Raw genomic sequence first — 227,822 nt, 5'->3', positions numbered from 1 at the left:
CTCCACTACATAGGGACTTTCAAAACATGACGACTGCCAAAGACATTCTGAAGCAAATCAAGGAGAACGACGTCAAGTTCGTGGACCTGCGCTTCACCGATCCGAAGGGCAAGCTGCAGCACGTGACGATGGACGTTTCCTGCGTCGACGAAGACATGTTCGCCGACGGCGTCATGTTCGACGGTTCCTCGATCGCCGGCTGGAAGGCCATCAACGAGTCGGACATGGTGCTGATGCCCGATCCGGCGACCGTCCACATGGACCCCTTCTTCGCCCAGTCCACCATGGTCGTCTTCTGCGACATCCTGGACCCGATCTCCGGCGAAGCCTATAACCGCGACCCGCGCGGCATCGCCAAGAAGGCCGAAGCCTACCTGAAGTCGTCGGGCATCGGCGACACCGTCTTCGTCGGCCCGGAACCGGAATTCTTCGTCTTCGACGACGTCAAGTACAAGGCCGACCCGTACAACACCGGCTTCAAGCTCGACAGTTCCGAACTGCCGTCCAACGACGACACCGACTACGACACCGGCAACCTCGGCCACCGTCCGCGCGTCAAGGGCGGCTACTTCCCGGTCCCGCCGGTCGACAGCTGCCAGGACATGCGCTCCGAGATGCTGACGGTTCTGGCCGAAATGGGCGTCGTCGTCGAGAAGCAGCACCACGAAGTGGCTGCCGCCCAGCACGAGCTTGGCGTCAAGTTCGACACGCTGGTGCGCAACGCCGACAAGATCCAGATCTACAAGTACGTCGTCCACCAGGTCGCCAACGCCTACGGCAAGACGGCAACCTTCATGCCGAAGCCGATCTTCGGCGACAACGGTTCGGGCATGCACGTGCACCAGTCGATCTGGAAGGACGGCAAGCCGACCTTCGCCGGTGACGAATATGCCGGCCTGTCCGAATCGTGCCTCTACTACATCGGCGGCATCATCAAGCATGCCAAGGCGATCAACGCCTTCACCAACCCGACGACGAACTCCTACAAGCGTCTCGTCCCGGGCTATGAAGCTCCGGTTCTGCTCGCCTACTCGGCCCGCAACCGTTCGGCCTCGTGCCGCATTCCGTTCGGCACCGGTCCGAAGTCCAAGCGCGTCGAAGTCCGCTTCCCCGACCCGCTGGCGAACCCCTACCTCGGCTTCGCCGCCATGCTGATGGCCGGCCTCGACGGCATCAAGAACAAGATCCATCCGGGCAAGGCCATGGACAAGGACCTGTACGACCTGCCGCCGAAGGAGCTCAAGAAGATCCCGACCGTCTGCGGCTCGCTGCGCGAAGCCCTGGAAAGCCTGGACAAGGACCGCAAGTTCCTGACCGCCGGCGGCGTCTTCGACGACGACCAGATCGACGCCTACATCGAACTCAAGATGGCGGAAGTCATGCGCTTCGAAATGACCCCGCACCCGGTCGAGTTCGACATGTACTACTCGGCCTGATGCCGAGCGCTTCCGCCCATCAGTGCGGAAGCCGAAACCCGAGAAGCCCGGCCCCAAGGCCGGGCTTTTTGCTAGAGCATGTCGCGCAGAAGTGTAGGCGGGGCTCGCGGCCCCAGGGCGTGAAACCTTGAGTTTTCCGCATTCCTTCCCAGATATACAGTGAAAGGAAGGCCATACATGAAAGTAAGAACAGCCAAATACGGTATCGGAGATGTGGTCCGCCATCGGATCTACCCGTTCCGCGGCGTGGTCTTCGACGTTGATCCGGAGTTCGCAAACACGGACGAATGGTGGGACGCCATACCGGCGGAGATCCGCCCCTCGAAGGACCAGCCCTTCTACCACCTGTTCGCGGAAAACGCCGAAACCGAATACGTCGCCTACGTTTCGGAACAGAACCTCGTGCCCGACGACAGCGGCATGCCGGTCCGCCATCCGCAGGTCCGCGCGCTCATGGCGCCGGACGACGGCGGCACCTATCACTGGAAGGTGGACGCCGGCATCGTCCACTGACGGCGAGCCGCCGCAAACGGCGAACACGCAGGAATGAAGCACACAAAAAACCCGGCCATCGGCCGGGTTTTTCATGCATGTGGTGCGGATGATGCCGGTTACTGGCTCTTGGCGGCCTTCTGGGCGTCTTCGAGCTTCTTGCGGGCCTCGTCGGCCTTCTTCTGCATTTCTTCCTGCAGCAGGCGCTGGCGCTCCTCGAGCTTGGACTGCTCGATCGGTTCGCCGTCATAGGCACCGGTGAAACCGGACAGCGACATCTTGATCGGGTTTGGCGAGCGTTGGAAGTTGACGGAGGTGAAGACCACCTCGCCGCCCTTCTTCAGGCTGGCCAGCATCTGGTCCGAAAGCGGCGCTTCGGCGACGCACTTGTCGGGCATGCAGATGGCGTAGTCGAGCTTCTGCGCCTTGCCGCCGTCGATCTGCATCGAGATGCCGGGCGGGACGAGACGGGCGCTCGGAACCGAAACCTGCAGGATCTTGCGGTTGACCTTGCCCTCGACCGTGATCAGGCCGACAGCCGTCAGCAGCTGGCCACCACCGGCGGTGAGCAGGTTCTGCACGATGCAGACATCGTTGTCTTCCTGCTTGGTGCAGACCTTGAACCAGCCCTGCGGCGCTTGCGTCTGCTGGGCCGAGGCGGCCGACGGCAGGGCTGCTGCGACGAGCGACGCTGCGAACGCCGAAACTGCGGCCTGCTTGGTGAAGGTCGATTTGGTGATCATAACGAGTTCCGTCTCCTGAGATCCGATGCCGAGCGCTGTTCGCCCCTAAGGTATTTCGGTCAGCTCAGCGCTCTCTGTCGGCGAATTGAGGCATTTGCATGACCCGCTTTTCAGGCACCCTGTTACATTGTGCGCCCGCGGATATCCAGTCTTTCGTCGCAATTTTACCCCGACTTCCTGAAAAAGAAGGGCCAAGGTTGTTCGGCCGGCGCGCGATTATGTAAGTTGTCACCGAATCGTGTTTGCACCGCTACGAGGAATCATGTTGCGGCTCCTACTGACAGCATTGTTGATCGCCACCATGGCACCGGCTGCGCGCATGGCGGACGCAGCACCCCTGCACGGGATCGCGATGCACGGCGAGCCGGCGCTGCCACCGGACTACAGCCACTTCCCCTACGTCAATCCGGACGTGAAGAAGGGCGGCGCGATCACCTACGGCGTCGTCGGCACCTTCGACAACCTCAACCCGTTCATCCTGAAGAGCATGCGCACCACCGCACGCGGGATGTGGGACCCCGAATTCGGCAATCTCGTCACCGAATCCCTGATGCAGCGCTCGCGCGACGAGCCGTTCTCGATGTACGGCCTGCTCGCCGAGACGGTCGAATGGGACGATGCCCGCAGCTTCATCCAGTTCAATCTCAACCCGAAGGCGCGCTGGGCGGACGGCAAGCCGGTCACCCCCGAGGACGTGATCTTCTCCTTCGAGCTTCTGCGCGACAAGGGCCGTTCCCCTTTTAGCCGCAGACTGGACGTGGTCGAACGGATGGAGAAGATCGGCGAGCACAGCGTCCGCTTCACCTTCAACGATAAGGCCGACCGCGAATCGCCGCTGCTTTTGGCGCTGTCTCCGATCCTGCCGAAGCATGCGACGGATGCCGAAGGCTTTGACCGCACCTCCCTGCAGTTCCCGCTGGGCTCCGGCCCCTACCGGGTCAAGGAGGTCAGGCCCGGCGAGAAAATCGTCTTCGAGCGTAACCCGGACTACTGGGGAAAGGGCATCCCCTCCAAGATCGGCTTCGACAATTATGACCGCATCAGCGTCGAATACTTCCTGCAGGAGAACACGCTGTTCGAGGCCTTCAAGAAGGGCACGATCGACGTCTACCAGGAGGGCAATCCGACCAAGTGGACGCGCGGCTACGATTTCCCGGCCGTCCGGTCGGGCGAGATCGTCAGGGACGAGTTCACCCCGAAGGTCCCCTCCGGCATGCTCGGCTTCGTCTTCAACACCCGCCGCCCGATGTTCGCCGATGCCAGGCTTCGCCACGGGCTGTCGCTCGTGTTCGACTTCGAATGGGTGAACCGGAACCTGTTCGAGGGTGCCTACCGCAGGACCGAGAGCTTCTGGCAGAATTCCGACCTGTCCTCGCTCGGCACCGCCGTCGACGAACGGGAGAAGGAACTTTTGGGACCGGCGCTGGCGCGTGTCGAACCGGCGATCCTCGACGGCAGCTACCGCTGGCCGGTGACCGATGCCTCGGGACGCGACCGCAAGGTGCTCAAGCAAGCCGTACTGCTGATGAAGGAGGCCGGCTACACGATCAAGGACGGCGTCATGAGCGACGAAAGCGGCCGCCCGCTCGCTTTCGAGATCATGACCCAGAACGCCGACCAGGAGAAGCTGGCGCTGGCCTACCAGCGGTTCCTGCATGCGCTCGGCATCCGCGCCGCCGTGCGGACCGTCGACGATTCGCAATACCAGAGCCGGACCCAGACCTTCGACTACGACGTCATCGTCCGTGCCTATGCCTCCTCGCTCTCGCCGGGGCTGGAACAGGCCGTGCGCTGGCGTTCGGACTTCCGCGACCGCGACGGCAGCGAGGCCTTTGCCGGCGCGAACGATCCCGATGTCGACCGGATGGTCGATGCGATCCTGGCTGCGCGCAGTGCCGACGACTTCCGCTCCGCCGTCCGTGCGCACGATCGGCTGCTGCTCTCCAATCACTATGTCCTGCCGCTTTATCATCTGGGCCGGCAATGGGTGGCCCGTCACCGCCACATCGCCCGTCCGGAGACCGTGCCGCTCTACGGCTACCAGTTTCCCGTCTGGTGGGATGCGGACGCACAGCAATGAGCCGGCGGGGGCCGGTTACCTGCAGGTAACCCATTGAACTCCGCCGCCCCAGAGCCTATCTCGACGTAAGGCCGCGACCGGCGGCCCGCAGGAGGTTGATTGGGAATGGAAACCGTAGCGATCGACGTCGTGTCAGACGTTGTCTGTCCGTGGTGCTATCTCGGCAAGAAGCGTCTTGAAAAGGCCATCGAGGCCGTCTCGGACGAATTGAACGTGTCCGTGACCTTCCGCCCCTACCAGCTCAATCCCGACATGCCGGCGCAGGGCGTCGACCACAAGAAGCACCTGGCCGAAAAGCTGGGCGGCGCGGATGCCGTCGACAAGGCCCATGGCATGCTGGCCGGCCTCGGCCGCGAGGCGGGCGTTGACTTTCATTTCGAGAAGATCGAACTCAGCCCGAACACGCTGGATGCGCACCGCCTGCTGCGCTGGGCGATGATCGAGGGGCCGGACGTGCAGAGCCGCGTATCGCTCGCCCTGTTCAAGGCCTATTTCGAAGACGGCCGCAATATCGGCGACCGCGACGTGCTGCTCGACATCGCCGAGAAGGCCGGCCTCGATCGCGCCGTCGTCGCAGCGCTGTTCTCGGCCGGCGCCGATGTCGGCTCGGTCAAGGAGGAGATCGGCCTTGCCCGCCAGATGGGCGTCACCGGCGTCCCCTGCTTCATCATCGACAACAAGTATGCGGTCGTGGGCGCGCAGACGTCCGAGGTGCTCGCTGATGCCCTGCGCGAGGTGGCGGCCATGAAGCGCCAGGAGGCTGCAGCCGCCTGCCAGGTTGCCGCCCAGGCCTGACGGCCGCCCCCTTATTTCCATCCGCCCGTGCCGGCCCGCAGTTGCGGGTCAGGCCGCCGCCTGCCGTGCCAGCCCTGCCAGTTGCGTCATCAGTTGCGCAGCCCCCGTCAGCCGCTTTTCCGGCGTCGGCAGGTCGCGCGACAGAAACAGGCTCTGGTCGGGCCGGATCTTGGCTAGCGTGCCCTGCCTGGCGATATAGCCGACGAGTGCTGCCGGGTTCGGGAACTCCTTGTGGCGGAACTGCACGACGACGCCCTTCGGCCCCGCGTCCAGCTTCTCCACATTGGCCGTCCGGCACAGCGACTTGATGTAGACGATCTTCAACAGATGCTGCACCTCCAGCGGCAGCGGCCCGAAGCGGTCGATCAGTTCGGCGCCGAAGGCGTCGATGTCGGAAAGCTCGGTGATCTCGCCGAGGCGCCGGTAGAGGCCAAGCCTCAGGTGCAGGTCCGGAACGTAGTCGTCCGGGATCATCACTGGCGTGCCGACGGAGATCTGCGGCGACCAGCCGGTATCGACGATCTCCTCGTCGCCCTTGATCTCGGCGACCGCCTCTTCCAGCATCTGCTGGTAGAGCTCGAAGCCGACCTCCTTGATGTGGCCGGACTGCTCCTCACCCAAGAGATTGCCGGCGCCGCGGATGTCGAGGTCGTGGCTGGCGAGCTGGAAGCCGGCGCCGAGCGTATCCAGCGACTGCAGCACCTTCAGCCGCCGCTCCGCCGTCGCCGTCAGCTTCTTGTTCACCGGCAGCGTCAGGAGCGCGAAGGCGCGCACCTTCGAGCGGCCGACACGGCCGCGCAACTGGTAGAGCTGCGCCAGCCCGAACATGTCGGCGCGGTGCACGATCAGCGTGTTCGCCGTCGGCACGTCGAGGCCCGATTCGACGATCGTGGTCGACAGAAGCACGTCGTAGCGCCCGTCATAGAAGGCGTTCATGATGTCTTCCAGCTCGGTGGCCGGCATCTGGCCGTGCGCGACGGCCACCTTCAGCTCGGGCACGTCCTGCTGCAGGAACTCCTGGATCTCGGCAAGGTCGCTGAGCCGCGGGCAGACATAGAAGCTCTGGCCGCCGCGATAGTGCTCGCGCATCAGCGTCTCGCGGATCACCAGCGGATCGAACGGCGAGATGAAGGTGCGCACCGCCATCCGGTCCACCGGCGGCGTGGTGATCAGCGACAGTTCGCGCACGCCGGTCATGGCCAGCTGCAGCGTGCGCGGGATCGGCGTGGCCGAGAGCGTCAGCACGTGCACGTCGCTCTTCAGCTCCTTCAGCCGCTCCTTGTGCTTGACGCCGAAATGCTGCTCCTCGTCGATGATGAGAAGCCCGAGATTGGCGAACTTGATCGAGCTGCCGAGAAGCGCATGCGTGCCGACGACAATGTCGGTCTTGCCGTCCGCCACTTCTTTCTTTGTCAGCGCCAGTTCCTTGGAGCCGACGAGGCGCGAGGCCTGCTGCAGGCGGATCGGCAGGCCACGGAAACGTTCGGTGAAGGTCTTGAAGTGCTGGCGGGCGAGCAGCGTCGTCGGCACGACGACCGCCACCTGAACCCCGTTCATCGCGGCAATGAAGGCGGCGCGCAGCGCCACCTCGGTCTTGCCGAAGCCGACGTCGCCGCAGACGAGCCGGTCCATCGGCCGGCCGGCACTGAGATCCTCGCGCACCGCATCGATGGCGGTCGCCTGGTCGTCGGTCTCGTCATAGGGAAAGCGCGCGGCGAACTCGTCGTAGACACCGTCCTGCGCGGCAAGCACCGGCGCGTGGCGCACGAGCCGGGCGGCGGCGATCTGGATCAGGCCGTTCGCCATGTCGAGCAGGCGCTTCTTCAGCTTGGCCTTGCGCGCCTGCCAGGCGACCCCGCCGAGCTTGTCGAGGATCGCATCCGTCCCCTCGCCGCCATAGCGCGAGAGAAGGTCGATATTCTCCACCGGCAGGAACAGCTTGGCGTCGTCGGCGTAGCGCAGTTCCAGGCAGGCATGCGGCGCACCGGCCGCCTCGATGGTGCGCAGGCCGACGAAGCGGCCGATGCCGTGCTCGGCATGGACGACGATGCTGCCCTCGTCCAGCCCCGCCACTTCCGCGATGAAATCCGCCCCGCGCTTGCGCCGGCGCGTGCGGCGGACCATGCGGTCGCCGAGAATGTCCTGCTCGCCGATAAAGACGAACTCGCCGGCCTCGAAGCCGTTCTCCAGGCTAAGCACGGCCGACCCCGCCTCGCCCGGCTTCAGCCTGCGCAGGTCCTGAAGATCCTCGACGCCGACGACATTGCCGAGGCCGTGCTCGGAAAGCACCTGCATCAGCCGGTCGAGCGAGCCCTCGCTCCAGCCGGTCACCAGCACCTTTTTGCCAGCTGCGCGCAGGTCGGCGATATATTTCACCACCTGGTCGAAGACGTTGACGCGCTCACCGGCGCCGTCACCGTCCTTGGCGGCCTTGGCCCAGCGGGCCCCGGCGCGGGCCTCGATCGGAAAAACCCGGCGCGCCTCGCCTTCGTGCTCGTTGAAGGGTGAGATGCGGATTGCGTCGTGCTCGTTCAGGAGGGCTGCGAACCGATCGTCGTCGAGATAGAGCGCGCCCGGCGGTACCGGCTTGTAGGGCGTGGCCTGCGCCAGCTGGCCCTTCGCCGAGGCCGAGCTCAATCGCGCGTCGTAATAGTCGCGCACGAGCTTGGACCGCTCCGCAGCCGCCTCGCGCGCCGCATGGTCGGTGACGATGCGGAAGCCCTTCAGATAATCGAACGCCGTCTCCATCTCGTCGTAGAACAGCGGCAGCCAGTGCTCCATGCCGGCATAGCGCCGGCCCTCGGAGACCGCCTGGTAGAGCGCGTCGTCGCGCGTCGCCGCCCCGAACAGCGACAGGTATTCCTTGCGGAAATGGCTGATCGTCTCCGGCGTCAGCGTCACCTCGCTCATCGGGTTCAGATCGAGGCTCCGCGCCTGCCCGGTGGTGCGCTGGCTCGCGGGATCGAAGGTGCGGATGCTCTCCAGCGTATCGCCGAAGAAGTCGAGCCGGACGGGCTCGCCGCTGCCCGGCACGAACACGTCGAGGATGCCGCCGCGCACGGCATATTCGCCGACCTCGCGCACGGTGGCGACCCGTTCGAAGCCGTTGCGCTCCAGCCGTCCCGCAAGATCGTCCATCCGCACCTGGTTGCCGGGGCGGGCCGAAAAGGCGAGGTTCGCGATCACCTGTCGCGGCGCCATCTTCTGCAGCATGGCGTTGACCGTGACGAGCACGATCGCCGGATGCGGGTTATTGCCGTGAGCGATCAGCGCCGACAGCGCCGACAGCCGGCGCGCCGAAGTGTCCGCGCTCGGAGAGACGCGGTCATAGGGCAGACAGTCCCAGCCGGGCAGCGTCAGCACCGGAATGTCGGGTGCGGCGAAGCCCAGCATCTGCTCCATGTCGCCGATCCGCTGGCCGTCCGACATGACATAGGCGACCGGGCCGAGCGTGCGGGCGATCTCGGCCAGCACCAGCGGCTCGGCACCGCCCGGAACAGAGCCGATCGTGGCCGGCTGGCCGATCGTTGCAAGCGCTGAAGTATCGAGTCCGGGGATCATTTCGCTTTTCCGAAGGTCTCCGCCGTGACCGGCGAGAAGTCAGGGGTGAAGGCACGGATACGCGGGAACAGGCCGGTCTGAAACCGTTCCGGAACGGGCCGCTCGCCCGTCACCCACATGACGAGATCGCGGTCGTGTTCCGCCATGATCGCTTCCAGTTCGTCCAGTTCAGCCTCCGAAAGCGTCTCGATCTCGGCATCGGCAAAGGTGCCGAGCACCAGGTCCATCTCGCGGATGCCGCGATGCCAGCAGCGAAAGAGGATGCGCTTGCGGCGCGGTTCGATGTCTGCGCTGGAGCGTGTGGTGCCCGTCATGGCCGTCTTTCCCGCATGGCTGTCCGCCCGTCCGCCTGGTTTCGGCAGCGCACGGCCGAGGCGCAAGCTGCCGGCGGGCCGAAAGCGGCCTGGGGCAGGATCACGCGCAAATTCAAGTCCTTGTCGCGGCCGCCGGCTCTCATTCGGGGCGACGGACGCAGGCGAGCGCCCGGCGCGGATGCACGCGGACGATCGCCGCGTCTCTATAGACGCTGGAAAGCGGATTGTCAGCCTTGCCAAGCGGCAATTGTCCGGCGCATTTTTGCACCATGCGTCCTGCCCTGCTCGATCCCCTGTTCGCCTCCCTCGCCTCGCTGCCCGGAATCGGGCCGAAGACGGGCGAGCTGTTCGCCAAGCTGCTCGGACAGGAGAGCATCGACGACTGCCGCGTCATCGACCTCGTGTTCCACCTGCCGCACAGCCTAATCGACCGCCGCAACCAGCCCGGCATCGCGCACGCGCCGCAGGGGACGATCGTCACCGTCTCCGGCCGTGTCGACCGCCACCAGCCGCCGCCGCGCGGCAAGTCCAACGTGCCCTACCGGGTGTTCCTGCACGACGACACCGGCGAACTGGCGCTGACCTTCTTCCGCGCCAGGGGCGACTGGCTGGAAAAGAGCCTGCCGGTGGACGAGCAGGTGATCGTCAGCGGCAAGGTCGACTGGTTCAACGGCCGCGCCTCGATGGTCCATCCCGATTTCATGGTGAAGGCCACGGAAGCCGAGACCATGCCGCTGGTCGAGCCGGTCTACGGGCTGACGGCCGGACTGTCGCCGCGCACCCTACGCAAGGCGATCGAGGCGGCCGTCGAAAGGGTCCCGTCCCTGCCGGAATGGATCGACGGTCCGCTCGTCGCCCGTCAGGGTTTCCCCGCCGCGTCCGAAGCCTTTTCCGCCCTCCATCATCCGCGCGACACCCTCGATCTCGATCTGCAGACGCCGGCCCGCCGCCGGCTCGCCTATGATGAATTCCTGGCCGGGCAGATCTCGCTGGCGCTGGTGCGCCAGACGCTGCGACGCGTCGCCGGCCGTCCGGTGACGGCAACCGGTGTCCTGTCGGAGCCGGTGCTCGCCGCTTTGCCGTTCGCGCTCACCGGCAGCCAGCAGACGGCGATCGCCGAGATCAAGGCGGACATGGCGACCGACCAGCGCATGCTGCGACTGTTGCAGGGCGACGTCGGCTCCGGCAAGACGGCGGTGGCGCTGATGGCGATGCTGGCCGCGGTCGAGGCCGGTGGACAGGCCGTGCTGATGGCGCCGACGGAGATCCTCGCCCGCCAGCATCATGCGACGCTGGTGAAAATGGCCGAACCGGCCGGCATCACCCTCGATGTCCTCACCGGCCGGACCAAGGGCCGCGAGCGCGACCAGAACCTCGAGCGCATCGAAAGCGGCGAGACGAACATCGTGATCGGCACGCATGCGCTGTTCCAGGACAATGTCGTCTACCGCGACCTTGCGCTCGCCGTCGTCGACGAGCAGCACCGGTTCGGCGTCCACCAGCGGCTGCGGCTGACGGCGAAGGGAATCTCGCCGCACATGCTGGTGATGACGGCGACGCCGATCCCGCGCACGCTGGTGCTGGCCGCCTTCGGCGACATGGACGTCTCCAAGCTGACCGAGAAGCCGGCCGGCCGCAAGCCGATCCAGACCGTCATCATGCCGCAGGAGCGCACCGGCGAGATCGTCGAGCGGCTGCGTGCGGCGATCGCCGAGGGCAAGAAGGCCTACTGGATCTGCCCGCTCGTCGAAGAAACGGAGGAATCGGATCTGATGTCCGTCGAGGAGCGGCACGCGACGCTTGCCGGCGTCTTCGGCAACGCCGTCGGCCTCGTGCACGGCCGCATGAGCGGTCCGCAGAAGGACGATGCGATGCAGGCCTTCAAGAACGGCGAGACCCGCCTTCTGGTCGCCACGACCGTGGTCGAGGTCGGCGTCGACGTCCCCGACGCGACGATCATGGTCATCGAGCACGCCGAGCGCTTCGGCCTCGCCCAGCTCCACCAGTTGCGCGGCCGCGTCGGGCGCGGCGCAGGCGCCTCCTCCTGCATCCTGCTCTACAAGGGCCCGCTCAGCGAGAACGGCCGCGCCCGGCTCGGCATCCTGCGCGAGACCGAGGACGGCTTCCGCATCGCCGAGGAGGACCTGAAGCTGCGCGGCGAAGGCGAGCTGCTGGGCACGCGCCAGTCCGGCACGCCCGGCTTCCTCGTTGCCAGCATCGAGGCGCATGGCGACCTGCTGGAGATCGCCCGCAAGGAGGCCACCTATACGCTGGAAAAGGACCCGCAGCTGGAAAGCGAGCGCGGACAGGCGATCCGCACGCTCCTCTATCTCTACCGCCGCGACGAGGCGATCCGCTTCCTGCGCGCGGGCTAGGACTACTTCCTGAACTTTTCCTTGAGCTTCGCCGTGAACGGCGTTGGCGCGGACATCAGCTTGTCCGGCGGATTGACGAGGCCGACGGAGATGATCAGCTTGGCGGCGTCCTCGGCGCTCATGTCGAGCAGCACGATCTTCTCGCGCGGCACGAAGACGAGGTAGCCGGCGGTCGGAAACGGCGTCGGCGGCAGGAAGCAGGCGACCATGTCGCGCCCCATGGCGTCGAACTTCGATTTCATCTCGCCCTTGGCATCGGTGGCGATGAACACCACCGACCACAGGCCGGCGCTCGGATATTCGATCAGCCCCGCCTTGTTGAACGAGGTGCCCTTCTCCTTCAGCACCGATTCGAAGATCTGCTTGAGGCTCTTGTAGATCGTGCTGACCAGCGGCGTGCGGTTGAGGATCGTCTCGCCGAAATTGACGATCGACCGCCCGATCAGGTTCTTGCCGAGGAAGCCGACGAGCGTGATCACCACCAGCGCGATCAGCAGGCCGAAGCCGGGGATAGCGAACTGGAGATAGTTCTCCGGATTGTAGCGGTTCGGAATATAGGGCTTCACCCAGCTGTCGGCCCAGTGGATGAACGTCCAGGTCAGCCAGATCGTGATCGCGATCGGCGCGCAGATGACGAGCCCTGTCAGGAAATTGTTTCGCAGCCGCGTGGCCACGGAAAGTCGCGGAACGATATCGGTCATCACCTGTATGCCGCCGGAAGCCTCAGCCGAAGAAAGCCGGATGATAGGTAACCGTGCCGCCCGCGTAAACCGGTGAAAACGCAACCCGCATGAAATACTCGTGAGGGATCCCGGGCGAGGTGAAGGCCGGATCCGTCGCGAATCCGAACCGGCCGTAATAGGCGGGATCTCCCGCCAGCACGCATCCCCCGGCATCGAGCGCGCGAAGTCGCTCCAGCCCCGTACGGACGAGGGTACTGCCGATTCCCGACCGCTGGCGCGCGGGCCGAACCGAGATCGGGCCGAGCCCGTACCATGCCTGACGCTGGCCCTGCCCCACGTCTCCGCCCTCACCCTCGCCTAGGATCGTCACGGGAGAGAAGGCCACGTGGCCGACCACCTCGCTGTCCTCTTCGGCGACGAGCGAGATCGTCAGCGCGCCGGCCGCGCGTAGGCGCTCGATGATCGCGGTCTCGGTGCCGTCGCTGTAGGCCATCGGTGCGAAGGCTTCCGCGGTCAGCGCTCCGATCGCCGCAATGTCGGCAGGTGTCTCGTCGCGGACGATCATTCCACCGTCACCGATTTTGCCAGGTTGCGCGGCTGGTCGACGTCGGTGCCCATGAAGACGGCCGTGTGGTAGGCGATCAGCTGGATCGGCAGCGCATAGAGCACCGGCGCGATGATCTCGTCGACCGCCGGCAGCACGATGGTCGCCATCGTCTCGAGCCTGGTCGCCGCCGCGCCGCGCTCGTCGGTGATGAAGATGATCCGCCCGCCGCGCGCTGCCACTTCCTGCATGTTCGAGACGGTCTTTTCGAAGAAGCGGTCGAACGGCGCGATCACGATCACCGGCATGTTCTCGTCGATCAGCGCGATCGGCCCGTGCTTCAACTCGCCGGCCGCATAGCCTTCGGCGTGGATGTAGGAAATCTCCTTCAGCTTCAGCGCGCCCTCCAGCGCCAGCGGATAGCTGGTGCCGCGGCCGAGATAGAGCACGTCGCGGCACTTCGAAAGTTCGCGCGCCAGTTGCTCGACGGCCGGCTGGATGGTGTTCAGCACGTTGGCGATCAGCCGCGGCGTCTCCGCCAGATGGCGCACCAAAGCACTCTCGTCGGCAGCATTCAGCGTGCCGCGCGCATGGGCCGCCTGGAGCGCCAGCGACGCGAGGACCGCAAGCTGGCAGGTGAACGCCTTGGTGGATGCGACGCCGATCTCCGGGCCGGCGAGCGTCGGATAGACGACATCCGCCTCGCGGGCGATGGTCGATTCCGGCGCATTCACGATCGCACCGATCTTCAGCCCCGCCTCCTTGCAGTAGCGCAGCGACGCCAGCGTGTCGGCGGTCTCGCCCGATTGCGAGATGAACAGCGCCGCCGAGGTCGGGTTCAACGGCATCTCGCGGTAGCGGAACTCCGAGGCGACGTCGATCTCCACCGGCAGCCGTGCCAGCCGCTCGAACCAGTACTTGCCGACGAGCCCCGCCAGGTAGGCGGTGCCGCAAGCCGAGATGGCGAGGCTGGAAACCGAAGCGAAATCGATCTCTTCGGAAGGTTTCTTCACCTTGTTCTCGATGAAGTCGATATAGTGGCTCAGCGTGTGGGACACGACCTCGGACTGCTCATGGATCTCCTTTTCCATGAAGTGCCGGTGATTGCCCTTGTCGATCATGTAGGCGGCGGCGCTGGAGACCTGCCGGCGACGTTCGACCGGATTGCCCGCCAGATCGAAGATGTGCGCGCCGTTGCGCCCGACCACGGCCCAGTCGCCATCGACAAGATAGGTGATCTCGGAGGTGAAGGGAGCGAGCGCGATCGCATCGGAGCCGAGAAACATCTCGCCCTGGCCGTGGCCGATCGCCAGCGGCGGGCCGTTGCGGGCGACCATGATCGTCGACGGGTCGTCCTCGAACATCACCGCCAAGGCATAGGCGCCGCTGACCCGCTGCAGCATCGACAGCATCGCCTCGCGCCGGCCATGGCCTTCGCGCCGCAGCTTCGCCAGGAGCTGGGCCACGACTTCGGTATCGGTCTGGGTGGAAAATTCCGCCCCGCCGGCGATCAGTTCGTCCTTGATCTCGGAGAAGTTCTCGATGATTCCGTTGTGGACGACGGCGACGCCGTCGGTGAAATGCGGGTGCGCGTTGCCCTCCGTCGGTGCGCCGTGCGTCGCCCAGCGGGTGTGGGCGATGCCGATCGTGCCGTCGAGCGGATTGTCGGCAAGGCGCGCCTCCAGATTGACGAGCTTGCCCTCGGCGCGCCGGCGATCGAGCCGCCCGTCGAGAATGGTGGCGACGCCCGCCGAATCATAGCCGCGATATTCGAGGCGCTTCAGCGCCTCCACCAGTCGCCCGGCCACCGGCTCTGTCCCGACGATGCCGACAATACCGCACATGAAACCACTCCGTTTTTTTGGCCGGGTCGCGCCTGTCGCCGGCCATTCTGGCAGCAACGCGGACCACACGATTGATCGACGCATGACACCGGCCGAAAATCCACTCGGACTTTCGGGGGGTATGCGGTGTAGCTGGCGCATTCTGGTAGCGGTTTTTGTAGCGAGCGCAATCACCTAGCGCTCACTTTCGATTTCATGCGTTAATGCCTGTGGCCTATTCGGCCGCCTTCTTGCGTGCCGCTTTGATCGCCGCGTTGCGCTCGCGGACCTGCCTGGCGCGCTCCGGCTTGTTTTCCTGCCGCGCCCGGCCGAAGGCGACGGCGTCGTCCGGAACGTCCATGGTGATGACGCTGCCCGAGGCGACATAGGCGCCGTTGCCGATCGTCACCGGGGCCACCAGCGCCGAATTGGAGCCGACGAACGCGTTCGCGCCGATTCGCGTCTCGTGCTTGTTGATGCCGTCGTAGTTGCAGGTGATCGTACCGGCGCCGATATTGCTGCCGGCGCCGACGAAGGCGTCGCCGATATAGGTCAGGTGGTTGACCTTGGCGCCCTCCCCGATCTCCGCCTTCTTCACCTCGCAGAAATTGCCGACTTTCGAGCCGGCCCCGAGGTCCGCTCCCGGGCGAAGCCGCGCGAACGGCCCGACCGTGGCGCCGGGCCCGACATGGGCACCCTCCAGATGCGAGAAGGCATGGACGACCGCGCCGCTCTCCACCGTCACGCCCGGCCCGAACACCACGTTCGGCTCGATCGTCACGTCCTGCGCAAGCTGCGTGTCGTAGGACAGGAACACCGTCTCGGGCGCGATCATCGACACGCCGGAGAGCATCAGCGCGGTTCGCCGCCGCTCCTGCCACAGCCGCTCGATGTAGGCGAGCTCGGCGCGGGTGTTGCAGCCGGTCAGCTCCGATTCTTGCGCCTCGACGGCCGTGGCCCGGCCACCGGCGGCCCGGACCACCTCGACGATGTCGGTCAGGTAGTATTCGCCCTTGGCGTTGGCGTTGCCGATCTTCTCGATCAATTCCAGCGCCTTGCGGCCGTCGATCGCCATCAGCCCGCCGTTGCAATAGGCGATCTCCCGCTCCTTCGGCGTGGCGTCCTTTTCTTCCCGGATCGCGAGAAGCTCGCCGTCCTCAACGATCAGGCGACCGTAACCGAAGGGATTGGCCGCCATGAAGCCGACGACGACGACGTCGCTGCCCGCCGCAAGCCCGGCGCGCGCGGCCTGCAGGGGGGCGGCGGTCAAGAGTGGCGTGTCGCCGAAGACGACGAGAATATCGTCATAGCCCTTCTCGATGGCCTCACGGGCGGCAAGCACCGCATGCGCCGTGCCGAGCCGCTCCGTCTGGATATAGGTTTCGGAACGGACCGCAGAATGCCGGGCGGCGGCCTCCACCTTGTCCGCGTCGCGGCCGAGCACGAGCGCCACCTCGGTGATCCCGGCGCCCGAAAGCGCCTCGACCACATGGGCGATCATCGCGCGGTTGCCGATCGGATGCAGCACCTTCGACTGCGAGGACTTCATCCTCGTGCTCTCGCCCGCCGCCAGGATGATCGCCAGGCAGCTGCGCTTCGTCTCGTCCTTGTGCATCGGCATCCTCGTAAAACTGATCGGGTGCCGTTCCATATCAAACGAGGCCCGTCGGAGACAAAGGGAAATCGCGCCTATTCGGTACCGCGCAGCCGGCTCTCGACCAGAAGACCGCTCTCATCGAGGATCGGATAGGCGACGGAGACCAGGTGGGCGTTGATCCGCTTGAGGTCGCGCAGCATGTCGAGATGCAGCGAACTCGTCTGCAGGCTCTCCATCCTGCCGTCGCGCAGCCGGGCAAGGTGGCGTTCGGACGACTGCTTCTCCATGTGCCGCACGGCGACCTTGACCTCCACCAGCTGCCTTGCGAGGGCGAAATCGCGCGAGACCAGGATCGTCTGCGCGATCCGCAGGTTTTCGATCGTGAGGTTGAACAGCCCGGAAAGCTCCGCATAGCCGTCGCTGGAAAACCGCAGGCCGTTGACGACCTTCTTGCGCACCTGTTCCTGCAGGCCCTTCTCGATGATGTCGCCGACATGCTCGAGATTGATCGCATAGTCGATGACGACGATCGAGCGGGCGCTGTTCTCCGCGCTCAGGCCCTTGTTGCCGAGCCGCGAGAGGTAGATCTTGATCGCCTGCTGCAATTCGTCGACCTGCTTCTCCAGCACGCCGATCCTGCCGAGTTCGGTCAGGTTGTTCTCCTCGAACGCCTTCATCGTATGGATCAGCATCGCCTCGATCAGATCGCCGACGCGCAGGACCTCGCGGGTGGCTCCCGACAGTGCCACCACCGGCGTATCGAGCGCCGCCTCGTCCAGGTATTGGGGACCGGTCTCGGCCGGCGGCTCGTCCGGCACCAGCCGTTCCATCAGCCGCGCCACCAGCGGCGAAAGCGGCCAGAACACCAGCGCCACGACGATGTTGAAGGCGAGATGCGCATCGACGGGCAGTTTCGCAAGCGGCAGCGGCAGTTGCAGCAGCGCGCCTGCGGCCAGATCGGCAAACGGCAGAACCGCAAGGCAGCCCGCCGCCCGCACGAGCAGGTTTCCGAGCGTCACCCTGCGCGCCGGCGCCGCCGCGCGGAACGTGGCGATGACCGGCGGCACGGCGCCGCCGAGATTGGCGCCGAGGACCAGCACCACGGTGAGCCCGGGCGACACGATGCCGGTGGCCGAAAGCGACAGGATCAGAACGACGACCGCCAGGCTCGAGGACGAGACGACGGCGAGCGCCGTCGAAAAGGCGAGCGCCACCGGCCACGCGCCGTCGAGCAGCGAAAGGAATGCCGCAAGGGCCGCCGACTGGCGCATCGGCTCCGTCGCCTGGCTGAGCAGGTGCAGCGACAAGAGCATCAGGCCGATGCCGACGAGGGCGGCGCCCGCGCCCTGCCGGAACGTCGAGCTGCCCTTGTAGAGGACAACACCCGCCAGGATGAGGAGCGGCGCCACCCATTCGATCCCGGTCGCGACGATCCAGGCCGTCACGGCCGTGCCGACATTGGCGCCAAGCAGGACGATCTGCGCCATGCGCGACCGGATCAGGTTCTTTTCGACGAAGGAGGCGGTCATCAACGCCGTCGCCGTCGAGCTCTGCAGCGCGATCGTGGCGACGAAGCCGGACACGAAGGCCCGCAGGAAACCGCCCGTGCCGAGCGCCAGCCCCTTGCGCAACCGGCTGCCGAAGGCCCGCGTCACACCGTCCTTCACCTGCCCCAGCCCGAACAGCAGCAGGGCCACTGCGCCGAGCAGATTGATCATCACGGTCGTCGATTCCATGCCATCGCCTCTTCTGCCACGCCTGCTCCGCCGAACCGCAACCGTATCACTCAATAACGGCTGACAGCGAGAATCGCAGAAAGCCCAGCTTGCGCAATTCATCAATTATTTCAGAAACAGACCTTTTGCCGGCAAATGAAAATCGACTGCGACCGGCCTGTTCGCGCCGTTCCGGAAATTCAGCCCCGGAACGGTTTTCCGGCCGCCTGCGGGCCGCCGGCCTCGACGCCTCCGTCCGCGGGAAGGAAACGCGCCGACCATCGGACTTCTAATCACTGAAACTTTCCGTTATGAGACGATTTCCGTCCGGCCCAGGCGCCGTACCAGCGAGGAATGCGATATATGCTCGAGACTTTGAGAAAAGGCGCCCAGACCTGGGTCGCGAAAGCCCTCATGATCATCCTGGTGGCGTCCTTCGGCGTCTGGGGCGTCTCGAGCTCGCTCATCACCGGAACATCCAGCGCCGTCGTCACCGTGGGCGACGTCGATGTCTCGGCCACCGACTTCCGCCTGGCCTACGAGCGCCAGCTCTCCGCCCTTTCGCAGCGCTTCGGCACCCGCCTGACGAACGAGCAGGCCCGTGCGTTCGGCCTCGAGAACCAGGTCTATGCGGAGCTCGTCGCCGGCGCGGCCCTCGACCAGCTCTCCAACGACATGAGCCTCGGCCTCAGCGAGGATCGCCTGGCCCAGCTGATCGCGGAAGATCCGGCGTTTCGCGGGCCGAATGGCCGCTTCGACCGGGTCGCCTTCTCCTCCATCCTGCGCAATGCCGGACTGCGCGAGAACGATTACATCAACAATCGCAGCCAGGTCGCCGTCCGCAGCCAGATCGTCGAGGCGATCTCCGACGGCTACCAGGCGCCGCAGGCCCTGACCGACGCGATCCGCCAGTACCGCAACGAGGCACGCACGGTCGACTACCTGCTGCTGTCGAACGCCAATATCGATCCGGTCAAGGCGCCGGCCGACGACGTGCTGTCGGCCTGGTTCGAAACGAACAAGGCGAAGTACCGCGCCCCGGAATATCGCAAGTTCGTCTATGTCGCGCTGTCGCCCAAGGACATCGCCGACGCGTCTGCGATCGACGACGCGGCGCTGCGCGAGGAATTCGAGCGGACCAAGGACAAGTACCGCACGGACGAGATGCGCACCGTCCAGCAGCTGACCTTTCCCGATCGCGCGGCCGCCGATGCCGCTGCGGGCAAGCTTGCCGCGGGCACGACCTTCGATGCGCTGATCGCCGAACAGGGCAAGACCGAGGCCGACGTCACGCTCGGCGACTTCACCAAGGCGGCGATGCCGGAACAGACGCTCGCGGAGGCTGCATTTGCCATCCCGGCGGACGGGGGCACCTCGCCTGTCGTCGACGGCATCTTCGGCCCGGTGATCCTGCGGGCGACGAACATCCGGCCGGAGGCGACGAAAGCCTTCGACGACGTCAAGGAAGAACTGCGCGAGGAAATGGCCCTGACGCAGGCGAGCGACGACCTGATGGCCATCCACGACCGCTTCGACGAAGCCGTCGCCAATGGCGCCACGATCGAGGACGCAGCCGCCCAGGCGAACCTCAAGCTGGTCACGGTCGAGGCCGCCGACAACACCGGCAGGGGCCAGGACGGCGAGGAGATCGCCCTCCCCGAACAGGCAGGACTGCTGGCCGCCGTGTTCGCAACGGAGGCCGGGCTTGAGAACCCGCCGGTGAACTATGGCCGCGACGGCTATATCTGGTACGAGGTGCGTGACATCGTTCCGGATCGGGACCGCACGCTCGAGGAGACGCGCGACAGCGTCGTCGCCGACTGGACCGCCGAGCAGCAGCGCGACGCCCTCGGCAAGAAGGCTGCCGAAATCGCCGAGCGCATCCGCAAGGGCGAGACGATGGCAGCCATCGCCGCGGACATGGGGATTGCCGTCGAGAACAAGGCCGGACTGACCCGCGGCGCCGAGGACATCACCCTGAGCCCGGCCGCTGTCACGGCGGCTTTTGGCGGACCGGTGGGCCATGTCGCCAACGCGCCGGGCATCGGCGGCGAGGGTCAGGTCGTCCTGCAGGTGACCGAAGTCAACAGTGATGCCATGGGCGATGCGCTCGCGAACGCCGACCAGCAGATCGAGGCGATCGCCCGCGCCAGCGGCGACGACATCCTCGACCAGATGGTCTCCAGCCTGCAGACCTCCTACGGCGTTTCGATCAACCGGTCGCTGGCCGAGCGCAGCATGCAATGACGAGCCGGGAAAACAGATCATATGTCTGACCTGAAACCATTCATCGCCAAGGTCGCCAACGGACAGCCGCTGGACAAGGAGGAGGCGCGCGGCGCCTTCGAGATCATCATGTCCGGCGCCGCCACCCCTTCGCAGATCGGCGGATTCCTGATGGCCCTGCGCGTCCGCGGCGAAACGGTGGACGAGATCTACGGCGCCGTCGGTTCCATGCGCGCCCGCATGCTTCCGGTATCCGTGCCGGCCGACGCGGTCGACATCGTCGGCACCGGCGGCGACGGCGCCGGAACCTACAACATCTCGACGCTCGCCGCAGTCATCGTCGCCGGCGCCGGCGTGCCCGTGGCCAAGCATGGCAACCGCGCGCTGAGTTCCAAGTCAGGCACCGCGGACGCCCTCTCCTGCCTCGGCGTCAAGCTCGACATCGGCCCGGAAGCGATTTCGCGCTGCGTGACGGAGGCGGGCCTCGGCTTCATGTTCGCCCAGCTCCATCATCCCGCGATGAAGCACGTCGGCCCCTCGCGCGTCGAACTCGGCACGCGCACCATCTTCAACCTCCTCGGCCCGCTGTCGAACCCTGGCAGCGTCAAGCGGCAGCTCGTCGGCGTCTATGCCGAGCAATGGCTGGTGCCGGTCGCGGAAGTGTTGCGCGACCTTGGCTCCGAGCACGTCTGGGTCGTCTACGGCTCCGGCCTCGACGAGATCACCACGACCGGCTCGACCCGGGTCGCGGCGCTGGAGAACGGCAAGATCCGTACCTTCGAGCTGACGCCCGCTGACTTCGGCCTGCCGCAGGTGACGCTCGACGCGATCCGCGGCGGCGACGGCGCGCACAATGCCGAGGCCTTGCAGTCGGTCCTCGGCGGCGCGGAAAACGCCTATCGCGACATCGCGCTCGCCAATGCCGCCGCCGCCCTGATCGTCGCCGGCAAGGCCGGCTCGCTCGGCCAGGGCATGGAAATCGCGCGCGCGTCGCTCGAGAGCGGCGGCGCCAGCACGGCACTCGGCAAGCTCGTGGCGGTTTCCAACGCCGCCGATCAGGGGTAGGCTCGCGCCATGACCGACATCCTCAAGAAGATCGAAGCCTACAAGCGCGAGGAAATCGAAGCCGCCAAGGCCGCCCTTCCGCTTGCCGAATTGCGGGCCATCGGCCGCGACCAGGAACCGCCGCGCGGCTTTTTCGCGAGCCTCCTGAACAGGAAGGCGCAGGGCGCTTTCGGGCTGATCGCCGAGATCAAGAAGGCCAGCCCCTCCAAGGGCCTGATCCGTCCGGATTTCGATCCGCCGGCACTCGCGAAAGCCTACGAGGCCGGAGGGGCGGCGTGCCTCTCCGTCCTGACGGACCGGCCGAGCTTCCAGGGTGCGCCGGAGTTCCTGACGAAGGCCCGCGCCGCCTGCAGCCTGCCGGCGCTGCGCAAGGATTTCATGTTCGACACCTACCAGGTCCAGGAAGCCCGGGCCTGGGGCGCGGACTGCATCCTGCTCATCATGGCCTCGCTGTCGGACGACGACGCAAGGCGCCTGCAGGATCATGCGTTTTCGCTCGGCATGGACGTCCTCGTCGAGGTGCATGACGAGGCGGAGATGGAGCGGGCGCTGACGCTGAAATCGAAGCTCGTCGGCATCAACAACCGCAACCTCAGGACCTTCGAGGTCGATCTCGCCGTTTCCGAGCGCCTTGCGCGCATGGTGCCGGACGACCGCCTGCTGGTCGGCGAGAGCGGGATATTCACCCATGCCGACTGCGAGCGCCTGAAGGCTTCCGGCATCTCCACCTTCCTCGTCGGCGAAAGCCTGATGCGGCAGGACGACGTGGCGGCGGCCACGCGGACGCTGCTCACCGGCAAGCCCTCCGTCCTGGCTGCGGAATGATGGCGGGCGGGCGCGACGGACTGACCCATATCGACGCCTCCGGCGAGGCGAACATGGTCGATGTCGGCGACAAGGCCGAAACGGTGCGGATCGCCGTTGCCGAAGGCTCGGTGCGGATGCGCCCGGAGACGCTGGAGCTGATCCGCGAAGGCAACGCCCGCAAGGGCGACGTGATCGGCACCGCACGGCTGGCCGGCATCATGGCCGCCAAGCAGACCGCCAGCCTCATTCCGCTCTGCCACCCGCTGATGCTGACCAAGGTCTCCGTCGACATTACCGAGGATGCGGACCTTCCCGGCCTGCGCGTCGAGGCGATGGCGAAGCTGAGCGGGCGGACGGGCGTCGAGATGGAGGCGCTGACGGCCGTCAGCGTCGCCTGCCTCACGATCTACGACATGGCCAAGGCCGCGGACAAGGAGATGGAGATCGGCGGCATCCGCCTTCTCGCCAAGTCCGGCGGCCGCTCTGGAAACTATCGCCGCGGGGAGCAGGATTGAACATGTCGCTTTTGCCGGTAGAGGATGCGCTTGAACGCCTGTTGAAGGCAGCCCGTCCACCGGCAAGAAGCGAGAGCGTGCCGCTTCACGAGGCCTGCGACCGCGTGCTGGCCGGCGATGTCGCCGCCCGCCTCACCCAGCCCCCATTCGACAATTCGGCGATGGACGGCTATGCCCTGCGCCACCAGGACATCGCCGAACCCGGCGCCACCTTGCGCGTCGTCGGCCGGTCCGCTGCCGGCCATGCCTTTTCCGGAACCGTCGGCCCCGGCGAGACCGTGCGGATCTTCACCGGCGCCCCGCTGCCGGCCGGCGCCGACACGGTGCTGCTGCAGGAGGACGCGGAGACGATCGGCGACGACCGCATCCGCAATACCTTCCTGCCACCGCGCGGCCGTCATATCCGCCCGCGCGGACAGGATTTCACCGAGGGTGAGGTCGTGCTGCGCGAGGGCCAGATGCTCGACGCGGGGCGGCTGACAGTCGCAGCGGCGATGAACCATGCTGTCCTCAACGTCTACGCCCGCCCCAAGGTGGCGCTGCTTGCGACCGGCGACGAACTCGTCCCGCCGGGTTCGGCCCTCGGACCCAGCCAGATCGTTGCCTCCAACAGCTATGGCGTGGCAGCGCTCGCCCGCGAGGCCGGCGCCGAGGTGATCGATCTCGGCATTGCCGCCGACGACCCCAATGCGATCATGGACGCCGTCGACTGGGCGAAGGCCTGCGGCGCCGACGTGCTGGTGACACTCGGCGGCGCCTCGGTCGGGGATCACGACCTGGTGCAACCGGTGCTGGTCTCCGCCGGCATGGAACTGGATTTCTGGCGCATCGCCATGCGGCCGGGCAAGCCGCTGATGGTCGGCCGCCTCGGCGGCATGCAGATCCTCGGCCTTCCCGGCAACCCGGCCTCCAGTATGGTCTGCGCGCTCCTGTTCCTCGAGCCGCTCGTGCGCAGGCTGTCGCGCCTGCCGGCCGTCGACCGGCGGACCTTCGCGCTGGCCGGAAGCGCGCTTGCGGCCAATGACCACCGGCAGGACTATCTTCGCGCGACGGTGAGCGTCCGCGACGACGGCACGCTGGTGGCGACGCCCTACGACAAGCAGGATTCCTCGATGATGAAGGTGTTCGCGGCCGCCGACTGCCTTCTCGTCCGCCCGCCGCATGCGGAACCGGCCGAAGCCGGGGATCCTTGTGAGATCCTCCTGCTCCGGCCGTCGCCCACTAACCGTCAGTTCCCTTGAGCGCCATTCCCGGCGCCGCGAATCGCTGCCCTGAGCCCGGCCCTGTCCGCGCCGATATCAGCACGGCCCGTTGAAGACCTGATGATGCCTGCATGTGCCCGCGCCGGCGGCCAATTCGCCGCGCTGTCGCCACGAGCGGATGGCGCGCGCCTTTCGGCCGCCGGTCCGCATCGTGTGTCGCGCATGTGATTTCGTCACCCTCGAGACATCAACGTTTCAGAACGAAAATCCAATGTCCGCGCTGCAGAAAACATTCCGGAAAGGTGCCGGCGGCCCGGCCTGCAAACCGGGGACAACGCGCCTCCATGGGCCTTCCCGGCCCTGCCTGCCATGAGACGGGCATATTCTGCCGCTATCGCCTCCCTCGCGTTCGGTCCCCCGACACCCTGCGCTGGGTCGGGACCGACCGGCGGCGCTTGGGCCGCGAAATCAAGCGGGAGAGCTCTCAGCATGGCAACCACGACGAACCGCGCAAGGCCGCCGAGGACAGCTCTGCACTGTTTGCGTTCCATCTCTCCGGACGTCATGAGTTGTTGAGGCTTTGCCTGTACACGCATAACGGAAAATGCCGGCCGATGACGCTTTCTCCACGATACCGAACAAGGACATCCGAATGACAGGCATCAACAAGAGCACCAAGACCGTCTCGGCGACCGGAAACGACGTCATCGACGCCGTGCTCGGCGACACGGCCTGGAGCGGTACCGTCACCTATGCGTTCCCGACGAGCCAATCGGCCTATGGCTATTCGCAGTACGAACCGAGCCAGGGTTTCGGCGCCGTCTCGGCCAAGGTGAAGGAAGCCGCGCTCTTTGCCATGGAACAGTCCTACGGTTCCAAGGCCAATGACGGCTTTTCGGTGGAGGGGTTCACCGGTCTCAATCTTTCCGCGGGTTCGCAGACGAGCGCAAACCTTCGCTTCGCCAAATCGACCTACGACAACCCCACGGCCAAGGCCTATTTCCCGGGGACTTACGACGAAGCCGGCGATCTCTGGTTCGGGAACGGCAGCAACCTCAGCAGCCCGCAGGCCGGCAACTACGGCTGGCACACGCTGATGCACGAACTCGGCCACGCGCTCGGCCTGGAACATGCCCACACGGACGAAGGCTTCGGCAAGATTCCCGCGTCCTACGACAGCGTCGAATATACGGTGATGACCTACCACAGCTACCGGGGCAGCACCTCGCAGGCGTATACCTATGAGGCGTTCGGCGCCCCGCAGACCTTCATGATGGCTGACATCGCGGCGCTCCAGCGCATGTACGGCGCCGACTTCACGACGAATTCCGGAAACACCACCTACAAATGGAACCCGGACGGCGGCAGGACCTACGTCAACGGCGAGGTCGCCATCGCCCCCGGCGCCAACCGGATCTTCGCCACGATCTGGGACGGCGGCGGCAAGGACACCTATGACCTCTCCGCCTATTCCGAAGGCGTCGACATCGATCTCGCTCCCGGCTCCAGCTCCGAATTCAGCGACCGGCAGCTCGCCCATCTTGGCGACAATCACTACGCCGGCGGCAACATCTACAACGCCATGCTCTATAACGGCGACACGCGCTCCCTCATCGAGAACGCCAAGGGCGGCGCGGGCGCAGACACCATCAGGGGCAACCAGGCCGCCAACACGCTGACGGGCAACAGCGGCAACGACAGGCTCTACGGCCTGACCGGCAAGGACACGCTCTACGGCAACAGCGGCAAGGATACGCTCGACGGCGGCAGCGGCAACGACACGCTGATCGGCGGGGCCGCCGGCGACCGACTGATCGGCGGCAGCGGTACCGATACCGCCTCCTATTCCACGGCCCGCGCCGGCGTGACGGCAAGCCTCTCCAAGCCCTCGATCAACACCAACGACGCCGCCGGCGACAGCTATTCCTCGATCGAGCAGCTGCTGGGCTCCGCCTATGCCGACAAGCTGACCGGCAACAGCGCCGCCAATCGCCTGAGCGGCGGCAAGGGCAACGACACGCTCAACGGCGGGGCCGGGAACGACACGCTGATCGGCGGCGCCGGCGCCGACCGGCTGATCGGCGGCAGCGGCAGCGACACTGCAAGCTACCAGAACGCGTCGTCCGGCGTGACCGTCAACCTCGGCTCACGCTCGGCCAACACCGGCGACGCCAGGGGCGACAGCTACTCGTCGATCGAGCGTCTGGTCGGAAGCAGCCATTCCGACAACCTGACGGGCAACAGCGCCGCCAACCGCATCTTCGGCGGCAGCGGCAAGGATGTGCTCAAGGGTGGCGACGGCAACGACGTCCTCGACGGCGGCAAGGGCCACGACAAGCTCTTCGGCGGCAAGGGCAACGACGACTTCGTCTTCGGCAAGGGCTACGGAACCGACACGGTGCAGAGTTTCACCGATGGCGTCGACCAGATCGACCTGCGCAGCTACCATTTCTCCTCCGTCTCGTCGGTACTCGCCAAGGCGACCCAGGTCGATGACGACGTCCGCTTCAAGTTCGCGGCGACGGATATCCTGGTCCTGAAGGAATTCGATCTCGCCCATCTCGGCGCGAGCGACTTCATCCTGGCCTGATGGCGGAAACGCGCAGGGGTGGCACCATCGCTGCCTTGCGGACCCGAAAACACGAAAGGGGCGATGCGCGCGGCATCGCCCCTTTTTCATGCCCCTATGATCGAGCCGGCCTCAGTCGACGAAGGCGCGCTCGATGACGAATTCCCCGGGCTTGCTGTTGGCGCCCTCGGTCAGCCCGGCCTGTTCGAGCAGAAGCTTGGTTTCCTTCAGCATGGCTGCCGAACCGCAGATCATCGCGCGATCGACCGCCGGGTCGAAGGGGGCGACGCCGAGATCGGCGAACATCTTGCCGTTGCTGATCAGGTCCGTGATGCGGCCCTGGTAGGGGAAGGGCTCGCGGGTGACGGTCGCATAATGGCGCAGCTTGCCGCCGACGACCTCCGACAGAAGCTCGTCCTTGGCGATCTCCTCGACCAGGTCGAAGCCGTATTTCAGTTCCGATATCTCGCGGCAGGTATGGGTGAGGATCACCTCGTCGAACTTCTCATAGGTCTCCGGGTCGCGGATCAGGCTTGCGAACGGTGCAATCCCGGTGCCGGTGGAGAACATGTAGAGGCGCTTGCCGGGGGTCAACGCGTCGAGCACCAGCGTGCCCGTCGGCTTCTTGCGCATCAGCACCTGGTCGCCCTGCTTGATCTGCTGCAGATGCGAGGTCAGCGGGCCGTCCGGAACCTTGATGGAGAAGAACTCCAGCTCCTCGCCCCAGGCCGGGCTCGCGATCGAATAGGCGCGGTAGACCGGCTTGCCGTCGACCATCAGCCCGATCATGGCGAATTCGCCCGAGCGGAACCGGAAGCCGTCCGGACGCGTCATGCGGAAACGGAAAAGGCGGTCGGTATAGTGTTGCACGCTCGTCACCGTCTCGGCATAGACGCCGGCGGGAACGGTGGCTGCAAGGTCTTCGGTCTTTGCGGGCGCGTTCATTCGTGGTCGGTTCCTGCGGTCTCTACTGAATGTCGCATAGGCAGATATTATACTGCGGTTGCCGACGAAAGGCATCGCGTTCCAAAGGAAGCGGCCATGCGCAATTTGCATTCCATCGGTCGTCGTCCGGTCACGGACCTCATATAATGTGCGGCGCAGCAAGAAGAAAGGCCCGCCTCGGCCAAAAGCCGGAAAACGGGCCCTTTCGCGACAATATGCGTCAGCCGACGCGACGCCAGCTGTAGGACTTCGCCTCCGCTGCCGGCCGTGCGGTCGGCTGGTAGTGGTTGTCGATCCCCGGCAGGCGGTTTTCCGACAGCCGCTTCAGGGCCGTCGCGTTTGTCACCGCGAAGCTGTCGATGCCGCAGCGGAGCATCAGCGGGATATGGTCGATCAGCACGTCGCCCACCGCCCTCACCTCGTCCGCATAACCGAGCCGCGAGCGCAGCAGCGAAGCATGGCTGAACGCCCGGCCGTCGCTGAAGGCGGGGAACGCGACGGCCACGAGCGCGATGCGATCCAGGTGCCCGGCCAGCCGCCGCACGTCGTCCGCCGGATTGACGAGGACACCGAAGCCCCCGTCTTCACCCTCTGCGACCCGGGCGAGAAAATCATCGATGCCGATGATCGCCTTCTCGTTCGATCCCGCCTTGGCCTCCTCGCTCTCGACGACCCACGGATCGTCGTTGACGAAGCCGGTTTCCTTCCAGATTCTCGTCATGGTTCGCCCTTCCCTCAAGCCGCCTTCGCCGTATCGCCGTAGAGCGCATCCTTGAACGGCTGCGGCCCCACGCGGCGATAGGCGGCGAGGAAGTTCTCCGACGGATCGAGCCGCAGGCCGAGATAGGTCTCGACGATCACCTCGATCGCATCGGTGACCTTTTCCGGCTCAAAGCCGCGCCCGATGATCTCGCCGATCGACGTGTTCTCGTCACCGGAGCCGCCAAGCGTGATCTGGTACAGTTCCTCGCCCTTCTTCTCCACGCCGAGCAGGCCGATATGGCCGACATGGTGGTGTCCGCAGGCATTGATGCAGCCGGAGATCTTGATCTTCAACTCGCCGATCTCGGCCTGCCGCTCGGGCGAGGCAAAACGGTTGGAGATCTCCTGCGCCACGGGAATGGAGCGGGCGTTCGCGAGCGCGCAATAGTCGAGCCCCGGACAGGCGATGATGTCGGTGATCAGGCCGGCATTGGCGGTCGCAAGCCCGACGGCGACCAGCGCCCGGTAGACCGGCTCGAGGTCGGCCAGCGCCACATGCGGCAGGATCAGGTTCTGCTCGTGGCTGACGCGGATCTCGTCGAAGGCATAGTCCTCGGCGATATCGGCAACGGCCTCCATCTGCGCATCGGTCGCGTCGCCCGGAATGCCGCCGATCGGCTTCAGCGAGATCGTCACCATGCCGTAGTCGGGATGCTTGTGCGGCTGGACGTTCTGCTGCACCCAGCGGGCGAAATCGGGATCCGCCTTCTTCCACTGCGCGAGATTCGCCCATCCTTCGGCGCGCGGCTCCAGCGCCGGCGGGGCGAAATAGGCGCCGATCGCCTGGATGTCGGCGTCGGGCAGCTTCAGTTCGGTGTTCTTCAGATCGGCGAATTCGACCTCGACCTGGCGCGCCAGTTCCTCGGCGCCGGTCTCGTGCACGAGGATCTTGATGCGGGCCTTGTACTTGTTGTCGCGACGGCCGTGCAGGTTGTACACGCGCATGACCGCGGTCGTGTAGGAGAGCAGGTCCTCCTCCGGCAGGAAATCGCGGATCTTCTTGGCGATCATCGGCGTCCGCCCCTGCCCGCCGCCGACATAGACGGCAAAGCCGATCTCGCCCTTGTCGTTCTTCTTCAGGTGCAGGCCGATATCGTGCACCTGGATCGCCGCGCGGTCGCGCTCGGCGCCGGTAACGGCGATCTTGAACTTGCGCGGCAGGTAGGAGAATTCGGGATGCACCGAGGACCACTGGCGCAGGATTTCCGCATAGGGCCGCGGGTCGGCGACCTCGTCGGCGGCCGCACCGGCGAAATGGTCGGCGGTGACGTTGCGGATGCAGTTGCCCGAGGTCTGGATCGCGTGCATTTCGACAGAGGCGAGATCGGCCAGCGCATCGGGGATATCCGACAGAGCCGGCCAGTTGAACTGGATGTTCTGGCGTGTGGTGAAATGCCCGTAGCCGCGGTCGTACTTGCGCGCGATATGGGCGAGCATGCGCATCTGCCGGCTGTTCAGCGTGCCGTAGGGAATGGCGACGCGCAGCATGTAGGCGTGCAGTTGCAGGTAGACGCCGTTCATCAGCCGCAGCGGCTTGAACGCATCCTCCGCCAGTTCGCCGGACAGGCGGCGGACGACCTGGTCGCGGAACTGAGCGACGCGGTCATTGACGAAGGCGTGGTCGAATTCATCGTAGCGATACATGTCTTGTCCTTCAGGCCACGGCTGCGCGGGTCGCGTTCAGGCCGGCAAATCCGGCGGCATAGGGGATCGTCGGGCCGCCGGCCCGGATGCGTTCGCGCATGCGAAGCGGGCGCAGCACGCCGTCGACCTCTTCGACGTCCACGACGTTGACGTCAACCACCTTGTTATCGGCAAACGCCTGCTTGCCGGTCGCCTCGAGTGCTTCGACGGCTTCCTTGTGGCGCGCCACGAAGGCTTCCTGCAACGATGTGTTCCAGTTGCCTGCGGCATCGAGCCAGACGGATATGCCGTCCGACAGCCGGTTCGCGGTCAGGACCTTGTCTGTCATGTCATGCTCCCAGATATGCGGCGTCCGCGGTCGCGCGGCTGCGGACGAGCGGAACGGAATGTTCGAAATTGGCGCCAGCGACCGCATCGCCGATGATGACCATCACCGGACCGGTCAGCTCGTCGCGATGCTCCAGGTCCGGCAGGTCCTTCAGCGTCCCGTGCAGGAGCCGCCTGTCGGCGCGGCTGGCATTCTCGATGACGGCGACGGTCGTCTCCGCCGGCAGGCCAGCCTGCATCAGCCGCCCTGCGACGGAGGCGGCAACCGTTCGGCCCATGTAGACCGCGATCGTCGCGCCCGAAACGGCAAGCCGCGCCCAGTCGGGAAGGACGGCTCCGGTCAGGTCGTGGCCGGTGGTGAAGACCAGAGACGACGCGACGCCGCGCAGAGTCAGCGGCAGCTCGAAGTCCGCAGCGGCAGCGAAGGCCGACGTGATGCCGGGCACGATCTCGTAGGTGATCCCCGCCTCGCGCAGCGCCGACATCTCCTCGGCGGCCCGGCCGTAGACCAGCGGATCGCCCGACTTCAGCCGCACGACGCGCTTGCCGGCGCGGCCGAGCTCGACCAGGAGATCGTTGATCTCCTCCTGCGACTTGGAATGACAGCCCTTGCGCTTGCCGACGGATATCCGTTCGGCATCGCGGCGCCCCATGTCGACGATCGCCTGCGGCACCAGCGCATCGAACACGATCGCATCGGCCTCCATCATCACCCGCTGCGCCCGCAGCGTCAGAAGGTCCTCAGCGCCCGGACCGGCGCCGACGAGCCAGACATGGCCCTCCACCTTGCGGGCGCGGGAAAGAAGCTCGCTCGCCTTCCGACGCGCCAGCTCCTCGTCGCCGGCGCCGATGGCGTCCGCCACCTGCCCCTGGAAGAACCGACGCCAGAAGAGGCGGCGCGTCACCCCGCGCGGCACCATGGCCTCGACCGCCTCGCGATAGGAGGCCGCCAGCGTTGCGAGCCTGCCGAGCGAGGGCGAAAGGATCTGGTCGACCTGGCCGCGGATCATCTGGGCCAGTACCGGCCCCGCCCCCTCGGTCCCGATCGCGACCGCGACCGGCGCACGGTTGACGAGCGCGGGCGTGAAGAAATCGCACTGGTCGGGCTGGTCCACGGCATTGACGGGTTTCCGCAGTTCACGTGCGAGAGTCGCGATCTTGCGGTCGGCGGCAGCGTCACCCGTCGCGGCGAAGACGAGGACTGCATCGGCGAGCATGTCGGCCGAAACCGTCGCGGCAATCACCTCGATCGCCTCGGCCTTTAGATAGCGGGCAAATTCGGCCACCGGATCGGCAGCGACGACGGCGATTTCCGCATCGGTGTTGCGCAGCAGCCGGACCTTGGCATAGGCCTCGTCCCCACCGCCCACGACCACCACCCTCTTGCCGCTGACGCGGAAAAAGGCGGGGAATACCGAAAGCTTGTTGCTGGCCTGCTGCATCTCATGGTCCGGTTCGAGTGAGGCGCAATATCGCCAATACGGGACAAAATTTAAAGGAACAGAAATTCGCGGCCCATCGGGGCGGCGTATTCTTTTGCTCGCCTCCCGGGCATTTCGAGCAAATCTCTCCGTTGGGCTCTTGCCCCTTGCGTCCATGCGCGCCACCCCGCTAAAGGTTGGCGCGGATCATCACCAGCGAGGAAAGCGCCATGGATCAAGCGGCCCTGGCAGGACGCCTGCTCGACGTCATCGAGACGGATATTCTCCCTCTGACAAGAAAGGGCGTCGCCGCCGGAAACAAGATCTTCGGCGCGGCGATCCTGCGCAAATCCGATCTCTCGCTCGTTATCGCCGAAACCAACAACGAGACGGAGAACCCGCTCTGGCACGGCGAGGTCCACGCGCTGAAGCGGTTCCACGAGCAGGCGGACAAGCCCGATCCGAAGGACCTGATCTTCCTGTCCACGCACGAGCCCTGCTCCATGTGCCTCTCCGCCATCACCTGGGCGGGCTTCGACAATTTCTACTATTTCTTCACCCATGAGGATTCCCGCGACGCCTTCGCGATCCCGCACGACCTGAAGATCCTGAAGGAAGTCTTCCGGCTCGAGCCGGGCGGCTATGCGAAGACGAACGCGTTCTGGCGATCGGCCGCGATCGGAGACCTGATCGCGACGGCCGCGGAGCCTGAAAAGGCGGAACTGAAGGTGCAGGACGCCCGCATCCGCCGCGCCTATGACGCACTGTCGCAGACCTACCAGTCCGGCAAGGACGACAACACGATCCCGCTCAACTGAGCGACAGACGGAGAAATGCGCATGCAGCCGTCCCGCGATATCAAGGGCCTTCTCGACATCATGGCCGCGTTGCGCCAGCCCGAGACCGGCTGCCCCTGGGACGTGGTGCAGACCTTCGACACCATCAAGCCCTACACGATCGAGGAGGCCTACGAGGTGGCCGACGCGATCGAGCGCGCCGACATGCACGACCTTTGCGACGAGCTCGGAGACCTCCTGCTGCAGGTCGTCTTCCATGCCCGGATCGCGGAGGAAGCCGGCGCGTTTTCCTTCGACGACGTGGTCGAGGCGATCACGAGGAAGATGATCCGCCGCCACCCGCACGTGTTCGACCGGTCCGACGCCGACACGCCCGAACGGGTCAAGGCGCAATGGGATGCGATCAAGAAAGCCGAAAAGCGCGAGCGCAGCGAACGGCGCGCCGGACGCGGGCTGCCGCCCGAGAGCGACGAGGGCTATCTCGGCTCGGTCCAGCGCTCCTTCCCCGCTTTGGTGGAAGCCCTGAAATTGCAGGAACGCGCCGCCAAGGTCGGCTTCGACTGGTCGGAGCCGGAGCCCATCCTCGACAAGATCGAGGAGGAGATCGGCGAACTGCGCGAGGCGCTACGCGCCGGCGACCGCGCCAGGGTGGCCGACGAACTCGGCGACCTGATCTTCGCCGTCGTCAATATCGGCCGGCACACCGATACGGATGCGGAGATGGCGCTGCGCGGCACGAACGCGAAGTTCCGCCGCCGCTTCGCCCATATCGAGACGGAGCTTCACGCCGCCGGCGAAACGCTGGAACAGGCGACGCTGGAACGGATGGAAAACCTCTGGCAGGCTGCAAAGGCGATCGAGCGGCAGCTCGGATAAAGCGGAACGGGCAAGATTCGAGGCGCGTCTTGCGCGCCTATCGTTCCCAGTCCTCGAGCGGGCGCCTGGCGCCATGGCCAAGGCGCCGGTCCAGCTCGGAGGCTTCCGTCTCGGTCAGCCGCACGGAGACGCGCACGCTGCCGTCTTCCTGGTCCTCGCGCTCGTCGACGATCGAATGATCGTAGAGCCAGGGCAGCAGTTGCAGCTTGTCGATCGGCAGCACCACGTCGCGATCGACGAGGACGCCTGACAGCCGCCGGTTGATCTCGTTCATCAGCGCATCGACGCCCTCGCCGGTCAGGGCGGATACCGCGATCGTGTTCGGCGTGGCCACGGCCTTCTGTACCAGCGCTTCGCGTGCCTCCACCGGCAGGTCGTCGATCTTGTTCCAGACCTCCAGGATCCGTTCCGCCCCGTCCTTCTCGTCAATGCCGAGGTCGGCCAGGATGCGCAGCACGTCGGAGGCCTGGGCACCATTGTCGGGGTCGGACATGTCGCGCACGTGCAGGATCAGATCGGCCTCCAGCACCTCCTCCAGCGTCGCGCGGAAGGCAGCGACGAGGTGGGTCGGCAGATCGGAGATGAAACCGACGGTATCGGACAGGATCACGGTGCGGCCCTGCGGCAGCTTCATGCGCCTGAGCGTCGGGTCGAGCGTGGCAAACAGCATGTCCTCGGCCAGCACGCCCGCCCCGGTGATCCGGTTGAACAGCGTCGACTTGCCGGCATTGGTATAGCCGACCAGCGCCACGATCGGGTGCGGCACCTTCTTGCGCTTGGCGCGGTGCAGCTGGCGGGTGCGGCGCACCTGCTCCAGCTCGCGCTCCAGCCGCACGATCCGCTCCTGCAGCAGCCGGCGGTCGGCCTCGATCTGGGTTTCACCCGGGCCGCCCATGAAGCCGGCACCGCCGCGCTGGCGTTCCAGGTGGGTCCAGCTGCGGACCAGCCGGCCCTTCTGGTAGTTGAGATGGGCAAGCTCGACCTGCAGCGTGCCTTCCTTGGTGGAGGCCCGGCGGCCGAAGATTTCCAGGATGAGCCCGGTCCGGTCGATGACCTTGGCGTTCCATTCCTTCTCGAGATTGCGCTGCTGCACCGGCGTCAGCGGATGATCGACGATCACCAGCCCCGCGTCGTTGGCGTCCAGCGCCGTCTTGATCTCCTCGATCTTGCCGGTGCCGAGCAGCGTGCCGGGCTTGGGCTGGCTCACCGGCACCACCGCCGAGAAGACGACGTCCAGATCGATGGCGCGGGCGAGCCCGATCGCCTCGGCCAGCCGCGCCTCGTCCGAGCGCACGGTGACGCCGTTGGCATCCGCCCTGCCCTTCTTGATGACCGGGGCGATGACGACGGCACGCGAATCGTCGCGGCGCTTTTCGAGCTCCGGGACGATCGAATCCTGGGATGTATCGCGTTTGCTAATCGGCCTTCACCTTGTCAGGAGGCGCTTTCTTCACTCTCGAACATCTGCAGCGGCTGACCGGGCATGATGGTGGAGATGGCGTGCTTGTAGACGAGCTGCGAGTGGCCGTCGCGCCGCAGGAGCACACAGAAATTGTCAAAGGACGTCACGACGCCCGTCAGCTTCACGCCGTTGATCAGGAAGATTGTGAGGGAAATCTTTTGCTTGCGAACGGTATTAAGGAAAAGGTCTTGCAGATTCTGAGAACGTTCCGCCATCGCGCCGCTTCTTTCTTGATTGCCGGTCCTGCCGACCGGTTGACTGAAACACTGGTGCCCCGAGACAGGCGACGCACATCTCGCCCATCCATCGGTTTAGGTATCAAATCGCAGACTTCTCCGCAATGTCGAAAAATCATCATACCACTTCCCTGCCGCAACGCCGGGAACGGACGAATGACAGACGCTAGAAATACTGGATGCTGACGCGGAAGAGCTGCTGGACGTGGCGGATCGCGTCGCCCGTCGCAAGCAGCACCACCCGGTCCTTGGCCTTGATGCGCAGCTCGCCGCCGGGCGCCAGTACGGTTCCGTCGCGATAGATCGCCCCGATGCGGATGCCCTCCGGCAGCTCGAGATCGCGCAGCGCCGTGCCGACCAGCGGCGATGTTTCCAGCGCCTCGGCCTCGATCACCTCGGCCGACCCCTTCTGCACCGCATAGACCGAGCGGATGCGCCCCTTGCGCACGTGCTGGAGGATGCCGGAGATCGTGACGGCGCGCGGATTGATGTGGGCGTCGATGTCCATGCTGTCGATCAGGTCGTGGAAGGCCGGATCGTTGAGGAGCACCAGGCTCTGCCTGCAGCCGAGGCTCTTGGCCATGACGCTGCCGAGAATGTTGATCTGGTCGTTGTTCGTGAGCGCCACGAACAGGTCGGCATTCTCCATGTCGGCCTGCTGCTGGATCTTCTGGTCCAGCGCCGAGCCGTGCAGCACCACCGTGTTGCGCAGCTGGTCGGCGATATGGACCGCCCGCTCGCGGTTGTTCTCGATGATCTTGATGCGCGTCCGCGGCTGGAATTGCTCGATCGTCTTGGCAACGAACAGGCCGATATTGCCCCCGCCGGCGATGACGATGCGCCTTGCCTCCTGTTCCTCGTGGCCGAACAGCGACAGGGTGCGCCTGACATGCGCGGCGTCGCAGACGACATAGGCGAGGTCGCCGGTCTGGAGCTCGTCGGCGGATCTTGCCACGAACAGCTTGCCCTCGCGGTAGACCGCGGTGACCGTCGCCTTCAGGTCGGGAAAGAGCTCCGTCAACTGCTGCAGCGGCGTATTGACGACCGGGCAGTCCTCCATGCACTCGATCGCGAGCATGACGATCTTGTCGTCGGCGAAGCGTACAACGTCGGTGGCGCCGGGATAGGAGATCCGGCGCAGCGCCATCTTGCCGACCTCGATCTCCGGCGAGATCGCCACGTCGATCGGCATGTCGTCGCGCGAAAAGAGATCGGAATATTCCGGCGCCAGATAGCTCTGCGCGCGGATACGCGCGATCTTCGTCGGCACCTTGAACAGCGAGTGGGCGACCTGGCAGGCCACCATGTTGATCTCGTCGTGCAGGGTGACGGCGATGATCATCTCCGCCTCCTCCGCGCCGGCGCGCGCCAGCACTTCCGGATGGGCGCCGTGGCCGACCACGCCGCTGACGTCGAGGGTCTCGGTGATCGCCGCAATCAGCGCGGGAGAGATATCGATGACCGAGACGTCATTGTCTTCCTGTGACAGCCGTTCGGCGATGCCGTAGCCGACCCGGCCCGCGCCGCAGATGATGACCTTCATGTGCCGTACCCCGAAGCCCGCATGCCTTTGTCAGACACCCAGCGATTTCAGCTTGCGATGGAGCGCCGATCGCTCCATGCCGACAAACTCGGCCGTGCGCGAGATATTACCGCCGAACCGGTTGATCTGGGCGATCAGGTAATCGCGCTCGAACATTTCGCGCGCCTCGCGCAGCGGCAGGGTCATGATGTGCTGATCGCCCTGGCTGGAGACCTTCGGCAGCATGTCGCCGACATCGGTCGGCAGCATGTCCGCGGTGATCGCGCTGTCCGGACCGTCGCTGCGGGCAAGGATCATCAGGCGTTCGATGTTGTTGCGCAGCTGCCGGATGTTGCCGGGCCAGTCGTGGGCCTGCAGCACCGCCAGCGCATCGTCGCCGATCTTCCGCGCCCGGATCCCGGCCTGCTCGCTGACCTGCCGCATGAACATGTCGACCAGGAAGGGAATGTCCTCGCGCCGCTCGGCCAGCGGCGGCACGCGCACGGGCACGACGGCAAGGCGGTGATAGAGGTCTTCGCGGAACGCGCCCTCGGCGATCAGGCTCTCGAGATTGTAGGCCGTCGACGAAATGATGCGGACGTCGACCTTCACCCGCTTGGAGCCGCCGACGCGCTCGAACTGCTGGTCGACCAGCACCCGCAGGATCTTGTTCTGGGTCTCGCGCGGCATCTCGCCGATCTCGTCCAGATAGAGGATGCCGCCGTGGGCCTCTTCCAGCGCGCCCGTCTTGCGCTGCTGCCCGCCGCCGCCGCCCTCGGTGCCGAACAGCGCGATCTCCATGCGCTCCGGCGTGATCGCCGCCGCGTTCAGCACCACGAACGGGCCGTTGGCGCGGCTCGACTTGCGATGGATCATCCGCGCCACGAGTTCCTTGCCCGAGCCGGACGGGCCGAGGATCATGATGCGGCTGTTGGTCGGGGACACCTTCTCGATCGTCTGGCGCAGTTGCGACACGGCGACCGATGTGCCGATCAGTTCGACGGCGTCGCCCGAGCGGCGCTTGAGCTCGGTCACCTCACGCCGCAGCTTGGAGTTCTCCAGCGCACGTTCGGCGATCAGGATCAGCCGGTCCGCCTTGAACGGCTTCTCGATGAAGTCGTAGGCGCCGCGGCGGATCGCCGACACCGCCGTCTCGATATTGCCGTGGCCGGAGATCATCACGACGGGAAGGTCGGGATAGCGGCTCTTGATCTCGTCGAGCAGTGCCAGCCCGTCCAGCCGGCTCCCCTGCATCCAGATATCCAGGAAGACGAGCCGCGGCACGCGGTCGCTGATCGCCTGCAGCGCGCTGTCGCTGTCATAGGCGGTCCGCGTCTCGTGTCCCTCGTCGGAGAGGATGCCGGAGACGATCTCGCGGATATCCTCCTCGTCGTCCACCACCAGAATGTCAGAGGCCATGGGTCAGTTCCTTGTCTTCTTCTTCCGCATCGACGGCCGGGGTGTCCTCGGCGGGCAGGATCACGCGGATCATCGCCCCGTGGCCGTTGTCGAAGTCCGGCGGCGCGTCGTGCAGTTCCAGCTGCCCGCCGTGGTCTTCGATAATCTTCTTGACGATCGCAAGCCCGAGCCCGGTGCCCTTCTCGCGCATGGTCATGTAAGGTTCCAGGATCCGGTGCCGGTTCTCGGTCGGCAGGCCCTTGCCGTTGTCGATCACATCGACGACGAAATGCCCGCTGGCACCGTCGCGTCCCGCGCGCACGAGGATCTTGCGCTCGTCGCGCTGGACGTCCGCCGGCAGGGCTTCGATCGCCTCCACCGCGTTCTTGATGATGTTGCCGAAGGCCTGCCCGAGCATGCGCGAATCGAAGTGGCCGACGAGCGGCTGCTGCTCGAAGTCCTTCATGAAGGCAACGTGCGTGTTGCCCATCTCGCGCAGGAACACCGCATCCTTCAGGATCGCGCGCAGGTCCGACCGGTCCTTGGTCGGCTTGGGCATGCGGGCAAAGGCGGAGAACTCGTCGACCATGCGACCGATATCCTCGACCTGGCGGACGATCGTGTCCGTGCACTGGTCGAACACCGAGCGGTCGTCCTGGTTGATCTGCTTGCCGTAGCGACGGCGGATGCGCTCGGCCGAGAGCTGGATCGGCGTCAGCGGATTCTTGATCTCGTGGGCGATGCGGCGGGCGACATCGGCCCAGGCCGTCGAGCGCTGCGCGATGACGAGGTCGGTGATGTCGTCGATGGTGATGACGTAGGATTCCTTGGCGTCCTTCGCCTCCTCGCGCGTCACCTGTACGTTCAGCGTCCGCTCGGTGCCGCCGCGCATGATGTTGATCTGCCGGCGATGCTCGTTGCGGAAGCGGTGCGTGGCTTCCTGCAGCACCTCGTTGACCTCGGGCGCGATATCGGCCAGTTGCGCACCGACGAGCGCCCCCGCCGCGCGTCCGAACAGGAGTTCGGCCGAGGAATTGGCGATCGTCAGCCGGCCGCCCTCCTCCACGCCGATCACGGCAGCCGTGACGCCGGAGAGCACCGCCTCGATGAAGTGCCCGCGCTGTTCCATCTCGTCCTTGGCGTCGAGGATCTGTCCCTGCTGCGCCCGGATCTCGGCGATCATCTTGTTGAAGGTGCGCGACAGATGGCCGACGTCGCCGTCGGCTGCCCTGACCGGCACGTGCACGTCGAGATTGCCGGAACCGACGGCATCCGCAGCGCCGATGAGCAGGCGGATCGGCCGCACGATGCGGTCGGCCACCGCGATCGCCGTCCAGATCGCCGCCAGGAGCACGATCAGCGCAAAGCCGAGATAGAGCACCCCGAACGCCACCTGCAACGACGTCCGGCCGGCCTCCAGCGCCCGGTATTCCGCGGTGTTGTCCTCCATCATCCGCATCGAGCGCATCACTTCGGGATCGACGGTGCGGATCGTGTAGAGGTAGACGTCGGGTATGTTGTCGAGCTTGATCACCGCGCCGACGAGATTGGTCGTCCCCGGCGGAATGAGCGTCGGCTGGCCGGCGGCGGCAGACGTCAGCGCCTCCTCGGGAACCGCCGGCAGAGGCTTCTCCGTCGGGATGTTGGCCTGCAGGACGAGCGACCCGTCGCCGCGCACCAGGAACGCCCCGAGCATGCCGCGGCCACGCGCTTGGCGGGTGATGAGGTCGTTGAAGCCGGTGCGGTCGAGGCTGTAGAGCTGCCGGTTGCGCTCCAGATCGTTCGACATCGACACGGTCTGGCCCTGCAGGTAGCTCGCATTCTCCAGCACATAGGCCTGCGCCACGTTCAGCGACGAGCTGACGATCGACTGCGTGCGGATCGAGAACCAGCGGTCGAGCCCGACGTCGAGCGTGATCGACGCGAAGATGGCGACCAGGATCGCCGGCGTGATCGCCACGATCGAAAACAGCGCGACGATCCGCACGTGCAGGCGCGCGGCGGCGCGGCCGCGCGAGCGGGCCTTGAGCAGACGGGTGATCTCGCGGGCGATCAGGATGATCAGGCCGATGACGAAGATCACGTTCACCGCCACCGAGGCGATGATCACGTTCGCCTCGGGCTTGATCGGCGTCAGTCCCAGCAGGATGAACAGCGACAGGGTCGCCGCGACGAGCGCGCCGCCAGCGAGCAGGAGGCCGGGAAGCGCGAACGAGGCCCTGCGGTCGCGGCCATTACCCGCGGCGTCGTCTCCCCCTCCGATGAGGGTCGCATTCTCGTTCATCCGAAGCACTCACTCCGACCGGCCGCAGGCGGGCCGACACACTCATTCAGGCAGAAGCACGGACCCGCGGGTGGAAACTGCGGGACGTCTGCGGAGGGAACGAGGAAGGATCGACGCCTATTCGCGCCCGCGCGCATCTGTTACCACCATGCAACACATTGTGGCGAAAATGCAACGCAGTTCCGGGTGAAATCAAGCCAGTCGCGAGCTGCGATAGACCGAGACGCCGAGCTCGCGGATCTTCTTGCGCAGGGTGTTCCGGTTCAGCCCGAGGAGGTCGGCCGCCTTGATCTGGTTTCCGCGGGTGGCGGTCAGGGCGGCGAGGATCAGCGGATACTCCATTTCGGCCAGAACCCGGTCGTAGAGGCCCGGCGGCGGCAGGCCGTCGCCGAAACTGGCGAAGTACTGGCGCATGTTTTCCTCCACCGCCTGCGAGATCGAAAGCGCGCCGCTGCGAGCGGCCGACTTCTCGATCGGGCTGTCGGGGATATCCGCGCGCAGCTCCGTCTCGATGATTTCGCGGGTGATGACATCCTGTGGATAAAGTGCGGTCAGCCGCCGCACGAGGTTCTCCAGCTCGCGCACGTTGCCCGGCCAGGGATGCGCCTTCATCAGGTCCAGCGCTTCTTGGTCGAATCGCTTCGCGTCCAGCCCCTCCTTCTCCGCCTGCTGGACGAAGTGGCGGACGAGGTCGGGAATGTCCTCGGCGCGGTCGCGCAGCGGCGGCAGCCGCAGCGGCACCACGTTCAGCCGGTAGTAGAGGTCTTCGCGGAAGAGGCCCTGGTTGATCGACTGCTTCAGGTCCTTGTTGGTGGCGGCAACGATGCGCACGTCGGTGCGGATCGGCGTGCGCCCGCCGACTGTCGTATACTCGCCCTGCTGCAGCACGCGCAGAAGCCGCGTCTGCGCATCCATCGGCATGTCGCCGATCTCGTCCAGAAACAGCGTACCGCCCTCCGCCTGCTCGAAACGCCCGGTCGAACGGCTCTGCGCGCCGGTGAAAGCCCCCTTCTCGTGGCCGAACAGTTCCGATTCGATCAGGTCGCGCGGGATCGCCGCCATGTTGATCGCCACGAAGGGTCCGTTGCGGCGCTTGCCGTAGTCGTGCAGCGCGCGCGCCACCAGTTCCTTGCCGGTGCCCGATTCGCCGGTGATCATCAGCGTCAGGTCGGTCTGCATCAACCGCGCCAGAACCCGGTAGATCTCCTGCATGGCGGCAGATCGGCCGACCAGTGGCATGCCGTCCTGGGTGTCGTCGTCGAGTCTCGCCGGTTTCTTCTTGGGCTCGGCCAGAGCGCGGCCGACGATCGCGATCAGTTCCGTCAGGTCGAACGGCTTTGGCAGATAGTCGTAGGCGCCGCGCTCGGATGCCTTGATCGCCGTCATGAAGGTGTTCTGCGCGCTCATCACCAGCACCGGCAGGTCCGGGCGCGCCTTCTTGATGCGCGGCAGGAGATCGAAGGCGTTCTCGTCCGGCATGACCACGTCCGTGACGACGATGTCGCCCTCGCCGGCGGCGATCCAGCGCCAGAGCGTTGCCGCATTGGAGGTGATGCGGACATCATAGCCTGCCCGGCTCAGCGCCTGATTGAGGACCGTTCTGATCGCCGCATCGTCGTCGGCAACAAGGACTGTGGCGCCTGTCATCTGCTATTTCCTCTGCTCTCGGGAGGTATCGTCGTCTTCGTGCAGCCCCTTGGAGGCGGGCATCAGCACGCGGAACGTCGTGCGGTGGCCCTGGCTGTCGCACTCGATGATGCCGCCATGGCCGCCGATGATCTTGGCAACGAGCGCCAGCCCGAGCCCGGATCCGTTGGTCTTGGTGGTGATGAACGGATCGAACAGGTGCGGCAGGAGATCGGGAGGAACACCCGGCCCGTTATCGTGCACGCAGAACTCCAGGGGCAGCGAGACCTTCTCGCGCGTGCCGGCCACCGACAGGCGGATGCCCGGACGGTAGGCCGTGGTCAGCTGGATCTCGCCGTCCGGCCGGTCGCCGACGGCCTCGGCCGCGTTCTTGATCAGGTTGAGGAACACCTGCACGAGCTGGTCGCGATTGGCATAGACCGGCGGCAGCGACGGATCGTAGTTCTCGGTGATCTTGATGTTTCGGGCAAAGCCGGCGCTCGCCACCGCCTTCACGTGGTCGAGCACGGAATGGATGTTGAGCGCGACCCGGTCGACCGGCCGCTCGTCGGAGAAAACCTCCATGCGGTCGACCAGCGAGACGATGCGGTCCGTCTCGTCGCAGATCAGCCGCGTCAGCGCGCGGTCGTCGTCCTGCACCGAGGTCTCCAGCAGCTGGGCCGCGCCGCGAATGCCGGAGAGCGGATTCTTGATCTCGTGCGCCAGCATCGAGGCGAGCCCGGTCACCGAGCGGGCGGCGGCGCGATGGGTCAGCTGGCGATCGATCTTGTCCGCCATCGAGCGCTCCTGCAGCACGATCACCACCGAGCCCGGCGCGGTCGTAACCGGCGCCACGTAGAGATCGACGAGCTTGTCGGCGCCCAGCCGCGGCGAGCTGAGATCGACCCGGTACTCGTTGACCGCCGCCAGCCGCTCCCTCACCTGATCGATCAATGTGAGAAGAGGGCTTCCGAAAGGTATGAAATTGCTGACATTATGCCGCGACAGATGGCTGGCGCTGGCGCCGAAGAAGGATTCCGCCTCCCAGTTGGCGAAGGCGATATGCCCCTCCGCATCGACGAGGATGACGGGATGCTGGATGGCGTTCAGCACCGCCATGGCCAGTCCATTGCCGTCGGACTGCCGACGTTCGTCGTCTGTGCTGGTCATGCCGCCTTCTCTTCCGGTCGCACCGCCGTGCCGTGTTCGATCAGGGCCGCAGCCAGCCGGTCAGCCACAAAGCCGCTGTCCGTCGACGTCATCAGCGCGGCCTTCGCAGCGGGCTCCAGCCCGGGCGCATGACGATCCAGATACCAGCCGACGTGCTTGCGCGCGTGCCGGAGACCGGCGACGGCGCCGTGGAAATCGAGCATCATCCGGTAGTGTTCGACGGCAACGGCTGCGAGCGCTGCACCGCGGGGCGGCGCACAGGCACCGGCCAGCACCGCAGGCAGCCAGGGGCGCCCCTGCGCGGCACGCCCGACCATGACGGCATCGGCCCCGGAACGCCGCAGGATTTCGGCCGCGTCCTCGGCCGTATCGACGTCGCCATTGGCGACGAGCGGCACGGTGATCGCCTCGCGCACGGCTCGGATCGCATCCCAGTCGGCCCTGCCTTCGTAGAACTGCATGCGCGTGCGCCCGTGCACCGTGACCATCTGCACGCCGGCGGCTTCCGCGCGGGCGGCGATCTGCGGGGCGTTCAGGCTCTCGTGATCCCAGCCGAGCCGCATCTTGACCGTCACCGGCACCTTGACCGCCGCGACTGTCGCCTCGATCAGCCCCAGCGCATGGTCGGGCTCGCGCATCAGCGCCGAACCGGAATAGCCGCCGATGACCTTCTTGGCCGGGCATCCCATGTTGATGTCAATGATGTCGGCGCCATTGGCCTCGGCGAGCTTCGCCGCCTCGGCCATCCAGCCGGCGTCGCGTCCGGCCAGTTGCACCATATGCGGGCGAATGCCGCGGTTGCGGATCCGCGCCCAGGATTCGGGCGCATTGGCGGCAAGCTCGCGGCTCGCGATCATTTCCGTGACGACGAGGCCCGCACCGAAACGCCAGGCCAGTTCGCGAAAGGGCAGATCCGTGACGCCGGACATGGGCGCGAGCACGACGCGGTTTCGCAGCACTTGCTGCCCGATCGTCAGGGGATCTGAAAGGAACGCCGAAACCAAATGCTTATCTTTCAAGCAATATTAAAGCCTGCATTATTTTTAGCCATCTTTATGCCGCTTGCCAAGTCGTTTCGGCGGAGTGCCGCAATTTTCCGCAACGCGGCTGGCAAAGCGGCGGCGATCGTTCTAAACCGGCCGGAACGGCTCTACCGTGAGGGAACCAGGACAGGATGGGCGCACAGAAACCGATCAATTGCGGCGTGATCGTCGTCGCCGCCGGGCGTGGCGAACGGGCCGGATCGCATCCGGACGGCCCGAAGCAATATCGCCGGATCGCCGGAAGGCCCGTTATTTCCCATACCCTCGACGCCTTTGTCAAATGGGACCCCGCCTGCCGGATCGTCGTCGTCATCCATCCCGACGACCGCGACCTGTTCGACGCCGCGCTGGACCAGCTGAAGGGCGGCCGGGACCGGATCATCGCCGTGACCGGCAGCCGCACGCGACAGCAGTCCGTGCTCGCCGGCCTCGAGGCGCTGTCGCCCTTCGACGTTGACCAGGTGCTCATCCAGGATGCCGTCCGGCCCTTCGTCGAGAAGGCCCTGCTCGACCGGATCGCGGCCGCGCTTGCATCGGGCGAGTGCGCCGTCCTGCCGGCCGTCGCCGTCGCCGACACGCTCAAGCGCTCCGATGCCGCCGGCCACGTGCTGGAGACGGTGTCGCGCACCGGCCTCTTTGCCGCCCAGACACCGCAGGCCTTCCATTTCGCCACCATTCGCGACGCCCACCGGCGCGCCGCCGAGGACGGTCGCGACGACTTCACCGATGATGCTGCGATCGCCGAGTGGGCGGGCGTTCCCGTGCGTCTCGTCGAGGGATCGGCCGCCAACGTCAAGCTGACCCTGCAGAAGGACCTGATCATGGCAGACGAACGGCTCTCCGCGCCGCTTCCCGACGTACGCACCGGAAACGGCTACGACGTCCACCAGCTCGAGCCCGGCGACGGCGTCACGCTTTGCGGCGTCTTCATCCCGCACGACCAGAGGCTGAAGGGCCACTCCGACGCCGACGTGGCGCTGCACGCGCTGACCGACGCGCTGCTTGCCACTTGCGGCGCCGGCGACATCGGCGATCATTTCCCGCCCTCCGATCCGCAATGGAAGGGGGCGGCGTCCAGCATCTTCATCGAGCATGCGGCAAGGCTCGTCCGCGCGCGCGGCGGCACGATCATGAATGCCGACGTGTCGCTGATCGCCGAGGCGCCGAAGATCGGGCCGCACCGGGAGGACATGCGCCGCAGGCTGTCCGAAGTCCTCGGCATCGCGATCGAGCGCTGCTCGGTCAAGGCGACGACCAACGAGACGATCGGCTTCGTCGGCCGCCGGGAAGGGATCGCCGCGATCGCCACCGCCACTGTCGTTTACCGCGGACAGGCGTCATGAGCATGTGGCCGGACGATATCGAAAAGGCGGCCGCCCGGCTGATTTCCGATTTCACCGCGCGCGGGCTCCTGGTCGCAACGGCCGAATCCTGCACCGGCGGCCTCATCGCCGGCGCACTCACCGAGATCGCCGGCTCGTCCGCGGTTGTCGACCGCGGCTTCGTCACCTACTCCAACGAGGCGAAGACCACGCTTCTCGGGGTCCGGCCGGAGACGCTGTCGGCGCATGGCGCTGTCTCCGAAAAGACCGCGCGGGAGATGGCCGAAGGGGCGCTTTCAGCCTCGAAGGCCGACTGCACTGTCGCCGTCACCGGTATCGCCGGTCCCGGCGGCGGATCGCCGGAAAAGCCCGTCGGCCTCGTGCATCTGGCGGCGGCGCGCCGCGATGGCCGCGTGCTGCACCGGGCGATGCGCTATGGCGAGATCGGCCGCCACGAAATCCGCCTTGCCACGGTTCGTACCGCGCTGGAGATGCTGGCCGAACTCGGAGCCGACTGAACGCCAGTTTGCTTCAACGCTGCGGCGCGAAGCGGCGTGCGCCCGGAGCCGGCGCACCCGCCATCGACGCAGAGACGGACGAGGCGCCGCTGCCGGCAACACCCTTCTGGTCTGCAAAGACGAGAAAGGCGGCGACGGCCAGCGACAGGACGTTCAGTGCAAGAAGCCATCTCTGCATGCCCGAAACTCCAGCATCCCCCGACCCTTGCAGTCGTGACGGATGAGGCGGGCGATTTGTTCAGCTGCCGTAGATCGTATCGGCGCGCTTCTCGAAGGCTTCGGAGAACATGTGGAAGGCGCGGTCGAACATCGAGCCCATCAGCGCGCCGAGAATCCGGCTCTTGAACTCGTAGTCGATGAAGAAGTGCACGTTGCACCTGCCCTCGCCCAAGGGCTCGAACCGCCAGCGATTGTCGAGATAGCGGAACGGACCGTCCAGATACTTGACGTCGATCGCCTCTTCGGCGGGGTTGAGCAGCACCTGGGTGGTGAAGGTCTCGCGGATCGCCTTGTAGCCGACCGTCATGTCCGCCACCAGCAGTTCCCTGCCGTCGCGCTCCTTGCGCGAGCGGATGGCGAGCCCCTCGCAGAGCGGCAGGAACTCGGGATAGCGCTCCACGTCGGCGACGAGGGCATACATCTGTTCCGGACTGTGCGGCACCGGCCGCCGGGTTTCGAACTTTGGCATGGGCTGGAGATATTGAAACACGCGCCGCGAAACAAGATGGCGCGCACCGATCGCGACGCTTTCGCCCAGGCACAAGCCTCAGCCGGTCTCATCCATCGCCCGTTCATAGGCCGATAGGATGGCGTCGGCGGCAAGCTGCGCCTCCTGCTCGTCGGTCTGCCAGTTGCAGACCGACAGCCGCATGACCTGCCGGCCCCGCCAGACCGCGCCGCCGGCAAAGACCCGCCCATCCTTCTGCACCAGCGCGATCACCGCCTGCGTCAGCCGGTCGCCGGCGTCCGGCGAGAGCTTCGCCCCGAACCGCAGCACCACCTGGTTCAGTTGCACCCTGTTCAGCACCGCAATGCCGTTGTGCTCGGCCAGCCGTCCGGCCAGCGTCGCGGCGGCCCGGCAGTTCCGCTCGATCATGGCGGCGATGCCGCTGCGGCCAAGGTGGCGGATCATCGCCCAGGTGGCAAAGCCCCGCGCCCGGCGTGACAGTTCCGGCACATAGTGGCTCGGGTCGCGCTCGCCCGCCTCCGCCAGCGGCAGGTAGCTCGCCGCGATCGTCATCGCCCGGCGGTGCGCCATCTCGTCCCGGACGATCGCATAGCCGCTGTCATAGGGCGTCTGCAGCCATTTGTGCCCGTCGGTCGCCCAGCTGTCGGCCAGCTCGACACCTTCGGCGAGCGCACGCCTGTCGGCGCTGGCGCGCGCCCAGAGCCCGAACGCGCCATCGACATGCACCCAAGCGCCGGCGGCCTTCGCGAGCGGAATCAGCACGGCGAAGGGATCGAAGGCGCCGGTGTTGATCTGACCGGCCTGCAGGATGGCCAGCACCGGGCCGCTGTGCTTTGCCAGGGCTCGTTCGAAGGCGGCCGGGCGTATCCGTCCCTCCCCGTCCGTCTCGATCCGCACCACGCGATCGTGGCCGAGCCCGAGAAACTGCAGCGCCGAGAACACCGTGGTGTGCGCATCGTCGCCGATCAGGACAGTCAGCGGCGGCGCCCCGAACAGGCCGCGCGAATCCGGATCCCAGCCGTGCTCGCGCAGAACCGCACCGCGTGCCGCGGCCAGGCAGGTGAAATTGGCAACGGTGGCGCCGGTGACGAAGCCGACGGAGCTTTCGCGCGGCAGATCGAGCAGGTCGAGCAGCCAGCGCGCCGCGACGACCTCGGCGGCAGCCGCTGCCGGCGCTGCGGCATGATTGCCGGCGTTCTGCCCCCAGGCCGAGGCCAGCATGTCGGCAGCGACGCCGGCGGGATGCGAACCGCCGATCACCCAGCCGAAGAAGCGCGGCCCCGTCATCAGGTGGAGCCCCGGCTCGGCCATGACGACAAGTTGCATGATCACGCCTTCCGCGTCGGCACCGGCATCGGGCAACGGCTCGGAGAACATCGCGACGCTATCGGCATAGCCGCGCATCGGCCGGTGCGGCCGCTCGGCCACGGCGTTGCGGAAGCGCGCGGCCTCGGCCGCCGCCAGATGGAACAGGCTGTCGACTTCCATCCGCAATCCTCCCTGCGGATTGAGGACCGCCCCGGCGCGATATGCCGGACCCGGTTCGCCGCCCGCCTCCCCCGGCGCGCGGTCCGCACAGCCTACGCCTGCAAGCGGCAGCCGACAATCTCTTTGCGCGATTACTAATGTGACGATGGCGTCCGGCGCGGTGCCGACGCGCTGCAGGCGACGTCCCGATCGGTGAAGACCGGGGCATCGCCGGCGTTCGTCACAGCCTCCACCGCCATCGCCAGCCTGTCCGCCTCTGTCCGCGAGCGCAACACGACCACGGGCACCGCGGCGTGCTCGCCCAGCCGCGCCTCGATCTCCGGGCTCTCCGTCCGCTCGAAGTTCCAGATGTAGCGCAGAAATTCCAGGCTGATCCGCTCCGGGCAGCCATCGGCCATGTCCGGGCGCGTCCGGCCCCGGCATTTCAGCCAGCGCCCCAGCACTCCGCAGAGCGAGACCCGCCGCGGCGGCCGCATCCAGATGACGAGGTCGCTGCGCGGCAGCCGCAACGGCAGCGTGCCGGGACTGGTGCCGTCGATGATCCAGAAGTCTGTGGCCACAACCTCCCTCAGGCGCGCCAGCGCCTCGTCCCGCGGGCGCATCCGCCAGCCGGGCATCCAGAAGATCTCGCGGTCCATCGGGACGTGGCGCAAGCCGAGCGTTCCGGAAAGCCGCCGGGCGAGCGTGCTCTTGCCGCTGCCCGAGCAGCCGATGACGAGCACCCGCTTAGCCCGGCGCAGCCGCACGGTCGCCTCGTCGATCGTGATCGAAACCGTCATCGCCTGCTCCCGAACAGAAAAGCCCCGCCGTCGGATGGAGGGCGGGGCTTTAAGGGATAACGACGCGGATGTCTATTCGGCTGCAGCCAGGAGTTTCTTCTCGCGGGCGGCACGCAGGCGGGCGAAATCGTCACCGGCGTGGTGCGACGAGCGCGTCAACGGGCTCGAGGCGACCATCAGGAAGCCCTTGGTGTAGGCGACCGTCTCGTAGGACTTGAACTCGTCCGGGGTAATGAACGCCTCGACCTTGTGGTGCTTGCGGGTCGGCTGCAGGTACTGGCCGATCGTCAGGAAATCGACATCCGCGGTGCGCAGGTCGTCCATCAATTGCAGCACCTCGTTGCGCTCTTCTCCGAGGCCGACCATGATGCCGGACTTGGTGAACATGGTCGGATCCAGTTCCTTCACCCGCTGCAGGAGGCGGATGGAGTGGAAATAGCGCGCGCCGGGGCGCACCGTCAGGTAGTTGCCGGGCACGGTCTCCATGTTGTGGTTGAAGACGTCGGGCCTGGCCGCGACGACGCGCTCCAGCGCGCCGGGCTTCTTCAGGAAGTCGGGGGTGAGGATCTCGATGGTGGTGGAAGGCGACGCGGCACGGATCGCCCAGATCACCTTCTCGAAATGCTCCGCACCGCCGTCCTCCAGGTCGTCGCGGTCGACCGAGGTGATGACGACGTGGCTGAGGCCCATCTCCCGGACGGCCTTCGCGACGTTCTCCGGCTCGGCCATGTCGAGCGCGTTCGGCTTGCCGGTGGCGACGTTGCAGAACGCGCAGGCACGCGTACAGATCTCGCCCATGATCATGAAGGTGGCGTGCTTCTTGTCCCAGCACTCGCCGATGTTGGGGCAGCCCGCTTCCTCGCAGACTGTCACCAGCTTGTTTTCCTTCACGATGGAGCGCGTCTCCTGGTAGCCCTTGGAGACTGGCGCGCGCACGCGGATCCAGTCCGGCTTGCGCATGACCTCGTTGTCGGGACGATGCGCCTTTTCCGGATGCCGGAGGCGCTTTTCCTCGCCCGGGATCGTCCTGTCGAGAATGGTGACCATCAAAACCTGCCTTCAGCCGCTTCTTTCAATCGCATGTCGGCGCCTCTTGCGCGACATGCGTCCGAGCGGGATTTTTCGTCAACGCCTGACGAGTTTGGCGACAAATAGCAAAATGCACGAACCGACGAAACCCTGCACCAGGTAACCCAGCCAGCCGCTGGCGACATGGATGCCGGCAGCATCGAAGACCGCATTCGCTACCACCGCGCCCACCATGCCGATCACGATGTTCATGAAGATGCCGAACCGGATGTCCATCAGCTTGCCGGCGAGCCAACCCGCCAGCCCCCCGATGATGATCCCCGCAAACCAGCCCACTTCCATGCCGTTTGTTCCTTCGCATCTGTTCTTGTCGGGCCGCCAATCCGCCCCGTCGTCATATGGGCAAGCGCGACCCCGTCTGCAATTCGGCGTAGGCGCAAACGCACTCTCCGCCTTGATGCCTGCCACTCGCATGGCGGGAGCGAGGCCACCTCAATTCCGTCATGCCGGGCTTGATCCGGCATCCAGCCCGCGCAAGTCCGTGCGCGAGAAGAGCATTTCCGCGCCGCAGACGCGGCGCCACTGGATCCCGGATCAAGTCCGGGATGACGATCGAGGGTGGCTGACCGCTTTGCCCCAACCGCGAGAACCTGCGTCCGCGCCCCTCATCCGCCTGCCGGCACCTTCTCCCCGCCAGCGGGGAGAAGGACGGATGCCGCAATGCCCCCGCCGATCGCCAGCCGCGCGTGGGCCACGTCCCCTCTCCCCGCATGCGGGGAGAGGGCTAGGGTGAGGGGCAGCCCGAGGGCCCCGTGCCTCCCCTTACGCGTTCAGCGCCCGCCCGTAGGCGTCGAGCACGCTTTCCTTCAGCGTCTCCGAAATGGTCGGGTGCGGGAAGATCGTGTGCATCAGTTCTTCCTCGGTCGTCTCGAGGTTCATGGCGACGACGAAGCCCTGGATCAGTTCGGTCACCTCGGCGCCGACAAGATGCGCGCCCAGCAATTCGCCGGTCTTCTTGTCGAAGATCGTCTTGACGAGGCCCTGGTCCTCTCCGAGCGCAATCGCCTTGCCGTTGGCGACGAAGGGGAAGCGGCCGACGCGGATGTCGCGGCCCTGCTCCTTGGCCTTGGCTTCCGTCAGCCCGACGGAAGCGACCTGAGGGTGGCAGTAGGTGCAGCCCGGGATCTTCAGCTTGTCCATCGGATGGACGTTCGCCAGGCCCGCGATCTTCTCCACGCAGATCACCGCCTCGTGCTCGGCCTTGTGCGCCAGCATCGGCGGACCGGCGACGTCGCCGATCGCATAGATGCCCGGCACGTTGGTCTTGCCGTAGCCGTCGATGGCGATGAAGCCGCGGTCGGTCTTCACGCCGACCGCCTCCAGCCCGATATTCTCGATATTGGCCTGGACGCCGACGGCGGAGATCATCCGGTCGGCCGTGATCTTCTCGATCTTGCCGTCCTTCATCTCGACATGGGCAGTGATGGAATTCGCGCCCTTCTCCACCTTGGTGACCTTGGCCTCCAGGTGGATCTTCATGCCCTGCTTCTCGAACTGCTTCTTGGCGAGCGCCGAGATTTCCGCGTCCTCGACCGGCATGACCGTCTTCATCACCTCGACGACGGTGACGTCGACGCCGAGCGTGCGGTAGAACGAGGCGAACTCGATGCCGATCGCGCCCGAGCCCATGACCAGCAGCGACTTCGGCATTTCGGCGGGCTTCATCGCTTCGAAATAGGTCCAGATCAGCTTGCCGTCCGGCTCGATGCCCGGCAGCGCACGCGGGCGGGCGCCGGTCGCGACGATGATGTGCTTGGCGGTGTAGGTGCCCTCGGGCAGCACGTTCTTCGGCAGCGGCGCCTGCGGCTCGACCGGCTTCTTGGCGGTCTTGGAAACGACGATCTTGCCGGGCTTCGAAAGCTTCGCCTCGCCCCAGATGATGTCGACCTTGTTCTTCTTCATCAGGAAGCCGACGCCGCCGTTCATGCGCTGGGCGATGCCGCGCGAGCGGGCGACGATCGCCTTCAGGTCGGGCGTCACGCTGCCTTCGATCTTGATGCCGTAATCGCCGGGATGCTGGGCGTAATGGAAGATCTCGGCCGAGCGCAAGAGCGCCTTGGTCGGGATGCAGCCCCAGTTGGAGCAGATGCCGGCCAGGTGCTCCCGCTCGACGATCGCGGTCTTCAATCCGAGCTGGGCGGCGCGGATCGCGGCGATATAGCCGCCGGGACCCGAACCGATGACGATGACGTCGTAGGCATTCGACATGAGCGCTTCCACTCCTCTTTTCTTCTGCGGCGATCCCCGTTTGCGAGAACCGTCCGTCGTTGTCGCAGGAGCGGAAGCGGTCTTCCGCCCTCAGGGCTGCTCTTCGAAGGCCTCGAAACGCCCGAGCAACCCGTAGATTTCGTCCTTCAGCCGCATCCGCTCCTTGCGCATGTCCGTCATGCGAAAGTCGTCCACCGGCTCGATATCCGTCTCGGCCCGATGGATCGCCCGGTTCACCGCGTCGTACTCGTCGGCGATGCGGTTGAAGTGACCATCGACCTCCCGCAGATGCCGGATCGCGCCGACATATTCGGGGAATTCATCTGCCAGCTTGTGCGGGGTATTCGACATGGCGCATCTCCTTCTTGGCGTCGATGCAACAAGCCTAGCCCCCCGGGGCTTTCACTCCTTGATCCCCATCAAACGTCTCTTCGCAACGGTTGATGGCATTGCGCTTCTCAAAGCCCGAGCATCATGCGCACGACCGGCTCCAGCCCGCGTCCGATGGCGCGCGTGTTCTCCGCGTCCAGATGCACGCCATCGAGCGGCGCGGTCCTGGCCACCGAGCCCGCATCGAAGAAGCCGCAGCCCTTCTCGTCGGCGAGGTCCGCATAGAGCGTCGCCAGCATCGCCGACTGCTCGACGCCACCGGAAAACATCGCTGCAAAGGCCGTGTTCGCCGTCTCGCAGAGCGGCGGCGGCGAGACGATCAGGATCTCCGGCTGCTCCGTGCCCTCGAACGACCAGGCATGATGCCGCACGAGATCGACCAGCCGCTCCATGCCCCGCATCGCACCGAAGGCCGTGCCGCAGACGATCGGCTTCATGTCGTTGGCGCCGAGCATGAGGACGACGAGATCGATCGGGTCGTGGCTGTGCAGGATCGTCGGCAGGATCCGCGCGCCGTTCCTGTCGCAATCGGCGAGATGATCGTCATAGGCGGTGGTGCGGCCGTTCAGGCCCTCGGCGATCACCTGCACGCCGGGCCCGAGCGCCTTTGCAAGCACGCTCGGCCAACGGTCCTCCGGCGCATGGCGCCCGAACGTCTCCGCGTCATAGCCCCAGGTGAGGCTGTCGCCATAGCAGAGGACCGTTTTCATGGCCGAACCACTCCGTTAGACGAGCATCCCCATCGGGCTTTCGATGTAGCGCTTGAAAGCGGAAGCAAGTTCCGCCCCGAGCGCGCCGTCGATGACGCGGTGGTCGAAGGCGAAGGTCGCCGTCATCACCGTGCCCACCTTGATCTCGCCGTTCTTGACGACCGGCTTCTCCACGCCGGCGCCGATCGAGACGATCGAGGCTTGCGGCAGGTTGATGATCGAGGTGAAGTTCGACACACCGAACATGCCGAGGTTGGATACGGACGTGGTACCGCCCTGGTATTCCTCGGGCTTCAGCTTCTTGTCGCGGGCGCGGCGAGCCAGGTCCTTGACCTCGTTGGAGATCACGGAGAGCGCCTTTTCCTCGGCCTTGCGAACGATCGGCGTGATCAATCCGTCCGGGATCGAGACAGCCACGCCGACGTCGGCATGCTTGTGCAGGACACGCGCGGTCGACGTCCAGGAGGCGTTCGCCATCGGAACGTCGCGCAGCGCCAGCGCCATCGCCTTGATGATGAAGTCGTTGACCGAGAGCTTGAACGCCGGAACCTCGCCCTTGTCCGTCTTCTTCATCGGCGTCGACGCATTGATCTCGGCGCGCAGCTTGAGAAGCGCGTCGATCTCGCAATCCATCGAGATGAAGTAGGACGGAACCGTCTGGCTCGACTCGGTCAGGCGCGAGGCGATCGTCTTGCGCATGCCGTCATGCGGCAGCAGCTCGTAGGAACCTTCCGCAAACAGCTTCAGCACGGCATCGTCCGAAGGACCCTTGGCCATTGCGGCGGCCGGCGCTGCGGCAGCAGCCGGCGCGGGCGCCTTTGCGCCGCCGCCCGCAACCGCGGCCTCGACGTCGGCCTTTACCACGCGCCCATGCGGACCGGAGCCGGCAATCGCTGCGAGATCCACGCCCGCTTCCTTCGCCAGCCGGCGGGCCAGCGGCGAGGAGAAGACGCGCTTGCCGTCGGCCTTGGGAGCCGGCGTGGCGGCGGCGGGTGCAGCATCCGTCACCGGCTTCTCGGCCGGTGCGGCGGCAGCCTTCGGCGCCTCGGCCTTGGCCTCTGTCTTTGCGGCCTCCGCCTTTGGAGCCGGCGCCGCATCACCGCCAGAACTGGCCGCAGCCTTGACGTCCTCACCGTCCGCAGCCAGAACCGCGATCAGCGAATTGACCTTGACGCCTTCGGTGCCGGCCGGAACGACGATCTTGGCGACAACACCCTCGTCGACGGCTTCCACTTCCATGGTCGCCTTGTCGGTCTCGATCTCGGCGATCACGTCGCCGGACTTGACGGTGTCGCCCTCCTTCACGAGCCACTTGGAGAGATTGCCCTCCTCCATGGTCGGCGACAGGGCAGGCATGGTGATGTTGATCGGCATGTCTCCGCCCTCCCGTTATTTGTAGCAGACGGTCTTCACCGCCTGGACGACTTCGCCGACGTTCGGAAGCGCGAGCTTCTCGAGGTTGGCCGCATACGGCATCGGCACGTCCTTGCCGGCGATCGTCAGGATCGGCGCGTCCAGATAGTCGAACGCCTGCTGCATGACGCGGGTGGCGATCTCGGTGCCGACCGAGTTCTGCGGATAGCCTTCCTCGACGGTGACGAGGCGGCCGGTCTTCTTCACCGATTCGATGATCGTCGGCAGGTCCATCGGACGGATGGTGCGCAGGTCGATCAGTTCGACGTCGATGCCGTCCTTCTCGAGTTCGGCGACCGCCTTCGTCGCATAGGTCATGCCGATGCCGAAGGAAACGACGGTCGCGTCCTTGCCGGCCTTGTGGATGCGGGCCTTGCCGATCGGCAGCACGAAATCATCGAGCTTCGGCACGTCGAAGTGCTGGCCGTAGAGGATCTCGTTTTCCAGGAAGATGACCGGGTTCGGATCGCGGATCGCAGCCTTCAGCAGGCCCTTGGCGTCGGCCGCCGTATAGGGCATGACGACCTTGAGGCCCGGAATGTGGCTGTACCAGGCGGCATAGCACTGCGAGTGCTGGGCGGCGACGCGGGCCGCAGCGCCGTTCGGGCCGCGGAAGACGATCGGCGCGCCCATCTGGCCGCCGGACATGTAGAGCGTCTTGGCGGCGGAGTTGATGATCTGGTCGATCGCCTGCATGGCGAAGTTGAAGGTCATGAATTCGACGATCGGCTTCAGGCCGGTCATCGCCGCGCCAACGCCGACGCCGGCGAAGCCGTGCTCGGTGATCGGGGTGTCGATGACGCGGTTGGCGCCGAATTCCTGCAGCAAGCCCTGCGTGATCTTGTAGGCGCCCTGGTATTCGGCGACTTCCTCGCCCATGACGAAGACGTCGCCGTCGCGGCGCATCTCTTCGGCCATGGCGTCGCGCAGTGCTTCGCGAACGGTGGTGGAGACCATCTCGGTGCCGGCCGGAATGTCCGGATCGGCAGCGACTTCGACCTTCGGTGCGGCCGGGACCGATGCCGCAGCCGCTGTGGCCGGCGCCGGCTTCGGCGCCTCGACCTCTGCACCCTTCGGCCCGGCCTCGACCTCGTCCTCGCCGACACCCTTGCCGAGTTGGTCCACGTCCTCGCCTTCCTCGGCGAGCAGCGCGATCAGCGTGTTCACCTTCACGTTCTCGGTGCCGGCGGGCACGACGATCTTGGCGATCGTGCCCTCGTCGACGGCTTCCACTTCCATGGTCGCCTTGTCGGTCTCGATCTCGGCGATCACGTCGCCGGCCTTGACGCTGTCACCCTCGTTCTTGAGCCACTTGGACAGCGTGCCCTCTTCCATCGTCGGTGACAGGGCGGGCATGAGAATATCGATTGGCATGGTGTTTCCTCCGCCCGGGTCAGATCAGAATGTCGGTGTAGAGCTCGGAGACATCCGGCTCCGGATCGGACTGGGCGAAATCGGCCGAATCGGCAACCACGTCGCGGACGTCCTTGTCGATCTGCTTCAACTCGTCCTCGGAAGCCCACTTCTTCTCCAGGAGGCGTGCCCGCACCTGCTCGATCGGATCGTGCTCGGAGCGCATCTTCTGCACCTCGTCCTTGGTGCGATACTTCGCCGGGTCGGACATGGAGTGGCCGCGATAGCGGTAGGTGAGCATTTCCAGGATGATCGGCCCCTTGCCGGCGCGGCAATGCTCGACCGCCTCGTCGGCGGCAGCCTTCACGGCGCGGACATCCATGCCGTCCACCTGGTAGCCCGGAATGTTGAAGGAGGCGCCGCGCTGGGAGAAATCGGTCTGGGCGGACGCGCGCGAGACGGCGGTGCCCATGGCGTAGCGGTTATTCTCGATGATGTAGATCACCGGCAGCTTCCAGAGAGCGGCCATATTGAAGCTCTCGTAGACCTGGCCCTGGTTGGCCGCGCCATCGCCGAAATAGGCGAGCGAGACATTGTCGTTGCCGCGGTAGCGGTTGGCGAAGGCAAGCCCGGTGCCGAGAGACACCTGCGCGCCGACGATGCCATGACCGCCGTAGAAGTGCTTCTCCTTGGAGAACATGTGCATGGAGCCGCCCTTGCCCTTGGAAAGGCCGCCCTGGCGTCCGGTCAGTTCCGCCATCACTCCGCGTGCGCTCATGCCGCAGGCCAGCATGTGGCCGTGGTCGCGGTAGCCGGTAATGACCTGGTCGCCGTCCTTCAGCGCCATCTGCATGCCGACGACGACGGCTTCCTGGCCGATGTAGAGGTGACAGAAGCCGCCGATGAAGCCCATGCCGTAAAGCTGGCCCGCCTTCTCCTCGAAACGCCGGATCAACAGCATTTCGCGGTAGGCGTTCAGATCCTGTTCCTTGGAAAAGTCGACGATTGTACCGCCGTTGAAGTCTTTCTTGACAGGTTTTGCCGCTGTTTTGCGGCTCGATACGGTCGCGGTCTTGCGCGGAGCCATACAATCCTCCCGAGTTTCTGCCATTGGCGGCAACATAGGGGAAGAAAGCGGCCTCAGCAATGCCATAAATGCATGGCTAGCATTCGCTCTAAATATTTGAAATTGTTCAAATATTTGAAATTAACCTATTTCAGGTTAATCGTCGAAATCAGTGAAAAATCACGATTTCGTCGACCCGGGACATGTTCAGTGCGAAGCGTGCCTTTTCGTCCAGCATGTCCCTTTCCAGCGAGCCGTCGCTCATCAGCGCCACCTCGCGCTCGAGCCGCCTGCGCTCGCCGACCAGCACGTCGAGCTTGGCCTGCCGCGTCACCCGGGTGCGCTCGAACCGCTCCATCGCCCGCAGGCCGAAATCACCGTGGACGGAATGATAGCTGAAATAGGAGAGAAAGGCGACGGTGATCGCCGGAACGATGAACCGGCCGAGCCGGCGCTTCTTGTGATGCTTGGTCCACATGGAAAAGTCCCGATACGCAGTACGGAGACACTCTAGCGCCGATCGGTTAACCGAGCGTTGACCATGATGGAATTGGAAATGCCGGACGATCGCCCCTCATCCGCCTGCCGGCACCTTCTCCCCGCAAGCGGGGCGAAGGGAATGCGTGGCAAATGCTTTGCCCCTTCGCAAACCGTTCAAAGCGTGCCTGGCCGGGTTCGATTCTGGGCGATGAGGGAGATCAGAACTGCGGCCATTGTCCCCTCTCCCCGCTTGCGGGGAGAGGGCTAGGGTGAGGGGCAAGACGCAATGCCGAACGGATCCCGTCCGGCGGCCCCAAAAAATCAGTGCAGCCTTACCCGCGCAGGATCGAGCGGCCGGCGTATCTCGCCTGCGGGCCGAGCTGCTCCTCGATGCGGATCAGCTGGTTGTACTTCGCGGTCCGGTCGGAGCGGGCCAGCGAGCCGGTCTTGATCTGGCCGCAGTTGGTGGCGACGGCGAGGTCGGAGATGGTGGAATCCTCGGTCTCGCCCGAGCGGTGCGACATGACCGCGGTGTAGCTGGCCTTGTGTGCGGTTTCGACCGCGTCCAGCGTCTCCGACAGCGAGCCGATCTGGTTGACCTTGACGAGGATCGAGTTGGCGACGCCCATCTTGATGCCGTCGCGCAGGCGGGCCGAATTGGTCACGAACAGGTCGTCGCCGACGAGCTGGACCTTGGAGCCGATCTTGTCGGTCAGCGCCTTCCAGCCGTCCCAGTCGTCCTCGGCCATGCCGTCCTCGATCGAGAAGATCGGATACTTGGCGGAAAGCTCGGCGAGGTAGTCGGCCATAGCGCCCGGCTCTAGCGTGCGGCCTTCGCCTTCGAGCACGTACTTGCCGTCCTTGAAGAACTCGGTCGAGGCGCAGTCGAGCGCGATGAACATGTCGTCGCCCGGCTTGTAGCCGGCTTTCTCGATCGACTTCATGATGAAGTCGAGCGCGGCCGGCGCCGACGCCAGCCCCGGCGCGAAGCCGCCCTCGTCGCCGACATTGGTGTTGTGGCCGTCGGCGGCGAGCTGCTTCTTCAGCGTGTGGAACACTTCCGAACCCATCCGGACGGCGTCGCGGATGGTGTCGGCGCCAACAGGCACGATCATGAACTCCTGGAAGTCGATCGGGTTGTCGGCATGCGCGCCGCCGTTGATGATGTTCATCATCGGAACCGGCAGGACGCGGGCGTTCGGGCCGCCGACATAGCGGTAGAGCGGCAGGCCGGAGGCGGCCGCAGCGGCCTTGGCGACGGCGAGCGAGACGCCAAGGATGGCGTTGGCGCCGAGGCGCGCCTTGTTCGGCGTGCCGTCGAGCTCGATCATCGCCTCGTCGATCGCGATCTGGTCCTCGGCCTCGAGGCCGCCGATCGCCTCGAAGATCTCGCCGTTGACCGCATCAACGGCGCGCTCGACGCCCTTGCCCAAGTAGCGGGTGCCGCCGTCGCGCAGTTCGACCGCCTCATGCGCGCCGGTGGAGGCGCCCGAGGGAACCGCGGCGCGGCCGAAACTGCCGTCCTCGAGGTGAACGTCCACTTCGACGGTCGGGTTGCCGCGGCTGTCGAGGATCTCGCGGCCGATGATGTCGATGATTGCGGTCATGGTTTTCTTCCCTGTGTATGAGCGGGTCAGCGGTGATCTAATCGATTGAAAGCTCTTAATCGAAGCCGACGGAATTGCAAGCGCGCCATCTCCGGCTAACCGAGCCTTGTGACACCATCGTGATGACGGTGCCACGTCCCCGGGTCAGCCCTTGGCGACGGCGTCGAAGGCCAGCAGCTTTTCCAGAAGCCGCGGCATGTCCTTCAGCGGCACCATGTTTGGTCCGTCCGAGGGCGCGTTGTCCGGATCCTCGTGCGTCTCGATGAAGACGCCGGCGACGCCGACGGCGACCGCCGCCCGCGCCAGCGTCTCGACGAACTCGCGCTGGCCGCCGGAGGAACCGCCCTGCCCGCCCGGCTGCTGCACGGAATGGGTGGCGTCGAACACGACCGGCGCGCCGAGCGCGGCCATGATCGGCAGCGAGCGCATGTCGGAGACGAGCGTGTTGTAGCCGAAGGAGGCGCCGCGTTCGCAGAGCAGCACGTTCGGATTGCCGCTGTCGGTGAATTTCGCCAGCACGTTCTTCATGTCCCAGGGCGCCAGGAACTGCCCCTTCTTGACGTTGATGACACGCCCGGTCTTTGCGGCCGCGACGAGCAGGTCGGTCTGGCGCGACAGGAAGGCCGGGATCTGCAGGACGTCGACGGTCGGCGCCACCAGGGCGCACTGTTCCTCGGTGTGAATGTCGGTCAGGACCGGAAAGCCGAATTCCGCCTTCAGGTCGGAAAAGATCTCCATCGCCTTCTCCAGGCCGATGCCGCGCTTGCCCGAAAGCGAGGTGCGGTTTGCCTTGTCGTACGACGACTTGTAGACGAGGCCCATGCCGAGCTTGCCGCACAGTTCCTTCAGCGTGCCAGCGATCATGAAGGCATGGTCGCGGCTCTCCATCTGGCAGGGACCGGCGATCAGCGTCAGCCGCTCCTTCTGCGAGAACGTGACCTTGCCCCTGCCTTCCCCGGCGGTGACGACTGCATTGGTTTCCATATCAATCTCCAAAGACGAAAAGGGCACCCTGCCCCGGCGCGGCCGGCACCAGCAGGCGGCCGCCGCGCTCCACATATTCGATGGCGTTGTCTTCCAGATGCCTGCGGCAGCGACCGAGATCCTCCACCCGGAACACCACCGCCTCGCCCTTCAGCCCGCGATCGGTCGACTTCGGCTCGATGCCATAGAAGCCCTGCATCCCGGCGAAATTGAGCACGCTGATGCGGCCGCGCGGCGTATCCACGCTCATGCCGAAGGAATGGGCCTCGACCTCGCGCTCGTCCGCAGCCGTCTGCAGTAGATACTGGAAATCGGTCGGGTTCTGCTCCGACAGCACCACCTCCGACAGCGCAACGGCACCGTTGGGATGCCGCTCCAGCGCCTTGCGATCCGAAGGCAGGGCGACGAGCCGCTGCGAGGCGAAGAAGAAGAAATCGGGCGAGCGTACATCGGCGGCAAAGGCGAGCCGGAAGCTGCCGGTGGCACTGCTGCCGTCGGGCAGCTGCATGTCGCGCGAGAATTCCAGCATCCCGCCGCCAGAAAGACCCTCGGCCCGATAGCGGGCGTCGTCGCCGCGCGCGTCCTCGCTCGCCATGGCGATCCCCGAAAACCCTTCGGCGCCGCGGCGGAAGCGGAAGGCCTGGTCCCGTCCGACGAAGACGTTGCCCGCCCGCGCCGCTGCCTCGCAGTCCTCGCGGTTGGCGATCCCGAGCGGTTCCAGATAGCTGCCGTCGGCGAGAAAGACGCAGCAATTCTCCGTGCCGAAAGGATGGTGCGCATCGGCTGCGACCGTGAAACCCAGCATAGTCAGCCGTTGCCGCGCCGCCGCGATCTCGCTGACCGGCAGGACCAGGTGATCGATCGGACGCGCTGTCTTTGGCTTCGCACGCATGAAGGGGATCCGGGGCTCATCCATTGGCCCGTGCTTTGCCCTTTTTGGAACCGCATTGCAAGGGCGGCGCATGCGGGCGGGCGCGGGGGCGGAAAAGCATCCGCTAAACTACCGTAACGTCAGGTTGCAACCCACCTCGGCGGCACAAAATAAAGCTGTTGATTACCCCCGGCCGCCTCGTTCGGTGCATCATCCCGTTTTGACAATTTTGCCGCGAGCGGCTTACCTGCTCGCGACAAGGCCCGGAAGCGGGCCAACCATGCGAACATGCTGAAATACGGAAGTAAATGCGCAGTTCGAGGCCCCTGGGGCGGGGTGACGGATTGCAAGACAGTTTGACGTCGCCCAGGGGCTGAGGGATGGTCATGAACCTTTTTCGTCGTAGTGAGGACAGCGGCCGGCATGCCGCCAATCCTGCAACCCGGTACGGGCCGGATGGACATGCCACGGGCGGCACGTCCGTATCCGCTTCGTCGCCCGTCGATCCGCTGGCGCCTGCCGCATCCGCCGATCCGCTCGACTTCGAGGCCTTCGGCCTGGCGCTGGAGGAAAACAAGCAATCCTCCGAGGAGCTCGTCACGACGCTCGTCCACGTGCAGGATCGCGTGTCGACGCTGGTCACCGGCCATGCGCGCCTGCTGTCGGAAGTCGGCGGGCTACGATCCGAATGCAACCGGCTCGGGTCGCTTCTGGAGCACGAGACAGGAACCCGCAAGAGGCTTGAACAGGACAACGGCCGGCTTGCCTCCGACAACAAGGAGGTCCGCGCCAGCAACGCCCAGCTGCGTGTCGAGATCGACGCGATCCGGCAGGAATTCGTCAAGCTCCAGGCGCTGCACGGTGTCACCTGCGAAGAACTCTCCATCGTGGAGATGCGGCTGGCCGATGCCGAACGCGAGATGTCCGACAGGAGCGGCCAGTTCGACGAGGCGAACGCGCTGATGAAGCGCACCCAGAGGGAGCTGGAGATCCGCAGCCGCGAACTCTCGGCGCTGCGGGAGAAATTCGACGTCGAATCCACCGCCCACCAGTTGCTGATCGAGACCTCGCGCCGGGAGACCGCCGCGCAGGCGCGCGAGTTGACGCGCCAGAACGAGGAAAGGAGCCAGCTGAAGAACACGCTGACCCAGCAGGAATCCCTCGTTCGCAGCCTGCAGGCGAACGTCACCGGTCTTCGCCAGGAGATCACCGTTCTAGAGGAGAAGAACCGCAACCTCGAAGAGGAGCTGGAGGGCGTCCAGAACACGACCGCACTGCAGATCGCGCACATGAACACGCGTCAGGAGGCGATCGGCTCCAAGGCGGAACTGGCCGAGAAGCTGCTGGCGACCGCCAATGGCCGCAACCGCATGACGGACGAGGAACTGCGCACGACGCGGGCCGAGCTGAAACGAACCAAGAGCGAGATGCAGTCGACCACCGCCCGCGCCGAACGGCTGGCGGACGAACTGGCGCGCGCCCGTGCCGTCGGCAGCGAAAGCGAGAATGCCCGCCGCGACCTCGCCATGCAGAACGGCGAACTCACGCTGAAGCTGCGCGAATTCGAGGGTGTGCGCAACCAGCGCGACCGCGACTGGGAGGAAGCACGCCGTGACATGGAGACGCGCGCCGATACCGACCGCCACGAGATCAGCCAGTTGCGCACGAGCCTCGAGATCGCCAAATCTGAGATCCGCCAGCTCCGCACCGATCGGGCGATCCTGACGGGTCAGCTGGAGGCCGCCCGCGGCGACCGCGCCGGCAATGGCCCCGCGACACTCCTCCAGGAGAGCGACCTCGAACCGGTGCCGTCGATGGCGCGCAGCGGGGCGTCGCAGCCGATCATCGATATCTCGGAGAATTCCCGGCGCGGCCGAGCCACGCCGGGTGACGCGCCAGCAATCGGCGACAGGCTGCAGACGATGGATGTCAGCGAGTTGCCGCCGGCTGAGTGAAGCCAGCCGGATTGCCGGCGGGGGACATGACGTCCCCCGCCGGCAACGTTTATCGTAAGATCGCCCCCCGGTCCTGATCGACCGGCGGGCGACTTTTCGCCGGAATAATCCGGCCGCCTCAAACGTGAGAGCGAAAGACCCCGGTTGGCCGGAAAGAGACGCAGGCCGGGCCCGGACCAGAAACACGAGCAAGATGGCGACAGACACAGACGTGGCATCCCCTGACCGGACATCCGCCGACACGCACCGCCGCGGCCGCCACCCGATCGCCGGTCCCGTCTCGACGCTGATCCTGCTGTTTGCCCGTGCGGTCACCGCCGTCCGCGCCAACTGGTCGCCCGCCGGCCCGCCGGCGCGCCAGCACGTCTATTTCGCCAACCACAGCAGCCATGGCGACTTCATCCTGATCTGGACCGTCCTGCCGCCGCGCGAGCGCCGCCGGACACGGCCGGTGGCCGGCGCGGAATACTGGCTGAAATCGCGGCTGACGCGCTTTATCGGCCGCGACGTCTTCAACGCGGTGCTGATCGAGCGCCAGCAGGAGACCCGCAGCGAAGATCCGGTCGCCCGCATGGCCGGCACGCTCGACGAAGGCGCCTCGCTGATCCTCTTCCCCGAGGGGACCCGCAACCAAACCGAAGATCCGCTGCTGCCGTTCAAGAGCGGGCTTTATCACCTGTCGAGGCTGCGGCCGGACGTCGAGCTCGTCCCCGTCTGGATCAGCAACCTCAACCGCGTCATGCCGAAGGGCGAGTTCGTGCCGATCCCGCTGATCTGCACCGTGACCTTCGGCGAGCCGCTGCGCGTGCACGCCGACGAGCCCAAGCAGGATTTCCTCGACCGCGCCCGCGCCGCCCTCCTGTCGCTCTCGCCGCACACGGACACCGCCGCATGACCGAGGCCCGCTCCGATCTCCTCACGCTCGTGCTCGGCATCTGCGCCTTCCTGATCGTCGCGACCGTCATCGGTCAGGTGCTGCAGCGCCGGCTGTCGCCGGATCGCAGCAATGCCTCCATCGAGAACCTGAACGCACGCATCAACGCGTGGTGGGTCATGGTGGCGCTGATCGGAATTGCGTTTCTGGCCGGTCGTGCCGGCGTGATCGTCCTCTTCGCCTTCTGCTCGTTCGCAGCCTTGCGCGAATTCGTGACGCTGACCCGCACCCGCCGCGCCGACCACTGGGCCCTGGCCGCCGCCTTCTTCGTCGTGCTGCCGGTGCAATATTATTTGGTGGCGACCGACTGGTACGGCCTCTATGCGATCTTCATCCCCGTCTATGCCTTCCTGCTGATGCCGATCGCAGCGGTCCTGCGCGGCGACACGGAGCGGTTCCTCGACCGGGTCGCCGAGGTCCAGTGGGCCCTGATGATCTGCGTCTTCTGCATTTCCCACGTGCCGGCCCTGCTGACGCTGCAGATCCCGGGCTACGAGGGGCGCAACGTCCTGCTGATCGCCTTCCTCGTCATCGTCGTCCAGATGAGCGACGTGCTGCAATATGTCTGGGGCAAGCTCTTCGGCCGCACCAGGATCGCCCCGCGCCTGTCGCCCTCCAAGACCGTCGAGGGCTTCCTCGGCGGCGTGGCGAGCGCGACGCTGATCGGCGCGGCGCTCTGGTGGATTACGCCATTCACGCCGCTGCAGGCCGGACTTCTAGCACTTGTCGTGACCCTGATGGGCTTTTTCGGCGGGCTCGTCATGTCGGCGATCAAGCGCGATCGCGGCGTCAAGGACTGGGGCCATATCGTCGAGGGTCACGGCGGACTGATCGACCGGCTCGACTCGGTGATCTTCTCCGCACCGGTCTTCTTCCATATCGTCCGCTACGGCTGGTCGCTGGCATGACCGGCGCCGTCCGCCGGCTGGCCGGCAGCAGCCTCGGTCACATGGCGGGTGCCTTTCTCGCCATGGGCGGGGCGCTGTTCGCCAACCGCGATCACGGCCTGTCCCGGATGCTGACGGCCGGCGCCGTGCAGGGCATGCTCTCCGCGCTGATCACGCTGTTCCTCAAGTCCATGATCGAGCGGCTCGCCCGAAACCTTGAGGGTGCGGCAGCGCTCTTCGCGCCGCCCGCCGTCGCGATCGCCGTCTCGGCCACGTTGCTGCTCGCGGTTCACCTGCTCGCCAGTACGCCGGAATTGGCGGGCACGATCGCCCTTCCCCTGCTCGTCTCGACGGGCTATGCCGCCCTCTACAGCTATTCGCTCTACCGCAAGGAGCAGCGCACGCCATGACCGCCAGTGGAGACCGCCGCCCCCTTTCCAGCCGCGATACGCAATGGGCGAGGTCGATCGCCCGCGCGCTCGCCGCCCGGTCGATCACGCCCAACCGCATCTCGCAGGCCAGCATGGCCGCGGCCGCCTTTGCCGGCGCCTGCTTCTGGCTCGCGCCACCGCAGGAAGGCGCCCTCGCCGTCATTCTGCTGCTCGGAGCAGCCCTCTTCTGCCAGTTGCGCCTGCTCTGCAATCTCTTCGACGGCATGGTCGCCGTTGAGGGCGGCAAGGCCGAGGCCGACGGGCCCTTCTGGAACGAGTTCCCCGACCGGATCGCCGACATCCTCATCCTTGCCGGCGCCGGCTACGGCATCGGCCTGCCTGCACTCGGCTGGTCGGCCGCCGCCTTCGCCGTGCTGACCGCCTATATCCGCGAACTCGGCCGCGCCAGCGGCGCCCCCGGCGACTTCTCCGGCCCGATGGCCAAGCAGCACCGCATGGCGGTCATGACAGCGGCTGCCGTCCTCTCGGCGCTCGCGGTCGCCTGGGACCGGCAGCAGGCGATCATCGAGGCAGCCCTCTGGATCGTCGCCGTGGGCGCAGCGCTCACCGCGCTCCGGCGCGGGCGCACGCTGGTCCGCAGGCTGCGCAACGGCGGCTGAACCTGGAGGAACCACCGGTACGCGGATACGGAAGCGCTCGGCGCTACCGCCGCGCAGCAGCCTGCTGACAAACACGTTCCTGTCGACGAAATCTCGCACTTCTCGTCACCCCGGACCTGATCCGGGGTCCAGCCGCGCCGCGTCCGCGGTGCGAAAAGTGACTTATCGCGCAAGGACTTGCGCGGGCTGGATACCGGCTCAAGGCCGGTAAGACGAGGGCATTGGTGGGCGGTTCGACAACATGGACGCCGGGGGCAAGGCTTTCTCCGCGGGACAACCCGGCCCACCGGGCCACAGAAACAAAAACCTTGCTTGCGAGGTCTACACCAGTCGCGACTGCTCCAGCGCCGCCTCGATGAAGCTTGCAAACAGCGGATGCGGATCGAGCGGGCGGCTCTTCAGTTCGGGATGATACTGCACGCCGATGAACCAGGGATGGTCGGCATATTCGACCGTCTCCGGCAACACGCCGTCCGGCGACATGCCGGAGAAGACGAGCCCGCAGCTTTCGAGCCGGTCCTTGTAGTCGACGTTGACCTCGTAGCGATGGCGATGGCGCTCGGAAATGTCGGTGGAGCCGTAGACGTCCGCAATCTTCGTGCCGGACTTCAGCGATGCGCGGTAGGCGCCGAGCCGCATGGTGCCGCCGAGGTCGCCCGATGCGGTACGCTTCTGCAGTTCGTTGCCCTTCACCCACTCGGTCATCAGGCCGACGACGGGCTCCTCGGTCTTGCCGAACTCCGTCGAGGACGCCTTTTCGATGCCGGCCAGATTGCGCGCCGCCTCGACGACCGCCATCTGCATGCCGAAGCAGATGCCGAAATAGGGAACCTTGCGCTCACGGGCGAAGCGCGCCGCATTGATCTTGCCTTCCGACCCGCGCTCGCCGAAGCCGCCGGGAACGAGAATGCCGTGCACCTTCTCCAGGTAGGGCGCCGGGTCCTCCTTCTCGAACACTTCAGATTCGATCCAGTCGAGCTTGACCTTGACGTGGTTGGCGATGCCGCCGTGGTGGAGCGCCTCGATCAGCGACTTGTAGGCGTCCTTCAGGCCGGTGTACTTGCCGACGATCGCGATCGTGACTTCGCCTTCCGGCGTCTTGATGCGTTCGGAGACGTTCTGCCAGGCCTCCAGCCGCGGCTTCGGCGCCGGCTCGATGCCGAAGGCGGCCAGAACCTCGTCGTCGAGACCTTCCTTGTGGTAGGCGAGCGGCACGTCGTAGATCGAGGCCACGTCCAGCGCCTGGATCACGGCGGTGGGGCGCACGTTGCAGAACAGCGACAGCTTCCTGCGCTCGGCCTCCGGGATCTCGCGGTCGGCGCGCACGAGCAGGATGTCGGGATGGATGCCCATCGCCTGCAGTTCCTTCACCGAATGCTGCGTCGGCTTGGTCTTCAGCTCGCCGGCCGCCGGGATATAGGGCATCAGCGTCAGGTGCACGTAGACGGCGGTGCCGCGCGGCAGGTCGTTGCCGAGCTGGCGGATCGCCTCCATGAACGGCATCGCCTCGATGTCGCCGACAGTGCCGCCGATCTCGCAGATGACGAAGTCGTAGTCCTCGTTGCCCTCAATGACGAAGTTCTTGATCTCGTTGGTGACGTGCGGGATGACCTGGACGGTGGCGCCGAGATAGTCGCCGCGCCGCTCCTTGTCGATGATGTTCTTGTAGATGCGGCCGGTGGTGATGTTGTCGGTCTTCGTCGCCGAGCGGCCGGTGAAGCGCTCGTAGTGGCCGAGGTCGAGGTCGGTTTCCGCCCCGTCGTCGGTGACGAACACCTCGCCGTGCTGCGTCGGGCTCATCGTGCCCGGATCGACGTTGAGATAGGGGTCCAGCTTGCGCAGGCGGACCCGATAACCACGGGCCTGCAGCAACGCTCCGAGAGCGGCGGCGGCAATTCCTTTTCCGAGGGAAGAAACCACGCCGCCAGTGATGAATACATATCGCGCCATGGGAGTCACCGGATACCTTTTCAAAAATGATTCCGCCACCGAAAAATCGCCCAAGCGGGAATCTTTCCGTGGAGGAACGTCACTGGTCTACACAAAAAGAAGGCCGGCGGACTTTTCGCCCGCCGGCCAGTTCACGTCGTTTCCGACGCTTATTGTCCTGTCGGCACGCCCGTGTTCGGGGCGGGCGCCGCCGGAGCGGCAGCACCGCCGGTCGCCGGCGCCGCACCGCTATCGGTCGGCACGCCGTCATTGGCCGCCGGTGCAGCAGGTGCGGCCGGGGTTGTCGGGGCCGGCTGCTCGGTCGAGGGCGTCGCCTCGCCGCCGAGCGAATCCAGTACGCCGTTGCCGGTGCCCGTCGTTCCGGGGATCCGGTCGAGAATGTCGGTCGGCTGTGTCTCGTAGCGCGACAGGATGCCCATGGCGAGCGCCAGCACGAAGAACAGCGTCGCAAGGATCGCCGTCGTCCGGGTCAGGGCATTGGCCGCGCCGCGCGCCGACATGAAGCCGGAGCCGCCGCCGATGCCGAGGCCGCCGCCTTCGGACCGCTGGACCAGCACGATGCCGATCAGCGCCACGACGACCATGAGATAGATGACAAGCAATATGGTCTGCATGAGTAAGATCCTGCCCGAAGGCACAAACGAGGAGATTGGCGGCTCAATATACCAAGCCGCCGGCCATTCCAAGCCCTGCGCGACAATTGCCGCCTTCAGGCCACCAGTTCTTCGTAAGCGCGGTAGATGGCAAGGAAATCAACGGATTTCAAGCTCGCACCGCCGACCAGGGCACCGTCGACATTCTCCACCGCCATCAGTTCCCCGGCATTTGCGGGCTTCACCGAGCCGCCGTAGAGGATGCGCATCTTCGCCCCCTCCCCGCCGAACCGCGCCTTCAGTTCGGCGCGCATGAAGGCATGCGCCTCCGCGACGTCGGCCACAGTCGGCGTCAGTCCCGTGCCGATCGCCCAGACCGGCTCGTAGGCAATCACCGTGTCGGCGGCGGTGGCGCCGTCCGGAACCGAACCTGCAAGCTGGGATTTGAGAACCTCGAGCGTCCTGCCGCCCTTGCGCTCGGCTTCCGTCTCGCCGATGCAGACGATCGCCACCAGATCGGCCGCATGCGCAGCCTCCGCCTTGGCGCGCACCAGCCGGTCGCTGTCGCCATGGTCGGTACGCCGCTCCGAATGGCCGACGATGACATGGGTGCCGAAGCAGTCGGCGATCATCTCGGCGGAGACATCGCCGGTATGCGCGCCGGACACCTTCTCATGGCAGTCCTGCGCGCCGATCAGCAGCGGGCTGTCCTCGCAAAGCGCGGTGGAGACATAGAGCAACGTCACCGGCGGGCAGATCAGCGTCTCGACCTTTTCCGAAAGCGGTCCCTTCACGCCCTCGGCCATCGCCTTGATCTCGTTCAGCGATTCGCGGGTCCCGTTCATCTTCCAGTTTCCCGCCACCAGCGGTGTCACATCCGGGGTCATCTTGCCTCCTCAAGGTTACGTTCGGCTAAGGGCGCGCCCTAGCAGATGGACGCGGTCAAAGTAAGGGGCGCCAGCCAGCCGGAGCCCCCGCATATCAATGCGCGAAGATCCAGTTCAGCGTCTCGCGCCAGTCGGTCATGCGGACCGGCGTGCCGTGCGATCCGGTGCGGAAAAGGACGAACCGGGTCGGGACACCCGCGTCCAGCAGCTTGCGGAACAGGGCGACCTGGTCCTGCGCCGCATAGACCTTGTCGGCCTCGCCATGGGTGAAATAGACGGGTAGCTTCGCCTTGTAGGCGGCACTGCCGACATAGGCAGGATCGGTTGCGCCGCCCATGACGATCATGCCGGCGAGGTTTTCCACCGCCGCGGTATCGCGGGCGATCTGCCAGCAGATGAAGCTCCCCATGGAAGCGCAGGAAAGAACGACCGGCGTCCCCGGGGAATTCTTCCGCGCCGCCGCGATCAGGCCTGCGATCCGTGCCGCCCCCTTCTCGTCGAAACTCGTGACGCTGGCGGAGTAGTAGACGCCGCCATTGCGGACGGCGAGGTTCTTGAGGCGGTTGAAGTTGCCGCCGAAGCTCCAGTCATTGTTGCCGAGCCTGCGGTCGCCGCCGCGGCCGTGGATGAAGATGACGGAGAAGACCGCTCCCTGCTGTTTGCCGGTGACGGCGGCGTCGACCGGCCCGGCGGGCGTCTGGATCGTCAGGATCTCCTGCTGCCGCTTCACCGATGTCGAGACATAGGCCGCCTTGGCGCGCCGCTCCGGCACCTGGTCGCGACCGTTGATGTCGCGCATTTCCTGATAGTCGACGACGCGAAGCGCCCCGCCGTCGCTGCTCTCGACGACGGCCGGATAGGCGAAGAGCGCGTCCTTCCAGGGCGCAAGTTCGGCGGCGGGCGCGGAGACTGCGGGCAGCGCGGACATGACGATTGCGGCCAGAACAAGCCGCGACCGCGCGAAAACGGCCCCTGCGCGGCAATGAATTGTGGACTGCGGCATCAAGTCTGGCTCCCTTCGGGCGGCAAGTCTTGCCATTCCGGGTCCGGCGACGCAATCCTCGGGCGACGATTTCATCGGCGCGATGCCGGCCTCGGACGAGAACGAATCGCGAAACCGGCCGAAATCTGGCAAACTGCCGGTGATTCGCCGATCCGGTGCGAACCCTTGAAATTCCAAGCCGAGACGGCCTATCTCCCGAGGCAGCCTCCCACGGCCGCAAGCTTAGAAGTCTGAAAAGCCCGATGGACGACAACAACGATCTCTTCGCCAACATCGACAGCACGCCGAAGTCCGCCCCTGCCGCCGCGGAGAGCCGGGCCGCGCCGCAGGCGCCGGCCGCTGCCGCGCCCGTCCCCTCGGCTGCCCCGCGCCCGGCGTCGCCGGCTGCCGACGGCGGCAATTACGATGCCTCCGCCATCCGCGTGCTCGAAGGGCTGGAACCGGTCCGCATGCGGCCGGGCATGTATATCGGCGGCACGGACGAGAAGGCGCTGCATCACCTCTTCGCCGAAGTGATCGACAATGCGATGGACGAGGCGGTCGCCGGACATGCCAACTTCATCGAAGTCTCGCTCGACGCCGAGGGCTACCTGTCGGTGACCGACAACGGCCGCGGTATCCCGGTGGAAAACCACCCGCAGATGCCGGGCAAGTCGACGCTGGAGGTGATCCTGACGGTGCTGCATGCCGGCGGCAAGTTCGACGGCAAGGCCTACGAGACCTCGGGCGGCCTGCACGGCGTCGGCGTCTCCGTCGTCAACGCGCTGTCCGACGATCTGGAGGTCGAGGTTGCTCGCAACCGCAAGCTCTATCGCCAGCGCTTCTCCCGCGGCGTGCCGCAGGGCCCGCTGGAAGAGATCGGCGACGTGCAGAACCGTCGCGGCACCAAGGTGCGCTTCCATCCCGACCCGGAGATCTTCGGGCCGCATGCCCGCTTCGATCCCGCCCGCGTCTTCCGCATGGCCCGCTCGAAGGCCTATCTGTTCGGCGGCGTCGAGATCCGCTGGAGCTGCGATCCGGGGCTGCTGCAGGAAGGTTCGGAGACGCCGGACAAGGCCGTCTTCCATTTCCCCGGCGGCCTGAAGGACTACCTGCAGGCGACGCTCGGCAAGGAGCACACCGTCACCCGCGAGATCTTCGCCGGCAAGACGGAGAAGTCCGGCGGCCACGGCGCGCTGGAATGGGCCGTCACCTGGTATGGCGGCGACAGCATGATCCATTCCTACTGCAACACCATCCCGACCGCCGACGGCGGCACGCACGAGGCGGGCCTGCGCATCGCCCTGACCAAGGGCCTGAAGAACTACGCCGACCTGACGCAGAACAAGCGCGCAGCGATCGTCACCACCGATGACGTGATGATTTCCGCCGCCGGCATGCTGTCGGTCTTCATCCGCGAGCCGGAATTCGTCGGCCAGACCAAGGACAAGCTCGCCACGGTCGAGGCCCAGCGCATCGTCGAGAACGCGCTGCGCGACCCCTTCGACCACTACCTCGCCGACAATCCGGCCGAAGCGGCCAAGCTGCTCGACTGGGTGATCGAGCGCGCCGAGGAAAGGCTGCGGCGGCGCAAGGAGAAGGAAGTCAACCGCAAGACGGCGGTGCGCAAGCTGCGCCTGCCCGGCAAGCTTGCCGACTGCTCGCAGAACTCCGCAGCCGGCGCCGAACTCTTCATCGTCGAGGGCGATTCGGCCGGCGGCTCGGCCAAGCAGGCGCGCAACCGCGCCAACCAGGCGATCCTGCCGCTGCGCGGCAAGATCCTCAACGTCGCCAGCGCCGGCCGCGAGAAGCTCGGCGCCAACCAGCAGCTCGCCGACCTGATCCAGGCGCTCGGCTGCGGCACGCGCTCGAAGTATCGCGAGGAGGACCTGCGCTACGAACGCGTCATCGTCATGACCGATGCCGACGTCGACGGCGCCCATATCGCCTCGCTGCTCATCACCTTCTTCTACCAGGAGATGCCCGAGCTGATCCGCGGCAGCCACCTCTACCTCGCCGTCCCACCGCTCTATCGCCTCAGCCAGGGCGCGAAGGTCGCCTATGCGCGCGACGACGCCCACCGCGAGCAGCTGATGCGGACGGAGTTTTCCGGTCGTGGCAAGGTCGAGATCGGCCGCTTCAAGGGCCTCGGCGAGATGCTGCCGGCGCAGTTGAAGGAAACGACGATGGATCCGAGAAAGCGGACGCTGCTGAAGGTCGAGATCGACGACGTCGATTTCGAGGGCACCCGCGATGCGGTGGACAACCTGATGGGCACCAAGGCCGACGCCCGGTTCCGCTTCATCCAGGAACGCGCGGTCTTCGCCGACAACCTCGACATCTGATTGCAGGATCGCGCGCCACAATTCCGTGCCATTGGCCCCCTCTAAGGGCGGGATCGGCGCAGCTTCTGCGAATCGGTGAAGACATTTCGGGGCCGGCTGCGGTCACTATCCCCGACAGGAAGGACGCGCATGAAGACCGCACTCATCGTCATGACCATCCTCGGCTGCGACGATTCGGTGACGCAGTGCCACTACATCGACACCGTCGACAGCACCTGGCAGTCGGTGGCGCTGTGCGATGCCCAGTCCGAGGCGCAGATGACGCGCTACCAGAACGCCAACTACCCCGTGGTCGTTGCCGTCTGCGAAAGCAGGAGCGACCAGCAGAACGCCGGGGTGCCGGAAGCGCCGGCACCGCAACCCGGCGCCCAGGCGGACACCCTTCCCTCTCCCGCGGTCGAGCCGGCGGCGCCCTCCCCGCCGGAACCGTCGCAATCCGCAGCAAAGGAAGGCGGCGTCACCGCCCGCACCATCGCCATGCTCCGCCGCAACCTCCCGGATGCCGGCGCCATTCGCGACACGGTGACGAAGCCGTTCCGCTATGCCGAGGACGGTTACAGCTGGGTTGTGCGGAAGTTCGCCGACTGAGCCCGCCGAAGCGCCGCCGGCGCCATCGGACCTGCCAGATCTATGCCGCGTCCTGCGCGGCCAGCAGCGCGAAGCTGCGGGCGGACTGGCGCTGCTCGGCGATCGCAAGACCCTCGATCATTTCCAGCAGGGCGGCAGACGCCGCTCCCCGCGCTTCGCGCGTGCGCATCGCAAGCCTTGCCGTCACCGTCATCCGCCCGGCACCGTCGCGCGCATCGTTGCGCCACAGCAGCACGGCCTCGGCAAAGAGCGCGCTGATATCGCGCCCGAGCCCCGCCGTCTCGAACAGCGCGCAGATCGCCTGCCGGCGGCCATCGGCCAGGATCGACCGCACGCGCTTCTCGCTCTGCCCCGAAAGGTTGACCATGGTGGCAGCGAAGAACGCAATCCGGCCGGCGCAGAGCGCCTGCATCAGAAGCACCGGCGTCAGCCGGTCGCATGCGCGCAGATGCTCGACCAGTTGCTCCGTCTCGCCCGTCTCCAGTTCCGCGGCGAGCGCGATCGTCGCCACGTCGCACGCCTCGCGCGCGACCCGTTCGATCCGGCCGCTGCCCACCATCGCCTGCACGAGCGCGTCGCCGGCGAGTGCCGCTCCCACCTTCTCGACGAGGGCATGCCGCGCGTCGCAGGGAAGATCGTCACGGTCGAGAAGAACGGCACGGATTTCGGCATCGTCCCCATGCCTCTCGCAGATCCGCTTGAGGCTGCGGGCGCCGATGCAGGCGCCGTCGTTTTCGAGCAGCGTCAGCGCGTCGAAGAGATTGCCGACCTCGATCACGGCCGCACACACCGCGCGGGAGACACTTTGCCGGTGGGCGATCAGCGCGCGGGTTATGTCGCTGGCGCGTGCGGCGAGATCGACGAGATCGGCATCGGTAAGGACCGGTGAACGCAGGATGACCTGGGCTGCAATCTCCGGCTGGTCCTCCGACAGCGGCACGATGACCGCGCGCGGCGCGTCCGGGTGATCCGCGATCCCCTCCGCCAGCGCGAGGCGGACTTTCGGCGCGGGATCGTCGAGCAGGAAGATCATCGCCATTTCCGCAGCATGACGTTCGTCGTTGCCGATCGACGCGTTGGCATAGGCACGCGCCAGTGCGCCCGCCGCTCGCGCCCGATCGCCCGCCTTGGCGGTTTCCACCCATCGGAGAAAGGCGTTGATGATCAAGATGTGCCCCAGCGTCTCAGGAATTCTGTGCGATGAGGAAACGTTAGCGATAAATGGTTTACGTTTGGTTCACCATGTTCCTTAACGCCTGCCGGGCAGCCGGATTGCGGCGATATCGCAGCCGTCCTACAAGGAACGATGACCGGAAGCCTGCATTCCCTCCTCGAATGGACCGAAAAGACCGTGGCCGAAGAGATCGCCGCGGCCGACGCCCTGATCTGCCGCGCCGCGCCGCCGCCCGTGCCCGGTACCCGCATCATCCTCGTTCCCGCGGACGAGAGCGAGAGCACCCTTTGTGAAGTAGTTCGCCTGCGGCCGTTTGCGCTCGCGCTCATGGATTGCCGCTCGGGTGCCGACGTCCAGCGGCTGGATGTCCTGCTGTCGGTCGCAGAGGCCATCGAAGGTGTGGAATCGGGGACGACACGCATTCTGGCCTGGACCGACGGTTTGCTGCCCGGCCCCTTCGACGACGCCGGGTTCCACGGAAAATCGGCGCGGCTTTGCGGCCTCGTCTGGGACTGGCGGCCGCTGGCGCGCTTCCTCGGCGCCTCCCGCTGCCGCGACGACCACGGCGGCTGGACCCCGACCTTTGCCAGCGCGCGCGCGGTGACGCTGATGTCGGCGAAGGCCGCCGGCGTTTCCGCCTACGAGGTGGCGGAGGGCAGCGGCGATCTTTCAGCCGACTGCCGCCATGCCCGCGCCGACGGCTTCGACGGCCGCGTTGCCACGGAGGCCGGCCAGATCGCGATCATCAACCGGGCGTTCGCACCACCCGTCTGAGTGCCCTGGCCTGAATTAACGTCGCTGCGGCCGCATCATCTCGAACACGTCGCCGGCGTCGCAATAGTCCATGTAGCCCATGCGGCCGATCGGCCGCGCCGCCGCCATGTCGAAGCGTCCGTCGCGGATCGCCTCGTCCCTGATGTGGATGCCGACCACCTGGCCGAACACCACCCAGCTTTCCGAGAGCGTCCCGTCCACGTCGCGCGGGCGCATCACCTCCGTCATCCGGCATTCGAGCGCCGCGAGCGCCTCGGCGACGAAGGGGGCGTCGACGAGATTGGCCTGCTGCGGCGTCAGGCCAGCCAGCTCGAACTCGCTCTCCTCGTAGGGCGCCGTCAGCGAGGTCGTGTTCATCTGCTCCATCAGGTCGCGGCCGACGAAGCTGCAGGTGAAGACGCCTGTCTCCTCGATGTTGCGGACGCTGTGCTTGTGCCCGCTGGAGGAAAACATGACGATCTTCGGCTTGTCGCTGATGGCGTTGAAGAAGGAATAGGGGGCGAGATTGTGGATCCCGCCCTCGCCCCGTGTGCCGATCCAGCCGATCGGCCGCGGGGAGACGATGGCCTTGAACGGATCGTGGGCGAGACCATGCGCATTCGCGGCCGTGTCGTAGAACATCGCTTGCGCCCTCACGCCTCTTCGCCGACCCAGGAGACGATCTCCTTGATATCCGGCCGTGGCCTTTCGGTGGGCGGCACCATCGCGGTTCCGATGTGGATGAAGCCGGCCACCTTCTCCCCCGGCTTCACCCCGAGGATCGGATAGGCGCGCGCGTCGAAGGCGAACCACTCCGTCAGCCAGTTGGAAGCGTAGCCGTGCGCATTGGCCGCCATCAGAAGGTTGAGGCACACGGCACCCGCCGACATCAGCTGCTCCCACTCGGGGATCTTGACGTGCGGCGCCGCCGTACTCACGACTGCGACCACCACCGGCGCGCGCGTCAGCCGCGTGTTCTCCACCGTCACCATCTCCTGCGACAGGTCGGGCCTGTCGGCGATCGCGATCCTTGCCAGTTCGGTGCTGATTCGCTCCCGCTCCGGGCCGCGATAGACGATGAAGCGCCAGGGCGCGAGCTTGCCGTGGTCCGGCACGCGCGAAGCGAGCCGGAGCATCTGCTCGATTTCCGCCCGCTCGGGTCCCGGCGCGGCCATCTGGAAGGCGGGGATCGAACGGCGGTTGGAAAGATAGTCGATAAGTCTGATATCGGTTTTCATAATGCGGAAGTTCCACTAACGTGCGGGCCATCGGTCGGCCATGAAAATGCCATTTGCCGGGCATTGAAGTGGAACCAACGATTAAGGAAGTCAACCTTCGCCATGCCCACCCCAAGCATTTCCGCCTTTGCCAGGATCGCCTGCCTCTGTACGGCGGTAGGCTCGGCATTTCCGGCACAGGCCCAGGAGACGCTGGACAGCTTTTCCCAGATCACCACCCCGAAGAAGAGCAGCAAGCTCACCTCCTTCAATCCGCTCGTCACCGGCGAGGCGGAGCCGAAGAACCTGCGCGACATCCTCTGCGAGGCGCTCCTGACCAAGGACGGCAAGCCGATGCAGCACGGGCTCAGCTGGCGGGTGTTCTCCCCCATTCCCGACGCCGACGGCAAGCTGCCGCTGCTGGCCTCCTCGGAGGGCGGCTCGGCCGCGTTCCAGCTCGTTCCCGGCGAATATTTCGTCAATGTCGCCTTCGGCCGCGCCGCCGCGACGAAGAAGCTTCTGGTCCCCGAGAGCGGGCCGGTCGAAACCCAGGTGATGGTCCTCGATGCCGGCGGCATCATGCTCAACGCCGTCTCCGGATCGGACGTGCGCATTCCGCCGAACGAACTCACCTTCTCGATCTACGCCTCCGAGATCGGCGAGGACGGCGAGCGCAGCCTCGTCGTGCCGAACGTGAAGGCGAACACCGTGGTGCGGCTCAATGCCGGCACCTACCACGTGGTCTCCGACTACGGCACGGTCAATGCCGTGATCCGCGCCGACATCCAGGTCGAGGCCGGCAAGCTGATCGAGGCCACGATCCAGCACCGCGCGGCCAAGCTCACCCTGAAGCTCGTTTCCGAAGAAGGTGGCGAGGCGATCGCTGACACCGCCTGGTCCATCCTCACCTCGTCCGGCGACGTCGTCAGCGAGAGCGTCGGCGCCTTCCCGACGCTCGTGCTCGCGGAAGGCCAGTACACGGCCGTCGCCCGCAACAAGAACAGGATCTACCAGCGCGACTTCACCGTCACCGCCGGGCAGAACACCGATGTCGAGGTGATGCTGACCGAGAACGCCGACCAGCAGGCGCAGATCGCCACCGAAGCAGACTGAGCAGCGGACCGAGCGCCGGCGGGGTCGTCCCGTCAAACCTTGCCGGCTCTGTCAGCCCGCCCGCTTGAACCGCGGCCGCCGCGGCGGCTGCATGGCGAACACGGCATCGTAGATCCGCGTCAGGAGATCCTTGCGGTCCGGGATCGCGCTCAACTGGTCCCAGCCGATCATGGCGCCGATGCGCACCGAGATCGTCGAGCCGGACAGCCGCTTGAATTCCCGGATCAACAGCGACAGCCTGAGCGTCAGCGAGATCTTGCTGGCGATGTGGAACAGCGCGCCGTTCTGTCCCTCGAAGAAGACCGGGATGACATTGGCCTGCGCCGCCTGAATCAGCTTGGCCGGAAAGATCTTCCACGGCAGATCCTCCGCGCGGCCGAAGCCGCGCTTCGCGGTCGCCACCCCGCCTGCGGGAAAGACGATGATCGTCACGCCTTCCCTGAGCAGCCGCACGGCCTCGTGGCGCGTGCGCATGTTGATCGCAAGCGCCTCCTTGGTCTCCTCGAAGGAGACCGGCAGAGAATAGGGCTCCATCTCCGGAACCTTGAGGAGATCCTTGTGGATCATCACCCGGAACGGCCGCCCGAGCTGCTCCGCCAGCGCCAGCACCGCGATCCCGTCGCCGATGCCGAAGGGATGGTTGGCGACGATGACGAGCGGCGCGTCGGGCAGGTCGCGCGGCGGCCAGTTGCCCAGAACGTCCATCTTCACGTCGATGATGTCGAGCATTTCGCCGAAGACGCGTTTGCTGCTGCCGACGCTCTCGGCCCGCCAGCGTTCATAGAGCGCGGCATAGCGGTTGCGGCCCGAGAGCCCTTCGATCGAACGGATGAACCAGCGCTTCAGCCGCGGATCGTTCTCGTTGGCGTAGGACAGTTCCTTGAACCGCACCGTCTTCCCCTGCACTTCGACGTTCGATGACCTGTCTACGACAGTTTTGTTGCAATCATCTGACAGAGGCAGACGACGAGCGGCAGAGGACGAAGACAGGCGCGAGGGGCACGGGCGCACCCCTCGCGCGGCAATCCTCAGGCGGCGGCGCGGGCCGCAGCCTTGCGCTTGACGTCCGGCGGCGTCGCCTCGTCGATCAGGGAGGCGATCGCCTCGTCGAGCGACATCGCCGTCTGGTTCTGCGAACCGAGCCGGCGGATGTTGACCGAGCGCTCCTCCGCCTCGCGCTTGCCGCAGACGATGATGACCGGAACCTTGGTCACCGAATGCTCGCGGACCTTGTAGTTGATCTTCTCGTTGCGAAGATCGGTCTCGACGGCGAGGCCCGCGTCGCGCAGCTTCTCGGCCACCTCGCGGGCATAGTCGTCGGCTTCCGAGGTGATCGTCGCCACGACGACCTGCTGCGGCGCCATCCACAGCGGCATGTGGCCGGCGAAGTTCTCGATCAGGATGCCGAGGAAACGCTCCATCGAGCCGCAGACGGCGCGGTGGATCATCACCGGCTGCCGCTTTTCCGAGGCCTGGTCGATGTAGAAGGCGCCGAAGCGCTCCGGCAGGTTGAAGTCGACCTGCGTCGTGCCGCACTGCCATTCGCGGCCGATCGCGTCCTTCAGCGTATATTCGAACTTCGGCCCGTAGAAAGCGCCCTCGCCCGGCAGGATGCCGGTCTTGATCTTGCCGCCGGACTGCGCCTCGATCTGCTTCAGGACATCGGTCATCACGCTCTCGGCGCGGTCCCAGAGCTCGTCCGAGCCGACCCGCTTGTCGGGACGGGTCGAAAGCTTCACGACCACCTCGGTGAAGCCGAAGTCCTCGTAGACCGACAGGATCAGGTCGTTGATGCGCAGGCACTCGGCCGCCATCTGCTCGTCGGTGCAGAAGACGTGCGCGTCGTCCTGGGTGAAGCCGCGCACGCGCATCAGCCCGTGCAGCGCCCCGGACGGCTCGTAACGGTGGACGTTGCCGAATTCCGCAAGGCGCACAGGCAGTTCACGGTAGGATTTCAAGCCATGCTTGAAGATCTGGACGTGGCCGGGGCAGTTCATCGGCTTGAGCGCGAACACGCGGTCGTCGTCGGTATCGTCGCCGGCGACGGTCACCTTGAACATGTTGTCGCGGTACCAGCCCCAGTGGCCCGAGGTCTCCCAGAGCGATTTGTCCAGGACCTGCGGCGCGTTGACCTCCTGGTAGGTATTGGCGAGCCGGCGGCGCATGTAGGCGACCAGCGTCTGGAACATCCGCCAGCCCTTGCCGTGCCAGAAGACGACGCCCGGCCCTTCCTCCTGAAAGTGGAACAGGTCCATCTCGCGGCCGAGCCGGCGATGGTCGCGCTTCTCGGCCTCGGCCAGGATGTTCAGGTAGGTGTCGAGCTCTTCCTGCGTATGCCAGGCGGTGCCGTAGATGCGGGTCAGCATCGGATTGTTGCTGTCGCCGCGCCAGTAGGCGCCGGCCACCTTCATCAGCTTGAAGGCCGTGCCGATCTGCCCCGTCGAGGCCATGTGCGGCCCGCGGCAGAGGTCGAACCAGTCGCCCTGGTAGTAGATCTTCAGGTCCTGGCCTTCCGGGATGGCGTCGACCAGCTCCACCTTGTAGCTCTCGCCCTTGCCGGCGAAGACCTCACGCGCCTTCTCGCGCGACCAGATTTCCTTCGTGAACGGCTTGTTGCGCTGGATGATCTCCTTCATCCGCTTTTCGATCTTCGGCAGGTCGTCCGGCGTGAACGGCCAATCCTCGCCGCTGTCGGGATGCATGCGCTTGAAATCGTAGTAGAAGCCGTTCTCGATCACCGGGCCGATCGTCACCTGCGTCCCCGGCCACAGCTCCTGCACGGCCTCGGCCATCACGTGTGCGGCATCGTGGCGGATCAGTTCCAGCGAGCGCGGATCGTCACGGGTGACGATCTCCAGCCGGCCATTCGAAACCGGGTCGGAAAGGTCGCGCAATTCGCCGTCGAGCGCGATCGCCACGGCCTTCTTCGCCAGCGACTTCGAAATCGCCTCGGCGACATCGCGCCCGGTCGAACCGGCGGGGTAGTCGCGGACGGAACCATCGGGAAAAATGAGGGAAACAGGTGCAGACATGAAATTCTCCTATCCAGTCCCGCCAACGAATGCGGGTGGTATGCGAGGAAAGCGCCGGAAAGCGGGCGCATGCGTTGCGCGGTATAGGGGGAAAACGGGAGGATGGGAAGAGGTGGGGAACTTGCGAACAGCCATCCTAGACTGATGCGGATGCCACCGAGGCTCGATGTAGCTCTCTGGCACACGGCGTTGGGGCACCATTCCCCGCTCAGGGCGACACCTTACACGCCGGCTTCTCGTCAGGGTTCCCCGCCGCCGATACCCGCTACAGCCGCCACGGCGCCCACCACGCAAATCGGGCCGCCAACCGCTCCGGCACCGGATCGAACCCGCTCGTCCCACCGGGCCCGCAGCGGGCGACGCGAAACAGCGCCATCCATCCGCCGGACCACAGGCCGTGGCGGGCGATCGCCTCGTAGCCGTATTCCGAGCAGGTCGGCATGTGCCGGCAGGAATTGCCGATGAAGCCGGAGAGCGTCAGCTGGTAGAGGCGGATGAAGGCCATGCCGAACAGACGGCCCGGGGTCTTGCGGAAGGGGCCGGACCAGTTGCGACCCGCCGGGCGCCGGGCGCCGCCCTCCTGATCGCCGGCGCCATGGTTGGATCCGGCATGGCAGCGTTCGGCATCGTGGTGGTCCGGGCCGCTACACACAGGCGCGCCTCGCAGCCGCCGTGCATGGCATGCCGCATCCGCGACCCGCTGCGCCGGTCCAGGATGTCGCGTGGTGCGAACCGCCCCTCATCCGCCTGCCGGCACCTTCTCCCCGCAGGCGGGGAGAAGGAATGCAGGGCGCGCGTCTTGCTTCAAGACCTTGGCGTGGGTGAACGGACGGAGCCACATGTCCCTTCTCCCCGCCTGCGGGGAGAAGGTCGCGGCAGCGGGATGAGGGGCAGCTCTTAACGTTGCGGCGCGTGAAAGGGAAAATGCCTATAGTTCCGTGGCGCAGAGAAGGATGCATGGAACGCCCTCACCCCGCCCGCACCAGCCTCATTGCCTCGATCTGGCCGATGGCGTCGACCACGGCGTCGAAGGTCAGCATGGTGGAGGCGTGGCGGGCCTTGTAGTCGCGCACCGGCCTGAGAAAACGCATATCCTCGAAGCGGCCCTCCGGGCCCTCGCCGTCCGCCTTCAGCATGGCCAGCATGTCCTCGCGGGCCTTGCGCAGCTCTGTGGCCGTGGCGCCGACGACGTGGCGCGCCATGATCGAGGACGAGGCCTGGCCGAGCGCGCAGGCCTTCACCTCGTGGGCGAAATCGCTCACCCGGTCGCCGTCCATCTTCAGCCAGATCTTCACCCGCGAGCCGCAGAGCCTGGAATGGGCGCTCGCCTCCGCGTCGGCATTCTCGAGCGTGCCGATGCGCGGAATGTTGCCGGCGAATTCGAGAATGCGGCTGTTATAGATGTCGTCCATAAGGAATTGTCCACGTTTTCATGGGTTTCTGCATTTCTGACGGATCCGGGCACGATATTCCATCGTTTCCGCGAAAAAAGCATTCCGTGTCGCCGCTGGCCTCTTCCACAGCTATCGGGCGATACTATATGCTATGTCGTGTTGGGGCGACCGTTTTGCAACAGAAACGTTTGCCTGTTGTTTGGGAAACCGTGCCGGACGATCGGGCGTGAAAAGACGCCGCGATCCGAAAGCCCCGGAGCCCGCCAACGGAACCCAAGCCTGCAGGGTTAGGCAATGGCCAATGGCGAGTCCGACATTGACGGAAGTCAACCTGCAGAAAGGGTGTGGCACCATGGACGCCATCATCAAGAATTTTCCCGTCGGCGACGACAAGGACGGCCGTCCGACCCAGAAGGAAGCGGAAGACGCCGTCCGCGTGCTCCTGCGCTGGGCCGGTGACGACCCCTCGCGCGAGGGCCTGCTCGATACGCCTGCCCGCGTCGCCAAGGCCTACAGGGAGCTCTTCTCCGGCTACACGCAGGATCCCGAAGACGTTCTCGGTCGCACCTTCGAGGAGGTCGCCGGCTACGACGACATCGTCCTCGTCAAGGACATCCCCTTCTATTCGCACTGCGAGCACCACATGGTGCCGATCATCGGCCGGGCCCACGTCGCCTACCTGCCGAACGGGCGCGTGCTCGGCCTGTCCAAGATCGCCCGCGTCGTCGAGATCTTCGGGCGCCGGCTGCAGACGCAGGAGACGATGACGGCGCAGATCGCCACCGCGATCGACGAGACGCTGCGTCCGCGCGGCGTCGCCGTGATGATCGAGGCCGAGCATATGTGCATGGCGATGCGCGGCATCCAGAAGCAGGGCTCGACAACGCTGACGACCACCTTTACCGGTACGTTCAAATCCGAGCCCGCTGAGCAGGCGCGCTTCATGACCATGATCCGGGGCCGCGGCTGACGCCGTAGGCTCCGACAGACGGAGCCGACGATGGCCATCGCCTTTCCCCCTCCTTCGAAAGACAAGCGCGAACTCGAAGCGGCCGGCGCCTTCACGCCCCGCTTCGACGAGCACGGGCTCGTCACCGCCGTGGTGACGGATGCCGGCGACGGAGAACTGCTGATGGTCGCGCACATGAATGCGCAGGCGCTGGCGCTCACCGTCGAGACCGGCATCGCCCACTACTGGAGCCGTTCGCGCCAGGCGCTGTGGAAGAAGGGCGAAACCTCCGGCAACCTCCAGACGGTGATCGAGATGCGCACCGACTGCGACCAGGACGCAGTCTGGCTCAAGGTCAGGGTCGCCGGCCACGACGCCACCTGCCACACCGGCCGCCGCTCCTGCTTCTACCGCACCGTCAGCCGTGACGGCGGCGAGGCACGGCTCGCGATCGCCGACGACCGCATCCAGTTCGACCCAGCCGAGGTCTATCGGAAGGGCGGGACGGAGTAGGACAGCGTCCCGTATCGGTGCGAAATTTACGATTTGGCAAGGAAATCGGCCTGTAGTGACGTCAGCAGCAAAGGCGCAGCGTACGAACCGGCCATGCCAATCCTCACGCCAGCAACCACCCCGATACCGCAGGACGCAAACGCGACAAGGCGGGCATTGCCGCCGCCCTGCCCCGACTACGCCCAATTGATGAGCCAGAGCAAAAGGAACGGGCTCACCGCTCCTCGCTCGCCTGCTATTCTTGACCCTGCCGCGACGGGGCTCGCGGCTCATTGTGCAGGACAGTTTGACGCGGCGCCGGAACTGAATGCAGGGGGGCGAAGTTCTCTCCGCGTCGGAGGCCTTATATGCTGAACTGGAGTCTAAACCGGGGTATGGTGACGGCAGATGCGTCGGTGCCGGATGGTCCCTCCATGAATCATATGCAGCTTCCCGCAACGGAAGGGCGGCAGTCCCGTTCGCGCATCGCGCTGGCTCTGGGCGGCGGTGCGGCCCGCGGCTGGGCGCATATCGGCGTCCTGCGGGCCTTCGACGAAGAGGGGATCGAGGTGAGCATGATCGCCGGCACCTCGATCGGCGCCCTCGTCGGCGGCTGCTATCTTGCCGGAAAGCTCGACGAACTCGAGAGCTTCGCCCGGTCGCTGACCATGCGCCGCATCGCCAGCCTGCTCGATTTCACCATCCGCGGCAGCGGCCTGTTCGGCGGCATGCGGCTGACCAAGCGCATGCAGGAGCACCTCGAAAACCATTCGATCGAGGAACTCGACCGTCCCTTCGTCGCCGTCGCGACCGAGATCAACAGCGGCCATGAGGTCTGGATCACCCGCGGCTCGCTGATCACGGCGATCCGTGCGTCCTATGCCCTGCCCGGCATCTTCGAGCCGATCAAGTGCAACGGCCGCACGCTGGTGGACGGCGCGCTGGTCAACCCCGTCCCCGTCTCCGTCTGCCGTGCGCACGAAGAACCGCTCGTCGTCGCCGTCAACCTCAACTACGATCTCTACGGCCGCTCGGCGGTGATCAAGCATACCGCCAGCATCCAGGACCTCGACGGTGCGCCGCGGCAGGAAAACAGCGAGGCGCGGCTCGGATTGACGGGCGTCATGGTGCAGGCGTTCAACATCATCCAGGACCGGATCGCCCGCGCCCGCCTGGCCGGCGATCCGCCGGACCTGTCGCTGCTGCCCCGTCTCAGCGACATCGGCCTGTCGGAATTCCACCGCGCCGGAGAGGCGATAGACCGGGGCTACCTCGAGGCAAAATCCAAGATATCGGAAGTCAAGCGCATGCAGGAAGTGCTGTCGCGCTGACGCCTGCTTCGCTTTCGGAGTGTTCCAAGCCCTCGGGACGAGGCGCCGCCGGCGCCCCGTCGCGAAGTTTGCAGGCGTGTTCGATCAGCCGGCGATATAGGCCTTGATCTCGGCTGCCTCGCGTTCGATCGAGCGGATATGCGCCTTCACGACATCGCCGATCGAGATGATGCCGACGAGGCGCCCGTCCTTTTCGACCGGGATATGGCGGGAGCGCAGCGTGCTCATCATTTCCATCACTTCTTCGACCGTGGCAGCTTCGCCGCAACGATGCACATTGCCCCACATGATGGACGAGATCGGTCTGTCGAGACAATCGGCCCCGCTCTTGGCGATCGCAGCGACGATGTCGCGCTCTGTCAGGATGCCGGAGATCCGGTCGGTACGGTCGACGATGACGATCGCGCCGATGTGATTGTCATGAAGATAGACAGCAGCCTGACGAACGGTGAGCTGCGAACCGGCGGTGACGACGTTTCGGCCCTTTTCGTCAAGAATGGACTTTACATACATGCATTCCTCCCGTGTGCATCATGCCGCAGAGAGGCAGGGTTCCGGACAGGGACACCCTGCCAACCGGTGGACCTGTCATCGACATTTCCACCCGCGTTCCGGCGTGCATGTGCCAGCCGGAACAGGGCAATCGTGCGCCAGGGGGCCGTGGAATGCAAGTCCGGAGCGCGCTTAGCCTTAACCGGCCCGACGCTCCGGGTCCGCTTCGGGGAGCGGCGGATCGAACAGGGGAAAGAAGAAGAAGCCGAACAGGAAGCCGCCGATATGGGCTTCCCAGGCGATCGACGCACCCTCCCCGCCGCCGAACAGCTGGAAGAAACCGATGGCGAAATTGGTCAGGAACCAGATCGCCGAAAAGACCAGGACGGAGCGGTTCGAGAACGCCTCGCGGATCGTCAGCCGCCGGTTCAGATGGGCGAACTGCCGGCTGATTCGCCCGCTTGGCGAGAAGACGAAGCGGGCGGCGGCCCCCATCAGGCCGGAAACGACGCCGGACGCGCCGATCACCACGACCACCTCGCCCCAGTGAAACGCGCAATGCAGCGCCACCGACGCGGCCGCCGACAGGCACCAGAACGCGAGGAAACGCCGGGTGCCGATCCGGCGGACCACCGGCGCCCCGAACGCCACCATCCAGAAGCCGTTGAAGATCAGGTGCTCCCAGCTGCCGTGAAGGAAGGAATAGGTCACCGGCGTCCACAGCCAGGCCCAATCCGCCGCCATGAACTGCGGCAGGTAGCGGGCTGATATGAAGGCGAACTGCAGCAGCACCCACTCGTCCTGCTGCGGCGTGAGGAGGTAGGTCCGGACGACATGGACGAATGTCAGCAGGGCAAGCGCTGCGACGAGGCTGCCCGGCAGGTTGAAGGCCGGCTCCCGTTTCCTGGCCTGTTCGGCGAGCACGAGCCCGCTGTCGTCGGTATCACTCATAAAATCCGCCAATAAGAAAACAGGTGACCAGCGCTTATACAGATAAAATAAGGGCCGTACAGCTTTCGCCATACGGCCCCGAGCCCCCAACCCCGGCCCTGAAATGTGTGCTGAAGGTTTCCCCTCATGAAGTGATGACCATCCTGTGCCATGTCCGGACGGAACACACAATCGAAACCAATGGTTAACCTTAATGCCCGGGCTGGCACGATCTTCGCTTGGTAATTCCGAACCGGCGGACGCCGGCACATGACGTGCCGGTTTGACACAGCACGGAATGGAATACCGATGCAGGCGACGACGACAGCGATCTTTCAACACTGGTCGGCGGTGAAAGGAAACCGCGACATCCCCAACCGGCGCGACATCGCACCGGCGGCACTTCAGCATTTTCTGCCCGACCTTTTCATCCTGGAACAGCTCGCAGGTGGCGGTGTGTCGTTCCGGCTCGCCGGCACGCGCCTTTGCACCCTGTTCGGCCGCGAACTGCGGACCACGGGCTTCGAGCGCCTGTTTCCTGCCGACCTGCGTCCCCGCATCCTCAGGATCTGCCACAACATCATGAACCAGCGTACGCCCGCCGTCCTGCACGCGGCCGCCTATGGGCGCTCGGTCCAGGCAACGCCTGTCGAGATCGCTCTGCTGCCGATGACCTCGCACGGCTCGCGCGCCGACCGCGTCTTCGGCGCCTTCTGTCCCCTCACCGCCGTCCAGCCGCTCGACATGCCGCTCCGTCACCTGTTGCTGAAGACGGTGGAGGCCATTCCGCTGGCACTCGAAGAATCCGGGGAGAACACAGCGGCCCTGTCCGGCGCCCTGCCCCCGTCCGCGCCCGCCGCTCCGGCAACCACCGTCGTCGCCGTTCGGCGCCACGAATTCGGCCAGGCCGTCCGCCGTGTCCTCCACCTCAAGGTGTTCGACGGCGGCCGCTGATACCAACCTGCACTGATATTGACCGATTGCACCGGAGCGATTTTGGCCTGCGGCCAAGAGAAAACCGCAGTCGGACCTGTCGGTCCGGCGAGGATTTTCGACGCCGTCCGCAGTCCAAAGGCGCCCGGCCCTCCGGGTGGGCCGCCTGTCGGCCACCGGCGGCGTCGCAATCCTCGACCGATGCCCAGGCATCGCTCTGCGGTATGCTCCTTTCCGGATGACCGCAGGCGGTCCCACGCAATTCGGTCAATATCAGCGCAGGTTGGTATGAGGTCTGCAACCTTAAATCATTCCAATTCCCAACAGTTGCAACGGCACGGGAACGGACTGTTAACCTCGAAAGGTTAGGAGTTGGAAAGAGAGATTAATCAGGCCTCCGTCCGCCCATGTATTCGTTTCAGCAAACGTCGCCGGCGACCCATCGAACACAGCCTGACCAGCGGAGCTTCCAGCGCGTTTCCGTCAATCTCCCGGGCCGCCTCATGCTGCCCAACCATGACGAATACGAATGCACCGTCATAGACATGTCGCCGGGCGACGTGTTTTTCGCCTGCCATGCGCGTCCGCGCGCCGGCGAGCGGATCATCGCCTATGTCGATCACCTCGGCCGCATCGAGGGCACCGTCAGCAAGAGCACCGACGACGGCTTCGTCATCCTCGTCAATGCGACCGAACGCAAGCGCGAGAAGCTCGCCGCCCAGCTCACCTGGATCGCCAACAAGCATGAACTCGGCCTGCCTGAAGACCGCCAGCACGATCGCCTGACGCCGCGGAACGGCCGCACCGAACTCTCCCTCGACGACGGCCGCCACTATCCCTGCCGCATCATCGACCTCTCGCTTTCCGGTGCTGCGATCGATATCGAGGTCCGCCCGGCCGTGGGCACCCCGGTCCGGCTCGGTAACATGCGCGGCCGGGTCGTCCGCCATTTCCAGGAAGGCGTCGCGATCGAGTTTTCGAGCGTGCAGTCGAAGGAAGCCCTGACAGCCTTCCTCTGATCCGAAACCCCACCTCTCCCAGGTCGTCCTGCGAAATTTGTCGCCGGGCGCAATTTCGATTTGCCGACACCGAGAGCGATCGAAGCGCCGCGAACCGCCCCGAATCGGCCACCCGACCGTGGCGCCGCCCAGGGGCCACCCGCGCCGCGCCGGCGCTCGCAGCAACACCAATTCGCTGAAAACTCCATAAAATACAATGATCTGACAGGAATTTCCCGGTCCGGAACGCCCTTCCGCGACCCCGAAAATCGATAGAATTTTACTTAAATTTTCTTCAAATATAAATCGAATGTATTTCTGATTTTATTCTTATACGTCGAAACATTGACCTAAATTATACTTCGAGACTTCGCGTGGAATAAAAAGATTGATGCCATTGTTCCCTCAACACAGGGACACGGCAATGATCAAGAAGACTTCCTGGACAGGGACACTCGCAGTTCTGATTTCCTTCGCTTTCGGCGCCGCCGCCTTGGCTGCTCCGGCGAGCATGTCGGTGGCGGGGCCGACGAACCAGCCGATCGGCCACTACGAGTTCTGCAAACAGCACGCCGACGAGTGCACCGCCATGGAGGCGGACCGTCCGATGGTGCTGACGGAGAAGAGCTGGAAGCAGATCCTCGAGATCAACTACAGCGTCAACAGCGCCGTCGAACCGATGACCGACCAGGAGATCTACGGCGTGGAGGAGCGCTGGAGCTACCCCGGCAGCGCCGGCGACTGTGAGGACTACGTTCTCCTGAAGCGCAAGCGCCTGATCGAGGCGGGCTTCTCCGCCTCCGACCTGCTGATCACCGTGGTCCTGCAGCCGAACGGCGAAGGCCATGCCGTCCTCACCGTCCGCACCGACCGCGGCGACCTGGTCCTCGACAACATGCGCGATAAGGTCCTGCTCTGGTCGGAGACCGAGTATCGCTTCCTCAAGCGCCAGTCCGAGCGCCATGCCGGCCGATGGGTGAAGCTCGAGGACGGCCGCGCGACGGTCGCCGTCGGCAGCGTAAACAAGTAGCCGTCGATCCCGGACGCCCCTCCTCGGAAGGGCTACGGCTTCAGGCAAGAGCAAGGGCCCGGTCAGTCCCAATCCCGTCCCGACCACGGCCCTGGCGGTCGGCTCTCTGTCCCTTGGGCCGGCCGCCGTTTTTGGGGACTTGCACCGTCTGCGGTCACCCGTTAACCGAATATCAACCATATCCGAAACACCTTCGGTTGCATGCAGGCAAGCTCCGCGCCGGGTCCGCCCGGTAGCGTCTCGCCTGGCCCTCTCCCTCCCCAGGGTCGCTACGGGACGATCATGCAAACAAGCCCCCATGCCATGGACACCGAAGCGGACACCCTCGTTTCGCCCCGCTTCCTCAAGCGGCTGACGCTCGGCGTGGCAGCCCTTGCCGGCCTGACCGTCGCCATCAGTATCGGCGGGCGGACGATCGGCGAACACATCGCGCTGGCCGGGCACACCGAGGATCGCACGAACGTCAACGTGTTGATCGGCCAGGACCTCCTGCACCTGCCCGCCAACGCCATCCGCTTCGAGGACCAGCGCGTGAGCGGTCCGACCGACCGGATCGATCTCTACCTGACCTGGCCTGAGATGGAGGGCTACACGGCCGCCAACCGAAGCCGCTTCAACGACGTGGCAAGGCCGGAAAGCCTGATTTTCCTGCAGCTTTCGCAGAGCACGATGTCCCGCGACATGTCCGGGCGGGTCGGACCGATCTATTCGCACCTCTTCGACGGCACACCGGAAGACGCCCCGGCGGGCCTGACCCTGCGCCGGCTGAAGGCAAGCTCCGGCTACGAGCAGGAAGTGCTCCTCACCGCCCCCCTGCCGGACGGCTCCACCTATGCGGTGCGCTGCATCCTGCCGGGGTCCGGGCATGCCACCACCAGCGCCGATTGCCAGCGCGATATCCACATCGGCGACGATCTGTCGCTCCTCTACCGGTTCTCGAGCAGACTTTTGCCGCAGTGGCGGGCGATGGAGCAGGTCATCAGAACCTTCGCCGGCGCGAGCCTGACCGAAAAGGGGCACCTCTCCCCCCGCCGCCCCGAACACCAAAATGCGACAGAAACGCTCAACCAATGATTCATCATAAACCGATTGGTAACCCTGCACCGATAGGATCGCTCAAATCGTCGTTCGCCTCATGGTCCGAACGAAACAGCAATCAGAGACTTGAAGAGTAACAGCGTGTTCCGTTCCGTATTTTCCGTCCTCCTTTCGCGCGCGGCCGGTCTTGCAGGTGCAACGGCAAAATGCCTGTTCGTGGCGGGCGCCGTCGCGGCGGCCACAGCCTCCACAGCACAGGCAAGTCCGAAATATGCAGGCATCGTCATCGATGCGAAAACGGGCAAGGTCCTCTATAGCGAAGCCCCCGACGAGCTGCGCTACCCCGCCTCGCTGACCAAGATGATGACGCTCTACCTGACCTTCGAGGCGCTCGAGGCCGGCAAGATCAGGAAGAACACGCAGGTTCCCGTCTCCAAGCATGCCGCAGGCGAGCCGCCCTCCAAGCTCGGCGTCCGCCCCGGCAGCAAGCTCACCGTAGACCAGGCCATCCAGGCGCTCGTCACCCGTTCTGCGAACGACGTAGCCACCGCCCTCGGCGAATTTCTCGGCGGCTCCGAAGACCGCTTCGCCCGCATGATGACGCAAAAGGCGCGCGCGCTCGGCATGACGCGCACCGTCTATCGCAATGCGCACGGCCTGCCCAACACGGCGCAGGTCACCACCGCGCGCGACCAGGCTCGCCTCGGCCTCGCGCTGCGCCAGCACTTTCCCCAGTATTACGACTATTTCAGCACCCGCAGCTTCCGCTATGGCAAGCAGACGATCGGCAACCATAACCGGCTGCTCGGCGCTGTCCGCGGCGTCGACGGCATCAAGACCGGCTACACCCGCGCTTCCGGCTTCAACCTCGTCACCTCCGCGCAGGCCGACGGCCGCAGCGTCGTCGGCGTCGTCATCGGCGGCCGTTCGGGCGGTTCGCGCGACCAGCAGATGAAGAAGCTGATCGCCAGCTACATGCCGAAGGCCTCGCGCCGCGGCAGCGGCAACCTGATTGCCGAGACCGCCGATGCACCGACGCTGACCGCCGGTGCCGCCGCAAAGGCCGTGTCCGCGAACGTCGCCTCAGCCGCCGCCGCTTTCGATCTTCCCGACAACGGCCCGGTCCCGACCTACCGCTACGAGGAGACCCGGATCGAGACGGCCTACGCCGCCACCTCCAGCGGCAACGCTGCCGGCGTCGTCGGCAAGGACGCACTCGCCGCCACGCTGCGCATCCAGCGTCAGGTCGCAACGCCGCAGCCGGCGATCGAGGATGTGATCGAGCAGGGCGATGCCGACAATTCGGTCGATGCGCTCACCACCTCGTCCACCGCTGCCGCCGCATCGGAACTGTCGGCACAGTCCGGCTGGGTGATCCAGATCGGCGCGACTCCGGACCGCAACCAGGCGCAGATCCTGCTCGACAACGCCAAGGACCGTGGCGGCAAGGCCCTGCGCGGCGCCCAGCCGTTCACCGTCGCCGTCGGCGAGGGCAACGGCCAGCTCTACCGGGCCCGCTTTGCCGGCTTCTCCGGTCAGGACAGCGCCGTCAACGCCTGCAAGGCCTTGAAGAAAAAGGGCTTCGCCTGCTGGGCGAGCCAACAGTAACAGCATGAACGACGCAGGGACACGATAACAGATGGACCAGCGGCGTTGGAAATTCAGCCTCGGTCGAGGCATTCGCCGGACGGGTTTGTTGCCCGGCGACCGAGACCGGGCGGGCGGAGCCGCCTTAAGGCATCCGTCGACCTCGATTGGGTTTTGCGTACGAGGGACAATACGGTCATGAACGAGAACGTCACCGGCACGAGGCAAAGAGCCAGGCGGGATCTTAGGAGCAGCCTGCACCCGCTGCATGAGGCGGCGCTGCGGATCGCCGACATCGGGCTCAATCGTTCGCGCGCCCGCACCAAGGATCTGGTCGGCATGCTGCTCGCGCACGGCGCCCGCGCCTGGCGCACCGCGCAGCCGGAGGTCGGCATCCATCTGCATGTGCATCGCAACGGCCGCAGCCATCCCATCAGGATGCGCGTCCGCTAGGAGGGGCCACGCCCTTCCCTTCCTCCGTCGGATCACCGTCGCGACGGCCGCCTATTTGCCGCAACAATTGCCGTAGCGCTTGCCGGAACCGCAGGGGCAGAGATCGCCGCTGCGCCGTTGCAACCGGGCGATCAACGGCAGCATCAAGGCGGACGGCACCACCGATGATGCCAATGCCGTCAGTTTGGCCGAAATGCCGGGGATGACGAGCCGGCGTCCGGCCCGGAACCCGCGCCAGGCGCGTTCCGCCACATAGTCCGGCTCAAGCCGCGGCAGCACCTTGAACAGCATCGACTTCCCTGCTCCCGACAGCTCGAGGAATTCGGTCGCGACCGGACCCGGGCAGGCGCAGGTGACCGTCACGCCGATAGGGCGCATCTCGGTGTGGAGCGCTTCGGAGAAGGAGCGGACGAAACCCTTGCTGGCATAATACATCGCCATGCCGGGTCCCGGCGTGAAGCTGGCAATCGAGCCGAGATTGAGCACGCCGCCGCGCTTGCGGGCCGCCATCCCTTTCAAAAAATGCAACGTCAGTTCGCTGAGCACCCGGATGTTGAGATCGACGATGCCGATCTGGTCCTGCACGGGCAGGAGCGTCGCAGCGCCCCGCAATCCGATCCCGGCGCTGTTGACGAGAACGTCGCAGTAGAGCCCGTTGCGGTCCAGTTCCGCCTGCAACCGCCGTGCCGCGTCCAGGGCCATCAGATCGAGGGCGACCGTGAGTGGCTCCGCCCCCGCAGCACGCATCTCCGCCGCCACGTCGGAAAGCCCCTCACGGGACCGGGCGACGAGCACGATCGGCCCGCCCTCACGGGCGGCCACCCGGGCGATCGACCGGCCGATGCCGCGGGAAGCGCCGACGACGACCACGGCCGGCCTGTTTTCGACGGAGACGTCGGTCATCCCGTCGTCCTCGCCGCCGGATGGTGACCGGCCCCCGCCGAAGACGCATTGCCGCCCGGCATGCCGTTGACCTCGGAAGCCACCTCGCCGTTCAGGATCGCCTCGAAGCGCTCAAGCGCACGGGCGACGTTCGCCCCGTCCATCACGCGGTGGTCGTAGAGAATACGCACGGTCACCGTGCCGTCTTCGCGGATCGGGCCGTAATTGAGCAGCGTCGTCAGCGGCGTCAGCGGGTTCAGCGATTCCGCGCCGAGCCCCGAATAGACGGAGAACTGGAAGGTGCCGAAATGGCGGCCGCGCCGCCGGGGCAGATTGAGCCCCAGCCACATCAGGAGCCAGCGCAGCGGGCCCGGCAGCCGCGCGATCTTCAGCGCGCGGCGGAATTCCTTGTTCTCCAGTACCGGACGCGTCCGCGCGGCTTCCATCATCGCCTGGAGCTCGGTGATCGTCCGCCGCTCCGGCCCCTTGATGGACCCCAGCAGCACGATTCTCTCGCCCTCGAATTCGCGCTCGTGGGCGACGGAGGCAACGCTGAGCGCATATTCGTAGAAATGCGGCCAGGGCAGCTTGACATAGGCGCGCCTGAGTTCCGGCACCTCCTGCGAAAGAAGCCCGTAGCCCTTGACGAAGAGGACGCTCCAGGAGGGCCGATCCGGCCGGGCCGCGCGCGCGGCCACAAGCGGCGCGATATTCATCTGCCGCTGAACGGTCACCCGCGGGATACCGATCGAAAAGCGCATCAGATCGCAGACGAGCCGCCGCGGCGCCGAAATCTTAAGGGCCCTGCCTCGCATCGTTCCTCCGAAACCCGCGCCTGTTCGCCTGCGGTCACGACATGATGGAAACCATCACCCGGAGTGCAGCGAACGACCTGAAAGCCCGTGGCGCGTCCTAGTAGACAAACGGTATGATTCGCTTCGTCCTGTCCATGTAGGTCCGGTATTCGGTGCCGAACGTGTCGAGCATCATCCGCTCCTCCCGGTCCACCCGCAGGAAGAACAGCAGCGCGAAACCCGCGAGCCCCGCCAGTCCGACGAACCAGTTGGCGAGCAGCAGCGCCTGCCCCATCGCCATCATCAGGAACGAGGTATACATCGGATGGCGGACGAGCGCATAGGGCCCGCCGGACACCAGCCTGTGCTTGTCGCGGATCTCGAGCGTGATTGACCAGTTCTTGCCGAGTTCCTTGTGCGTCCTGCGGAAGAGCCAGACGGCGGCGAAGAACAGGGCGGCGCCGAGGACGACCCGGAAGGCGCCGGCCGGATAGTCGGCGGATGCCGGAAAGCCGGTGGCGACATAGATCGCCGGCACCAGCCCCATGCCGAGCATCGCAGCCCCCAGACCGCACATGTCGACCGGCGAGCGCCGGTTCAATACGACCCGCGTGCGCCGCGCGCGACGCTCGAACGGATAGCGGATGACGTACCAGGCGATCCCGCCCAGCACCCAGAGGACCGCACCCAGGGTCGCGACAGACATACCCATGCCGTTCACCGCAAGCCCTCGCCCGGCCGCGGCGTCGACGTCTCCCGATCGGTCATGATCTTATCCCCCATTCATCTCACGAAGCTTCGTGATGAACTGCTGCGGCCGGAGCCAGATCGCCGGGGCCTTGTAGCCCATGGAGCGGGCGATCTCCGCCACGAAGGCGTTGCAGTTGTAGACGGAAGCCTGCCAGACCTTGGATTTCGCCTGCAATTGCCGGATGAAGGCCACCGTCTTGCGGTACTCCGCCTCCGTCAGCATAACACGCCAGCTTGCCGACCTGTACTCTTCTTCCAGGTCGCCGTCGCTGGCGCCGGTCTCCGCCGGCACCGGAACGAAATGGCCGAGCACGTAGGGAGTGGGATCGTTCGAGGCCGGCGCAAGTCCCGCCACCTCCTGGGTGGCCGGCTTGCCGCCCTTCCCCATCTGGCCGAAGACCACGTAGGAATGGCCGTAGGTGAGCGCATAGCGCGACCGGAATTCGATGTAGTAGCGCGCCGCGCTCCGGTTCGTCTCTGGCGCGCCGGCGTAGCCGCGAAATTCGGATGTGTAGCGGGGAAGTGGCGGCTTGTCCTCCGATTGACAGGAGGCGAGTGCCAGGGAAAAGAGGATCAAAAGCGATGTATGGCTCTTGCCCAGCGTCATGAACACGCTCCATCGCATGCCACGTAAGTCGTAGGCCTGCACTGTTCTGGGATTGCCTTGTGCACTCCGGGCCGGAGCACGCATTTCAAGCTGGACGGGGAGGCACCGCAAGGCGCCTCCCCGGACCAAGATCAGTCTTTACTTGTAGACCGGGGCCGGCTGTTCGACCGGAGGCGGAGCCTTTCCCTTGCCCTTGCCGACCGTGTCACATGCCGTGAGGCCGGCCACGGAAAGCACTGCTACTGCCAGAATGAAAAGTCTGCTCATCTATGTGTCCTCTCCTTGATTCGGAATAGGTTTTCGAAGGCAACACCTTAGTAATAGCCGCAAAAACAACAAAGGCATAGTGCAGAAGCGCCACAAAGTTAATTCGTCGGAAGAGCGGCCAAGATCAGATTTTTCAACGGCTTGTAGCAATTGCGTGATGAGCGTGGTCTGTACCCGTCATCGACGCGGACAGACCTGTTCGCCCCGGACGATATTTGCCCGGACGAATCGAATTCTTGCAGGTTTGGCCGCTCGTGAGCCGGCTTGGGATCGTCGGCGGGCGCCTCCGTTCCGGTGCCCTCGCCCGGATGTCAGATGATGACGACCCGGGCCCCGATCGGGGTCCTGTTGTAGAGATGCACGATGTCGTCGTTCGTCAGCCGCACGCAGCCGCTCGAGACCGCCCGCCCGATCGACCAGGGCTCATTGGTGCCGTGCAGCCGGAACAGCGTGTCCTGTCCGCCCCGGTAGAGATAGAGCGCGGCAGCCCCCAGCGGATTGTTCGGCCCGCCCTCGACGCCGCCGGCATATTGCGCCAGGTGCGGCTTCCTGCGGATCATCGACGCCGTCGGCGTCCAGGACGGCCATTCGGCCTTGCGGCCGACGCTCGCCTCTCCCTTGAGGGTAAGCCCTTCCTCACCGACGGCGACCCCGTAGCGGGTTGCCCGTCCGCCGCCCTCGACATGGTAGAGGTAGCGCTCATAGGTGTTGACGACGATCGTGCCCGCCGGCTCGTAGCCGTCATAGGCCACGCTCTTGCGGCGATACTGCCGGTCGACGCGATAGCTGGAATAGTCCGAAGGCATGTAGCGGGAATATATCGAACGGCAGCCGGAGGCGCCGGTGGCCAGAAGCCCGAGGCTGGCGAGCAGCAGGGCCCGGCGGCTGGAAGAAAAGTCTTTTTTCATGAGCACCTGTCAGCGATCAGACCAACCCCTGCAGCTAGAATTAGCATCACGTTGCCGATTGGCCAAGCCTCGTAGCAACAGGGACGGCCGGAACCTGCGCACCGCGATCCGCATTAGGAGGTGCTGTGTGCTGTCCACACCGCACTTTCGGCCAGGGTCGAAATGGCTTGCTTCCCTTAGCGGCCTCTGTTCGACTGGGTAAAAACAATGGATGGGAGGGGGAAAATGACCTCTGGCTTTTCCGAAAAAGTGGCTCTCGTCACAGGCGGCGGATCGGGAATCGGCGCGGCGGTCTGCCGGCGTCTCGCCTCGAACGGCGCACAGGTCGTCGTCGCCGATATCGATTCGGAAGCGGCCCGGGAGGTCGCGACCGCGATTCGGGAGAGCGGCGGCGAGGCAAGGGATGTCGCAGTCGACGTCACTGATGCGGAAGCGGTCGAGCGGCTTGTGGCATTTGCCGTTTCCAACTGTGGCGGGCTGCATCTGGCCGTCAACAATGCCGGCTTCCACGGCAGCCTCGCCATGACGGCGGACTACCCGCTCGACAATTGGCGCAAGCTGATCGACGTCAACCTCAACAGCGTCTTCTATTCGATGAAGTACGAGATCAACGCCATGCTGGCCGCAGGCGGCGGAGCCATCGTCAACATGGCCTCCGTGCTCGGCTGCGTCGGCCTTCCGGCGACCGCGGCCTATACGGCGGCCAAGCACGGCGTGGTCGGCCTGACCAAGGTTGCGGCGATCGAATATGCGCGGCACGGCGTGCGCATCAATGCCGTCGCGCCCGGCTGGATCGAGACGCCGCTCCTGTCGGAGCATGCCAAGCTCGCCGCCAACAAGCGGCTGGAGGCGCTGCAGCCGATGGGCCGTCGCGGCACGCCGGAAGAGGTAGCAACCCTCGTCAGCTTCCTCCTCTCCGACGAGGCGAGCTTCATCACCGGCAGCTGCCATCTGGTGGACGGCGCCTACACCGCCCATTGACCGGGGAATTGCGCCGGGCGGATGCGGCCCGGGCGGCCTGAGCCGCCTATAGCAGACCGAGTTCGGCGAGTTCGCGGCGCAAATCCATCGGCAGTTCGGCGCCATCGGCGCCGAGGCTCTTGAGGTCGCGCGGCGCCTCCTCGACCTTCAGGTAGCGCCAGCCCTGGAAGGCCCGTTTCGGCTGGAATTCCGTCTCGATCACTTCCGGCCCGAGCACCAGTTCGCAGCGGCCGATGCCGTCCGCGTCGGTGAAGGTCTTCAGGTCGAGCAGCGGCTGCCGCGCCTGCACCTGCCCCTTGATCACCCAGTAGAGCGAGCCCCCGTCGAGCAGTTCTGCGGCGCGCTTCGGCACCATCCGGGTAGTATGGCTCGAAGTCGGCTCGAGGCCGGCGGCCATCGCCACCAGCGCCCGTCTGGAAACCCACTCGCGCAGGTCCTCGATCGAATCCGCGCCGACACAAAGCTTGATGAGATGCAGGGCCATGGCCCCTTCAACGCGTTTCCGCAGCCGGCGTCAAGCCGGACGAAACCGCTCCACAGCCGCAGCCGTCGTCAACATTCGACGACGTTGACGGCGAGACCGCCGGTCGAGGTCTCCTTATACTTCTCGTTCATGTCCACGCCCGTCTGGCGCATCGTCTCGATGCAGGCGTCGAGCGGAACGAAGTGCGTGCCGTCGCCCTTGATCGCCAGCGACGCGGCCGTCACCGCCTTCACCGCGCCCAGCGCGTTGCGCTCGATGCAGGGAACCTGCACGAGGCCCGCCACCGGATCGCAGGTCATGCCAAGATGGTGCTCCAGCGCGATTTCCGCTGCGTTCTCGATCTGCTCCGGCGTGCCGCCCATCACCGCGGCAAGGCCCGCGGCCGCCATCGCCGAGGCCGACCCCACCTCGCCCTGGCAGCCGACCTCGGCGCCGGAGATCGACGCGTTGTGCTTGATGATGCCGCCGACCGCAGCGGCGGTCAGCAGGTAGTCGCGGATGCCGTCGGCATCGGCGTCCTCGTGGAAATGCAGGTAGTAGCGAATCGTTGCCGGCACGACGCCGGCGGCGCCGTTGGTCGGAGACGTGACGACCCGGCCGCCGGCGGCATTCTCCTCGTTGACCGCCATCGCATAGACGCTGAGCCAGTCGTTGGCCAAGAGCGGATTGGACTTGTTCGAGCGCCATTCGGCATGCAGCTTGTCGTGGATCATGCGGGCGCGGCGCTTCACCTTCAGCCCACCGGGCATGATCCCCTCGCCCTGCAGGCCGCGGTCGATGCAGTTCGTCATTGCGGTCCAGATCGCGTCGAGGCCGGCATCGAGCTCGGCGCGCGACATCGCCGTCTCCTCGTTCGCCCGCTTCATCTGGGCGATCGTCAGGCCGGAACGCTGCGCCATCTCCAGCATCTCGTTGGCGGTCGCAAACGGAAACGGCACCTTGCGCTCGCTGGCCTGCGCCTTGGTGGCGCGCATCGCCTCCAGTTCCGTGTCGGTGACGACGAAGCCGCCGCCGACCGAATAATAGATGCGCTTCAGCAATTGCCGGCCGTCGCGGTCATAGGCGGAAAAGGTCATGCCGTTGGCATGGCCGGGCAACGGCGTCTTCTTGTCGAACACCAGGTCGTGCTTCGGCTGGAAGGCATAGGACGGGTGGCCGGGCGGCGTGATCCGGCCGGTGCGCTCCACCTCGGCGACGATCTCGTCCATCCGGTCGGGATCGACCAGGTTCGGGCGCTCGCCCATCAGCCCGAGGATGACGGCGCGGTCGGAGCCGTGGCCGACGCCGGTGAAGGCGAGCGAGCCGTGCAGGCTCATCCGGATCGCCGCGACGGCAGCCCCGGCCGGTCGCGGCCAGTCCGAAGACAGGATCAGGTCGAGGAAGCGGTTGGCCGCCGACATCGGTCCCATCGTATGGGAACTGGAGGGGCCGATACCGATCTTGAAGACGTCGAAGACGGAAAGAAACATGCCGTGGACCTGCCGAAACCCTGGACCGCATCGCAGCCCGAACTCACCTGTTAGATGGCGACGACAGGCGCGGACGGCAATACGTGAAACCCTTGAACGAAGCTACGCGATAGCAGGAAGGGCACAAGGCAGCGACCCGACATTCGCTGATACGCATGCGACATCCCCGACAGGCCGCCATCGAGCGCATGGCAGGCCCAGAAAGGCGGCCAACAAAAAAGGCGCGCCACGGATCGGCGCGCCCTTTCAAGTCTCTATCAGTGAACTCTCTCAGTTGCCGCCGAAGAGATACACAAGGCCGAGAAAGCCTGCAAAACCGAGAACCATGCGGAACGTAAGGCCCCAGCAGGCCTTCTGAACGGAACTTTCCATGATTTCCCCAAAATGGTGAACGACATGCCGTGCGGTGCCAATCGCCCGCCGACGGCCCCTCATTAGTGAAGGAAAGATGAAAAGGCAATGCGGAAAAATGGCCAAACCATGGCAGATGCACAGTGGCGGTATTTTAGATACATGGCATATTATTAAAAATCAACAGGTTGACCTTCGAAGACATGTGCAGACTGCATGCCTGCCCGCCACACAATAGCCGGCAATATGAAAATCGCGCCCCATCCAGCCTGGCACCGGTTTGCAAGATGCCCAATCCGTGGCAAATCTCCAACCATGACCATCGCCGATCCGATCGCCTTCGTCTTCTTCATCCTGCTGTGGCTGGCCTATGCCAGGATCACGGACAACCGGCGCTTTCGCGACCGCGTGAGCCTGACGCGGGCGATGAATGCCCAGCGCGCCGCCTGGATCCGCAACGCCATGCGCCGGGACCTGCGCATGATCGATACGCAGATCATGGCCGGCCTGCAGAACGGTACCGCCTTCTTCGCCTCCACCTCGATTCTCGCGCTCGGCGGCTGCTTCGCCCTGCTGGGCGCCACCGAACAGGTCTTCATGATCTTCGGCGACCTGCCGCTGGTGTTCCAGGCGGGGCGCGCGGGCTTCGAGCTGAAGGTCGGGGGACTCGCCTGCATCTTCGGCTATGCCTTCTTCAAGTTCGGCTGGTCCTACCGCCTGTTCAACTACTGCACCATCCTTCTCGGCGCCGTGCCGATGGCCGGCGACATCCACAAGGACCCGGCCGGAGCCGACCTTGCCGCCGACAAGGTGATCCGCATGAACATCCTTGCCGCCAGCCACTTCAATGCCGGGCTGCGGGCCATCTTCCTGTCGATCGGCTACCTCGGCTGGTTCGTCAGCCCCTACCTCTTCATGGTCACCACCTCCTTCATCATCTTCGTTCTCATTCGCCGGCAGTTCTATTCGGAGGCGCGCCGGACCGTGCTGGAACAGGTCGACTGAACCCGGCAAGGCCGGCCGATACCGCTTGCGACGGGGCGCTCCCTCCTCTAGCCATGCAGTTCAGCCAGAATCCGCGTAGACAGGCCCCCATGACCGACCGACAGACGCCCGCCTCCACCGAGCAGACCCAGGATTCCGCGGCAGCACGCATGGGCGGCAAGGTTCCCGCCCGGCGGCTCGCCTGGCTCGACGCGGCGCGCGGGATCGCGCTGGTCGCCATGGCGATCTACCACTTCAGCTGGGATCTCGATTATTTCGGCTATATCGCCCCGGGCACCGCGGCCACCGGCGGCTTTCGCATCTTTGCCCGCCTGATCGCCGGCAGCTTCATCTTTCTCGCCGGCTTCGGCCTCGTTCTCGGCCATCGCCCGGCCATTCGCTGGCGGCCGTTCTGGATCCGGATGGCGAAGATCGTCCTGGCCGCGCTCGCGATCACGGTCGCGACCTATTTCATCTTCCCGTCCAGCTTCATCTTCTTCGGCATCCTGCACCTGATCGCGGCGGCAAGCCTGCTCGGCCTGCCGTTCCTGGGCCTGCCGGTCACCATCGTGCTCCTGTGCTCCGCCGCCGCCTTCGCAGCCCCGCACTTTCTGCGCAGCCCCGTCTTCGACCACCCCATGCTCTGGTGGATCGGGCTGTCGCTGACGCCGCCACGGTCGAACGACTATGTGCCGCTCCTTCCCTGGTTCGGCGCGTTCCTCCTCGGCATGGCGGCTGCTCAGCTCTATGGCAAGTGGGCGAAGCCCCTGCCCGCGACTTCGGACCGGCGCACAGAAAACCGGGCCGTTTCGCTGCTTGGGACAGCCGGCAGGCATAGCCTGCCGATCTATCTGATCCACCAGCCCGTGCTGATCGCGCTAGTCTATCTCTTTTCGCTGGTCGTGCCGCCGCCGGCAGCCGATCCGGTCGAGAGCTATCGCAACAGCTGCGTCGCGGCCTGCAGCAGGGACACGGATGCCGGCTTCTGCAGCACCTTCTGCGACTGCACGCTCGATCGATTGGTGCAAGGCAACCTGCTCGACGCGCTGAACCGGGGCACGGTCAACATGGCGGACGCCCGCATCGCCGAGATCTCGCAGCAGTGCACCGTCGAGGCCTATTCGACGACGCCCCCTCCGGAAGAATAGGAAACCGTCAGGTCCCGACGCCGATTTCGGCCAGCCGCGTCAGGCAGGCTTCCTCGACATTGTCGAGTTCCGCCAGCGTCTCGTCGATGTCACGCCGCTTCTGTCTGAGATCGTCGCGCTTCACGCTGACCTTCTGCATGAGAAGCTGCAACTGGCCCATTTCGCCGGGAGGATCCTTGTAGACCTGGATGATCTCGCGGATCTCGGAAATGGTGAAGCCGATACGGCGCCCGCGCAGGATTTCCTTGATCAGATGCCGGTCCGCCGGGCGGAACAGGCGGGTGCGCCCGCGACGCTCGGGATGGATCAGGCCCTCGTCCTCGTAGAAGCGCAGCGTCCGGGTGGAGACGCCGAACTCGCGCGTCAGCTCTGTTATGGTGTAGTACTTGTTCACGCCGGCTCCGATATTTTCTGTCGGCGCAATTTTATTTACTTTTACGTGAAAGTCAATTTTTGCGGCTCACGCGATCGCAAACCACCAGGTCGCAAGCCCGAGAAACGAGAAGAATCCGGTCGTATCGGTCACCGCGGTCACGAACACCGCCGAGGACACCGCAGGGTCCGCGCCGACCTTGTCCAGCACCAGCGGAATCAGGATCCCCGCCAGTGCCGCGGCCATCATATTGATCAGCATCGCGGTGGCGATGATCCCGCCGATATCCGCATCCTGGAACCAGAGCCCGGCGACCAAGCCGATCAGAGTCCCGCACAGCATGCCGTTGAGCAGCCCGACGCCCGCCTCGCGGCGCACGACGCGCCAGGCGTTGTGAATGTCGAGGTTGCGCGTGGCGAGCGCGCGCACGGTCACCGTCATCGTCTGCGAGCCGGCGTTCCCGCCCATCCCGGCCACGATCGGCATCAGGATCGCCAGCGCCACGATCTGCTCGATCGTCGCCTCGAACAGCGAGATGACGGACGCGGCGATCGAGGCGGTGAAGAGATTGACGAGCAGCCAGGGCACGCGCGAGCGCGATGTCTCTAGCACCGTGTCCGAAAGCTCTTCGTCCCCGACGCCGCCAAGCCGCATCAGGTCTTCCTCGGCCTCCTCCTGGATGACGTCGACCACGTCGTCGATCGTCAGCACGCCGACGAGGCGGCCGTTCTCGTCGACGACGGCGGCCGAAAGCAGGTCGTACTGCTCGAAGACCTGTGCCGCCTCCTCCTGGTCCATCAGCGCCGGGATGGGATGGCTGGTCTGACGCATGACCGCCTCGACCTTGACGTCGCGCTTGGAGCGCAGCACCCGGTCGAGCTCGACGACGCCGAGCAGGCGGAAGGTCGGGTCGATCACGAAGATTTCGGTGAAGCTGTCGGGAAGATCCTCGTCCTCGCGCATGTAGTCGATCGTCTGGCCGATCGTCCAGAACGGCGGCACGGCGACGAAGTCCGAACGCATGCGCCGGCCGGCCGTGCTCTCCGGATAGCCGAGCGAGCGGCGCAGGCGCACGCGTTCGGTGAACGGCAGCTTGGCGAGGATCTCCTCCCGGTCCTCCTGGTCGAGGTCCTCCAGGATGTAGACGGCATCGTCCGAATCCATCTCGCCGATCGCCGCTGCGATCTGCTCGTTCGGCAGGTGCTCGACGATATCGAGACGGATCGCCTCGTCGACCTCGGTCAGCGCCGCCAGGTCGAAATCAGAGCCGAGTAGCGAGACGAGCGCGCGGCGCTGGTCCGGCTGGATCGCCTCCAGCAGGTCGCCCATCTCCGATTCGTGCAGGTGGGCGACGTGGCGGCGCAGGAACAGGATGTCGCGATCGGCGACCGCAGCCCCGACCTGCAAGAGGAAATCGCTACGGACGGAGCCGTCCGGCGCATAGATGTCGTCGACGTCGGCAACCTGCGCCTCGGCAGGGCGGGCGCGCTCGCGATCGTCTTCGCCGGTGTCCGTCATCCGAGCCGCTCCTACACGATGCATGTCCCGGCAACGCGCCAGCCTGAAACGCGAACGGGACGGGAAATGGAATCTGCGCCGATTTGCCGACGAACAGGGAACGGGCATCCCTGCAGCCGGTTCCGTGCTAGCGGAAAGCATTGACATGGTCCACACCGCCCACGGCAATTCCGGCCGTGTTCGCGGCAAAATTCTGCGACTGTTGCCGATGGCCCAAAACCCGATTGCAAGCGGCCGCCTGCAGCGGCGACGCGATCCCCCGGGCGCGGTCCAGACCGGGGCTTCCCAATTGCCCACCGGCCCGCTACGTCGGTCACAGACAAACCGGGGAACCTTCATGACGATACGCCCGATCCTTCGCTTTCCCGACGCCCGGCTGCGGGCACGCTGCGCAGCCGTGACGCGCTTCGACGACACGCTCGCGGCCCTTGCGGCCGACCTTGCCGAGACGATGCGCGCCGCGCCCGGCATCGGCATCACCGCCGCCCATGTCGGCGCGTTGCAGCGGCTGACGGTGATCGAACTCGACGGGCCGGCCTCGACGCGCGTCTACGTCAACCCCGAGATCGAGTGGTTCTCCGGGGAGACCCGCAGGCACGTCGAAGGCAGCGTGTCGATGCCGGGACTGACCGAGGAGGTCGAACGCCCGGCGAGGGTCAGGGTCGGCTACCAGTCCCTCACCGGCGACCGCCTGACCGAGGAAGCCGACGGGCTCCTGTCCGTCTGCCTGCAGCACGAGATCGACCAGTTGGACGGCATCTTCTGGATCGACCGGCTGTCGCGGCTGAAGCGCGAACGCATCGTCAGGAAGTTTCGCAAGCTGCAATCCTGAGCGCGAAGGAGACCGGTCGTCCGCGTCGTTCTCGATATCGGTTTAGATAGTTTCCGCAAACGGCTGATATGCCTTGCATATGCCGCACTCAGGCCTCTCGTTGGCGGCACCCTGCTGGCGTTGGCCGACGAAGATCGGGCCGCGCTGGGAATGATCGGTCAGTCCGTCATCCCGCCCTACGTCGAAATCCCGTGGAATACCACCATACATACAACTCCTGATCTAGGCCGGGCATGTAACCGGTCTCGACGGGCTGGATGCAACCTACGCACTAAGATTGCTACCGCATACCACCATTTCACTGTCAGGCACGACTGACCATTGCCAACGGAAACATATACTTTCTTCGTCAAGTATTGCCCCCGCTTCAAGAGGTGACCTCATGAACATGGCAGGCGTTGTCAACAGAGTCATGGCCCACGACTTGTCTTATGTGTTCGGGCGATTTCGCACCGTTCGCAGCGCCTACGGAACCGTCCGTCGCGCGCTGGAAGCGATGCGGCCGGCCTCGCGTGCCACATCAGGCAATGCATCGACCCTCTTTCCGGATGCCGACGTGAACGGCATCATCCGCAGCATTCGCGACGAAGCCGTGTTCGTCGGCCTCGACCTCCCCCCCAGGAGCATCGAGGCGATCAGGGCCTTTGCGCTGACGGAGCCGCTGCATGCGATCTACGATCCGAAGGGGCCGACCTTCCGCTATGCGGAGGTCTTGAACGGTGTGGCGGCCGACGGACGGAAGATGCCGATCGGCGGCATCACCGACCCGGCCCGTTGCCCGGAAGTCCGGGAGATCATCAACGATCCCGTCCTGCGCGCCATCGTTCGCGGCTATCTCGGACACGCACCGCGCAAGATCACGACGATCCTCGACTGGAGCTTCGGCTCTTCGATGAGCGACGAGGAGCGGCGCCAGCTGAAGCACCACGTCATCGACTATCACTACGACGTCGGCGGCTACGATTTCCTCTATGCCAGCTTCTATATCACCGACACCGATCGCCATTCCGGCGCCCACGTCATGATCAGGCGCTCGCACAAGGGCAAGCCGCTCAGGATGCTGCTGGGATCGGCCCGCGCCAGCCAGGAGGCCGTCTACAAGGAATTCGGGCGCGACAAGGAGCTCGTCATCGAAGGGCCGGCGGGGACCGGCTTCGTGGAGGACACCTCCTGCTACCACCGTGCGTCCCCGCCCACCCGCGGCGACCGCCTGATGCTGGCAATCCGCTTCATCAATTGAGATCCGACGGTCGCCGCAGAGCCTCCACGTCGAAGATGCGGACTGGCAGAACGCCGGCGAGCAACCTGTCTGCGGTCGGCCGGACCGAACCGGCAGGCCGATGGCGGACATGTTCCGGCGCAGCAAAGGCAGGACCGGATTGCGCAGCCTACGGCCCGGCCTGTCTCAACCTGAGAAACGGCCCGCCTTCAACGGGCTGCTGCTCTCCCGGCGGATGCGATCGCATCCGAAAGATGATATCCTCGCCACCGTCATGAGACGACCGGCGCCCGTTGAGGACATCACATGGCGAAGGGCTATTTCTCCAAGCGCAGGAATTTTCTCTACTACCGATACGTCGAGCAGATCGTGTCTGTGCTGGCGTCCGACGCAAGGTCCTATCTCGATGTCGGCAGTTCCAACGCCGAATACATCGAGCGTTTCCGCTGGATTCCCGTCCGCCACACGGTCGACATCCGCCATCCCTATACGTCGCCGAACGTGGTCGGCTTCGAGCAGGACTTCTTCACCTTTCAACCGGAGGAGAAATATGACTTCGTGTCCTGCTTCCAGGTTCTCGAGCATATTCCCGACGCGGCCGCCTTCGCGCAGCACCTGACGCAGATGGCGGACCGGGTGCTCGTCTCCGTCCCCTTTCTGTGGCCGAAGGGCAGTTGCAGGCACCATGTCCACGACCCGGTCGATCTTGAGAAGCTGAGCGGCTGGTTCGGCCGGGCACCCGACTACAGCATCGTCGTGGAGGAGCCGCTGCGCAAGCTTGCCAAGGGCCGGCGCCTGATCGCCTACTACCACAATGCCGGAGAGATGCCGTCCTATGTCGATCTGCGCAAGAACCAGCGGAAGGCCGGAAGTACCCGAAAGAAGACCGGCCAGGTCACACCCCGCACGTATCCCGCCGCGGCGGCAAAAACGGAAGCGTAGTCGGGGCGCAGCGAGCCAAATCAGGCCGCCAACTGCCTCGCGCGAAAAGAGCGTGCCTGTGCATGCCTCCGCAAGGAGACCGCAAACTTCAAATCGCTGAATAAAAACAAAAAACCCGGCCTGAGCCGGGTTCTTGGTGCGGTCGAGAAGACTCGAACTTCCACGGGTTGCCCCACAGCGACCTCAACGCTGCGCGTCTACCAATTCCGCCACGACCGCATCGTGGTAGGTGCCGATTTGCGCCGGCGGGGCTGCATGTAGCAAAAGCCCTGTGGGTGCACAAGGCCATTGCAACAGAAATCTGACGGCAAAGACAACAATTTCAACAGCCCTCGCGAACGGGCGAATTCGGCCCTCAAAACCTTGCGTCGGCCGGCCTATATTGGCAGAGAAGGGCCTGAAGGACCGTACCATGCAACGCGCAGAACTCGAAAAATCCATGCACGCAACCGCGGGCTCGCCGCCGATCCGCTGGCGTATCGAGCCCGGACTCGTCCCCTATGATGTGGCCGTGGAGACGATGGAGCGCGAGGCTGCGGCGATTGCCGCCGGCGAGGCCGACGAACTCGTCTGGCTGGTCGAGCATCCACCGCTCTATACGGCCGGCACCAGCGCCGACGGCGCGGACCTCGTCGATCCGGATCGCTTCCCGGTGTTCCAGACCGGGCGCGGCGGCGAATACACCTATCACGGCCCGGGACAAAGGGTCGTCTACGTCATGCTCGACCTGAAGCGGCGCCGGCAGGACGTGCGCGCCTTCGTCGCCGCCCTCGAGGACGTCGTCATCGAGACGCTGGCGCAGATGAACGTCCGCGGCGAACGCCGCGAGGACCGCGTCGGCGTCTGGGTGCGACGCCCGGAGCGCCCGCCCTTGCCCGACGGCTCTCCGGCCGAGGACAAGATCGCCGCGATCGGCATTCGCCTGCGCCGCTGGGTCAGCTTCCACGGCCTGTCGCTGAACGTCGATCCGGAACTCGACCATTTCGGCGGAATCGTCCCCTGCGGTATCCGCGGCTACGGCGTCACCAGCCTCGTCGACCTCGGCCTTCCCGTCGCGATGGGCGACGTCGACATCTTCCTGAAGGGCGCCTTCGAGACGGTATTCGGCCCGGTGGCAGCGCTCCCCCCGGACGATCGGCAGGCTTGTCCGAGCCAGCCTCAGCCGAACAGGCGGTCGCAGGCGTAGACGATCGCCGATCCGTGCAGCCCGACGGCCGCATAGAGCCCGCAGCCGGCCAGGATCCTCTCCCCGTTCGTCATCGGCACCAGCGAGTGCCGCGGCTTCACCGCACTCCGGCTGCCGAGCATGCTGAGCAGCGTGAACACCGCAAGTCCCGCAAGCAGCGCCATCGGCGGCAGGCCGACCCGCCAGCCGGTGCCGAGAACGAGAAGCGCCACCGCGAAACTGGCGACGACCAGGGCCGGCCGCGAGGAGAACACCTGCCGCAGCACCTGCCCGCCGTCGAAGCGCTGCATCGGCAGGAGGTTCAGGAGATTGAACGCCCCAAGGATGGCGAGGAAGACGAGCACGATCCGCCCGGCCTCCGCGTGGAAAGCGCCATCCCGGGCGAGCAGGACGTGCAACGCCGACAGCACCGGCACCAGGAAGGCCGACAGTCCGGCCCCCATCAGGGCGCAGAAAGCGACCTCGAACAGGGAATTGTAGGGCCGCCCGCCGATCGCGATCCCGCCCAGGAAGGGAATGAAGATCATGCGCACATGCCGGTGCCCGCAAGCCCGGTAGGCCGCCATGTGGCCGAGTTCGTGCAGGACGATCACGACCGTCAGCATCACGGACAGCATCAGGCCGTAGAGGTGGAGGCCGAAGAAAGGCCAGAGCAGCAGCGTCGAGAGCACCGCGAGCCCCGCCTGCACCGGTGATCGCTCGAACAGCCCGTTCGGTACCGACACACCCTTTCGCAACCATTGTTCGAGCGCGCTGGTCTCGCGTCTCAGCGAAAAATACCGGAAGAGCAGGAAGGCGAGCCCGCGATAGTCGTCCGTCTGCTCGATCGTCAGCACGCTGCCGGAGGCCGTCGCCGACAGCGAGCGCCGCTCACGGAAATGCCGCCAGAACGATGGATCCAGAGCGCTATCGTCGACGACCCGGGCGCAGAAAGCGAGACGCTCCTGCCCCGGCTCCTGACCGTGTGCCGTGACGTCGCTCACCTGGAGTGTGCGCAGGATCGGCTTTCCCGTCCTGTCCACATGCGCATAGGCCTGCCGGACACGGCCGTCGCCGATCCGCGTGCTGGAGATGACAGAGTGGTGCCAGTCCGCGTTAGCGCCCAGCGGGAAGACCGCCGACCAGATCTTCATGGCATCCGCTTCGAAGGTCCGGCGCAGGCGAAGGGTTCGCCGGCCGAGCGGAGCGGCCAGCAGCAGCCAGACCAGGCCGAGATTGATGCCGAGCAGGATGACAACGGACAGTTCCGGCGACACGCAAACGCTCCCCGAGCCACCTGACAGCCGCGCCGGAAGCCGGAGCGGCCCGGGGCGGAATTCCACGAACGATACCTGCGGACCGCGTCTGACCCGTCAGCGGTACGCCGGTCCCACACTATGCTTCAAATGTTAAGAAACGCATCCGGCAGAACGCGGCCCCGCCGACGCTTCCCGCCCGGTCCGTCCCGAAAAGGCACAGCCGTCTCAATCCGGTGCCACAGGGCCGACGTTTCTGGCGGCCATCCGCTCCCGCCAGATGATGAACAGGCCGGAACCGACGATGATGGCGATGCCGACCCATTTCCACAGATTGGGAAAATCGCCAAACAGGGCATAGCCGAGGATCGTGGCCGAGATGATCTCGAAATACTGGAACGGCGCCAGCAGCGACAGCGGCGCCATGCGGAAGGCACGCACGACCAGAAGGTGGGCATATCCGGAAAGCGAGCCCAGGATCAGCAGCAGTCCCAAGGCCAACGGCGATTGCGGCAGCGACAGCGCGAAATTTTCCAGCCCCGCGCCGTTTCCGACCGCAAGCGCGCCGGCCATGAACATCATGCCGCCGAAGCCGGAGATCGTCTGCATCGTCAGGGGCGAATCGCCCTCCCCGATCGCCCGGTTGAGAAACAAGTAGAGCGTGTAGAGAAAGGCGCAGGCGACCGGAAGCAGCGCGGTCCAGCCGAAGATCGCAAAGCTCGGCTGGATGACGATCAGCGCCCCGCAGAAACCGACTGCGATCGCCAGCCATCGCCGCCAGCCGACGCTTTCGCCGAGGAAGACCGCCGACATCGCCGTCAGCATGAACGGCTCGACGAAGTAGATGGCAAAGACGTCGGCGAGCGGCATGTACTTCACGGCGACGAAGAACAGCAGGCTCGCCGCACCGTGCAGCACTCCGCGCAAAAGGTTCATCCATGGCCTCTTCGCCCGGAAGGCGTCGCGGCCCATTACCGTCAACAGCAGCGGCAGCGTGCAGACGAGCTGGAAGAAGAAGCGGTAGAAGGTCATCTGCCCCGGCGACATGCCCTCGTAGGTCGCCATGTACTTTGCGATCGCATCCATACCGGGAAGGATCGTCATGGCGAAGGCCATCAATGCCATCCCCTGCATCACGTGCTGCCTGAAATGGACCGTCGACGGTTGCATGGGTGAACCCTGGAGCGATTCGATGGGCGAGGTGACCGGCCCGGAATCATCGAGCGGTCAGCCTGTTTCAACCGCATCGTACACGGCGCGGTCAAGGGGCGCCGCAGGGTGCTGCGGCGGCACGCGGCGCATTTGGGGTAGCCATGCAGCACTTCCATCCTTAAGATTTCGCTGAAGAAAACGGAGGCCGTCATGGCAAAGTCCGGCGATGACAACACCATCCCCTTCCGCTCGCCCCGTGCCGATGGCGACACGCTCGGCGGCCGCATCTGGCGTGCGCGCGACGCCCTCGACCTGTCGCTCGGCGAACTCGCGGCACGGATGGGACTTCCGGAGGACACCGTCGGAGACTGGGAGCGCGACCATGCCGAGCCGCGCACGCAGGCGCTGTTCATGCTCGCCGGCATTCTCGGCGTATCGCCGTCCTGGCTGATCGCCGGGATCGGCGAGGCTCCGTCCGAGACGGGCCCGGAAACCTCCACCCACCCTCTTTTCGAGCGGCTGGAGGAGGTCCGTCGCCTGCATGCCCGGACCGGTGAAGCGATCGACGCGCTCGAGGCCGAGATCGCCCGGCTGGGTATGCGCGGTCGTCGAGGCGACGATTGAGCACCCCCGCCGTCGAGATGGACTTGAGTGCCCGCCCGGGCTCTGCAATGGTCCGCATCGAATCAGGTTCCATTGGAGTTAAGGAGAGAGATCATGGACGTACGCGCCGCTGTCGCCGTTCAGGCCGGAAAGCCGCTGGAGGTCATGACCGTGCAACTGGAGGGTCCCCGGGCCGGCGAGGTGCTGGTCGAGGTCAAGGCCACCGGCATCTGCCACACCGATGACTTCACCCTCTCGGGCGCCGATCCGGAAGGGCTGTTCCCGGCCATCCTCGGCCACGAGGGCGCCGGCATCGTCGTCGACGTCGGTCCGGGCGTCACCTCGGTCAAGAAGGGCGACCACGTCATTCCGCTCTACACGCCGGAATGCCGCGAGTGCTATTCCTGCCTGTCGCGCAAGACCAATCTCTGCACCTCGATCCGGGCCACGCAGGGCCAGGGCCTGATGCCGGACGGCACCAGCCGCTTCTCGATCGGCAAGGACAAGATCCACCACTACATGGGCTGCTCCACCTTCGCCAACTATACGGTGCTGCCGGAAATCGCGCTCGCCAAGGTCAACCCGGACGCGCCCTTCGACAAGATCTGCTACATCGGCTGCGGCGTCACCACCGGCATCGGCGCTGTCATCAACACGGCAAAGGTCGAGATCGGCTCGACCGCGATCGTCTTCGGTCTCGGCGGCATCGGACTGAACGTGCTGCAGGGGCTGCGCCTTGCCGGCGCCGACATGATCATCGGCGTCGACATCAACAATGACCGCAAGGCATGGGGCGAGAAGTTCGGCATGACGCACTTCGTCAACCCGAAGGAGGTGGGCGACGACATCGTGCCCTATCTCGTCAACATGACGAAGCGCAACGGCGACCTGATCGGCGGCGCAGACTACACCTTCGACTGCACCGGAAACACCAAGGTGATGCGCCAGGCGCTGGAGGCTTCGCATCGCGGCTGGGGCAAGTCGGTCATCATCGGCGTCGCCGGCGCCGGCCAGGAAATCTCGACGCGTCCGTTCCAGCTCGTCACCGGCCGCAATTGGATGGGCACCGCCTTCGGCGGCGCGCGCGGCCGCACCGACGTGCCGAAGATCGTCGACTGGTACATGGAGGGCAAGATCCAGATCGATCCGATGATCACCCACACCATGCCGCTCGAAGACATCAACAACGGCTTCGAACTGATGCACAAGGGCGAGAGCATCCGCGGCGTGGTGGTCTATTGACGACTTCGCCCGCCTATACGGTCGACGTGCGGAGGCTGGAGGAGTTCTCCGCCGTCGACCTCTACGCCATGCTGAAGATGCGCGTCGACGTCTTCGTGGTGGAGCAGAACTGCCCCTACCCCGAGCTCGACGGCAACGATCCGGCCTGCCGGCATCTGCGCCTGCTGGACGGCACGGGCCTGCTCGCCTGCGCAAGGCTCTGGCGGCCGGTGGCCGATGCACTTCCGCGGATCGGACGCGTCGCCGTATCCCCGGATCATCGCGGCAAGCGCCTGGGCGATGCGCTGATGCGCGAGGCGATCGTGGCCTGCGAGCGGCTTTACCCGAACGAGGCGATCGCGCTCTCCGCGCAGAGCCATCTGACGCACTTCTACGAAGCCTTTGGCTTTTCTCCGACTTCGGAGGAGTATCTGGAAGACGGCATTCCGCATGTCGACATGCTGCGGCCGCCGTCGCCCGGAAACGCCTGAAGAACAGCGGAAGCACGTACGCAATGATCTACGTCGATGCCGATGCCTGCCCGGTCAAGCCGGAAATCCTCAAGGTCGCCGAACGCCACGGCATCGAAGTGACCTTCGTGGCCAATTCCGGTCTCAGGCCCTCGCGCGACCCGACGGTGAAGAACGTTATCGTCTCGGGTAGCTTCGACGCCGCCGACGACTGGATCGTCGAGCACGTCGAGCCCGCAGACATCGTCGTCACCGCCGACGTACCGCTCGCCGGGCGCTGCGTCGCCAGGGATGCCTTCGTCACCGGGCCGACCGGGCGGGTCTTCGACCGGACAAACATCGGCATGGCCACCGCCATGCGCGACCTCGGCCAGCATCTGCGCGAGACCGGCGAAAGCAAGGGCTACAACGCCGCCTTTTCGCCGCGCGACCGCTCGGCCTTTCTCGAGACGCTCGACCGCCTGTGCCGCCGCGCGAAATCGTCGGGCACAGCGCCATGATCACGCCGGCAAAGGCGCCGCACAGCCGCCATCGCCCGTTCTACATTGCCGCCATCGCAGCCCTCCTGATCCTGCCGATAGCCCTGTGGCTGCGGATGCGGGTCGCAGCACAGCTGGGCGGCATCTCCTTCTTCATGCTCTACCTTCTGATGATCGGACGGCGCCTGCCCTATCTTACCGGCGGCTACCTCAAGAAATACGCCGTCGACACCGATACGCCGGCGCCGATCATCCTGCTCGTGACCGTCGGCGCTTTCGCGATCTCGCTCGCCTCCCTCTTCATCGTCCTCAACGAGGGCGACGTCGTCGAGCCGCTGGACCTGATCCTCTCCTTCGCATCGGTGGTGCTCGGCTGGTTCACGATCCACACGATGGCCGCGGTCCACTACGCCCATGTCTACTGGCGCCCGCAGGGCGGCAAGTCGCTGCAACCGGGGGAACGCGGGCTGGATTTCCCGCAGACCGGCATGCCCGGCATCTTCGATTTCCTCTATTTCGCCTTCGTCATCGGAATGACCGCGCAGACCTCAGACGTGGCCGTCACCACCACGCAGATGCGCAAGCTCAACCTCCTGCATGCGATCGTTTCCTTCTTCTTCAACACCGTGCTCGTCGCAGCCGCCGTGAATGCGGCCGTCGCGCTCGCCTCGTGACGTCAAACCATTGGAGCTCCCCATGAAAGTCCTATCCCAGAACCAGGCCTTCGGCGGCATGCAGGGCGTGTACGCCCATGATTCGCTCGCCTGCAATTGCGAGATGACCTTTGCCGTCTTCGTTCCGCCGAAGGCGATCACCGACCCCTGCCCGGTGCTGTGGTACCTGTCCGGCCTGACCTGTACCCATGCCAACGTCATGGAAAAGGGCGAGTATCGCCGCATGGCCGCCGAGCTCGGGCTCATCGTCGTCTGCCCCGATACCAGCCCGCGCGGCAACGACGTGCCGGACGAACTGACGAACTGGCAGATGGGCAAGGGTGCGGGCTTCTATCTCGACGCCACCGAGAAGCCCTGGGCCGAACACTACCAGATGTACACCTACATCACCGAGGAACTGCCGGCTTTCGTCGCCCAGCATTTCCGCGTCGACATGGACCGCCAGGGCATCTTCGGCCATTCGATGGGCGGCCATGGCGCGATGACGATCGCGCTGAAGCATCCCGACCGCTTCAGGAGCTGCTCCGCCTTCGCGCCGATCGTCCAGCCCTCGACTGCCGACTGGTCTTCCGGCTCCTTCGAGAAGTATCTCGGCCCCGACCAGGCCAACTGGCGGCAGTACGACGCCTGCGCCCTCGTCGAGGACGGCGCCCGGTTCCCCGAATTCCTGATCGACCAGGGCAAGGCCGACGGCTTCCTGGAGAACGGCCTGCGTCCCTGGCTGTTCGATGAGGCGATCCAGGGCACCGACATCGGCCTGACGCTGCGCATGCACGAGCGCTACGACCACTCCTACTACTTCATCTCGACCTTCATGGACGATCACCTGAAATGGCACGCCGCGCGGCTCGGCTGACGCGCGCAGCATCCAGCTCCGAGGCCTCCGCGCATGGCTGAATTGCGCGGGGGCCTCTTGATTTTCGGGCGACCGTTGCGATATCTGGCCAAGGCAGACGGCTGCTGCCGCCGGACGACGGCGGTGACGAACGCGGGGACGGCCCCGCTCCTTTCAAACGGAGCAGGACATGTCCTGGATATTGCTCGTACTTGCCGGCCTCTTCGAAATCGGTTGGGCCATTGGCCTCAAATATACGGACGGCTTCACCCGGCCGCTACCCACCGCGCTGACGGTGGGCGCGATGGTGATCAGCATCGTCCTTCTCGGCCTTGCCGTCCGCCACCTGCCGATCGGAACCGGCTATGCCATCTGGACCGGCATCGGCACGGTAGGCACCGTCATCCTCGGCATCGTGCTCTTCGCCGAACCGGTCACCGCCCTCCGCCTCGGCTGCATCGCCCTGATCGTCACCGGCATCATGGGCCTGAAGTTCGCCACCTGATCCGGTCTCAGCTTCGCCGGTTGTCGAGCGCGAACGCGCCCGGCCCGGCGAAGACGAGATAGAGGAAGATGAAGCAGAACGAGATCGCCGCGTCGCCGCGGTTGTTGACCGGCCAGAAGTCAACCGGCATGTGCGCCATGAAATAGGCGACCGCCATGAAGCCGCAGAGCACGAAGGCGGCAGGCCGCGTGAACAGGCCGACAAGGACGAGCCCCCCACCGACGATTTCCAGAAGCCCCGCAACGCCGATCAGGTTCATCAGATCGCCGAACGGTTCGGCCGCCGGCGGAAAATTGAAGAATTTCTGCGTGCCGTGCTCGATGAACTGCAGGGCGGTCATGATCCTGAGCGCGGCGAGCGCCTGGGGTTGATAAAGGGACAAGCGCTCAGATAGGGACATCGTCGTCTCCCTGCATGATGCGGCCTCTCGTCCGGCCGCAGCAAGGATTATCGCGCCTCGCCCGCCTCACAATCAAGTTCGCATTGGCTGGATGCCGAAGGTCCGGTCCTCGACACACCGAAGATGACGAAACTGGCGAGCCACAGGCGCCGCTGCCCGGATCACGCGATCCGTCAGTTGCAGTTCGTGGTCACCGTGACCACGCAGGGCGCCGGCGTCTTTGCGGCGCTCGTTTCCGCCTTCGGCTTGCGTACGCGCGGCTTGACGGTCAGCGCCGCCTCGCTCGGGATGATGATCGGCTCGGCGGCCGGGCCGGTCGACTTTGCGGCCGCCTGCGGGGCCGCTTGCCGGCGGGCTGCCGGCTGGTGCTTCCGGTAGGCTTTCGTATTGCCTCGCGATCCGGTGGACGCGGCCCGGACCGGCGCCAGGCTGTAGGTCACGGCGATGCGCTGCGAGATCGCGTTGGCAAGCGCCCTGTCGGCGGCCTTGCCCGTCATGAAGCTGTTGACGATGAAGCGCTCGCTTGCGACCGGTGCACCCGATCCACCGCGGAGAAGCACGGTCACCTCCGCCGAGTTGCGGCCGGCCTGTGCGCCCGCGCCGCGGATCTCATTGGCGAGATGCACTTCCATGGCGACCTTCGGCAGCGCCACCGGCCGCCGGGTGGAGCGGACCGAACGCTTCAATTGCTGGCCCGTCAACGCCACCACGTCCCTGGAAACCGAACCGTCGCCGGCGACCGAAACCTTGCGGATATCCTTGAGCGTCTCCGCCTGGGCGGCAAGGCACATCGCCGCCATCGCAAGCGCGACGAGCGGCACACGGAGGAAGGTCATCAGCATGAAATTGCATCCGTATTTCAACAGTTGCCGGGAAACCGAATCGGCCCGGCCCATGCCATGGCCATGACACGAACCAGCGCGCCGGGGCAACCCCGTGATGCAATCCATGGTAAATGCGAGACGCCGGGGGCGCCTCAGCGCCCGGTCACGTCGCCGAATGCCGCGGCTGCGACCTCGAACTCCTGCCGACGCAGTTCGCGGCGGCGAAACGCCTCCTCGTCCGTGCCCCAGTGCTCGATCTGCCAGTCCTCGTCGACATGGGCGAGCGTCCACACGGTCTCGGCGTCCAGCCGGCCGTGCGCGAAGGCGAGCGCCAGGATGGCCGAGCCGGTCAGCGTGGTGACGGTATGGATGCAGGCGAGTTCGAGCGGAGAGCCGAATTTCTCCAGCGCGGCGGCAAAGGCTTCCATCGCCTGTGCCGGCTGCTCCTGGTGGATGACGCCTTCGGCCAGAATGAAGCGTGCGCCGAGCACATCCGCCGCCCATTCGAGCACCGGGTCCCACGCCGCCTGCTGGATCGCCACCAGCCGCTCCGGACTGTCGGCCCGGTAGCAGATCATGTCGGTGCCGGCGAAGCGGACGATCTCGTCCCTGACCGCGTCCGCATTGTCGGCGACGCCGTCGAGCGCGGTGTTGACGAGGCGCGTCACCGGCATCTTCGCCGGATCGATCTCCTCGCCCTGCGCGTCCCATTCGGCCCGCAGCCGTTCGGCAAGGCTCGCTGAGGCGACGGCGAGCGGCCGCTTGGCCGGGGTGCGGACCGGACGGCCGTCGAGCAGGACGGTCAAGCCGCCCTCGCCCTCGCCGATCGAGACGTCCTTGTAGAACCGCTTCGGCAGCGGCCGCTTCATCTGGATCTGCGCCCGGCGCACCGGATCGGGATCGCTCATGGCGTCGGAAAGGTCGGAAAGAATGTCACGCATCGGCAAGTTCCAGCCACTGCAGCAGTTCGGCCGGCTCCCTAAGAATGTGGTCCGCCCCCGCCTCGACGAGTTCGGGCACGCTGGCATAGCCCCAGGCGACACCGACGGCTTGCGCGCCGGCCGCCTTGGCCATCTGCATATCGTAGATCGCATCGCCGATGACAACCGTCCGCGACGCATCGATGCCGGTCTCGGCGCAGCATTCGCTGACCATGGCCGGATGCGGCTTGGAGGGGCAGTCGTCGGCGGTGCGCGAAACGAGGAAGGTCTTCTCCAGCCCGTGCGTCACCCGGATCGCGTCGAGCCCGCGTCGCGACTTGCCGGTCACCGCGCCGATCAGCATGTCGTCCTCGCGCTCGAGCCGGCGCATCATCGGCTCGATCCCGGGAAACAGCGGCTCCCGGTAGCCCGGCTCCGCCCGCACGCCCATGAAGATCTTCTTGTAGTGTGCCGTCATCGCCTGCGCCTCCTCGTCAACATGCGCCTTGCCCCGCAGCCGGGCAATGGCGATGTCGAGGGTCAGCCCGATGATGCTCTTGGTGGCGGCAAGCTGGAGGCGGGCATGCCCGAAGTCCTCGAAGGTGCGCGCCATCACCTCGTGGATCAGGTGCGCGCTGTCGACCAGCGTACCGTCGCAATCAAAGAGGACGAGCCGCATCACGCGTCCCCGTCCGCGGCGGTCTGGTCGAAGCCGAGCACGTTCCAGGTCTGCACCATGTGCTGCGGCAGCGGCGCGGTCACCCGCAGGCGTCCGCCGGAGGGATGCGGGATGTCGATGTGCCGGGCATGCAGGTGCAGGCGGTTCTGCACCCCGCCGGGAAAGGTCCAGTTGACGTCCGCCTCGAAATACTTGGGATCACCGATGATCGGATGGCCGAGATGGGCGGCATGAACGCGGAGCTGATGGGTCCGCCCGGTATAGGGTTCCATCTCCAGCCAGGCGAAGTTCTGCCCGGCCTGCTCGACGACGCGGTAGTAGGAGACGGCGTGATCGGCGCCGTCCTCGCCGTGCTTGGCGATCCGCATGCGGTCGCCATCCGGTGTCTGCTCCTTCACCAGCCAGGTCGAGATCTTGTCCTCGTGCTTGCGCGGCACGCCCTTGACGATCGCCCAGTAGGTCTTCTTCGTGTCGCGCTCGCGGAAGGCCGCCGTCAGCTTCTGTGCCGCCCCCCGGGTCCGGGCGATGACGAGCACGCCTGACGTGTCGCGGTCGAGACGGTGGACGAGGCGCGGCTTCTCGCCCTTCTGGCTCGTCCAGGCTTCCAGCATCTTGTCGATGTGCCGGGTCACGCCCGATCCGCCCTGCACGGCGATGCCGGCCGGCTTGTTCAGCACGAACACCTTGTCGTCCTCATGCAGGAGCATGCGCGACAGGAGTTCGCCGTCGGGAGAATGCTTCAGGTCGCGGCCGCCGATCGGCCCCGCCTTCGTTTCCTTGGCGTCCACGCCCATCGGCGGAATGCGCACGGTCTGGCCCGGCTGCACGCGCATGTCGGTCTTCGCCCGGCCGCCGTCGACGCGCACCTGGCCCGAGCGCAGGAGCTTCTGCAACTGGCCGAAGCCCAGCCCCGGATAGTGGACCTTGAACCAGCGGTCGAGCCGCATGCCCGCCTCATCCTGGTCCACCTGCCTGTGTTCGATACCTGCCATCTTCGCCTTCTTTCTTTGGGCCGTGCTTTAACGCATGTCCCGGCAAAGGGGAAGTTGCGGGCGTGCGGGTCAGAATGCCCGGAAAGTCAGCGTGGTCAGCGAACGGACGATGCCGGGGATCGAGGCGATGTGGTCGTTGATGAACTTGCCGATGTCCTCCTCGGTCTCGACATAGACCTTCAGCAGCAGGTCGTACTCGCCGCTGGTGGAATAGAGTTCGGAGATCAGTTCGGTGGCGTAGAGGGCATCGGCGACCTCGTAGGTCTTGCCGGGGGCGCATTGCAGTTGCACGAATATCGGTTTCATCGGCTCACTCCGCGCGCCGCAAAAGGCGGCGATTGTCCAGCCGGCCGGACCCGGCCGTCATGTGCGGTCTTATGGCGGAGATCGCCGCTTCGACGCAAGAGGCCTGCGGGAATTTGCGCCGCACGACCGGCATGCGCCCGACAAAACACTAAAATTCGATTAAAAACGAACCGCCCGCGTTACATTTTGCGCAAGCCGATTGTGTTAACAAGAGACTATTGGGAACCAGAAATTGCAGAAGACGACATGGCGCAGATCGTAACCGTATCCCCCGCTACCGCCGCCTATGCCGCGCAGGCATACAAGGCGACCACCCGCCCGACCACGCTCTTCGAACAGAAGATCGAGGCATGGGCGGATGCCGCCCGGATCGGCGACAATTTTCAGCTCCGGGGAATCCTGACCGTCGTGAAGCCGCCGGCGCTGGCGCTCGTGCTGCTGACGATGGAGCGCCAGAGCGATACGACCTTCGCGGCCGCCGCACGCTCCTATGCCGAAAACGGGGCCGAAGGCGACCTGATCGCGGCCCCCGAGGGCATGCCTGCCCGCGAGGACTGACGAGAGACACATCCGTCCGCCACCCATCCCCGAGGGCTCCCGTATCTGCGGGAGCTTTTTTCGTTTGCGCCGGAGGGACGGACGACATGGCGGCAGACGACAAATATTTGTTCAGCCGCGACGCTATGCTCTTGCCAAATTCCGGCCGACGCCTTTATGTGGCGAAGACCTCGCTGGGAGAAACCGGTTTCGAACCGGTGCCGAAGGAGCAACCGCCCCCGGAAACTCTCAGGCAAAAGGACCAGCAAGGTGCCGACAGGACTCTGGAGAGTGGCGTTCACGCGCCCGCCGAAGGGATAACAATCTCAGGCGACAAGGACAGAGGGGGCTCATGAAAGCGGCGCGAAAGCGCCAGTGATGGGCCGGCGCGCGAGCGCCAGAAGACTGGAGGGCGCCTTGGACGTCGTGTCTGACCTTAAGAGAACCCCGTTGCACGACCTCAACGTGTCGCTCGGCGCCCGCATGGTGCCGTTTGCGGGCTACGAGATGCCGGTGCAGTTTCCCGCAGGCGTGCTGAAGGAGCACCTGCACACCCGCGCGGCTGCCGGCCTCTTCGACGTCTCCCACATGGGCCAGGTGATCGTGCGCGCCCGCTCCGGCGACAATGCCGACGCAGCCCGCGCGCTGGAAAGCCTCGTGCCGGTCGACGTCGTCGGGCTCGGCGAGGGGCGCCAGCGCTACGCGCTGTTCACCGCCGGGGACGGCGGCATCCTCGACGACCTGATGATCGCCAACCGCGGCGACCACTTCTTCGTCGTCGTCAACGCCGCCTGCAAGGATGCGGATTTCGCCCATCTCGAAAAGCACATCGGCGACAGTTGCGAGCTGACGATGCTCACGGACCGCGCGCTGATCGCCCTGCAGGGCCCGCGTGCGGAAACGGTGCTGGCTGAACTCTGGGCGGACATCGCCGGCATGCGCTTCATGGACGTCCGCGCCTGCGACCTGCACGATGCCGACTGCATCGTCACCCGCTCCGGCTATACCGGCGAGGACGGCTTCGAGATCTCGATTCCCGCCGACCGGGCGGAAAGGGTCTGTCGCCACCTGCTCGATCACCCCGACGTGATGCCGATCGGGCTCGGCGCGCGTGATTCGCTACGGCTGGAGGCCGGTCTCTGCCTCTATGGCAACGACATCGACACGACGACCACCCCGGTCGAGGCCGCCCTCGAATGGGCGATGCAGAAGGTGCGCCGCACCGGCGGCGATCGCGCCGGCGGCTTCCCGGGCGCAGAAACCATCCTCGCGCAGCTCACCTCCGGCGCCGCCCGCCGTCGCGTCGGGCTCAAGGTCGAGGGCAAGGCCCCGGTCCGCCCGCCGGCGAAACTTTATGCCGACGCCGAGGGCAAGACCGAAGTCGGCCACGTCACCTCCGGCGGCTTCGGCCCCAGTATCGAGGCCCCCATTGCCATGGGCTACGTCCCGGTCGCGCTCGCAGCCCCGGGGACACCGCTGTTCGCCGAAGTCCGCGGCAAATACCTGCCCGTCACCGTCGCCGCCCTTCCCTTCGTCGCCAACAGCTTCAAGCGCTGACCGATGCGCGTGGCGATCGCCCCTCACCCTGACCCTCTCCCCGCAAGCAGGGAGAGGGAACCGACGGGGAGCGCCCAGCCCCCTTCTCCCCTGCGGGGAGAGGGTCCCGGCAGGGGGATGAGGGGCAGCAACACAGTTTCTGAATTTTCCAGAGAGGAACCGACATGCTGAAATTCACCGCAGAACACGAATGGCTCAAGATCGACGGCGACGTCGCCACCGTCGGCATCACCACGCACGCCGCCGAGCAGCTCGGCGACCTCGTCTTCGTCGAACTGCCCGAAGTGGGCAGCACCCATTCCAAGGGCGGCGACGCCGCCACCGTCGAGAGCGTCAAGGCCGCCTCCGACGTCTACTGCCCGCTCGACGGCGAGATCGTCGAGGTCAACCAGGCGATCGTCGACGATCCCTCCCTCGTCAACAGCGACCCGCAGGGCGCCGGCTGGTTCTTCAAGCTGAAGCTGAACAACAAGGCAGACGCCGAGGCGCTGCTGGACGAGGCCGCCTACAAGGAGCTCGTCGGCTGATGAATCTGCCCAAGGACTTCACTTTCACCGACTACCAGCCCTACGACTTCGCCAACCGCCGCCACATCGGCCCCTCGCCGGCCGAGATGGAGGCGATGCTGAAGGTGGTCGGCTATGACAGCCTCGATGCGCTGATCGACGACACCGTGCCGCAGTCGATCCGCCAGAAGACGCCGCTTGAATGGGGTGCGCCGATGTCCGAGCGCGAGGCGCTCGACAAGCTGCGCGAGACCGCCAACAAGAACCGCAAGCTCGTCTCCCTGATCGGTCAGGGCTACTATGGCACCATCACCCCGCCGGTGATCCAGCGCAACATCCTGGAGAATCCGGCCTGGTACACGGCCTATACGCCCTACCAGCCCGAGATCAGCCAGGGCCGGCTCGAGGCGCTGCTCAACTACCAGACCATGGTCTGCGACCTGACCGGCCTCGACATCGCCAACGCCTCGCTGCTCGACGAGGCGACCGCCGCGGCCGAAGCCATGGCCATGGCCGAACGCGTTTCGAAGTCGAAGGCGACCACCTTCTTCGTCGACGAGAACTGCCACCCGCAGACGATAGCGCTGCTCAAGACCCGCTCCGAGCCGCTCGGCTGGACGATCACGGTCGGCGATCCCATGAAGGATCTGGTCGCCGCCGAGGTCTTCGGCGCGATCCTCCAGTATCCCGGCACCTACGGCCACGTGCACGACTTCACCGGCGTCATTGCCGACCTGCATGCGGCCGGCGCGATCGCCGTCGTTGCCGCCGACCCGCTGGCGCTGGCGCTCTTGAAGTCGCCCGGCGACATGGATGCCGACATCGCCGTCGGCACCACCCAGCGCTTCGGCGTGCCCGTCGGCTACGGCGGCCCGCATGCCGCCTACATGGCGGTCAAGGACGCCTACAAGCGCAACATGCCGGGCCGCCTCGTCGGCGTCTCCGTCGATGCCCGCGGCAACCGTGCCTACCGCCTGTCGCTGCAGACCCGCGAGCAGCATATCCGCCGCGAGAAGGCGACGTCGAACATCTGCACCGCGCAGGTCCTGCTCGCCGTCATGGCGTCGATGTACGCCGTCTTCCACGGTCCGCAGGGCATCAAGGCGATCGCCCAGCAGGTTCACCGCAAGGCCGTCCTTACGGCCAAGGGGCTCGAGAAGCTCGGCTATACGGTCGAACCCGATGTGTTCTTCGATACGATCACCGTCCATGTCGGCAAATTACAGGGCATCATCCTCAAGGCAGCGGTGGCAGAGGAGATCAACCTGCGCAGGATCGGCGAGGACCGGATCGGCATCAGCCTCGACGAGCGCTCGCGCCCGGCCACGCTCGAGGCCATCTGGCGGGCCTTCGGCGGCGACTTCAAGGTCGCCGATTTCGAGGCCGACTACCGCCTTCCCGAGAAGATGCTGCGCACCAGCGCCTACCTGACGCATCCGATCTTCCACATGAACCGCGCCGAAAGCGAGATGACGCGCTACATCCGCAGGCTCGCCGATCGCGACCTGGCGCTCGACCGCTCGATGATCCCGCTCGGCTCCTGCACGATGAAGCTGAACGCGACGGCGGAAATGCTGCCGATCACCTGGCCGGAATTCGCCGAGATCCACCCCTTCGTGCCGGCCGACCAGGCGGAAGGCTACAAGGAACTGATCGACGATCTCTCCGCCAAGCTCTGTGCAGTCACCGGCTACGACGCGATCTCGATGCAGCCGAATTCGGGGGCGCAGGGCGAATATGCCGGCCTCTTGACGATCCGCGACTACCACATCGCCAATGGCGATGCGCATCGCGACGTCTGCCTGATCCCGACCTCCGCCCACGGCACCAACCCGGCGTCCGCGCAGATGGCGGGCATGAAGGTCGTGGTCGTCAAGGTCAGCGACGACGGCGACATCGACATGGACGATTTCCGGGCGAAAGCAAAACAGTACGCCGAAAACCTCTCGTGCTGCATGATCACCTATCCCTCAACCCACGGGGTCTTCGAGGAGAACGTGCGCGAGATCTGCGAGATCGTCCACGGCCACGGCGGCCAGGTCTATCTCGACGGCGCCAACATGAACGCCATGGTCGGCCTCGCCCGCCCCGGCGACATCGGCTCCGACGTCAGCCACCTCAACCTCCACAAGACCTTCTGCATTCCGCATGGCGGCGGCGGTCCGGGCATGGGGCCGATCGGCGTCAAGGCGCATCTGACCCCCTTCCTGCCGAAGGATCCCCGCACGGCCGAGGCCGGCGCCGTCTCGGCGGCCCCCTTCGGCTCGGCGTCGATCCTGCCGATCTCCTGGAGTTACTGCCTGATGATGGGCGGCGAAGGCCTGACCCAGGCGACGAAGGTGGCGATCCTGAATGCCAACTACATCGCAGCCCGGCTGAATGGCGCCTATGACGTGCTCTACAAGTCCGCCAAGGGCCGCGTGGCGCACGAGTGCATCGTCGACACCCGCCCGCTCGTCGACAGCGCCGGCGTGACGGTGGACGACGTCGCCAAGCGGCTGATCGACTGCGGCTTCCACGCGCCCACCATGAGCTGGCCGGTCGCCGGCACGCTGATGATCGAGCCGACCGAATCGGAGACGAAGGCCGAGCTCGACCGCTTCTGCGACGCGATGCTGGCGATCCGCGAGGAGGCCCGCGCCATCGAGGAAGGCCGGATGGACAAGGTCAACAACCCGCTGAAGAACGCCCCGCACACGGTGGAAGACCTCGTCGGCGAATGGGACCGCCCCTATTCGCGCGAGCAGGCCTGCTACCCGCCCGGCGCCTTCCGGGTCGACAAGTACTGGTCGCCCGTCAACCGCGTCGACAACGTCTACGGCGACCGCAACCTCGTCTGCTCCTGCCCCCCGCTGGAGGACTATGCCGAAGCGGCAGAGTAGCACCATGCAACCGCTGCCGGCGCCTCACCTTGAGACGCCGGCACGGCGACATTTCGACTGGCCGCCTGCCGCCCTCTCGTTCGTCGGACACCATGACACGTCAGGCATCACCCACCACGAGAGACCACCGGATATCCGGCCCTTGTGCGTCAAAGCGCCTCGATGACCGTGTTCAGCCTGGGCTGCAGCGGAAAGACATAGGCGTAGTCGGGCGGCGCCCCGCCGAACAGGATACCGCACGCGACGATGCTGGCGCCCTCGCCCCGGCACACAATGGCGCCGGAATGACCAGGCGTCACCGCGCCCCGAATGGCTCGAAGCCCCCAGAACCCGGTGTAGCGGTACCAGTGCCCGTCGACCAGCATCGGCACCGACTGGCGGGCCGGCAGCGGCTCGGGCCTCACGCAGGTGACCCGCGAACCCCGGGTGGAGTACCAGTATGTCTCGTCGAGATGGGCGGCGAAGCCGCCAAAGGCGGAGATGGGGCTCTCTTCGCCATAGATGCACCATTCGTCGACAACGAGACTAGGCACTTCCACGACTGCGAGATCCTCGTTGGTGATGGCACCATCCGGAAACTGGCTGATGTACCGTACCGCCCCCAGGGGAAAGTTCTTTTCCGTCGCGGGCTCCTGGACCGCGAGGGAGGTATCCAGCCGACGGGTCCGGATGTCGCCGACCACGTGGGCATTAGTTGCAACGAAGCCCTTTCCGTCTTTCCGGAACGCGATGCAGCCAGTGCCGAACTCACTCGACGTGTAGATCAGGTCGCCTCCCCGCACGCCGAGGAGGCGCGGGGTGCTCGGAAGCTCCACCACGTCCGTCGCGAGGTCACGCGATTGCACCTTGACCGATGGCGGAACCTCGTAGGCCCGGCCGACGGCGTGCTTCCGGTACACATAGGTGACGAGCGCGCGCTGGCTGGTCGGCGCGCCCCCCTTGCATTTTCGTCCGAGCGTGACGTGCGATACGTTCGGAAGCTGACATATGTCGGCGGCGACTTCCGAAACCGCAGCGGCCGTCCTGTTCAGCCAGCGCGCGGATATGCGACCCTTGGCCATCCGGCTGCCCCCGCTAGTCTGTCGTCGGCGGAGCGCTGCTGCCCCCGCCGGCCTTGTTTCCGGGTACAGTGCTGAATTTTGCGCCAGCCCCGCCGCTGCTGTTCGCACTGCTCCCCGCAACCGGGATCAGCAGGAGGTCACTGGAGTGCACCAGCGGTACCAGGCTTACGTTGTCGTCGGGAGAAAAGCGGACATCGAAGACCTGGAACGGAACCCTGCCCGAGGCGGTACTGCTGACGACCTCGCCGGATGCTCCTGCTCCCGCCGGCAATCGGTCCTCGGCCAACTTCTGGAAGAACGAGATGAGAGCAAGCGGTATCTCAGTATTGTCCATCTCGCTGTCGACCGAGGTCAGCGCCCCGCAACTGTCGAAATTGGTCTTGAAATGATGCCTGGCCAGGAACGCACCGAACTGTAGCGCCACGGAGCGGTCGTTATTGCAGACCCACATGACGGAGACATTCGAGCCCATGACGACGATCAGCGGCTTTCGCTCCGGCAGCCGGATGCCCTGGACCGTACCGGCGTTCCTTTCGGTAACTGGAATTGCGGTGACATTGGCGCATGTCGACAACGAAACCGCGCACGAAATCAATAGCATGCACGAGATGTGGCGCGTCATGCAGTGCCTCCGGCAATAAAATCTATGATTTATACTTTATGTCACTACACCTTAAAATAGAGTTCGCTAAATTGTCCAGATACATTTTCTATCCGGCAGGATGTGTCGGAACTGATGGCCGAATGGGCGCTGGCACAAGTCTGTCCGACTGTGTGATCGCGACGGCCGGCAATGGAGCTGTGAGCCCTTCTGTCAACCTATTGGGAGCGAGGCGGTTTCAGCTTTGCGACCGGCGAAACGATGGAGATCAAGCCTGCGGCAGCGTCACCACGAAGCGGGCGCCGCCGCGGTAGCTCGTGTCGAGAAGAATGCTGCCGGAATGGCTTTCGACGATCCGCTTGGCCAGCGCCAGCCCGATGCCGGTGCCGCCATAGTGCTTTTCGTCCTGGTGTAGCCGCTGGAACAGCCCGAACACGGCTTCGGCATGTTTCGGATCGATGCCGATACCCTCGTCCTCGACGACGAGCCGTACGCCGTCTGCGGTCGTCTCGCCATAGATCCGCACCCGCGGTGCCCGGTCGGGGTGGCGATACTTGATGGCATTGCCGATCAGGTTCTGCATCAGCCGCCGCAGGAGTTCCGGGTCGCCATGGACGGAGGGCAGCGGCATGACGTCGATCTCGGCCTTCGTCTCGCGAACGTGGTCCGCCAGCACCACCATCGCGTCACCGACGACGGCATCGAGGGAGACCGGTTCCACCTGCCGGATGCTGTAGGCGATCTGCGCATATTCCAGCAGGCGCTCGACCAGCCGCTGCATGCGCCGGGCCGCCTGCCGCACATAGTCGGCATGCAGCGCGAGCTCGTCCAGTTCGCCCCGCTCCACATCCTCGGCGATCATCTCGGCGAATGAGGCGATGTGCCTGATCGGCGCCTTCAGATCGTGCGACACCGTCGCGGTGAACTGGTTCAGCGCCTCGTTCTTCCTCTGCAGCTCGAGCGCCTGTTCCTCCAGCCGCTCGTGCTGTCGCCAGGTTTCAGTCACGTCGCGACCGACCGCGACGAACTCCACCGGCTGCGTCCCCTCGAAGGTCGCCGTCGCGATCCACAGGATCGAGCGTTCCTCGCCCTGCGCATTGTGCATTCTGAACTCGCCCGTCAGGATCGGAACCTCCGGGGTGATCCGCATGAGCGCCCTGAGGCCGGCGGCGTGGTTCTCGTCCTCCTCGATCTCCTTCAGGCCCCGCCCGATCAGCGCCTCCGGCGTCATGCCGCGAAAGCTGGCATATGGCTCGTTGCAGAAGCGGATGATCAGGTCCTTGTCGGCACGCACGATCTGGTCCGGCAGGAGCCGCAGCAATTCCGCATACTGGCGCTGCCTTGCGTCGAGCTCCTGCTCGATGGTCTTCAGGTCGGTGACGTCGATCCGCAGCCCGATGACCTCGCCGCTGTCGGTCGCATGGCACTCCGCGCGGATCCAGCGCCCGTCGCCGGTCGCAAAGATCGTCGGCAGCCCGCTCTGCTCGCGGTGTTGGGCCAGGCGCGCCTGTACCGTGGCCTCGGCCTCCGGGGTGCCTTCCACGACGCCCTTGTAGATCCCCTCCCTGACATTGGCCCTCAGGATGCTCTCCAGCGTGACGCCGACGCGCACGGCATGTTTTGCGGCACCGCAGCTCTCGCGAAACGCACGGTTAAAGACGACCACCCTTTCGTTGCGATCGAAGATCACGACGCCCTCGGGGATCTTGTCCAGCGCGGAATAGATCCGGCTGCCGAGCATGACCTGTTCGCCATGGCTGCCGCCGGTGGCGAGGCTTCGCAACAGGAGCGCATAGCCGCCCGCCCGATCGGCGCCGTCGAGAGCGATCACATGCGCGGACGCCTCGAACTCGGACCCGTCCGCCCGGCAGAACGGCATGATATGGCTGTGGCCACGGCCGGAGACGGCAAGGCCCTGCAGCAGTTGCGCTGCGTCGTCACTGCGCAGCACCGCGGGCAGCGCCTCGTGCGCGCCCCCCTTGCCCTCCCAGCCGAGCGTGCGCCGGCCCGCCTCGTTGAGAAAGAAGCGCGTCGCCTCGCGGTCCGTGACGATGACCGGGAAGGGCAGCAGTTCGTAGAGCGATTCGGAAAAATCCCGAGGCGATTGCATGCCGTTGAAACCACCTCCGATATCGTCGACACAGCGCAAGAAAAGCGCGTCGCCACCGGGCGGTCAAGGGCATGCATGCGGTCTGGTCGCAAGGATTGCGCCGGCAGGTCCGGCCATGGCGCCTCCGCCACCGGCACGTCCGCCCCGTTTCAGGCAGACGTCCCGGGATCCGGAACCGGAACCCTCAGCCGACCCGCACCGTGGCGCCGCCGGCAGCCGCCAGCGCCGCCAGGTCGGCGGGCTTCAGCTCGACGGATTCGCCGCAGCCGCAGGCGGATGTCTGGTTGGGGTTGTTGAAAGTGAAGCCGGAACGCAGCGTCGTCACCTCGAAATCCATCTGCGTGCCGAGCAGGTAGAGCACCGCCTCCGGGGCCACCCAGACGCGGGCGCCGGCATGCTCGACGAGATCGTCCTTGGCGTTCGGTTCGGTGACGAGATCGACGGAATATTCCATCCCCGCGCAGCCGCCCTTCTTGATGCCGACGCGGATGCCCCTGGCGTCGCCACCGGCATTGTCCACGATCGCCTTGACCCGATCGGCGGCGGCATCGGTGAGCGTCATGATTGCAAAGGCCATGAGCCGTTCTCCTTCGCCGGCCGGGTTCAAGGCCCGGCGGCTTCCGAATCCAATGTAATGGGAGCCGTCGGCGCGATCAATAGCGCGGGGCCGATCGCGTCAGTACCAGCCGACGGCGACCTGCGCCTCTTCCGACATGCGGTCCGGCGTCCACGGCGGATCGAAGGTCATCCTGACCTCGACGCCGGAAACACCCTCGACGGCGCCGACCGCGTTCTCCACCCAGCCCGGCATCTCACCAGCGACCGGGCAGCCGGGTGCCGTCAGCGTCATGTCGATCTTCACCATCCGGTCGTCCTCGATGTCGATCTTGTAGATCAGGCCGAGCTCGAAGATGTCGGCCGGGATTTCCGGATCGTAGACGGTTTTCAGCGCGGCGATTACGTCGTCGCTGAGACGGGCCAGCTCATCCGCGGGTATGGCCGAATTGACGATCCCCTCGCGGGCATCGACCTTGTCATCGGTGGCATCGACAGACATTTCCAACTCCTCAGGCGAAGAACTTGCGGGCATGGTCGAGCGCGTCGGCCAGGATATCCACCTCGGCACGCGTATTGTACATGCCGAAGGATGCCCGGCATGTGGAGGTCACCCCGAAGCGTTTCAAGAGCGGCTGGGCGCAATGGGTGCCGGCGCGCACCGCCACCCCTGCCCGGTCGATCACCATCGAGACGTCGTGGGAATGGATGCCCTGAAGCTCGAAAGAGAAGATCGAACCTTTGCCCGGCGCAGTCCCGAAGATTTTCAGCGAATTGATCGCAGACAGCCGTTCATGCGCGTAAGCCGCAAGATCCGCCTCGTGCGCGGAGATCGCCGCACGTCCGACCTTCTCCATGTAGTCGAGCGCGTAGCCGAGCCCGATCGCCTGCACGATCGGCGGCGTTCCGGCTTCGAAACGGTGCGGCGGGTCGTTATAGGTGACGATGTCCTCGGTCACCTCCACGATCATCTCGCCGCCGCCCTGGAACGGCCGCATCTCGCGCAGCCGATCCTTCTTGCCGTAGAGCACGCCGATGCCGGAGGGGCCGTAGAGCTTGTGGCCGGTCATCACGTACCAGTCGCAGTCGATGTCCTGCACGTCGACCGGCAGGTGCACGGCCCCTTGCGAGCCGTCGACCAGCACCGGAATGCCGCGCTCGCGGGCGATCCTGCAGATCTCCTTGACCGGCACGATCGTGCCGAGCGCGTTCGACATATGCGTGATCGCGATCAGCTTCGTCTTCTCCGTCAGGCACTTGACGAAGTCCTCGACATGGAAGGCGCCGCTGTCGTCTACCGGCGCCCAGACAAGCTTCGCCCCCTGCCGCTCGCGAATGAAATGCCAGGGCACGATGTTGGAATGGTGCTCCATGATCGAGAGCACGATCTCGTCGCCCTCGCCGATGACAGGCATGCCGTAGCCGTAAGCGACCGTATTGATCGCTTCCGTCGAGGACTTGGTGAAGACGATGTCATCGACCGACGGCGCGTTCAGGAAGCGCCGCACTTTCTCGCGCGCCGCCTCGTAGGCTTCCGTCGCCGCATTGGAGAGGAAGTGCAGGCCGCGATGCACGTTGGCATATTCGTTCGAATAGGCCTCCGAGATCGCGTCGATCACCACCTGCGGCTTCTGCGCCGAGGCGCCGTTGTCGAGATAGACCAGCGGTTTGCCGTAGACCTGTCGCGACAGGATCGGAAAGTCCCGCCGGATGGCATCGACGTCATAGGCGGAAACCGGCTTGATCTGGTTCATCTCGGCAATCCCATCACGCGTGCTTTTCCAGCCAGTCGGAGATCACGCCTTCCAGCGCCTCGACCAGCGTTTCGTCTTCCAGTTCCTCGACGATCTCGGCGACGAAGGCGTTGACCAGCATGGCACGAGCCCGGTTTTCCGGAATGCCGCGCGCCATCAGGTAGAACAACTGGGTGTGGTCGATGTCGATCACGGTCGCGCCATGGCCGCACTGGACGTCGTCGGCGAAAATCTCCAGCTCCGGCTTGGCGGAAAATTCCGCATCGTCGGAAAGAAGAAGCGTGTTGCACGACATCTTCGCGTCCGTCTTCTGCGCATCCTGGGCGACGCAGATCTGCCCCTGGAACACGCCGCGGGCGCGGTCGAGCACGACGTTGCGGATCACTTCGCTGGACGTCGTGTGCGGAACGTCGTGGCTGACGGTGAAGGTCACGTCGGTGTGGCTCTCGCCGCCGAGAAGGTTGATGCCGCGCAGCGTCAGGTCGGCGCCCTCGCCGGTCACGCCGATATGGATCTCCTGCCGCACCAGCTTGCCGCCGCCGTTGATGACGTAGAGCCTGAGCTTCGCGTCCGCGCCGAGTTCGGCCTTGAACTGCGCCAGATGCGTGTCGGCCTCGCCTTCGGACTGGAAGATGATCCAGGTAACCTCGGCGCCATCGGCAAGCGTCACGTCGGTGACGGAGGTGACGAGTGCCGCCGCCTCGCCAACGGCGAGGTGCCGTTCGATCACGGTCGCCTTCGAGCCCGCGCCGAAGCGGACCGGGAAACGGGTATTGACCTGGCCGCAGTTCTGCACCGACTGGATCTCGATCGGCCCCTCGACCACGAGCCCGTCTTCGAAATCGATCGAAAGCCCGTCGCGGACGAAGGAGCCGTTGATCCGGCCGATCACGTCGTCGCCGTCACGGGCGACGAGATCGGTCGCAGCCGAACCGTCGAGCAGCGCCTCGCCATAGGAGCGGACAGTGATGCCTTCCTGCATCACGCGGGCATGTGCCTTGCCGTTGACGACCGACAGCACTGCCGAGCCCGGCACGATCGGATCGACGCGGCCGGCATCGGCGCCGCGCACGAAGGCCGGCACGGCCCTGAGCAACGCCTTGAGGTCGGTATAGTGCCAGGCCTCGACGCGGCGGGTCGGCAGTCCGGCCTTCTTCAGGTCGCTGAGCAGCGTGTCGCGGGCGAGCAAGGTCGCGCCGTCGCCGGGGAGTTCGCCCAGCTGCTCGTTGTAGATGTCGACCAGCGCCGCTTCCGCCGCCGTCAACTTGATCCCTGCTTGCATGTTCATGGATCGCGTCCTTCCCGGCTCAGGCGGCTGCCTCGATAATGTCGGCATAGCCATTGGCTTCGAGTTCGTGCGCCAGCGTCTTGTCACCCGACTTGATCACCTGGCCCTTGTAGAGCACGTGGACGGTGTCCGGCACGATGTAGTCGAGCAGGCGCTGGTAGTGGGTGATGACAATGACCGAGCGATCGGGGGAACGCAGCGCGTTGACGCCGTCGGCGACGATCTTGAGCGCATCGATGTCGAGGCCGCTGTCGGTTTCGTCGAGGACGCAGAGCTTCGGTTCCAGCAACGCCATCTGCAGGATTTCGGCACGCTTCTTCTCGCCGCCGGAAAAGCCGACGTTGAGCGGCCGGCGCAGCATCTCGGGCGAGATCTGCAGCTCGTTGGCCGCTTCCTTTACGCGGCGCATGAAGTCCGGCGTGGAAAGCTCGTCCTCGCCGCGCGCCTTGCGCTGCTCGTTCATGGCCACCTTCAGGAACTGCATGGTGGCGACGCCCGGGATCTCGACCGGATACTGGAACGCCAGGAAGATGCCCTTGGCGGCGCGCTCGGCCGGATCGAGCTCGAGGATGCTCTCGCCGTTATAGAGGATGTCGCCCTCGGTGACCTCGTAGTCCTCGCGGCCCGACAGGATGTAGGACAGCGTCGACTTGCCCGAGCCGTTCGGCCCCATGATCGCGGCGACTTCGCCGTCCCGGACGGTCAGGTTCAGGCCGCGGATGATCTCGGTGCCGTCCTCGGCGATGCGTGCGTGCAGGTTCTTGATTTCAAGCATGAATGTATCCTCTGAGGGATCGAATGGGACATGGCGCGCGTCGGCGCGCCCGATTTCTCAACAAGGGCGCTAGCCGACCGAGCCTTCCAGCGAGATGCTGATCAGCTTCTGCGCCTCGACGGCGAATTCCATCGGCAGTTCCTGGATCACTTCCTTGACGAAGCCGTTGACGATCAGCGCGATCGCCGCCTCTTCCGGGATGCCGCGCTGCAGGCAATAGAACAGCTGGTCCTCGGAGATCTTCGACGTCGTCGCCTCGTGCTCGAACTGCGCCGAGGAATTCTTCGCCTCGATGTAGGGCACGGTGTGCGCGCCGCAACGGTCGCCGATCAGCAGCGAATCGCACTGGGTGAAGTTGCGCGCGTTCTCCGCCTTGCGGTGGGTCGAGACCTGGCCGCGATAGGTGTTCTGCGACACGCCGGCGGCAATGCCCTTCGAGATGATGCGGCTCGACGTGTTCTTGCCGAGATGAATCATCTTGGTGCCGCTGTCGATCTGCTGGTGGCCGTTCGACACCGCGATCGAATAGAACTCGCCGCGCGAACCGTCGCCGCGCAGGATGCAGGAAGGGTACTTCCAGGTGATCGCCGAACCGGTTTCCACCTGCGTCCACGAGATCTTGGAGTTCTTGCCGCGGCAATCGCCCCGCTTGGTGACGAAGTTGTAGATGCCGCCCTTGCCTTCCTTGTCGCCCGGATACCAGTTCTGGACGGTGGAATACTTGATCTCGGCATCGTCGAGCGCGACGAGTTCGACCACGGCTGCATGCAGCTGGTTCTCGTCACGCTGCGGCGCGGTGCAGCCCTCGAGGTAGGACACGTAGGCGCCCTCCTCGGCGATGATCAGCGTGCGCTCGAACTGGCCGGTGTTCTTCTCGTTGATGCGGAAATAGGTCGAAAGCTCCATCGGGCAGCGAACGCCCTTCGGCACGAACACGAACGAACCGTCGGTGAAGACCGCCGAATTCAGCGTCGCATAGAAGTTGTCGGTCGTGGGCACGACGGAGCCGAGGTATTTCTTCACCAGTTCGGGATGTTCGCGGATCGCTTCCGAGATCGACATGAAGATCACGCCGGCCTTCTTCAGCTCTTCCTTGAAGGTGGTGACGACGGAGACGGAATCGAACACGGCGTCGACGGCGATCTTCGACGTCTGGACGCCGGCCAGGATCTCCTGCTCGCGCAGCGGAATGCCGAGCTTCTCGTAGGTCTTGAGGATTTCCGGATCGACCTCGTCGATCGACTTCGGCCCCGTCTGGTTCTTCGGCGCGGCGTAGTAATAGAGGTCGTTGAAGTCGATCTTCGGATAGTCGACGCGCGCCCAGGTCGGCTCCTCGAGCGTCAGCCAGCGGCGATAGGCCTCAAGCCGCCATTCGAGCATCCAGTCGGGTTCGCTCTTCTTGGCCGAAATGAAACGGATAATGTCCTCGGAAAGGCCCTTCGGCGCCTTCTCCATCTCGATCGTCGTCTCGAAGCCGTATTTGTACTGGTCGACGTCTATCAGACGGACCTGATCGATCGTTTCCTGCACAGCAGGCATGTCGTTCTCCAATCTCGCCGGATCCAAGGTCCGGCAGCTTGTCAACGTGTGGCGGGTATCCGCCGGTTATGTAGGCGCCAGAAGGAGCTTTTCACACCTTTTGGCAAGCAGAAACTTGTGTTTCCGCAACTTTCGTCAGGCCGCCGCGACATCGCGTCGCCGCCGGCCCGCAATGCGTCCGAACGCCTCGAGGAAGCGCTCGACCTCGGCTTCCGACGTCTCGGGCCCGAGCGAGACGCGCAACGCCCCGAGCCCGGTGTCGAAACCCATCGCCGTCAGCACGTGGCTGGCACCCACCTTGCCGGACGAGCAGGCCGAGCCGGCCGACAGCGCGATGCCCTCGAGATCGAAGGCGATCTGCCCCGTCTCCGCCTTCAGCCCCGGTAGACTGAAAAAGGTCGTGTTGCACAGGCGCGAAACGTCGCGGCCGTGGATGACGACGGCGGCGGCGATCTCGGCCATCCGCGCCTCCATATGGTCGCGCAGGCGCGCGATCTGTCCGACGCGCTCCGCCATGCCGTCAAGTGCCGCGCGCGCCGCCACCGCAAAGCCCGCGATCGCGGCCGCGTTCTCGGTGCCGGAACGGTGGCCCTTCTCCTGCCCGCCGCCATGGATCAGCGGCCGCGGCATCAGGACCTCGCCGCGCGACACCAGCGCGCCGGCCCCCTTCGGGCCGCCCAGCTTGTGCGCCGACAGGATCAGGAAGTCTGCATCGAGCCCGGCCATCGACAGCGGCAGCCGGCCGGCTCCCTGCACGGCATCGACCACCAGAAGCCCGCCGCGCTTGTGCACGATCGCAGCCGCCTCGGCCACCGGCTGGACGATGCCGGTCTCGTTGTTGGCGAGCATGAGGGCGACCATCGGCAGGCCGGACGCCGTATCGTGGGCGTCGAGCAAGGCCTCCAGCGCCGCAAGATCGACGACGCCCGCCGGCGTCACCGCGATCTCCGTGACCTGGTCGGCGGCGAACCTGCCGCCCTCGCGCACCGCAGGATGCTCGATCGCCGAGACATAGAGACGGCCGATCGAAAGCGGCGTGCGGCCCATGCGGAATTCCGGCGTCAACACCGTATTGGCTGCCTCGGTGGCGCCGCTGGTGAAGGTGACGTGCGCGGCCTCCGCCCCGGTGAGGGCCGCGATGTCGCGTCGCGCCGCATCGATCAGCGCCCGCGCCGCCCGGCCCTCGCCGTGGACGGAGGACGGGTTGCCATCGAGCTCGAGCGCGGCCAGCACGGCCTGGCGGGCGGCAGCCGAAAGCGGCGCCGTCGCGTTCCAGTCCAGATATGTCCTCACCCTCTCAGGCATGATCGAAAAGGCTCCGATAGCGTCTTGGGCAGTGCGGCGAGCATTTTCCTTGAAATTTCCGCCGGGCTTGCCGTATGAGACGAACCTCAGGCACGCAGACAGCGTAGCAAAGTTTCGAACGGTTCTAAACTGGTTTCTAGAAAAGCTGACTGGTTTCGTCAAGACTTCCAGCGCCATCGAAACGGTTTTTGATCCTCAAAAGAACGTCTCGGAGTACGAATGCCCGAAATCATCTTCAACGGACCCGCCGGTCGCCTCGAAGGCCGCTACCAGCCTTCCAAGCAGAAGAACGCCCCGATCGCGATCATCCTGCACCCGCACCCGCAGTTCGGCGGCACGATGAACAACCAGATCGTCTACCAGTTGTTCTACATGTTCCAGAAGCGCGGCTTCACCACGCTCCGCTTCAATTTCCGCGGCATCGGTCGCAGCCAGGGCGAATTCGACCATGGCGCCGGCGAGCTTTCCGATGCCGCCTCCGCGCTCGACTGGGTGCAGAGCCTGCATCCGGATTCCAAGAGCTGCTGGGTCGCCGGCTACTCCTTCGGCGCCTGGATCGGCATGCAGCTTCTGATGCGCCGGCCGGAGATCGAAGGCTTCATGTCGATCGCGCCGCAGCCGAACATCTACGACTTCTCCTTCCTCGCCCCCTGCCCGTCCTCCGGCCTGATCATCAACGGAGATTCGGACAAGGTCGCCCCCGAAAAGGACGTCAACGGCCTGGTCGAGAAGCTGAAGGCGCAGAAGGGCATCCTGATCACCCACAAGACCGTCCCCGGCGCCAACCACTTCTTCAACGGCCAGACGGAGACCCTGATGGCCGAATGCGAAGACTACCTCGACCGCCGCCTCGCCGGCGAACTGACGCCGGAGCCTGCCGCCAAGCGGATCAGGTAGAGCGCTCAATTCAATCGGACCTGTCATGCGACCGCCGGAGAAATCCGGCGGTTTTTCGCTTCCCGGGCGCGCATTGAGCAGGCGAGCCAAATGGACTATCTTTCCATGGACCAAATGCGGGAAGCCCTGATGACCAAGCATACCATCGCCCTGCCGGAACCGATTGCCGAGTATGTCGGCAGACGCTTGGCAGACGGTCACTACGCATCTCTGAGCGAATATCTTGCAGACCTCGTCGCCAAGGAAATGGCCGAGCGGGAAGCCGCGGTCGAACAGTTGCGGGAACTTCTGGACGAGGCGGAAGACAGCGGCGTCAGCGAGCGCCGGCTCGACGAAGTTCTCGCATTCGCGCGTTCCGGCAGCAAAAGAACGGTACGCTGAGGTTGAAGGCCCTCCGGTTCACACGGATGGCCGAAGACGATCTCGCGTCAGCTTACGACTATACGGTCGCGAATTTTGGCACCGCGCAATGGGATTCCTATGAACGCAGTCTGAAGACGGCGCTTGCCGATCTTCCGAACCATCCCGCACTCGGAATCGACTTTTCTGCCGTTCGCCCGAATGTCCGACGGCTCATTCATCGCGGCCACGCGATCTACTACCGCATCGAGATTGACCATATCCTCGTGCTGCGCATACTCGGCATACGACAGGATTCCGGACGCCATCTCTGACGATCTTTCCTGATTGCCGGCGATCACGCTGGGGCTGCGCGACGCACCACCACCCCACCCGTAACAGCCGCCTTCACACCCGTGGTCCCGGGAAACGTCAGCGGCAGCCCATCCAGCGCACGCACCGCCAGATAGGCCCAGGCTTCCGCTTCTATGCTGTCGCCATCCAATCCCGCGTCCTCCGCCGGGATCACCCGCGCCCCTTGCTCACCTGCAAGGTCGCCGAGATCGCCCATGATGATCCGGTTCAGCCGCCCCCCGCCGCAGACCACGTAGGTCTTTGGAGGCTGCGGCAAATGTCCGGCGGACTTCAGGATGGCGGCGGCGGTGACATGGGCGAGCGTCCGCGCGCCGTCCTCCAGCGTCGCCTCCCCGCCTGCCGGCGGAGCAAAATCGTTGCGGTCGAGCGAACGCCGCACGGCCGCGGTGAAGAAGGGATGGTCGAGATAGCGGGCGGCAAGGCCGGCGACGATCCGGCCTTCGCTGGCGATCATCCCGCCCTGGTCGAAGGGAATGCCGGCCTGCGCCTCGACCCACTGGTCGATCAGCGTGTTACCGGGCCCGCTGTCGAAAGCGACAATCTCGCCGTCCGCGCCGACATAGGTCAGGTTCGAAATGCCGCCGATATTGACGAAGACGACCGGAAAGGCGCAGCCATCAGGCAGGTTGCGGGCGAGCGCCGCATGATAGACGGGAATGAGCGGCGCGCCCTGCCCGCCATGGGCCATGTCGTTCGCCCGCATGTCATAGACCACGTCGATGCCGGTCTCACGTGCAAGCAGCCCTCCGTCGCCGAGTTGCACCGTCAGGCCCTCATCGGGCCGGTGCAGCACCGTCTGTCCGTGGAAGCCGATCACGTCGACATCGGCCTTCCTCAACTCGTTGGCACCGAGGAACGAAGCGACGGTCGCCGCATGGCGCAGCGTCAGTTCGCGCTCGACATCTGCGAGATCGCCCGGCCGATCCTGCCTGCGCCCGATCGCCTTCGCCGTCTCCAGCGCCGCCTGAAGCCGCTTGCGGAAGGCCGGATCGTAGGAGACGCCCATGGCCGGTCCCCGCTCGACCGCACCCTCGCCGTCCGTCTTCACGAGCGCGACGTCGATGCCGTCCATGCTGGTGCCGCTCATCAATCCGATCGCGGTTCGTATGCGTCCCATGGCGAAAATCCAGAATCACTTTTGGAGTGATTATGCGCAAAAACAGTGCTAGATGCCCCGCCATTCGTTCGCATATCTCCCCCTGCAAGAGAGAAGACCAATGTCGGGTTTCAAGTCAGATTTCCTCCGCACGCTCAGCGAGCGCGGTTTCATCCACCAGATCTCGGATGAAACCGGCCTCGACGACCTGCTCTGCAAGGAGACCGTGACGGCCTATATCGGCTTCGACCCGACCGCGCCGAGCCTGCATGCCGGCGGCCTTATCCAGATCATGATGCTGCACTGGCTGCAGCAGACCGGCCACCGCGCGATCTCGCTGATGGGCGGCGGCACCGGCATGGTCGGCGACCCCTCCTTCAAGGACGAGGCGCGCCAGTTGATGACGCCGGAGACGATCGCCTCCAACATCGCCTCGATCAAGAAGGTATTCTCCAGCTACCTGACCTACGGCGACGGTCCGAAGGACGCGCTGATGATCAACAATGCCGACTGGCTGCTCGGCATCAACTACCTCGAATTCCTGCGCGACGTCGGCCGCCATTTCTCGGTCAACCGCATGCTGTCCTTCGACAGCGTCAAGACGCGGCTCGACCGCGAGCAGTCGCTGTCCTTCCTCGAATTCAACTACATGATCCTGCAGGCCTACGACTTCGTCGAGCTGAACAGGCGTACCGGCACGCGCCTGCAGATGGGCGGCTCCGACCAGTGGGGCAACATCATCAACGGCATCGACCTCGGCCACCGCATGGGCACGCCGCAGCTCTACGCGCTGACCTCGCCGCTCCTGACCACCGCTTCCGGCGCCAAGATGGGCAAGTCGGTCAATGGTGCCGTCTGGCTGAACCCGGACATGCTGTCGGCCTATGACTTCTGGCAGTACTGGCGCAACACCGAGGACGCCGACGTCTCCCGCTTCCTCAAGCTCTACACGACGTTGCCGATGGACGAGATCGCGCGACTGTCGGCACTCGGCGGCGCGGAGATCAACGAGGTCAAGAAGATCCTCGCCACCGAGATCACCGCCATGCTGCACGGCCGCGAGAATGCCGAGCAGGCGGCGGAGACCGCGCGCAAGACCTTCGAGGAAGGCGCGCTTTCCGAAAACCTGCCGTCCGTCGAGGTGCCGACGGCGGAGCTCGAAGCCGGAATCGGCCTCTTGTCGCTGATCGTCCGCGCTGGTCTCGCCGCCTCCAACGGCGAAGCCCGCCGGCATGTTCAGGGCGGCGCCGTCAGGATCAACGACAAGGCCGTCAACGACGAGCGCATGACGATCGGCTCCGGCGAGGTGACGGCCGACGGCGTCGTCAAGCTGTCGCTCGGCAAGAAGAAGCACATGCTGGTGCGGCCCGCCTGAGACGGGCCGTTCGGCAAGCAAGCCGCCAGTTCCCTCTTCTCCCCATTGGGGAGAAGGTGGCCCGAAGGGCCGGATGAGGGAGCGCCGCGACCTCGAAGTCGGCGGCTGCCGCCCCCTCAAAACTCGAAGATGTTCCGGAATACGCCCGGTGCGATGACCGACAGCGGGTTGATCATCAGCCGCGGCTGGTCGAACGGGCCGGTGAGCTTGAAGGTGATGCCGATCAGGCCGCGGTCGCTGCCGTTGCCGAGGATGAAGCCGATCAGCGGCAACTCGGCGAACAGCCGGTTGAGCCCGTAGGCCGGCATGAACGTGCCGGTCATCTCCATCTGCCCGCTGGCGTTTCGCACCATGCCCTGGAAGGTGGCCCCGACCGCATCACCCCGCACCACACCGTTTTCCACCCGCAGCGTACCGTCCTTGGAGACGACGAAGGCAAAGCCGCGCTCGAACCGCATCGAACTCGTGTCAATCTCGCTTCGCACCGCCTCGTTCAGGCTCTTGCCACCGGCAGGCGTGGAGACGATCGAGCGCAGCTTCTCCTCGCCCTCCAGCCGGAACTGGCGGATGTCAACCGGACCGCGCCAGGCGCCGTCGGCGCCGCCCTTCAGCTTCATGTTCAGCAGACCGCCACCCATGTGCCGGTAGAGGTTCGAAAGCCGCGCGAGTGCCCCGGCATCGCCGGTGGTCACTTCCAGCGTCTGCTCCGCGCCGCCCTTCGAAAGCTTCGCCACGACGGCCTGGCCGCTGCCGGTCACGCCCGTCAAGTCGAGGCCGGAAAGCCGGGTGCCGTCGTGCGCATAGGCGAGCTTGAAGCTGCGAAGCGTCTCCCCGTTGAAACCGACGACCCGGCCGATATCGGCGCGGACGGAAACCGAGACGCCGCCGGTGCCGCCGCCCCCCGCCCCGCCCGGGCTGGATTTCAGCCGGGCGAGCACGGGCCGCACGTCGGCCGTGTCGCCCTCCACCTTGACGGCATAGCCCGATCGGGTCCGTTCGAGGTTGAGGGCGTAGCTGTCCTGCGCCGAGAGGCGGACCTTGTCGAAGCGGGCGGCACTGAGGCCGCCGTCCTTGAGCGACACGTCGCCGGCGATGGTGAAGCCGTCGCCGGAGAAATCGAAATCAGACAGGCGCGTCACGCCGTCCACCGGCGTCCCCAGCGCAAACGTGGCCTTGGCCGGCACGCCGGCGCCCTTCTCCCAGCCGATCCACGGCAGTTGCACGAGGCTCCGGCCGAGATCCGTCTCGACCCTGTGGCTGCCGTCCGGCGCGGTCGAAACCGCGATCCCGACGGGACCGGCGATCAGGTCGGCAACCCCCGGAAACAGCCGGGTCCGGTCCTTCTCCGAAATCGTGCCGGTCACGGTCAGGTCCCGTTTCAATCCGGCCGTCTGGCTGACGGGCTCGACGAGCACGACGTCGAGCGGCACCCCGTCGATGCGCGCCTTGGCCTTCAGGTCGGCCCGCACCGGATTGACGACGAGGTTTCCCTCGACCTCCGTGATCGTGCGGCCGGCGATCGGCGTCTTCAGGTCGACGCCGAGCAGGTCGATGTCGGCCGTCCATTGCGGCGGCGGCGGGCTCTGGTCGCGCACCAGCCCGAAGCGCGCCCTGACATTCGCCTTCACCGGACCGGAAAAGTCGTCGGGTGTGAACGGCGTCTTCTTGAGCACGTCGATCGGACGGTAGGTGATCAGTTCGGCGATCGCGTCGCCCGCCCCGGAAATGTCGAGGTCCATCTCCGCCATCAGCGGTCGCACATAGGTGTCCGGCAGCCGGAACGTGCCGCCGGTGACCGCCACAGACCGGCCCGACCCCATGAAGGCGGTGCCCCCGGTCAGGGCGATATCGAGATGTTGCCCATGCAGTTCGAAATGGCCGGCGGCGTCCCGCAACGGCGGGATGTCGCCGGCGATGTTGAGGCGCGTGTTGGTGATGTCGAAGGTGATGGTCAGTTCGCCTTCGCGCAGTTGCAGGCGGCCATCCGGATCGGGCGGCCGGTCCGCGGCCATCGACACCTCGATGCGCCCGTTCGTCACCGTGCCGCCGTAGATGTTGGCGATCACCCACTGGCGGGCCCGTCGGCCGAGCCAGTAGGGCCACATCTGCTTGACCGTGGTGGCATCCAGCGTGTCGCCGACCATGGCGAAATTCACCGCCGGCTTCTGTCCCCCGAACGTGATCCCGAGCGAGCCGGCAAGCGAGCCGCGCGGGGTCGAGACGCCGAGTTCGTCGAACAGGACCTGCTTCGTCGGCGGCAGCAGCCGGCCGGAAGCCTTGGCCTCGAAGCGGACGGGCGTTGCACCCGTGTCGATCGGCGCGCTGACGGCATCCTCCACGAGAACGTCGATGCCGAAACCAGGCCCTGCCTGGCCCGGCAGGCGATCCAGGTCGATGAGCCCGCCAGTGAAGGGGAAGGAGGACGCGCCGACATGCACCTCCGACTTGCCGATCTCGACCGCACGGCGTTCATAGTCGTAGTAAGCCACGATCCGGCTCGGCTCGATGTCCGCCGCCCCGCCGCCGAGATAGAGCGTGCCGCCCTCGGTGGAAACGGCAAGGTCCAGCCGCGGCTTGCTCCCCTCGCCGCCGCGCGCCGCCGAGAGGGAGACGGTCGCCTGCGCGTCCACGCCGGTGCGAATCTCGCCCTCCGCCGCGTGCCGCAGGGTGAAGCCGCCGGTGGGAATGCCGGAAATCTCGCCGCGGATCTCGCCCTTGGGGCCCGTGCCGCTGGCGATCAGGTCGATCTGGCCTTCCTTGCCGTCAAGCTGGTAGCGCCCCTCGATCGACAGGTCCCCGCCCCTGTCCCGGGCGAAGGTGAGGCGCTCGACAGCAAGCGTCATCGGTCGCCCCTCGGCCCCGGTGACCGGCAGCGACAGGTTCGTGACGCGAACGCGCGACAGGCCGGAGCCGGACACCATCGTCCGGAACCGCTCCAGCGCCGCAAACGCCGTCTCCTGGTAGGACGGCACGGCGTCGAGCCGCAGGGTGGAAAAATCGATCGGCGGCCCCTTCGGCAGCATCGCCGGGTTGAACATCGCCCCGTCTATGTCCAGCCGCGAAGGCGCGACCCGGCCGGTCAGAAGCGCCAGCGGATCCAGCACGATCCCCACCGCGCTGGCATTGGCGACGTTCTCGCCATCCTCCTTGCGGTCGAAGGACACGTTCTCCGCCCGCAACGCCAGTCCGCCGAAACTGGAGAAGCGGATCACCGTCTTCTCCACCTCGGCTGTGTAGTTGGGGCCGACCGCGCGGTTGAGCGCCGCCAGCGCACGGGTGTTCAGCGTGCTGTCGACCAGTCCGCTTTCCACCGTTGCCACGACCAGAAGCACGACAAGGGCGGTGATACCGGCAAGGCAGGCGACAAGCCGCGTCAGTACGGAGAAATGGCTGGGCCGGTCGGTGCAGTGAAGAATCACCGGCTCATGCGCCTGCGCGGACGGAAGCGCGTGCAGGGACACGATATCGTCCCGCCCGAACCTCACCTTCTCGCCGCGGATGTCGCTCATGTCGCGGTTGTTCCGTTCATCGTGTCGGCACGCCGACGTCGCCTCGCCAGCCAGATGCCCCGCCGGCCGAATGCGACTGGACGATTCCTGCGGGCACTATATACCGGGGATCGGCTCCGCATGACCCAAAAACCTGTCCAAAGAAAGGAAATACCATGGCGGAATTGTCTTCGGGCGCGCCCGCGCCGGATTTCTCCCTTCCCGCCGACGGCGGCGGCGAGGTATCGCTGGCCGGACTGCGCGGAAAGCCGGCGGTTCTCTTCTTCTATCCCAAGGACGACACCGAGGGCTGCACTGTGGAAAACATCGCCTTCTCCGCGCTGATCGGCGATTTCGCGGCAGCAGGCGTGGCGGTGCTGGGCATCTCGCCGGATCCGGTTCGCAAACACGACCGCTTCAAGGCGAAGCACGACCTGAAGGTGACGCTCCTCTCGGACGAGGACCATCACGTGCTCGAGGCCTATGGTGTCTGGAAGCAGAAAAGCATGTACGGCCGCACCTATATGGGGGTGGAGCGGACCACGTTCCTGATCGACAAGGACGGGGAGATCGCCGAGATCTGGCCGAAGGTGAAGGTGGCGGGTCACGCGGAAGCCGTGCTGGCGCGTGCGAAAGAACTTTAGGAAAATGCCACATATTTCTGAAAAAACGTCACTTCCATCGATCCAAAGCCTGCGCGGCGGCGCCACGCTGGCAATCCGCTCCGCCGATCTCGACGCAAAGACCGAACTGACGCAGGAGACGGCGCGGCGCTGGTTCGCGCGCACGCTCTCCGTCCGCTCCCCGCTCGACCCGCCGCTTCCCGATCGCCCCGGCCGGCCGGATCGACCGGAACTGGTGCCGCCGAAGAACATGAAGAAGCGCTCGCTGCACACGCTCAAGGGCCGCATCGCGCTCCTGCACGCGCTGGCCCATATCGAGCTCAACGCCATCGACCTCGCGCTCGACATCGTCGCGCGTTTCACCACCAGAGGCGTGCCCCATTCCTTCTTCGACGGCTGGATGCAGGTGGCCTTCGAGGAGGCCAAGCACTTCCGCCTGATCCGCGACAGGCTGCGCGCGCTCGGCGCCGACTATGGCGACCTGCCGGCCCATGACGGCCTCTGGCAGGCCGCCCACAGCACCCGCAACGACCTGACCGCCCGCCTTGCCGTCGTCCCCCTGATTCTCGAGGCGCGCGGACTGGACGTGACGCCCGTGCTGCAGGAGAAGATGCGCGAGACCGGCGACATCGAGAGCGCCGATATCCTCGACGTCATCTACAATGACGAGAAGGGCCATGTCGCCGTCGGCGCCAAGTGGTTCCGCTTCCTCTGCGCCCGCGAAAGAAAGGACCCCGCGGCGACCTTCCAGCAACTCGTGCGCGTCAACTTCCGCGGATCGCTTAAGGCACCCTTCAACGACGTCGCCCGCGCCGAGGCCGGACTGACGCCGTCCTTCTATCGCAGCCTCGTTTCCGTCAGCCAGAGTTAACGATCCGCCCGCCTCCGCAAAGCTTTGTTAACCTTAACCGTGTGTAATTCCGGACAACCAAGGGGCAGTGCATTGGTTGTCGGGGGTTGTGGTGGCGGATCGTCCTGAAAATCGGGTCTTCGGCAGGAAAGAGCCGCAGCATATCATCATCCTCGCCTCCGGCGACCGCATCCGCCACATGACCGTCCGCCCCTGGATGCTGGCTGTCGCCTTCTGCTTTGCCGGCATGTTCACCGTCGGATACCTCGCCGCCACTTCCTATCTCGTGCTGCGCGACGGCCTGATCGGTGCCACCATGGCCCGGCAGGCCCGCATGCAGCATGACTACGAGGACCGCATCTCCGCACTCCGCGCCCAGGTCGACCGGGTGACGAGCCGGCAGCTTCTCGACCAGCAGGTGGTCGAGGAGAAGGTCGAAAAGCTCTTCCAGCAGCAACTGGCGCTGACCGAACGCAACGGCAAGCTCGACACCCTGCTGAACCGCGCCGGCGACGCCGGCCTTTCAGGCACGGCCGAGCCAGAATTGCAGCCGGCCGAACCGGCCTATGGCCGCCGCGCCGAGGCCGCCCCCGGCCTGAAGGCGATCGATCGGTTGCTCGGCAGGAGCACGGCGGCAGCCGCGCCGCGACAGGCATCCGCAGCAGCCCTGGCCTATGCCGCTCCGGGCGAATCGGTTGCCGACCGCACCGACCGGATGTTCTCGAAGGTGACGCTGTCGCTGAAGGACATCGAGCGCCAGCAGCTCTCCCGGATCACGTCCCTGACGGCGGGCGCCGCCGAGACGGCCGATGCGATCGAACGGATCCTCGCCCGCAACGACATCGCCGTGCCGGCCGAAGGCGGCACGGAAGCGGCCGGCGACGCGATCGGCGGTCCCTTCGTCGAGCCGGAAACCGGCGACGGCTTCGAGACCTCGCTCGGACAGCTCGACACCGCCCTCAACCGGCTGGAACTGATGCGCGGAACCGTGCGCCGTCTGCCCTTCGCCAACCCCTCGCCCGGCAGCCAGGTGTCGAGCCGCTTCGGCAATCGCACCGATCCCTTCCTCGGTCGCCTGGCCCTGCATGCGGGTATCGACTTCCGGCTGCCCGTCGGCAGCGCCGTCCAGGCGACCGGCTCGGGCACGGTCGTCACCGCGGGCCGCACCGGCGGCTACGGCAATCTCGTCGAAATCGACCACGGCAGCGGCCTTTCGACCCGCTACGCCCACCTGTCGCGGGTTCTGGTCAAGGCCGGCGACACGGTGGACGCGGGCGAGACGATCGGGCTGTCAGGCTCCACCGGCCGCTCGACCGGTCCGCACCTGCATTACGAGGTCCGCCGTCACGGTCGTGCCAGCGATCCCGCCCGCTTTCTGTCGGCCGGCAACAAGCTTTCCACCTACATGAATTGAGGGGTCGGGCGCGAGCCGGCAGGTGGGCTTAACCTTCGCTTCACCTGCCGATCTGCAAGAATCGCCCGTTTCCTTGACTTTCCGGCGCTTTCGGACTATGTGCGCTGCATCCAGCGGGCATCCCTTCAGCTGAAACACCAAGCGTTCGCAAGAACCGGAACGGAAACAGATTTCCCTTTGACCACTTTTTCAGATCTTGGCCTGAGCCAAAAGGTACTTTCCGCAGTCACCGACGCGGGCTACACGATTCCCACTCCGATACAGGCCGGGGCGATCCCGCCCGCGCTGCAGCGCCGGGATATCCTGGGGATCGCGCAGACCGGCACCGGCAAGACGGCGTCCTTCGTGCTGCCGATGCTGACGATCCTGGAAAAGGGCCGGGCCCGGGCGCGCATGCCGCGCACGCTGATCCTCGAGCCGACCCGTGAGCTGGCGGCCCAGGTCGCCGAGAACTTCGACAAGTACGGCAAGAATCACAAGCTCAACGTCGCGCTCCTGATCGGCGGCGTCTCCTTCGACGAGCAGGATCGCAAGCTGGAGCGCGGCGCCGACGTGCTGATCGCCACCCCCGGCCGCCTGCTCGACCATTGCGAGCGCGGCAAGCTCCTGATGACCGGCGTCGAGGTGCTGGTGATCGACGAAGCCGACCGCATGCTCGACATGGGCTTCATCCCCGACATCGAACGCATCGCCAAGCTCATTCCCTTCACCCGCCAGACCCTGTTCTTCTCCGCGACCATGCCGCCGGAAATCCAGAAGCTGGCCGACCGCTTCCTGCAGAACCCCGAGCGCATCGAGGTGGCCCGCCCCTCGTCGACCGCCGCGACCGTGAGCCAGCGCTTCGTCGCTGCCCACGCCAAGGACTACGAGAAGCGTTCCAAGCTGCGCGACCTGATCCGCGCCCAGGAAGACCTCAAGAACGCGATCATCTTCTGCAACCGCAAGAAGGACGTCGCCGATCTCTTCCGCTCGCTCGACCGGCACGGCTTCTCCGTCGGCGCGCTGCACGGCGACATGGACCAACGTTCGCGCATGACCATGCTGGCGAACTTCAAGGACGGCAACATCAAGCTGCTCGTCGCCTCCGACGTCGCAGCCCGCGGCCTCGACATTCCGGACGTCAGCCACGTCTTCAATTTCGACGTGCCGATCCACGCGGAGGACTATGTCCACCGCATCGGCCGCACCGGCCGCGCCGGCCGCTCGGGCGCCGCCTTCACGCTCGTCACCAAGCGCGACACCAAGTTCTCCGACGCCATCGAAAAGCTGATCGACAAGAAGGTCGACTGGCTGGACGGCGATCTTTCCGCTCTTCCCGTCCTGACGGAAACCGACGAACGCGAGAAGCCCCGCAAGGGCGGCCGTGGTCGCGAACGGGATCGTGATCGCGAGCGTGGAAACAGTCATAAAAGCGACAACCGCCGCGACGACAATGGCAAGGATGCCATCGCAGCGGACAAAGGGAGCGATACCGTGAAAGCCGACCGCCACAACGACACGAGGCCGAGCCAGCCGGTACGCAACCAGCGTCCTGCCAACGACGACAACCGCGACCGCCGCAGCCGCTATCGCCGCGACGAGGACGACGGCCCGACGCCGGTCGGCTTCGGCGACGACATCCCGGCCTTCATGCTGATCGCCGGCAAGGCCTGATCCGCTTCCCGTGCCCGTTCCAGGCTCCGAAGTTACCGGCGTTGGCTGCGGCCTCGCCGTGGTCCGTGACGGTCGGCTGCTGCTCTATCGCCGCACGCGCGCGCCGGAAGCCGGCCACTGGAACATCGTCGGCGGCAAGGTCGACCACATGGAGCATTCGCGCGACGCGGCCCGCCGCGAGGCCGAGGAAGAGACCGGCCTCTCCTTCGGCCGGCTCGATTTCCTTTGCCTGTCGGAACAGATCATCGCGGCGGACAACCAGCACTGGCTGTCGCTGATCTACGTCACCGAGGACTTTTCCGGCGAGCCGCAGGTGATGGAACCGGACAAGCTGCCGGAATTCGGCTGGTTCACCCTGAACGACCTGCCCCAGCCGCTGTCGCGCTTTACTGCCGCGGCGGCCGCCGCACTCCGCGCGCGGTAACACCCGCTGCGCCTCACTTCTTCACGCCGGCGCGAACGGCCGCCTCGAGCGCAAGCCGGACCCAGCAGGCCATCAGGTCCGGATCGTCGAAGGCGTCGTCGGGAATGCTCCAGTACGGCATGCGCAGCGGCGCGCCGGTCTTCTTTCCCTCATAGACCCATTGTCGGCAGCCGGAGAGCTCGAATTCGGGGATCGTCACCTCGTCAGCCTTGAGCAGCACCTCTCCATCCACCTCGAGCGCGACGATCAGGTCGCCGGCATAGATCCCCTTGCCGCCGAACATGCGCTTGATCGTCACCGGCCCCAGCGACTGGAACATCTCCTCGATCGCATCGTTGTCCATCGCTACCCCTTCAGGACGCCGCCGGCCTCGGCGATCGCCTCGGGCGTGTCCACGTCCAGATGCGCGGCCGGGCCGATCTCGACGTCGATGATGTCGAGGCCGGACGTCTCGATGATCTGGCGCGCGCCGACGTCGCCGGAAAGCGCCCGGACGGCCGGAAAAGTCGCGCGCGGAAGGATCACCGGATTACCGCGCTTGCCGGCGGAGACGGCCCGCACGATCGTATTGCCGCCGGCGCCGGCAAAGGCCTCGATCAGCCTTGCGAGGTCCGCCGCGGTCACGCCGGGCATATCGGCGAGATGGACCAGCACGCCGTCGCAATCGGCCCCCGCCGCGTCGAGGCCGGCGTTCAGCGACGTGGACATGCCCTCCCTGTAGAGCGGATTGCGGACGATTGCCGCCGGCAGGCCGGCGACGGCCGCCTCGATCTCCCAGGCCCGGTGGCCGGTGACGAGCACCACCCGCGACGGCGATGCCTCGATGGCAGCCACAACCGACCGGCGCACCAGCGGTATGGCATCGAACTCGGCGAGCAGCTTGTGCCGCCCGCCGGCGCCCATCCGCCGCGCCTGCCCGGCGGCCAGCACGACGACCGCGACGTTCCGCGCAGCGTCACTGCCGCCCCGGCGCTCGCCCTTGACCTCGCGCGGCCGCGGCCGGGTCGGGATTTCGGCGAGCAGCCCGCCAACGCCCATGCCCGTCAGTTCCGCCCGTCCCGGCGTCTCGCCGGCCATGATGCGGGCGAGCACCCAGTCGAAACCGTTCTCCTTGGGACTGCGCGCACAGCCCGGCGCGCCGATCACCGGCGTTTCGCCGATATGGCCGAGGACGAGCAGGTTGCCGGGATCGACAGGCATCCCCACCTGCTCGACACGGCCACCGGCCAGCCGGATCGCGGCCGGGATCACGTCGCCCGCGTCGGAAACGGCCGACGCTCCGAAGACGATCACGAGATCGTTGTCGCGCGATGCCGGTCCGAGCGCATCGGCAAGGGCAGCCGTCTCGTGCGCCACCCGCGTCTCGCCGCCGAGCCTGCTTCCCGACGGCGACAGCCTGTGTTCCAGAAGCAGCCGTGTCTTGTCCATCACGCTCGGCTTCAGCGACGGGAGCACGGTGGCGATCAGGCCGACCCGGCGCGCCGCAAACGGCTTGACGAGGAGCGCGCCGGCACCGGCGAGCGCCGCCGTCGCCCGCTCGACCGCGTCCCCGGCCACCGCCAGCGGAATGATCTTGATCGTCGCCACCATGTCGCCCGGGCGCACGGTCGCGTGATCGGGCAAGGTCGCGATCGTGATCGCGGGGTCGACGCGGTTGAAACTGTCGATCGCGACCCGGTCGGCGATCAACAGCCCGTCGACGGCGGCATGAATGTTGACGCGGCCGGTCGACGGCGTTGTGAAGGTCAGGTGATCCGGGCCGATCGCCGCAGCCAGCCGTGCGGCGGCGGCATTCTCGTCGAGGTCGCCGGGCTCAAGGCGCACGGCGAAGACATGCTCAACGCCCACGGCCAGCAGCAGCCGGCAGTCCGCCTCGGTGAGCCTGTGCCCCTTGGAGAAGGACACGCCGTCGCCGCGCACCCCGTGCGCCAGGATCGTTCCGGCCGCCGCTTCGGCGGGCATCTCCCCGAAGATCATGCCGCCCCCCGATTGAGTTCCCGCCGGCGGAAGGCCTCGATCACCTCCGCGAGGATGGCGACGGCGATCTCCGCCGGGCTTGCCGCGCCGATGTCGAGGCCGATGGGCGCGCGGATGCGTTCGATCGCAGCCGCGTCCATGCCCGCCCCGAGCAGCCGCTCCACGCGCCTGGCATGCGTCTTCCGGCTGCCGAGCGCACCGACATAGAAGCAGCCCGCCTCAAGCGCCGTACGGATCGGGAAATCGTCGATCTTCGGGTCGTGCGTCACCGCCACCAGCGCGGTATAGGCATCGAGCGGCCGCTGCTTCAGCACGTCCTCCGGCCAGTCGGCGACGAGATCGACGCCGGCAAAGCGTTCCTCGGTGGCAAAGGCGGTCCGCGGATCGACGATCGACAGATCGAATCCGGCTACCTTCGCCATCGCCGCCAGCGCCTGGCTGATATGGACCGCGCCGATCACGACGATGCGCGGCGGCGGCAGGTGGACGTTGAGGAAATAGCTGCGGCCCTCGACCTCGACCACGCCCGACCGGCCGGAGCGGAAGGCGGCCGTGATCGCCTCGCCCAGCGGCCCGACCACGGCATCCGCCTCGCGCACGATCCGGTCACGTCCGTCGCCGAGATCCGTCAGGGACACCACGGCGCGGCGGGCACGGCGCTCGGCATTGAGCTTGCGAAGACAATGCGGATCCATCAGCCGAGCCGCTCCAGATAGACGCGGATGCGGCCACCGCAGGAAAGCCCGACCCGCCAGGCCGTCTCGTCGGCAACGCCGAATTCCAGCATCCGCGGCTCGCAGCTGTCGATCACGTCCTGCGCCTCGGTGATGACCGCGCCCTCGACGCAGCCGCCCGATACCGATCCGTGGAAATTGCCGTCGGCGTCGATGACGAGGTGGCTGCCGACCGGCCGCGGCGCCGAACCCCAGGTTTCGACCACGGTGGCGACCGCGACGGTGCGGCCGTCATCCATCCAGCGCTCCGCCACGGCCAGCGGATCGAGGGTATCTGTCGCGTCATCCATGGCAACCTCCTTCAGCTTTGTGCGGCGAGAACCCGCCGGGGATCCGCCTGTCCGCCTCCTTCGCCCGAAAGGGCCGCGACAAGATCCTCGATGGCTTCTAGATTGTGCACGGCACGCAGTTCGTCAACATGCGGCAGCATGGCGAGCACGCCCCGCGCCCGCGCCTCGAAGCCTTCGAAGCGCAGAAGCGGGTTCAGCCAGACGAGTCGCCGGCAGGAGCGATGCAGCCGGTCGATCTCCGCCTCAAGCGTCGCGATGTCCTCGCGCTCCAGCCCATCGGTGATCAGGAGCACGACGGCGCCCTGCCCGAGCACCCGCCGCGACCACAGTCTGTTGAACGCCTTCAGCGTCTCGCCGATCCGCGTCCCGCCGGACCAGTCCTCCACGGCGCGCGCGCACTCTTCCACGGCCTCGTCCGGGTCGCGGTGGCGCATCTGCCGGGTGACGTTGGTCAGCCTCGTTCCGAACAGGAAGGTGTGCACGCGCCGCCTGCGGTCGGTCAGCGCATGCAGGAAATGCAGGAAGATTCGCGTGTACTGGCTCATCGAGCCGGAAATGTCGGCGAGCACCACGAGCGGCGGACGCACCATCCGGGCCTCGCGGTAGCGCGGCAGGATCAGCGCACCACCGGTGCGCATCGCCTTTCGCATCGTCGCGCGCGGATCCACTTTAGAGCGGCCCGTGCTCGGCCGGAAACGGCGCGTCCTGACCGCGTCCATCGGCAGGCTCAGCCCGGCGATCGCGCGCTTCGCCCGGCGCAGTTCGGCGGCGCTCATCTGCGCGAAGTCCATCCGGCGCAGCACCTCGCTGACCGAAGCGGTGAAGCGGGCGTCGATCTCCACGTCCGGTTCCTCGCGCTGCGGCCGCCGGTCCTCGGGCGCGGCGAACAGCGCGTCGGCGATCCGCCGTTCCCCCGCCTTCTTGCGCTCCTTCTCGACCTCCCGGCGCACCACCGGCGACATCATCGCGATCATCTTCTGGACAAGGTCGCGCGACCGCCAGAACAGCCGAAACGCCTCGTCGAAGATCGCCCGGTCCTCGTGGCGGGTGACCAGCGTGCAGTGGAGCGCGGTGTGGAACTCCTCGCGGTCGCCGATGCCGATCGCCTGGACCGCCTCGATCGCGTCGGCGACGGCGGCCGGGCCGATCCGCAGGCCGGCCTTGCGCAGCGCGCGGGCGAAGTGGACGATGTTGTCGGCCAGCCGCCCGTCCGCAGGCGGCCCTCCTGGGACGATCCCGTCCGGGCCGGCCCCGGTCATGGTCCCCGTCATTGCCATGGTCAGCCCGCCGCGCGCAGTTCGGACCTCACCTCGTCGAGGAGCTTGCGGCCCTCGCTGCCTTCGATCCGGGCGATGTCGTCCTGGTATTTCAGGAGCGTCCCGAGCGTGTCGGCGATCGTCTCCGGGTCGAGGGCGGTGCGATCGAGCTCCGTCAGGGCCGTCGCCCAGTCGATCGTCTCGGCCACGCCGGGGTTCTTGAACAGGTCCAGCGTCCTGAGTTTCTGGACATAGGCGACGATCTCGCGCGACAGCGCCGCATTGCACCCCGGCGCCTTCCGCCGGATGATCTCCAGCTCCTGCGCAGCCAGCGGATAGTCGACCCAGTGATAGAGGCACCGGCGCTTCAGTGCATCGTGCACCTCGCGGGTCCGGTTCGTGGTGATGATGACGATCGGCGGCTCGGTCGCGCGGATCGTGCCGAGTTCGGGCACCGTCACCTGGAAATCCGACAGCACCTCGAGCAGGAACGCCTCGAAGGCCTCGTCGGTCCGGTCGAGTTCGTCGACCAGAAAGACCGGCGCCCGCCCGTCTGGCGAGGACAGCGCCTGCAGCACCGGCCTTCGGATCAGGTAGCGATCGGAGAAGATGTCGGATTCGATGCGATCGCGGTCTGTCGTGCCGGCCGCCTCCGCCAGCCGGATTTCCAGCATCTGGGCGGGATAGTTCCATTCGTAGACCGCCGAGGAGACGTCCAGCCCCTCGTAGCACTGCAGGCGGATCAGCGGCCGGTCCAGCGCCTTCGCCAGCACCTTGGCGACCTCGGTCTTGCCGACGCCGGCCTCGCCTTCGAGAAACAGCGGCCTCTTCATCTTCAGGGACAGAAACAGGACGGTCGCAAGCGCGCGGCCGGCCAGGTAGTTCTCCGCCGCCAGCATCGCCGCGGTCTCTTCGATCGACCGGGGAACCGATCCCTTCCTGTAGGCCGTCATGCTTCCTCCGCTTTCGGGCGAGGTTACAGCGAGCGATAGCCCCGGTCCATATAGATGAGGGCCGGTTTCTGCGCGCCGTAGACCACCCCCAGCACCTCGCCGAACAGGATCATGTGCGTCGACATCACCTTGACCTCGATCAGCCGGCAATCGAACGATGCCAGCGCGCCCTCCAGGACCGGCGCGCCGGTGACGAGTTCGCCCCATTGTCCCTCGGTGAAACGGTCGCCGGGGATGGAGGGATCGCGGCCGGAAAAGACGTTGGCGAGCTCCGCCTGGTCCGCGGCGAGCGCATTCAGCGCAAAATGCCCGCTCCTGCGGAAGATCTCGTTGCGCGGATTGGAAACGTTCAGGCAGGCCAGCACCATGGCCGGATTGTCGGAAACCGAACAGGCCGCCGTGATCGTCACCCCGCGCCTTTCGCCCTCGAATGCCGTCGTGACGATCTGGACGTGCCCGGCATACCGGCTCATGGCGTCGCGATAGAGCGGCGGGTCCAGCATCAATCGGTCCAACACAAAGATCTCCCTTGTTGTAAAAGGGAGATAGATGGAAACAATGAAGAAAAATGTAAGCGCCGCAATGGCATTTTCCAATCTTAGAACCCGGGAATGGCGACGGCGCCATGGGGTCAGCCGCGGAGCCGGACGGAATGGACGAATGTAATGGGTCCTGACGAGCCTTCAATGCGAAATTTGACCGGAGGCGATCCGGTCGTGCAAACATGCAGCGAAACGACACTGGTGAATTCATGCTCCGCCGCCTTCTTCTCGGCATCTTCCCGCTGATTGCGCTCGCCGGCCCCGCCGTGGCTGCCGGGCCGAAGATCGCGGTCGTCGCCCCCGCTTCCGGCCCGCTCGCGATCCTGGGCGACCAGATCCGCGCCGGCGCGCGCGCTGCGGCCCGGGCCAGCGGCGCCGAGATCGTCGAGATCGGCGAGGCCTGCGGCGAGCAGGGCGACAGCGCGGTCGCGCCCGCGATCCTCTCGGCACAGGTTCAGGCCGCGATCGGCTTTTTGTGCACCGAGGATCTGCAATCCGCCCTTCCCGCGCTTGCCGAAGCCGGCATCCCCGTGCTCACCCTTTCCGCGCGGTCGGGCGTGCTGATGGAGGACGCACTGAAGCGGAAATGGCCGCTCTTCCGGCTCGCGCCGGCACCGGGCATGGAGGCACAGAAGGCGGTCGACGTGATCGCGGCGCAATGGGCGACGGAGCCCTTCGCGCTCATCGACGACGGCACGATCCACGCCCGGGAACTCGTCGAGGCGGTCCGGATCAAGCTCGAGGAACGCGGGATGAAGCCGGTGTTCGTCGATACCTACCGTCCGGCACAGGAGCAGCAGATCGGGCTGGTCAGGCGGCTGGCGCGGGCCGGTGCGACGCACGTCTTCGTCGGCGGCGACCGCGGCGACATGGCCATCATCCTGCGCGACGCCAGGGCCGAACGCCTGCCACTGACCTTCATGGGCGGAGAGATGCTGATGGCCGCCGACAGCCAGATCAAGCTTGCCAACGGGGCGCAGGCGATCGTCCTGCCCGCCGACGGGGTGACGCCGGAAGGCATCGCCCTGACGGCGGCGATGAAGGAGGCGGATATCGTTGCCGAGGGCTACGTCTTCCCCGCCCATGCCGCCGTCACCGTCCTCAGCCGCGCCGCGGCTGCCGCCGGTGCGGCAAACCAGCCGCTGGAGGTTCTACTGCGGCAACAGACCTTCCCCACCGTCCTCGGCCCGATCGGTTTCGGAGACGACCACGAACTGCGCGACAACCCCTATCGGCAGATGGAGTGGCGCGACGGCCGCTTCCATCCGGTCGCCGGCACGGCGGAAGGCGAATGAGATGAAGCCCGGAGCGCGCAACCTCATCACCGACGTCGGCGGCCTCCTGGTCGGCAACGCTGCCGATCAGCGGCTTAAATCCGGAGTGACCGTCGTCTTGTGCGACAAGCCGGCAACGGCTGCCGTCCAGGTGCTGGGCGGCGCGCCCGGCACGCGGGAGACGGATCTTCTGGAGGCCCACAACACCGTCCAGACCATCGATGCGATCTGCCTCTCGGGCGGCTCCGCCTACGGGCTGGATGCCGCCTCGGGCGTGCAGGCGGCCCTGCGCGAAACGGGGCGCGGCTTCGCCGTCGGTCCTCATCTCGTCCCGATCGTCCCGGCAGCGATCCTCTTCGACCTCGCCAATGGCGGCGACAAGGACTGGGGACGCTATCCACCCTACCGGGAACTCGGCCACGCCGCGACGCTCGCAGCAGCCGCCGAATTCGCCACCGGCACCGCCGGCGCCGGCGCCGGCGCGACGACGGCGACCTTCAAGGGCGGCCTCGGCTCCGCCTCGACGGTGCTCGGAAGCGGCGTCACCGTCGGTGCGCTGGTCGCCGCCAATGCGCTGGGCTCGTCGACCATCGGCTCCTCCCGCCATTTCTGGGCCGCAGCCTTCGAGGAAGGCTCCGAGTTCGGCGGGCTCGGCCTGCCGCAGACGATCCCCGCCGAGGCGCGGCAACCGCGGACCAAGCTCGGGGCCGCGACGGATGCGCCGACCAACACGACGATCGCCGTGATCGCCACGGACGCCGTCCTGACCAAGGCGGAGGCCAAGCGGCTCGCCATATCCGCGCATGACGGCTTCAGCCGGGCGCTATGGCCGTCGCACACCGCACTCGACGGCGACCTGGTCTTTGCGATCGCGACCGGGACGAGCGGCCGGACGGTGGCGCTGGAAGGCTTCATCGAACTGTGCGCCGCAGCCGCCTCGACGATGGCCCGCGCCATTGCCCGCGGCGTCCACGACGCCACGCCCGAGCCGGGCGACCTCGTGGCCTGCTGGCGCGACGGAAGCGACGGGCGGCCACGCTGACCCGCCGGCCCGGGAGGCCTCCCGCCGCCCGTGCCCCGCGCGATCCGTCGTTGTCCGATACCGTCGGCAATGCTATGGGCACGGCAGAACAACATGCCTCGGAGCCCGACATGACCCGCCCCATCCGGATCGCCCCCTCCATTCTCGCCTCCGACTATGCCAAGCTCGGCCAGGAGGTGCGCGACGTCGTCGCTGCCGGCGCCGACTGGGTCCATCTCGACATCATGGACGGGCATTTCGTACCCAACATCTCCTTCGGTCCCGACGTCATCAAGGCGCTGCGTCCGCATACCGAAGCCTTTTTCGACTGCCATCTGATGATCGCACCCGCCGATCCCTACCTCGAGGCCTTCGCCAAGGCCGGCTGCGACGGCATCACGGTCCATGCCGAGGCCGGTCCGCATCTCGACCGCTCCATCCAGGCGATCAAGGCGCTCGGCAAGAAGGCCGGCGTCTCGATCAATCCGGCGACCCCGGAAGCGGTGCTGGAGTATCTGCTCGACAAGCTCGACCTGATCCTTGTCATGACAGTCAATCCCGGTTTCGGCGGCCAGAAATTCATTCCGGCGATGGAAGAGAAGATCAGGCGCGTGCGCCGGATGATCGGCGATCGGCCGATCGAACTGCAGGTCGACGGCGGCATCGCGCTCGACACGATCGCGCTCCCGGCCTCTGCCGGCGCCAACGTCTTCGTTGCCGGATCCGCCATCTTCGGTGGCGGCCATGTTGACGCCTATCGCAAAACGATTGAAACTCTGCGCGCGAACGCGGAAGGGGCACGCGATTGACGAAAACCGGCAAAATCGTCGCTGCGATGATGATCGGCGCATGGCTTGCGCCGTTTGCGGCATCGGCCGGCGATTTCGCGCAGGTGCGCCCGATCGGCTTTTCCCGCGACGGCAAGATCTTCGCCTTCGAGGAATTCGGCATCCAGGACGGATCGGGCTCCGCCTATGCCAACATCTTTTTCATCGACACGACCAAGGACGAGTACCTCCCCGGCTCGCCCATTCGCGTGCAGGCGCCGGAAAACGATTCCAGCCTGCGCAGGGTGCGCGCCGAGGCGGCCGCCAAGGCAAGCCCGGCGATCGCCCACTACAGCCTCAACGAGAATCCGGGCCAGCTTGTCGCGCTCAATCCCTATAGCGAAGTCGGCCCGGCCGCCGATACGCTGCGCTACTATGCGTTTCCGGCGGAACCGAGGGTCGGCCAGCCCTATACGCTGCGATTGACCGAAACGCCCGCACCGGTGCCTGCATCCTGCGAGGGCCTAGTCGAAAAGGGCGTCGGCTTCACGCTCGCATTCACGGAAAAATCCGGCCAGCCGGCCGACGAGGTCGTCCATTCGGAGGAGCGGACGCCGCAAAGCCGCGGCTGCCCGACCGGCTACCGCATCGCCGGCGTCGTCACCTACGACGCGCCGCAACAGCCGATCCACATGGCGCTCGTCATGGTCCTCCGTTTCGGCTTCGAGGGCCTCGACGGGCGATGGCTCGCCGTACCGCTGAAACCTTGACGATGGTCGGACGCCGGCGCCTGCAGCCCCGAGGTGCGGCGCATTCGGTGCCGCTGCTTCCGTCGCCCGTGGCACTCGGGGCCGGTTCCCTCGTCTGGGGCACGCTGATGGCTGCCTCGGCTGTCGTATCCCTCTATTTTCGCAACCGGCTTGAGACCGACCATCTCGCCCAGTTGCTGGTGCTCTACCTTGCCGGCGGGATGCTCGCCTGGCCGTTCGTCGTCTTCGCCGCCCGTCTCGTCGCCCGCAGCGCCGGCATCGAAACCCGCTTCGCCGCCTGCCTTGTTCTTTTGGCCACAGGCACGGTCGCGATGACGGCCTTTCTGTTCGCCATGGACTACCGGCTGTTCTATTCGCAGTGGCACCAGCCGTTGCTGACGAAGACCGGCCTGCGCCAGGTCTTCGGCACGTTTGCCTCGGCAGTCTACCAGTTCGCCGTCCTGGGCCTCGGGCTCTACCTCCCGGTCGGACTACCCGTGCTTGCAGCCGTCAGCCTGTGGCTCGCGAAAGCCATGCGTTGAGCTTTCAAGCCTTTCTTGATAGAGGGGCGCCAACGCCCCCTTGAAAGAAAGATCGAAGCCGATGATCCCTCGCTATTCCCGTCCGGACATGGTCGCCATCTGGTCGCCCGAAACCAAGTTCCGCATCTGGTTCGAGATCGAGGCGCACGCCTGCGACGCGCTGGCCGAACTCGGCGTCATCCCGAAGGAAGCAGCGAAGACGATCTGGGACAAGGGCGGCAAGGCCGTCTTCGACGTTGCCCGCATCGACGAGATCGAGGCAGTCACCAAGCACGACGTCATCGCGTTTCTGACTCACCTCGCCGAGATCGTCGGCCCCGACGCCCGCTTCGTCCACCAGGGCATGACCTCGTCGGACGTGCTCGACACGACGTTCAACATCCAGCTCGTCCGTGCATCCGACATCCTGCTTGCCGGCCTCGACCGCGTGCTGGCCGCGCTGAAGACGCGCGCCTTCGAGCACAAGGACACGGTCCGTATCGGCCGCAGCCACGGCATCCATGCCGAGCCGACGACGATGGGCCTCACGCTCGCCCGCTTCTACGCCGAGATGGACCGCAACCGCGCCCGCCTCGTCGCAGCGCGCGCGGAAATCGCCACCGGCGCGATTTCGGGCGCCGTCGGCACTTTCGCCAACATCGACCCGCGGGTCGAAGAGCACGTCTGCGCCGCCCTCGGCCTCGTACCCGAGCCGGTCTCCACGCAGGTCATCCCGCGCGACCGCCACGCCATGTTCTTCGCCACGCTCGGCGTCATCGCCTCTTCGATCGAGAACGTCGCGATCGAGATCCGCCACATGCAGCGCACCGAGGTACTGGAGGCCGAGGAGTTCTTCTCCCCCGGCCAGAAGGGCTCCTCGGCCATGCCGCACAAGCGTAACCCGGTGCTGACGGAAAACCTGACAGGCCTCGCCCGCCTCGTGCGCATGTCGGTCGTCCCGGCCATGGAGAACGTGGCCCTCTGGCACGAGCGCGACATCAGCCATTCCAGCGTCGAGCGCGCCATCGGCCCCGACACGACGGTGAACCTCGACTTCGCACTGAACCGGCTTGCCGGCGTCGTCGAGAAGCTCGTCGTCTACCCTGAGAACATGGAGAAGAACCTCAACAAGTTCCGCGGGCTGGTGCATTCGCAGCGCGTGCTGCTGGCGCTGACGCAGGCAGGTGTTTCCCGCGAGGACAGCTACCGTCTCGTCCAGCGAAACGCCATGAAGGTCTGGGAGGAAGGCAAGGACTTCCTGGAAGAACTGCTCGCCGACAAGGACGTGCGCGCGGCCCTTTCGGAAGAGCAGATCCGTGAGAAGTTCGATCTGGGCTACCACACCAAGCACGTGGACACGATCTTCAGGCGGGTGTTCGGAGAAGCCTGAGCCCGTCTCGATACGAAGAAAGGCGCGGCCGGGGCCGCGCCTTTCTCTTTATTGGGTTCCACCGACCGCCGACATGGGCGACCGCAGGACAGGATCTCAGTTGTTCTGGACCTGCTCGATCGCAACGCCGAGAAGCTCGATCATCTGGCTGCGGATATCGTCTTCGCTTTTGGCGACGCCGGCGGCGTCGAAATCCGCCTTGACCTTGCGCACCACGTCCTCATGGCCCGCTTCCTCGAAATCGGCCGCCACGACCTCCTTCGCATAGGCTTCGAGGTCGCTCTTGCCGAGCAGTTCGCCCGCCCAGAGCCCCAGGAGCTTGTTGCGCCGCGCCTCCGCCTTGAAGCGAAGCTCTTCGTCCTTGGCGAACTTGGCTTCGAAGGCCTTTTCGCGATCCTGCATGGCGGTCATGTCTCGACTCCCGTATATTTGAATCTGTTCCCTGAGGGACTGCCGACCCATAAATCAAAAGCGTGTCGAAAGTGCAACGTGAAGTTTGAGGCATGGCTTGCGGAATGCCAAGGCCCGGAAATAAGGGGATCGGACGACTGGCCGATTGTGAAACCGGTACAATTCGTTTATGGACGCCGGAAAGAATTGATACTGCGCTACCCAAGAGCGCCAACTACAGAGAAAAATCCATGAACCGTCGCCGCCGTATTTACGAGGGCAAGGCCAAGATTCTCTACGAGGGTCCTGAGCCGGGCACGCTGATCCAGTTCTTCAAGGACGACGCCACCGCCTTCAACAAGAAGAAGCATGACGTCATCGACGGCAAGGGCGTGCTGAACAACCGCATCTCCGAATACCTGTTCACCCATCTGAACAAGATGGGCATCCCGACCCACTTCATCCGCCGCCTGAACATGCGCGAGCAGCTGATCAAGGAAGTCGAGATCATCCCACTCGAGGTGGTGGTGCGCAACGTCGCCGCCGGTTCGCTGTCCAAGCGCCTCGGCATCGAGGAAGGCACCGTGCTGCCGCGCTCGATCATCGAGTTCTACTTCAAGGCCGACAACCTCGAGGACCCGCTGGTCTCCGAGGAGCACATCACCGCCTTCGGCTGGGCCAGCCCCCAGGAACTCGACGACATCATGGCGCTCGCCATCCGCGTCAACGACTTCCTCTCCGGCCTCTTCCTCGGCGTCGGCATCCAGCTCGTCGATTTCAAGATCGAATGCGGCCGGCTCTACGAGGGCGACATGATGCGCATCATCATCGCCGACGAGATCTCGCCGGACAGCTGCCGCCTCTGGGACGTCAACACCCAGGAAAAGATGGACAAGGACCGCTTCCGCCGCGACATGGGCGGACTGCTGGAAGCCTACCAGGAAGTGGCAAGGCGCCTCGGCATCATCAACGAGAACGAGCCGATCCGCGGCACGGGTCCCGTTCTGGTCAAGTAGTATTGGCGGGATCTCCCGCCGGCCCGGCAGGGCCGCACATGGACGCGTTTGAAGAGGAACACATGATCAAGGCACGCGTAACGGTCACGCTGAAGAACGGCGTCCTCGACCCGCAGGGCAAAGCGATCGAAGGCGCCCTCGGCAGCCTCGGCTTCGACGGCGTCGGCCACGTCCGCCAGGGCAAGGTCTTCGACCTGGAACTGCAGACCGCGGACAAGGCGAAGGCCGAAGCCGAGCTGAAAGACATGTGCGAGAAGCTTCTGGCCAACACGGTAATCGAGAACTATACTATCGCTCTCGCCTGATGGTTGAAGGAGCGCGGGAATGGCAGATATCGACGGCAGCCTCATCTACGAAATGCTGAAACGCATTCAGGCGGACATCGGGACGCTCAAGGATGGCCAACGCGACCTGCGCCAGGATAATCTGTCGCTACGAAACCAGATGCACACGCTGCAGGGCGACGTGAACAACCTCCGCGGCTCCGTCGCTCATATCGAGGATCGCCTCGACCGTATCGAAAACCGCCTCGAATTGCGCGAGCTTGCCGAGGCCCAGGCAAAGTTTGAGCCACACCCATGAAGTCAGCCGTCGTCCAGCTCCCAGGCCTGAACCGTGACCGCGATATGATCGCGGCGCTCACCAAGATCGGCGGCAAGCCGCCCGTGACCGTCTGGCAGACAGAAACCGAGATTCCGGCCGGCGTCGACCTGATCGTCATCCCCGGCGGCTTCTCCTACGGCGACTACCTGCGCTGCGGCGCGATCGCGGCCCGCATGCCGGTGATGCAGGCGATCAAGGCGAAGGCAGATGCCGGCGTGAAGGTTCTCGGCGTCTGCAACGGCTTTCAGATCCTGCTCGAGGCCGGCATGCTGCCCGGCGCGCTGATGCGCAATGCCTCGCTGAAATTTGTCTGCCGGGAGATCAGGCTGGAAGTCGCAAACGCGGAAACAGCCTTCACCAGCGCCTACGCCAAAGGCCAGATCCTGCGCTGCCCGGTCGCCCACCACGACGGCAACTATTTCGCCGACGCCGACACGATGGCGAAGATCGAGGGCAACGGCCAGGTCGTGTTCCGCTATGCCGAGGGTACCAATCCGAACGGCTCGATGAACGACATCGCCGGCGTGATCAACGAGAAGGGTAACGTTCTCGGCATGATGCCGCACCCGGAAAACCTGATCGAGTCCGCGCATGGCGGCTCCGACGGCCGCGGCCTGTTCGCCTCCGCCCTCGACGTCATTGCCGCCTGACCGCAAGCCTCCATCAAGGGCGCCGTCCCGTCTGAAAGTCCCTTCATGCGCCCCTTTGCCTTTTCTACGGCTCTCAACGCGGTTGCTGTCATGGCCGTCTCCGTCCTCGTCGTCGCCTGCCAGTCGGCCCCGTCCACACCGGCGGCGAGCACGGCCGCCCTGCCGACGATGGAGCGGATCGCGCTCGGCGCCAATTCCTGCTGGTTCAAGTCGAACGACGCCGCCTTCAAGGCCTATCGCCTGGCGCCGGAACTGAACTCCTTCTCCGGCAAGCCGCGCATCCTCATCGTCCCGCGCCGCTCGCCCGAATCCCGCCCGCTCCTCGTCGTGCAGGCGGAGGGTCATCCGGCAAAGCTCAGCGCCTTCGGCCCGCTGATGGACGAGCCGGTGTCCGGCCGCGTCGCCACCGACGTCAAACGCTGGGCGGCCGGCGGCACCGGCTGCAGTTGATCCGCCGCCCTCGCCTCCAGATCCGCCCACCGCCCCTCCAAAACGATCGCCGGTGCCGGGAGCCTTCCCGACGCGATCCCGTTGACCGCCACCATGACCATACAGATCCTCCACAATCCCCGCTGCTCGACCTCCCGCAACGTCCTGGCGCGGATCCGCGGCGCCGGCCATGAGCCGGAGATCGTCGAATATCTGAAGCATCCGCCGACGCGGGAGGAACTGCTCGGCATCCTGGTGGCGATGGAAGCCGAACCGCGCGACATCCTGCGGACGAAGGAGCCGTTGGCCCGCGAACTCGGCCTGCTCGACCCGCATCGTTCCGATCGCGAGATCATGGACGCCATGCTGGCCAACCCGATCCTGATCGAGCGGCCCATCGTGATCTCGGACAAGGGCGCCCGTCTCTGCCGCCCGGTCGAAAGGCTGGACGAGATCCTCTGACCTTTCCGGTCCCGTCACCTTGTTGAAGCGGGCATTTTCCTGTCGCGCCGTGCTGCCGCTTGCGCTAAAGAGACCGCAAAGCCCTCACCTCACGGACAAGACGAGAGACGATGACCATCTCCAACAGCCGCCCGATCACCCCGGAGCTCATTGCCGCCCACGGGCTGAAGCCGGATGAATATGAGCGCATCCTGTCGCTGATCGGCCGTGAACCGACGTTCACCGAACTCGGCATCTTCTCGGCCATGTGGAACGAGCACTGCTCCTACAAGTCGTCCAAGAAGTGGCTGCGCACGCTGCCGACCAAGGGCCCGCGCGTCATCCAGGGTCCGGGCGAGAATGCCGGCGTGGTCGACATCGATGACGGCGACGTCGTGGTCTTCAAGATGGAGAGCCACAACCACCCCTCCTACATCGAGCCCTATCAGGGGGCTGCGACCGGCGTCGGCGGCATCCTGCGCGATGTCTTCACCATGGGCGCGCGTCCGATCGCCGCCATGAACGCGCTCCGCTTCGGTGCGCCCGATCATCCCAAGACCCGCCACCTCGTCTCCGGCGTCGTTGCCGGCGTCGGCGGCTACGGCAATTCCTTCGGCGTGCCGACCGTCGGCGGCGAAGTCGAGTTCGACCCGCGCTACAACGGCAACATCCTCGTCAACGCCTTCGCCGCCGGCCTTGCCAAGAGCGACGGCATCTTCCTTTCCGAGGCCAAGGGCGTCGGCCTCCCGGTCGTCTACCTCGGCGCCAAGACCGGCCGCGACGGCGTCGGCGGCGCCACGATGGCCTCTGCCGAGTTCGACGAATCCATCGAGGAGAAGCGCCCGACGGTGCAGGTCGGCGATCCCTTCACCGAGAAGTGCCTGCTGGAGGCCTGCCTGGAACTGATGCAGACCGGCGCGGTCATCGCCATCCAGGACATGGGTGCGGCCGGCCTGACCTGCTCCGCTGTCGAGATGGGCGCCAAGGGCGACCTCGGCATCGAGCTCAACCTCGACCTGGTGCCGGTCCGCGAGGACCGCATGACCGCCTACGAGATGATGCTGTCGGAAAGCCAGGAGCGCATGCTCATGGTGCTGAAGCCGGAGAAGGAAGAGGAAGCCAAGGCGATCTTCGTCAAGTGGGGCCTCGATTTTGCGATCGTCGGCTACACCACCGACGACCTGCGCTTCCGCATCCTGCACCAGGGCGAGGAAGTCGCAAACCTGCCGATCAAGGAACTGGGCGACGAAGCCCCCGAATACGACCGCCCCTGGCGCGAGCCCGGTACGCCGGCCCCCCTGCCCGCTTCGCTCGTCGCCGAGCCCAATGACTACGGCCTAGCGCTGCTGAAGCTCGTCGGTTCGCCGAACCAGTCGAGCCGCCGCTGGGTCTACGAACAATACGACACGCTGATCCAGGGCAACTCGCTGCAGATCCCCGGCGGCGACGCCGGCGTCGTCCGCGTCGAGGGCCATCCGACCAAGGCGCTGGCCTTCTCCTCCGACGTCACCCCGCGCTATGTCGAGGCCGATCCGTTCGAGGGCGGCAAGCAGGCGGTCGCCGAATGCTGGCGCAACATCACCGCGACCGGCGCCGAGCCGCTGGCGGCGACAGACAACCTCAATTTCGGCAATCCGGAAAAGCCGGACACGATGGGCCAGTTCGTCAAGGCCATCCAGGGCATCGGCGAGGCCTGCCGCGCGCTCGACTTCCCGATCGTCTCCGGCAACGTCTCGCTCTATAACGAGACCAACGGTGTCGCGATCCTGCCGACACCGACGATCGCCGGCGTCGGCCTCCTGCCCGACTGGTCGGCCATGGCCCGGATCGGCGGCGCCGGCGAAGGCGACCAGATCGTGCTGATCGGCACCGATGGCAGCCATCTCGGCCAGTCGGTCTATCTGCGCGACGTGCTCGGCATCGTCGATGGCCCGGCGCCGGAAGTCGATCTCGTGGTCGAGCGCCGCAACGGCGACTTCGTCCGCTCGGCGATCCGCAACGGCCAGTTCTCCGCCTGCCACGACATCTCCTCCGGCGGCCTGGCGGTCGCACTTGCCGAGATGGCGATGGCTTCGGGCAAGGGCATGCAGATCAGCCTGAAGGAAAGTAATGCGCCTGTTCACGCGCAGCTCTTTGGCGAGGACCAGGCCCGCTACGTCGTCGCCATGCCGGCCGATATGGCGAACTTCCTCTGCGCCAATGCGGAAGGAGCCGGCGTGCCGTTCCGGCGGCTCGGCACGGTCGGCGGCACCGACCTCGTCATCGACGATCTGCTGCGGGTATCGATTGAACAATTGCGCGACACCCATGAATCGTGGTTCCCTGACTTCATGGACGGTAGCTCGAACGCCGCAGCCGCCGCCGAATAGAAGTCGAAAGAACAAGAAAGGGAGCACGCAATATGCCCATGGCACCAGGTGAAATCGAAGACATGATCAAGGCCGGCATTCCCGGAGCCAAGGTCACGATCCGCGATCTGGCAGGCGATGGGGATCACTACGCCGCAGAGGTCGTCGCCGAGGCCTTCCGCGGCAAGACCCGCGTCCAGCAGCACCAGATGGTCTACAACGCGCTGAAAGGCAACATGGGCGGCATCCTGCACGCGCTCGCCCTGCAGACGTCAGCGCCGGAGTGAGGCGTCCTCGATGGCCAGCCTTGTCGAGGATTTCGTCTCCGGTGTCGTCAACAGCGCGCTGAAGGAAGTGCTGAAGAAGTCCGGTGTGAAGAAGACCACCCGGCGGACGCGCCGTCGCACGACGAAGGCAAAATCCGGCGGTCTCATCGCCGACATGATCGAGGCGGCGCTGAAGAAGAAGCCCGCCCGCAAGCAGACCAGCCGCCGCCGGACCGCCGCTTCCCGCAGCAGGCAGCGCCGCACTGGTTAACGCATGTCGCGCAAAAGTGTGCAGCGGTTTTGCAACGACGACATGCGTAAGATCAAAGGCTAAAAAGCGCGGGAGCGAATCTGAAAGTTCGCGACGTGCTTTGCCCCGGAAGCCGGCCATCAGCACAATTGATGGAACAATTCAGCGCAGGGTGATGGAAAATCGCCCTGTGCATGCTATCTAGGGGCAACGCAGTCCGGACCTTGAACCCGGACGGGAAAGGAACCGGACTATGAGTGGCATCAACGATTTCATCGACAACGAGGTCAAGAACAACGACGTCGTGCTCTTCATGAAGGGCACCCCGCAGTTCCCGCAGTGTGGGTTCTCCGGCCAGGTCGTGCAGATTCTCGACTATGTCGGCGTCGACTACAAGGGCATCAACGTGCTGGCGGATGCCGACCTGCGCCAGGGCATCAAGGACTATTCCAGCTGGCCGACCATTCCGCAGCTCTACGTCAAGGGCGAGTTCGTCGGCGGTTGCGATATTGTGCGCGAGATGTTCCAGTCCGGCGAATTGCAGTCGCATCTGCAGGCACAGGGAATTTCGGTCAAGGGCGCTGCCTGACGCTCCTGCCGCATTACATCATCAAACCGTTACAAGGCGCCGCTACCCACGGCGCCTTCTCTCATTTTTTGGAATTTCATCATGACTGCTATTTCGACCGAGGCGTCCCGGCGCCTCAACGGCATGGGCAAAGGTGAGTTCATCGGCCTCATGGCGATGCTGATGGCGCTGAACGCGCTTGCCATCGACATCATGCTGCCCGGCCTGCAGGAGATCGGCGCGAGCCTCGGCGTCGTCAACGAGAACCACCGCCAGTACGTCATCTCGGCCTATCTGATCGGCTTCGCCTGCGCCCAGCTCCTCTACGGTCCGGTTTCCGACCGCTTCGGCCGCCGCATACCGATGTTCGTCGGCCTCGGCATCTACATCGTCTCCGCGCTCGCGGCCGTCGTCGTGCCCTCCTTCGCTGCCCTTCTGGCGCTGCGTTTCGTCCAGGGCATCGGCTCGGCGGCCATGCGCGTGATCACGATCTCGATCGTGCGCGACATCTATGGCGGCCGCGCCATGGCCGAGATCATGTCGCTGATCATGATGGTCTTCATGGTCATTCCGGTGCTGGCGCCCGGCATCGGTCAGGTCGTCATGCTGTTCGGCGACTGGCACCTGATCTTCATCTTCATGGGTATCGTCGCAGCCGTGGTCGGCACCTGGATGCACCTGCGGCTGCCGGAGACGCTGGCGCCGGAAGACGTCCGACCGTTCACGCCTGCATCGATCCTGGAAGGGTTCAAGATCGTCCTGACCAACCGGGTGGCGCTCTGTTACACGCTGGCGAGCACCTTCATCTTCGGCGCCCTGTTCGGCTTCATCAATTCCGCCCAGCAGATCTATGTCGGCGTCTACGGGCTCGGCGTCTGGTTTCCCGTGGCCTTCGCCGGCGTCGCCGCCTTCATGGCGCTGTCGTCCTTCGTCAACGCCCGCCTCGTCGGCCGCTTCGGCATGCGCCGGCTGTCCCATGGGGCGCTGCTGGGCTTTCTCACGGTCAACGGCCTCTGGCTCGCGCTGACGCTCGCCGCACAGGAGCACCAGTTGCCCTTCGCGGCCTTCATCGTGCTGTTTGCGGTGTCGATGTTCCAGTTCGGCTGGATCGGCTCCAACTTCAACTCGCTCGCCATGGAGCCGCTCGGCCACGTCGCCGGCACCGCCTCCTCCGTGCTCGGCTTCATGGGCACCGCCGGCGGCGCCGTCATCGGCGGCATCATCGGCCAGTCCTTCAACGGTACCGCCGTGCCGCTGGTCTCCGGCTTCTTCGCCCTGTCGATCATCGGCCTGGTCTTCGTGCTGATCGCCGAGCGCGGCAGGCTGTTCCAGCCGCACAATCCGGCGATCTGACATCGGGCGCATGGCCGCGGCAGACATGAAAAAGGCCGGACGATCGCTCGTCCGGCCTTTTGTCCTTCTCGGCGCCGCCGCTCAGTCGACGACGAACACCTCGCGGCGCATCATCTCCCAGCTCTCGCGGTCGGGTGCCAGCAGCAGGCCGCCCTCGACGTGGCGCGGCAGATAGGGCGAGCCGTCGAAGCGGGCGGCATGGGCGCCGGCCTCCTGGCTGATCAACGTGCCGGCCAGATGGTCCCAGGGCATCAGCTTGTTGTACATCAGGTAGTGGACGTGGCCGGCGGCAAACGTGCGATACTCGTGCGCCGCGCAGCGGTAGTTCGAGGCGAAGGCGACCTTGGCGAGGTTCGCCATCACGCCCGCGCGCTTTTCCGGCGACAGGAAGCCGGTGGAGGCCATGCCGGTCATGTCCTGCAGCGCAACCGGGCCCGCAGCCTTGAGGCGGACGGCGGGGCGGTTCCCGCCCGTCTGCCAGGCGCCGGCGCCCTTTTCCGCCAGCACGAAGTCGTCGCCCATCGGATCGTAGATGACGCCGGCGATCGTCTCGCCGCCGGCGATCACTGATGCCATCACGCCGAAGAGCGGCACGCCGGCGGCGAAGTTGAAGGTCCCGTCGATCGGATCGACCACCACGGCGAGATCGGCCTCGGCGAGCTTCGGCAACAGCGCCGGATCGGCCGCAACACTCTCTTCGCCGACGAACAGGGCACCCGGCAGGATCGCCTCCATCCCCGCCTTGATGAAGCGCTCGGCCGCCTCGTCGGCCTCGGTCACGAGGTCGATCGCGCTGGTCTTGACGCGGACCTCGCCATCGGCGAGCGCTCGGAAGCGCGGGCGGATCTCCACCTCGGCCGCCTGGCTGAGGAGGAAGGCAAGGGCATTGATGTCAAAGTTGGTCGTCATCTGAAGGCACCGTCATGAGGGAGGAGAAATCGAAGAGCGCGGGATCGAGCAGGTGCGACGGGTTCACATGCGACAGCGCCCGCAGCATCGTGTCCTTGCGGCCCGGCATGCGCGCCTCGATGTCGGCGAGCATCGCCTTCATCGCATTGCGCTGCAGGCCGTCCTGCGAGCCGCACAGGTCGCACGGGATGATCGGAAACCGCATCGCCGCGGCAAACTTGGCAAGGTCGTCCTCGGCCGCATAGGCGAGCGGGCGCAGCACCATCAGGTCACCCTCGTCGTTGACGAGCTTCGCCGGCATCGAGGCGAGCCGACCGCCATGGAAGAAGTTCATGAAGAAGGTCTCGAGGATATCCTCGCGGTGATGGCCGAGCACCAGCGCCTCGCAGCCCTCCTCGCGGGCGATGCGGTAGAGGTTGCCGCGCCGCAGCCTCGAGCATAGCGAGCAGTAGGTCGCCCCCTCCGGCACCTTCTCCTTCACCACCGAATAGGTGTCGCGATACTCGATGCGATGCCGGACCCCGATCGAGGACAGATAGTCGGGCAGGATGTGCTTCGGGAAATTCGGCTGCCCCTGATCGAGGTTGCAGGCGATCAGTTCCACCGGCAGCAGGCCGCGCCATTTCAGGTCCATCAGCAGCGCCAGCAGGCCGTAGCTGTCCTTGCCGCCCGAGACGCCCACCAGCCAGCGCTTCTGCCCCTTCAGCATGGAGAAGTCTTCGATCGCCTGGCGGACCTGGCGCAGGAGCCGCTTGCGCAGCTTGTTGAAGGAGACCGATTGCGGTGCGTCGGCGAACAGCGGATGGCGCTGGCCGCCGTCCTCGGCATCGTCGTCGGTCTTGAGCGCAAGCGTCATCGGAACTTCCGTGGTCAATTCGTCGAGGTTGCAATGCCCCGAACGGGCGGCACAATCAAGCACCAAAAACCGACCAGCCGGTGCGGGCCGCCAGCATTTCCAGGGCGACCGTGCCAAGCGCGGAATTGCCGACGTCGTTCAGGCCGGGCGACCACACGGCGATCGAGGCCTTTCCGGGCGCGATCGCCAGGATGCCGCCGCCGACCCCGCTCTTGCCCGGCAGGCCGACATGGAAGGCGAAGTCGCCGGAACCGTCATAGTGTCCGCAGGTCAGCATCAGCGCATTGATGCGCCGCGCCCGCTGGGGCGAGACGACGCGATGACCGGTCAGCGGGTTGGTGCCGCCGGCGGCGAGGTAGAGCCCGGCCCTTGCCAGTTGCCGACAGCTCATGGCGATCGCGCACTGGTGGAAATAGACGCCGAGCACGTGATCGACCGGATGGATCAGCCGGTCGAAGGAGCGCATGAAGTTGGCAAGCGCGGCATTCCTGTAACCCGTCGCCGCTTCCGAGCGGGCGACCTCGTGGTCGATGACGATATCCTCCTCGTCGGCGAGGTAGCGCACAAAGCGCAGGATCTCGCCGATCGCCTCCTTCGGCGGATGGCCGGCGAGCAGGAGGTCGCTGATCGCGATTGCCCCGGCATTGATGAAGGGATTGCGCGGGATCCCCGCCTCCCGCTCGAGCTGCACGATGGAATTGAAGGCCGAGCCGGAAGGCTCGCGTCCGACCCGCTTCCAGATCGCATCGCCATGCTTTCCGAGCGCGATCGTCAGCGTGAAGACCTTGGAGATGCTCTGGATGGAAAAGGCCGTGTCCGCATCGCCGGCCAGATGCACCGCGCCGTCCACGGTCACCACGGCAAGACCGAACCGGTCGGGCGAAACCCGCGCCAGCTGCGGGATATAGTCGGGCAGCCGCCCCTCGCCGAAGCGCGGCGAAAGTTCGCGGTGAATGTCGGCCACGATCCTCTGCAGGTCAGGCATGGGCGATCCTCCGGCAATAACGTCCTAAAGACGAAAAAGCCGCCCGTTTCGGGGCGGCTCTCGCAATCGTCAGGCTCGCGCGGAAATCAGCGCGAGTAGAATTCGACGACCAGGTTCGGTTCCATGACGACCGGGTACGGAACGTCGGACAGGCCGGGCACGCGTGCGAAAGTCGCGACCATCTTGTTGTGGTCGACTTCGATGTATTCCGGAACGTCGCGCTCGGCGAGCTGGACCGATTCCAGGACCGAAACGAGCTGCTTGGACTTTTCGCGGACTTCGATGACGTCGCCGGCCTTGCAGCGGTAGGAACCGATGTTGACGCGGACGCCGTTGACCTTGACGTGGCCGTGGTTGACGAACTGGCGAGCGGCGAAGACCGTCGGAACGAACTTGGCGCGGTAGACGATCGCGTCGAGACGCGACTCGAGCAGGCCGATCAGGTTCTCGCCCGTGTCACCCTTGCGGCGGTTGGCTTCGTCGTAGGTGGCGCGGAACTGCTTCTCGCGCAGGTCGCCGTAGTAGCCCTTCAGCTTCTGCTTGGCGCGCAGCTGCACGCCGAAGTCGGAAAGCTTGGACTTGCGGCGCTGGCCGTGCTGGCCGGGGCCGTATTCGCGGCGGTTGACCGGGGACTTCGGGCGGCCCCAGATGTTTTCGCCCATACGGCGGTCGATCTTGTACTTCGATGCAGCGCGCTTGCTCATCGCATTTCCTTTCAAACAGTTACACCGGTCCGTGCCAGACCGGATCAAGGAAACACGCCCTCCTCTGAATGCCGTTTTCGGCCTTCTGACAGGTTTCTCACGATACGCGACCGGAGAGACCACGGGACATGTCAAATGAAACACCGGACATCTCTGCCCGGCGTCGAGCGGGTGAATAGGAGGATCGCCCGGCAAAGTCAATCGCAAACGCGCAGAAATCGCCCTATTCCGCAGCCGGCCGCAGCGTCTCGGTCAGGTCCGGCCCGTTTGCGTCGCCGGGCGCCGTCTCGCAGGCGAGGTCCGGAAACGCGACGATCCGCAGCCCGGCCGCGTCGCTGTGCACCACGATCAGCCCCTGCTCCTCGAAATAGCCGAGCAGGCGCCGGGCCCGGCGGGCGGAATGCGTGCCGTAGGCGCGCGCGATCATCGCGTCGGACGGGCACGGCAGGCCGCGGACGGCCGATTGCGCCACGAGTAGGAACACGCCCTGCAGATCCTCCGTGACGGAGCGGGAAAGGTCCAGCGCGGTCGCCCAGACCTCGGTGGCCGCCGTTCCCGCATCGACGCCGGAGCGGGCCACCGCCATCTTGCGACGGAAGGCCGGCAGCGACAGCGGCGCGCCGGGCACGCGACGGATCCGGCAGCGCACGAGGAAATCCTGGAACAGCTCCGCGTCCGCCCGGAAGGCCGCACCCGGATTGTCGAGGATCTCTGAGAGCACGTGGTCGAGCAGCGCCTCGCGCTCCTCCGCCGGCATTTCCGGAGCCGCCGGCCGGGCGGGTTCCACCGGCAGCGACTCCGGCCGTGCGCGCGACAGTTCGGCCAGGATGTCGGTGGTCGGGCGCGGCTGCGGGGCGACGCGGCGAACGAGCGGCCGGGTGAATTCCTCCGGATCCGGCGTGAAGATCAGGTCCTCGACGTCCTGCGGCGCCTCCGGCAGCGGCATCAGTTTCGGGCTCGTCGAGCGGGCCGACGTCTCGACCGTACCGATCGTCACCGACAGCGGCCGCCGCGACAGCGCCGGCCCGAGCGCCACGAAGGAGCCGCGCTTCAGGTCGCGGAACATCTCCGCCTGCCGGCGGTCCATGCCGAGAAGATCGGCCGCGCGCGCCATGTCGATGTCGAGAAAGGTGCGGCCCATCAGGAAGTTGGAGGCTTCGGCAGCGACGTTCTTGGCGAGCTTTGCGAGCCGCTGCGTGGCGATCACGCCGGCAAGTCCGCGCTTGCGGCCGCGGCACATCAGGTTGGTCATCGCGCCGAGCGAGAGCTTGCGCGCCTCCTCGCCGACGTCGCCCGCGACCGACGGCGCAAACATCTGCGCCTCGTCGACCACGACCAGCACCGGATACCAGTAGTCGCGGTCGGCGTCGAACATCGCGTTCAGGAAGATCCCGGCCGTGCGCATCTGCTGCTCGACCTCCAGCCCCTCGAGCGACAGGACGCAGGAGACGCGGTGCTGGCGGATGCGGGTGGCGATGCCGACGAGTTCGGCATCCGTGCGCTCGCCCTCGACCACGACATGGCCGAACTTGTCGGCGAGTGTTACGAAATCGCCTTCGGGATCGATGATGCACTGCTGCACCCAGGGCGCGGACTGTTCCAAGAGCCGCCGCAGCAGGTGCGACTTGCCCGATCCGGAATTGCCCTGGACGAGAAGGCGGGTGGCCAGCAGTTCCTCGATATCGAGCGTGGCCGGCGCGCCGCCCTGCGCCGTTCCCATGTCGATGCCGACCTTCATGCGACCCTCGTGCCCAACCCAACCGATTCGTCCGGCAGCGCGGGCCGGGAAATGAGGGCGAGACCTAGCACAAAAACGTCACGGCGCGGACGTCGGATTTGCACCTACCCACAGGAAGCTGCGCCATTATCCGACAGCTGCCTAGACGATGGCGCCTCCCTGCCCTCAAGCAAATTCGCCGGATCCGTATTTCACCCGGTCGATGTCGAGAATGCCGCCCGACTGGAGCTGATCCATGCTGGCCTTGACGGAACGGATGCGGTCCTCGTGGTCCGTCATGCCGAACTGCATCAGGGCTCTCTCCGGATTGGACGATTCGATCGCCGCCTTGAGCTTCGGATAGGCGCCGCGACCGGCCCGACCCTGGTGGAGGACGTCGAAGACCCATATCGCATAGCGCAGCTTCCGGCCGACGATGGGAACGCCGTTCTGCGCGGCCCGCTTCGTCTTCCGCTTGGCGATCTCGATCGTCAGGCCGATCTGCAGTTCCCTGTGTTCCTCGGATTCCATCATGCCGAAGATAGCGCGGGCGGCACTGACGACCTCGGCGTTGTCGATCGCGGAGAGGTCCGGATTGAGATAGGCCATGAAGTGCTTGAGTTCGCGATCGGTGACGACCTCCAGGTCCCGGGTGCCGCCGGAGGGTAGCTTCTGGTGCACCTTGCCGTTCACCAGCGTCAGGTCCGGGAAGTAGCGCCCGGCATCCGGCAGCGCCAGCAGCCGCCGGTACAGCACGATCAGGTTCTCGTCGGGCGTGTGCGCCGCCAGTTGCGAGAAGCCGATCGTGAAGCGCGCGCGGTCATAGGTATTGATGCAGGCGTAGTGCGCCTTCGATTCGCCGATCGCCGTCGGCCAGATGAAATGTGCCCATTGGCCGTGCCTGGTCGCCGCGTCGTTGTTGTCGTAGACGCCGGCCGGTGTCATGGACAGGTCATAGATATTCGTCAGGCCGATGTTGCGCTCGTACCTGACCTGCCGGCCGATGAAGACCTTGGTGCCATTGGCCTTGGCATAGTAGCGGGTCCTGCCGCCATCCACCTCCTTGGAGATCTCGAAAGACAGGGGCGCCTCGTCATCCTCGGCATCCGGGCGCGGACGAAGGGGCCCGGCTTCAACGTCATCATCGTCATCGTCGTCCTCCACCGCCTCGTCGCCATCGACTGCCCCGGACAGCGCGACCGCCGGCATGCCGCCGTCCAGATAGGGTAGATCGATGCCGAGCGCGTCAGCCGTCATCGGTCCGACGATGCCGTCCGCATCCTCGGTGCCGAGCACCCGCTTCTGGAACGTCATCAGCGCGTTGAGGCTGTCGAAGCCGAATTCGCCGCTGACCTCGCCGGCGTCGTATCCGAGCGCGTTCAGCTTGGCCTGCATCGAGCGGACGATTTCACCGTGCGAGCCGAAGCGAAGGCTCTGGCGCATCTGCTGGCTCCCGACGACGGCCATGCTCTGCGCCTCGTAGCCGCTGAACAGCGCATAGCGGAAATTCTCCTGGTTCACCGCGTAGGCGTTGTCGAGGAACTGCTTCCAGGGGCCTTCGTCCCGGCTCGACGCGCCTCTTCTGGTGCACTTCGGGAAGCCGGCCACCACCTGGCAGCCGACGCTGGCGTAGCTCGGCGACGCCGGTCCGTTGCTCCAGCCGCAATGGAGGTTGTCCCAGGCAATGAAGCCGGAGCGCATGTCCACGAAGTCGGCCGTATCGAAATCGTCGTCGTCGGCCGTGCGCCACACGGGGAAGAACCCGTGCTGGCGAAAGGCGCGATGCCCCGTGGGCTTGCCGGGCTTGTGGATGCCCTTCCGGTAGGTGTAGCAGCCCAGCATCAGCTGATTGGCCCCGTAACCGCCATGCGGAATTCGGCTTCTGACGTAAGACCCTTCGGGCACCGTACTCGCCGGAAACACGGCAAAGCCGTGGCCCGGCTTCCACTGGCCGAGCGTGCAGCGCATGTGCGTGTAGTCTACGTCGTGAAGGTTCATTTCGTGGCTGCCGGCGAAATCGGTTCCGTTATAGTTGACGGGCAGGCAGCCGCGGAGACCGAAGAAGGCCATTCCACCGGAAGGAATGGGATAGTTGCACCGCTTCCACATCAATTCGATCGACGCCTCAGTCAAATTGAACATGACGAGCCCCAATGTCGCAGATGATATAGATTTGACGAAATATAATAGATCGCCTATAGACCATCAATATTGAAGGACTCTCGTTTTCTGGAACGAAAACAAAGATGGCATCACAAGGAATTACGTGAAAATCCGCGGGGCACCCGAAGTGACTACGGAATACGCCAAAAAGAACCGTCAGTAATACTGAATGGAAAGGGCAATTGTGCGCTCACGCGGCCCGAGCCGCCGCCCGGGCGCGCTATACCCGGAGGCCGAAGCCCTGCATCAGCCGGCGCGTGGCGAAATCGGGCTTGCCGGAGGTGAAGACGGCGACGTCCTCGCCTGCCGCAATTCCGTCCGGTGCCACGCCCTCGAGCGCCGGTACGAGCCGCCGGGCCTGGCGCGCGATCGCCTCCGCCGGGTCCAGCCAGTCGACTGGCCAGGGCGCAAGCCTGCGGAACAGGTTGGCCATGAAGGGGTAGTGCGTGCAGGCGAGCACGACGATGTCGGTCTTCCTGCCGTCCTGCTCCAGGAAGCACTGGGCGATCTCCGCCCGCACCTCGTCGTCGGCAAGCGTCTCGCCGCGGATATAGGCTTCCGCCATGCGCGCGAGGTTTTCCGACCCGACCAGCCGCACGTGGCACTGGCTGGCGAACGACTGGATCAGGTCGCGCGTATAAGCCCGCTTCACCGTGCCCGGCGTCGCCAGCACCGAAACCAGTCCCGAGCGCGTGCGCTCCGCCGCCGGCTTGATCGCCGGCACGGTCCCGACGAAGGCCATCTTCGGGAAGGCGGCGCGCAGGTCTGCGCCGACCAGCGTAAAGGCGGTGTTGCAGGCGATCACGCAGATCTCGGGGTCGTGCTCGACAAGCAGCCGGTCGAACAGCGCCACGATCCGCGCCTTCAGCGCCCCCTCCTCCCAGCCGCCATAGGGAAAGCCCGCATCGTCGGCGACATAGGTGAAATGCCGCTCCGGCATCATCACGCGCGCTTCCCGCAGCACCGTCAGCCCGCCGATGCCGCTGTCGAACATGAGGATTGGCCTGGCGCTATTCGTCGTCACGCTCGGTCTTCGGCCTTCTGTTGCGGGTGCGGTTGGGCGCCGCCACGCCCCTGGGGGCCTCGCGGGTGAAGCGGTCGAGACAGGAGATGATGCCGCGCAAGACCTGGATTTCCGAGCCGGTGAAGGAAGGACGCGTCAGCGCCGAGCGCAGGTTTTCGATCAATTTCGGCTTTTTGGCGGCGGGGCGGAAGTAGCCGCGCGCATCGAGCGCCTCCTCCGCATGATCGAACAGGCCCTGCAACTCGCCCTTCTTGGCCGGGCGCTGCGGCAGAGCGGAAAAGGCGGTCTCCTCCAGCGAGCCGGTGCCCGTCTTCATCCACTCGTAGCTCATCAACAGGACCGCCTGGGCGAGGTTCAGCGAGGCGAAGGCGGGATTGACGGGAAAGGTCACGAGTTCGTCGGCGAGCGCGATCTCCTCATTGGTCAGCCCCGTGCGCTCGCGCCCGAACAGGATGCCGGTCGCCTCGCCGGCCCGGAAGCGCGTGCGCAGCGTTTCGGCCGCCACCACGGGCGAGCGCACCTCCTTGTAGCCGTAGCGGTCGCGGGCGGTCGTGGCATAGACGAAGTTGAGGTCGGCGACCGCCGCCTCCAGCGACGAATACACCTTGGTCGCGGCGATCACGTGATCGGCCTTGCTCGCAGCCGAGATCGCCTTCTCGCTCGGCCAGCCGTCGCGCGGGTTGACGAGGCGCAGTTCGGCCAGCCCGAAATTGGCCATGGCGCGCGCGACCATGCCGATGTTCTCGCCAAGCTGCGGATGGACCAGGATGATCGCCGGCCCCTCCGCTATCAGTTCCCGCTCACTGTTCGTTCCCGCCATCGCTTCAGACCGCCGCCTTTCTCTCCGGCAGCGACCGGGCGGGCCTGTTGCAGCCCGGGCCTGCCGCCACAGGACGGGTCCCTGCCACATCCCGCACGAAAAGGAAAGGAAGCCCTATTCGGGAGAGACCTCTTCCTGCATCTCGCCATCGTCCGGCGTCGGGTTGGCGCCCTCTTTGGCGATCGCCTGCATTTCCGTCTTCAGCGAGCCGGGGTCCCCATCCTGCGGACGCAGGATGTCGTCGATCACCGCCTTGCCGTCCTCCTCGACCACGTTGAAGTCGACCTCCGCCGGCTTCCAGTCCGGCTCGCGCTCGCCGAAGCAATGGGTGTTGTCGAAGGTGGTCCTGACCATCGTCACGCCGCCCACCGGCGGCTGCGCCTCGATCTTGAGGTCCTTCAGCGAGCAGCCGTCCTGGCCCATGGCGATCACGTCGTAGTCGAAGGGCGAGTCGCCATCCTCATAGGCCGGATATTTCGCGGCCTCGCGGTACTTGCCGACGAAGTCCTTGCTGTAGAGCCGCTGCAGGAACTCGTCGTTGAAATAGTCGACATAGGGCGGCGGATCGTTGTTGTCGTCGGCCACGTCGGCCCAGTTCTTCGTCACCGTCTCCATGATCTCGCGAACGGGCGCGGTGGCGTCGGCGGCAAGCGCGAACGACGGCAGGACGACAAGGGTGGCGGCAAGGCACAGGCGTATCATGAAAATCTCCCGAGCAGGTCGGATCTGGAGGCCGGACGGCCGGTAACAGGGAATCACATCGGCGTGAGACAACACCGGCAATGGGGACAAATTCTGGCGACGCGAATCACGCCCCGGCGGTGCAGGGGCAGCTTCCACATTCCGGCGCGGCAGGAAAGCGAAAATTATGCCCGCTGGCGCCGGCTCGGCTTTGCCTTCCAGCCCCGCAATGCTATAGGCGCTCACGATCCAACCTTCACGAAACGGGGCAATCCGCCCTCATCAGGCAGCGAGGCATTCCATGGCAAAGATCAAGGTCGCAAATCCGGTCGTCGAACTCGACGGCGACGAGATGACCCGCATCATCTGGCAGTTCATCAAGGACAAGCTGATCCACCCCTACCTCGACGTCGACCTGAAATACTACGACCTCAGCGTCGAGAACCGGGACGCCACCGAAGACCAGGTGACGGTCGATGCCGCCAACGCGATCAAGAAGTACGGCGTCGGCGTCAAGTGCGCGACGATCACCCCGGATGAAGGCCGCGTCGAGGAATTCAAGCTGAAGAAGATGTGGAAGTCGCCGAACGGCACGATCCGCAACATCCTCGGCGGCGTCATCTTCCGCGAGCCGATCATCTGCAAGAACGTGCCCCGCCTCGTTCCCGGCTGGACCAAGCCGATCATCGTCGGCCGCCACGCCTTCGGCGACCAGTACCGCGCGACCGACTTCAAGTTCCCCGGCAAGGGCAAGCTGACGATGAAGTTCGTCGGCGAGGACGGCAAGGAGATCGAGTACGACGTCTTCGACGCTCCGTCCGCCGGCGTCGCCATGGGCATGTACAACCTCGACGATTCTATCACCGAATTCGCCCGCGCCTCGTTCAACTACGGCCTGCAGCGCAAGGTGCCGGTGTATCTGTCGACCAAGAACACCATCCTCAAGGTCTATGACGGCCGCTTCAAGGACATCTTCCAGGAGGTGTTCGACAAGGAATTCGCCGACAAGTTCAAGGAAGCGAAGATCTGGTACGAACATCGCCTGATCGACGACATGGTCGCCTCGGCGCTGAAGTGGTCCGGCGGCTACGTCTGGGCCTGCAAGAACTACGACGGCGACGTCCAGTCCGACATCGTCGCGCAGGGCTTCGGCTCGCTCGGCCTGATGACCTCGGTGCTGATGACGCCGGACGGCCAGACGGTCGAGGCCGAAGCCGCCCACGGCACCGTCACCCGCCACTACCGCCAGCACCAGAAGGGCGAGGAAACCTCGACCAACTCGATCGCCTCGATCTTCGCCTGGACGCGCGGCCTCGCCCACCGCGCCAAGCTCGACAACAATGCCGAGCTCGCGAAGTTCGCAGCCACGCTGGAAAAGGTCTGCGTCGACACCGTCGAGGCCGGCTTCATGACCAAGGATCTGGCGCTGCTGATCGGTCCCGACCAGCCCTGGCTCTCCACCACCGGCTTCCTCGACAAGATCGACGAGAACCTGCAGAAGGCCATGGCCGCCTGATCGGCAGGGCGACCGGCAAGACCGATTGAAACCTCCGAAGGACCCGGCCTCGCGCCGGGTCTTTCTGTCTTCCGTCCGGGAAATCATCCGCTTCCATCTTGCGCCGGCGGACATGCGGGTATATACCCGAGAAATGCCGAACGATACCTGCCACTGCATCCTGCTGCGCAAGGCCTCCCGCAAGGTCTCGTCCTACTACGACGAGGCGCTGGCGCCGCTCGGCGTGAACATCGGCCAGTTCAGCCTGCTGAGGAACATCAACCGCATGGCGCCGGTGTCGCTGACGGATCTCGCCGCCCGGGTCGAGCTCGACCGCTCGACGGTCGGCCGCAACGCCAAGGTCCTGGAACGCATGGGATTGATCGCGATCGGCCACGGCAAGGATCAGCGCGAGGCAATGCTGGTGGTCACCCAGACGGGACAGGCGACCCTCCAGCAGGGCGCACCGCTCTGGGACGGGGTGCAGGACGATATCGAGGCCCGTCTGGGTCCGGACAAGACCAGGCAATTGCAGGAACTGCTCGCAGCTCTTTAGCTTATTTGCCAAGAAACGGGTATATGCCCACACAAAAACGGGCATCTACCCGTAAATTCCGCCCGCGTGAGGCGATCAGGAAAGGGACTTTGCACATGCTCTCCACAAGCCTCGCCAGATGGATGGCCGGACGGAACCTTCACTACGGATGGGTGGTCGCCGCGACCACCTTCCTGACCATGCTGGCGACCGCCGGCGCCATGGGCTCGGCCGGTGTGATGATCCAGCCGCTGCACCACGAATTCGGATGGGACATCGCCGACATTTCGTCTGCCATGGCGGTGCGGCTGGTGCTCTTCGGCCTGCTCGGCCCCTTCGCGGCCGCCTTCATGAACCATTTCGGCATCCGCCAGGTCGTCGCGACCGCGCTCGGCCTCATCATGGGTGGCATCGCCGTGTCCTTCGTCATGACCGAAGTGTGGCAGCTTCTACTCCTGTGGGGCGTCGTCATCGGCGTCGGCACGGGGATGACCGCGCTGGTACTGGGCGCGACCGTCGCCAGCCGCTGGTTCTCAAAGCGGCGCGGTCTCGTCGTCGGGCTGATGACGGCGAGCAACGCCACCGGCCAGCTCGTCTTCCTGCCGGCGCTCGCCGCCCTGACGGAAGCCTATGGCTGGCGCATGGCGCTGACGCTCACCGTGGCCGTCATCGCGCTCGCCATGGTGCTCGTCCTGCTCCTCATGCGCGACCACCCCGCCGATGTCGGCCTGCCCGCCTATGGCGAGACGGCGGTCGTCAAGCCGCCGAAAGAGGACCACAAGCTGCTCGCCACCCTCGCCTCGCCGCTCGTCACCTTGAAGAGCGTCTCCGGCAACCCCGTCTTCTGGGTCCTGTTCGGCACCTTCTTCGTCTGCGGCCTGTCGACCAACGGCCTCATCCAGACGCATTGGATCTCGATCTGCGGCGATTTCGGCATGGCGGCGGTGACGGCCGCAGGCACGCTCGCCGTCATCGGCATCTTCGACTTCTTCGGCACGATCTTCGCCGGCTGGCTTTCCGACCGCTACGACAACCGCTTCCTGCTGTTCTGGTTCTACGGCCTGCGCGGCCTGTCGCTGATCTACCTCTCCTTCTCCGGCTTCAGCTTCGTGGAATTGTCGATCTTCGCCGTCTTCTACGGGCTGGACTGGGTTGCGACGGTGCCGCCGACCGTGAAGCTGGCGGCGGAAAACTTCGGCCGCGAGAAGGCAGGCCTCGTCTTCGGTTGGGTCTTCGCAGGCCACCAGCTCGGTGCGGCCACCGCCGCCTTCGGTGCCGGTTATTTCCGCAGCGACTTCGGCACCTACATGCCGGCGCTCCAGATCGCCGGGGTGATGTGCGTGATCGCGGCCGTCTCGGTCCTGCTGCTCAACCGGCCGGGTTCGGTGAAGCTGGCCCCGCAGGCCGGCTGACCGCCCGCCCGCAGGAGGCTCCGACAACGCGGCGGGCGGCCTTGCAGCCGCCCGCCTTCCGGTCCATCAGTTGCCCGGCTTGTTGCGGATCGCAGCGTCGATCTGCTTCTTCACGGCGTCGAGGTTGAACGAGGCCGGGTCCTGCATCGGCGGATAGTCGACCGCCGTGAGCGCCAACTTGGCGACCTCCTGCTGGACGCTGACGAACCGCCAGAATTCACGGGCGAAGAAGTCGTTCATGTATCCCCCGCCGAGGTCATTGAGGCTCTGCCCGCCGACTGACGGGGTTCGCTCGAACGGGTCCTGGCGGATGTTGACCATGGTCGGCATGTCGGTCGTCACCTTCGGTCCGGGCCAGCCCTGGGGCTGCTGGAAGAACTGGAACTTGAAGTTGTCGATCCGCACGGCACCGAGTTCCGGCCCGCCGAAATAGAAGAACTCATGCCGGGCGGACGGGCCGTTTCCGGTCAGGAGGTCCATCTGGTTGTATCCGTCGAGATGGTTCCTGTAGGTCCGGTCGCCGAGTTGCACGCCCTTCAACAGCTGATCGGTGATGTCGGGATTGCCGGCAGCCGCCACGAGCGTCGGAAACCAGTCGAGCGCGGAGAAGATGCCGTTCTCCACCGCACCGGCCCGCACCTTGCCCGGCCAGCGGATGATGGCGGGCGCGCGGAAGCCGCCCTCCATCACGGTGCCTTTGGTGCCCTTGAAGGGGGTCATCCCGCCGTCGGGCCAGGTGAACACCTCCGCGCCGTTGTCGGTCGTGAAGATCACGATCGTATTGCCGGCTTCCCCGGCATCGTCGACGCATTTCATGATCGCCCCGACGCTGTCATCGAGCTGCGCCATGCCTGCTTCCTCGAGGCCGTAGTTGGTGTCGCTGTTCATCAGCGCCTGGTACTTCGGCGACAGGAAGGTCCAGACGTGCATGCGCGTGGTGTTGTGCCAGACGAAGAACGGCTTTCCATCCGTCTTCGCCTTGTCCATGAAGTCACACGAGGCCTTCACCAACACCTCGTCGAAGGTCCCCATGTCGTATTTCGCCTTGGGCAGGATGTCGTGCATGTTCGGCACGTTCGACATGTCCGGATAGGGCGCCAGCGGCCCTTCGTCGACGATCCGCTGCTTGCCGACCTTGCCCCAGCGCGGCTGCTCGGAGGTATCGTCGGTGTCCGTCGCGAAGCTGTGCACCAGGTTGCGCGGGCCGACCTTGTCCCGGTAGGACTGGTCGTTCGGGAACGAGTACCAGTAGGGATCGGACATGGCGTCCAGATGGTACAGATAGCCGAAGAACTCGTCGAAGCCATGCAGCGTCGGCAGGTACTTGTTCAGGTCGCCGAGATGGTTCTTGCCGAACTGGCCCGTCGCGTATCCCTGCACCTTCAGCGCCGCGGCGATGGTGGCGGCCTTGTCGGGCATGCCCACGTCCGCCCCGGCCTGGCCGACGGTCGTCAGCCCGGTCCGAAGGGGTATCTCGCCGGTGATGAAGCTCGCCCGGCCCGCCGTGCAGCTCGCCTCGGCGTAGTAGTCGGTGAACATCATCCCTTCCGACGCCAGCCTGTCGAGGTTCGGCGTCTTTCCGGACATGATGCCGCGATGATAGGCGCCGATGTTGAACCACCCGACGTCGTCACCCATGATGACGACGATGTTGGGCTTCGGTTCCTGAGCGGCAACGGGCGCGTTCAGGGCAAATGCAAATGTGGACGATAGCAGTCCCATGCAGATATTGCGCAAGGCACTCATGTTTCACCCTCCTCCTGGGTTCGCGCAGGCAAAGATGTTCTTGGGCATGCCGAAGATGCGAAATGGAGAGAAGCTTTAGGAATACAGGCCCTGCCCGGGCGTATTCACGCAGCGTCCGGGATGTGCCGCCGGACCGCACGGAATTTACCACGAAACGGCGCCTTGCGACAGCATTCCGTACCGGCCGGAGACCATGAACCGGAGGGCGCCACGGCGGCCCGCCACCCGCGCCGGCAGACAGCCGTTGCACGGCGGAGCACAGCTGAGATCAGTATAACCGCGCGCGGGATCTCACCGAAAAGTGCATGTCCCGGGGTTGAAGCCTCGGTCATCCGCCCTATCCTAGTCAGCCGATATGACTGAAAAGATTGATGTTGAAAACCTTCCACGAATAGCCCTCGTCTCGACGCACGGCTATGTTGCAGCTAATCCTCCGCTTGGCGCGGCCGATACAGGCGGCCAGGTCGTCTATGTTCTGGAACTGGCTAAAAAACTTGGCCGTCTCGGCTTTCTGGTCGACATATACACGCGCCAGTTCGAGGACCAGCCCCAGTTCGACGAGGTCGACGATCGCGTCCGGGTCGTCCGCATCCCCTGCGGCGGCCGCGACTTCATTCCCAAGGAATACCTGCACACCCACCTGATGGCCTGGTGCGAGGCGGCGATCCGCTTCATCAGGGCGAACAAGCTCGAATATTTCTTCATCAACAGCCACTACTGGGATGCCGGCGTTGCCGGCCAGCGCCTGTCCGAGGCGCTGTCGGTGCCGCATATCCATACGCCGCATTCGCTCGGCATGTGGAAAAAACGGCAGATGGAGACCGACTATCCGGACAAGGCCGACACCTTCGAGACCGAGTTCAACTTCTCCGAACGCATCAAGCACGAGCTGATCGTCTACCGCAGCTGCAACCTCGTCATCGCCACGACGCCGATCCAGCTCGACATGCTGGTCAACGACTACGGGCTGAAGCCGGAACGGGTGCACATGATCCCGCCGGGCTATGACGACAACCGCTTCTTCCCCGTCTCCTCGGCTTCGCGCGAGATGGCGCGCCAGCGCTTCGGTTTCCGCGGCAAGACCGTGCTGGCGCTCGGGCGACTTGCGACCAACAAGGGCTACGACCTCCTGATCGAGGGCTTCTCGGTCCTGGCCGAGCGGGAACCGGAGGCGCGCCTGCACCTTGCCGTCGGCGGCGAGACGATCGACGAGCAGGAGACGGCCATCCTCGACCAACTCAAGCAGCTGGCGCGCGAGCGCGGGCTTAAGGACCGGATCGACTTCTCCGGCTTCGTCTCCGACGAAGACCTTCCCGACTACTACCGCGCCGCCGACCTGTTCGTCCTGTCCAGCCGCTATGAGCCGTTCGGAATGACGGCGATCGAGGCGATGGCGAGCGGCACGCCGACGATCATCACCGTCCATGGCGGCCTGTTCCGCTCGGTCAGCTACGGCCGCCACGCGCTCTTTGCCGACCCGTTCGACAAGTATGACCTCGGCATCACCATGATGAAGCCGCTGAAGCATCCGCGCCTCTACAATCGCCTGTCGCGCATGGGCGCCCACAAGGCCCGCAGCCTGTTCACCTGGACCGGCATCGCCCAGCAACTCATCGCACTGGTGGAAGGCCGGCCGATGCGCCAGGCGCTCGACGCCGACGACTGGGCCGAGCCGTGGAACGACGGGGACTGAGACCGTGATCCGCCTCCTCTCCTCCGACCTGGACGGGACCCTGATCGGCGACCGGCGGGCGACGCAGCGTTTTCGCGCCTATTGGGCGGCGCTCAACCCCGCCACCCGCCCGGTCCTCGTCTACAACAGCGGCCGCCTGGTCGATGACATCGAGGCGCTGCTCGCCGTCTCGGACCTGCCGGAACCCGATTTCATCATCGGCGGCGTCGGCACGATGATCGGCGGCCGGCTGGACGACGACCGGCGTGCGCGTTTCGGCGCGACCTTGGGCGCGCCCTTCGACCGCGAGGCACTGATGCGCGTGATGCGTCAGGTGGACGGCATCCGCCTGCAGGAGGAGGCGTTCCAGCATGCCCACAAGCTGAGCTGGCACCTGCACGGCGCCGGTGACGACCATATCGCCGAACTGGAGGAAAGCCTGGCCGAGGCCGGCATCGAGGCGCGTCTCGTCTATTCGAGCGACCGCGATCTCGACGTGCTGCCGCGCACGGCAAACAAGGGTGCGGCCCTCGCCTGGCTTTGCCGCGAACTCGCCATCGACTTCGCCGAGGTCGCCGTCGCCGGCGATACCGGCAACGACCGCGACATGTTCACGCTGCCGTCCGTGCGCGGCATCGTGGTCGGCAATGCGCTGGACGAATTGCGGCGCCTCGCGGAGGACGAGCCACGCCACTATCAGGCCCAGCGCGCCTGCGCCGACGGCGTCATCGAGGGACTGGAGCATCTTGCAGCGCACGGCCACGCGGCGTCGGCAAGGGTCGGCGGACGATAGGGCGGAGGCTGCCGCGTCGGGCGCTGTCGTGGAGGCTGAGATCGCCGGATCCGGATCGGACCGCGGACTTCTCGCGGAGACTACAGCGCGATCGACACGTTCGTGACATCGGCGTCGCGCATGAGCCCGGCCACCTGCAGCAGGCTCTCGGCCGGCCCGGCCGCGCTGACGCGGTTTCGCCCATCCGCCTTGGCCCGGTAGAGCGCGCTGTCCGCGGTCGCGACCAGCCTGTCGAGGTCGCCGCCGCACAAAAGCACCGAAGCGACCCCGATGCTCACGCTCACCGAAATCAGCGCGCCGTAGTGGCCGATCGAAAGCGCGGCCGTATCCTCCCGCAGCCGGTCGGCGAAGGCCACGGCTTCGTCGATGTCCCGGTCGGGCACAAACAATGCGAACTCTTCGCCACCGAAGCGGCCGAAGATCATCCCCTCCTCCAGCCGCGCGGTGACCGCCGCGGCAAAGCGGCACAACACCTTGTCCCCGGCCTGGTGGCCGTAGGTGTCGTTGATCGTCTTGAAGTGGTCGAGGTCGAGCAGCATCAGCACGCCGCCCGGGCGCCGGGGCGAAAGGCTGGCGGCCGCCTCCGCCATGAACGCCCCCCTGTTGAGCACGCCGGTCAGCGCATCGGAACGCGCCGCCTGGCGGAACACGAATTCGCTGCGTTCCTTGAGAAGGACGAGGATGGCGACCGCAACGACCAGCGTATGCACGAAGATCTCCAGCGCGAACGCCGCAAACCAGAACGAGACCGCCGGGCTGCCGCCGTCGGAGACGGGCGCCAGAAGGGCAAACGGGATGCGCGCCGAATAGAACACCGCATGCGTGGCAAGCAGCAGCGCGATCACCCGCCGCGACGGCAGGGCCTCCCGCTCGCGCCCGCGCAAGAGTTCGCGCGCCATCGCCAGCGAATAGGCCGAGACGATGACCGACATCAGGATGATCCGAAGGCTCATGTCGGCGGCAAACCGGTCGGAGAAGGCGTAGGCCGCGACCCAGGCGGCCGGCCCGGCCGCAATCGCCAGCCGCGAAACGCGCTCGCCGTCGAAGGCGCGAAAACCTGCCCAGGTCAGGCTGTAGCCGAGTGCTGCCAGCGCATTGCCGAGGCCGATCGAAACCTCAGGCGCAACGACGCCGCGCAGGCCGAGGAGCGCGCTCGCCGCCGAGCCGATCCACATCGCCACGCACCAGTAGCCCGTGGCCACGGTCTTGTGACCGGCAAACCAGTGGAAGGCCAGGAACACGGCGACGACGAGCGTCGACAGGAAAGTGCAGACCATCAAGGTCGGCAGGCTGATCAGGTTGTCGAGCAAGAATCACACCCCTTCGGTGGCCGGAAAATAACACTGAACACTGAAGACTTTGCAAATGAATATAAGGGGATGCCCGGACGACACTCCTGCCCGCCGCCCTCGCCGGCCAGCCCCGGAAGGATCGGCGCGTGCCCGCGATCGAGCGGTTCGGCGGTCACGGGGCAACACCCGCCATGACGCGGCAACCACGCCCGGCACGCGGCCACTCCATGAGTGGCGGAGCGCGCCCCAACAGGCAAATGCGAGCAGGGGCGCGTGGCGGCTGCGGATGCCGGCGCTCTGCCGATGGCTCAAGGTGGACTGTCAGGCGCTCGATACGGCGCCAGCCGATGCCCCGCGCGGTGGTCAGTCCGCGAGGCGGGTCCTGACGATGCCGGCGATCCGTTCGGCCTCGCGCGGCGGCTCGTAGGCATAGGGCAGAAGCTCGCCGCGGAAGGGGCGCGTCAGCCGCAGGGTTTCCTGCAGGTCGCGGTGGTACCACTCGAACTTGTCGAGCCGCTCGCCGGGCACGGCGGTGAGATCGAGGGCATAGACGGGCCGGCCGGTCGACAGCGCCTCGCAGGGCATGGTGATGGAATCCTTGGCGATGAGGAAGGCGTCCGCCGCCGCGACATAGTCGGGATAGGGGTTCTCGCTGATCCGGTCCCACACGACCACATTCTGCGAGCGCAGCCTCGATGAAGCCTGCAAGGTGCCGTCGTTGGAGCGGCGCGAGACGGAGATCAGGACCTTCCAGCCCTGCTCGGCGAGCCCGCCGACCGCCTCGGAGATCCGCCGGTGCGCGGCGTCGTCATAGTCATAGGCGCCGTTCGGCCCGCCGAGGAAGACGGCGGCGACCTTCTCGCCGGCCGGCGCATGGACGGCGCGCGCCGCCGGCCGGCGCGCCTCCCAGAACTCGGCGGAAAAGCGATGCGGCACGCCCAGCATCTGATGGTAGCCCGGACGCCCCTCCATCTCGGGCGTCCAGCCGTGGCGCGAGACGAACACGAGGTCGTAACCCTCGATCTTCGGCTTCTGGAGGTGAACGGCCAGCGGTCTGCCCCCGTAGGCGGCCTTGATCTTCATCACCCGCTTCTCGGCCCGAAAGCCGCAGGAGACGATCAGATGCGGCTGGGGCTCGGACCGGCGGAACAGCGGCGGATCGAAGATCCGGCGAAAACCGCGACCCGGAACGACCACCTTATCGACCGGGTGCTGGTCGAAATAGCGAGCAACGGCAACACATTGCGACAAAGTGCCGATTTTCGCCTCACTGACATTCCACGCAATCATTCAAGCCTATCCGATACAGAATGCACTGCCCTCAATCGTCCGGCGCCGACCCGGCCCGCCCGTCGAAATCCCGCGTCGACTGCCCGGTTCAGTCCAGTGCCGCACCACCGGCCGGAGGGCCGCAAACCGGACCTCCGCCGCACGGCCACCTGGCCACAGCATCCTGCCGGCCGATCCCGTGGCGACAGCCGCACATGGCAGGCCCGCCGCCTTTCACAAACTGTCAGCCCGCGAGCGCGGCTGCGACCTGCTCGACGGCCTCGCCGGCGCGCTGGCCGTCCGGGCCGCCGGCCTGCGCCATGTCCGGCCGTCCGCCGCCGCCCTTGCCGCCGAGTGCGGCCGAGGCGACGCGGACGAGGTCGACGGCATTGAAGCGGCCGGTGAGATCGTCGGTGACGGCGACGACGGCGCTGGCCTTGTCGTCGGCGGAGACGCCGACGAAGGCGACGACGCCCGATCCGAGCCCCTTCTTTCCCTCGTCGGCCAGGCCCTTGAGGTCCTTCGGCTCGACGCCGGTCACGACCTTGCCGAGGAATTTGACGCCGGCGATCTCGCGGACGGCATCGCCGCCATTGCCGCCGCCACCGCCGAGCGCCAGCTTCTTCTTGGCCTCGGTCAGTTCGCGCTCCAGCTTGCGCCGCTCGTCGAGCAGCGCATCGATGCGGGACAGTACCTCGCCCGGCTGCACCTTGAGGCTGACGGCCAGCGTCTTCACCCGCTCGTCCTGCTCGGCCAGATAGGCGCGCGCGGCCTCGCCCGTCAGCGCCTCGAGGCGCCGCACCCCGGCCGCGACCGCGCTCTCGCCGACGATCCGGACCAGCCCGATCTCGCCCGTCGCCCCCACATGGGTGCCGCCGCAGAGTTCGACCGAATAGGGCTTTCCGGCCTTGGCGCCGCGGATGCCGGTGCCCATCGACACGACGCGGACCTCGTCGCCGTACTTCTCGCCGAACAGCGCCATCGCGCCTTCGGCGATCGCGTCGTCCACGCTCATCAGCCGGGTGGTCACGGCCGTGTTCTGCACGATGATCTCGTTCGCCATCTCTTCGACGACCTTCAGTTCCTCGGCCGTCATCGGCTTGGGATGCGAGACGTCGAAGCGCAGCCGTTCCGGCGCCACCAGCGAGCCCTTCTGGGTCACGTGGGTGCCGAGCACCTCGCGCAGCGCCTCGTGCAGCAGGTGCGTCGCCGAATGGTTGGACCGCAGGCGGCCGCGGCGGGCATGGTCGACGTCGAGCGCCACCGCATCGCCGACCTTGATCGTCCCCTCGGCGACGACCGCGCTGTGGACGAAGAGGCCGTCGGCCTTCTTCTGCGTGTCGGTCACGTCCAGGCGGCCATGGTCATGGCTGATCGTGCCGGCATCTCCCATCTGGCCGCCGGATTCGCCGTAGAACGGCGTCTGGCTGACGACGAGCTGGACCTTGTCGCCGGCCGAAGCCGCCTCGACTGCGGCGCCGTCGCGCACGATCGCCTGCACGACGCCTTCCGCCGTCTCCGTGTCGTAGCCCAGAAACTCGGTCGCGCCGTGCTTCTCGCGCAGTTCAAACCAGATCGTCTCGGCCGCAGCGTCGCCGGAGCCGGCCCAGCTCTTGCGGGCCTCCGCCTTCTGCCGCTCCATCGCATCCGAAAAGCCCGAAAGGTCGACGCCGATGCCGCGGTTGCGCAGCGCGTCCTGGGTCAGGTCGAGCGGGAAGCCATAGGTGTCATAGAGCTTGAACGCCGTCTCGCCGTCGAGGATGTCGCCCTTGTGGAGGTTGCCGGATGCATCGGAGAGCAGCGACAGGCCGCGCTCCAGCGTCTTGCGGAAGCGGGTCTCTTCCAGCTTCAGCGTCTCGGAGATCAGCGCCTCCGCCCGGACCAGCTCCGGATAGGCCCGGCCCATCTGCTGCACCAGCGCCGGCAGCAGCCGCCACATCAGCGGCTCGCGCGAACCGAGCAGCTGCGCATGGCGCATCGCCCGGCGCATGATGCGGCGGAGCACGTAGCCGCGCCCCTCGTTGGACGGCAGCACGCCATCGGCGATCAGAAACGCCGACGAGCGCAGGTGGTCGGCGATCACCCGGTGGCTGGCGCGGCGCTCCGGGTCGTTGGCATCGACGCCCGTCGCCTCGACCGAGGCTGCGATCAGCGCCTGGAACAGGTCGATGTCGTAATTGTCGTGCTTGCCCTGCAGCAGGGCCGCGATCCGCTCCAGCCCCATGCCGGTGTCGATCGACGGCCGCGGCAGGTCGATCCGCTCCTCCTTCGTCAGCTGCTCGAACTGCATGAAGACGAGGTTCCAGATCTCGATGAAGCGGTCGCCGTCCTCTTCCGGCGAGCCGGGCGGGCCGCCCCAGATATGGTCGCCGTGGTCGTAGAAGATCTCCGAACACGGGCCACACGGGCCGGTATCGCCCATCGCCCAGAAATTGTCGCTGGTGGCGATGCGGATGATGCGGCTGTCGGGCAGGCCGGCGATCTTCTTCCACAGGCCGAACGCCTGGTCGTCGGTATGGTAGACGGTGACCAGCAGCCGATCCTTGTCGATGCCGAATTCCTTGGTGATCAGCCCCCAGGCGAGCTCGATCGCGCGCTCCTTGAAATAGTCGCCGAACGAGAAGTTGCCGAGCATCTCGAAGAAGGTGTGATGGCGGGCGGTATAGCCGACATTGTCAAGGTCGTTGTGCTTGCCGCCGGCGCGCACGCATTTCTGCGCGCTCGCCGCCGTGGAATAGGGACGTTGCTCGAGCCCGGTGAAGACGTTCTTGAACTGCACCATGCCGGCATTGGTGAACATCAGCGTCGGATCGTTGCGCGGCACCAGCGGGCTGGACGAGACGACCTCGTGTCCGTTCTTGCGGAAATAGTCGAGAAAGGCCGACCGGATCTCATTCACGCCGCTCATCTTGCGTCCTATCATACTTGCAGGCTTTAGGGCCGCGCGCCCCGCCTTAAACCACACTTCGACGGGTTCGCCGCCGGTCCGGGCCCTTGTCCGGCACCGGCATCCGCGTCATCGGTCCCGTCGTCACGGCACTGCCGCGTCCTCCGGTCCCCTGGTCCCTGGACACCCTGCCCCTGGACACCGGCCCCCGGTCATCCGGCTCCCCGGTCCCGAACCGCCGACGGACGACGTCGCGGTCGATCGCCGGCCGGCCCACCGTGTTCGCACGCCGCCTCACCCGCAATCGGCCTCGGCGGCCCTGCCCCGGACCTTGGAAAACTGATGGCTTTTATCGTTCGCCTTCTCCCCTGTCCAGACGAGAAAGCCGGCCTTCGCGCGCGCGAAGGCCGGCTCTCGAATGGAAACAGGAAAAGCCTGCGCCGATCACATCTCGGCGGCGCTGTCTCCGTCGTCGTCCTCCGGCCGTCCGGTGTCGAGCAGCTTGTCGGCGATGAGCCCGGCATTCTGCCTCAGCGCCATCTCGATCTCGCGTGCGGCATCGGGATTGTCGCGCAGGAACTGCTTGGCGTTCTCGCGGCCCTGGCCGAGGCGCTGGCTGTTGTAGGAGAACCAGGAACCGGACTTCTCGACGATGCCGGCCTTGACGCCGAGGTCGATCAGTTCACCGGTCTTGGAGACGCCCTCGCCATACATGATGTCGAACTCGACCTCCTTGAAGGGCGGCGCCATCTTGTTCTTGACGACCTTGATCTTCGTCTGGTTGCCGATCACCTCGTCGCGCTCCTTGACCGCACCGATGCGGCGGATGTCGAGGCGGACGGAGGCGTAGAACTTCAGCGCATTGCCGCCGGTCGTCGTTTCCGGCGAGCCGAACATGACGCCGATCTTCATGCGGATCTGGTTGATGAAGACGACCATGGTGTTCGAGCGCGAGATCGAGGCGGTCAGCTTGCGCAGCGCCTGGCTCATCAGGCGGGCCTGCAGGCCGGGAAGGCTGTCGCCCATCTCGCCCTCGATTTCGGCGCGCGGCGTCAGGGCCGCGACCGAATCGATCACCAGCACGTCGATCGCCCCGGAACGCACCAGCGCATCGGTAATCTCCAGCGCCTGCTCGCCATTGTCCGGCTGCGAGATCAGGAGGTTTTCCAGGTCGACGCCCAGCTTGCGGGCATAGACCGGGTCGAGCGCGTGCTCGGCGTCGACGAAACCGCAGATGCCGCCCTTCTTCTGGGCTTCCGCGATCGTCTGCAGCGCCAGCGTGGTCTTGCCCGAGCTTTCCGGACCGTAGATCTCGATGATTCGGCCCTTCGGCAGGCCGCCGATTCCGAGCGCGATGTCGAGGCCGAGCGAACCGGTCGGGATGGTCTCGATCTCGACGACGCTGTCCTTCGAGCCGAGCTTCATGATCGAGCCCTTGCCGAACGACCTCTCGATCTGAGAAAGTGCCGCTTCGAGTGCCTTGCTTTTGTCCACCGATTTGTCCTCTACGAGCCGCAAAGAGTTTTGTGCCATTTGCTCCACCTTTAGGTTATTGGGGCCAGACAGGCAATGAAGCTGCCGATGGAAGCTATGTACACTTTTTGTTCTCTTTTGGCAACAGCACACCATGCAATTGAATAGTTTCGATATTCGGGGGCGTGTTCCGTTTTCGTTTCCGCGATCCCTTGCGACATTGTATCACCATGTCGCCCGCCGTTGCGACGGCAATCGCGCAGCGAATCGGACGGCACGGAGGCAGGCACGATGACGGCAAGCAGGATCCTCGCGCTCGGCGGCGCCCATGTCGACCGGCGCGGCCGCATCCATGCCGAGACGGCGCCCGGCGCCAGCAATCCGGGCAGCTGGTTCGTCGAGGCCGGCGGCGGCGCCTTCAACGCGGCACGCAACCTTGCTAGGCTCGGCCATGCGGTGCGCCTGATCGCCCCGCGGGGCGGTGATCCGGACGGCGAGATCGTCGCCGCCGCGGCCCGGGAGGCCGGCGTCGAGGACACGCCCTTCACCTTCCTCGACCGGACCACGCCGAGCTACACGGCGATCATCGAGCGCGACGGCAACCTGGTGATCGCGCTCGCCGACATGGAGCTCTACCGCCTGTTCTCCCCCCGCCGCATCCAGCAGCGCGCGGTCCGCGAGGCGTTTTCGGCGACGGATGCCGTCATCACCGACGCCAACCTGCCGGCCGAGACGGTCGCAGCCATCGCCGACGCGGCGCGCAGCAGTGCCAGGCCGGCCTTCGGCATCGCCATTTCGCCGGCCAAGGTGGTGCGCTTCAAGGCGTGCCTGCCGAACCTGTCGGGCCTGTTCATGAACGAGGCGGAAGCGCGCGCGCTGGTCCGCTCCGAGCCCGACGATCCGCGGCGCTGGCCGGACCTGCTACGCGCGGCCGGCCTTGCCCGCGGCGTCGTCACCCGCGGCCGGCACGCCGCCATCGCCTTCGACGAGACGGGGATCGCCATGTTGACCCCGCCCTTGCTGGAGGTTCTGGGCGACGTCACCGGGGCCGGCGACGCGCTCGCCTCGGGCTTCATCTCCGCGCAGCTTGCCGACCGGCCGCTCGGCGAAGCGCTGCGCCAGGGGGCGGCAGCCGCCCTGATCGCCGTCCGCTCGCCGCTGGCGGTGGCCGAGGAGCTCGAACCGGACCTGCTCGCACGCGTCATGGGACTTGTCCCGGACGCCGAAATGCTGTCATGACACCAGCGCGGGCGGCAAGCGACCGCCCGCGCCACCAGCCGACACCTTCCGAGGATCAGAAGATGACCAGATCAGCCCCTCTCCTGCCGATTGCCTATTCCGACGAGGTCACGGCCGCAAAAGAGCGCGGCGCGCCGCTCGTGGCACTGGAATCGACCATCATCACCCATGGCATGCCCTATCCGGGCAATCTGGAAATGGCCCGCAGCGTCGAGCGGATCATCCGCGAGGAAGGCGCCGTTCCGGCCACGATCGCTGTGATCGAGGGCGTGCTGCATGTCGGCCTCGACGATGCCGAGCTCGAGGCGCTGGCGCAGACGTCCGGCGCGATGAAGCTGTCGCGCGCCGATCTCGCCTTCGCCATCGCCGAGCGGCGCACCGGCGCGACCACCGTGGCCGCGACGATGATCGCTGCCGCCCGCGCCGGCATCCGCGTCTTCGCCACCGGCGGCATCGGCGGCGTGCACCGTAAGGCCGAGGAGAGCTTCGACATCTCTGCCGACCTCGACGAACTCGCCCGCACCGGCGTCATCGTCGTCTGCGCCGGCGCCAAGGCGATCCTCGATATTCCCAAGACGCTCGAGGTTCTGGAGAGCCGCGGCGTCCCGGTCGTCACCTATGACAGCCCCGATTTCCCCGCCTTCTGGTCGCGCGAATCGGGCCTGCCGAGCCCGCTGATGCTGAACAGCCCTGCGGCCATCGCCCATTTCCAGACGGTGCGCGAGCAACTCGGCATCGACGGCGGCATGCTCATCGCCAATCCGGTCCCCGAAGAGAGCGAGATCCCGCGCCGCGAGATGGAAATCTATATCCAGCGCGCCCTCGACCACGCCGAGCGCGACGAGATCACCGGCAAGGCGGTCACGCCCTATCTGCTGGATACGATCTTCCGCCTCACCGACGGCCGCAGCCTGGCGACGAACATCGCGCTGGTGGAGAACAATGCCCGTCTGGCGGCCGAAATAGCCGTTGCCCTGGCTGTCTGAAGCCCTGACCATCTGAAGCCTTGGCCATCCGATAGGGCCGATTTCCGGGCAGAGCCTGCCGCCCCCCGTCGAGGGCGGGACGGCAGGCCTATCCGTCCAGCATTTCCCGCACGGCCTCGGCCAGTTGCTTGAGCGAGAACGGCTTGGGCAGGAAGCCGAACTTGGCGTCGGCGGGCAGGTTGCGGGCAAACGCATCCTCGGCATAGCCGGAGACGAAGATGAACTTCAGGTCGGGATAGCGCTTGCGCAGTTCCGTCAGAAGGGTCGGGCCGTCCATCTCCGGCATCACTACGTCGGAGACGACGATGTCCACCGCGCCGCCGAGTTCGTCCATGATGTCGAGCGCCTCGACGCCGGATCCCGCCTCGTGCACGGTATAGCCGCGCGTTTCCAGCATCCGCTTGCCGCCGCGGCGAACCGCCTCCTCGTCCTCGACGAGAAGGACGACGGCAGAGCCGCCGGTGAGGTCGCGCGGCTCCTGCGGCGGCGCTGCCACCGGAGCGGCAGGTGCCGCGGACACGTCCTGGCTGCCGTCCGGCGCGGGATCGGCCATGACGATCTCCTCGACCTGCCGCGGCATGAAGATGCGGAAGGTGGTGCCCTCGCCGAGTTCCGAATCGACGAAGATGTAACCGCCCGTCTGCTTGATGATGCCATAGACCATCGACAGGCCGAGGCCGGTGCCCTTTCCGACCTCCTTGGTGGTGAAGAAGGGCTCGAAGATCTTGTCGCGGATCTCCGGCGGAATGCCGGTCCCCTGGTCGACCACGTCGATCTCGACGTAATCCTGTACCGGCAGTTCGCGATAGCCGAGCGCTGAGACCTCGCCGGCTGCGACGTTGCGGGTGCGGAAGGTGATCGTGCCTCCGTCAGGCATGGCGTCGCGGGCATTGACCGCGAGATTGATCAGCACCTGCTCGAACTGGCCGAGATCGGTCTTCACCGACCAGAGGTCGCGGCCGTAATCGACCTCGATCTTGACATTCGTGCCCGTCATCCGGTCGACCAGCATGCGCAGGTCGCCGATCACGTCGGTCATCTGCAGCACGGTCGGGCGCATCGTCTGCTTGCGCGAGAACGCCAGCAACTGGCGCACGAGCACGGCGGCGCGGTTGGCGTTGCGCTTGATTTCCATCAGGTCGGCGAAGCTCGCATCCGACGGGCGGGCAGAGAGGAGAAGGTGGTCGGACGACAGCAGGATGGCGGTCAGAACGTTGTTGAAGTCGTGGGCGATGCCGCCGGCGAGCGTCCCCACGGCGTTCATCTTCTGCGTCTGCGCCATCTGCTTTTCGAGCGCCTTCTGCTCGGTGATCTCGACCGCATAGACGATCGCGGCCTCTTCCGGCGCCTGGTCGGACTGGTCGATGACGGCGTTCACATAGAAGCGGAAATGTCGGCCGTCGTCGCCCGGAAGCAGCGAATCGATCGGCGCGATGTCCCCCTGCCTGTCCCGCGCCGCCTCGAGCGCCGCCTCCAGCCGCAGCCTGTCGCTCGGATGGACGATCGCCTCCAGCCGCGCGCCCCTGTCGATCTCGTCGCGCGAGACGACACCCGAAAAATGCCTGAGGAACGGCGCGTTCGTGCGCAGGATCCGGCCCTCGCCGTCGACAGACGCGATCGCCATCGGCGTGTTGTTGAAGAAACGGGTGAAGCGCATCGTCGCGGCGGAGGCGGACTGGTCTCCGTCGTCGGCCGCATCGCGGGCCAGGACGATCGTCCGGCTGTCGCCCGGCGCCCCGTCGCGCGCGGCGCTGACCCGGTGGACCAGGCGAACGGGCAGGCTCTGGCCGTTCGACTTGCGCAAGTCGAGGTCGAGCATTTCCGTCTTTTTCGACCCCGCCTCGGCCTGCACCGACTGCACCAGCGCCAGCCCCTCGCCGGCGACGAGGTCGCCGATCGAAAGCTGCCCGGCGTGGAATTTCGTCAGGTCGATCCCGAGCCAGTCGGCAAGGGTGGCGTTGAGATAGACGATCTCGCCCATGCGGCCGGCGGAAAAGAAGCCGGCCGGCGCATGGTCGAGATAGTCGATGGCGTTCTGCAACTCCTTGAAGAAGCGTTCCTGATCGTCGCGCTCCGAGGTGATGTCGGCGATCTGCCAGACATAGAGAGCGGGACCGCCGCTTTCGCGGCTGGGCAGCACCCGCGCCTTCAGGCGGTACCAGCGGGCGCCGCCGCCGGCCGCAGGGGCAAGGGGCTTCAGCAGGCGAAATTCCTCGGCCCCCTCCTTGCCCTCGTGCAGTCCGTTGGTCAGCCGGTAGACCGATTCGGTCGCCTCCCGGTCACGCGAAAAAAGCGTCTCCAGCGTCTGCGCCTCGTTTTCGCGCGTGGCCCCGGTCAGCGCGCCATAGGCCGCGTTCGCATAGACGATGCGGCCCTTGCGGTCGGTGATCAGCGTGCCTTCGGGCTGGGTGTCGACGAAGGTGCGGGAGAGCTCGTCCGGGCGCGAGGCAGGCATGATCTCGATGAAGCCGATCATCGCCGAGACGAAGAAGAAGATGCCCACCATCGCCAGCACGCCAAGCAGGCCGAGCACGAACTCGTTGTCGAGCTGGTTCTTGAAGACGATGAAGGCGCCCGCCGACGCGGTGAGCACGATCGCGAGCAGCACGATCCGCAGGATCACGCCCGGGCGGCTGCTCCGCTCGACGATCGGCGCGTGATACTGAACGTCCTGCCGGATCTTGGACATCGCCCTCTCTCTTGGCCTGAATTCGCAAAGGCCGCGCGACGCGTCAGCCATGTGCAGAATCACTATTAGCGTTTTGAGGGAAACCCAAAAAGCAATGGAATGAAAGCGGAAGGCCCCAATTCACAGGGAATATCCCGGCGGCGCGTCCTGTCTGCCACGAACGGTTGCGCCGCCCGCCCCCAGCCGGTACACGACAGGCCCGCCGCAGCGCTTGTGCGGGCCCGAAAAAAGCCGTCAAATGAACGCAACCTCTCGCCAAGGAGTAGACCTTCATGTTCGATGAGATCCTCGCTCAACACGGCACGAAGTTCCTGGTGGCCGCGCTGGCCGTTCTGCTCGGCCTGGCTTGCCTGGCGCTGGTGCTCTGGATCGTCCGCCGCCGTCCCTCCTCGCCCTTCATCCGTGGCGGGCGCAACCGGCAGCCGCGGCTGTCGGTGCTGGATGCGGCCGCCGTCGACACCCGCCGCCGGCTCGTGCTCGTCAGGCGCGACGACGTCGAGCATCTCCTGATGATCGGCGGCCCGACCGACATCGTCGTCGAAAGCCGCATCGTCAGCGCCGCACCGGCCGACCAGGCGGAACAGGCGCCGGCAGCGCAGTCTCTGTCCCGAAACGCCGTCGCCGAAGCGGCCGACGAGCCGGCCCCCTCCGCCCCAGTCCACACGGTTCCGGCCGCGGCCGCCGAACGCGCTGACGCCACCATGACGCCGGCGCAGAGAGCCACCATCGAGCCGCCGACCGTACCCACACCGGTCGCTATCCCCATGCCCGTCCCCGCGGCACGCCACACCGCAGCAGCGCCGGCCGAACCGCCGCCTGCAAGCCGCATTTCCTCGATGGGCAGCGTGCTTTACGGAGGGGAGACCGCCTCGCCGACCGCCCCCGTCACACCATCGGCGCGCCCTGAGCCGCCGCAGGAACTGCCGGTCGCGCGTGCCGTCCCGGCAGCCACCCCGGCGCCCTCGCCCGTCGAACGCGATGCCATCGATGCGCTCGACCGTGCCCGCGACCGTGTCCTGACCAATCCGGTCGGCATCGGCAGCGAACAGGTCACGGCCGCGGGCGATCCCGGCCGGCATGCCGCCGGGGCCTCCGCCGGACTGCCGCAGCGCAGCGTGCCGGACAACGCCGCCCTCGTCAGCGAATTCGAGAAGATGCTCGAGGCCGAGATCGCGCCATCCCCGGCCCGGCCTGGCGCCGCCGCCTTGCGAATCGAGCCGGCCGGCGAGCAGCCGAAGACCCGCGAGGAAACCGAGGCGGAAATGAGCAGGCTGCTCGGCGAACTCTCCGCCAACCGCAAGCCCTGAGGACCTTGCTCCGGCGCTCCGCCGGCAAGGCGCGTCGGCACTCGTCCGGGCGCTGACCTCGAACGGTGTACGATCCCACGCACAAAAAAGGCCTGCCGAACGGTGCCGGCAGGCCAGATGTTTCAAACGGCGCCAGCAATGGCGGCCACGCCAGACCCGGACCACGTCCCCCGGCGGCCTCGCCGCCCGGGATCACGACCGCCGGCGACGATCACTCGTCGCGATAGACTTTCTCGCGGCGCTCATGGCGCTCCTGGGCCTCGATCGACAAGGTCGCGATCGGACGGGCGTCCAGTCGCTTCAGGCCGATCGGCTCCCCGGTTTCCTCGCAGTAGCCGTATGTGCCCTCATCGAGCCGCTGCAGGGCCGCGTCGATCTTGGAGATCAGCTTGCGCTGCCGGTCGCGGGCCCTCAGTTCGATGGCACGGTCGGTTTCGGAAGAAGCCCGGTCGGCGAGGTCCGGATGGTTGGCACTTTCTTCGGCCAGATGGTCGAGCGTCTCGCGCGCTTCGCGCAGAATGTCGTTCTTCCATGCGTTAAGCTTCGCTCGGAAGTATGCACGCTGGCTGGCACTCATGAATTCTTCGTCTTCATTGAGGACAAAGGTACTAAGATCGATCTTCTCACTCAACGCGATTCTCCTGAAGAACATCTCAAGGGCGCTGTATATCCCTCTGAATGGGCTGATTCAAGCCTGCCAAAACTTGCCACACCGAATTTTGAATCTGCCCGTTTCGGAGACTATCCGGCTAATATTTCATCAACATAACGATCGTGCGTTCCGACCCTTCACTGCATCTGCCGCGCCGGGCCGCACCGTCCGGCGCCCTTGGGCCTGCCGGCAGCCTGTGCGATAGGCGGCTCTCTCCGTACCCGCCTTCGTTGCGATCCGGGCAAGCAATATCCGGGTATCTTCCCAAGTAACGGATGAGCAGCCAATTCGATTGCCTGGCTTGCCTCCCCGGCGAATTCGGTTGATCTTTGCCGCACGGCCATGGAAAACGGCTTTGCAGGAAGCATTCGCGACGAAGGGGGCTCACGCTTGGCAACGGTGACGACTGGGGTCTATCGACTTTTCCTCCTGCGGCATGCCCGGGCCGGCTGGGCGGCCCCCGGAAGTTCCGATTTCGACCGGGCGCTCGACGACCAGGGCTATGCCGAGGCCGAGCTGATCGCCGCGGAAATGGCCGACCAGGGCTACCAGCCGCAACTCGTCGTCTCCTCCACCGCCGTCCGCTGCCGCGAGACCGCCGAGCCGCTGCGCCGCGCCTTCGGCGAGGACCTGCCGATCGAATATGTCGACACGCTCTACCGCGGCTCGGTCGATGCCTATGCGGAGGTTGCCTTCGCCGAGCGGACGGAGGCCTCCATCCTGATCGTCGGCCACAATCCGATGGTGGAGGAATTCTTCCGGCTGGTCGTCGGCCAGCCCGTCGCCGACGCCGCCGCTCCGAACGGTTTCCCGACCGCGGGCCTGGCGACGATCGACTTCGACATGAAGCCAAGCGACCGGAGCTATACCGGCGGCCGGCTTTCCTGCTTCATGACGCCGCGCTCGGGCCATTGAGGCACGGCGCCTTGCCAATTTCACCGCCTCGTCTTTTTCCGGCCGGGGCCGCGACCTATATCGCAACTGGACCTGACCGAAGCGGGAAATGCGATTGCCGACCCTCACCACCCTTGCAGACGATGCGCTGATCGCCCTCGACAATCTCGGCGATCGCGCCGCCAGCTTCGTCAATCCCACCATCCGGCTCGGCGTGACGGGTCTTTCGCGCGCGGGAAAGACGGTGTTCATCTCCTCGCTCGTCCACAATCTCCTGAACGGCGGCCGCCTGCCCCTGTTCGAACCGATGCGCTCGGGCCGGATCTCCCGCGTCCGGCTGGAACCGCAGCCGGACGATGCCGTGCCGCGCTTCCAGTACGAGGACCATATCCGTGCGCTGATCGGCGATCGCCTGTGGCCCGATTCGACCCGCGCTATCTCGCAGTTGCGCCTGACGCTCGACTATGAGAGCGCCAGCGGCTGGAACAGGCTGTGGTCGCCCGGGCGCCTTTCCGTCGACATCGTCGACTACCCCGGCGAGTGGCTGCTGGACCTGCCGCTGCTCGGCCAGGACTATCGCGAATTCAGCGCCGCCACGATCGGGCTGGCGCAGTCGGGCATCCGCAGGGTCCTCTCCGCCGGCTGGCGCGCCGCGAACGGCCTCCTCGATCCGCGCTCTGCCGCCGACGAAGGCGATGCCCGCCGGCTCGCCGACGCCTTCACGGCCTATCTGAGGGCGTGCAAGTCCGACGAGCGCTCTCTTTCCACCCTGCCGCCGGGCCGTTTCCTGATGCCGGGAGACCTCGAGGGCTCACCGGCGCTGACCTTCGCACCGCTGCCGAACCTGCCGGAAGGCCGCGCGCCCAAGGGGTCGCTCTGCGCGATGATGGAGCGGCGCTACGAGGCCTACAAGACGCATGTGGTCAAGCCGTTCTTCCGCGAGCATTTCGCCAGGCTCGACCGGCAGATCGTGCTGATCGACGCGCTCCAGGCCGTCAATCGCGGTACTGAGGCGGTGCAGGACCTCGAGCGCGCGCTCGGTGACGTCATGGCCTGCTTCCGCCCCGGCGCCAACGGCTTCCTGTCCTCCTTCCTGACCCGGCGCATCGACCGGGTGGTGGTGGCGGCGACCAAGGCGGATCACCTGCACCACGAAAGCCATCCGCACCTGGAAGCGCTGACCCGGCGGCTCGTCGAGCGCGCGATCGCCCGCATCGGCCTTTCCGGCGCCGGCGTCGAGGTCATGGCGCTCGCCTCCGTCCGCGCCACCCGCGAGGCGACGGTGCGGCAGGACGGAGTGACGCTGCCCGTCATCGTCGGCACCCCGATCGCTGGCGAGACCATCGACGGCGAGACCTTCGACGGCAACCGGAAAACGGCGATATTTCCCGGGGACTTGCCGGAGAATCCGGATTCACTTTTTCAAGCCGTTGAATCAGATTCGCAGGCCCCTCTCGCCCCCACCCTCAATTTCGTCCGCTTCCGTCCGCCGGAGATGGAAGCCCCCGGCGGCGAACTCAAGCTCTCGATCCCCCACATCAGGCTCGACCGCGCGATGCAGTATCTGATCGGAGACCGGCTGGCATGAACGACAAGCGTCCAAACGGCAGGCGCCCCGCGGCCTTCCACCTGCCCGACGAACCGAAAGTGCCGGAACGCCCCGCCCGGACGGTGCCGCGCGCGCCCGCACAATTCGACGAGGGCGTCATTCTCACGACGGATGCGGAAGATCCCTTTGCGGCGACGACCATCGACCCGGCCCTGCTGCCGGCCGTCGAGGAGGCACAGCCGCGCCGCAGGCGGCTGACGCTCGGCGGCATCGCCGCGACCGCCTTCGGCATCCTGGTGTCGCTGGCGCTGGGGCTCTGGCTGGACAGCCTGATCCGCGATCTCTTCGCCCGCAGCGACTGGCTCGGCTACCTGGCCGCAGGAGCCGCCGGGATCGGCGTCGCGGCCCTCTTCGGTGTCGTCGCCCGCGAGCTGTTCGGCCTGCGCCGGCTGGCGGTCGTCCAGGACATCAAGCAGGAGACGCTCGAGGCGGCCGCCGCGCCGGCCGCAGCTCCCGCCCGCAAGGTGATCGCACGCCTCCTGCACCTTTTTGCCGATCGCCCGCAGACCGCGCGCGGCCGCACCCGGCTGAAGGAGACCGAGGGCGACATCATCGACGGCCCGCATCTCCTGGATCTGGCGGAGCGGGAGATGCTCGCGCCGCTCGACCGCGAAGCCCGGGCGCTGATCCTCGCTGCATCGAAGCGCGTGTCGATCGTCACCGCCGTCTCGCCGCGCGCGCTCGTGGACCTCGGTTACGTCCTTTTCGAAAGCAGCCGGCTGATCCGGGCGATGGCCGAACTCTATGGCGGGCGGCCGGGCAGCCTCGGCATGCTACGGCTTATGCGCGACGTGATCGCCCATCTCGCCGTCACCGGCTCGATCGCCGTCGGCGACAGCCTTGTCCAGCAGGTGCTCGGCCACGGCCTCGCCTCGAAACTCTCCGCCCGCCTCGGCGAAGGCGTCATCAACGGCCTGATGACGGCGCGCATCGGCATCGCCGCCATGGACCTGTGCCGGCCGATGCCGTTCCGGGCGCTGAAGCGGCCGGGCATCGGCGATTTCCTCTCCGACCTCGCTCCCGGCGCGCTTGGCGGCAAGGGCAAGGACCCGTCGTGAAGCCACGGCCAAAGCGGTGGAGAAACCCTGCGGCCCGCGCCAAAACGGGTCGTCGGGCACAGGCAAGAAACCCTTCATTAACCATTTTAGCGCAAGGCTGAACGCGACCAACAGACCAGCCCGTCAAGGATCGTTCATGTACTCGCGCACCTCTTTGATCGCCCGCGGCATCGCAGCGGCACTCCTCGCCGCAACCACCGTCGCAAGCCCGGTCCAGGCTGCCCCGAACGACAAAGCCTTCTTCGACCAGGTCAGCGGCACCTGGCAGGGGCCGGGCGAGATCGTCGCCGGCAAGTACAAGGGCACGAAATTCACCTGCAACCTCAGCGGCGATCCGGCAGCGGCCGGCGGCGAGGGCATCAAGCTCGACGGCCATTGCCGCGTCGGCGTGTTCAAGCAGCCGATGTCGGCGCTGATCACCCGCGCCGGCGGCACCTACAAGGGCAAGTTCCTCGACGGCGCGGCCGGCAAGGGCCTCGACATCCTCTCCGGCAAGGTTTCCGGCGACAAGGTCGTCGTCGCCATCAACCGGCAGAAGCTGAACGGTGCGATGATCGCCCGCCTGCAGGACGACAACACCATGAACATCACCATCTCGGTGAAGGTCGAGGACCAGATGATCCCCGTCATCGGCCTGTCGCTCAACCGCAAGGTCGACACCATGGCGGTCGGCTCGATCAAGTAGGGCCGATTTCGGCGGGTCGCCCTTGTTGCCGAACCGCGCGCCAACGCATGCGCGCTAGCCGGCCCGCCACCAGTTCCCGTCGTCTCCGACACGCTCGATGCCCCCGACATCCGCCGCCGCCAGCCAGGACGACACCGCCCTGCCCCGCACGATCGCATCCGGGGCGATGTCGGCAAGCGGCATCAGTACGAACCCGCGTTCGGTCATGCGCGGATGGGGAATTTCCAGCCTCTCGCCGGCCTGCACCAGATCGTCATAGGTCAGGATGTCGATGTCGATCGTGCGCGGCCCCCAGCGCTCGATGCGCTCCCGCTTCATCTCGCGCTCCATCGAAAGGCAGGCCTCCAGCAGGTCTTCCGGCGAAAGCGCGGTCTCGACCAGCGCGCAGGCGTTGAAGAACCAGGCCTGGTCGGTCTTGCCCCAGGGCGGGGTCCGGTAGAGGCGGGATACCGCGGTCACCGCGCAGTCGGCGCGGGCATCGAGCCCGGCCAGCGCCTGGCGCATCGCGGCCACGGGGTCTCCGATATTGCCCCCGAGCCCCAACGCTGCACAATGGCGGAGGGGTTCAGACGGCATGGTCGACCGTCACCTCCACATAGTCGAGAACACCCACAACCGGCGCATTCGGCTTGCGGACGGAGATCCGGGCACGCCGGATCTGTGGAAAGCGGCTACAGAGCGCGGTCGCGATCTCCTGGGCCAGCGCCTCGATGAGGAAGCGTCGCCGCCCCGTCACGATCGCCTCGATCTCCTGGAAGGCGACGCCATAGTCGACGGTCGAGCCGATCTGGTCGTCCGAAAGCGGCCTGGACGGCGCCACCTCCAGTTCCGCATCGACGAAGAAGCGCTGGCCGAGAAATTCCTCGGCGTCGTGCAATCCATGCCGGGCGAAGAAGGCGCAGTTCTTCATCGTGATGGTGTAGGTCGTGGTCATGTCCGCTATGTCCTCAATCGCCGGCGCGCGCTGCACGTCCGAGCCGCGCCTCCACCATAGCATCCGCCATGAGCAGCGCATCCCTGTTGAATGCGACATCGTGCACCCTGAAAATCGCCGCGCCCGCCAGCCGCAACAGCACCGTCGTCGCCGCCGTGCCGACATCGCGCTCGACGGTGTCCCGCCCTGTCACCGACCCGATGAAGCGCTTGCGCGACGTGCCGGCGAGCAGCGGCCGTTCGAAGCGCTGCAGTTCCTCGAAGCGCGCCATCAGCGCGATGTTCTCCTCGGTGTTCTTGGCAAAGCCGAAGCCGGGGTCCAGTACGATCGTCTCGTCGGCGACGCCCGCATCACGGGCGATCGCCAGCGAGGTCTCCAGGAAGGCGAACTGGTCCTCGATGACGTCGGGCAGCTTTTCGCGGTCGCGGCCGGTGTGCATGATGCACAGGCCCGCACCCGTCTCCGCCGCAATACCGGCAATCGCCGGTTCGCGTTGCAGCCCGTGCACGTCGTTGACGATGTGCGCGCCGGCCGCCACCGCCAGCCGGGCCGTCTCGGCGCGATAGGTGTCGATCGAAATTGCCGCCTCACCGTCCCGCGCCAGCGCCTCGATCACCGGCAGCACCCGGTCCTGTTCCTCGGCGGCGGAGACCACGGCCGCCCCCGGCCGGGTGGACTCGCCGCCGATGTCGACGATGTGCGCACCCTGCGCGAGACAGAAGCGGGCATGCTCGATGGCCTTGGCCGCCGTGTCGTGCAGGCCGCCATCGGAAAATGAATCGGGGGTGACGTTGACGATCGCCATGATCAGGCCTTGAGGCCCCAGTAGCAGGCTGCGACCGTGCGCGAGCGACCATTGGAACGGGGCAAAGGCAGAATACATGGGACCATCCATCGGCAGCGGGCGCGCACCGCAGGAAAGTGCCGCGCCACATGACAGGGCTATGCCCGAACCTCGTGGCGAGTTCAACCGCCTTTGCCATCCCGGGCCGGGAGCGGTTTCATCGCCTGCGTTAAACCATTTCGCAACAAACTAGCCTAGACTTGCACCGGACCAGTCCGCAAAATGGAGCGGACCTCGAGGAAGACAATGCCAGCCATCGCCAAGACGCTCCTTCTGCTCCTGATCGTTTCAGCCACTGCAGCGACCGCCCGTGCGGAAACCCTCACCAACAAGACGTTTTCCTATTTCTCCGTGGGCGGCAAGACCGCGGCGGAACTCGACGACGAGCTCAGCAAGCGCGGTCCGAAGATGAAGAACACCGGCTCGCGCCATCCCGGCGCCACGCGCATCCGCTTCGGCGGCTCCGTCACCTATGTCAGGCGGGGCGGCAAATGCCACGTCGGCGATGCCAAGGTGACGCTGTCCACCAACATCATCCTGCCGCGCTGGAAGCATCGCCGCACCGCCAGCAAGTCGCTCGGGCTGGTCTGGGACACGCTCTCGAGCGACATCAAGCGGCACGAGGAACGCCACGCCGAGATCGCCCGCAACCATGCGCGCGACCTGGAGAAGCAGTTGAAGGCGCTGCGGCCGGACAAGGATTGCGACCGTCTCCAGGCAAAGGTGGATCGCGTCACCGCGGCGGCGGTGGAGGCGCATGACAAGGACCAGGCGCGCTTCGACCGGGTCGAATCCTACAATTTCAACGAGCGCATGCTGCGCCTTCTCACCCATCGACTGGAACGGTCGAAGTAGGTTCCGCCGATCGGCAAGCGCGGCAGAGCATATTCCAGGGGTTGCCGCACAGAAAGCCTTCCACCACAAATGAATGGTGAAATCTAGCGATGGCACAGCGCCGGGAATCGGCTTATCTATATTGCAGCGTTATGACAGGTTCTTGAGACAGACTTCCCTGTCGCAAATGCAGCAGTTTCTCCTGGCGCGTCCCCTTTGTGCAGCAGGTGTAACCTCCCTCGCCCGCTAGCGATGCGCCCTCCTCGCCTCGCTTGTCCATCGGACGGCGAGGCACTTTTTTGCCCCTCAAAGCCATGATCCGGATCAGCCGCGCCCGAGACGCTCGCGCACGCGCTTCGACGTGGTGGAATAGGCGACCGTCGGCCGCTTGCCTGTGAGATGCCTGCGGATCTCCTGCGTCGCCAGCGCCGCCTCGTGGAAGCCCGACAGGATCAACTTCACCTTGCCCGGATAGTCGCAGGCATCGCCGATCGCAAACAGGCCCTGCTGCGCAGTCTGGACGTGCGCAGCCTGGAAAGTCGACGGATCGACGCGAATGCCGCCGCGGTTCCGCTCCAGCGGCCATTGCGCCACAGGTCCGGGAACGAGCTCCTCCGCGGATGCGCCGGGCGGCCTGTCGAACAGTCCGAGCCCGGTGGCAAGGATCACGCAGCCTGTGTCGATCGGCGTACCGTCGTCAAGGCCAACCCGCCAGGCGCCGCCGTCCGTCGCCGCAAGCGCGACGACCGAGCGTCCGAAGGTGAAACGGGGGTCGCACGGCGCGGCTTGCCGCATCAGCCGCTCCGTCAGCTCGCCGCCGCTGATCTCGGGAAAGCCGGGAACGTCGTAGATCGGCTTGTCGGGGTAGAGCACAGCGCACTGGCCGCCGGCGCGGTCCAGACGGTCGACGAGATGGCAGCGAAAGCCGTAGATGCCGAGCTGGAAGATCGCAAACAGCGCGGCCGGGCCCGCTCCGACGATCAGGACATCGGCATTTCCGCGGTTCACCATCCCCTCACCCGTCTCTCACCGCCGCGCACGGGCCAAAGCGGCCGGCAAATGCGGCCTTGCGATCAGCCCTGGCGCTCGGGAACGTGGACCACGAGCCCGTCCAGCGCGTCGGACATCTTGATCTGACAGCTCAGCCGCGAGGTCGGTCGCACGTCGTAGGCAAAGTCGAGCATGTCCTCTTCCATCGCCTCCGGCGTGCCGACCGCAGCGGTCCAGGCATCGTCGACATAGACATGACAGGTGGCGCAGGCACAGGCGCCGCCGCACTCCGCCTCGATCCCGGGGACGGAATTGCGCACCGCGTTCTCCATCACCGTGGAGCCGTTGGCGACCTCCAGGTCATGAGGGGTGCCATCGAATGCGACGATCGTAAGCTTGGTCATCGTGTATTTCCGAAACGAGATTGTTCAATATCTGCATCGAACGCCCTCTGGCGGGCGCGTTTGCACGTTGCCGGTTACTTCCAACAAATCCCAGGGACAGTCAACAGCGCCAGCAGCGATGGGTCCGCTTCCTCCGCCGCCGCGCCGCCGGTCTGCGACCCGTCGACGGCGACGCATTCCGGCAGGCTCAGCGGTCCAGGCCGGCGATGAATTCCTCGGCCTCGGCGACGGCGATCCGCAAGGCGGCCAGCGCGCCGGCATCCGCCGGCCGGGCCTCCAGCGCCTGCGCCGCACGGGCGACACCATCGGCGCCGATCCCGCGCGCAGCCCCCAGCAGGCGATGCGCGACCGCCTTTCTGGCCTCCTCCTCGCCACCGGTGCCGAGTTCGGCCAGGCAGCGGCCGGCCTGCCGGACGAAGAGGTCGAGCACTTCCCCCGCCACCTCCCGGTCGCCCATGGTCTGGCGGGACAGGTGTTCGAGATCGATCGGCTGCGGCTTCATCGGCTTGCCCTCCCGGGCGGATTGCATGGCGGTGCGGTTTGCGGGCCGGACGCCCCTCGCCCGGCAACCTGTGCCGCCGGTGGTGATTGTGGTCCCGAGACCCGCCGAAGGAAGTAAATCCCGCACCGATCGCGGCCAGAATCGCCAACTATGGTTAACGGTAACCCAAATGTGGGATTTTCCTGTCTTTCCGCTATGATACCGGGGGGATCGCCGTTAACTTTCTGTTAGGAACCGCGCCTGCCGGCGGGCCTGTCAATTGTGTGGAACACGGGAATGTGTCACTACGATACGATCAGGGACGGATTGTGCCGAACCGGCGACCGGTCCTGGTGGATAACCGTGTCCTGGGGTAACGCGCCTTTAGGATTTGGGGTTATCAAACGCGTTTGGAGTAGGAAGTGACGGTTCCGCCCCGCAGTCGGCATGATGCCTCTGCCCGGGCGCCGTCGCGATCGGAAGCGATCCGGGAACCTGTGCTGGCGGCAGGCCCATCCGGAAAGCGTCCGTACAATGTAACGAGGCGTATTCGCATGGCGACGAAGAAAACCACAGAGTCGATCGACGACACCGCTTTCCAGGCCCTTGAGGAAGCGCTGAAGATCGACTTCGACGATCTCGCACCGGCGACACCCGCGAACGCCGCCAACGAAGCGGCTGCCGCCAGCAGCCCCGAAGGCGGCGCGAAGCCGACGGCGCGCGCATCCACGCAGCCCGACAAGGCCGACAAGCCGGAACGCAAGAGCGCGCCCGAGCCCGCGCCGAAGAGCCCGGCCTTCACGCCGGCCAACGACGCCTCGCGCAAATCGCCGGCCGCCATCCTGCGGACGCTGGAGATGCGTTCCAGCCGATCCGCCATCCGTATGGCGGCAATCATTTCGGCGCTCTGGGTGATCGGCGGCGTCGGCGTCGCCAATCTTCTCTATGCACCGCAGATCTGGCAGATCCGCTCCGTCGCCGACCTCGTCGCCCTGCCGGGCGCGATCGGCATGCTGGTCGCGATCGTCATGCCGATCATGCTCTTCTTCGCCTTCGCCACGATGATTTCGCGCGCCCAGGAGCTGCGCAATGCCGCCCGCTCCATGGCCGAGGTCGCCCTTCGCCTGTCGGAGCCGGAAACGGTCGCCTCCGAGCGCATCATGTCGGTCGGCCAGGCCGTCCGCCGCGAAGTCTCCGCCATGAACGAGGGCATCGAGCGCACCATCGCGCGTGCCACCGAACTCGAGACACTGGTCCATTCCGAGGTCAATGCGCTCGAGCGCAGCTATGCCGACAACGAGATCCGCGTGCGCACGCTCGTGCAGGAACTCGGCACGGAGCGCGAGGCGATCGTCAACCATTCCGAGCGCATCCGCACCACCATTTCCGGAGCCAACGAGCAGTTGCGGCACGACCTGGAGGCGGCGAGCGAGAACATCGCCACCCGCATCGCCACCTCCGGCGAAGCCTTCGCCTCGATGATCGACACCCGGGCCGCGATGCTGATGGAGAAGTCGGACGGCGCCACCCAGACGATCGGCGCCATGCTCTCTGCCCGCACGGATTCGCTGCTGTCGACGCTCAATTCCTCCGGCTTCGCGCTGGCGAACGAGTTCGACAGCCGCCTCGAAGGCCTGTCCGAGGCACTCGAACGGCAGGGCCAGACGCTGCTGAACCAGTTCGAGACCCGCGCCTCCTCGCTGGACGCGAATACGGAAAAGCTCAATGCCGCGCTCAACGAGCGCGCTCGCCAGCTCAACGAAACCCTGATCGCCCGCACCCGCGAGATCAGCGAGAGCCTGACGGTCGGCCAGCAGGCCATCACCAGCGGCCTCGACGACGTCATCCAGACGATGAACGCGACGCTGGACGAAAAGGGCGCGCAGTTCCGCCAGAACCTCAAGAACGCGACCGACGACACGATCATGGACCTCGACCTCCGCTCCGGCTTCTTCGACGAGAAGCTGCAGGCGACGATCGGCCATGTGGCAAGCGCCTTCGACCAGCGGCTGGTCGACTTCGCCGAGGCGTTCGACCAGCGCGCCGGCTCGCTCGACACCAAGCTGATGGAAAGCCTTGGCCGCCTGAACGAGACGGTCAGCGGCGGCAACGAGGCGATCGAGGGCATTCTCAACAGCAGCATCGAACGGATCGGTGCCACGCTGACCGACCAGGCCTTCGCCCTGACCACGGCGCTGGGCACCGGCCAGGAAGTGTTCGAGAGCGCCGTCAAGGACCATGCGGCCTCGATCCGCGCATCCGTCGACGGCGCGCACGACCAGATGCGCGGCGTCATGTCCGACGCCGAAAAGCGCATGCACGGCTCGCTCAGCGACGCGCAGGAGAAGATGCAGTCGGCGCTGAACCAGCGCGCAGATGCCCTGATCAGCGGCCTGTCGCAGGCACAGGAGCGCCTCGAGAGCGGCTTCGTCACCCGGGCCGACCAGCTCGTGGCGACCATGGCGGCCAGCGAGGAACGCCTGATCGACACGCTCGACACCCGCACGCTCGGCTTCGCCGTCAGCCTCGATTCGGCCCAGAGCCGCATGGAGGAGGCGCTGGCGACCCGGGCCGACGAGATCACCTCGTCGATCGCGGCGAGCCACAACCGGATCGACACCGCCCTGTCCGAACGGACGGCGGCACTGTCCACCATGCTCACCGAGACGAGCGGCGCCCTCGAAGGCTCGGTCCGCACCGCAGCCGACCGCGTCGAAGGCGTCCTCGCCGAAGGCACCCGGCAGATCGGCAGCGTGCTTTCCGGCCAGGTCGCGGAGTTCGCCGATGCCTTCTCCGGCCGCGCCGCCGAGATCGCCGGCACCCTGTCCGAGCGCGCCACCGAACTGGCCGGCTCGCTCGTCACCACCCACGACCAGATCCGCTCGACGCTGGACGACCGCATCAACGCGATCAACGTCGCGATCGCCGATGGCCAGAAGCAGCTGTCCGATACCCTCTCCGACCAGGCGACCGCGATCGGCACCTCGATCGCCACCAGCGCCGGCATGCTGGAGATGAGCCTCGAGCAGCAGGAAGAGAACTTCCGCAAGGCGATCGATACCAGTGCCGCGGCCCTCGACAAGCGCATGCGCGACGGCGCCGGCGCCATCGCCGACCGCCTCAGCACCACCTCCGACGAGATCGCCCGTGCCGCCGATACGTTCGGCAGCCGCATGGACGCGACGCTGAACACCGTCAGCACCCGCCTCGACGACACCGGTAGCTGGATCGAGAGCAATCTCGGCGCACTCGAAGGCCGCATACAGCATAGCGTGGAGCATGTGGCGGGCCTCGTCGATTCCGCCGGAAACCGGATCGCCGAGACCCTCTCCGATCGCATCGGCGACCTGGAGCGGGCGGCAAGCGACGCCTCCGAAACCATCAGCACCGCCGTCGCCAGCAGCGTCGGCGATCTGGAGCGCGCCTCCCGGTCCTCGGCCGACGCGATCAGCCTCGCCATCTCCGGCAATGTCGACCAGATCGAACGCGCCTCGACGGAAACGGCCAACGCGCTCGGCCTCGCCGTTTCGACCAGCATCGGCACGCTGGAGCACGCAAGCGAGAATGTCGCCGAGCGCATCGCCGCGACCCTGTCCGGCCGCACCGCCGAGATCGACCGCGTCACCGAGGAAGCGGCCAACCGCATCGCCGGCACGATCGACGAGCGCACCGGCCGGATCGAGGAACGCCTGTCCACCATGGACAAGGCGCTGTCGATCGGCCTGGAGAACGTCCACAGGACCATCGACGGCAAGGCAGCCGGCCTGGCGCACACCCTGCGCGAGGCGGTCACCCAGGCCGCCCAGGACATGGACGCCGAAGCCGTTCGTTCGGCCCAGTCGCTCGCCAAGACCGGCGAGGATTTCGCAAGCCTGAGCACGTCGCTGCGCGGAGCGGTTTCCCGCGCCGCCCAGGACATGGGCTCCGAGGCGCAGCGCGCCGCCGAGACCATCGCCAAGACCGGCGAGGCCTTCACGGAAGCGCTCGCCGCCCGCAACGAGGCCTTCGCCCGCTCGGTCGAAGAGACGACCGGCAGCACGCTCAGCCGCTTCGCCGAGGTCGAAGGTCGCCTGGAAGGCCACGGCCAGGCCATCCGCGCCGGCCTTACCGACATGGAGAAAGCGCTCGACGCCCGCGGCAATGCGATCCGTTCGACGCTCGATGAGCGCACCCGCGAGCTGAACTCGATGCTGTCGAGCCGTTCGGCCGAGCTCGGCCGCCTGATCGACGAGAAGGCAAAGCCGATCATCGAGGAATATGCGGCGACGGGCCGCGAGGCTGCGGACCGCATCGTGGCCGCCACCCAGGAGAACGGCGAGCGCCTGCGCTCGGAAAATGCCGCTCTGCTCGACGCGATCTCGGCCCGCACCAACGACACGCTCGGCGCCATCGCCAGCCGGACGCAGGAGGCCGCCAGCGCGCTACAACAGGTCGAGTCCGACCTGCAGGGCAGCGTCCTCAGCCTCATCGAGCGCCTGTCCGGCAGCAACAGCGCCATCTCCGCCCTCGTCCACGAGGCGACGGCCAACCTGTCGCAGGTCGACGAGAAGCTCAGCACCTCCAGCGAACGCTTCACCGCATCGGCCGACATGGTCTCGACCGCGTCGCGCCTGCTGGAAGGCAGGATCGACCGCCTCTCGGACATCTCCAGCGGCACGCTTTCGCAGATCGGCGGCATCGTCGGGCGCTTCGAGGATCACTCCAAGCTCCTGTCGCAGGCCTCCGACCTCCTCGGCGCGGCCCAGTCCAATCTCGTCAGCACGCTCGAGGAACGCCAGGATGCGCTGCGCAACCTGTCCGTCGGCCTCGTCCAGCGCTCGGAAGACATCGAGAACGCCATGCGTTCGCTGGAAGGCATGGTCGAGGGAACCTTCTCCCGCGCCGAGCAGCGCTCGAACCAGGTCGCGGCCAACCTGCGCAGCGGCATCCAGGCATCGTTCGCCGATGTCGGCCGCCTGCTGGGCGAGACCGAAGAGCGCGCCCAGTCCGCGTCCAACTCGCTCCGCGACACGCTCTCGCGTGCCGGCGAGGAGGCAGGCAAGGCCGTCGAGGGCGCCTTCGCCAATGCGGAGGAGCGCAGCCGCGAGGTTGCCAACCGCCTGCGCGGCAGCGTCGGCGCCACCCTCTCCGACGTCGATCGGCTCGTGACCGAGACCGGCCAGAAATCCGACGCCACGACCCGCCAGATGGGCGAGCAGTTGCGCCAGGCTGTCGAGGACGCGCTCGGCAAGTTCTCCGGCGCCACCGACGAGATCCGCCGCGCGGCGACCGATATCCGCCGCGAACTCGACCAGACCCGCACCGAGTTGAAGCGCGGTGCCTTCGACCTGCCGGAAGAGGCAAAGGAAAACGCTGCCAGCATGCGCCGCGCCGTCGCCGAGCAGATCAAGGCGCTGCAGGACCTGTCCGACATCATCGGCAAGTCCGCCAACAGCCTCGAGGTCTCGCGGCCGGCCGAGCATCGCCCGACCGCCGCCCAGGCGGTCGCCCAGGCGATCCAGCAGGTCTCGCAGCCGGCACCCCAGCCGCCGCAGCGCCAGGAAGACAGCGCGCCGGCGCTGCGCGGAACGCTCGGCATCGAGCGCCCGGCCGCCCCGACGATCCGTGAGGCCCAGCCGGCCCGCGAGGCCCAGCCTTCGCAGATCACCGAACAGGCGCGTGCGCCCGAAGGCGGTGGCTGGATGCGCGATCTCCTGCGCGGTGCCTCGCGCGAGGAGCAGCAGTTCGGCCAGCCGCGGGCGGAGAACCAGCCGCAGCGCAGCACCGACACGCGCAACCCGCACCATGTGGTCGAATCGCTGAACTCGCTGTCGGTCGACATCGCCCGCGCCATCGACCACGACGCCTCGGTCGACCTGTGGCGGCGCTACCAGCGCGGCGAGCGCGACGTCTTCACCCGTCGCCTCTACACCCTCAAGGGCCAGCAGACCTTCGACGAAATCAAGCGCAAGTACGAGCGCGAGCCGGAGTTCCGCACCGCCGTCGACCGCTACATCAGCGATTTCGAGAAGCTGCTCGCCGACGTGGCCCGCAACGACCGCGACAAGGTGCTGACCCAGTCCTACCTGACGTCCGACACCGGCAAGGTCTACACCATGCTCGCCCACGCAGCCGGCCGCTTCAACTGAGGCGTTTGCATCAACGAAAAGGGCCGCCTTCGCTCTGCGCAGGCGGCCCTTTTCGTTTGGCAGATGATCGCTCGAGAAATTCCTGCCCGCCGGTCTCGGGGGCCTTTGCACCAGTGCTCCGACGTTCGGCAGATGGGTGGTCGTTCCCGTAGCGCCATGGGTTGGGCGGCGATGTGCCGTATTGGCACGCGGACGCGGGATCGTCCGGGCAAGCCCGGCCGGCGACGCCCTACCGCATGCCCGTCAGCTTCGTCATCCGGATGCCGATCAGATTGTCGTCATTGTCCGCGACGATCTCGCCGTAGCCGATCGTGCGTCCGTTCAGGCGCAGTTCGATCGGATCGCCGAACCGGCGATCGAGCACCAGTGCATCCCCTTCGCGCACGCGCGTCAGGTCCGCCACCGAAAGGCTCACGCCGCCGATCACGGCCTCGACGTGAAGCGGCACCTCGGTCAGGCGGGAAACGGAAGCGTCAGCCGACCGGTCGCTTTGAAACACCTGGCCCGGTCGGGCAGAACCGGAGGGCAGATCGTCTCCCAACGGATCTTTCCCGCCCGACATGTCGGGTCCGGAATACCCTGGCTGGAAGGGAGCCCATGCGAATGCGCGTTCATTATCGTCACCATTATCGCTCAAGACACATCATTCCTCTGAAAAGAAAATTAACTACCGCGATGGGTAGCGTTAGGAATGACCGCAGCGGGCCGCAACCCGAACCGCAAGAAGCGGGACCGACAGGGTTAACGAAAGGTTGACACCCACAACCCCTGGCCCGAATGGCCCGCCAGGCGAACCAAAATGGTGCAGGAGCCGAGCATCGTCCGAGGCGCACCTCCGCCCCGCTGCCGCTATTTAGTGGCGACCGGCCGGGTGATTCGCTCTTCGATCGCCAGCGGGCAGATGCCGCCGAGCTTCTTCAGCGTCGCCAGAGGAAAGGTGATCCGCGCCAGTGCGTCGATGAAGGCCGGCTTCTCGTTTCGCGCAAAGCTGACGGCGGCGCTGCCCTTCACCAGAGACTTCCTCGCGCAGGTGATCAGGATCTCGCGCGCGCCGAAGCAGAGATAGAAGTGATCCGGCAGATAGTCGATCGCGCGCGATTCCAACACGGCGCCGCTCTCGGAAATCCGGACGATGCGCACCTGTATGCTATGGAGCGACTTCAGCCCCGGCGCCGGAAACAGCGCGCGGGCGACCAGATTGACCTTGCGCTCGTTGGTTGCTGTCTCGTTGCCCGGATAGAGATCGGCGAGATAGTGGCGGGCTTTGGGGCTCTGCAACACGAAATTGATCCATCAAAAGGCAGTTGGTTAACAATGAATGAATGACCTATTCACTGTGCCGGCCGTTTTCAAGTGCAAGAATTAGCCTATGCACACGCCGGTTGCATGTCCCACCCCTGCGGATCCCCCGGCTACGCACAACCTGCGAAGGAATGCCGCAGCCGTCGCGTGCAGAAGCGGCCGCTCCGGTGCGCTATATCAGGGGCGTTTCCGGAGCCCGCCTCGCCTGCTCCCAGGAGAAGCCGGATGCTTCCGGACCAGGAGAAAAAGACCATGAGCGTGATCCTTCGTTCCCTGGCGGGTGCCCTCGCCATCACCGCCGTCCTCGGCGGTTCCGCCACAGCCGCCGACTTTGAAATCAAGATGCTGAACAAGGGGCAGAACGGGGCGATGGTTTTCGAACCGGCATCCCTGAAGATCGCCAAGGGCGACACCGTCACCTTCGTCGCGACCGACAAATCCCACAACGCCGAAAGCGTCAAGGACCTCATCCCCGAGGGCGCCAAGCCGTTCAAGGGCAAGATCAACGAGACCATCAAGGTCACCTTCGACGTGTCCGGCGCCTATGTCGTCAAGTGCACGCCGCATCTCGGCATGGGCATGATCGCACTCGTCGTGCTCGATGACGCCCCCGCCAATGCCGGGGCGGTCAAGACGGCGAAGCTGCCGAAGAAGGCGCGTGACCGCCTCGACGCCGAAATCGCCGCCACCGGGCTCTGAGACTCACGTTCCGGGGTAGCCGCCGAAACGGCATGCTCCCGCGCGAACCCGTCAACGAACCTCCGGCCCGTCTCCAACCGCCGGGCCGGAGGACTGCGATGCACTCGCCTGTCCATGAACAGAAATGGGGGCTTCCGCACGCGTCCCTGCAAACGTCAGGGATCGATGCTTCGCACCGGAGCGCCGGGCTGCGCCGTCAGATGGAGCTGAGCGTCCAGGCGACGATATCGGCGGTCACCTTCGCAAAAGCCGCGTCGAGGCCAGCGACGAAGGCGGTGTTGCCGGGGCCGCTCACCGGCGCCGTGGCGCGGAACACCTGCTGGGTCCGCACCGTCCCGTTGCGGTCATTGACGATCTTGGCGAAGATCTCCACCACCGCGGTTGCCGGACCGTTCGTGCGGACCTCGAAGGTGCGCAGCGTGGTCAGGACCTGGTAGTCGATCGCCAGCCCCTCGCCCGGCTTGCCGACGCCGCCGAGCTTGCCGCTCGCCTCGAAGGCCTGCACCAGCTTCGACTGCACGATCTTCGGCAGGGTATCGCCCCATTGGGCCTTGCCCAGATACTGGATTTCGGAGGTCGCCGGCCGCACCACGACCTGGTCGCTGCCGAGCGCCTTGAGCGCCGTCGGCTCCGGCACCAGGATCTGGCGGTTGCGCGCCGAAGGCCCGTCCACCACGGGCACCGAGGTCAGGCTGAACGTATCGTTCACCGCCTTGGTCCCGCATGCGGACAGGACCGATGCCGACACCAGTGCGACGGCGACTTTCGTCGCCCATCCGTAACCCCGCAGCGCCTTGTCTGAACTCATCATGCTGTGCGAATCTCTCCGATGTGCAATCTGTAGCAGCGGCGCGCGGGGCTGTCACCGCTCCCGGACGGCACAAATCGCAAGGAAAGCCAATCGCTTCGAAGGTTGTGGAATTGCCGCCACAGTGCGCCACTACAGCACGCCGAGAGGCGCACGGTTGCAGCCGCGTGCTATCGCCGGGTTCGGCCGTCATACTGCTTGACGGTCTCGCCCCCGAAGATCAGCCGGCTCGGATTCTTGTCGAAGTCGGAAATCGTGTTCTGCAGGCTCTGGACCGTCTGCCGCGTCTCGCTGACGAGCGCCTCGACGTTGCGCAGGCCGCCGCCGGAGAAGCGCTGCAGGTTGTCGGCGATCGGGCCGATCCGCGCATTCAGCGAATCCGCCGCCCGCTTGAACGATTCCAGCGTGGCCTTCGCCTCTGTGACGAGCGATTGCGTGTTGCCCTCGCCGAGGAAGCCGTCGAGCTTGGCCAGCACGCCGTCCACCCGCGTCGAGGCCGCATTCAGCTTGCTCGCCATCTGGCGGACGTCGGTGATGGTCTGGTCGATGTCTTCCTGGCGCGCACCGAGCCTGTCGGCCACCTGCCGGATCGAGGCGATCGCCTCGCGGGCGTCCGCGCTTGCCGCGTTGATGTCGTTGATCGTCAACTGCACCTTCTGGGTATCGACGGCGGCCACCAGCTTGTCGACCTTGTCGAGCGTGGTCGTGGCATTGCGGCCGACGGCCTCGAAGGTGTCGGCCGTCCGCTTGAAGCTCTCGATCGTCCCCTTCACGTCCCCGGAGGCCGAGGCGAGGTCGGAGGTCACCTTGTCGACGTTCGAGACCACGCGGTCGATCTTCTGGGCGTCCACCGCCTTGATCAGCGAATCGATCGCCGCCATCGTCGAATCGAGCCGCCCGGATACGCTGCTGAACGTATCGGAGAGCCCGCCGACGCTCTGCAGGAACTTGTCGATATTGTCCGCGTTGCGCGTCAGCGCGTCGGAGAATTTCTCGGCATTGCGGATCGTGTTCGTCAGCGGCCCGCGGGCATCGGCGACGAAGCCCTGCACGTCGGAAATCGCGCTGTCGGCCCGCTTGAGGATCTTGTCGGCGGTGGCGAGCAGGTTTGTGACGCTCGACTGCTCGGCGATCAGCACCGCCGTGCCTTCGGATTCCAGCGCCAGCTTGAGGATGTTCTGGTCTTCCGCCCGGCCGCCGGACAGCTCGATATAGGCGGCACCGGTCAGCCCCTGCACCTCGAGGACTGCCGACGTCGACTGCTTGACGGGCGCCTCGGTCGACACCTCCGTCAGCGCGATCGAATAGCGCGGATCGTCGGAATCGATGGCGAGGCTGCGCACGGAGCCGACGGGAATGCCGTTGAAGCGGACCGGCGAGCCGACGCTGAGGCCGTTCGCCGAACCCGGGATGCGGATGGCGAGCGGCGCCATCTCGCCGCTGCGGCCGTATTGCGACATCCAGTAGACGAAGCCGAAGGCGGCCGCGATGACCAGCAGCGTGAAGAAGCCGACGATTGCGTAGTTGGCCTTGGTCTCCATGGTTCTCTCAGTCCACCCGCATTCGTCGAAGACGCGCACCCTGCGCCGCCCCGACAATCTCTACATCATACAGCCGGGAATCGGTCCCCGGTCGCGTCAATTCAACCGTACCCTGCCCGCCACGTCCAGCCGCGCCGTCAGTTTCGGACGATGGACCGCGCGCGCTTGCCCCTGAAATAGGACTGCACCCAGGGATCGTCAAAGGCCAGCATGTCCTCGATGGTGCCTTCCACCAGCACCCGCTTCTTGCCGAGGACCGCGATCCGGTCGCAGACGGAGAACAGGCTGTCCAGATCGTGGGTCACCATATAGACCGTCAGCCCCAGGGTGTCTCGTAACTTGGCGATCAATTCATCGAATTCGGCAGCACCGATCGGATCAAGCCCCGATGTCGGCTCGTCCAGGAAGACGAGATCGGGATCGAGGGCCAGCGCGCGGGCAAGGGCGGCGCGCTTGATCATGCCGCCGGAAAGTTCGGAGGGAAACTTCTCGGCCGCCTCCGGCGCAAGACCGACCAGTTCGATCTTGAGGCGGGCCAGATCGTCCATCATCGCCTGCGGCAGGTCGAGATATTCGCGCATCGGCACCTGGATGTTCTCCAGAACCGTCAGCGAGGAAAACAGCGCACCCTGCTGGAACAGCACGCCGAGCCGCATGTCCAGCGCCAGGCGCTCGGCCTCGCTCGCCTGGTCGAAATCGGCGCCGAGGATGTGGATCGTCCCGCCGCGGCGCGGCAGAAGCCGCAGCACCGTGCGCATCAGCACCGACTTGCCGGCACCCGAGGCGCCGACGAAACCGAGGATCTCGCCGCGATAGATGTCGAGGTTCAGCTTGTCGAGCACCAGATGGTCGCCGAAGCCGACGGTCAGGTCCTTGACCGACAGGATGACTTCCCGATCCCTCCCGGCTTCCTCCTTGCCGGCGCCTGTGCCCGTAACCCCGCTCTCGTCCACGCCTGCCCCGCCCATCAGAAATCGATCGCCGCATAGAACATGGCAAAGAGGCCGTCCATCAGGATCACCACGAAGATCGACTTCACCACCGAGGCGGTGACGTGCAGGCCGAGCGATTCGGCGCTGCCGCCCACCTTCAGCCCTTCCACCGAGGCGACGATGCCGATCACCAGCGCCATGAACGGCGCCTTGATCATCCCCGACACGATCGTCGAAATATCGATCGCCTCGCGCAGCCGCGACAGGAACGTGTCGTAGGTGATGCCCGAATAGGCATTGGCCACCACCGCGGCCCCGAGCAGGGCGGCGAAATTGGCGATGATGGTCAGGAGCGGCAGGGCGATCGTCAGCGCCACCAGCCGCGGGAACACCAGCACGCCGACCGGCGACAGCCCCATGACCTTCAGCGCGTCGATCTCCTCGCGCATCTTCATCGAGCCGATCTCGGCCGTGATCGCGCTGCCGGACCGGCCGGCGATCATAATCGCGGTCAGGAGCACGCCGATCTCGCGCAACTGCAGGATGCCAACGAGGTCGACCACGAACACCTCGGCACCGAAATAGCGCAACTGGAAGGCGCCCTGCTGGGCGATGATCGCGCCGATCAGAAACGACATCAGAACGATGATCGGCACCGCCCTGACGCCCATCCGGTCGATCTGGTTGATGATCGCCGCCGGCGAGACGCCGCTGCGACGGCCGAGCTTCAACTGCGCGCCGCGGACCGCCGAGCCGAGGATGAACATCGACGCGACCAGATCACCCCAGATCTCCACGACATTGCGGCCGATCGGCGTGAAGAAGCGGACGAACAGGCTCTGGGGCGCGCGCTCCGGTTCCGGCTCCGAAATTTCGGCGGGCAGTGCATTGATCAGGTCGGAGAACCGCCCCTGCGGATCGACGAGCTCCACCTGCGCGCCCTTCTCCTGCCGCTCGCCGATCGCCTGGCGGATGAGCCAGGCTCCGGCCGTATCCATGCCCTCGATGCCGCTGAGGTCGATCTGGAGCGCCTGGTTGGAATTGCCCGCCTGGAGCTGATCGAGCCTGCGCTTGGCACTGACGGCCGTCTGCGCCCGCCACGCGCCCGTGAGCCGCCAGACCGAGCCGTGTTGCGGATCGTCTGCGACCTCGATTTCTGCGGAGGGGATGGCCGAAGGCTTCAATGCTCTTGCTTCTTCCCGGGCGATGTAACCAATGATGTCCTGAACCGTCGATCGCGACTCATACCGGCTCGACCGTCATCTGTCACCGCCGGAAGCCGGAACACAACCACGCCGATCGCGAATTTGCGAGGAAACCGAAAGATATGCGCCGACAACTCGCCTCTTCCACCGAGCGTTTCCCGATTGCCGGCAGCTTCACGATTTCGCGCGGCTCCAAGACCGAAGCCGTCGTCGTCACCTGCAGGCTCGTGGAGGACGGCTACACCGGCCAGGGCGAGTGCGTGCCCTACCCGCGCTATGGCGAATCGGTCGAAAGCGTGCTCGCCGAGATCGAGGCGGCCCGCCCGGCGATCGAGGCCGGCCTGCCGCGCGAGGAACTCGGCCGCACCATGCGCGCCGGCGCCGCCCGCAACGCCGTCGACTGCGCGCTGTGGGACCTAGAGGCGAAGCGCGCCGGCGAACCGGCCTGGACGCGGATCAATGACGCCGAGCCGCAACCGCAGGTCACGGCCTATACGATCTCGCTGGGCGAGCCGGAGGCGATGGCGGCGCAGACGGCGCAGCACGCCCATCGCGCGCTTTTGAAGGTCAAGGTCGGCACGGCGGACGACGCCTCGCGCATCCGCGCCGTCCGCGCCGCGGCGCCGGCGTCGCGGATTATCCTCGACGCCAACGAGGGCTGGACTGCGGAAACGCTCGCCCGCCACCTGGCAATCTGCGCCGAATGCGACATCGCCCTCGTCGAGCAGCCGCTTCCCGCCGGCAATGACGAGGCGCTGCGCCACGTCGAGCGCAAGGTCCTCGTCTGCGCCGACGAGAGCGCGCATCTCAGCGCCGATCTCGCAGCCCTTGCCGATCGCTACGACGCCATCAACATCAAGCTCGACAAGGCCGGCGGCCTGACGGAGGCGCTGGCCCTGCGCGACGAGGCCCGCCGCCTCGGCCTGAAGGTCATGGTCGGCTGCATGGTCGGCTCGTCGCTGGCCATGGCGCCGGCCGTCCTCCTCGCGCAGGGTGCGGAGTTCGTCGATCTCGACGGGCCGCTGCTGCTTGCGCGCGACCGGGAACCGGCGCTGCGCTACGAAGGCTCGCTGGTGTTCCCGCCGAACGCCAGCCTCTGGGGCTGAAGCGCCCGCGCCAGCACCGTCAGCGACAGTCCGAGCGCCGCCACCACCGACATCGCATGGAAGCCGTCGATCCCGTACCAGGAGAACAGGGTGCCGGATAGAAACGTGGTCAGCGCCATCAGGATGCCGTTGTAGAAGAAATAGAGCCCCTGCGTGGAGGCCTCCCGCTCCTCGGCGACGCGCTCGACGATCCGCCCCTGCACCCCGACATGGACGCTCGCATAGGTCAGCGCATGCAGGCATTGCAGCGCGACATATCCCGAAAACCCGGAAGCATGCGGAAAGACGATCCAGCGGAAGACCGCGACCGAACTGCCGAAGACGATCAGCGCCCACAGGCTGAAGCGCCGCAGCAGGCGGGCGGAGAAGATGAAGAAGGCGATCTCGGCGGCCACCCCGACGCTGAAAAGCAGGCCGATCTCGGTGCCCGAATAGCCTTCCGCGCCCCAGAGGATCGCGGCGAAGGCGTAGAACATGCCGTGGCTGGCGTTGACCAGCGCCGCGCCGATCATCATCAGTTGCACGTCGACCTGCCTGACGGGTGCTGCCGGCGCCACAGCCAGCGCGGAGATGGGAGACGGCCGCCGGGGCTTGCCGATCCTTGGCGCGATGAAGGCGCAGACGACCGTCGACACGAACCCCACGGTCATCGCCGGCAGCACCATGGCGCCGCCGAAGATTCCGGAAAGCCAGCCGCCGGCCATCGTAGCAAAGATGAAGGCGAGCGAACCCCAGAAGCGCATCCGGCTGTAGTCGAAATTCCAGCGGCGGACGCCGCTGAGCGCGATCGCATCGGTGATCGGCAGGTAGGGCGCGTAGACGATGCCCTGCAGCGTATAGAGGATCAGCACCGGCCAGAAGTGCTCGACGAACAGGAGCGCAATCGCGGTTGCGAGCGACATCAGTCCCGACCAGACCAGGACGATCGCCCGGTCGCCGATCCTGTCGGCGATCATGCCGGCGATCGGCGCTGCGATCACCCGCACCACCAGCGGCACGGCCAGCACCACCCCGATCTCCCAGTCGCTCATCGACAGCGAGTTCAGCCAGACGGGGAAGAAGGGCAATGCGATGCCGTTGACCAGCATCGGCGCGCAGAAGACGATGGCGGTCCGCAGGACGAAATGGCGCGGCGCAGTGCCGCTCCCGACCATGCCGCAAGGCGCATTCATATCCGGAAAACCTGAACAGAGGGACACAGCACGCCTAGCACGGCGAGGCACGTACGCCAATCCGTCAATTGACAGGGGTACGACGTCGCCGGATCACGTTTTCATGGCCCCTGTTTCCGTGCCGTGAGCGCGGCTTTCAGGCCGCCTCCGGCACACCCTGGCCGCGCGGAAGGACCGTGATCGGCGCGGGCACCGCGGGCGATTGCCAGGTGATCAGTTCCATCGTCCCGTCCCAGTGCTCCACCACCGCCGTGCAGCTTTCGACCCAATCGCCAGTGTTGATGTAGCGGATGCCGTCGATGTCCTCGATGACGGCATGGTGGATGTGGCCGCAGACGACGCCGTCCGCACCATGCTTGCGGGCCTCCTCGGCAACCACCTTCTGGAAGGCGCCGATGAAGTTGACCGCGTGCTTGACCTGCAGTTTCGCCCAGGCCGAGAACGACCAGTAGGGCAGGCCCAGCCGCCGCCGCACGGCTGCCAGCGCGATGTTGACGACGATCGCCGCGTCATAGGCCCAGTCGCCGAGATAGGCGAGCAGGCGGGCATTGCGCACCACCACGTCGAACTCGTCGCCATGCAGGACGAGATACCGCTTTCCGTCCGCCGCCTCGTGGACGATCTGCTGGGCGACCTCGATGCCGCCGAAATGCACGCCGGGGAAGTCGCGCAGGAATTCGTCGTGATTGCCAGGCACGTAGATGATGCGCGTGCCCTTGCGGGCCTTGCGCAGGAGCTTCTGGACGACGTCGTTGCAGCTCTGCGGCCAGTACCAGCTGCGTTTTAGCCGCCAGCCATCAACGATGTCGCCGACGAGGATGATCGTCGCCGCCTCGTGATGGCGCAGGAAGTCGAGCAGGAAGTCGGCTTTCGCGGCCTTCGAGCCGAGATGCACGTCCGACAGGAACAGGGTCCGGACGCGCCGGACGTTCGCTTCTGGGGCGTGGGCGTTCATGGTCGTCTACTCCGGCGATCAAGCTTTGGTATGGGTGCCTTTCGCGCTAGCTCAAAACCAGACTCGTGTTTCAGGGGCATGACAGGACCTGTTTACAATCGGATCGCCCCCGCGTGCCCCGTCCGGGCAACCCCGGCATTTGGCGGTTGCATGCACCGGCAATTGAGGCTTTATGACTACGGCAAACTTCACGGCGCGTCGCATCCGTGCCAGAAGGCCATATCGACTGGAATCGGGCAGGAAGAAAATGACGACTGGCGACAAACCGAAAGCGAAACCCACGCCTGCGAGCGGCGACATCGACCAGCAGGCCCTGTTCTTCCATCGTCATCCCCGCCCCGGCAAGCTGGAGATCCAGCCGACCAAGCCGCTCGGCAACCAGCGCGACCTGGCGCTTGCCTATTCGCCGGGTGTTGCCGCCCCCTGCCTCGCCATCCGCGACAATCCCGAGACGGCCGCCGACTACACCGCCCGCGCCAACCTCGTCGCGGTCATCTCCAACGGCACTGCCGTCCTCGGCCTCGGCAATATCGGCCCGCTCGCCTCCAAGCCGGTCATGGAAGGCAAGGCGGTGCTGTTCAAGAAGTTCGCCGGCATCGACGTCTTCGACATCGAGATCGACGCGGCTGGCGTCGGCGAGATGGTCAACGTCATCTCGGCGCTGGAGCCGACCTTCGGTGGCATCAACCTCGAAGACATCAAGGCGCCGGAGTGTTTCGAGGTCGAGCGCCAGTTGCGCGAGAAGATGGACATTCCCGTCTTCCACGACGACCAGCACGGGACTGCGATCATCGTCGCCGCCGCGATCCTGAACGGCCTGGAGCTCGCCGGCAAGGACATCGCCAAGGCGAAGATCGTCGCCTCGGGTGCCGGTGCTGCAGCCCTCGCCTGCCTCAACCTGCTCGTTACCCTCGGCGCCAGGCCCGAAAACATCTGGGTCCACGACATCGAAGGCCTCGTCTACAAGGGCCGCGAGGCGTTGATGGACCAATGGAAGGCGGTCTACGCGCAGGACACCGACAAGCGCGCCCTCGCCGACACGATCGACGACGCCGACGTCTTCCTCGGCCTGTCCGCCGCCGGCGTGCTCAAGCCGGAACTGCTGGCCCGCATGGCCGAGAAGCCGCTGATCATGGCGCTTGCCAATCCGAACCCGGAAATCATGCCGGAAGAGGCGCGTGCGGCCCGTCCCGATGCAATGATTTGCACCGGCCGCTCCGACTTCCCCAACCAGGTCAACAACGTCCTCTGCTTCCCCTACATCTTCCGCGGCGCGCTCGATTGCGGCGCCCGGACGATCAACGAGGAGATGAAGATGGCGGCGGTGCGTGCGATCGCAGCGCTGGCCCGCGAGGAAGTCTCAGACGTCGCCGCGCGCGCCTATTCCGGCGAGACGCCGGTGTTCGGCCCGAACTACCTGATCCCCTCGCCCTTCGACCAGCGGCTGATCCTCAGGATCGCGCCTGCCGTCGCCCGCGCGGCCGCCGAAAGCGGCGTCGCCACCCGCCCGATCGCCGATTTCGACGCCTATCTCGACCAGCTCAACCGCTTCGTCTGGCGCTCCGGCTTCATCATGAAGCCGATCTTCGTCGCCGCCAGGAACGCCGAGAAGAAGCGCGTGATCTTCGCCGAGGGCGAGGACGAGCGCGTGCTGCGGGCAGCCCAGGTCCTGCTCGAGGAAGGCACCGCCAGGCCGATCCTGATCGGCCGCCCGCAGATCATCGAGACCCGCCTGAAGCGCTACGGCCTGCGCATCCGCCCGGGCAGCGAATTCGAGGTGATCAACCCCGAGGACGACCCGCGCTACCGCGACTACGTCGACGACTACTTCAAGCTGGTCGGCCGCCAGGGCGTGATCCCGGAAGCCGCGCGCACCATCGTGCGCACCAACCAGACCGTGATCGGCGCGCTCGCCGTGCGTCGCGGCGAGGCCGATGCGCTGATCTGCGGCGTCGAGGGACGCTATGCCAGACACCTGCGCGACGTTCGCCAGATCATCGGCCTGCGCGAGGGCGTGACCGATTTCTCCGCACTCAGCCTGCTGATCTCCCAGCGCGGCGCCACCTTTTTCACCGACACCTATGTCAGCTTCGACCCCACAGCCGAGGAAGTGGCGCAGATGACGGTGATGGCCGCCAAGGAAATCCGCCGCTTCGGCATCACCCCGCGCGCAGCACTGGTCTCCCATTCCAACTTCGGCTCGCGCGATTCCGTCAGCGCCTTCAAGATGCGCCAGGCGATGGCGATCGTCCGCGAACAGGCGCCGGACCTGGAAGCGGATGGCGAGATGCACGGCGATTCGGCGATCTCCGAGGTGCTGCGCCAGCGCGTCATGCCGGGCAGCACGCTCACCGGCGAGGCCAACCTGCTGGTGTTCCCCAATCTCGACGCCGCCAACATCTCGCTCGGCATCCTGAAGACGATGACGGATGGCCTGCACGTCGGCCCGATCCTGCTCGGCGCCGCCATGCCCGCGCACATCCTGTCGCCCTCGGTAACGTCGCGCGGCGTCGTCAACATGGCGGCCTTGGCGGTGGTCGAGGCGTCCTACCCGGCCTGATCACCGCATCTGGCATTCATGAAAAGGCGCGTCACAAGCAGGCGCGCCTTTTGTCTTTTTGACCACCACGGACGTCCATGCTCAAGAAGCAACCTGCGGCGCAGGCACCTCGGCCACGCCCGAAGCCTTGGCACGGGCCGGCTCGTTCTGCTCCCACCAGTCGGAGATGGCGTCGATCAACGGCACCAGCGCCAGTCCCGCGGGCGTCAGGTCGTACTCGACGCGCAGCGGATAGCCCTCGAACGCCGTGCGCTGCACGATCCCCGCGGTTTCCAGTTTGCGCAGTTCCAGCGTCAGCATACGGTGCGAGACCGTCGGATTGTCGCGACGCAGGTCCGCAAAGCGCTTCGTGCCATCCTTCAGGTAGTAGATCAAAAGCGTCGGCCAGCGGCCGCTCAGAACCTGCATGACCTCCTCGATCGGGCAGCGCGAGACGAGATCCTTCATGGCGTTCTCCGGCGTGGTGACAAAAAAGTGCGTAATTTACATGGGGTACGGCAGGAGCTAGGTCCAGTGTCGCTGCGCAGCATGATCGACAGAAATCATGGAGAACGACATTGGAACCGATCCTCGTTTACGGCTTCCCCGCGGGAAGCTCGATGGGCCTCGTCGCAGCGCTTGAATGGCTCGGCAAGCCCTACCGCCTCTGCCGCGTCGACATGCTGGGCGAGATGCGCGAGCCCGCCTATGCCCGCATCAACGCACGCCACGAAACCCCAGCGCTGGTGACCGAAGACGGCAGAGTGCTGACCGAGACGATGGCGATCGCGCACTGGTTCGCCGCCCGCGACAGCGATCGCCGCATCAGCTTCGAACCGCGCTCCGCGGAAGCCGATCGCATGCTGCAACTGATGGCCTTCCTCAACACCGGCTTCACCGGCGCCTTCACACCTCTCTGGGCGGCCCTTGAAATGGCGCAGCCGGACCCGCCGATGCAGGCTGTCCTGCGCCGCTTCGGCCGCGAGATGGTGATCGAGCGGCATGACAAGCTGGAAGCGATGATCGGGGAGACCCCCTATCTGGTGGGAAACCATCCGACCCTTGCGGACGGCGTGCTGGTCGGGGTCGCACGCTGGCTCGATTTTCACGAGGTCGCTTCGTCTGATCGCTGGCCGAAGCTCGCCGCCCTCCGCCGCAGGCTCGATGCCGACCCCGCCGTGCGCTATGCAATCGCGATCGAAAGCGGCGAGGTGCTCGCGGGAACAGGCGCGTGCCGCGGCCATGTTCCCCTGCCGGAAGTGATCGAACGCTTCGGGCGCTGAACCGGAGGCCGGGGTCGCTCCCGGCCTCGATGCTCTGCTTCTGCCCTCACGCCCCCGGCTGCTTCAGCCGCTTCGACCACTCGCCGGCCTTGCCGAGGCCGGCCTTGACCCAGGGCGAGCCCTTGAGGCCGAGCTTGCCGCGCAGGCCCATGGCGCCGATGATCAGGCGGTTCATCTGCGACTTGATGACGGGCAGCGAAGCGACGTGCAGGCCGGTAAACG

General features: G+C 65.9%; 215 protein-coding genes, 1 tRNA gene and 1 riboswitch (1 of these 217 only partly in view). Of the genes, 95 read left to right on the top strand and 121 right to left on the bottom strand.

Annotated features, from left to right (window positions below; all coding sequences use genetic code 11):
• Positions 1–26: 26 nt before the first annotated feature.
• Entirely contained in the window at positions 27–1,436 is a 1,410-nt protein-coding gene (gene glnA / locus LQK81_RS09230) for a type I glutamate--ammonia ligase (RefSeq protein WP_230805558.1), read from the top strand.
• A 177-nt stretch (positions 1,437–1,613) separates the two neighbouring features.
• Positions 1,614–1,949 carry a heat shock protein HspQ gene (hspQ, locus tag LQK81_RS09225; RefSeq protein WP_183797719.1) on the top strand — a complete coding sequence of 112 codons (336 nt, stop codon included), beginning with the start codon at positions 1,614–1,616 and terminating at the stop codon, positions 1,947–1,949.
• Positions 1,950–2,047: 98 nt separating this feature from the next.
• On the opposite strand, the gene LQK81_RS09220 is transcribed toward hspQ, so the two are convergent.
• A complete protein-coding gene (locus LQK81_RS09220) occupies positions 2,048–2,671 on the bottom strand; it encodes an invasion associated locus B family protein (protein WP_230805555.1) in 624 nt (207 codons plus the stop codon).
• A 262-nt stretch (positions 2,672–2,933) separates the two neighbouring features.
• Between LQK81_RS09220 and LQK81_RS09215 the strand changes: the two genes are divergently transcribed.
• Both LQK81_RS09215 and LQK81_RS09210 read left to right on the top strand, forming a co-directional pair.
• Complete coding sequence (locus LQK81_RS09215) at positions 2,934–4,751, top strand: extracellular solute-binding protein (RefSeq protein WP_230805553.1); 1,818 nt, start codon at positions 2,934–2,936, stop codon at positions 4,749–4,751.
• A gap of 105 nt (positions 4,752–4,856) precedes the next feature.
• Positions 4,857–5,546 (top strand): DsbA family oxidoreductase, encoded by a 690-nt coding sequence (locus LQK81_RS09210; protein ID WP_230805551.1) that lies wholly within the window; start codon positions 4,857–4,859, stop codon positions 5,544–5,546.
• Between the two features lie 48 nt (positions 5,547–5,594).
• Here the strand turns inward: LQK81_RS09210 and mfd are convergent, their stop codons facing one another.
• Together mfd and LQK81_RS09200 are read right to left on the bottom strand one after the other, a co-directional pair.
• Positions 5,595–9,107: a transcription-repair coupling factor gene (gene mfd / locus LQK81_RS09205; RefSeq protein ID WP_230805549.1), complete on the bottom strand. Its 3,513-nt coding sequence runs from the start codon at positions 9,105–9,107 to the stop codon at positions 5,595–5,597.
• Positions 9,104–9,421 (bottom strand): succinate dehydrogenase assembly factor 2, encoded by a 318-nt coding sequence (locus LQK81_RS09200; RefSeq protein ID WP_230805547.1) that lies wholly within the window; start codon positions 9,419–9,421, stop codon positions 9,104–9,106. The genes mfd and LQK81_RS09200 overlap by 4 nt, the downstream gene beginning before the upstream one ends.
• Before the next feature lie 269 nt (positions 9,422–9,690).
• On the opposite strand from LQK81_RS09200, the gene recG reads away from it, so the two are divergent.
• Positions 9,691–11,796, top strand: coding sequence for an ATP-dependent DNA helicase RecG (gene recG / locus LQK81_RS09195; protein ID WP_230805545.1), 2,106 nt, complete (start codon positions 9,691–9,693; stop codon positions 11,794–11,796).
• Between the two features lie 2 nt (positions 11,797–11,798).
• Here the strand turns inward: recG and LQK81_RS09190 are convergent, their stop codons facing one another.
• The 5 genes from LQK81_RS09190 to LQK81_RS09170 all read right to left on the bottom strand — a co-directional run bounded on the left by LQK81_RS09190 (position 11,799) and on the right by LQK81_RS09170 (position 18,179).
• Complete coding sequence (locus LQK81_RS09190) at positions 11,799–12,497, bottom strand: DUF502 domain-containing protein (RefSeq protein WP_230805543.1); 699 nt, start codon at positions 12,495–12,497, stop codon at positions 11,799–11,801.
• Positions 12,498–12,519: 22 nt separating this feature from the next.
• A complete protein-coding gene (locus LQK81_RS09185) occupies positions 12,520–13,044 on the bottom strand; it encodes a GNAT family N-acetyltransferase (protein WP_230805541.1) in 525 nt (174 codons plus the stop codon).
• Positions 13,041–14,867, bottom strand: coding sequence for a glutamine--fructose-6-phosphate transaminase (isomerizing) (gene glmS, locus LQK81_RS09180; protein ID WP_230805539.1), 1,827 nt, complete (start codon positions 14,865–14,867; stop codon positions 13,041–13,043). The genes LQK81_RS09185 and glmS overlap by 4 nt, the downstream gene beginning before the upstream one ends.
• A gap of 214 nt (positions 14,868–15,081) precedes the next feature.
• Positions 15,082–16,461, bottom strand: coding sequence for a bifunctional UDP-N-acetylglucosamine diphosphorylase/glucosamine-1-phosphate N-acetyltransferase GlmU (gene glmU, locus LQK81_RS09175; RefSeq protein ID WP_230805537.1), 1,380 nt, complete (start codon positions 16,459–16,461; stop codon positions 15,082–15,084).
• 74 nt (positions 16,462–16,535) lie between these two features.
• Positions 16,536–18,179 (bottom strand): Na/Pi cotransporter family protein, encoded by a 1,644-nt coding sequence (locus LQK81_RS09170; protein ID WP_230805535.1) that lies wholly within the window; start codon positions 18,177–18,179, stop codon positions 16,536–16,538.
• Positions 18,180–18,521: 342 nt separating this feature from the next.
• Between LQK81_RS09170 and LQK81_RS09165 the strand changes: the two genes are divergently transcribed.
• From LQK81_RS09165 to LQK81_RS26340, 6 genes are all read left to right on the top strand, one after another.
• Positions 18,522–20,405, top strand: coding sequence for a peptidylprolyl isomerase (locus LQK81_RS09165; RefSeq protein WP_230805533.1), 1,884 nt, complete (start codon positions 18,522–18,524; stop codon positions 20,403–20,405).
• Between the two features lie 21 nt (positions 20,406–20,426).
• Positions 20,427–21,449, top strand: coding sequence for an anthranilate phosphoribosyltransferase (gene trpD, locus LQK81_RS09160; RefSeq protein WP_230805532.1), 1,023 nt, complete (start codon positions 20,427–20,429; stop codon positions 21,447–21,449).
• 9 nt (positions 21,450–21,458) lie between these two features.
• Positions 21,459–22,274 carry an indole-3-glycerol phosphate synthase TrpC gene (gene trpC / locus LQK81_RS09155; RefSeq protein WP_230805529.1) on the top strand — a complete coding sequence of 272 codons (816 nt, stop codon included), beginning with the start codon at positions 21,459–21,461 and terminating at the stop codon, positions 22,272–22,274.
• A complete protein-coding gene (moaC, locus tag LQK81_RS09150; protein ID WP_442967096.1) occupies positions 22,271–22,771 on the top strand; it encodes a cyclic pyranopterin monophosphate synthase MoaC in 501 nt (166 codons plus the stop codon). The genes trpC and moaC overlap by 4 nt, the downstream gene beginning before the upstream one ends.
• 2 nt (positions 22,772–22,773) lie before the next feature.
• Positions 22,774–24,012: a molybdopterin molybdotransferase MoeA gene (locus LQK81_RS09145; protein WP_230805526.1), complete on the top strand. Its 1,239-nt coding sequence runs from the start codon at positions 22,774–22,776 to the stop codon at positions 24,010–24,012.
• A gap of 613 nt (positions 24,013–24,625) precedes the next feature.
• On the top strand, positions 24,626–26,563 hold the full coding sequence (locus LQK81_RS26340; protein WP_330166541.1) for a M10 family metallopeptidase: 1,938 nt from the start codon (positions 24,626–24,628) through the stop codon (positions 26,561–26,563).
• 111 nt (positions 26,564–26,674) lie between these two features.
• On the opposite strand, the gene LQK81_RS09120 is transcribed toward LQK81_RS26340, so the two are convergent.
• The 5 genes from LQK81_RS09120 to cysG all read right to left on the bottom strand — a co-directional run bounded on the left by LQK81_RS09120 (position 26,675) and on the right by cysG (position 31,662).
• Positions 26,675–27,487, bottom strand: a complete 813-nt coding sequence (locus LQK81_RS09120) for a ferredoxin--NADP reductase (protein ID WP_230805524.1) — start codon at positions 27,485–27,487, stop codon at positions 26,675–26,677.
• A gap of 220 nt (positions 27,488–27,707) precedes the next feature.
• Positions 27,708–28,208 carry a DUF934 domain-containing protein gene (locus tag LQK81_RS09115; RefSeq protein WP_230805522.1) on the bottom strand — a complete coding sequence of 167 codons (501 nt, stop codon included), beginning with the start codon at positions 28,206–28,208 and terminating at the stop codon, positions 27,708–27,710.
• A 14-nt stretch (positions 28,209–28,222) separates the two neighbouring features.
• Positions 28,223–29,893 carry a nitrite/sulfite reductase gene (locus LQK81_RS09110; protein ID WP_230805520.1) on the bottom strand — a complete coding sequence of 557 codons (1,671 nt, stop codon included), beginning with the start codon at positions 29,891–29,893 and terminating at the stop codon, positions 28,223–28,225.
• Between the two features lie 10 nt (positions 29,894–29,903).
• Positions 29,904–30,221, bottom strand: a complete 318-nt coding sequence (locus LQK81_RS09105) for a DUF2849 domain-containing protein (RefSeq protein ID WP_230805518.1) — start codon at positions 30,219–30,221, stop codon at positions 29,904–29,906.
• Between the two features lies 1 nt (position 30,222).
• Positions 30,223–31,662, bottom strand: a complete 1,440-nt coding sequence (cysG, locus tag LQK81_RS09100; protein ID WP_230805516.1) for a siroheme synthase CysG — start codon at positions 31,660–31,662, stop codon at positions 30,223–30,225.
• A gap of 209 nt (positions 31,663–31,871) precedes the next feature.
• Here cysG and LQK81_RS09095 point away from each other — a divergent pair, with 209 nt between their 5' ends.
• Positions 31,872–32,459 carry a deaminase gene (locus tag LQK81_RS09095; RefSeq protein ID WP_230805514.1) on the top strand — a complete coding sequence of 196 codons (588 nt, stop codon included), beginning with the start codon at positions 31,872–31,874 and terminating at the stop codon, positions 32,457–32,459.
• A gap of 21 nt (positions 32,460–32,480) precedes the next feature.
• Positions 32,481–33,314 (top strand): nucleoside triphosphate pyrophosphohydrolase, encoded by an 834-nt coding sequence (gene mazG / locus LQK81_RS09090; protein WP_230805512.1) that lies wholly within the window; start codon positions 32,481–32,483, stop codon positions 33,312–33,314.
• Positions 33,315–33,351: 37 nt separating this feature from the next.
• Here the strand turns inward: mazG and hflX are convergent, their stop codons facing one another.
• The 8 genes from hflX to dusB all read right to left on the bottom strand — a co-directional run bounded on the left by hflX (position 33,352) and on the right by dusB (position 44,031).
• Positions 33,352–34,704, bottom strand: a complete 1,353-nt coding sequence (gene hflX, locus LQK81_RS09085; RefSeq protein WP_230805648.1) for a GTPase HflX — start codon at positions 34,702–34,704, stop codon at positions 33,352–33,354.
• 44 nt (positions 34,705–34,748) lie between these two features.
• Positions 34,749–34,991: an RNA chaperone Hfq gene (gene hfq / locus LQK81_RS09080; RefSeq protein ID WP_183799062.1), complete on the bottom strand. Its 243-nt coding sequence runs from the start codon at positions 34,989–34,991 to the stop codon at positions 34,749–34,751.
• Positions 34,992–35,178: 187 nt separating this feature from the next.
• A complete protein-coding gene (gene trkA, locus LQK81_RS09075) occupies positions 35,179–36,555 on the bottom strand; it encodes a Trk system potassium transporter TrkA (RefSeq protein ID WP_230805510.1) in 1,377 nt (458 codons plus the stop codon).
• A gap of 30 nt (positions 36,556–36,585) precedes the next feature.
• Positions 36,586–37,953, bottom strand: a complete 1,368-nt coding sequence (gene ntrX, locus LQK81_RS09070) for a nitrogen assimilation response regulator NtrX (RefSeq protein WP_230805508.1) — start codon at positions 37,951–37,953, stop codon at positions 36,586–36,588.
• A complete protein-coding gene (locus LQK81_RS09065) occupies positions 37,943–40,216 on the bottom strand; it encodes a sensor histidine kinase NtrY-like (RefSeq protein WP_230805506.1) in 2,274 nt (757 codons plus the stop codon). The genes ntrX and LQK81_RS09065 overlap by 11 nt, the downstream gene beginning before the upstream one ends.
• Positions 40,217–40,408: 192 nt before the next feature.
• Positions 40,409–41,863 carry a nitrogen regulation protein NR(I) gene (ntrC, locus tag LQK81_RS09060; RefSeq protein ID WP_230805504.1) on the bottom strand — a complete coding sequence of 485 codons (1,455 nt, stop codon included), beginning with the start codon at positions 41,861–41,863 and terminating at the stop codon, positions 40,409–40,411.
• Positions 41,864–41,866: 3 nt separating this feature from the next.
• Entirely contained in the window at positions 41,867–43,012 is a 1,146-nt protein-coding gene (locus LQK81_RS09055) for a two-component system sensor histidine kinase NtrB (protein ID WP_230805502.1), read from the bottom strand.
• Positions 43,009–44,031, bottom strand: coding sequence for a tRNA dihydrouridine synthase DusB (gene dusB / locus LQK81_RS09050; RefSeq protein WP_442967095.1), 1,023 nt, complete (start codon positions 44,029–44,031; stop codon positions 43,009–43,011). The genes LQK81_RS09055 and dusB overlap by 4 nt, the downstream gene beginning before the upstream one ends.
• 155 nt (positions 44,032–44,186) lie before the next feature.
• Here dusB and LQK81_RS09045 point away from each other — a divergent pair, with 155 nt between their 5' ends.
• Both LQK81_RS09045 and LQK81_RS09040 read left to right on the top strand, forming a co-directional pair.
• Entirely contained in the window at positions 44,187–45,398 is a 1,212-nt protein-coding gene (locus tag LQK81_RS09045; RefSeq protein WP_230805498.1) for a bifunctional 2-C-methyl-D-erythritol 4-phosphate cytidylyltransferase/2-C-methyl-D-erythritol 2,4-cyclodiphosphate synthase, read from the top strand.
• A 2-nt stretch (positions 45,399–45,400) separates the two neighbouring features.
• Positions 45,401–45,895, top strand: coding sequence for a CinA family protein (locus tag LQK81_RS09040; RefSeq protein ID WP_230805646.1), 495 nt, complete (start codon positions 45,401–45,403; stop codon positions 45,893–45,895).
• Positions 45,896–45,908: 13 nt separating this feature from the next.
• Here the strand turns inward: LQK81_RS09040 and LQK81_RS09035 are convergent, their stop codons facing one another.
• From LQK81_RS09035 to LQK81_RS08960, 16 genes are all read right to left on the bottom strand, one after another.
• Positions 45,909–46,073 (bottom strand): hypothetical protein, encoded by a 165-nt coding sequence (locus tag LQK81_RS09035; protein ID WP_230805496.1) that lies wholly within the window; start codon positions 46,071–46,073, stop codon positions 45,909–45,911.
• Positions 46,074–46,133: 60 nt separating this feature from the next.
• A complete protein-coding gene (locus LQK81_RS09030) occupies positions 46,134–46,583 on the bottom strand; it encodes a type II toxin-antitoxin system RatA family toxin (RefSeq protein ID WP_230805494.1) in 450 nt (149 codons plus the stop codon).
• A 78-nt stretch (positions 46,584–46,661) separates the two neighbouring features.
• Positions 46,662–48,071 carry a pyridoxal phosphate-dependent decarboxylase family protein gene (locus LQK81_RS09025; protein WP_230805492.1) on the bottom strand — a complete coding sequence of 470 codons (1,410 nt, stop codon included), beginning with the start codon at positions 48,069–48,071 and terminating at the stop codon, positions 46,662–46,664.
• Between the two features lie 134 nt (positions 48,072–48,205).
• On the bottom strand, positions 48,206–48,850 hold the full coding sequence (locus LQK81_RS09020; RefSeq protein ID WP_230805490.1) for an AAA family ATPase: 645 nt from the start codon (positions 48,848–48,850) through the stop codon (positions 48,206–48,208).
• 72 nt (positions 48,851–48,922) lie between these two features.
• On the bottom strand, positions 48,923–49,897 hold the full coding sequence (gene lipA, locus LQK81_RS09015; RefSeq protein ID WP_230805488.1) for a lipoyl synthase: 975 nt from the start codon (positions 49,895–49,897) through the stop codon (positions 48,923–48,925).
• Between the two features lie 78 nt (positions 49,898–49,975).
• Entirely contained in the window at positions 49,976–50,221 is a 246-nt protein-coding gene (locus tag LQK81_RS09010) for a GlsB/YeaQ/YmgE family stress response membrane protein (protein ID WP_230805487.1), read from the bottom strand.
• A gap of 480 nt (positions 50,222–50,701) precedes the next feature.
• Positions 50,702–52,147, bottom strand: a complete 1,446-nt coding sequence (gene lpdA, locus LQK81_RS09005; protein WP_230805485.1) for a dihydrolipoyl dehydrogenase — start codon at positions 52,145–52,147, stop codon at positions 50,702–50,704.
• Positions 52,148–52,237: 90 nt separating this feature from the next.
• Positions 52,238–52,498: a YdcH family protein gene (locus LQK81_RS09000; RefSeq protein WP_230805483.1), complete on the bottom strand. Its 261-nt coding sequence runs from the start codon at positions 52,496–52,498 to the stop codon at positions 52,238–52,240.
• A gap of 107 nt (positions 52,499–52,605) precedes the next feature.
• Positions 52,606–53,247 carry an SGNH/GDSL hydrolase family protein gene (locus LQK81_RS08995; protein ID WP_230805481.1) on the bottom strand — a complete coding sequence of 214 codons (642 nt, stop codon included), beginning with the start codon at positions 53,245–53,247 and terminating at the stop codon, positions 52,606–52,608.
• Positions 53,248–53,262: 15 nt separating this feature from the next.
• The gene (locus tag LQK81_RS08990) at positions 53,263–54,621 is read right to left on the bottom strand and encodes a pyruvate dehydrogenase complex dihydrolipoamide acetyltransferase (protein ID WP_230805479.1); all 1,359 of its coding nucleotides are present in this window, start codon (positions 54,619–54,621) and stop codon (positions 53,263–53,265) included.
• A gap of 15 nt (positions 54,622–54,636) precedes the next feature.
• Positions 54,637–55,995: a pyruvate dehydrogenase complex E1 component subunit beta gene (locus LQK81_RS08985; RefSeq protein WP_442967104.1), complete on the bottom strand. Its 1,359-nt coding sequence runs from the start codon at positions 55,993–55,995 to the stop codon at positions 54,637–54,639.
• Positions 55,996–56,053: 58 nt separating this feature from the next.
• A complete protein-coding gene (gene pdhA, locus LQK81_RS08980) occupies positions 56,054–57,100 on the bottom strand; it encodes a pyruvate dehydrogenase (acetyl-transferring) E1 component subunit alpha (protein ID WP_230805475.1) in 1,047 nt (348 codons plus the stop codon).
• Positions 57,101–57,248: 148 nt separating this feature from the next.
• Positions 57,249–57,557, bottom strand: a complete 309-nt coding sequence (locus LQK81_RS08975) for an FtsB family cell division protein (RefSeq protein ID WP_230805473.1) — start codon at positions 57,555–57,557, stop codon at positions 57,249–57,251.
• A gap of 334 nt (positions 57,558–57,891) precedes the next feature.
• Positions 57,892–59,166 carry a phosphopyruvate hydratase gene (eno, locus tag LQK81_RS08970; protein ID WP_230805471.1) on the bottom strand — a complete coding sequence of 425 codons (1,275 nt, stop codon included), beginning with the start codon at positions 59,164–59,166 and terminating at the stop codon, positions 57,892–57,894.
• Between the two features lie 144 nt (positions 59,167–59,310).
• Complete coding sequence (gene kdsA, locus LQK81_RS08965; RefSeq protein ID WP_230805469.1) at positions 59,311–60,150, bottom strand: 3-deoxy-8-phosphooctulonate synthase; 840 nt, start codon at positions 60,148–60,150, stop codon at positions 59,311–59,313.
• A gap of 1 nt (position 60,151) precedes the next feature.
• Complete coding sequence (locus LQK81_RS08960) at positions 60,152–61,042, bottom strand: VOC family protein (RefSeq protein ID WP_230805467.1); 891 nt, start codon at positions 61,040–61,042, stop codon at positions 60,152–60,154.
• A 365-nt stretch (positions 61,043–61,407) separates the two neighbouring features.
• On the opposite strand from LQK81_RS08960, the gene LQK81_RS08955 reads away from it, so the two are divergent.
• The 5 genes from LQK81_RS08955 to LQK81_RS08935 all read left to right on the top strand — a co-directional run bounded on the left by LQK81_RS08955 (position 61,408) and on the right by LQK81_RS08935 (position 65,848).
• Positions 61,408–62,976, top strand: coding sequence for a hypothetical protein (locus tag LQK81_RS08955; RefSeq protein ID WP_230805465.1), 1,569 nt, complete (start codon positions 61,408–61,410; stop codon positions 62,974–62,976).
• 193 nt (positions 62,977–63,169) lie between these two features.
• Entirely contained in the window at positions 63,170–63,871 is a 702-nt protein-coding gene (locus LQK81_RS08950; protein ID WP_230805463.1) for a lysophospholipid acyltransferase family protein, read from the top strand.
• Entirely contained in the window at positions 63,868–64,818 is a 951-nt protein-coding gene (locus LQK81_RS08945; protein WP_230805461.1) for a phosphatidate cytidylyltransferase, read from the top strand. The genes LQK81_RS08950 and LQK81_RS08945 overlap by 4 nt, the downstream gene beginning before the upstream one ends.
• Positions 64,815–65,207: a hypothetical protein gene (locus LQK81_RS08940; RefSeq protein ID WP_230805459.1), complete on the top strand. Its 393-nt coding sequence runs from the start codon at positions 64,815–64,817 to the stop codon at positions 65,205–65,207. The genes LQK81_RS08945 and LQK81_RS08940 overlap by 4 nt, the downstream gene beginning before the upstream one ends.
• Positions 65,204–65,848, top strand: a complete 645-nt coding sequence (locus LQK81_RS08935; protein WP_230805457.1) for a CDP-alcohol phosphatidyltransferase family protein — start codon at positions 65,204–65,206, stop codon at positions 65,846–65,848. The genes LQK81_RS08940 and LQK81_RS08935 overlap by 4 nt, the downstream gene beginning before the upstream one ends.
• A 321-nt stretch (positions 65,849–66,169) precedes the next feature.
• Here LQK81_RS08935 and LQK81_RS08930 read toward each other — a convergent pair whose 3' ends face one another.
• From LQK81_RS08930 to LQK81_RS08915, 4 genes are all read right to left on the bottom strand, one after another.
• Positions 66,170–67,798, bottom strand: coding sequence for a CTP synthase (locus LQK81_RS08930; RefSeq protein ID WP_230805455.1), 1,629 nt, complete (start codon positions 67,796–67,798; stop codon positions 66,170–66,172).
• A 149-nt stretch (positions 67,799–67,947) separates the two neighbouring features.
• Positions 67,948–68,412 carry a preprotein translocase subunit SecG gene (gene secG, locus LQK81_RS08925; RefSeq protein ID WP_230805453.1) on the bottom strand — a complete coding sequence of 155 codons (465 nt, stop codon included), beginning with the start codon at positions 68,410–68,412 and terminating at the stop codon, positions 67,948–67,950.
• 95 nt (positions 68,413–68,507) lie between these two features.
• Positions 68,508–69,278 (bottom strand): triose-phosphate isomerase, encoded by a 771-nt coding sequence (tpiA, locus tag LQK81_RS08920; RefSeq protein ID WP_230805451.1) that lies wholly within the window; start codon positions 69,276–69,278, stop codon positions 68,508–68,510.
• A 94-nt stretch (positions 69,279–69,372) separates the two neighbouring features.
• A complete protein-coding gene (locus LQK81_RS08915; RefSeq protein ID WP_442967094.1) occupies positions 69,373–70,281 on the bottom strand; it encodes an alpha/beta hydrolase in 909 nt (302 codons plus the stop codon).
• Between the two features lie 242 nt (positions 70,282–70,523).
• Between LQK81_RS08915 and parE the strand changes: the two genes are divergently transcribed.
• Positions 70,524–72,605, top strand: coding sequence for a DNA topoisomerase IV subunit B (parE, locus tag LQK81_RS08910; protein WP_230805447.1), 2,082 nt, complete (start codon positions 70,524–70,526; stop codon positions 72,603–72,605).
• Positions 72,606–72,734: 129 nt separating this feature from the next.
• On the top strand, positions 72,735–73,193 hold the full coding sequence (locus tag LQK81_RS08905) for a hypothetical protein (RefSeq protein WP_230805445.1): 459 nt from the start codon (positions 72,735–72,737) through the stop codon (positions 73,191–73,193).
• Between the two features lie 40 nt (positions 73,194–73,233).
• Here the strand turns inward: LQK81_RS08905 and LQK81_RS08900 are convergent, their stop codons facing one another.
• On the bottom strand, positions 73,234–74,361 hold the full coding sequence (locus tag LQK81_RS08900; RefSeq protein WP_230805443.1) for a DUF2336 domain-containing protein: 1,128 nt from the start codon (positions 74,359–74,361) through the stop codon (positions 73,234–73,236).
• 138 nt (positions 74,362–74,499) lie between these two features.
• Here LQK81_RS08900 and LQK81_RS08895 point away from each other — a divergent pair, with 138 nt between their 5' ends.
• Positions 74,500–75,141, top strand: a complete 642-nt coding sequence (locus tag LQK81_RS08895) for a hypothetical protein (protein ID WP_230805441.1) — start codon at positions 74,500–74,502, stop codon at positions 75,139–75,141.
• A gap of 15 nt (positions 75,142–75,156) precedes the next feature.
• Here the strand turns inward: LQK81_RS08895 and LQK81_RS08890 are convergent, their stop codons facing one another.
• Both LQK81_RS08890 and LQK81_RS08885 read right to left on the bottom strand, forming a co-directional pair.
• The gene (locus tag LQK81_RS08890; protein ID WP_230805439.1) at positions 75,157–75,762 is read right to left on the bottom strand and encodes a flavin reductase family protein; all 606 of its coding nucleotides are present in this window, start codon (positions 75,760–75,762) and stop codon (positions 75,157–75,159) included.
• 11 nt (positions 75,763–75,773) lie between these two features.
• The gene (locus LQK81_RS08885; RefSeq protein ID WP_230805437.1) at positions 75,774–76,358 is read right to left on the bottom strand and encodes a nitroreductase family protein; all 585 of its coding nucleotides are present in this window, start codon (positions 76,356–76,358) and stop codon (positions 75,774–75,776) included.
• Between the two features lie 102 nt (positions 76,359–76,460).
• Here LQK81_RS08885 and LQK81_RS08880 point away from each other — a divergent pair, with 102 nt between their 5' ends.
• Positions 76,461–77,450, top strand: coding sequence for a hypothetical protein (locus tag LQK81_RS08880; RefSeq protein WP_230805436.1), 990 nt, complete (start codon positions 76,461–76,463; stop codon positions 77,448–77,450).
• Positions 77,451–77,501: 51 nt separating this feature from the next.
• Here LQK81_RS08880 and LQK81_RS08875 read toward each other — a convergent pair whose 3' ends face one another.
• The 4 genes from LQK81_RS08875 to LQK81_RS08860 form a co-directional block, all read right to left on the bottom strand.
• Positions 77,502–78,341, bottom strand: coding sequence for a lysophospholipid acyltransferase family protein (locus tag LQK81_RS08875; RefSeq protein ID WP_230805434.1), 840 nt, complete (start codon positions 78,339–78,341; stop codon positions 77,502–77,504).
• A 137-nt stretch (positions 78,342–78,478) separates the two neighbouring features.
• Entirely contained in the window at positions 78,479–80,482 is a 2,004-nt protein-coding gene (thrS, locus tag LQK81_RS08870) for a threonine--tRNA ligase (protein ID WP_230805432.1), read from the bottom strand.
• A 265-nt stretch (positions 80,483–80,747) separates the two neighbouring features.
• Positions 80,748–81,134 (bottom strand): membrane protein insertion efficiency factor YidD, encoded by a 387-nt coding sequence (yidD, locus tag LQK81_RS08865; protein WP_230805431.1) that lies wholly within the window; start codon positions 81,132–81,134, stop codon positions 80,748–80,750.
• 316 nt (positions 81,135–81,450) lie between these two features.
• Positions 81,451–81,894 (bottom strand): iron-sulfur cluster assembly scaffold protein, encoded by a 444-nt coding sequence (locus LQK81_RS08860; protein WP_230805429.1) that lies wholly within the window; start codon positions 81,892–81,894, stop codon positions 81,451–81,453.
• 334 nt (positions 81,895–82,228) lie between these two features.
• On the opposite strand from LQK81_RS08860, the gene folE reads away from it, so the two are divergent.
• From folE to LQK81_RS08845, 3 genes are all read left to right on the top strand, one after another.
• Positions 82,229–82,846, top strand: coding sequence for a GTP cyclohydrolase I FolE (gene folE / locus LQK81_RS08855; RefSeq protein WP_230805644.1), 618 nt, complete (start codon positions 82,229–82,231; stop codon positions 82,844–82,846).
• Between the two features lie 30 nt (positions 82,847–82,876).
• The gene (hisI, locus tag LQK81_RS08850) at positions 82,877–83,338 is read left to right on the top strand and encodes a phosphoribosyl-AMP cyclohydrolase (RefSeq protein ID WP_230805428.1); all 462 of its coding nucleotides are present in this window, start codon (positions 82,877–82,879) and stop codon (positions 83,336–83,338) included.
• A 413-nt stretch (positions 83,339–83,751) separates the two neighbouring features.
• Positions 83,752–84,648, top strand: a complete 897-nt coding sequence (locus LQK81_RS08845; protein ID WP_230805426.1) for a patatin-like phospholipase family protein — start codon at positions 83,752–83,754, stop codon at positions 84,646–84,648.
• 84 nt (positions 84,649–84,732) lie between these two features.
• Here LQK81_RS08845 and LQK81_RS08840 read toward each other — a convergent pair whose 3' ends face one another.
• Both LQK81_RS08840 and LQK81_RS08835 read right to left on the bottom strand, forming a co-directional pair.
• Positions 84,733–85,161 (bottom strand): CBS domain-containing protein, encoded by a 429-nt coding sequence (locus LQK81_RS08840; RefSeq protein ID WP_230805425.1) that lies wholly within the window; start codon positions 85,159–85,161, stop codon positions 84,733–84,735.
• Positions 85,162–85,338: 177 nt separating this feature from the next.
• The gene (locus LQK81_RS08835; protein ID WP_230805424.1) at positions 85,339–86,091 is read right to left on the bottom strand and encodes a rhomboid family intramembrane serine protease; all 753 of its coding nucleotides are present in this window, start codon (positions 86,089–86,091) and stop codon (positions 85,339–85,341) included.
• 288 nt (positions 86,092–86,379) lie between these two features.
• Between LQK81_RS08835 and LQK81_RS08830 the strand changes: the two genes are divergently transcribed.
• From LQK81_RS08830 to LQK81_RS08805, 6 genes are all read left to right on the top strand, one after another.
• Entirely contained in the window at positions 86,380–87,024 is a 645-nt protein-coding gene (locus LQK81_RS08830; RefSeq protein ID WP_230805423.1) for a PAS domain-containing protein, read from the top strand.
• A 386-nt stretch (positions 87,025–87,410) separates the two neighbouring features.
• Complete coding sequence (locus LQK81_RS08825; protein ID WP_230805422.1) at positions 87,411–88,022, top strand: PilZ domain-containing protein; 612 nt, start codon at positions 87,411–87,413, stop codon at positions 88,020–88,022.
• A gap of 490 nt (positions 88,023–88,512) precedes the next feature.
• Complete coding sequence (locus tag LQK81_RS08820; protein ID WP_442967103.1) at positions 88,513–89,031, top strand: transglutaminase-like cysteine peptidase; 519 nt, start codon at positions 88,513–88,515, stop codon at positions 89,029–89,031.
• A 282-nt stretch (positions 89,032–89,313) separates the two neighbouring features.
• Positions 89,314–90,105 carry a hypothetical protein gene (locus tag LQK81_RS08815; protein ID WP_230805420.1) on the top strand — a complete coding sequence of 264 codons (792 nt, stop codon included), beginning with the start codon at positions 89,314–89,316 and terminating at the stop codon, positions 90,103–90,105.
• 105 nt (positions 90,106–90,210) lie between these two features.
• Positions 90,211–91,677, top strand: coding sequence for a D-alanyl-D-alanine carboxypeptidase (locus tag LQK81_RS08810; protein ID WP_230805418.1), 1,467 nt, complete (start codon positions 90,211–90,213; stop codon positions 91,675–91,677).
• A 177-nt stretch (positions 91,678–91,854) separates the two neighbouring features.
• Positions 91,855–92,109 (top strand): hypothetical protein, encoded by a 255-nt coding sequence (locus LQK81_RS08805; RefSeq protein ID WP_230805416.1) that lies wholly within the window; start codon positions 91,855–91,857, stop codon positions 92,107–92,109.
• A 51-nt stretch (positions 92,110–92,160) separates the two neighbouring features.
• Here LQK81_RS08805 and LQK81_RS08800 read toward each other — a convergent pair whose 3' ends face one another.
• The 6 genes from LQK81_RS08800 to LQK81_RS08775 form a co-directional block, all read right to left on the bottom strand.
• The gene (locus LQK81_RS08800) at positions 92,161–93,012 is read right to left on the bottom strand and encodes an SDR family NAD(P)-dependent oxidoreductase (protein WP_230805414.1); all 852 of its coding nucleotides are present in this window, start codon (positions 93,010–93,012) and stop codon (positions 92,161–92,163) included.
• Positions 93,009–93,806 (bottom strand): 2-oxo acid dehydrogenase subunit E2, encoded by a 798-nt coding sequence (locus LQK81_RS08795; protein WP_230805412.1) that lies wholly within the window; start codon positions 93,804–93,806, stop codon positions 93,009–93,011. Before LQK81_RS08795 ends, LQK81_RS08800 begins: the two co-directional genes overlap by 4 nt.
• 97 nt (positions 93,807–93,903) lie before the next feature.
• A complete protein-coding gene (locus LQK81_RS08790; protein WP_230805642.1) occupies positions 93,904–94,491 on the bottom strand; it encodes a protein-S-isoprenylcysteine O-methyltransferase in 588 nt (195 codons plus the stop codon).
• A 66-nt stretch (positions 94,492–94,557) separates the two neighbouring features.
• Complete coding sequence (locus LQK81_RS08785; protein WP_230805410.1) at positions 94,558–95,142, bottom strand: hypothetical protein; 585 nt, start codon at positions 95,140–95,142, stop codon at positions 94,558–94,560.
• Between the two features lie 138 nt (positions 95,143–95,280).
• Complete coding sequence (locus tag LQK81_RS08780) at positions 95,281–95,409, bottom strand: ABC transporter (protein ID WP_230805408.1); 129 nt, start codon at positions 95,407–95,409, stop codon at positions 95,281–95,283.
• Between the two features lie 311 nt (positions 95,410–95,720).
• Positions 95,721–96,317 carry a L,D-transpeptidase gene (locus LQK81_RS08775; RefSeq protein WP_230805406.1) on the bottom strand — a complete coding sequence of 199 codons (597 nt, stop codon included), beginning with the start codon at positions 96,315–96,317 and terminating at the stop codon, positions 95,721–95,723.
• A gap of 225 nt (positions 96,318–96,542) precedes the next feature.
• Between LQK81_RS08775 and LQK81_RS08770 the strand changes: the two genes are divergently transcribed.
• Positions 96,543–97,298, top strand: a complete 756-nt coding sequence (locus LQK81_RS08770; RefSeq protein ID WP_230805404.1) for an SDR family NAD(P)-dependent oxidoreductase — start codon at positions 96,543–96,545, stop codon at positions 97,296–97,298.
• 46 nt (positions 97,299–97,344) lie between these two features.
• Here the strand turns inward: LQK81_RS08770 and LQK81_RS08765 are convergent, their stop codons facing one another.
• Together LQK81_RS08765 and LQK81_RS08760 are read right to left on the bottom strand one after the other, a co-directional pair.
• The gene (locus tag LQK81_RS08765; RefSeq protein WP_230805402.1) at positions 97,345–97,782 is read right to left on the bottom strand and encodes a DUF1489 family protein; all 438 of its coding nucleotides are present in this window, start codon (positions 97,780–97,782) and stop codon (positions 97,345–97,347) included.
• A gap of 68 nt (positions 97,783–97,850) precedes the next feature.
• Positions 97,851–99,251 carry an L-serine ammonia-lyase gene (locus LQK81_RS08760; RefSeq protein WP_230805400.1) on the bottom strand — a complete coding sequence of 467 codons (1,401 nt, stop codon included), beginning with the start codon at positions 99,249–99,251 and terminating at the stop codon, positions 97,851–97,853.
• A gap of 666 nt (positions 99,252–99,917) precedes the next feature.
• Between LQK81_RS08760 and LQK81_RS08755 the strand changes: the two genes are divergently transcribed.
• A complete protein-coding gene (locus tag LQK81_RS08755) occupies positions 99,918–100,607 on the top strand; it encodes a DUF599 domain-containing protein (RefSeq protein ID WP_230805398.1) in 690 nt (229 codons plus the stop codon).
• 89 nt (positions 100,608–100,696) lie between these two features.
• Positions 100,697–101,734 (top strand): heparan-alpha-glucosaminide N-acetyltransferase, encoded by a 1,038-nt coding sequence (locus LQK81_RS08750; RefSeq protein WP_330166540.1) that lies wholly within the window; start codon positions 100,697–100,699, stop codon positions 101,732–101,734.
• Positions 101,735–101,741: 7 nt separating this feature from the next.
• On the opposite strand, the gene LQK81_RS08745 is transcribed toward LQK81_RS08750, so the two are convergent.
• Both LQK81_RS08745 and mgtE read right to left on the bottom strand, forming a co-directional pair.
• A complete protein-coding gene (locus LQK81_RS08745) occupies positions 101,742–102,128 on the bottom strand; it encodes a MerR family transcriptional regulator (protein WP_230805396.1) in 387 nt (128 codons plus the stop codon).
• Positions 102,129–102,194: 66 nt separating this feature from the next.
• Entirely contained in the window at positions 102,195–103,625 is a 1,431-nt protein-coding gene (gene mgtE / locus LQK81_RS08740; protein WP_230805394.1) for a magnesium transporter, read from the bottom strand.
• A 337-nt stretch (positions 103,626–103,962) separates the two neighbouring features.
• On the opposite strand from mgtE, the gene LQK81_RS08735 reads away from it, so the two are divergent.
• The 3 genes from LQK81_RS08735 to LQK81_RS08725 all read left to right on the top strand — a co-directional run bounded on the left by LQK81_RS08735 (position 103,963) and on the right by LQK81_RS08725 (position 106,618).
• A complete protein-coding gene (locus LQK81_RS08735) occupies positions 103,963–104,457 on the top strand; it encodes a peptide deformylase (protein ID WP_230805393.1) in 495 nt (164 codons plus the stop codon).
• Positions 104,458–105,013: 556 nt separating this feature from the next.
• Positions 105,014–105,697 carry a hypothetical protein gene (locus LQK81_RS08730; protein WP_230805392.1) on the top strand — a complete coding sequence of 228 codons (684 nt, stop codon included), beginning with the start codon at positions 105,014–105,016 and terminating at the stop codon, positions 105,695–105,697.
• Between the two features lie 285 nt (positions 105,698–105,982).
• The gene (locus tag LQK81_RS08725) at positions 105,983–106,618 is read left to right on the top strand and encodes a class I SAM-dependent methyltransferase (protein WP_230805391.1); all 636 of its coding nucleotides are present in this window, start codon (positions 105,983–105,985) and stop codon (positions 106,616–106,618) included.
• A 134-nt stretch (positions 106,619–106,752) separates the two neighbouring features.
• Here the strand turns inward: LQK81_RS08725 and LQK81_RS08720 are convergent.
• A tRNA-Leu gene (locus tag LQK81_RS08720) sits at positions 106,753–106,837 on the bottom strand.
• Between the two features lie 193 nt (positions 106,838–107,030).
• Between LQK81_RS08720 and lipB the strand changes: the two genes are divergently transcribed.
• A complete protein-coding gene (gene lipB, locus LQK81_RS08715) occupies positions 107,031–107,804 on the top strand; it encodes a lipoyl(octanoyl) transferase LipB (protein WP_230805390.1) in 774 nt (257 codons plus the stop codon).
• On the opposite strand, the gene LQK81_RS08710 is transcribed toward lipB, so the two are convergent.
• Positions 107,777–109,060 carry a hypothetical protein gene (locus LQK81_RS08710; protein ID WP_230805389.1) on the bottom strand — a complete coding sequence of 428 codons (1,284 nt, stop codon included), beginning with the start codon at positions 109,058–109,060 and terminating at the stop codon, positions 107,777–107,779. The two genes, lipB and LQK81_RS08710, sit on opposite strands and share 28 nt — an antisense overlap.
• A gap of 207 nt (positions 109,061–109,267) precedes the next feature.
• Positions 109,268–110,209 carry a DMT family transporter gene (locus tag LQK81_RS08705; RefSeq protein WP_230805388.1) on the bottom strand — a complete coding sequence of 314 codons (942 nt, stop codon included), beginning with the start codon at positions 110,207–110,209 and terminating at the stop codon, positions 109,268–109,270.
• 192 nt (positions 110,210–110,401) lie between these two features.
• On the opposite strand from LQK81_RS08705, the gene LQK81_RS08700 reads away from it, so the two are divergent.
• From LQK81_RS08700 to sugE, 7 genes are all read left to right on the top strand, one after another.
• Positions 110,402–110,815 carry a helix-turn-helix domain-containing protein gene (locus LQK81_RS08700; RefSeq protein ID WP_230805387.1) on the top strand — a complete coding sequence of 138 codons (414 nt, stop codon included), beginning with the start codon at positions 110,402–110,404 and terminating at the stop codon, positions 110,813–110,815.
• 93 nt (positions 110,816–110,908) lie between these two features.
• A complete protein-coding gene (locus LQK81_RS08695) occupies positions 110,909–112,036 on the top strand; it encodes an S-(hydroxymethyl)glutathione dehydrogenase/class III alcohol dehydrogenase (RefSeq protein ID WP_230805386.1) in 1,128 nt (375 codons plus the stop codon).
• Entirely contained in the window at positions 112,033–112,506 is a 474-nt protein-coding gene (locus LQK81_RS08690) for a GNAT family N-acetyltransferase (RefSeq protein WP_230805384.1), read from the top strand. The genes LQK81_RS08695 and LQK81_RS08690 overlap by 4 nt, the downstream gene beginning before the upstream one ends.
• Positions 112,507–112,529: 23 nt before the next feature.
• Positions 112,530–112,985, top strand: coding sequence for a YaiI/YqxD family protein (locus tag LQK81_RS08685; protein WP_230805383.1), 456 nt, complete (start codon positions 112,530–112,532; stop codon positions 112,983–112,985).
• Positions 112,982–113,638, top strand: a complete 657-nt coding sequence (locus LQK81_RS08680) for a DUF1345 domain-containing protein (protein WP_230805382.1) — start codon at positions 112,982–112,984, stop codon at positions 113,636–113,638. The genes LQK81_RS08685 and LQK81_RS08680 overlap by 4 nt, the downstream gene beginning before the upstream one ends.
• 22 nt (positions 113,639–113,660) lie before the next feature.
• Positions 113,661–114,494 carry an S-formylglutathione hydrolase gene (fghA, locus tag LQK81_RS08675; protein WP_230805381.1) on the top strand — a complete coding sequence of 278 codons (834 nt, stop codon included), beginning with the start codon at positions 113,661–113,663 and terminating at the stop codon, positions 114,492–114,494.
• A gap of 169 nt (positions 114,495–114,663) precedes the next feature.
• Positions 114,664–114,978, top strand: coding sequence for a quaternary ammonium compound efflux SMR transporter SugE (gene sugE, locus LQK81_RS08670; protein WP_230805380.1), 315 nt, complete (start codon positions 114,664–114,666; stop codon positions 114,976–114,978).
• Between the two features lie 7 nt (positions 114,979–114,985).
• On the opposite strand, the gene LQK81_RS08665 is transcribed toward sugE, so the two are convergent.
• The 6 genes from LQK81_RS08665 to LQK81_RS08640 all read right to left on the bottom strand — a co-directional run bounded on the left by LQK81_RS08665 (position 114,986) and on the right by LQK81_RS08640 (position 119,099).
• Complete coding sequence (locus tag LQK81_RS08665) at positions 114,986–115,378, bottom strand: DoxX family protein (protein ID WP_230805379.1); 393 nt, start codon at positions 115,376–115,378, stop codon at positions 114,986–114,988.
• Positions 115,379–115,551: 173 nt separating this feature from the next.
• Positions 115,552–116,220: a hypothetical protein gene (locus LQK81_RS08660; RefSeq protein ID WP_230805378.1), complete on the bottom strand. Its 669-nt coding sequence runs from the start codon at positions 116,218–116,220 to the stop codon at positions 115,552–115,554.
• A 134-nt stretch (positions 116,221–116,354) separates the two neighbouring features.
• A complete protein-coding gene (locus LQK81_RS08655) occupies positions 116,355–117,143 on the bottom strand; it encodes an ATP12 family chaperone protein (protein WP_230805377.1) in 789 nt (262 codons plus the stop codon).
• Positions 117,136–117,801: an HAD-IA family hydrolase gene (locus LQK81_RS08650; protein WP_230805375.1), complete on the bottom strand. Its 666-nt coding sequence runs from the start codon at positions 117,799–117,801 to the stop codon at positions 117,136–117,138. Before LQK81_RS08650 ends, LQK81_RS08655 begins: the two co-directional genes overlap by 8 nt.
• Positions 117,801–118,793 (bottom strand): RluA family pseudouridine synthase, encoded by a 993-nt coding sequence (locus LQK81_RS08645; RefSeq protein ID WP_230805373.1) that lies wholly within the window; start codon positions 118,791–118,793, stop codon positions 117,801–117,803. The genes LQK81_RS08650 and LQK81_RS08645 overlap by 1 nt, the downstream gene beginning before the upstream one ends.
• Before the next feature lie 69 nt (positions 118,794–118,862).
• Positions 118,863–119,099 carry an Lrp/AsnC ligand binding domain-containing protein gene (locus LQK81_RS08640; protein ID WP_230805372.1) on the bottom strand — a complete coding sequence of 79 codons (237 nt, stop codon included), beginning with the start codon at positions 119,097–119,099 and terminating at the stop codon, positions 118,863–118,865.
• 246 nt (positions 119,100–119,345) lie between these two features.
• On the opposite strand from LQK81_RS08640, the gene LQK81_RS08635 reads away from it, so the two are divergent.
• The 4 genes from LQK81_RS08635 to gcvP all read left to right on the top strand — a co-directional run bounded on the left by LQK81_RS08635 (position 119,346) and on the right by gcvP (position 124,581).
• Entirely contained in the window at positions 119,346–119,657 is a 312-nt protein-coding gene (locus LQK81_RS08635; protein WP_230805370.1) for a hypothetical protein, read from the top strand.
• Between the two features lie 164 nt (positions 119,658–119,821).
• A riboswitch (glycine riboswitch) is annotated at positions 119,822–119,911 on the top strand.
• Between the two features lie 103 nt (positions 119,912–120,014).
• Entirely contained in the window at positions 120,015–121,193 is a 1,179-nt protein-coding gene (gene gcvT / locus LQK81_RS08630; protein WP_442967091.1) for a glycine cleavage system aminomethyltransferase GcvT, read from the top strand.
• A gap of 164 nt (positions 121,194–121,357) precedes the next feature.
• Positions 121,358–121,720 (top strand): glycine cleavage system protein GcvH, encoded by a 363-nt coding sequence (gene gcvH, locus LQK81_RS08625; RefSeq protein WP_230805368.1) that lies wholly within the window; start codon positions 121,358–121,360, stop codon positions 121,718–121,720.
• Positions 121,720–124,581 carry an aminomethyl-transferring glycine dehydrogenase gene (gene gcvP / locus LQK81_RS08620; protein ID WP_230805367.1) on the top strand — a complete coding sequence of 954 codons (2,862 nt, stop codon included), beginning with the start codon at positions 121,720–121,722 and terminating at the stop codon, positions 124,579–124,581. Before gcvH ends, gcvP begins: the two co-directional genes overlap by 1 nt.
• A 149-nt stretch (positions 124,582–124,730) precedes the next feature.
• Here the strand turns inward: gcvP and LQK81_RS08615 are convergent, their stop codons facing one another.
• The 10 genes from LQK81_RS08615 to LQK81_RS08570 form a co-directional block, all read right to left on the bottom strand.
• Entirely contained in the window at positions 124,731–125,642 is a 912-nt protein-coding gene (locus tag LQK81_RS08615) for a hypothetical protein (protein ID WP_230805366.1), read from the bottom strand.
• A 13-nt stretch (positions 125,643–125,655) separates the two neighbouring features.
• Entirely contained in the window at positions 125,656–126,264 is a 609-nt protein-coding gene (locus tag LQK81_RS08610) for a hypothetical protein (protein ID WP_230805365.1), read from the bottom strand.
• 247 nt (positions 126,265–126,511) lie between these two features.
• A complete protein-coding gene (locus LQK81_RS08605) occupies positions 126,512–128,353 on the bottom strand; it encodes an ATP-binding protein (protein ID WP_230805364.1) in 1,842 nt (613 codons plus the stop codon).
• Between the two features lie 184 nt (positions 128,354–128,537).
• Positions 128,538–128,930: a Fe-S cluster assembly scaffold SufA gene (gene sufA, locus LQK81_RS08600; RefSeq protein WP_230805363.1), complete on the bottom strand. Its 393-nt coding sequence runs from the start codon at positions 128,928–128,930 to the stop codon at positions 128,538–128,540.
• 99 nt (positions 128,931–129,029) lie between these two features.
• Positions 129,030–129,410 (bottom strand): SUF system Fe-S cluster assembly protein, encoded by a 381-nt coding sequence (locus LQK81_RS08595; RefSeq protein ID WP_230805361.1) that lies wholly within the window; start codon positions 129,408–129,410, stop codon positions 129,030–129,032.
• 10 nt (positions 129,411–129,420) lie between these two features.
• Positions 129,421–130,662: a cysteine desulfurase gene (locus LQK81_RS08590; protein ID WP_230805359.1), complete on the bottom strand. Its 1,242-nt coding sequence runs from the start codon at positions 130,660–130,662 to the stop codon at positions 129,421–129,423.
• 13 nt (positions 130,663–130,675) lie between these two features.
• On the bottom strand, positions 130,676–131,950 hold the full coding sequence (gene sufD, locus LQK81_RS08585; protein WP_230805357.1) for a Fe-S cluster assembly protein SufD: 1,275 nt from the start codon (positions 131,948–131,950) through the stop codon (positions 130,676–130,678).
• A 19-nt stretch (positions 131,951–131,969) separates the two neighbouring features.
• The gene (gene sufC / locus LQK81_RS08580) at positions 131,970–132,725 is read right to left on the bottom strand and encodes a Fe-S cluster assembly ATPase SufC (protein WP_230805355.1); all 756 of its coding nucleotides are present in this window, start codon (positions 132,723–132,725) and stop codon (positions 131,970–131,972) included.
• A 69-nt stretch (positions 132,726–132,794) separates the two neighbouring features.
• The gene (sufB, locus tag LQK81_RS08575; protein ID WP_230805353.1) at positions 132,795–134,264 is read right to left on the bottom strand and encodes a Fe-S cluster assembly protein SufB; all 1,470 of its coding nucleotides are present in this window, start codon (positions 134,262–134,264) and stop codon (positions 132,795–132,797) included.
• A gap of 135 nt (positions 134,265–134,399) precedes the next feature.
• Positions 134,400–135,569, bottom strand: a complete 1,170-nt coding sequence (locus LQK81_RS08570; protein WP_230805351.1) for a cysteine desulfurase family protein — start codon at positions 135,567–135,569, stop codon at positions 134,400–134,402.
• A 219-nt stretch (positions 135,570–135,788) separates the two neighbouring features.
• Between LQK81_RS08570 and LQK81_RS08565 the strand changes: the two genes are divergently transcribed.
• The 3 genes from LQK81_RS08565 (at position 135,789) to LQK81_RS08555 (ending at position 137,140) form a co-directional block, all read left to right on the top strand.
• On the top strand, positions 135,789–136,466 hold the full coding sequence (locus tag LQK81_RS08565; protein ID WP_230805350.1) for an alpha/beta hydrolase: 678 nt from the start codon (positions 135,789–135,791) through the stop codon (positions 136,464–136,466).
• Positions 136,467–136,556: 90 nt separating this feature from the next.
• Positions 136,557–136,847 carry a ribbon-helix-helix domain-containing protein gene (locus LQK81_RS08560; protein ID WP_230805348.1) on the top strand — a complete coding sequence of 97 codons (291 nt, stop codon included), beginning with the start codon at positions 136,557–136,559 and terminating at the stop codon, positions 136,845–136,847.
• Positions 136,848–136,849: 2 nt separating this feature from the next.
• The gene (locus LQK81_RS08555) at positions 136,850–137,140 is read left to right on the top strand and encodes a type II toxin-antitoxin system RelE/ParE family toxin (protein WP_269064750.1); all 291 of its coding nucleotides are present in this window, start codon (positions 136,850–136,852) and stop codon (positions 137,138–137,140) included.
• Positions 137,141–137,163: 23 nt separating this feature from the next.
• Here LQK81_RS08555 and LQK81_RS08550 read toward each other — a convergent pair whose 3' ends face one another.
• Positions 137,164–138,297, bottom strand: coding sequence for an anhydro-N-acetylmuramic acid kinase (locus tag LQK81_RS08550; RefSeq protein ID WP_230805344.1), 1,134 nt, complete (start codon positions 138,295–138,297; stop codon positions 137,164–137,166).
• Positions 138,298–138,397: 100 nt separating this feature from the next.
• On the opposite strand from LQK81_RS08550, the gene tyrS reads away from it, so the two are divergent.
• Positions 138,398–139,651, top strand: a complete 1,254-nt coding sequence (tyrS, locus tag LQK81_RS08545; RefSeq protein ID WP_230805342.1) for a tyrosine--tRNA ligase — start codon at positions 138,398–138,400, stop codon at positions 139,649–139,651.
• Positions 139,652–139,767: 116 nt separating this feature from the next.
• Here tyrS and LQK81_RS08540 read toward each other — a convergent pair whose 3' ends face one another.
• Positions 139,768–143,160 (bottom strand): DUF3971 domain-containing protein, encoded by a 3,393-nt coding sequence (locus tag LQK81_RS08540; RefSeq protein ID WP_230805340.1) that lies wholly within the window; start codon positions 143,158–143,160, stop codon positions 139,768–139,770.
• 155 nt (positions 143,161–143,315) lie between these two features.
• Between LQK81_RS08540 and bcp the strand changes: the two genes are divergently transcribed.
• From bcp to LQK81_RS08515, 5 genes are all read left to right on the top strand, one after another.
• Positions 143,316–143,783 carry a thioredoxin-dependent thiol peroxidase gene (gene bcp / locus LQK81_RS08535; protein WP_230805338.1) on the top strand — a complete coding sequence of 156 codons (468 nt, stop codon included), beginning with the start codon at positions 143,316–143,318 and terminating at the stop codon, positions 143,781–143,783.
• A gap of 4 nt (positions 143,784–143,787) precedes the next feature.
• Complete coding sequence (locus LQK81_RS08530) at positions 143,788–144,633, top strand: ferritin-like domain-containing protein (RefSeq protein ID WP_230805337.1); 846 nt, start codon at positions 143,788–143,790, stop codon at positions 144,631–144,633.
• A gap of 91 nt (positions 144,634–144,724) precedes the next feature.
• Entirely contained in the window at positions 144,725–146,026 is a 1,302-nt protein-coding gene (locus tag LQK81_RS26335) for a M23 family metallopeptidase (RefSeq protein ID WP_230805335.1), read from the top strand.
• Positions 146,027–146,203: 177 nt separating this feature from the next.
• On the top strand, positions 146,204–147,679 hold the full coding sequence (locus tag LQK81_RS08520; protein ID WP_230805333.1) for a DEAD/DEAH box helicase: 1,476 nt from the start codon (positions 146,204–146,206) through the stop codon (positions 147,677–147,679).
• A 10-nt stretch (positions 147,680–147,689) separates the two neighbouring features.
• Positions 147,690–148,103, top strand: a complete 414-nt coding sequence (locus tag LQK81_RS08515) for an NUDIX domain-containing protein (RefSeq protein ID WP_230805331.1) — start codon at positions 147,690–147,692, stop codon at positions 148,101–148,103.
• A gap of 13 nt (positions 148,104–148,116) precedes the next feature.
• On the opposite strand, the gene LQK81_RS08510 is transcribed toward LQK81_RS08515, so the two are convergent.
• From LQK81_RS08510 to LQK81_RS08480, 7 genes are read right to left on the bottom strand one after another with little or no spacing between them, the layout of a single operon-like run.
• Complete coding sequence (locus tag LQK81_RS08510) at positions 148,117–148,446, bottom strand: TfoX/Sxy family protein (protein ID WP_230805330.1); 330 nt, start codon at positions 148,444–148,446, stop codon at positions 148,117–148,119.
• A gap of 2 nt (positions 148,447–148,448) precedes the next feature.
• Positions 148,449–150,080: an NTP transferase domain-containing protein gene (locus LQK81_RS08505; protein ID WP_230805329.1), complete on the bottom strand. Its 1,632-nt coding sequence runs from the start codon at positions 150,078–150,080 to the stop codon at positions 148,449–148,451.
• A complete protein-coding gene (locus tag LQK81_RS08500; protein WP_230805328.1) occupies positions 150,077–150,775 on the bottom strand; it encodes an XdhC family protein in 699 nt (232 codons plus the stop codon). Before LQK81_RS08500 ends, LQK81_RS08505 begins: the two co-directional genes overlap by 4 nt.
• On the bottom strand, positions 150,775–151,104 hold the full coding sequence (locus LQK81_RS08495) for an XdhC family protein (RefSeq protein WP_230805327.1): 330 nt from the start codon (positions 151,102–151,104) through the stop codon (positions 150,775–150,777). Before LQK81_RS08495 ends, LQK81_RS08500 begins: the two co-directional genes overlap by 1 nt.
• 11 nt (positions 151,105–151,115) lie before the next feature.
• The gene (locus tag LQK81_RS08490) at positions 151,116–152,375 is read right to left on the bottom strand and encodes a vWA domain-containing protein (protein ID WP_442967102.1); all 1,260 of its coding nucleotides are present in this window, start codon (positions 152,373–152,375) and stop codon (positions 151,116–151,118) included.
• A gap of 8 nt (positions 152,376–152,383) precedes the next feature.
• Positions 152,384–153,313: an AAA family ATPase gene (locus LQK81_RS08485; protein WP_230805326.1), complete on the bottom strand. Its 930-nt coding sequence runs from the start codon at positions 153,311–153,313 to the stop codon at positions 152,384–152,386.
• 23 nt (positions 153,314–153,336) lie between these two features.
• Entirely contained in the window at positions 153,337–153,831 is a 495-nt protein-coding gene (locus LQK81_RS08480) for a flavin reductase (protein ID WP_230805325.1), read from the bottom strand.
• A 233-nt stretch (positions 153,832–154,064) separates the two neighbouring features.
• Between LQK81_RS08480 and LQK81_RS08475 the strand changes: the two genes are divergently transcribed.
• The 6 genes from LQK81_RS08475 to purB all read left to right on the top strand — a co-directional run bounded on the left by LQK81_RS08475 (position 154,065) and on the right by purB (position 159,577).
• Positions 154,065–155,150, top strand: a complete 1,086-nt coding sequence (locus tag LQK81_RS08475) for an ABC transporter substrate-binding protein (protein ID WP_230805324.1) — start codon at positions 154,065–154,067, stop codon at positions 155,148–155,150.
• 1 nt (position 155,151) lies between these two features.
• The gene (locus LQK81_RS08470) at positions 155,152–156,171 is read left to right on the top strand and encodes a P1 family peptidase (protein ID WP_230805322.1); all 1,020 of its coding nucleotides are present in this window, start codon (positions 155,152–155,154) and stop codon (positions 156,169–156,171) included.
• 110 nt (positions 156,172–156,281) lie between these two features.
• On the top strand, positions 156,282–156,959 hold the full coding sequence (gene rpe / locus LQK81_RS08465) for a ribulose-phosphate 3-epimerase (protein ID WP_230805320.1): 678 nt from the start codon (positions 156,282–156,284) through the stop codon (positions 156,957–156,959).
• On the top strand, positions 156,956–157,687 hold the full coding sequence (locus LQK81_RS08460; protein WP_230805318.1) for a DUF2259 domain-containing protein: 732 nt from the start codon (positions 156,956–156,958) through the stop codon (positions 157,685–157,687). Before rpe ends, LQK81_RS08460 begins: the two co-directional genes overlap by 4 nt.
• A 107-nt stretch (positions 157,688–157,794) precedes the next feature.
• Positions 157,795–158,208 carry a hypothetical protein gene (locus tag LQK81_RS08455; protein WP_230805636.1) on the top strand — a complete coding sequence of 138 codons (414 nt, stop codon included), beginning with the start codon at positions 157,795–157,797 and terminating at the stop codon, positions 158,206–158,208.
• Positions 158,209–158,269: 61 nt separating this feature from the next.
• Entirely contained in the window at positions 158,270–159,577 is a 1,308-nt protein-coding gene (gene purB, locus LQK81_RS08450; protein WP_230805316.1) for an adenylosuccinate lyase, read from the top strand.
• Between the two features lie 96 nt (positions 159,578–159,673).
• Here the strand turns inward: purB and LQK81_RS08445 are convergent, their stop codons facing one another.
• A complete protein-coding gene (locus tag LQK81_RS08445) occupies positions 159,674–159,988 on the bottom strand; it encodes a DUF1476 domain-containing protein (protein ID WP_230805314.1) in 315 nt (104 codons plus the stop codon).
• 230 nt (positions 159,989–160,218) lie between these two features.
• Here LQK81_RS08445 and purC point away from each other — a divergent pair, with 230 nt between their 5' ends.
• From purC to LQK81_RS08390, 11 genes are all read left to right on the top strand, one after another.
• Positions 160,219–160,983 carry a phosphoribosylaminoimidazolesuccinocarboxamide synthase gene (gene purC, locus LQK81_RS08440; RefSeq protein WP_097140942.1) on the top strand — a complete coding sequence of 255 codons (765 nt, stop codon included), beginning with the start codon at positions 160,219–160,221 and terminating at the stop codon, positions 160,981–160,983.
• Positions 160,984–161,045: 62 nt separating this feature from the next.
• The gene (gene purS / locus LQK81_RS08435) at positions 161,046–161,288 is read left to right on the top strand and encodes a phosphoribosylformylglycinamidine synthase subunit PurS (RefSeq protein ID WP_097140943.1); all 243 of its coding nucleotides are present in this window, start codon (positions 161,046–161,048) and stop codon (positions 161,286–161,288) included.
• 19 nt (positions 161,289–161,307) lie between these two features.
• Positions 161,308–161,565, top strand: a complete 258-nt coding sequence (locus tag LQK81_RS08430; RefSeq protein ID WP_230805312.1) for a hypothetical protein — start codon at positions 161,308–161,310, stop codon at positions 161,563–161,565.
• On the top strand, positions 161,562–162,236 hold the full coding sequence (gene purQ / locus LQK81_RS08425) for a phosphoribosylformylglycinamidine synthase subunit PurQ (protein WP_230805311.1): 675 nt from the start codon (positions 161,562–161,564) through the stop codon (positions 162,234–162,236). Before LQK81_RS08430 ends, purQ begins: the two co-directional genes overlap by 4 nt.
• 90 nt (positions 162,237–162,326) lie before the next feature.
• The gene (locus LQK81_RS08420; RefSeq protein ID WP_230805309.1) at positions 162,327–162,686 is read left to right on the top strand and encodes a hypothetical protein; all 360 of its coding nucleotides are present in this window, start codon (positions 162,327–162,329) and stop codon (positions 162,684–162,686) included.
• A 93-nt stretch (positions 162,687–162,779) separates the two neighbouring features.
• Complete coding sequence (arsC, locus tag LQK81_RS08415; protein ID WP_230805307.1) at positions 162,780–163,127, top strand: arsenate reductase (glutaredoxin); 348 nt, start codon at positions 162,780–162,782, stop codon at positions 163,125–163,127.
• Positions 163,128–163,237: 110 nt separating this feature from the next.
• Positions 163,238–165,475, top strand: coding sequence for a phosphoribosylformylglycinamidine synthase subunit PurL (gene purL / locus LQK81_RS08410; protein WP_230805305.1), 2,238 nt, complete (start codon positions 163,238–163,240; stop codon positions 165,473–165,475).
• 32 nt (positions 165,476–165,507) lie between these two features.
• On the top strand, positions 165,508–165,741 hold the full coding sequence (locus LQK81_RS08405) for a BolA/IbaG family iron-sulfur metabolism protein (RefSeq protein WP_112599856.1): 234 nt from the start codon (positions 165,508–165,510) through the stop codon (positions 165,739–165,741).
• 10 nt (positions 165,742–165,751) lie between these two features.
• Positions 165,752–165,991: a hypothetical protein gene (locus LQK81_RS08400; protein WP_230805304.1), complete on the top strand. Its 240-nt coding sequence runs from the start codon at positions 165,752–165,754 to the stop codon at positions 165,989–165,991.
• A 232-nt stretch (positions 165,992–166,223) separates the two neighbouring features.
• Positions 166,224–166,559, top strand: coding sequence for a Grx4 family monothiol glutaredoxin (grxD, locus tag LQK81_RS08395; protein ID WP_230805303.1), 336 nt, complete (start codon positions 166,224–166,226; stop codon positions 166,557–166,559).
• Positions 166,560–166,682: 123 nt separating this feature from the next.
• Entirely contained in the window at positions 166,683–167,891 is a 1,209-nt protein-coding gene (locus tag LQK81_RS08390) for a multidrug effflux MFS transporter (protein WP_230805634.1), read from the top strand.
• Positions 167,892–167,972: 81 nt separating this feature from the next.
• Here the strand turns inward: LQK81_RS08390 and LQK81_RS08385 are convergent, their stop codons facing one another.
• From LQK81_RS08385 to LQK81_RS08345, 9 genes are all read right to left on the bottom strand, one after another.
• Complete coding sequence (locus LQK81_RS08385) at positions 167,973–168,800, bottom strand: inositol monophosphatase family protein (RefSeq protein WP_230805301.1); 828 nt, start codon at positions 168,798–168,800, stop codon at positions 167,973–167,975.
• Positions 168,784–169,656 carry a tRNA 2-thiocytidine(32) synthetase TtcA gene (ttcA, locus tag LQK81_RS08380; protein WP_230805299.1) on the bottom strand — a complete coding sequence of 291 codons (873 nt, stop codon included), beginning with the start codon at positions 169,654–169,656 and terminating at the stop codon, positions 168,784–168,786. The genes LQK81_RS08385 and ttcA overlap by 17 nt, the downstream gene beginning before the upstream one ends.
• 55 nt (positions 169,657–169,711) lie before the next feature.
• Positions 169,712–170,641 (bottom strand): glutaminase, encoded by a 930-nt coding sequence (locus LQK81_RS08375; RefSeq protein ID WP_230805297.1) that lies wholly within the window; start codon positions 170,639–170,641, stop codon positions 169,712–169,714.
• A gap of 86 nt (positions 170,642–170,727) precedes the next feature.
• Positions 170,728–171,345 (bottom strand): 30S ribosomal protein S4, encoded by a 618-nt coding sequence (rpsD, locus tag LQK81_RS08370; protein ID WP_230805295.1) that lies wholly within the window; start codon positions 171,343–171,345, stop codon positions 170,728–170,730.
• A gap of 223 nt (positions 171,346–171,568) precedes the next feature.
• Positions 171,569–173,083, bottom strand: coding sequence for an ATP-binding protein (locus LQK81_RS08365; protein WP_230805293.1), 1,515 nt, complete (start codon positions 173,081–173,083; stop codon positions 171,569–171,571).
• A 165-nt stretch (positions 173,084–173,248) separates the two neighbouring features.
• Positions 173,249–175,204, bottom strand: coding sequence for a peptidoglycan-binding domain-containing protein (locus LQK81_RS08360; protein WP_230805292.1), 1,956 nt, complete (start codon positions 175,202–175,204; stop codon positions 173,249–173,251).
• A 241-nt stretch (positions 175,205–175,445) separates the two neighbouring features.
• Positions 175,446–176,219 (bottom strand): glutamate racemase, encoded by a 774-nt coding sequence (gene murI / locus LQK81_RS08355; protein WP_230805632.1) that lies wholly within the window; start codon positions 176,217–176,219, stop codon positions 175,446–175,448.
• Between the two features lie 16 nt (positions 176,220–176,235).
• Entirely contained in the window at positions 176,236–177,069 is an 834-nt protein-coding gene (locus LQK81_RS08350; protein ID WP_230805290.1) for an RNA methyltransferase, read from the bottom strand.
• 114 nt (positions 177,070–177,183) lie between these two features.
• The gene (locus tag LQK81_RS08345) at positions 177,184–177,771 is read right to left on the bottom strand and encodes a hypothetical protein (protein ID WP_230805288.1); all 588 of its coding nucleotides are present in this window, start codon (positions 177,769–177,771) and stop codon (positions 177,184–177,186) included.
• 280 nt (positions 177,772–178,051) lie between these two features.
• Here LQK81_RS08345 and LQK81_RS08340 point away from each other — a divergent pair, with 280 nt between their 5' ends.
• The 3 genes from LQK81_RS08340 (at position 178,052) to LQK81_RS08330 (ending at position 181,192) form a co-directional block, all read left to right on the top strand.
• Complete coding sequence (locus tag LQK81_RS08340) at positions 178,052–179,266, top strand: NADP-dependent isocitrate dehydrogenase (RefSeq protein WP_230805286.1); 1,215 nt, start codon at positions 178,052–178,054, stop codon at positions 179,264–179,266.
• A 133-nt stretch (positions 179,267–179,399) separates the two neighbouring features.
• Positions 179,400–179,801 (top strand): MarR family winged helix-turn-helix transcriptional regulator, encoded by a 402-nt coding sequence (locus tag LQK81_RS08335; RefSeq protein WP_230805284.1) that lies wholly within the window; start codon positions 179,400–179,402, stop codon positions 179,799–179,801.
• Positions 179,802–179,896: 95 nt separating this feature from the next.
• Positions 179,897–181,192, top strand: coding sequence for an MFS transporter (locus tag LQK81_RS08330; protein WP_230805282.1), 1,296 nt, complete (start codon positions 179,897–179,899; stop codon positions 181,190–181,192).
• Positions 181,193–181,258: 66 nt separating this feature from the next.
• Here the strand turns inward: LQK81_RS08330 and LQK81_RS08325 are convergent, their stop codons facing one another.
• Positions 181,259–182,938, bottom strand: coding sequence for an arylsulfatase (locus tag LQK81_RS08325; protein WP_230805280.1), 1,680 nt, complete (start codon positions 182,936–182,938; stop codon positions 181,259–181,261).
• Between the two features lie 355 nt (positions 182,939–183,293).
• On the opposite strand from LQK81_RS08325, the gene LQK81_RS08320 reads away from it, so the two are divergent.
• Positions 183,294–184,631 carry a glycosyltransferase family 4 protein gene (locus LQK81_RS08320; protein ID WP_230805279.1) on the top strand — a complete coding sequence of 446 codons (1,338 nt, stop codon included), beginning with the start codon at positions 183,294–183,296 and terminating at the stop codon, positions 184,629–184,631.
• Positions 184,632–184,635: 4 nt separating this feature from the next.
• The gene (locus tag LQK81_RS08315; protein WP_230805277.1) at positions 184,636–185,403 is read left to right on the top strand and encodes an HAD-IIB family hydrolase; all 768 of its coding nucleotides are present in this window, start codon (positions 184,636–184,638) and stop codon (positions 185,401–185,403) included.
• 80 nt (positions 185,404–185,483) lie between these two features.
• Here the strand turns inward: LQK81_RS08315 and LQK81_RS08310 are convergent, their stop codons facing one another.
• The 4 genes from LQK81_RS08310 to recA form a co-directional block, all read right to left on the bottom strand.
• On the bottom strand, positions 185,484–186,713 hold the full coding sequence (locus LQK81_RS08310; RefSeq protein ID WP_230805275.1) for a GGDEF domain-containing protein: 1,230 nt from the start codon (positions 186,711–186,713) through the stop codon (positions 185,484–185,486).
• A 345-nt stretch (positions 186,714–187,058) separates the two neighbouring features.
• Positions 187,059–187,985 (bottom strand): mitochondrial fission ELM1 family protein, encoded by a 927-nt coding sequence (locus LQK81_RS08305; RefSeq protein WP_230805273.1) that lies wholly within the window; start codon positions 187,983–187,985, stop codon positions 187,059–187,061.
• Between the two features lie 223 nt (positions 187,986–188,208).
• Positions 188,209–190,872 carry an alanine--tRNA ligase gene (alaS, locus tag LQK81_RS08300; RefSeq protein ID WP_230805271.1) on the bottom strand — a complete coding sequence of 888 codons (2,664 nt, stop codon included), beginning with the start codon at positions 190,870–190,872 and terminating at the stop codon, positions 188,209–188,211.
• 423 nt (positions 190,873–191,295) lie between these two features.
• On the bottom strand, positions 191,296–192,384 hold the full coding sequence (gene recA / locus LQK81_RS08295) for a recombinase RecA (protein ID WP_230805269.1): 1,089 nt from the start codon (positions 192,382–192,384) through the stop codon (positions 191,296–191,298).
• 231 nt (positions 192,385–192,615) lie between these two features.
• On the opposite strand from recA, the gene LQK81_RS08290 reads away from it, so the two are divergent.
• Together LQK81_RS08290 and LQK81_RS08285 are read left to right on the top strand one after the other, a co-directional pair.
• Positions 192,616–193,563: a carbohydrate kinase family protein gene (locus LQK81_RS08290; RefSeq protein ID WP_230805267.1), complete on the top strand. Its 948-nt coding sequence runs from the start codon at positions 192,616–192,618 to the stop codon at positions 193,561–193,563.
• 62 nt (positions 193,564–193,625) lie between these two features.
• On the top strand, positions 193,626–194,549 hold the full coding sequence (locus tag LQK81_RS08285) for a pseudouridine-5'-phosphate glycosidase (RefSeq protein ID WP_230805265.1): 924 nt from the start codon (positions 193,626–193,628) through the stop codon (positions 194,547–194,549).
• Between the two features lie 88 nt (positions 194,550–194,637).
• Here LQK81_RS08285 and cckA read toward each other — a convergent pair whose 3' ends face one another.
• The gene (gene cckA, locus LQK81_RS08280; RefSeq protein WP_230805263.1) at positions 194,638–197,238 is read right to left on the bottom strand and encodes a cell cycle histidine kinase CckA; all 2,601 of its coding nucleotides are present in this window, start codon (positions 197,236–197,238) and stop codon (positions 194,638–194,640) included.
• Positions 197,239–197,510: 272 nt separating this feature from the next.
• On the opposite strand from cckA, the gene LQK81_RS08275 reads away from it, so the two are divergent.
• Positions 197,511–198,545: a flagellar biosynthetic protein FliO gene (locus tag LQK81_RS08275; RefSeq protein WP_230805261.1), complete on the top strand. Its 1,035-nt coding sequence runs from the start codon at positions 197,511–197,513 to the stop codon at positions 198,543–198,545.
• A 211-nt stretch (positions 198,546–198,756) separates the two neighbouring features.
• Here LQK81_RS08275 and dksA read toward each other — a convergent pair whose 3' ends face one another.
• A complete protein-coding gene (gene dksA, locus LQK81_RS08270) occupies positions 198,757–199,176 on the bottom strand; it encodes an RNA polymerase-binding protein DksA (protein WP_230805258.1) in 420 nt (139 codons plus the stop codon).
• Between the two features lie 420 nt (positions 199,177–199,596).
• On the opposite strand from dksA, the gene LQK81_RS08265 reads away from it, so the two are divergent.
• The 4 genes from LQK81_RS08265 to LQK81_RS08250 all read left to right on the top strand — a co-directional run bounded on the left by LQK81_RS08265 (position 199,597) and on the right by LQK81_RS08250 (position 203,443).
• Positions 199,597–200,112, top strand: coding sequence for a SixA phosphatase family protein (locus LQK81_RS08265; protein ID WP_230805630.1), 516 nt, complete (start codon positions 199,597–199,599; stop codon positions 200,110–200,112).
• 88 nt (positions 200,113–200,200) lie between these two features.
• Positions 200,201–201,679, top strand: coding sequence for a YcjX family protein (locus LQK81_RS08260; RefSeq protein ID WP_442967089.1), 1,479 nt, complete (start codon positions 200,201–200,203; stop codon positions 201,677–201,679).
• A complete protein-coding gene (locus tag LQK81_RS08255; RefSeq protein ID WP_230805254.1) occupies positions 201,676–202,758 on the top strand; it encodes a YcjF family protein in 1,083 nt (360 codons plus the stop codon). Before LQK81_RS08260 ends, LQK81_RS08255 begins: the two co-directional genes overlap by 4 nt.
• A gap of 136 nt (positions 202,759–202,894) precedes the next feature.
• The gene (locus LQK81_RS08250; protein ID WP_230805252.1) at positions 202,895–203,443 is read left to right on the top strand and encodes a hypothetical protein; all 549 of its coding nucleotides are present in this window, start codon (positions 202,895–202,897) and stop codon (positions 203,441–203,443) included.
• Positions 203,444–203,497: 54 nt separating this feature from the next.
• On the opposite strand, the gene folK is transcribed toward LQK81_RS08250, so the two are convergent.
• From folK to folP, 3 genes are read right to left on the bottom strand one after another with little or no spacing between them, the layout of a single operon-like run.
• Positions 203,498–204,019 carry a 2-amino-4-hydroxy-6-hydroxymethyldihydropteridine diphosphokinase gene (gene folK / locus LQK81_RS08245; RefSeq protein WP_230805250.1) on the bottom strand — a complete coding sequence of 174 codons (522 nt, stop codon included), beginning with the start codon at positions 204,017–204,019 and terminating at the stop codon, positions 203,498–203,500.
• Positions 204,009–204,377 carry a dihydroneopterin aldolase gene (gene folB / locus LQK81_RS08240; protein ID WP_230805248.1) on the bottom strand — a complete coding sequence of 123 codons (369 nt, stop codon included), beginning with the start codon at positions 204,375–204,377 and terminating at the stop codon, positions 204,009–204,011. Before folB ends, folK begins: the two co-directional genes overlap by 11 nt.
• A 13-nt stretch (positions 204,378–204,390) precedes the next feature.
• Positions 204,391–205,260 carry a dihydropteroate synthase gene (gene folP, locus LQK81_RS08235; protein WP_230805246.1) on the bottom strand — a complete coding sequence of 290 codons (870 nt, stop codon included), beginning with the start codon at positions 205,258–205,260 and terminating at the stop codon, positions 204,391–204,393.
• 207 nt (positions 205,261–205,467) lie between these two features.
• On the opposite strand from folP, the gene LQK81_RS08230 reads away from it, so the two are divergent.
• A complete protein-coding gene (locus LQK81_RS08230; protein WP_230805244.1) occupies positions 205,468–206,076 on the top strand; it encodes a DUF922 domain-containing Zn-dependent protease in 609 nt (202 codons plus the stop codon).
• A 303-nt stretch (positions 206,077–206,379) separates the two neighbouring features.
• On the opposite strand, the gene LQK81_RS08225 is transcribed toward LQK81_RS08230, so the two are convergent.
• From LQK81_RS08225 to LQK81_RS08215, 3 genes are all read right to left on the bottom strand, one after another.
• A complete protein-coding gene (locus tag LQK81_RS08225) occupies positions 206,380–207,066 on the bottom strand; it encodes an NAD(P)/FAD-dependent oxidoreductase (protein WP_230805242.1) in 687 nt (228 codons plus the stop codon).
• Positions 207,067–207,128: 62 nt separating this feature from the next.
• Positions 207,129–207,449: a 2Fe-2S iron-sulfur cluster-binding protein gene (locus LQK81_RS08220; protein ID WP_230805240.1), complete on the bottom strand. Its 321-nt coding sequence runs from the start codon at positions 207,447–207,449 to the stop codon at positions 207,129–207,131.
• A gap of 187 nt (positions 207,450–207,636) precedes the next feature.
• A complete protein-coding gene (locus LQK81_RS08215) occupies positions 207,637–207,951 on the bottom strand; it encodes an Hpt domain-containing protein (protein ID WP_230805238.1) in 315 nt (104 codons plus the stop codon).
• A gap of 533 nt (positions 207,952–208,484) precedes the next feature.
• On the opposite strand from LQK81_RS08215, the gene LQK81_RS08210 reads away from it, so the two are divergent.
• Positions 208,485–214,058, top strand: coding sequence for a hypothetical protein (locus tag LQK81_RS08210; RefSeq protein WP_230805235.1), 5,574 nt, complete (start codon positions 208,485–208,487; stop codon positions 214,056–214,058).
• A gap of 229 nt (positions 214,059–214,287) precedes the next feature.
• On the opposite strand, the gene LQK81_RS08205 is transcribed toward LQK81_RS08210, so the two are convergent.
• Together LQK81_RS08205 and LQK81_RS08200 are read right to left on the bottom strand one after the other, a co-directional pair.
• Positions 214,288–214,695, bottom strand: coding sequence for a FliM/FliN family flagellar motor switch protein (locus LQK81_RS08205; RefSeq protein WP_230805233.1), 408 nt, complete (start codon positions 214,693–214,695; stop codon positions 214,288–214,290).
• Positions 214,696–214,907: 212 nt separating this feature from the next.
• Positions 214,908–215,336 carry a hypothetical protein gene (locus LQK81_RS08200; RefSeq protein WP_230805231.1) on the bottom strand — a complete coding sequence of 143 codons (429 nt, stop codon included), beginning with the start codon at positions 215,334–215,336 and terminating at the stop codon, positions 214,908–214,910.
• A 276-nt stretch (positions 215,337–215,612) separates the two neighbouring features.
• Between LQK81_RS08200 and LQK81_RS08195 the strand changes: the two genes are divergently transcribed.
• Positions 215,613–216,059 (top strand): pseudoazurin, encoded by a 447-nt coding sequence (locus LQK81_RS08195; protein WP_230805229.1) that lies wholly within the window; start codon positions 215,613–215,615, stop codon positions 216,057–216,059.
• Positions 216,060–216,255: 196 nt separating this feature from the next.
• On the opposite strand, the gene LQK81_RS08190 is transcribed toward LQK81_RS08195, so the two are convergent.
• From LQK81_RS08190 to LQK81_RS08175, 4 genes are all read right to left on the bottom strand, one after another.
• Positions 216,256–216,867, bottom strand: coding sequence for an ABC-type transport auxiliary lipoprotein family protein (locus LQK81_RS08190; RefSeq protein WP_442967101.1), 612 nt, complete (start codon positions 216,865–216,867; stop codon positions 216,256–216,258).
• Between the two features lie 170 nt (positions 216,868–217,037).
• On the bottom strand, positions 217,038–218,408 hold the full coding sequence (locus tag LQK81_RS08185; protein ID WP_230805226.1) for an MlaD family protein: 1,371 nt from the start codon (positions 218,406–218,408) through the stop codon (positions 217,038–217,040).
• 137 nt (positions 218,409–218,545) lie between these two features.
• Positions 218,546–219,376: an ABC transporter ATP-binding protein gene (locus tag LQK81_RS08180; RefSeq protein ID WP_230805224.1), complete on the bottom strand. Its 831-nt coding sequence runs from the start codon at positions 219,374–219,376 to the stop codon at positions 218,546–218,548.
• Positions 219,376–220,524: an ABC transporter permease gene (locus LQK81_RS08175; protein WP_269064747.1), complete on the bottom strand. Its 1,149-nt coding sequence runs from the start codon at positions 220,522–220,524 to the stop codon at positions 219,376–219,378. The genes LQK81_RS08180 and LQK81_RS08175 overlap by 1 nt, the downstream gene beginning before the upstream one ends.
• A 143-nt stretch (positions 220,525–220,667) precedes the next feature.
• Between LQK81_RS08175 and dgcA the strand changes: the two genes are divergently transcribed.
• Positions 220,668–221,651: an N-acetyl-D-Glu racemase DgcA gene (gene dgcA / locus LQK81_RS08170; protein ID WP_230805222.1), complete on the top strand. Its 984-nt coding sequence runs from the start codon at positions 220,668–220,670 to the stop codon at positions 221,649–221,651.
• Here dgcA and LQK81_RS08165 read toward each other — a convergent pair.
• A complete protein-coding gene (locus LQK81_RS08165; protein WP_230805220.1) occupies positions 221,603–222,823 on the bottom strand; it encodes an MFS transporter in 1,221 nt (406 codons plus the stop codon). The two genes, dgcA and LQK81_RS08165, sit on opposite strands and share 49 nt — an antisense overlap.
• A 136-nt stretch (positions 222,824–222,959) precedes the next feature.
• On the bottom strand, positions 222,960–223,778 hold the full coding sequence (locus tag LQK81_RS08160; RefSeq protein WP_230805218.1) for a UDP-2,3-diacylglucosamine diphosphatase: 819 nt from the start codon (positions 223,776–223,778) through the stop codon (positions 222,960–222,962).
• Positions 223,779–224,025: 247 nt separating this feature from the next.
• On the opposite strand from LQK81_RS08160, the gene LQK81_RS08155 reads away from it, so the two are divergent.
• Positions 224,026–226,338, top strand: a complete 2,313-nt coding sequence (locus tag LQK81_RS08155) for an NADP-dependent malic enzyme (RefSeq protein ID WP_230805217.1) — start codon at positions 224,026–224,028, stop codon at positions 226,336–226,338.
• A gap of 81 nt (positions 226,339–226,419) precedes the next feature.
• On the opposite strand, the gene LQK81_RS08150 is transcribed toward LQK81_RS08155, so the two are convergent.
• Positions 226,420–226,785 carry a winged helix-turn-helix transcriptional regulator gene (locus LQK81_RS08150; protein ID WP_230805215.1) on the bottom strand — a complete coding sequence of 122 codons (366 nt, stop codon included), beginning with the start codon at positions 226,783–226,785 and terminating at the stop codon, positions 226,420–226,422.
• Between the two features lie 110 nt (positions 226,786–226,895).
• Between LQK81_RS08150 and LQK81_RS08145 the strand changes: the two genes are divergently transcribed.
• The gene (locus tag LQK81_RS08145; protein WP_230805213.1) at positions 226,896–227,600 is read left to right on the top strand and encodes a glutathione S-transferase family protein; all 705 of its coding nucleotides are present in this window, start codon (positions 226,896–226,898) and stop codon (positions 227,598–227,600) included.
• A 46-nt stretch (positions 227,601–227,646) separates the two neighbouring features.
• On the opposite strand, the gene LQK81_RS08140 is transcribed toward LQK81_RS08145, so the two are convergent.
• Positions 227,647–227,822 carry the end of a phytanoyl-CoA dioxygenase family protein gene (locus LQK81_RS08140; protein ID WP_230805211.1) on the bottom strand. It continues 889 nt past the right edge of the window, so only the last 176 of its 1,065 coding nucleotides appear in the window; its start codon lies beyond the right edge, outside the window; the stop codon is at positions 227,647–227,649.

It is taken from the genome of Rhizobium sp. GN54 (assembly GCF_021026345.1).
In the GTDB taxonomy this organism is placed as follows: Bacteria; Pseudomonadota; Alphaproteobacteria; order Rhizobiales; family Rhizobiaceae; genus Mycoplana.
Note: the sequence above shows the minus strand (reverse complement) of the source record. Positions and strands in the feature narration are given on the sequence as shown.

Coding starts and splice junctions, on each gene's coding strand:
- glnA (WP_230805558.1), top strand. CDS start 27: ATGACGACTGCCAAAGACATTCTGAAGCAAATCAAGGAGAACGACGTC.
- hspQ (WP_183797719.1), top strand. CDS start 1,614: ATGAAAGTAAGAACAGCCAAATACGGTATCGGAGATGTGGTCCGCCAT.
- LQK81_RS09220 (WP_230805555.1), bottom strand. CDS start 2,671: ATGATCACCAAATCGACCTTCACCAAGCAGGCCGCAGTTTCGGCGTTC.
- LQK81_RS09215 (WP_230805553.1), top strand. CDS start 2,934: ATGTTGCGGCTCCTACTGACAGCATTGTTGATCGCCACCATGGCACCG.
- LQK81_RS09210 (WP_230805551.1), top strand. CDS start 4,857: ATGGAAACCGTAGCGATCGACGTCGTGTCAGACGTTGTCTGTCCGTGG.
- mfd (WP_230805549.1), bottom strand. CDS start 9,107: ATGATCCCCGGACTCGATACTTCAGCGCTTGCAACGATCGGCCAGCCG.
- LQK81_RS09200 (WP_230805547.1), bottom strand. CDS start 9,421: ATGACGGGCACCACACGCTCCAGCGCAGACATCGAACCGCGCCGCAAG.
- recG (WP_230805545.1), top strand. CDS start 9,691: ATGCGTCCTGCCCTGCTCGATCCCCTGTTCGCCTCCCTCGCCTCGCTG.
- LQK81_RS09190 (WP_230805543.1), bottom strand. CDS start 12,497: ATGACCGATATCGTTCCGCGACTTTCCGTGGCCACGCGGCTGCGAAAC.
- LQK81_RS09185 (WP_230805541.1), bottom strand. CDS start 13,044: ATGATCGTCCGCGACGAGACACCTGCCGACATTGCGGCGATCGGAGCG.
- glmS (WP_230805539.1), bottom strand. CDS start 14,867: ATGTGCGGTATTGTCGGCATCGTCGGGACAGAGCCGGTGGCCGGGCGA.
- glmU (WP_230805537.1), bottom strand. CDS start 16,461: ATGCACAAGGACGAGACGAAGCGCAGCTGCCTGGCGATCATCCTGGCG.
- LQK81_RS09170 (WP_230805535.1), bottom strand. CDS start 18,179: ATGGAATCGACGACCGTGATGATCAATCTGCTCGGCGCAGTGGCCCTG.
- LQK81_RS09165 (WP_230805533.1), top strand. CDS start 18,522: ATGCTCGAGACTTTGAGAAAAGGCGCCCAGACCTGGGTCGCGAAAGCC.
- trpD (WP_230805532.1), top strand. CDS start 20,427: ATGTCTGACCTGAAACCATTCATCGCCAAGGTCGCCAACGGACAGCCG.
- trpC (WP_230805529.1), top strand. CDS start 21,459: ATGACCGACATCCTCAAGAAGATCGAAGCCTACAAGCGCGAGGAAATC.
- moaC (WP_442967096.1), top strand. CDS start 22,271: ATGATGGCGGGCGGGCGCGACGGACTGACCCATATCGACGCCTCCGGC.
- LQK81_RS09145 (WP_230805526.1), top strand. CDS start 22,774: ATGTCGCTTTTGCCGGTAGAGGATGCGCTTGAACGCCTGTTGAAGGCA.
- LQK81_RS26340 (WP_330166541.1), top strand. CDS start 24,626: ATGACAGGCATCAACAAGAGCACCAAGACCGTCTCGGCGACCGGAAAC.
- LQK81_RS09120 (WP_230805524.1), bottom strand. CDS start 27,487: ATGAACGCGCCCGCAAAGACCGAAGACCTTGCAGCCACCGTTCCCGCC.
- LQK81_RS09115 (WP_230805522.1), bottom strand. CDS start 28,208: ATGACGAGAATCTGGAAGGAAACCGGCTTCGTCAACGACGATCCGTGG.
- LQK81_RS09110 (WP_230805520.1), bottom strand. CDS start 29,893: ATGTATCGCTACGATGAATTCGACCACGCCTTCGTCAATGACCGCGTC.
- LQK81_RS09105 (WP_230805518.1), bottom strand. CDS start 30,221: ATGACAGACAAGGTCCTGACCGCGAACCGGCTGTCGGACGGCATATCC.
- cysG (WP_230805516.1), bottom strand. CDS start 31,662: ATGCAGCAGGCCAGCAACAAGCTTTCGGTATTCCCCGCCTTTTTCCGC.
- LQK81_RS09095 (WP_230805514.1), top strand. CDS start 31,872: ATGGATCAAGCGGCCCTGGCAGGACGCCTGCTCGACGTCATCGAGACG.
- mazG (WP_230805512.1), top strand. CDS start 32,481: ATGCAGCCGTCCCGCGATATCAAGGGCCTTCTCGACATCATGGCCGCG.
- hfq (WP_183799062.1), bottom strand. CDS start 34,991: ATGGCGGAACGTTCTCAGAATCTGCAAGACCTTTTCCTTAATACCGTT.
- trkA (WP_230805510.1), bottom strand. CDS start 36,555: ATGAAGGTCATCATCTGCGGCGCGGGCCGGGTCGGCTACGGCATCGCC.
- ntrX (WP_230805508.1), bottom strand. CDS start 37,953: ATGGCCTCTGACATTCTGGTGGTGGACGACGAGGAGGATATCCGCGAG.
- LQK81_RS09065 (WP_230805506.1), bottom strand. CDS start 40,216: ATGAACGAGAATGCGACCCTCATCGGAGGGGGAGACGACGCCGCGGGT.
- ntrC (WP_230805504.1), bottom strand. CDS start 41,863: ATGACAGGCGCCACAGTCCTTGTTGCCGACGACGATGCGGCGATCAGA.
- LQK81_RS09055 (WP_230805502.1), bottom strand. CDS start 43,012: ATGACCAGCACAGACGACGAACGTCGGCAGTCCGACGGCAATGGACTG.
- LQK81_RS09045 (WP_230805498.1), top strand. CDS start 44,187: ATGGGCGCACAGAAACCGATCAATTGCGGCGTGATCGTCGTCGCCGCC.
- LQK81_RS09040 (WP_230805646.1), top strand. CDS start 45,401: ATGTGGCCGGACGATATCGAAAAGGCGGCCGCCCGGCTGATTTCCGAT.
- LQK81_RS09035 (WP_230805496.1), bottom strand. CDS start 46,073: ATGCAGAGATGGCTTCTTGCACTGAACGTCCTGTCGCTGGCCGTCGCC.
- LQK81_RS09030 (WP_230805494.1), bottom strand. CDS start 46,583: ATGCCAAAGTTCGAAACCCGGCGGCCGGTGCCGCACAGTCCGGAACAG.
- LQK81_RS09025 (WP_230805492.1), bottom strand. CDS start 48,071: ATGGAAGTCGACAGCCTGTTCCATCTGGCGGCGGCCGAGGCCGCGCGC.
- LQK81_RS09020 (WP_230805490.1), bottom strand. CDS start 48,850: ATGACGGTTTCGATCACGATCGACGAGGCGACCGTGCGGCTGCGCCGG.
- lipA (WP_230805488.1), bottom strand. CDS start 49,897: ATGGTCACCATTCTCGACAGGACGATCCCGGGCGAGGAAAAGCGCCTC.
- LQK81_RS09010 (WP_230805487.1), bottom strand. CDS start 50,221: ATGGAAGTGGGCTGGTTTGCGGGGATCATCATCGGGGGGCTGGCGGGT.
- lpdA (WP_230805485.1), bottom strand. CDS start 52,147: ATGTCGAATGCCTACGACGTCATCGTCATCGGTTCGGGTCCCGGCGGC.
- LQK81_RS09000 (WP_230805483.1), bottom strand. CDS start 52,498: ATGTCGAATACCCCGCACAAGCTGGCAGATGAATTCCCCGAATATGTC.
- LQK81_RS08995 (WP_230805481.1), bottom strand. CDS start 53,247: ATGAAAACGGTCCTCTGCTATGGCGACAGCCTCACCTGGGGCTATGAC.
- LQK81_RS08990 (WP_230805479.1), bottom strand. CDS start 54,621: ATGCCGATCAACATCACCATGCCTGCCCTGTCGCCGACCATGGAGGAG.
- LQK81_RS08985 (WP_442967104.1), bottom strand. CDS start 55,995: ATGGAAGAGGGCACGCTGTCCAAGTGGCTCAAGAACGAGGGTGACAGC.
- pdhA (WP_230805475.1), bottom strand. CDS start 57,100: ATGGCTCCGCGCAAGACCGCGACCGTATCGAGCCGCAAAACAGCGGCA.
- LQK81_RS08975 (WP_230805473.1), bottom strand. CDS start 57,557: ATGTGGACCAAGCATCACAAGAAGCGCCGGCTCGGCCGGTTCATCGTT.
- eno (WP_230805471.1), bottom strand. CDS start 59,166: ATGACCGCAATCATCGACATCATCGGCCGCGAGATCCTCGACAGCCGC.
- kdsA (WP_230805469.1), bottom strand. CDS start 60,150: ATGGAAACCAATGCAGTCGTCACCGCCGGGGAAGGCAGGGGCAAGGTC.
- LQK81_RS08960 (WP_230805467.1), bottom strand. CDS start 61,042: ATGCGTGCGAAGCCAAAGACAGCGCGTCCGATCGATCACCTGGTCCTG.
- LQK81_RS08955 (WP_230805465.1), top strand. CDS start 61,408: ATGAACCTTTTTCGTCGTAGTGAGGACAGCGGCCGGCATGCCGCCAAT.
- LQK81_RS08950 (WP_230805463.1), top strand. CDS start 63,170: ATGGCGACAGACACAGACGTGGCATCCCCTGACCGGACATCCGCCGAC.
- LQK81_RS08945 (WP_230805461.1), top strand. CDS start 63,868: ATGACCGAGGCCCGCTCCGATCTCCTCACGCTCGTGCTCGGCATCTGC.
- LQK81_RS08940 (WP_230805459.1), top strand. CDS start 64,815: ATGACCGGCGCCGTCCGCCGGCTGGCCGGCAGCAGCCTCGGTCACATG.
- LQK81_RS08935 (WP_230805457.1), top strand. CDS start 65,204: ATGACCGCCAGTGGAGACCGCCGCCCCCTTTCCAGCCGCGATACGCAA.
- LQK81_RS08930 (WP_230805455.1), bottom strand. CDS start 67,798: ATGGCGCGATATGTATTCATCACTGGCGGCGTGGTTTCTTCCCTCGGA.
- secG (WP_230805453.1), bottom strand. CDS start 68,412: ATGCAGACCATATTGCTTGTCATCTATCTCATGGTCGTCGTGGCGCTG.
- tpiA (WP_230805451.1), bottom strand. CDS start 69,278: ATGACCCCGGATGTGACACCGCTGGTGGCGGGAAACTGGAAGATGAAC.
- LQK81_RS08915 (WP_442967094.1), bottom strand. CDS start 70,281: ATGCCGCAGTCCACAATTCATTGCCGCGCAGGGGCCGTTTTCGCGCGG.
- parE (WP_230805447.1), top strand. CDS start 70,524: ATGGACGACAACAACGATCTCTTCGCCAACATCGACAGCACGCCGAAG.
- LQK81_RS08905 (WP_230805445.1), top strand. CDS start 72,735: ATGAAGACCGCACTCATCGTCATGACCATCCTCGGCTGCGACGATTCG.
- LQK81_RS08895 (WP_230805441.1), top strand. CDS start 74,500: ATGACCGGAAGCCTGCATTCCCTCCTCGAATGGACCGAAAAGACCGTG.
- LQK81_RS08890 (WP_230805439.1), bottom strand. CDS start 75,762: ATGTTCTACGACACGGCCGCGAATGCGCATGGTCTCGCCCACGATCCG.
- LQK81_RS08885 (WP_230805437.1), bottom strand. CDS start 76,358: ATGAAAACCGATATCAGACTTATCGACTATCTTTCCAACCGCCGTTCG.
- LQK81_RS08880 (WP_230805436.1), top strand. CDS start 76,461: ATGCCCACCCCAAGCATTTCCGCCTTTGCCAGGATCGCCTGCCTCTGT.
- thrS (WP_230805432.1), bottom strand. CDS start 80,482: ATGTCTGCACCTGTTTCCCTCATTTTTCCCGATGGTTCCGTCCGCGAC.
- LQK81_RS08860 (WP_230805429.1), bottom strand. CDS start 81,894: ATGGACGACATCTATAACAGCCGCATTCTCGAATTCGCCGGCAACATT.
- folE (WP_230805644.1), top strand. CDS start 82,229: ATGGACGCCATCATCAAGAATTTTCCCGTCGGCGACGACAAGGACGGC.
- hisI (WP_230805428.1), top strand. CDS start 82,877: ATGGCCATCGCCTTTCCCCCTCCTTCGAAAGACAAGCGCGAACTCGAA.
- LQK81_RS08845 (WP_230805426.1), top strand. CDS start 83,752: ATGAATCATATGCAGCTTCCCGCAACGGAAGGGCGGCAGTCCCGTTCG.
- LQK81_RS08840 (WP_230805425.1), bottom strand. CDS start 85,161: ATGTATGTAAAGTCCATTCTTGACGAAAAGGGCCGAAACGTCGTCACC.
- LQK81_RS08835 (WP_230805424.1), bottom strand. CDS start 86,091: ATGAGTGATACCGACGACAGCGGGCTCGTGCTCGCCGAACAGGCCAGG.
- LQK81_RS08830 (WP_230805423.1), top strand. CDS start 86,380: ATGCAGGCGACGACGACAGCGATCTTTCAACACTGGTCGGCGGTGAAA.
- LQK81_RS08825 (WP_230805422.1), top strand. CDS start 87,411: ATGTATTCGTTTCAGCAAACGTCGCCGGCGACCCATCGAACACAGCCT.
- LQK81_RS08820 (WP_442967103.1), top strand. CDS start 88,513: ATGTCGGTGGCGGGGCCGACGAACCAGCCGATCGGCCACTACGAGTTC.
- LQK81_RS08815 (WP_230805420.1), top strand. CDS start 89,314: ATGCAAACAAGCCCCCATGCCATGGACACCGAAGCGGACACCCTCGTT.
- LQK81_RS08805 (WP_230805416.1), top strand. CDS start 91,855: ATGAACGAGAACGTCACCGGCACGAGGCAAAGAGCCAGGCGGGATCTT.
- LQK81_RS08800 (WP_230805414.1), bottom strand. CDS start 93,012: ATGACCGACGTCTCCGTCGAAAACAGGCCGGCCGTGGTCGTCGTCGGC.
- LQK81_RS08795 (WP_230805412.1), bottom strand. CDS start 93,806: ATGCGAGGCAGGGCCCTTAAGATTTCGGCGCCGCGGCGGCTCGTCTGC.
- LQK81_RS08790 (WP_230805642.1), bottom strand. CDS start 94,491: ATGTCTGTCGCGACCCTGGGTGCGGTCCTCTGGGTGCTGGGCGGGATC.
- LQK81_RS08785 (WP_230805410.1), bottom strand. CDS start 95,142: ATGACGCTGGGCAAGAGCCATACATCGCTTTTGATCCTCTTTTCCCTG.
- LQK81_RS08780 (WP_230805408.1), bottom strand. CDS start 95,409: ATGAGCAGACTTTTCATTCTGGCAGTAGCAGTGCTTTCCGTGGCCGGC.
- LQK81_RS08775 (WP_230805406.1), bottom strand. CDS start 96,317: ATGAAAAAAGACTTTTCTTCCAGCCGCCGGGCCCTGCTGCTCGCCAGC.
- LQK81_RS08770 (WP_230805404.1), top strand. CDS start 96,543: ATGACCTCTGGCTTTTCCGAAAAAGTGGCTCTCGTCACAGGCGGCGGA.
- LQK81_RS08765 (WP_230805402.1), bottom strand. CDS start 97,782: ATGGCCCTGCATCTCATCAAGCTTTGTGTCGGCGCGGATTCGATCGAG.
- LQK81_RS08760 (WP_230805400.1), bottom strand. CDS start 99,251: ATGTTTCTTTCCGTCTTCGACGTCTTCAAGATCGGTATCGGCCCCTCC.
- LQK81_RS08755 (WP_230805398.1), top strand. CDS start 99,918: ATGACCATCGCCGATCCGATCGCCTTCGTCTTCTTCATCCTGCTGTGG.
- LQK81_RS08750 (WP_330166540.1), top strand. CDS start 100,697: ATGACCGACCGACAGACGCCCGCCTCCACCGAGCAGACCCAGGATTCC.
- mgtE (WP_230805394.1), bottom strand. CDS start 103,625: ATGACGGACACCGGCGAAGACGATCGCGAGCGCGCCCGCCCTGCCGAG.
- LQK81_RS08735 (WP_230805393.1), top strand. CDS start 103,963: ATGACGATACGCCCGATCCTTCGCTTTCCCGACGCCCGGCTGCGGGCA.
- LQK81_RS08725 (WP_230805391.1), top strand. CDS start 105,983: ATGGCGAAGGGCTATTTCTCCAAGCGCAGGAATTTTCTCTACTACCGA.
- lipB (WP_230805390.1), top strand. CDS start 107,031: ATGCAACGCGCAGAACTCGAAAAATCCATGCACGCAACCGCGGGCTCG.
- LQK81_RS08705 (WP_230805388.1), bottom strand. CDS start 110,209: ATGCAACCGTCGACGGTCCATTTCAGGCAGCACGTGATGCAGGGGATG.
- LQK81_RS08700 (WP_230805387.1), top strand. CDS start 110,402: ATGGCAAAGTCCGGCGATGACAACACCATCCCCTTCCGCTCGCCCCGT.
- LQK81_RS08695 (WP_230805386.1), top strand. CDS start 110,909: ATGGACGTACGCGCCGCTGTCGCCGTTCAGGCCGGAAAGCCGCTGGAG.
- LQK81_RS08685 (WP_230805383.1), top strand. CDS start 112,530: ATGATCTACGTCGATGCCGATGCCTGCCCGGTCAAGCCGGAAATCCTC.
- LQK81_RS08680 (WP_230805382.1), top strand. CDS start 112,982: ATGATCACGCCGGCAAAGGCGCCGCACAGCCGCCATCGCCCGTTCTAC.
- fghA (WP_230805381.1), top strand. CDS start 113,661: ATGAAAGTCCTATCCCAGAACCAGGCCTTCGGCGGCATGCAGGGCGTG.
- sugE (WP_230805380.1), top strand. CDS start 114,664: ATGTCCTGGATATTGCTCGTACTTGCCGGCCTCTTCGAAATCGGTTGG.
- LQK81_RS08665 (WP_230805379.1), bottom strand. CDS start 115,378: ATGTCCCTATCTGAGCGCTTGTCCCTTTATCAACCCCAGGCGCTCGCC.
- LQK81_RS08660 (WP_230805378.1), bottom strand. CDS start 116,220: ATGCTGATGACCTTCCTCCGTGTGCCGCTCGTCGCGCTTGCGATGGCG.
- LQK81_RS08655 (WP_230805377.1), bottom strand. CDS start 117,143: ATGCGTGACATTCTTTCCGACCTTTCCGACGCCATGAGCGATCCCGAT.
- LQK81_RS08650 (WP_230805375.1), bottom strand. CDS start 117,801: ATGCGGCTCGTCCTCTTTGATTGCGACGGTACGCTGGTCGACAGCGCG.
- LQK81_RS08645 (WP_230805373.1), bottom strand. CDS start 118,793: ATGGCAGGTATCGAACACAGGCAGGTGGACCAGGATGAGGCGGGCATG.
- LQK81_RS08640 (WP_230805372.1), bottom strand. CDS start 119,099: ATGAAACCGATATTCGTGCAACTGCAATGCGCCCCCGGCAAGACCTAC.
- LQK81_RS08635 (WP_230805370.1), top strand. CDS start 119,346: ATGGCGCAGATCGTAACCGTATCCCCCGCTACCGCCGCCTATGCCGCG.
- gcvT (WP_442967091.1), top strand. CDS start 120,015: ATGGGCCGGCGCGCGAGCGCCAGAAGACTGGAGGGCGCCTTGGACGTC.
- gcvH (WP_230805368.1), top strand. CDS start 121,358: ATGCTGAAATTCACCGCAGAACACGAATGGCTCAAGATCGACGGCGAC.
- gcvP (WP_230805367.1), top strand. CDS start 121,720: ATGAATCTGCCCAAGGACTTCACTTTCACCGACTACCAGCCCTACGAC.
- LQK81_RS08615 (WP_230805366.1), bottom strand. CDS start 125,642: ATGGCCAAGGGTCGCATATCCGCGCGCTGGCTGAACAGGACGGCCGCT.
- LQK81_RS08610 (WP_230805365.1), bottom strand. CDS start 126,264: ATGACGCGCCACATCTCGTGCATGCTATTGATTTCGTGCGCGGTTTCG.
- LQK81_RS08605 (WP_230805364.1), bottom strand. CDS start 128,353: ATGCAATCGCCTCGGGATTTTTCCGAATCGCTCTACGAACTGCTGCCC.
- sufA (WP_230805363.1), bottom strand. CDS start 128,930: ATGGCCTTTGCAATCATGACGCTCACCGATGCCGCCGCCGATCGGGTC.
- LQK81_RS08595 (WP_230805361.1), bottom strand. CDS start 129,410: ATGTCTGTCGATGCCACCGATGACAAGGTCGATGCCCGCGAGGGGATC.
- LQK81_RS08590 (WP_230805359.1), bottom strand. CDS start 130,662: ATGAACCAGATCAAGCCGGTTTCCGCCTATGACGTCGATGCCATCCGG.
- sufD (WP_230805357.1), bottom strand. CDS start 131,950: ATGAACATGCAAGCAGGGATCAAGTTGACGGCGGCGGAAGCGGCGCTG.
- sufC (WP_230805355.1), bottom strand. CDS start 132,725: ATGCTTGAAATCAAGAACCTGCACGCACGCATCGCCGAGGACGGCACC.
- sufB (WP_230805353.1), bottom strand. CDS start 134,264: ATGCCTGCTGTGCAGGAAACGATCGATCAGGTCCGTCTGATAGACGTC.
- LQK81_RS08570 (WP_230805351.1), bottom strand. CDS start 135,569: ATGCCTGAGAGGGTGAGGACATATCTGGACTGGAACGCGACGGCGCCG.
- LQK81_RS08565 (WP_230805350.1), top strand. CDS start 135,789: ATGCCCGAAATCATCTTCAACGGACCCGCCGGTCGCCTCGAAGGCCGC.
- LQK81_RS08560 (WP_230805348.1), top strand. CDS start 136,557: ATGGACTATCTTTCCATGGACCAAATGCGGGAAGCCCTGATGACCAAG.
- LQK81_RS08550 (WP_230805344.1), bottom strand. CDS start 138,297: ATGGGACGCATACGAACCGCGATCGGATTGATGAGCGGCACCAGCATG.
- tyrS (WP_230805342.1), top strand. CDS start 138,398: ATGTCGGGTTTCAAGTCAGATTTCCTCCGCACGCTCAGCGAGCGCGGT.
- LQK81_RS08540 (WP_230805340.1), bottom strand. CDS start 143,160: ATGAGCGACATCCGCGGCGAGAAGGTGAGGTTCGGGCGGGACGATATC.
- bcp (WP_230805338.1), top strand. CDS start 143,316: ATGGCGGAATTGTCTTCGGGCGCGCCCGCGCCGGATTTCTCCCTTCCC.
- LQK81_RS08530 (WP_230805337.1), top strand. CDS start 143,788: ATGCCACATATTTCTGAAAAAACGTCACTTCCATCGATCCAAAGCCTG.
- LQK81_RS08510 (WP_230805330.1), bottom strand. CDS start 148,446: ATGGACAACGATGCGATCGAGGAGATGTTCCAGTCGCTGGGGCCGGTG.
- LQK81_RS08505 (WP_230805329.1), bottom strand. CDS start 150,080: ATGATCTTCGGGGAGATGCCCGCCGAAGCGGCGGCCGGAACGATCCTG.
- LQK81_RS08500 (WP_230805328.1), bottom strand. CDS start 150,775: ATGGATCCGCATTGTCTTCGCAAGCTCAATGCCGAGCGCCGTGCCCGC.
- LQK81_RS08495 (WP_230805327.1), bottom strand. CDS start 151,104: ATGGATGACGCGACAGATACCCTCGATCCGCTGGCCGTGGCGGAGCGC.
- LQK81_RS08490 (WP_442967102.1), bottom strand. CDS start 152,375: ATGACGGGGACCATGACCGGGGCCGGCCCGGACGGGATCGTCCCAGGA.
- LQK81_RS08485 (WP_230805326.1), bottom strand. CDS start 153,313: ATGACGGCCTACAGGAAGGGATCGGTTCCCCGGTCGATCGAAGAGACC.
- LQK81_RS08475 (WP_230805324.1), top strand. CDS start 154,065: ATGCTCCGCCGCCTTCTTCTCGGCATCTTCCCGCTGATTGCGCTCGCC.
- LQK81_RS08470 (WP_230805322.1), top strand. CDS start 155,152: ATGAAGCCCGGAGCGCGCAACCTCATCACCGACGTCGGCGGCCTCCTG.
- rpe (WP_230805320.1), top strand. CDS start 156,282: ATGACCCGCCCCATCCGGATCGCCCCCTCCATTCTCGCCTCCGACTAT.
- LQK81_RS08455 (WP_230805636.1), top strand. CDS start 157,795: ATGGCTGCCTCGGCTGTCGTATCCCTCTATTTTCGCAACCGGCTTGAG.
- purB (WP_230805316.1), top strand. CDS start 158,270: ATGATCCCTCGCTATTCCCGTCCGGACATGGTCGCCATCTGGTCGCCC.
- LQK81_RS08445 (WP_230805314.1), bottom strand. CDS start 159,988: ATGACCGCCATGCAGGATCGCGAAAAGGCCTTCGAAGCCAAGTTCGCC.
- purC (WP_097140942.1), top strand. CDS start 160,219: ATGAACCGTCGCCGCCGTATTTACGAGGGCAAGGCCAAGATTCTCTAC.
- purS (WP_097140943.1), top strand. CDS start 161,046: ATGATCAAGGCACGCGTAACGGTCACGCTGAAGAACGGCGTCCTCGAC.
- LQK81_RS08430 (WP_230805312.1), top strand. CDS start 161,308: ATGGCAGATATCGACGGCAGCCTCATCTACGAAATGCTGAAACGCATT.
- purQ (WP_230805311.1), top strand. CDS start 161,562: ATGAAGTCAGCCGTCGTCCAGCTCCCAGGCCTGAACCGTGACCGCGAT.
- LQK81_RS08420 (WP_230805309.1), top strand. CDS start 162,327: ATGGCCGTCTCCGTCCTCGTCGTCGCCTGCCAGTCGGCCCCGTCCACA.
- arsC (WP_230805307.1), top strand. CDS start 162,780: ATGACCATACAGATCCTCCACAATCCCCGCTGCTCGACCTCCCGCAAC.
- purL (WP_230805305.1), top strand. CDS start 163,238: ATGACCATCTCCAACAGCCGCCCGATCACCCCGGAGCTCATTGCCGCC.
- LQK81_RS08405 (WP_112599856.1), top strand. CDS start 165,508: ATGCCCATGGCACCAGGTGAAATCGAAGACATGATCAAGGCCGGCATT.
- LQK81_RS08400 (WP_230805304.1), top strand. CDS start 165,752: ATGGCCAGCCTTGTCGAGGATTTCGTCTCCGGTGTCGTCAACAGCGCG.
- grxD (WP_230805303.1), top strand. CDS start 166,224: ATGAGTGGCATCAACGATTTCATCGACAACGAGGTCAAGAACAACGAC.
- LQK81_RS08390 (WP_230805634.1), top strand. CDS start 166,683: ATGGGCAAAGGTGAGTTCATCGGCCTCATGGCGATGCTGATGGCGCTG.
- LQK81_RS08385 (WP_230805301.1), bottom strand. CDS start 168,800: ATGACGACCAACTTTGACATCAATGCCCTTGCCTTCCTCCTCAGCCAG.
- ttcA (WP_230805299.1), bottom strand. CDS start 169,656: ATGACGCTTGCGCTCAAGACCGACGACGATGCCGAGGACGGCGGCCAG.
- LQK81_RS08375 (WP_230805297.1), bottom strand. CDS start 170,641: ATGCCTGACCTGCAGAGGATCGTGGCCGACATTCACCGCGAACTTTCG.
- rpsD (WP_230805295.1), bottom strand. CDS start 171,345: ATGAGCAAGCGCGCTGCATCGAAGTACAAGATCGACCGCCGTATGGGC.
- LQK81_RS08365 (WP_230805293.1), bottom strand. CDS start 173,083: ATGAAGGTCGGCATCGACATGGGAACGGCGCAGGGCGGCGCGCCGGCC.
- LQK81_RS08360 (WP_230805292.1), bottom strand. CDS start 175,204: ATGTTCAATTTGACTGAGGCGTCGATCGAATTGATGTGGAAGCGGTGC.
- murI (WP_230805632.1), bottom strand. CDS start 176,219: ATGTTCGACAGCGGCATCGGCGGGCTGACGGTGCTGCGGGAAGCGCGC.
- LQK81_RS08350 (WP_230805290.1), bottom strand. CDS start 177,069: ATGGCGGGAACGAACAGTGAGCGGGAACTGATAGCGGAGGGGCCGGCG.
- LQK81_RS08345 (WP_230805288.1), bottom strand. CDS start 177,771: ATGATACGCCTGTGCCTTGCCGCCACCCTTGTCGTCCTGCCGTCGTTC.
- LQK81_RS08340 (WP_230805286.1), top strand. CDS start 178,052: ATGGCAAAGATCAAGGTCGCAAATCCGGTCGTCGAACTCGACGGCGAC.
- LQK81_RS08335 (WP_230805284.1), top strand. CDS start 179,400: ATGCCGAACGATACCTGCCACTGCATCCTGCTGCGCAAGGCCTCCCGC.
- LQK81_RS08330 (WP_230805282.1), top strand. CDS start 179,897: ATGCTCTCCACAAGCCTCGCCAGATGGATGGCCGGACGGAACCTTCAC.
- LQK81_RS08325 (WP_230805280.1), bottom strand. CDS start 182,938: ATGAGTGCCTTGCGCAATATCTGCATGGGACTGCTATCGTCCACATTT.
- LQK81_RS08320 (WP_230805279.1), top strand. CDS start 183,294: ATGACTGAAAAGATTGATGTTGAAAACCTTCCACGAATAGCCCTCGTC.
- LQK81_RS08305 (WP_230805273.1), bottom strand. CDS start 187,985: ATGATTGCGTGGAATGTCAGTGAGGCGAAAATCGGCACTTTGTCGCAA.
- alaS (WP_230805271.1), bottom strand. CDS start 190,872: ATGAGCGGCGTGAATGAGATCCGGTCGGCCTTTCTCGACTATTTCCGC.
- recA (WP_230805269.1), bottom strand. CDS start 192,384: ATGGCACAAAACTCTTTGCGGCTCGTAGAGGACAAATCGGTGGACAAA.
- LQK81_RS08290 (WP_230805267.1), top strand. CDS start 192,616: ATGACGGCAAGCAGGATCCTCGCGCTCGGCGGCGCCCATGTCGACCGG.
- LQK81_RS08285 (WP_230805265.1), top strand. CDS start 193,626: ATGACCAGATCAGCCCCTCTCCTGCCGATTGCCTATTCCGACGAGGTC.
- cckA (WP_230805263.1), bottom strand. CDS start 197,238: ATGTCCAAGATCCGGCAGGACGTTCAGTATCACGCGCCGATCGTCGAG.
- LQK81_RS08275 (WP_230805261.1), top strand. CDS start 197,511: ATGTTCGATGAGATCCTCGCTCAACACGGCACGAAGTTCCTGGTGGCC.
- LQK81_RS08260 (WP_442967089.1), top strand. CDS start 200,201: ATGCGATTGCCGACCCTCACCACCCTTGCAGACGATGCGCTGATCGCC.
- LQK81_RS08255 (WP_230805254.1), top strand. CDS start 201,676: ATGAACGACAAGCGTCCAAACGGCAGGCGCCCCGCGGCCTTCCACCTG.
- LQK81_RS08250 (WP_230805252.1), top strand. CDS start 202,895: ATGTACTCGCGCACCTCTTTGATCGCCCGCGGCATCGCAGCGGCACTC.
- folK (WP_230805250.1), bottom strand. CDS start 204,019: ATGCCGTCTGAACCCCTCCGCCATTGTGCAGCGTTGGGGCTCGGGGGC.
- folB (WP_230805248.1), bottom strand. CDS start 204,377: ATGACCACGACCTACACCATCACGATGAAGAACTGCGCCTTCTTCGCC.
- folP (WP_230805246.1), bottom strand. CDS start 205,260: ATGTATTCTGCCTTTGCCCCGTTCCAATGGTCGCTCGCGCACGGTCGC.
- LQK81_RS08230 (WP_230805244.1), top strand. CDS start 205,468: ATGCCAGCCATCGCCAAGACGCTCCTTCTGCTCCTGATCGTTTCAGCC.
- LQK81_RS08225 (WP_230805242.1), bottom strand. CDS start 207,066: ATGGTGAACCGCGGAAATGCCGATGTCCTGATCGTCGGAGCGGGCCCG.
- LQK81_RS08220 (WP_230805240.1), bottom strand. CDS start 207,449: ATGACCAAGCTTACGATCGTCGCATTCGATGGCACCCCTCATGACCTG.
- LQK81_RS08215 (WP_230805238.1), bottom strand. CDS start 207,951: ATGAAGCCGCAGCCGATCGATCTCGAACACCTGTCCCGCCAGACCATG.
- LQK81_RS08210 (WP_230805235.1), top strand. CDS start 208,485: ATGGCGACGAAGAAAACCACAGAGTCGATCGACGACACCGCTTTCCAG.
- LQK81_RS08195 (WP_230805229.1), top strand. CDS start 215,613: ATGAGCGTGATCCTTCGTTCCCTGGCGGGTGCCCTCGCCATCACCGCC.
- LQK81_RS08190 (WP_442967101.1), bottom strand. CDS start 216,867: ATGAGTTCAGACAAGGCGCTGCGGGGTTACGGATGGGCGACGAAAGTC.
- LQK81_RS08185 (WP_230805226.1), bottom strand. CDS start 218,408: ATGGAGACCAAGGCCAACTACGCAATCGTCGGCTTCTTCACGCTGCTG.
- LQK81_RS08180 (WP_230805224.1), bottom strand. CDS start 219,376: ATGGGCGGGGCAGGCGTGGACGAGAGCGGGGTTACGGGCACAGGCGCC.
- dgcA (WP_230805222.1), top strand. CDS start 220,668: ATGCGCCGACAACTCGCCTCTTCCACCGAGCGTTTCCCGATTGCCGGC.
- LQK81_RS08165 (WP_230805220.1), bottom strand. CDS start 222,823: ATGAATGCGCCTTGCGGCATGGTCGGGAGCGGCACTGCGCCGCGCCAT.
- LQK81_RS08160 (WP_230805218.1), bottom strand. CDS start 223,778: ATGAACGCCCACGCCCCAGAAGCGAACGTCCGGCGCGTCCGGACCCTG.
- LQK81_RS08155 (WP_230805217.1), top strand. CDS start 224,026: ATGACGACTGGCGACAAACCGAAAGCGAAACCCACGCCTGCGAGCGGC.
- LQK81_RS08150 (WP_230805215.1), bottom strand. CDS start 226,785: ATGAAGGATCTCGTCTCGCGCTGCCCGATCGAGGAGGTCATGCAGGTT.